228 protein-coding genes, 1 tRNA gene and 2 pseudogenes (2 of these 231 cut by a window edge) are annotated in these 221,970 nt (G+C 58.7%); 100 read left to right on the top strand and 131 right to left on the bottom strand.

All coding sequences use genetic code 11. The annotated features are described in order from the left end of the window. From AC2FNR_RS11250 to AC2FNR_RS11215, 8 genes are all read left to right on the top strand, one after another. Nucleotides 1–378, top strand: the 3' portion of a protein-coding gene (locus AC2FNR_RS11250) for an ABC transporter ATP-binding protein (RefSeq protein WP_170724251.1). It extends 369 nt beyond the left edge of the window; only the last 378 of its 747 coding nucleotides appear in the window; the start codon falls outside the window, past its left edge; the stop codon is at nucleotides 376–378. A 536-nt stretch (nucleotides 379–914) separates the two neighbouring features. Continuing rightward, the gene (locus tag AC2FNR_RS11245) at nucleotides 915–1,361 is read left to right on the top strand and encodes a paraquat-inducible protein A (RefSeq protein WP_170752820.1); all 447 of its coding nucleotides are present in this window, start codon (nucleotides 915–917) and stop codon (nucleotides 1,359–1,361) included. Nucleotides 1,362–1,517: 156 nt separating this feature from the next. Next, complete coding sequence (locus tag AC2FNR_RS11240) at nucleotides 1,518–2,300, top strand: DNA repair protein (RefSeq protein ID WP_170752818.1); 783 nt, start codon at nucleotides 1,518–1,520, stop codon at nucleotides 2,298–2,300. Nucleotides 2,301–2,421: 121 nt separating this feature from the next. Next, the gene (radA, locus tag AC2FNR_RS11235) at nucleotides 2,422–3,783 is read left to right on the top strand and encodes a DNA repair protein RadA (RefSeq protein ID WP_353390104.1); all 1,362 of its coding nucleotides are present in this window, start codon (nucleotides 2,422–2,424) and stop codon (nucleotides 3,781–3,783) included. Between the two features lie 41 nt (nucleotides 3,784–3,824). Then, nucleotides 3,825–4,421 carry a CvpA family protein gene (locus AC2FNR_RS11230; protein ID WP_170354361.1) on the top strand — a complete coding sequence of 199 codons (597 nt, stop codon included), beginning with the start codon at nucleotides 3,825–3,827 and terminating at the stop codon, nucleotides 4,419–4,421. A 626-nt stretch (nucleotides 4,422–5,047) separates the two neighbouring features. Beyond that, the gene (gene purF, locus AC2FNR_RS11225; protein ID WP_496849087.1) at nucleotides 5,048–6,571 is read left to right on the top strand and encodes an amidophosphoribosyltransferase; all 1,524 of its coding nucleotides are present in this window, start codon (nucleotides 5,048–5,050) and stop codon (nucleotides 6,569–6,571) included. Between the two features lie 265 nt (nucleotides 6,572–6,836). Next, on the top strand, nucleotides 6,837–7,085 hold the full coding sequence (locus AC2FNR_RS11220; RefSeq protein ID WP_496849086.1) for a hypothetical protein: 249 nt from the start codon (nucleotides 6,837–6,839) through the stop codon (nucleotides 7,083–7,085). A 41-nt stretch (nucleotides 7,086–7,126) separates the two neighbouring features. Further along, entirely contained in the window at nucleotides 7,127–7,771 is a 645-nt protein-coding gene (locus AC2FNR_RS11215) for an SDR family NAD(P)-dependent oxidoreductase (protein WP_496849085.1), read from the top strand. Between the two features lie 63 nt (nucleotides 7,772–7,834). Here AC2FNR_RS11215 and AC2FNR_RS11210 read toward each other — a convergent pair whose 3' ends face one another. The 5 genes from AC2FNR_RS11210 to AC2FNR_RS11190 all read right to left on the bottom strand — a co-directional run bounded on the left by AC2FNR_RS11210 (nucleotide 7,835) and on the right by AC2FNR_RS11190 (nucleotide 10,566). Beyond that, complete coding sequence (locus AC2FNR_RS11210) at nucleotides 7,835–8,677, bottom strand: ATP-binding protein (RefSeq protein WP_480865676.1); 843 nt, start codon at nucleotides 8,675–8,677, stop codon at nucleotides 7,835–7,837. A gap of 111 nt (nucleotides 8,678–8,788) precedes the next feature. Then, a complete protein-coding gene (gene tatC / locus AC2FNR_RS11205; protein ID WP_496849084.1) occupies nucleotides 8,789–9,661 on the bottom strand; it encodes a twin-arginine translocase subunit TatC in 873 nt (290 codons plus the stop codon). Then, on the bottom strand, nucleotides 9,658–10,116 hold the full coding sequence (gene tatB / locus AC2FNR_RS11200; RefSeq protein WP_353390115.1) for a Sec-independent protein translocase protein TatB: 459 nt from the start codon (nucleotides 10,114–10,116) through the stop codon (nucleotides 9,658–9,660). The genes tatC and tatB overlap by 4 nt, the downstream gene beginning before the upstream one ends. A 6-nt stretch (nucleotides 10,117–10,122) precedes the next feature. Then, a complete protein-coding gene (locus tag AC2FNR_RS11195) occupies nucleotides 10,123–10,341 on the bottom strand; it encodes a twin-arginine translocase TatA/TatE family subunit (protein ID WP_353390118.1) in 219 nt (72 codons plus the stop codon). Between the two features lie 12 nt (nucleotides 10,342–10,353). Beyond that, on the bottom strand, nucleotides 10,354–10,566 hold the full coding sequence (locus tag AC2FNR_RS11190; RefSeq protein ID WP_353390121.1) for a hypothetical protein: 213 nt from the start codon (nucleotides 10,564–10,566) through the stop codon (nucleotides 10,354–10,356). Nucleotides 10,567–10,784: 218 nt separating this feature from the next. Between AC2FNR_RS11190 and AC2FNR_RS11185 the strand changes: the two genes are divergently transcribed. Beyond that, nucleotides 10,785–11,090: a hypothetical protein gene (locus AC2FNR_RS11185; RefSeq protein WP_170774376.1), complete on the top strand. Its 306-nt coding sequence runs from the start codon at nucleotides 10,785–10,787 to the stop codon at nucleotides 11,088–11,090. 21 nt (nucleotides 11,091–11,111) lie between these two features. Beyond that, nucleotides 11,112–11,783 carry a helix-turn-helix transcriptional regulator gene (locus tag AC2FNR_RS11180; RefSeq protein WP_353390124.1) on the top strand — a complete coding sequence of 224 codons (672 nt, stop codon included), beginning with the start codon at nucleotides 11,112–11,114 and terminating at the stop codon, nucleotides 11,781–11,783. A 61-nt stretch (nucleotides 11,784–11,844) separates the two neighbouring features. Here AC2FNR_RS11180 and AC2FNR_RS11175 read toward each other — a convergent pair whose 3' ends face one another. The 8 genes from AC2FNR_RS11175 to AC2FNR_RS11140 form a co-directional block, all read right to left on the bottom strand. After that, nucleotides 11,845–13,008 (bottom strand): peptidoglycan DD-metalloendopeptidase family protein, encoded by a 1,164-nt coding sequence (locus AC2FNR_RS11175; protein ID WP_353390127.1) that lies wholly within the window; start codon nucleotides 13,006–13,008, stop codon nucleotides 11,845–11,847. 64 nt (nucleotides 13,009–13,072) lie between these two features. Beyond that, nucleotides 13,073–13,723: a protein-L-isoaspartate(D-aspartate) O-methyltransferase gene (locus AC2FNR_RS11170; RefSeq protein WP_496849083.1), complete on the bottom strand. Its 651-nt coding sequence runs from the start codon at nucleotides 13,721–13,723 to the stop codon at nucleotides 13,073–13,075. Then, nucleotides 13,720–14,502: a 5'/3'-nucleotidase SurE gene (gene surE / locus AC2FNR_RS11165; protein ID WP_496849082.1), complete on the bottom strand. Its 783-nt coding sequence runs from the start codon at nucleotides 14,500–14,502 to the stop codon at nucleotides 13,720–13,722. The genes AC2FNR_RS11170 and surE overlap by 4 nt, the downstream gene beginning before the upstream one ends. Before the next feature lie 121 nt (nucleotides 14,503–14,623). Next, the gene (locus tag AC2FNR_RS11160; protein ID WP_496849081.1) at nucleotides 14,624–15,709 is read right to left on the bottom strand and encodes an ABC transporter ATP-binding protein; all 1,086 of its coding nucleotides are present in this window, start codon (nucleotides 15,707–15,709) and stop codon (nucleotides 14,624–14,626) included. Between the two features lie 80 nt (nucleotides 15,710–15,789). Beyond that, nucleotides 15,790–16,848 (bottom strand): methyltransferase domain-containing protein, encoded by a 1,059-nt coding sequence (locus AC2FNR_RS11155; RefSeq protein WP_496849080.1) that lies wholly within the window; start codon nucleotides 16,846–16,848, stop codon nucleotides 15,790–15,792. 87 nt (nucleotides 16,849–16,935) lie between these two features. Continuing rightward, a complete protein-coding gene (locus AC2FNR_RS11150) occupies nucleotides 16,936–18,045 on the bottom strand; it encodes a YhaZ family DNA alkylation repair protein (RefSeq protein ID WP_496849079.1) in 1,110 nt (369 codons plus the stop codon). A 3-nt stretch (nucleotides 18,046–18,048) separates the two neighbouring features. After that, entirely contained in the window at nucleotides 18,049–18,828 is a 780-nt protein-coding gene (locus AC2FNR_RS11145; protein ID WP_496849078.1) for an SDR family oxidoreductase, read from the bottom strand. Between the two features lie 70 nt (nucleotides 18,829–18,898). Further along, the gene (locus AC2FNR_RS11140; protein ID WP_480865684.1) at nucleotides 18,899–19,261 is read right to left on the bottom strand and encodes a SnoaL-like domain-containing protein; all 363 of its coding nucleotides are present in this window, start codon (nucleotides 19,259–19,261) and stop codon (nucleotides 18,899–18,901) included. Nucleotides 19,262–19,370: 109 nt separating this feature from the next. Between AC2FNR_RS11140 and AC2FNR_RS11135 the strand changes: the two genes are divergently transcribed. The 3 genes from AC2FNR_RS11135 (at nucleotide 19,371) to AC2FNR_RS11125 (ending at nucleotide 23,520) form a co-directional block, all read left to right on the top strand. Continuing rightward, entirely contained in the window at nucleotides 19,371–20,975 is a 1,605-nt protein-coding gene (locus tag AC2FNR_RS11135) for a peptide chain release factor 3 (RefSeq protein WP_496849077.1), read from the top strand. A gap of 18 nt (nucleotides 20,976–20,993) precedes the next feature. Further along, nucleotides 20,994–21,932, top strand: a complete 939-nt coding sequence (locus AC2FNR_RS11130; RefSeq protein ID WP_496849076.1) for a glycosyltransferase family 2 protein — start codon at nucleotides 20,994–20,996, stop codon at nucleotides 21,930–21,932. 184 nt (nucleotides 21,933–22,116) lie between these two features. Beyond that, nucleotides 22,117–23,520 (top strand): DEAD/DEAH box helicase, encoded by a 1,404-nt coding sequence (locus AC2FNR_RS11125; RefSeq protein WP_496849075.1) that lies wholly within the window; start codon nucleotides 22,117–22,119, stop codon nucleotides 23,518–23,520. On the opposite strand, the gene AC2FNR_RS11120 is transcribed toward AC2FNR_RS11125, so the two are convergent. Genes AC2FNR_RS11120 through AC2FNR_RS11110 form a run of 3 tightly spaced genes read right to left on the bottom strand, consistent with a single transcriptional unit; the run spans nucleotide 23,517 to nucleotide 25,515 of the window. Beyond that, nucleotides 23,517–24,419, bottom strand: a complete 903-nt coding sequence (locus tag AC2FNR_RS11120) for an EamA family transporter (protein WP_170354381.1) — start codon at nucleotides 24,417–24,419, stop codon at nucleotides 23,517–23,519. The two genes, AC2FNR_RS11125 and AC2FNR_RS11120, sit on opposite strands and share 4 nt — an antisense overlap. Before the next feature lie 21 nt (nucleotides 24,420–24,440). Next, nucleotides 24,441–25,319 carry a fatty acid desaturase gene (locus AC2FNR_RS11115; RefSeq protein WP_496849074.1) on the bottom strand — a complete coding sequence of 293 codons (879 nt, stop codon included), beginning with the start codon at nucleotides 25,317–25,319 and terminating at the stop codon, nucleotides 24,441–24,443. Beyond that, complete coding sequence (locus AC2FNR_RS11110) at nucleotides 25,312–25,515, bottom strand: DUF2061 domain-containing protein (protein WP_496849073.1); 204 nt, start codon at nucleotides 25,513–25,515, stop codon at nucleotides 25,312–25,314. Before AC2FNR_RS11110 ends, AC2FNR_RS11115 begins: the two co-directional genes overlap by 8 nt. Before the next feature lie 106 nt (nucleotides 25,516–25,621). Between AC2FNR_RS11110 and AC2FNR_RS11105 the strand changes: the two genes are divergently transcribed. Then, entirely contained in the window at nucleotides 25,622–26,482 is an 861-nt protein-coding gene (locus tag AC2FNR_RS11105; RefSeq protein WP_496849072.1) for a helix-turn-helix domain-containing protein, read from the top strand. Nucleotides 26,483–26,553: 71 nt separating this feature from the next. Continuing rightward, nucleotides 26,554–26,736: a hypothetical protein gene (locus tag AC2FNR_RS11100; protein ID WP_170354385.1), complete on the top strand. Its 183-nt coding sequence runs from the start codon at nucleotides 26,554–26,556 to the stop codon at nucleotides 26,734–26,736. Here the strand turns inward: AC2FNR_RS11100 and AC2FNR_RS11095 are convergent. From AC2FNR_RS11095 to bcoG, 3 genes are read right to left on the bottom strand one after another with little or no spacing between them, the layout of a single operon-like run. After that, a complete protein-coding gene (locus AC2FNR_RS11095) occupies nucleotides 26,733–27,494 on the bottom strand; it encodes an SDR family oxidoreductase (RefSeq protein ID WP_496849071.1) in 762 nt (253 codons plus the stop codon). The genes AC2FNR_RS11100 and AC2FNR_RS11095 overlap by 4 nt on opposite strands. Further along, nucleotides 27,491–28,972 carry a carnitine 3-dehydrogenase gene (locus AC2FNR_RS11090; protein ID WP_496849070.1) on the bottom strand — a complete coding sequence of 494 codons (1,482 nt, stop codon included), beginning with the start codon at nucleotides 28,970–28,972 and terminating at the stop codon, nucleotides 27,491–27,493. The genes AC2FNR_RS11095 and AC2FNR_RS11090 overlap by 4 nt, the downstream gene beginning before the upstream one ends. Nucleotides 28,973–29,019: 47 nt before the next feature. Then, nucleotides 29,020–29,934: a 3-dehydrocarnitine:acetyl-CoA trimethylamine transferase BcoG gene (gene bcoG, locus AC2FNR_RS11085; RefSeq protein ID WP_496849069.1), complete on the bottom strand. Its 915-nt coding sequence runs from the start codon at nucleotides 29,932–29,934 to the stop codon at nucleotides 29,020–29,022. A 131-nt stretch (nucleotides 29,935–30,065) separates the two neighbouring features. Between bcoG and AC2FNR_RS11080 the strand changes: the two genes are divergently transcribed. Beyond that, the gene (locus tag AC2FNR_RS11080; protein ID WP_170752769.1) at nucleotides 30,066–31,052 is read left to right on the top strand and encodes a GlxA family transcriptional regulator; all 987 of its coding nucleotides are present in this window, start codon (nucleotides 30,066–30,068) and stop codon (nucleotides 31,050–31,052) included. A 93-nt stretch (nucleotides 31,053–31,145) separates the two neighbouring features. On the opposite strand, the gene AC2FNR_RS11075 is transcribed toward AC2FNR_RS11080, so the two are convergent. From AC2FNR_RS11075 to AC2FNR_RS11065, 3 genes are read right to left on the bottom strand one after another with little or no spacing between them, the layout of a single operon-like run. Beyond that, complete coding sequence (locus AC2FNR_RS11075) at nucleotides 31,146–32,192, bottom strand: aldo/keto reductase (protein ID WP_496849068.1); 1,047 nt, start codon at nucleotides 32,190–32,192, stop codon at nucleotides 31,146–31,148. A gap of 32 nt (nucleotides 32,193–32,224) precedes the next feature. Next, complete coding sequence (locus tag AC2FNR_RS11070; protein WP_170354391.1) at nucleotides 32,225–32,683, bottom strand: DNA polymerase III subunit chi; 459 nt, start codon at nucleotides 32,681–32,683, stop codon at nucleotides 32,225–32,227. 4 nt (nucleotides 32,684–32,687) lie between these two features. Then, on the bottom strand, nucleotides 32,688–34,154 hold the full coding sequence (locus AC2FNR_RS11065; protein ID WP_496849067.1) for a leucyl aminopeptidase: 1,467 nt from the start codon (nucleotides 34,152–34,154) through the stop codon (nucleotides 32,688–32,690). A 240-nt stretch (nucleotides 34,155–34,394) separates the two neighbouring features. Here AC2FNR_RS11065 and lptG point away from each other — a divergent pair, with 240 nt between their 5' ends. The 5 genes from lptG (at nucleotide 34,395) to rsmA (ending at nucleotide 40,784) form a co-directional block, all read left to right on the top strand. After that, nucleotides 34,395–35,495 carry an LPS export ABC transporter permease LptG gene (lptG, locus tag AC2FNR_RS11060; protein ID WP_496849066.1) on the top strand — a complete coding sequence of 367 codons (1,101 nt, stop codon included), beginning with the start codon at nucleotides 34,395–34,397 and terminating at the stop codon, nucleotides 35,493–35,495. After that, nucleotides 35,495–37,657 carry an LPS-assembly protein LptD gene (locus tag AC2FNR_RS11055; protein WP_496849065.1) on the top strand — a complete coding sequence of 721 codons (2,163 nt, stop codon included), beginning with the start codon at nucleotides 35,495–35,497 and terminating at the stop codon, nucleotides 37,655–37,657. The genes lptG and AC2FNR_RS11055 overlap by 1 nt, the downstream gene beginning before the upstream one ends. Further along, nucleotides 37,648–38,898, top strand: coding sequence for a peptidylprolyl isomerase (locus AC2FNR_RS11050; RefSeq protein WP_170752759.1), 1,251 nt, complete (start codon nucleotides 37,648–37,650; stop codon nucleotides 38,896–38,898). The genes AC2FNR_RS11055 and AC2FNR_RS11050 overlap by 10 nt, the downstream gene beginning before the upstream one ends. After that, the gene (gene pdxA / locus AC2FNR_RS11045; protein ID WP_496849064.1) at nucleotides 38,895–39,860 is read left to right on the top strand and encodes a 4-hydroxythreonine-4-phosphate dehydrogenase PdxA; all 966 of its coding nucleotides are present in this window, start codon (nucleotides 38,895–38,897) and stop codon (nucleotides 39,858–39,860) included. Before AC2FNR_RS11050 ends, pdxA begins: the two co-directional genes overlap by 4 nt. A gap of 81 nt (nucleotides 39,861–39,941) precedes the next feature. Continuing rightward, a complete protein-coding gene (gene rsmA / locus AC2FNR_RS11040; RefSeq protein ID WP_170752754.1) occupies nucleotides 39,942–40,784 on the top strand; it encodes a 16S rRNA (adenine(1518)-N(6)/adenine(1519)-N(6))-dimethyltransferase RsmA in 843 nt (280 codons plus the stop codon). Nucleotides 40,785–40,839: 55 nt separating this feature from the next. On the opposite strand, the gene AC2FNR_RS11035 is transcribed toward rsmA, so the two are convergent. The 3 genes from AC2FNR_RS11035 to prfA form a co-directional block, all read right to left on the bottom strand. Further along, nucleotides 40,840–41,409: a DUF4167 domain-containing protein gene (locus tag AC2FNR_RS11035; protein WP_170354398.1), complete on the bottom strand. Its 570-nt coding sequence runs from the start codon at nucleotides 41,407–41,409 to the stop codon at nucleotides 40,840–40,842. 238 nt (nucleotides 41,410–41,647) lie between these two features. Next, nucleotides 41,648–42,493 (bottom strand): peptide chain release factor N(5)-glutamine methyltransferase, encoded by an 846-nt coding sequence (prmC, locus tag AC2FNR_RS11030; RefSeq protein ID WP_480865698.1) that lies wholly within the window; start codon nucleotides 42,491–42,493, stop codon nucleotides 41,648–41,650. Further along, a complete protein-coding gene (gene prfA, locus AC2FNR_RS11025; RefSeq protein ID WP_496849063.1) occupies nucleotides 42,490–43,545 on the bottom strand; it encodes a peptide chain release factor 1 in 1,056 nt (351 codons plus the stop codon). Before prfA ends, prmC begins: the two co-directional genes overlap by 4 nt. 63 nt (nucleotides 43,546–43,608) lie before the next feature. Between prfA and AC2FNR_RS11020 the strand changes: the two genes are divergently transcribed. Further along, nucleotides 43,609–43,896: a hypothetical protein gene (locus AC2FNR_RS11020; protein ID WP_480865700.1), complete on the top strand. Its 288-nt coding sequence runs from the start codon at nucleotides 43,609–43,611 to the stop codon at nucleotides 43,894–43,896. On the opposite strand, the gene AC2FNR_RS11015 is transcribed toward AC2FNR_RS11020, so the two are convergent. The 4 genes from AC2FNR_RS11015 to AC2FNR_RS11000 form a co-directional block, all read right to left on the bottom strand. Further along, on the bottom strand, nucleotides 43,837–44,241 hold the full coding sequence (locus AC2FNR_RS11015; RefSeq protein ID WP_496849062.1) for a DUF1499 domain-containing protein: 405 nt from the start codon (nucleotides 44,239–44,241) through the stop codon (nucleotides 43,837–43,839). The genes AC2FNR_RS11020 and AC2FNR_RS11015 overlap by 60 nt on opposite strands. Before the next feature lie 71 nt (nucleotides 44,242–44,312). Beyond that, complete coding sequence (gene speB / locus AC2FNR_RS11010) at nucleotides 44,313–45,254, bottom strand: agmatinase (RefSeq protein WP_496849061.1); 942 nt, start codon at nucleotides 45,252–45,254, stop codon at nucleotides 44,313–44,315. A 63-nt stretch (nucleotides 45,255–45,317) separates the two neighbouring features. Next, entirely contained in the window at nucleotides 45,318–46,283 is a 966-nt protein-coding gene (speB, locus tag AC2FNR_RS11005) for an agmatinase (RefSeq protein ID WP_496849060.1), read from the bottom strand. A 12-nt stretch (nucleotides 46,284–46,295) separates the two neighbouring features. Next, complete coding sequence (locus AC2FNR_RS11000) at nucleotides 46,296–47,459, bottom strand: M20 aminoacylase family protein (protein WP_480865703.1); 1,164 nt, start codon at nucleotides 47,457–47,459, stop codon at nucleotides 46,296–46,298. A 66-nt stretch (nucleotides 47,460–47,525) separates the two neighbouring features. Here AC2FNR_RS11000 and mazG point away from each other — a divergent pair, with 66 nt between their 5' ends. The 3 genes from mazG to AC2FNR_RS10985 all read left to right on the top strand — a co-directional run bounded on the left by mazG (nucleotide 47,526) and on the right by AC2FNR_RS10985 (nucleotide 49,831). Further along, the gene (gene mazG / locus AC2FNR_RS10995) at nucleotides 47,526–48,383 is read left to right on the top strand and encodes a nucleoside triphosphate pyrophosphohydrolase (RefSeq protein WP_170354436.1); all 858 of its coding nucleotides are present in this window, start codon (nucleotides 47,526–47,528) and stop codon (nucleotides 48,381–48,383) included. 63 nt (nucleotides 48,384–48,446) lie between these two features. Beyond that, the gene (locus tag AC2FNR_RS10990) at nucleotides 48,447–49,385 is read left to right on the top strand and encodes a nucleoside hydrolase (RefSeq protein ID WP_496849059.1); all 939 of its coding nucleotides are present in this window, start codon (nucleotides 48,447–48,449) and stop codon (nucleotides 49,383–49,385) included. Then, nucleotides 49,382–49,831 carry a GNAT family N-acetyltransferase gene (locus tag AC2FNR_RS10985; protein WP_480865705.1) on the top strand — a complete coding sequence of 150 codons (450 nt, stop codon included), beginning with the start codon at nucleotides 49,382–49,384 and terminating at the stop codon, nucleotides 49,829–49,831. The genes AC2FNR_RS10990 and AC2FNR_RS10985 overlap by 4 nt, the downstream gene beginning before the upstream one ends. Nucleotides 49,832–49,867: 36 nt before the next feature. On the opposite strand, the gene AC2FNR_RS10980 is transcribed toward AC2FNR_RS10985, so the two are convergent. The 5 genes from AC2FNR_RS10980 to AC2FNR_RS10960 form a co-directional block, all read right to left on the bottom strand. Continuing rightward, nucleotides 49,868–50,035 (bottom strand): hypothetical protein, encoded by a 168-nt coding sequence (locus tag AC2FNR_RS10980; RefSeq protein ID WP_170354408.1) that lies wholly within the window; start codon nucleotides 50,033–50,035, stop codon nucleotides 49,868–49,870. A 325-nt stretch (nucleotides 50,036–50,360) separates the two neighbouring features. Beyond that, nucleotides 50,361–51,638, bottom strand: coding sequence for a phosphopyruvate hydratase (gene eno / locus AC2FNR_RS10975; RefSeq protein ID WP_496849058.1), 1,278 nt, complete (start codon nucleotides 51,636–51,638; stop codon nucleotides 50,361–50,363). A gap of 124 nt (nucleotides 51,639–51,762) precedes the next feature. Further along, nucleotides 51,763–52,644: a DMT family transporter gene (locus AC2FNR_RS10970; RefSeq protein WP_170752733.1), complete on the bottom strand. Its 882-nt coding sequence runs from the start codon at nucleotides 52,642–52,644 to the stop codon at nucleotides 51,763–51,765. A 126-nt stretch (nucleotides 52,645–52,770) separates the two neighbouring features. Then, nucleotides 52,771–53,184 (bottom strand): Fur family transcriptional regulator, encoded by a 414-nt coding sequence (locus tag AC2FNR_RS10965; RefSeq protein ID WP_170752731.1) that lies wholly within the window; start codon nucleotides 53,182–53,184, stop codon nucleotides 52,771–52,773. A gap of 75 nt (nucleotides 53,185–53,259) precedes the next feature. Next, nucleotides 53,260–53,964 carry an endonuclease/exonuclease/phosphatase family protein gene (locus AC2FNR_RS10960; RefSeq protein ID WP_480865708.1) on the bottom strand — a complete coding sequence of 235 codons (705 nt, stop codon included), beginning with the start codon at nucleotides 53,962–53,964 and terminating at the stop codon, nucleotides 53,260–53,262. 193 nt (nucleotides 53,965–54,157) lie between these two features. On the opposite strand from AC2FNR_RS10960, the gene AC2FNR_RS10955 reads away from it, so the two are divergent. Next, complete coding sequence (locus tag AC2FNR_RS10955; RefSeq protein WP_496849057.1) at nucleotides 54,158–55,069, top strand: FHA domain-containing protein; 912 nt, start codon at nucleotides 54,158–54,160, stop codon at nucleotides 55,067–55,069. On the opposite strand, the gene AC2FNR_RS10950 is transcribed toward AC2FNR_RS10955, so the two are convergent. Next, a complete protein-coding gene (locus AC2FNR_RS10950; RefSeq protein WP_496849056.1) occupies nucleotides 55,045–56,463 on the bottom strand; it encodes a protein adenylyltransferase SelO in 1,419 nt (472 codons plus the stop codon). The two genes, AC2FNR_RS10955 and AC2FNR_RS10950, sit on opposite strands and share 25 nt — an antisense overlap. Nucleotides 56,464–56,549: 86 nt before the next feature. On the opposite strand from AC2FNR_RS10950, the gene AC2FNR_RS10945 reads away from it, so the two are divergent. After that, the gene (locus AC2FNR_RS10945) at nucleotides 56,550–56,969 is read left to right on the top strand and encodes a cupin domain-containing protein (protein ID WP_480844877.1); all 420 of its coding nucleotides are present in this window, start codon (nucleotides 56,550–56,552) and stop codon (nucleotides 56,967–56,969) included. 3 nt (nucleotides 56,970–56,972) lie between these two features. Next, nucleotides 56,973–57,863, top strand: coding sequence for a fatty acid desaturase (locus AC2FNR_RS10940; protein ID WP_486531994.1), 891 nt, complete (start codon nucleotides 56,973–56,975; stop codon nucleotides 57,861–57,863). A gap of 64 nt (nucleotides 57,864–57,927) precedes the next feature. Here AC2FNR_RS10940 and AC2FNR_RS10935 read toward each other — a convergent pair whose 3' ends face one another. Together AC2FNR_RS10935 and AC2FNR_RS10930 are read right to left on the bottom strand one after the other, a co-directional pair. After that, nucleotides 57,928–58,902, bottom strand: a complete 975-nt coding sequence (locus AC2FNR_RS10935; protein WP_496849055.1) for a leishmanolysin-related zinc metalloendopeptidase — start codon at nucleotides 58,900–58,902, stop codon at nucleotides 57,928–57,930. 197 nt (nucleotides 58,903–59,099) lie between these two features. Next, the gene (locus AC2FNR_RS10930) at nucleotides 59,100–60,233 is read right to left on the bottom strand and encodes an anhydro-N-acetylmuramic acid kinase (RefSeq protein ID WP_496849054.1); all 1,134 of its coding nucleotides are present in this window, start codon (nucleotides 60,231–60,233) and stop codon (nucleotides 59,100–59,102) included. 181 nt (nucleotides 60,234–60,414) lie between these two features. On the opposite strand from AC2FNR_RS10930, the gene tyrS reads away from it, so the two are divergent. After that, nucleotides 60,415–61,659, top strand: coding sequence for a tyrosine--tRNA ligase (gene tyrS / locus AC2FNR_RS10925; RefSeq protein ID WP_170752715.1), 1,245 nt, complete (start codon nucleotides 60,415–60,417; stop codon nucleotides 61,657–61,659). Nucleotides 61,660–61,732: 73 nt separating this feature from the next. Here tyrS and AC2FNR_RS10920 read toward each other — a convergent pair whose 3' ends face one another. Continuing rightward, nucleotides 61,733–62,662 carry a hypothetical protein gene (locus AC2FNR_RS10920; RefSeq protein WP_496849053.1) on the bottom strand — a complete coding sequence of 310 codons (930 nt, stop codon included), beginning with the start codon at nucleotides 62,660–62,662 and terminating at the stop codon, nucleotides 61,733–61,735. Between the two features lie 206 nt (nucleotides 62,663–62,868). Here AC2FNR_RS10920 and AC2FNR_RS10915 point away from each other — a divergent pair, with 206 nt between their 5' ends. Both AC2FNR_RS10915 and AC2FNR_RS10910 read left to right on the top strand, forming a co-directional pair. After that, a complete protein-coding gene (locus AC2FNR_RS10915) occupies nucleotides 62,869–63,624 on the top strand; it encodes a 3-hydroxyacyl-CoA dehydrogenase (protein WP_496849052.1) in 756 nt (251 codons plus the stop codon). Nucleotides 63,625–63,633: 9 nt separating this feature from the next. Beyond that, nucleotides 63,634–64,182, top strand: a complete 549-nt coding sequence (locus AC2FNR_RS10910; protein WP_496849051.1) for a sugar O-acetyltransferase — start codon at nucleotides 63,634–63,636, stop codon at nucleotides 64,180–64,182. On the opposite strand, the gene AC2FNR_RS10905 is transcribed toward AC2FNR_RS10910, so the two are convergent. The 3 genes from AC2FNR_RS10905 to AC2FNR_RS10895 form a co-directional block, all read right to left on the bottom strand. Beyond that, a complete protein-coding gene (locus AC2FNR_RS10905; RefSeq protein ID WP_496849050.1) occupies nucleotides 64,179–65,987 on the bottom strand; it encodes an ABC-F family ATP-binding cassette domain-containing protein in 1,809 nt (602 codons plus the stop codon). The genes AC2FNR_RS10910 and AC2FNR_RS10905 overlap by 4 nt on opposite strands. 41 nt (nucleotides 65,988–66,028) lie before the next feature. Next, nucleotides 66,029–66,763, bottom strand: a complete 735-nt coding sequence (locus AC2FNR_RS10900) for a GNAT family N-acetyltransferase (protein ID WP_496849049.1) — start codon at nucleotides 66,761–66,763, stop codon at nucleotides 66,029–66,031. A 98-nt stretch (nucleotides 66,764–66,861) separates the two neighbouring features. Then, complete coding sequence (locus AC2FNR_RS10895) at nucleotides 66,862–67,338, bottom strand: outer membrane protein assembly factor BamE (RefSeq protein ID WP_170354440.1); 477 nt, start codon at nucleotides 67,336–67,338, stop codon at nucleotides 66,862–66,864. A gap of 85 nt (nucleotides 67,339–67,423) precedes the next feature. Between AC2FNR_RS10895 and AC2FNR_RS10890 the strand changes: the two genes are divergently transcribed. From AC2FNR_RS10890 to AC2FNR_RS10855, 8 genes are all read left to right on the top strand, one after another. Continuing rightward, on the top strand, nucleotides 67,424–67,960 hold the full coding sequence (locus tag AC2FNR_RS10890) for a YceD family protein (RefSeq protein WP_496849048.1): 537 nt from the start codon (nucleotides 67,424–67,426) through the stop codon (nucleotides 67,958–67,960). 206 nt (nucleotides 67,961–68,166) lie between these two features. Further along, a complete protein-coding gene (gene rpmF / locus AC2FNR_RS10885) occupies nucleotides 68,167–68,373 on the top strand; it encodes a 50S ribosomal protein L32 (RefSeq protein ID WP_037316137.1) in 207 nt (68 codons plus the stop codon). A 24-nt stretch (nucleotides 68,374–68,397) separates the two neighbouring features. Continuing rightward, nucleotides 68,398–69,486, top strand: coding sequence for a phosphate acyltransferase PlsX (gene plsX, locus AC2FNR_RS10880; RefSeq protein ID WP_496849047.1), 1,089 nt, complete (start codon nucleotides 68,398–68,400; stop codon nucleotides 69,484–69,486). A 21-nt stretch (nucleotides 69,487–69,507) separates the two neighbouring features. Then, nucleotides 69,508–70,479 (top strand): beta-ketoacyl-ACP synthase III, encoded by a 972-nt coding sequence (locus AC2FNR_RS10875; RefSeq protein ID WP_353390221.1) that lies wholly within the window; start codon nucleotides 69,508–69,510, stop codon nucleotides 70,477–70,479. Nucleotides 70,480–70,575: 96 nt separating this feature from the next. Then, the gene (gene ihfA / locus AC2FNR_RS10870; protein WP_008755922.1) at nucleotides 70,576–70,878 is read left to right on the top strand and encodes an integration host factor subunit alpha; all 303 of its coding nucleotides are present in this window, start codon (nucleotides 70,576–70,578) and stop codon (nucleotides 70,876–70,878) included. Between the two features lie 18 nt (nucleotides 70,879–70,896). Then, nucleotides 70,897–71,523, top strand: a complete 627-nt coding sequence (locus tag AC2FNR_RS10865; RefSeq protein WP_353390223.1) for a MerR family transcriptional regulator — start codon at nucleotides 70,897–70,899, stop codon at nucleotides 71,521–71,523. A gap of 61 nt (nucleotides 71,524–71,584) precedes the next feature. Next, a tRNA-Pro gene (locus AC2FNR_RS10860) sits at nucleotides 71,585–71,661 on the top strand. 61 nt (nucleotides 71,662–71,722) lie between these two features. Continuing rightward, the gene (locus AC2FNR_RS10855; RefSeq protein WP_170354445.1) at nucleotides 71,723–72,802 is read left to right on the top strand and encodes a 2'-deoxycytidine 5'-triphosphate deaminase; all 1,080 of its coding nucleotides are present in this window, start codon (nucleotides 71,723–71,725) and stop codon (nucleotides 72,800–72,802) included. Here AC2FNR_RS10855 and AC2FNR_RS10850 read toward each other — a convergent pair. The 6 genes from AC2FNR_RS10850 to argS all read right to left on the bottom strand — a co-directional run bounded on the left by AC2FNR_RS10850 (nucleotide 72,799) and on the right by argS (nucleotide 78,432). Continuing rightward, complete coding sequence (locus AC2FNR_RS10850; protein WP_496849046.1) at nucleotides 72,799–73,038, bottom strand: hypothetical protein; 240 nt, start codon at nucleotides 73,036–73,038, stop codon at nucleotides 72,799–72,801. The genes AC2FNR_RS10855 and AC2FNR_RS10850 overlap by 4 nt on opposite strands. A gap of 64 nt (nucleotides 73,039–73,102) precedes the next feature. Next, the gene (gene scpB / locus AC2FNR_RS10845; RefSeq protein WP_170354447.1) at nucleotides 73,103–73,753 is read right to left on the bottom strand and encodes an SMC-Scp complex subunit ScpB; all 651 of its coding nucleotides are present in this window, start codon (nucleotides 73,751–73,753) and stop codon (nucleotides 73,103–73,105) included. Continuing rightward, nucleotides 73,746–74,540 carry a segregation and condensation protein A gene (locus AC2FNR_RS10840; protein WP_496849045.1) on the bottom strand — a complete coding sequence of 265 codons (795 nt, stop codon included), beginning with the start codon at nucleotides 74,538–74,540 and terminating at the stop codon, nucleotides 73,746–73,748. Before AC2FNR_RS10840 ends, scpB begins: the two co-directional genes overlap by 8 nt. After that, entirely contained in the window at nucleotides 74,530–75,537 is a 1,008-nt protein-coding gene (gene nagZ / locus AC2FNR_RS10835) for a beta-N-acetylhexosaminidase (protein ID WP_496849044.1), read from the bottom strand. The genes AC2FNR_RS10840 and nagZ overlap by 11 nt, the downstream gene beginning before the upstream one ends. Next, nucleotides 75,534–76,598 carry an SPOR domain-containing protein gene (locus tag AC2FNR_RS10830; RefSeq protein WP_496849043.1) on the bottom strand — a complete coding sequence of 355 codons (1,065 nt, stop codon included), beginning with the start codon at nucleotides 76,596–76,598 and terminating at the stop codon, nucleotides 75,534–75,536. The genes nagZ and AC2FNR_RS10830 overlap by 4 nt, the downstream gene beginning before the upstream one ends. Nucleotides 76,599–76,686: 88 nt before the next feature. Further along, nucleotides 76,687–78,432 (bottom strand): arginine--tRNA ligase, encoded by a 1,746-nt coding sequence (gene argS / locus AC2FNR_RS10825; protein ID WP_496849042.1) that lies wholly within the window; start codon nucleotides 78,430–78,432, stop codon nucleotides 76,687–76,689. 132 nt (nucleotides 78,433–78,564) lie between these two features. Here argS and AC2FNR_RS10820 point away from each other — a divergent pair, with 132 nt between their 5' ends. Continuing rightward, nucleotides 78,565–79,116, top strand: coding sequence for a putative pterin-binding protein (locus tag AC2FNR_RS10820; protein ID WP_496849041.1), 552 nt, complete (start codon nucleotides 78,565–78,567; stop codon nucleotides 79,114–79,116). Here AC2FNR_RS10820 and AC2FNR_RS10815 read toward each other — a convergent pair. Further along, the gene (locus AC2FNR_RS10815; protein ID WP_496849040.1) at nucleotides 79,098–80,270 is read right to left on the bottom strand and encodes a deoxyguanosinetriphosphate triphosphohydrolase; all 1,173 of its coding nucleotides are present in this window, start codon (nucleotides 80,268–80,270) and stop codon (nucleotides 79,098–79,100) included. The genes AC2FNR_RS10820 and AC2FNR_RS10815 overlap by 19 nt on opposite strands. A 76-nt stretch (nucleotides 80,271–80,346) precedes the next feature. Between AC2FNR_RS10815 and AC2FNR_RS10810 the strand changes: the two genes are divergently transcribed. Both AC2FNR_RS10810 and xth read left to right on the top strand, forming a co-directional pair. After that, nucleotides 80,347–80,670, top strand: a complete 324-nt coding sequence (locus AC2FNR_RS10810; protein ID WP_496849039.1) for a HesB/IscA family protein — start codon at nucleotides 80,347–80,349, stop codon at nucleotides 80,668–80,670. Nucleotides 80,671–80,948: 278 nt separating this feature from the next. Next, the gene (xth, locus tag AC2FNR_RS10805) at nucleotides 80,949–81,728 is read left to right on the top strand and encodes an exodeoxyribonuclease III (RefSeq protein WP_496849038.1); all 780 of its coding nucleotides are present in this window, start codon (nucleotides 80,949–80,951) and stop codon (nucleotides 81,726–81,728) included. Nucleotides 81,729–81,730: 2 nt separating this feature from the next. Here xth and AC2FNR_RS10800 read toward each other — a convergent pair whose 3' ends face one another. Continuing rightward, the gene (locus AC2FNR_RS10800; RefSeq protein ID WP_496849037.1) at nucleotides 81,731–82,882 is read right to left on the bottom strand and encodes an FAD-dependent monooxygenase; all 1,152 of its coding nucleotides are present in this window, start codon (nucleotides 82,880–82,882) and stop codon (nucleotides 81,731–81,733) included. Between the two features lie 70 nt (nucleotides 82,883–82,952). Beyond that, on the bottom strand, nucleotides 82,953–83,375 hold the full coding sequence (gene dksA, locus AC2FNR_RS10795) for an RNA polymerase-binding protein DksA (RefSeq protein WP_170354457.1): 423 nt from the start codon (nucleotides 83,373–83,375) through the stop codon (nucleotides 82,953–82,955). Nucleotides 83,376–83,747: 372 nt separating this feature from the next. Between dksA and AC2FNR_RS10790 the strand changes: the two genes are divergently transcribed. From AC2FNR_RS10790 to AC2FNR_RS10770, 5 genes are all read left to right on the top strand, one after another. Then, complete coding sequence (locus AC2FNR_RS10790) at nucleotides 83,748–84,593, top strand: AAA family ATPase (protein ID WP_353390247.1); 846 nt, start codon at nucleotides 83,748–83,750, stop codon at nucleotides 84,591–84,593. 97 nt (nucleotides 84,594–84,690) lie between these two features. Further along, nucleotides 84,691–85,140, top strand: a complete 450-nt coding sequence (locus AC2FNR_RS10785) for a GNAT family N-acetyltransferase (protein ID WP_170354459.1) — start codon at nucleotides 84,691–84,693, stop codon at nucleotides 85,138–85,140. Continuing rightward, nucleotides 85,137–86,501, top strand: coding sequence for a DUF2927 domain-containing protein (locus tag AC2FNR_RS10780; protein ID WP_496849036.1), 1,365 nt, complete (start codon nucleotides 85,137–85,139; stop codon nucleotides 86,499–86,501). Before AC2FNR_RS10785 ends, AC2FNR_RS10780 begins: the two co-directional genes overlap by 4 nt. Before the next feature lie 3 nt (nucleotides 86,502–86,504). Further along, the gene (locus AC2FNR_RS10775) at nucleotides 86,505–86,675 is read left to right on the top strand and encodes a hypothetical protein (protein WP_353390253.1); all 171 of its coding nucleotides are present in this window, start codon (nucleotides 86,505–86,507) and stop codon (nucleotides 86,673–86,675) included. A 2-nt stretch (nucleotides 86,676–86,677) separates the two neighbouring features. Then, a complete protein-coding gene (locus AC2FNR_RS10770) occupies nucleotides 86,678–87,862 on the top strand; it encodes a vWA domain-containing protein (protein ID WP_496849035.1) in 1,185 nt (394 codons plus the stop codon). Nucleotides 87,863–87,870: 8 nt separating this feature from the next. Here the strand turns inward: AC2FNR_RS10770 and AC2FNR_RS10765 are convergent, their stop codons facing one another. After that, nucleotides 87,871–88,335, bottom strand: coding sequence for a GFA family protein (locus tag AC2FNR_RS10765; protein WP_496849034.1), 465 nt, complete (start codon nucleotides 88,333–88,335; stop codon nucleotides 87,871–87,873). Between the two features lie 108 nt (nucleotides 88,336–88,443). Between AC2FNR_RS10765 and AC2FNR_RS10760 the strand changes: the two genes are divergently transcribed. Continuing rightward, nucleotides 88,444–89,133 (top strand): M48 family metallopeptidase, encoded by a 690-nt coding sequence (locus tag AC2FNR_RS10760; protein WP_496849033.1) that lies wholly within the window; start codon nucleotides 88,444–88,446, stop codon nucleotides 89,131–89,133. Between the two features lie 71 nt (nucleotides 89,134–89,204). Here the strand turns inward: AC2FNR_RS10760 and AC2FNR_RS10755 are convergent, their stop codons facing one another. Genes AC2FNR_RS10755 through glnE form a run of 4 tightly spaced genes read right to left on the bottom strand, consistent with a single transcriptional unit; the run spans nucleotide 89,205 to nucleotide 94,031 of the window. Continuing rightward, nucleotides 89,205–89,747 (bottom strand): RSP_2648 family PIN domain-containing protein, encoded by a 543-nt coding sequence (locus tag AC2FNR_RS10755; RefSeq protein ID WP_496849032.1) that lies wholly within the window; start codon nucleotides 89,745–89,747, stop codon nucleotides 89,205–89,207. Next, nucleotides 89,744–90,946 carry an RSP_2647 family RNA methyltransferase gene (locus AC2FNR_RS10750; protein ID WP_496849031.1) on the bottom strand — a complete coding sequence of 401 codons (1,203 nt, stop codon included), beginning with the start codon at nucleotides 90,944–90,946 and terminating at the stop codon, nucleotides 89,744–89,746. Before AC2FNR_RS10750 ends, AC2FNR_RS10755 begins: the two co-directional genes overlap by 4 nt. Before the next feature lie 39 nt (nucleotides 90,947–90,985). Next, on the bottom strand, nucleotides 90,986–91,255 hold the full coding sequence (locus AC2FNR_RS10745) for a hypothetical protein (RefSeq protein ID WP_480865739.1): 270 nt from the start codon (nucleotides 91,253–91,255) through the stop codon (nucleotides 90,986–90,988). Further along, nucleotides 91,242–94,031, bottom strand: coding sequence for a bifunctional [glutamate--ammonia ligase]-adenylyl-L-tyrosine phosphorylase/[glutamate--ammonia-ligase] adenylyltransferase (gene glnE, locus AC2FNR_RS10740; protein ID WP_496849130.1), 2,790 nt, complete (start codon nucleotides 94,029–94,031; stop codon nucleotides 91,242–91,244). Before glnE ends, AC2FNR_RS10745 begins: the two co-directional genes overlap by 14 nt. Before the next feature lie 185 nt (nucleotides 94,032–94,216). Here glnE and AC2FNR_RS10735 point away from each other — a divergent pair, with 185 nt between their 5' ends. The 5 genes from AC2FNR_RS10735 to AC2FNR_RS10715 all read left to right on the top strand — a co-directional run bounded on the left by AC2FNR_RS10735 (nucleotide 94,217) and on the right by AC2FNR_RS10715 (nucleotide 98,039). Beyond that, on the top strand, nucleotides 94,217–94,639 hold the full coding sequence (locus AC2FNR_RS10735) for a DUF2852 domain-containing protein (protein ID WP_480865741.1): 423 nt from the start codon (nucleotides 94,217–94,219) through the stop codon (nucleotides 94,637–94,639). Between the two features lie 67 nt (nucleotides 94,640–94,706). Beyond that, the gene (locus AC2FNR_RS10730) at nucleotides 94,707–95,138 is read left to right on the top strand and encodes an RDD family protein (RefSeq protein ID WP_496849129.1); all 432 of its coding nucleotides are present in this window, start codon (nucleotides 94,707–94,709) and stop codon (nucleotides 95,136–95,138) included. Nucleotides 95,139–95,216: 78 nt separating this feature from the next. Further along, a complete protein-coding gene (locus AC2FNR_RS10725) occupies nucleotides 95,217–96,041 on the top strand; it encodes an arginyltransferase (RefSeq protein ID WP_170354469.1) in 825 nt (274 codons plus the stop codon). Between the two features lie 6 nt (nucleotides 96,042–96,047). Continuing rightward, complete coding sequence (locus AC2FNR_RS10720) at nucleotides 96,048–96,437, top strand: VOC family protein (protein ID WP_496849030.1); 390 nt, start codon at nucleotides 96,048–96,050, stop codon at nucleotides 96,435–96,437. Between the two features lie 243 nt (nucleotides 96,438–96,680). Continuing rightward, a complete protein-coding gene (locus AC2FNR_RS10715) occupies nucleotides 96,681–98,039 on the top strand; it encodes a dicarboxylate/amino acid:cation symporter (protein ID WP_496849029.1) in 1,359 nt (452 codons plus the stop codon). 56 nt (nucleotides 98,040–98,095) lie between these two features. Here the strand turns inward: AC2FNR_RS10715 and AC2FNR_RS10710 are convergent, their stop codons facing one another. The 3 genes from AC2FNR_RS10710 to AC2FNR_RS10700 form a co-directional block, all read right to left on the bottom strand. Continuing rightward, on the bottom strand, nucleotides 98,096–100,450 hold the full coding sequence (locus AC2FNR_RS10710; protein ID WP_496849028.1) for a TRAP transporter large permease: 2,355 nt from the start codon (nucleotides 100,448–100,450) through the stop codon (nucleotides 98,096–98,098). A 17-nt stretch (nucleotides 100,451–100,467) separates the two neighbouring features. Continuing rightward, nucleotides 100,468–101,394, bottom strand: coding sequence for a TRAP transporter small permease subunit (locus AC2FNR_RS10705; protein ID WP_170752655.1), 927 nt, complete (start codon nucleotides 101,392–101,394; stop codon nucleotides 100,468–100,470). A 118-nt stretch (nucleotides 101,395–101,512) separates the two neighbouring features. Next, a complete protein-coding gene (locus AC2FNR_RS10700; RefSeq protein WP_170354474.1) occupies nucleotides 101,513–102,595 on the bottom strand; it encodes a TRAP transporter substrate-binding protein in 1,083 nt (360 codons plus the stop codon). Between the two features lie 247 nt (nucleotides 102,596–102,842). Here AC2FNR_RS10700 and AC2FNR_RS10695 point away from each other — a divergent pair, with 247 nt between their 5' ends. Both AC2FNR_RS10695 and AC2FNR_RS10690 read left to right on the top strand, forming a co-directional pair. Continuing rightward, on the top strand, nucleotides 102,843–104,276 hold the full coding sequence (locus tag AC2FNR_RS10695) for a cache domain-containing protein (protein ID WP_170354475.1): 1,434 nt from the start codon (nucleotides 102,843–102,845) through the stop codon (nucleotides 104,274–104,276). Next, complete coding sequence (locus tag AC2FNR_RS10690; protein WP_480865744.1) at nucleotides 104,273–104,920, top strand: response regulator transcription factor; 648 nt, start codon at nucleotides 104,273–104,275, stop codon at nucleotides 104,918–104,920. Before AC2FNR_RS10695 ends, AC2FNR_RS10690 begins: the two co-directional genes overlap by 4 nt. 75 nt (nucleotides 104,921–104,995) lie before the next feature. Here the strand turns inward: AC2FNR_RS10690 and AC2FNR_RS10685 are convergent, their stop codons facing one another. Then, entirely contained in the window at nucleotides 104,996–105,379 is a 384-nt protein-coding gene (locus AC2FNR_RS10685; protein ID WP_496849027.1) for a bleomycin resistance protein, read from the bottom strand. A gap of 46 nt (nucleotides 105,380–105,425) precedes the next feature. After that, nucleotides 105,426–106,271, bottom strand: a complete 846-nt coding sequence (locus AC2FNR_RS10680) for a HalD/BesD family halogenase (RefSeq protein WP_496849026.1) — start codon at nucleotides 106,269–106,271, stop codon at nucleotides 105,426–105,428. 424 nt (nucleotides 106,272–106,695) lie between these two features. Here AC2FNR_RS10680 and AC2FNR_RS10675 point away from each other — a divergent pair, with 424 nt between their 5' ends. The 3 genes from AC2FNR_RS10675 (at nucleotide 106,696) to AC2FNR_RS10665 (ending at nucleotide 110,112) form a co-directional block, all read left to right on the top strand. After that, nucleotides 106,696–108,447 (top strand): acetolactate synthase 3 large subunit, encoded by a 1,752-nt coding sequence (locus AC2FNR_RS10675; protein ID WP_170354479.1) that lies wholly within the window; start codon nucleotides 106,696–106,698, stop codon nucleotides 108,445–108,447. A gap of 67 nt (nucleotides 108,448–108,514) precedes the next feature. Continuing rightward, nucleotides 108,515–109,075: an acetolactate synthase small subunit gene (ilvN, locus tag AC2FNR_RS10670; RefSeq protein ID WP_170354480.1), complete on the top strand. Its 561-nt coding sequence runs from the start codon at nucleotides 108,515–108,517 to the stop codon at nucleotides 109,073–109,075. A gap of 290 nt (nucleotides 109,076–109,365) precedes the next feature. Beyond that, complete coding sequence (locus AC2FNR_RS10665; RefSeq protein WP_480865748.1) at nucleotides 109,366–110,112, top strand: helix-turn-helix domain-containing protein; 747 nt, start codon at nucleotides 109,366–109,368, stop codon at nucleotides 110,110–110,112. Nucleotides 110,113–110,124: 12 nt separating this feature from the next. Here the strand turns inward: AC2FNR_RS10665 and AC2FNR_RS10660 are convergent, their stop codons facing one another. From AC2FNR_RS10660 to AC2FNR_RS10635, 6 genes are all read right to left on the bottom strand, one after another. After that, complete coding sequence (locus tag AC2FNR_RS10660) at nucleotides 110,125–110,913, bottom strand: DUF2189 domain-containing protein (RefSeq protein ID WP_480865750.1); 789 nt, start codon at nucleotides 110,911–110,913, stop codon at nucleotides 110,125–110,127. A 28-nt stretch (nucleotides 110,914–110,941) separates the two neighbouring features. Next, nucleotides 110,942–112,339 carry an amidase gene (locus tag AC2FNR_RS10655; protein ID WP_496849025.1) on the bottom strand — a complete coding sequence of 466 codons (1,398 nt, stop codon included), beginning with the start codon at nucleotides 112,337–112,339 and terminating at the stop codon, nucleotides 110,942–110,944. 184 nt (nucleotides 112,340–112,523) lie between these two features. Continuing rightward, the gene (gene prfB, locus AC2FNR_RS10650) at nucleotides 112,524–113,648 is read right to left on the bottom strand and encodes a peptide chain release factor 2 (protein ID WP_170752641.1); all 1,125 of its coding nucleotides are present in this window, start codon (nucleotides 113,646–113,648) and stop codon (nucleotides 112,524–112,526) included. An 83-nt stretch (nucleotides 113,649–113,731) separates the two neighbouring features. After that, entirely contained in the window at nucleotides 113,732–116,218 is a 2,487-nt protein-coding gene (locus AC2FNR_RS10645) for a penicillin-binding protein 1A (RefSeq protein WP_496849024.1), read from the bottom strand. Nucleotides 116,219–116,313: 95 nt separating this feature from the next. Then, complete coding sequence (locus tag AC2FNR_RS10640) at nucleotides 116,314–117,534, bottom strand: N-acetylmuramoyl-L-alanine amidase (protein WP_496849023.1); 1,221 nt, start codon at nucleotides 117,532–117,534, stop codon at nucleotides 116,314–116,316. Nucleotides 117,535–117,600: 66 nt separating this feature from the next. Continuing rightward, nucleotides 117,601–118,764 carry a pyridoxal phosphate-dependent aminotransferase gene (locus AC2FNR_RS10635; protein WP_496849022.1) on the bottom strand — a complete coding sequence of 388 codons (1,164 nt, stop codon included), beginning with the start codon at nucleotides 118,762–118,764 and terminating at the stop codon, nucleotides 117,601–117,603. On the opposite strand from AC2FNR_RS10635, the gene AC2FNR_RS10630 reads away from it, so the two are divergent. Together AC2FNR_RS10630 and AC2FNR_RS10625 are read left to right on the top strand one after the other, a co-directional pair. Then, nucleotides 118,763–120,145 carry a M48 family metalloprotease gene (locus AC2FNR_RS10630; protein ID WP_496849021.1) on the top strand — a complete coding sequence of 461 codons (1,383 nt, stop codon included), beginning with the start codon at nucleotides 118,763–118,765 and terminating at the stop codon, nucleotides 120,143–120,145. The two genes, AC2FNR_RS10635 and AC2FNR_RS10630, sit on opposite strands and share 2 nt — an antisense overlap. Continuing rightward, nucleotides 120,142–120,900, top strand: coding sequence for a DsbA family protein (locus AC2FNR_RS10625; protein ID WP_480865760.1), 759 nt, complete (start codon nucleotides 120,142–120,144; stop codon nucleotides 120,898–120,900). The genes AC2FNR_RS10630 and AC2FNR_RS10625 overlap by 4 nt, the downstream gene beginning before the upstream one ends. A gap of 42 nt (nucleotides 120,901–120,942) precedes the next feature. Here AC2FNR_RS10625 and AC2FNR_RS10620 read toward each other — a convergent pair whose 3' ends face one another. The 4 genes from AC2FNR_RS10620 to hemA form a co-directional block, all read right to left on the bottom strand. After that, nucleotides 120,943–121,611 carry a DUF1194 domain-containing protein gene (locus AC2FNR_RS10620; protein ID WP_496849020.1) on the bottom strand — a complete coding sequence of 223 codons (669 nt, stop codon included), beginning with the start codon at nucleotides 121,609–121,611 and terminating at the stop codon, nucleotides 120,943–120,945. 93 nt (nucleotides 121,612–121,704) lie between these two features. Next, on the bottom strand, nucleotides 121,705–122,826 hold the full coding sequence (ispG, locus tag AC2FNR_RS10615; protein WP_170782593.1) for a flavodoxin-dependent (E)-4-hydroxy-3-methylbut-2-enyl-diphosphate synthase: 1,122 nt from the start codon (nucleotides 122,824–122,826) through the stop codon (nucleotides 121,705–121,707). A gap of 71 nt (nucleotides 122,827–122,897) precedes the next feature. Continuing rightward, complete coding sequence (locus tag AC2FNR_RS10610; protein ID WP_496849019.1) at nucleotides 122,898–124,112, bottom strand: helix-turn-helix domain-containing protein; 1,215 nt, start codon at nucleotides 124,110–124,112, stop codon at nucleotides 122,898–122,900. A 127-nt stretch (nucleotides 124,113–124,239) separates the two neighbouring features. Then, entirely contained in the window at nucleotides 124,240–125,463 is a 1,224-nt protein-coding gene (hemA, locus tag AC2FNR_RS10605; RefSeq protein ID WP_209194367.1) for a 5-aminolevulinate synthase, read from the bottom strand. Between the two features lie 311 nt (nucleotides 125,464–125,774). On the opposite strand from hemA, the gene AC2FNR_RS10600 reads away from it, so the two are divergent. Then, nucleotides 125,775–127,160, top strand: a complete 1,386-nt coding sequence (locus AC2FNR_RS10600) for a M20/M25/M40 family metallo-hydrolase (protein WP_496849018.1) — start codon at nucleotides 125,775–125,777, stop codon at nucleotides 127,158–127,160. A 137-nt stretch (nucleotides 127,161–127,297) separates the two neighbouring features. Here AC2FNR_RS10600 and lpdA read toward each other — a convergent pair whose 3' ends face one another. Beyond that, nucleotides 127,298–128,692 carry a dihydrolipoyl dehydrogenase gene (gene lpdA / locus AC2FNR_RS10595; protein WP_496849017.1) on the bottom strand — a complete coding sequence of 465 codons (1,395 nt, stop codon included), beginning with the start codon at nucleotides 128,690–128,692 and terminating at the stop codon, nucleotides 127,298–127,300. 217 nt (nucleotides 128,693–128,909) lie between these two features. On the opposite strand from lpdA, the gene AC2FNR_RS10590 reads away from it, so the two are divergent. Then, entirely contained in the window at nucleotides 128,910–129,344 is a 435-nt protein-coding gene (locus tag AC2FNR_RS10590) for a hypothetical protein (protein ID WP_496849016.1), read from the top strand. Here the strand turns inward: AC2FNR_RS10590 and AC2FNR_RS10585 are convergent. The 4 genes from AC2FNR_RS10585 to AC2FNR_RS10570 all read right to left on the bottom strand — a co-directional run bounded on the left by AC2FNR_RS10585 (nucleotide 129,341) and on the right by AC2FNR_RS10570 (nucleotide 135,887). Further along, on the bottom strand, nucleotides 129,341–129,916 hold the full coding sequence (locus AC2FNR_RS10585; protein WP_170752620.1) for a DUF924 family protein: 576 nt from the start codon (nucleotides 129,914–129,916) through the stop codon (nucleotides 129,341–129,343). The two genes, AC2FNR_RS10590 and AC2FNR_RS10585, sit on opposite strands and share 4 nt — an antisense overlap. 109 nt (nucleotides 129,917–130,025) lie before the next feature. Then, nucleotides 130,026–131,309 (bottom strand): MFS transporter, encoded by a 1,284-nt coding sequence (locus AC2FNR_RS10580; protein ID WP_170354497.1) that lies wholly within the window; start codon nucleotides 131,307–131,309, stop codon nucleotides 130,026–130,028. Nucleotides 131,310–131,418: 109 nt separating this feature from the next. Beyond that, nucleotides 131,419–132,468, bottom strand: coding sequence for a tRNA preQ1(34) S-adenosylmethionine ribosyltransferase-isomerase QueA (gene queA / locus AC2FNR_RS10575; RefSeq protein WP_170354498.1), 1,050 nt, complete (start codon nucleotides 132,466–132,468; stop codon nucleotides 131,419–131,421). Nucleotides 132,469–132,512: 44 nt separating this feature from the next. Then, a complete protein-coding gene (locus AC2FNR_RS10570) occupies nucleotides 132,513–135,887 on the bottom strand; it encodes a YhdP family protein (RefSeq protein ID WP_496849015.1) in 3,375 nt (1,124 codons plus the stop codon). An 83-nt stretch (nucleotides 135,888–135,970) separates the two neighbouring features. Between AC2FNR_RS10570 and AC2FNR_RS10565 the strand changes: the two genes are divergently transcribed. The 6 genes from AC2FNR_RS10565 (at nucleotide 135,971) to aqpZ (ending at nucleotide 140,977) form a co-directional block, all read left to right on the top strand. Beyond that, a complete protein-coding gene (locus AC2FNR_RS10565) occupies nucleotides 135,971–136,432 on the top strand; it encodes a peroxiredoxin (protein WP_496849014.1) in 462 nt (153 codons plus the stop codon). 83 nt (nucleotides 136,433–136,515) lie between these two features. Continuing rightward, the gene (locus AC2FNR_RS10560; protein WP_496849128.1) at nucleotides 136,516–137,331 is read left to right on the top strand and encodes a ferritin-like domain-containing protein; all 816 of its coding nucleotides are present in this window, start codon (nucleotides 136,516–136,518) and stop codon (nucleotides 137,329–137,331) included. Between the two features lie 181 nt (nucleotides 137,332–137,512). Next, the gene (locus tag AC2FNR_RS10555; RefSeq protein ID WP_170354501.1) at nucleotides 137,513–138,835 is read left to right on the top strand and encodes a DUF5930 domain-containing protein; all 1,323 of its coding nucleotides are present in this window, start codon (nucleotides 137,513–137,515) and stop codon (nucleotides 138,833–138,835) included. Then, a complete protein-coding gene (locus tag AC2FNR_RS10550; RefSeq protein WP_170354502.1) occupies nucleotides 138,825–139,325 on the top strand; it encodes a bactofilin family protein in 501 nt (166 codons plus the stop codon). The genes AC2FNR_RS10555 and AC2FNR_RS10550 overlap by 11 nt, the downstream gene beginning before the upstream one ends. Nucleotides 139,326–139,414: 89 nt before the next feature. After that, nucleotides 139,415–140,224 carry a M90 family metallopeptidase gene (locus AC2FNR_RS10545; protein WP_496849013.1) on the top strand — a complete coding sequence of 270 codons (810 nt, stop codon included), beginning with the start codon at nucleotides 139,415–139,417 and terminating at the stop codon, nucleotides 140,222–140,224. Nucleotides 140,225–140,290: 66 nt separating this feature from the next. Continuing rightward, nucleotides 140,291–140,977, top strand: a complete 687-nt coding sequence (aqpZ, locus tag AC2FNR_RS10540) for an aquaporin Z (RefSeq protein WP_170354504.1) — start codon at nucleotides 140,291–140,293, stop codon at nucleotides 140,975–140,977. 48 nt (nucleotides 140,978–141,025) lie between these two features. Here aqpZ and AC2FNR_RS10535 read toward each other — a convergent pair whose 3' ends face one another. Together AC2FNR_RS10535 and AC2FNR_RS10530 are read right to left on the bottom strand one after the other, a co-directional pair. Beyond that, nucleotides 141,026–141,574 (bottom strand): peptidylprolyl isomerase, encoded by a 549-nt coding sequence (locus tag AC2FNR_RS10535; RefSeq protein ID WP_480865776.1) that lies wholly within the window; start codon nucleotides 141,572–141,574, stop codon nucleotides 141,026–141,028. Further along, on the bottom strand, nucleotides 141,567–142,073 hold the full coding sequence (locus tag AC2FNR_RS10530; protein ID WP_170354506.1) for a peptidylprolyl isomerase: 507 nt from the start codon (nucleotides 142,071–142,073) through the stop codon (nucleotides 141,567–141,569). Before AC2FNR_RS10530 ends, AC2FNR_RS10535 begins: the two co-directional genes overlap by 8 nt. 132 nt (nucleotides 142,074–142,205) lie before the next feature. Between AC2FNR_RS10530 and AC2FNR_RS10525 the strand changes: the two genes are divergently transcribed. From AC2FNR_RS10525 to AC2FNR_RS10500, 6 genes are all read left to right on the top strand, one after another. Beyond that, entirely contained in the window at nucleotides 142,206–143,396 is a 1,191-nt protein-coding gene (locus AC2FNR_RS10525) for a phosphoglycerate kinase (protein ID WP_496849012.1), read from the top strand. Between the two features lie 123 nt (nucleotides 143,397–143,519). Beyond that, complete coding sequence (locus tag AC2FNR_RS10520; RefSeq protein ID WP_170354508.1) at nucleotides 143,520–143,819, top strand: FtsB family cell division protein; 300 nt, start codon at nucleotides 143,520–143,522, stop codon at nucleotides 143,817–143,819. Between the two features lie 149 nt (nucleotides 143,820–143,968). Next, nucleotides 143,969–144,958 (top strand): pyruvate dehydrogenase (acetyl-transferring) E1 component subunit alpha, encoded by a 990-nt coding sequence (gene pdhA, locus AC2FNR_RS10515; RefSeq protein ID WP_496849011.1) that lies wholly within the window; start codon nucleotides 143,969–143,971, stop codon nucleotides 144,956–144,958. A 15-nt stretch (nucleotides 144,959–144,973) separates the two neighbouring features. Beyond that, complete coding sequence (locus tag AC2FNR_RS10510) at nucleotides 144,974–146,344, top strand: pyruvate dehydrogenase complex E1 component subunit beta (protein ID WP_496849010.1); 1,371 nt, start codon at nucleotides 144,974–144,976, stop codon at nucleotides 146,342–146,344. A gap of 12 nt (nucleotides 146,345–146,356) precedes the next feature. Then, on the top strand, nucleotides 146,357–147,658 hold the full coding sequence (locus AC2FNR_RS10505) for a pyruvate dehydrogenase complex dihydrolipoamide acetyltransferase (protein WP_496849009.1): 1,302 nt from the start codon (nucleotides 146,357–146,359) through the stop codon (nucleotides 147,656–147,658). A gap of 155 nt (nucleotides 147,659–147,813) precedes the next feature. Next, nucleotides 147,814–148,050 carry a hypothetical protein gene (locus AC2FNR_RS10500; RefSeq protein ID WP_480865783.1) on the top strand — a complete coding sequence of 79 codons (237 nt, stop codon included), beginning with the start codon at nucleotides 147,814–147,816 and terminating at the stop codon, nucleotides 148,048–148,050. Nucleotides 148,051–148,056: 6 nt separating this feature from the next. Here AC2FNR_RS10500 and cysE read toward each other — a convergent pair whose 3' ends face one another. Continuing rightward, nucleotides 148,057–148,866, bottom strand: coding sequence for a serine O-acetyltransferase (cysE, locus tag AC2FNR_RS10495; RefSeq protein ID WP_170354513.1), 810 nt, complete (start codon nucleotides 148,864–148,866; stop codon nucleotides 148,057–148,059). Nucleotides 148,867–148,950: 84 nt separating this feature from the next. Between cysE and AC2FNR_RS10490 the strand changes: the two genes are divergently transcribed. Further along, nucleotides 148,951–149,289 (top strand): TraR/DksA family transcriptional regulator, encoded by a 339-nt coding sequence (locus AC2FNR_RS10490; protein ID WP_496849008.1) that lies wholly within the window; start codon nucleotides 148,951–148,953, stop codon nucleotides 149,287–149,289. Here AC2FNR_RS10490 and AC2FNR_RS10485 read toward each other — a convergent pair. The 16 genes and pseudogenes from AC2FNR_RS10485 to AC2FNR_RS10410 form a co-directional block, all read right to left on the bottom strand. Next, nucleotides 149,270–149,566, bottom strand: a complete 297-nt coding sequence (locus AC2FNR_RS10485; RefSeq protein WP_496849127.1) for a DUF7742 family protein — start codon at nucleotides 149,564–149,566, stop codon at nucleotides 149,270–149,272. The two genes, AC2FNR_RS10490 and AC2FNR_RS10485, sit on opposite strands and share 20 nt — an antisense overlap. Before the next feature lie 3 nt (nucleotides 149,567–149,569). Next, a complete protein-coding gene (locus AC2FNR_RS10480; protein ID WP_496849007.1) occupies nucleotides 149,570–153,529 on the bottom strand; it encodes a baseplate multidomain protein megatron in 3,960 nt (1,319 codons plus the stop codon). Continuing rightward, entirely contained in the window at nucleotides 153,530–153,976 is a 447-nt protein-coding gene (locus AC2FNR_RS10475; RefSeq protein WP_496849006.1) for an NlpC/P60 family protein, read from the bottom strand. Further along, the gene (locus tag AC2FNR_RS10470) at nucleotides 153,973–154,860 is read right to left on the bottom strand and encodes a phage/gene transfer agent baseplate hub protein (RefSeq protein ID WP_496849005.1); all 888 of its coding nucleotides are present in this window, start codon (nucleotides 154,858–154,860) and stop codon (nucleotides 153,973–153,975) included. Before AC2FNR_RS10470 ends, AC2FNR_RS10475 begins: the two co-directional genes overlap by 4 nt. Further along, nucleotides 154,860–155,492 carry a phage distal tail protein, Rcc01695 family gene (locus AC2FNR_RS10465; RefSeq protein ID WP_496849004.1) on the bottom strand — a complete coding sequence of 211 codons (633 nt, stop codon included), beginning with the start codon at nucleotides 155,490–155,492 and terminating at the stop codon, nucleotides 154,860–154,862. Before AC2FNR_RS10465 ends, AC2FNR_RS10470 begins: the two co-directional genes overlap by 1 nt. Nucleotides 155,493–155,504: 12 nt before the next feature. After that, nucleotides 155,505–156,170 carry an RcGTA-type gene transfer agent tail tape measure protein gene (locus tag AC2FNR_RS10460; RefSeq protein ID WP_496849003.1) on the bottom strand — a complete coding sequence of 222 codons (666 nt, stop codon included), beginning with the start codon at nucleotides 156,168–156,170 and terminating at the stop codon, nucleotides 155,505–155,507. Continuing rightward, nucleotides 156,154–156,366, bottom strand: a complete 213-nt coding sequence (locus tag AC2FNR_RS10455; RefSeq protein WP_170724446.1) for a rcc01693 family protein — start codon at nucleotides 156,364–156,366, stop codon at nucleotides 156,154–156,156. Before AC2FNR_RS10455 ends, AC2FNR_RS10460 begins: the two co-directional genes overlap by 17 nt. Beyond that, the gene (locus AC2FNR_RS10450; protein WP_496849002.1) at nucleotides 156,363–156,680 is read right to left on the bottom strand and encodes a gene transfer agent family protein; all 318 of its coding nucleotides are present in this window, start codon (nucleotides 156,678–156,680) and stop codon (nucleotides 156,363–156,365) included. The genes AC2FNR_RS10455 and AC2FNR_RS10450 overlap by 4 nt, the downstream gene beginning before the upstream one ends. Before the next feature lie 4 nt (nucleotides 156,681–156,684). Continuing rightward, a pseudogene (locus AC2FNR_RS10445) lies at nucleotides 156,685–157,098 on the bottom strand (phage major tail protein, TP901-1 family). Between the two features lie 20 nt (nucleotides 157,099–157,118). Continuing rightward, on the bottom strand, nucleotides 157,119–157,532 hold the full coding sequence (locus tag AC2FNR_RS10440) for a DUF3168 domain-containing protein (RefSeq protein ID WP_496849001.1): 414 nt from the start codon (nucleotides 157,530–157,532) through the stop codon (nucleotides 157,119–157,121). Beyond that, nucleotides 157,529–157,867: a head-tail adaptor protein gene (locus tag AC2FNR_RS10435; protein WP_496849000.1), complete on the bottom strand. Its 339-nt coding sequence runs from the start codon at nucleotides 157,865–157,867 to the stop codon at nucleotides 157,529–157,531. The genes AC2FNR_RS10440 and AC2FNR_RS10435 overlap by 4 nt, the downstream gene beginning before the upstream one ends. Then, nucleotides 157,864–158,463, bottom strand: a complete 600-nt coding sequence (locus AC2FNR_RS10430; RefSeq protein ID WP_496848999.1) for a head-tail connector protein — start codon at nucleotides 158,461–158,463, stop codon at nucleotides 157,864–157,866. The genes AC2FNR_RS10435 and AC2FNR_RS10430 overlap by 4 nt, the downstream gene beginning before the upstream one ends. A gap of 173 nt (nucleotides 158,464–158,636) precedes the next feature. Further along, nucleotides 158,637–159,815, bottom strand: coding sequence for a phage major capsid protein (locus AC2FNR_RS10425; protein ID WP_496848998.1), 1,179 nt, complete (start codon nucleotides 159,813–159,815; stop codon nucleotides 158,637–158,639). Between the two features lie 36 nt (nucleotides 159,816–159,851). Continuing rightward, on the bottom strand, nucleotides 159,852–160,397 hold the full coding sequence (locus tag AC2FNR_RS10420; RefSeq protein WP_496848997.1) for an HK97 family phage prohead protease: 546 nt from the start codon (nucleotides 160,395–160,397) through the stop codon (nucleotides 159,852–159,854). Nucleotides 160,398–160,423: 26 nt separating this feature from the next. Next, nucleotides 160,424–160,642 carry a GTA head formation protein, RCAP_rcc01685 family gene (locus AC2FNR_RS10415; RefSeq protein WP_496848996.1) on the bottom strand — a complete coding sequence of 73 codons (219 nt, stop codon included), beginning with the start codon at nucleotides 160,640–160,642 and terminating at the stop codon, nucleotides 160,424–160,426. Beyond that, nucleotides 160,635–161,804 (bottom strand): phage portal protein, encoded by a 1,170-nt coding sequence (locus AC2FNR_RS10410; protein ID WP_496848995.1) that lies wholly within the window; start codon nucleotides 161,802–161,804, stop codon nucleotides 160,635–160,637. The genes AC2FNR_RS10415 and AC2FNR_RS10410 overlap by 8 nt, the downstream gene beginning before the upstream one ends. Nucleotides 161,805–162,045: 241 nt before the next feature. On the opposite strand from AC2FNR_RS10410, the gene AC2FNR_RS10405 reads away from it, so the two are divergent. Continuing rightward, nucleotides 162,046–162,528 carry a hypothetical protein gene (locus tag AC2FNR_RS10405; RefSeq protein ID WP_496848994.1) on the top strand — a complete coding sequence of 161 codons (483 nt, stop codon included), beginning with the start codon at nucleotides 162,046–162,048 and terminating at the stop codon, nucleotides 162,526–162,528. A 95-nt stretch (nucleotides 162,529–162,623) separates the two neighbouring features. Here the strand turns inward: AC2FNR_RS10405 and AC2FNR_RS10400 are convergent. The 3 genes and pseudogenes from AC2FNR_RS10400 to AC2FNR_RS10390 form a co-directional block, all read right to left on the bottom strand. Further along, nucleotides 162,624–163,993: pseudogene (locus AC2FNR_RS10400) on the bottom strand (DNA-packaging protein). Continuing rightward, the gene (locus tag AC2FNR_RS10395) at nucleotides 163,902–164,246 is read right to left on the bottom strand and encodes a hypothetical protein (protein ID WP_496848993.1); all 345 of its coding nucleotides are present in this window, start codon (nucleotides 164,244–164,246) and stop codon (nucleotides 163,902–163,904) included. Before AC2FNR_RS10395 ends, AC2FNR_RS10400 begins: the two are co-directional and overlap by 92 nt. A 219-nt stretch (nucleotides 164,247–164,465) precedes the next feature. Next, complete coding sequence (locus AC2FNR_RS10390) at nucleotides 164,466–165,347, bottom strand: DMT family transporter (protein WP_496848992.1); 882 nt, start codon at nucleotides 165,345–165,347, stop codon at nucleotides 164,466–164,468. Between the two features lie 372 nt (nucleotides 165,348–165,719). On the opposite strand from AC2FNR_RS10390, the gene AC2FNR_RS10385 reads away from it, so the two are divergent. Next, nucleotides 165,720–166,976 carry a DEAD/DEAH box helicase gene (locus AC2FNR_RS10385; protein WP_496848991.1) on the top strand — a complete coding sequence of 419 codons (1,257 nt, stop codon included), beginning with the start codon at nucleotides 165,720–165,722 and terminating at the stop codon, nucleotides 166,974–166,976. 35 nt (nucleotides 166,977–167,011) lie between these two features. Here the strand turns inward: AC2FNR_RS10385 and mltG are convergent, their stop codons facing one another. The 7 genes from mltG to fabD all read right to left on the bottom strand — a co-directional run bounded on the left by mltG (nucleotide 167,012) and on the right by fabD (nucleotide 173,334). Then, nucleotides 167,012–168,172, bottom strand: a complete 1,161-nt coding sequence (mltG, locus tag AC2FNR_RS10380) for an endolytic transglycosylase MltG (RefSeq protein ID WP_496848990.1) — start codon at nucleotides 168,170–168,172, stop codon at nucleotides 167,012–167,014. Further along, nucleotides 168,173–169,438 carry a beta-ketoacyl-ACP synthase II gene (gene fabF, locus AC2FNR_RS10375; protein ID WP_209194334.1) on the bottom strand — a complete coding sequence of 422 codons (1,266 nt, stop codon included), beginning with the start codon at nucleotides 169,436–169,438 and terminating at the stop codon, nucleotides 168,173–168,175. A gap of 194 nt (nucleotides 169,439–169,632) precedes the next feature. After that, nucleotides 169,633–170,376: a 1-(5-phosphoribosyl)-5-[(5-phosphoribosylamino)methylideneamino]imidazole-4-carboxamide isomerase gene (locus tag AC2FNR_RS10370; protein ID WP_170354519.1), complete on the bottom strand. Its 744-nt coding sequence runs from the start codon at nucleotides 170,374–170,376 to the stop codon at nucleotides 169,633–169,635. A gap of 117 nt (nucleotides 170,377–170,493) precedes the next feature. Then, nucleotides 170,494–171,033, bottom strand: a complete 540-nt coding sequence (locus AC2FNR_RS10365) for a GNAT family N-acetyltransferase (protein ID WP_170752566.1) — start codon at nucleotides 171,031–171,033, stop codon at nucleotides 170,494–170,496. 141 nt (nucleotides 171,034–171,174) lie between these two features. Next, nucleotides 171,175–171,408 carry an acyl carrier protein gene (locus AC2FNR_RS10360; RefSeq protein WP_008756330.1) on the bottom strand — a complete coding sequence of 78 codons (234 nt, stop codon included), beginning with the start codon at nucleotides 171,406–171,408 and terminating at the stop codon, nucleotides 171,175–171,177. A gap of 208 nt (nucleotides 171,409–171,616) precedes the next feature. After that, nucleotides 171,617–172,354: a 3-oxoacyl-[acyl-carrier-protein] reductase gene (fabG, locus tag AC2FNR_RS10355; RefSeq protein WP_170354521.1), complete on the bottom strand. Its 738-nt coding sequence runs from the start codon at nucleotides 172,352–172,354 to the stop codon at nucleotides 171,617–171,619. Between the two features lie 41 nt (nucleotides 172,355–172,395). Continuing rightward, nucleotides 172,396–173,334, bottom strand: coding sequence for an ACP S-malonyltransferase (gene fabD / locus AC2FNR_RS10350; RefSeq protein WP_496848989.1), 939 nt, complete (start codon nucleotides 173,332–173,334; stop codon nucleotides 172,396–172,398). 171 nt (nucleotides 173,335–173,505) lie between these two features. Between fabD and AC2FNR_RS10345 the strand changes: the two genes are divergently transcribed. After that, the gene (locus tag AC2FNR_RS10345; RefSeq protein WP_496848988.1) at nucleotides 173,506–174,732 is read left to right on the top strand and encodes a cytochrome b/b6 domain-containing protein; all 1,227 of its coding nucleotides are present in this window, start codon (nucleotides 173,506–173,508) and stop codon (nucleotides 174,730–174,732) included. Between the two features lie 57 nt (nucleotides 174,733–174,789). Here AC2FNR_RS10345 and AC2FNR_RS10340 read toward each other — a convergent pair whose 3' ends face one another. Then, entirely contained in the window at nucleotides 174,790–175,362 is a 573-nt protein-coding gene (locus AC2FNR_RS10340; protein ID WP_496848987.1) for a YceI family protein, read from the bottom strand. A gap of 126 nt (nucleotides 175,363–175,488) precedes the next feature. Further along, nucleotides 175,489–176,007, bottom strand: coding sequence for a hypothetical protein (locus AC2FNR_RS10335; RefSeq protein WP_170724420.1), 519 nt, complete (start codon nucleotides 176,005–176,007; stop codon nucleotides 175,489–175,491). A gap of 286 nt (nucleotides 176,008–176,293) precedes the next feature. Between AC2FNR_RS10335 and rpsF the strand changes: the two genes are divergently transcribed. The 6 genes from rpsF (at nucleotide 176,294) to AC2FNR_RS10305 (ending at nucleotide 180,026) form a co-directional block, all read left to right on the top strand. Then, nucleotides 176,294–176,647, top strand: a complete 354-nt coding sequence (gene rpsF, locus AC2FNR_RS10330) for a 30S ribosomal protein S6 (protein ID WP_170354526.1) — start codon at nucleotides 176,294–176,296, stop codon at nucleotides 176,645–176,647. A 27-nt stretch (nucleotides 176,648–176,674) separates the two neighbouring features. Then, nucleotides 176,675–176,902: a 30S ribosomal protein S18 gene (gene rpsR / locus AC2FNR_RS10325; RefSeq protein ID WP_005982441.1), complete on the top strand. Its 228-nt coding sequence runs from the start codon at nucleotides 176,675–176,677 to the stop codon at nucleotides 176,900–176,902. Nucleotides 176,903–176,914: 12 nt separating this feature from the next. Then, nucleotides 176,915–177,538 (top strand): 50S ribosomal protein L9, encoded by a 624-nt coding sequence (gene rplI, locus AC2FNR_RS10320; protein ID WP_170354527.1) that lies wholly within the window; start codon nucleotides 176,915–176,917, stop codon nucleotides 177,536–177,538. Between the two features lie 149 nt (nucleotides 177,539–177,687). Continuing rightward, nucleotides 177,688–178,164, top strand: a complete 477-nt coding sequence (locus AC2FNR_RS10315; protein ID WP_170354528.1) for a transglycosylase SLT domain-containing protein — start codon at nucleotides 177,688–177,690, stop codon at nucleotides 178,162–178,164. Nucleotides 178,165–178,376: 212 nt separating this feature from the next. Then, nucleotides 178,377–179,078 (top strand): helix-turn-helix transcriptional regulator, encoded by a 702-nt coding sequence (locus AC2FNR_RS10310; RefSeq protein WP_170354529.1) that lies wholly within the window; start codon nucleotides 178,377–178,379, stop codon nucleotides 179,076–179,078. Nucleotides 179,079–179,174: 96 nt separating this feature from the next. Further along, on the top strand, nucleotides 179,175–180,026 hold the full coding sequence (locus AC2FNR_RS10305; RefSeq protein WP_496848986.1) for an acyl-homoserine-lactone synthase: 852 nt from the start codon (nucleotides 179,175–179,177) through the stop codon (nucleotides 180,024–180,026). 95 nt (nucleotides 180,027–180,121) lie between these two features. On the opposite strand, the gene tig is transcribed toward AC2FNR_RS10305, so the two are convergent. Continuing rightward, nucleotides 180,122–181,453, bottom strand: a complete 1,332-nt coding sequence (gene tig / locus AC2FNR_RS10300) for a trigger factor (protein ID WP_170752995.1) — start codon at nucleotides 181,451–181,453, stop codon at nucleotides 180,122–180,124. A gap of 204 nt (nucleotides 181,454–181,657) precedes the next feature. Continuing rightward, nucleotides 181,658–183,325, bottom strand: a complete 1,668-nt coding sequence (locus AC2FNR_RS10295) for an NAD(P)H-hydrate dehydratase (protein ID WP_496848985.1) — start codon at nucleotides 183,323–183,325, stop codon at nucleotides 181,658–181,660. A 170-nt stretch (nucleotides 183,326–183,495) separates the two neighbouring features. Between AC2FNR_RS10295 and AC2FNR_RS10290 the strand changes: the two genes are divergently transcribed. The 5 genes from AC2FNR_RS10290 to AC2FNR_RS10270 all read left to right on the top strand — a co-directional run bounded on the left by AC2FNR_RS10290 (nucleotide 183,496) and on the right by AC2FNR_RS10270 (nucleotide 187,963). Further along, nucleotides 183,496–183,834 (top strand): P-II family nitrogen regulator, encoded by a 339-nt coding sequence (locus tag AC2FNR_RS10290; RefSeq protein WP_170354532.1) that lies wholly within the window; start codon nucleotides 183,496–183,498, stop codon nucleotides 183,832–183,834. A 30-nt stretch (nucleotides 183,835–183,864) separates the two neighbouring features. Next, nucleotides 183,865–185,271, top strand: coding sequence for a type I glutamate--ammonia ligase (glnA, locus tag AC2FNR_RS10285; RefSeq protein ID WP_170354533.1), 1,407 nt, complete (start codon nucleotides 183,865–183,867; stop codon nucleotides 185,269–185,271). Nucleotides 185,272–185,370: 99 nt separating this feature from the next. Beyond that, nucleotides 185,371–186,000 (top strand): MSMEG_1061 family FMN-dependent PPOX-type flavoprotein, encoded by a 630-nt coding sequence (locus tag AC2FNR_RS10280; protein WP_480865803.1) that lies wholly within the window; start codon nucleotides 185,371–185,373, stop codon nucleotides 185,998–186,000. 57 nt (nucleotides 186,001–186,057) lie between these two features. After that, a complete protein-coding gene (locus AC2FNR_RS10275) occupies nucleotides 186,058–186,849 on the top strand; it encodes a lytic murein transglycosylase (RefSeq protein ID WP_414478906.1) in 792 nt (263 codons plus the stop codon). A 199-nt stretch (nucleotides 186,850–187,048) separates the two neighbouring features. Beyond that, the gene (locus AC2FNR_RS10270; RefSeq protein ID WP_496848984.1) at nucleotides 187,049–187,963 is read left to right on the top strand and encodes a hypothetical protein; all 915 of its coding nucleotides are present in this window, start codon (nucleotides 187,049–187,051) and stop codon (nucleotides 187,961–187,963) included. 35 nt (nucleotides 187,964–187,998) lie between these two features. On the opposite strand, the gene AC2FNR_RS10265 is transcribed toward AC2FNR_RS10270, so the two are convergent. Then, the gene (locus AC2FNR_RS10265; protein ID WP_496848983.1) at nucleotides 187,999–188,739 is read right to left on the bottom strand and encodes a heme-dependent oxidative N-demethylase family protein; all 741 of its coding nucleotides are present in this window, start codon (nucleotides 188,737–188,739) and stop codon (nucleotides 187,999–188,001) included. Between the two features lie 123 nt (nucleotides 188,740–188,862). On the opposite strand from AC2FNR_RS10265, the gene dddP reads away from it, so the two are divergent. Further along, on the top strand, nucleotides 188,863–190,206 hold the full coding sequence (gene dddP, locus AC2FNR_RS10260; RefSeq protein WP_496848982.1) for a dimethylsulfonioproprionate lyase DddP: 1,344 nt from the start codon (nucleotides 188,863–188,865) through the stop codon (nucleotides 190,204–190,206). A gap of 4 nt (nucleotides 190,207–190,210) precedes the next feature. Here the strand turns inward: dddP and AC2FNR_RS10255 are convergent, their stop codons facing one another. After that, entirely contained in the window at nucleotides 190,211–190,393 is a 183-nt protein-coding gene (locus AC2FNR_RS10255; protein WP_170752544.1) for a hypothetical protein, read from the bottom strand. A 239-nt stretch (nucleotides 190,394–190,632) separates the two neighbouring features. Between AC2FNR_RS10255 and AC2FNR_RS10250 the strand changes: the two genes are divergently transcribed. Continuing rightward, a complete protein-coding gene (locus AC2FNR_RS10250) occupies nucleotides 190,633–191,847 on the top strand; it encodes a bifunctional alpha/beta hydrolase/OsmC family protein (RefSeq protein WP_480865812.1) in 1,215 nt (404 codons plus the stop codon). Between the two features lie 6 nt (nucleotides 191,848–191,853). Here the strand turns inward: AC2FNR_RS10250 and AC2FNR_RS10245 are convergent, their stop codons facing one another. The 5 genes from AC2FNR_RS10245 to AC2FNR_RS10225 all read right to left on the bottom strand — a co-directional run bounded on the left by AC2FNR_RS10245 (nucleotide 191,854) and on the right by AC2FNR_RS10225 (nucleotide 194,319). Next, complete coding sequence (locus AC2FNR_RS10245; RefSeq protein ID WP_170354539.1) at nucleotides 191,854–192,210, bottom strand: hypothetical protein; 357 nt, start codon at nucleotides 192,208–192,210, stop codon at nucleotides 191,854–191,856. Between the two features lie 11 nt (nucleotides 192,211–192,221). Further along, nucleotides 192,222–192,770 carry a hypothetical protein gene (locus tag AC2FNR_RS10240; RefSeq protein WP_480865814.1) on the bottom strand — a complete coding sequence of 183 codons (549 nt, stop codon included), beginning with the start codon at nucleotides 192,768–192,770 and terminating at the stop codon, nucleotides 192,222–192,224. A 132-nt stretch (nucleotides 192,771–192,902) separates the two neighbouring features. Next, complete coding sequence (locus AC2FNR_RS10235; RefSeq protein WP_496848981.1) at nucleotides 192,903–193,490, bottom strand: biotin transporter BioY; 588 nt, start codon at nucleotides 193,488–193,490, stop codon at nucleotides 192,903–192,905. Between the two features lie 77 nt (nucleotides 193,491–193,567). After that, nucleotides 193,568–193,990, bottom strand: a complete 423-nt coding sequence (locus AC2FNR_RS10230) for a DUF6314 family protein (protein WP_170752538.1) — start codon at nucleotides 193,988–193,990, stop codon at nucleotides 193,568–193,570. Continuing rightward, a complete protein-coding gene (locus AC2FNR_RS10225) occupies nucleotides 193,987–194,319 on the bottom strand; it encodes a hypothetical protein (protein ID WP_496848980.1) in 333 nt (110 codons plus the stop codon). Before AC2FNR_RS10225 ends, AC2FNR_RS10230 begins: the two co-directional genes overlap by 4 nt. An 89-nt stretch (nucleotides 194,320–194,408) precedes the next feature. Here AC2FNR_RS10225 and purB point away from each other — a divergent pair, with 89 nt between their 5' ends. From purB to AC2FNR_RS10205, 4 genes are all read left to right on the top strand, one after another. Beyond that, entirely contained in the window at nucleotides 194,409–195,713 is a 1,305-nt protein-coding gene (gene purB, locus AC2FNR_RS10220) for an adenylosuccinate lyase (protein WP_170752536.1), read from the top strand. A gap of 377 nt (nucleotides 195,714–196,090) precedes the next feature. Next, on the top strand, nucleotides 196,091–196,633 hold the full coding sequence (locus AC2FNR_RS10215; protein ID WP_496848979.1) for a tetratricopeptide repeat protein: 543 nt from the start codon (nucleotides 196,091–196,093) through the stop codon (nucleotides 196,631–196,633). Between the two features lie 68 nt (nucleotides 196,634–196,701). After that, nucleotides 196,702–197,793, top strand: coding sequence for a flagellar motor switch protein FliG (locus AC2FNR_RS10210; protein WP_496848978.1), 1,092 nt, complete (start codon nucleotides 196,702–196,704; stop codon nucleotides 197,791–197,793). Between the two features lie 93 nt (nucleotides 197,794–197,886). Then, nucleotides 197,887–198,810 (top strand): lysophospholipid acyltransferase family protein, encoded by a 924-nt coding sequence (locus AC2FNR_RS10205; protein WP_496848977.1) that lies wholly within the window; start codon nucleotides 197,887–197,889, stop codon nucleotides 198,808–198,810. On the opposite strand, the gene AC2FNR_RS10200 is transcribed toward AC2FNR_RS10205, so the two are convergent. Continuing rightward, nucleotides 198,811–199,512, bottom strand: coding sequence for a DUF1223 domain-containing protein (locus AC2FNR_RS10200; RefSeq protein WP_496848976.1), 702 nt, complete (start codon nucleotides 199,510–199,512; stop codon nucleotides 198,811–198,813). 246 nt (nucleotides 199,513–199,758) lie between these two features. Here AC2FNR_RS10200 and acnA point away from each other — a divergent pair, with 246 nt between their 5' ends. After that, complete coding sequence (gene acnA / locus AC2FNR_RS10195) at nucleotides 199,759–202,449, top strand: aconitate hydratase AcnA (protein ID WP_496848975.1); 2,691 nt, start codon at nucleotides 199,759–199,761, stop codon at nucleotides 202,447–202,449. A gap of 109 nt (nucleotides 202,450–202,558) precedes the next feature. Here acnA and AC2FNR_RS10190 read toward each other — a convergent pair whose 3' ends face one another. The 10 genes from AC2FNR_RS10190 to yajC all read right to left on the bottom strand — a co-directional run bounded on the left by AC2FNR_RS10190 (nucleotide 202,559) and on the right by yajC (nucleotide 209,551). Then, complete coding sequence (locus AC2FNR_RS10190) at nucleotides 202,559–203,098, bottom strand: DsbE family thiol:disulfide interchange protein (protein ID WP_170752530.1); 540 nt, start codon at nucleotides 203,096–203,098, stop codon at nucleotides 202,559–202,561. Continuing rightward, on the bottom strand, nucleotides 203,091–203,249 hold the full coding sequence (ccmD, locus tag AC2FNR_RS10185) for a heme exporter protein CcmD (protein WP_496848974.1): 159 nt from the start codon (nucleotides 203,247–203,249) through the stop codon (nucleotides 203,091–203,093). The genes AC2FNR_RS10190 and ccmD overlap by 8 nt, the downstream gene beginning before the upstream one ends. Continuing rightward, nucleotides 203,246–204,019 carry a heme ABC transporter permease gene (locus tag AC2FNR_RS10180; protein ID WP_480865829.1) on the bottom strand — a complete coding sequence of 258 codons (774 nt, stop codon included), beginning with the start codon at nucleotides 204,017–204,019 and terminating at the stop codon, nucleotides 203,246–203,248. The genes ccmD and AC2FNR_RS10180 overlap by 4 nt, the downstream gene beginning before the upstream one ends. 61 nt (nucleotides 204,020–204,080) lie before the next feature. Then, nucleotides 204,081–204,737, bottom strand: coding sequence for a heme exporter protein CcmB (ccmB, locus tag AC2FNR_RS10175; protein ID WP_170354554.1), 657 nt, complete (start codon nucleotides 204,735–204,737; stop codon nucleotides 204,081–204,083). Further along, nucleotides 204,734–205,348 carry a heme ABC exporter ATP-binding protein CcmA gene (ccmA, locus tag AC2FNR_RS10170; protein ID WP_170354555.1) on the bottom strand — a complete coding sequence of 205 codons (615 nt, stop codon included), beginning with the start codon at nucleotides 205,346–205,348 and terminating at the stop codon, nucleotides 204,734–204,736. Before ccmA ends, ccmB begins: the two co-directional genes overlap by 4 nt. A 146-nt stretch (nucleotides 205,349–205,494) precedes the next feature. After that, entirely contained in the window at nucleotides 205,495–205,848 is a 354-nt protein-coding gene (locus AC2FNR_RS10165; RefSeq protein WP_496848973.1) for an Mth938-like domain-containing protein, read from the bottom strand. A gap of 10 nt (nucleotides 205,849–205,858) precedes the next feature. Further along, nucleotides 205,859–206,617 carry a TSUP family transporter gene (locus AC2FNR_RS10160; protein WP_496848972.1) on the bottom strand — a complete coding sequence of 253 codons (759 nt, stop codon included), beginning with the start codon at nucleotides 206,615–206,617 and terminating at the stop codon, nucleotides 205,859–205,861. Further along, nucleotides 206,598–207,566 (bottom strand): protein translocase subunit SecF, encoded by a 969-nt coding sequence (secF, locus tag AC2FNR_RS10155; protein WP_496848971.1) that lies wholly within the window; start codon nucleotides 207,564–207,566, stop codon nucleotides 206,598–206,600. The genes AC2FNR_RS10160 and secF overlap by 20 nt, the downstream gene beginning before the upstream one ends. Before the next feature lie 2 nt (nucleotides 207,567–207,568). Next, a complete protein-coding gene (gene secD, locus AC2FNR_RS10150) occupies nucleotides 207,569–209,230 on the bottom strand; it encodes a protein translocase subunit SecD (RefSeq protein WP_496848970.1) in 1,662 nt (553 codons plus the stop codon). Nucleotides 209,231–209,263: 33 nt separating this feature from the next. Beyond that, the gene (gene yajC / locus AC2FNR_RS10145) at nucleotides 209,264–209,551 is read right to left on the bottom strand and encodes a preprotein translocase subunit YajC (protein ID WP_170325331.1); all 288 of its coding nucleotides are present in this window, start codon (nucleotides 209,549–209,551) and stop codon (nucleotides 209,264–209,266) included. A 202-nt stretch (nucleotides 209,552–209,753) separates the two neighbouring features. On the opposite strand from yajC, the gene AC2FNR_RS10140 reads away from it, so the two are divergent. Both AC2FNR_RS10140 and serS read left to right on the top strand, forming a co-directional pair. Continuing rightward, nucleotides 209,754–211,415: a mechanosensitive ion channel family protein gene (locus tag AC2FNR_RS10140; RefSeq protein WP_496848969.1), complete on the top strand. Its 1,662-nt coding sequence runs from the start codon at nucleotides 209,754–209,756 to the stop codon at nucleotides 211,413–211,415. A 72-nt stretch (nucleotides 211,416–211,487) separates the two neighbouring features. Beyond that, on the top strand, nucleotides 211,488–212,780 hold the full coding sequence (gene serS / locus AC2FNR_RS10135; RefSeq protein ID WP_496848968.1) for a serine--tRNA ligase: 1,293 nt from the start codon (nucleotides 211,488–211,490) through the stop codon (nucleotides 212,778–212,780). A 55-nt stretch (nucleotides 212,781–212,835) separates the two neighbouring features. Here the strand turns inward: serS and AC2FNR_RS10130 are convergent, their stop codons facing one another. The 5 genes from AC2FNR_RS10130 to AC2FNR_RS10110 all read right to left on the bottom strand — a co-directional run bounded on the left by AC2FNR_RS10130 (nucleotide 212,836) and on the right by AC2FNR_RS10110 (nucleotide 218,188). Then, a complete protein-coding gene (locus tag AC2FNR_RS10130) occupies nucleotides 212,836–213,411 on the bottom strand; it encodes a helix-hairpin-helix domain-containing protein (protein ID WP_496848967.1) in 576 nt (191 codons plus the stop codon). Nucleotides 213,412–213,488: 77 nt separating this feature from the next. Beyond that, a complete protein-coding gene (locus tag AC2FNR_RS10125) occupies nucleotides 213,489–214,475 on the bottom strand; it encodes a fatty acid desaturase (RefSeq protein WP_170752519.1) in 987 nt (328 codons plus the stop codon). Between the two features lie 165 nt (nucleotides 214,476–214,640). After that, nucleotides 214,641–216,104: a ribosome biogenesis GTPase Der gene (der, locus tag AC2FNR_RS10120; protein ID WP_496848966.1), complete on the bottom strand. Its 1,464-nt coding sequence runs from the start codon at nucleotides 216,102–216,104 to the stop codon at nucleotides 214,641–214,643. A 48-nt stretch (nucleotides 216,105–216,152) separates the two neighbouring features. Further along, nucleotides 216,153–217,475 carry a PQQ-like beta-propeller repeat protein gene (locus tag AC2FNR_RS10115; RefSeq protein WP_496848965.1) on the bottom strand — a complete coding sequence of 441 codons (1,323 nt, stop codon included), beginning with the start codon at nucleotides 217,473–217,475 and terminating at the stop codon, nucleotides 216,153–216,155. A gap of 41 nt (nucleotides 217,476–217,516) precedes the next feature. Next, entirely contained in the window at nucleotides 217,517–218,188 is a 672-nt protein-coding gene (locus tag AC2FNR_RS10110) for a hypothetical protein (protein WP_496848964.1), read from the bottom strand. Nucleotides 218,189–218,413: 225 nt separating this feature from the next. Here AC2FNR_RS10110 and AC2FNR_RS10105 point away from each other — a divergent pair, with 225 nt between their 5' ends. Both AC2FNR_RS10105 and AC2FNR_RS10100 read left to right on the top strand, forming a co-directional pair. Next, a complete protein-coding gene (locus AC2FNR_RS10105; RefSeq protein ID WP_170752513.1) occupies nucleotides 218,414–219,646 on the top strand; it encodes an efflux RND transporter periplasmic adaptor subunit in 1,233 nt (410 codons plus the stop codon). Next, nucleotides 219,643–221,970 carry the 5' portion of an efflux RND transporter permease subunit gene (locus tag AC2FNR_RS10100; protein WP_496848963.1) on the top strand. 1,434 nt of this gene lie beyond the right edge of the window, so only the first 2,328 of its 3,762 coding nucleotides appear in the window; the start codon lies at nucleotides 219,643–219,645; its stop codon lies beyond the right edge, outside the window. The genes AC2FNR_RS10105 and AC2FNR_RS10100 overlap by 4 nt, the downstream gene beginning before the upstream one ends.

The following is a 221,970-nucleotide window of genomic DNA, read 5'->3' as shown; positions in this document are numbered from 1 at the left end:
GGCCTGAAATCGGACGTTGCCGACCGGTTCCCTTCGGAACTGTCGGGCGGGATGCAAAAACGCGTGGGCCTTGCCCGTGCCATCGCTGCCGAGCCCGAGATCATTTTCTTTGACGAGCCCACCACCGGGCTGGACCCGATCATGTCCGGCGTTATCAACGACCTGATCCGCGAGATCGTGACCGAGATGGGCGCAACGGCCATGACCATCACCCACGATATGAGTTCCGTCCGCGCCATTGCCGATAATGTGGCGATGCTGCACGGAGGCGTCATACAGTGGACTGGCCCTGTTGAGCAGATGGATGCGTCGGGTGATCCCTATGTCGAGCAGTTCATCAGTGGCAGTGCTGAGGGGCCGATTGAGGCGGTGCGTTAATCGCCTTCCCGCTGCCGTTCGCTTTTCAATTGGTAATAAGCCCGTTTAGCGTAGTCATATCTCAGCAAGTAGTGCCCACTAGCAACTACAAAGTCCGAAGCCTGAATTCGGATTGCATCCAGTGTTTGCGTCAAATGCGTTCCCGAAACTGGTATATATATAGGATCTTCGCCAGAAAACTTGTTGTAAATCCGTCCTCCAAACCAATTGGCCCTTTGTCTAGCACCGTTGGTTTCGTACAACCGGAAATGCAGCACTCTAAAAAGCTGCTCCCGGTCGAAGGGCAATCTGTCAGCAGCCGAACTACCGGCGGACAGAAGAGCGCCTGGTCCCCCTGTCGACGCATTAGAGACACCTTTGCTCAGTGCAGACGGACCGTATACGATTTTTATCACAGGATCAGGCACTGCAACTCCAAGAAGAATGACTAAACCCCAAAGCACTTAAACATGGGCAATTGCGACCTCAATGAAAAACTTGCGACTGGATTTGTCGGCCCATAGATGTTGGCAACAAGAACCGGATTTACCAATGCAATGACCCTCCGCCTCGCCACCCTCTCGCTCCTGATCCTCTACCCCATCGCATGGTTCGCCCCGCTGATGCGCGCGGGCCTCCTGCCGATCTTCGGCCTAAGCGAAATCAGTGTCATCACCGGCCTGCAATCGCTCTGGAAATCCGATATCTTCCTCGCACTGGTCGTCACAGTCTTCGCGCTCTTCGCGCCTTACGTCAAAACCATCGGCACCGCACTGATCCAATGGAACCTGCTGGACCCGCGCGTCCAGCCCGCGCTCAACATCCTCGGCAAGCTGGCCATGGCCGATATTTTCCTGATCGCGCTCTACATCACGCTGGCCAAGGGCATCTCTTACGCGACCATCGAAACCGCATGGGGTCTTTACCTGTTCACGGGCTGCATTCTGGCCTCGCTGGCATTGGGACATATTACAGAGATGACATCCGCCTCACGAAAAGCTTAAAGCTAATTGATTGAAAACATTTACCCAAGTATCATCTTAATATTTCGAGCAGCAACAAATAGTAGTTTTCGGGTCCGTGGCGGATCTCTGTCTGTACGTTAAGTCTACTCCGCTACGGCTCCGGTGTGTTCCGGTTCTAGAAGGAGATCGACAACCATGGCCGCCCTCCAAAACATAACATTGCAATTTCAGAATGCCTTTTTAAGACTGACCTTTATCGTAATCTGCGCGGCTGCGCTTGCGGCCGTGACGACCACCGCCTTATCGGCATTTGGGGTCCTGCCCTGGCTGTCCATGCAAGCCGGATTCGGCACCACACCGGCTATAGATGCGGGCATGTTTATCCAGATCGGATTGACCGCACTGATTCTCATGCTGGCCTTCTATCTGCCCGCAAACGGTCGAATGATGGCGCTTGAGAATGCGCATCGCAAGTTCGCGATGAACATGCATGACATCACCTACGCCTACCAAATGGCCCATGCTGCGGACCGAGGTGACACATTCATGATGTCGTCTGAATTCGACGCGGTCAAAGAGCGTATTGCCTTTCTGCGCCAACATCCCGACCTCCAATCGCTGGAGCCGGAAATCCTCGAACTGGCCGCGCAAATGAGCCAGATCAGCCACGAACTCGCCGTCACCTACAGCGACGAACGCGTGGCGCGGGCACGTACGTTCCTCCAGCAGCGCCAAGAAGAGATCGAGCAATTCCAGCAGCGCATCGGTGACGCGCAAACCATTCAGCAAGAACTGCGGCAATGGACCCGCGATGTCGAGATCGAGGAATCGATCGCCAAATCGCAACTCGCCCGCCTGCGTGACGAATTGTTCGACCTGTTGCCTGAGTTGTCCACGCAACTGCAATCGCAGTCGGACGAGCACAAGTCCACCGAATCCAGTGTCATCGCGATGTCGCCCCCTCGCGCCGCTGAATAGGCGCCACAGGCGCCCGCCGCGGACGATGGCCCGCAGGGCTTGAGGACGTGGCGCGCCACCGGCGGAAATGAAAGCCCGCAAGGGCTTGAAGAACCGCCCCACCTCGGGCACCAAGGGCCGCATGGCAAAGACGACTTTTTCATGCTCGGCCTGTGGTGCCACGCATTCCCGCTGGTCCGGCCGCTGTGACGGCTGCGGCGAGTGGAACACGATCATACAAGAAGCCCCCCTTTCGGCTGGCCCGGCCAAGAAATCCCTCGGCGGCAAGCGGGGCCAGACCATCGCACTCACGGACCTGTCGACCGAGGAAACCCCTCCGCCTCGCACATTGTGTGGGGTCGAGGAACTGGATCGCGTGCTGGGCGGTGGCCTTGTCCCCGCCTCGGCCCTGCTGGTGGGCGGAGATCCGGGCATCGGCAAATCCACCCTTCTGTTGCAAGCCGCCGCACGGTTTGCTCGTGCTGGCGTCAAGACCATCTATGTCTCGGGCGAGGAAGCCAGCGCCCAGGTGCGGATGCGCGCCCGCCGTCTGGGACTGGAGGACGCGCCGGTGCAACTCGCGGCAGAAACAAACCTGCGCAACATCCTTACCACGCTTGAAGCGGAAAAACCCGGCCTTGCCATTATCGACTCGATTCAGACCATGTGGGCGGACAATGTCGACAGCGCCCCCGGATCGGTGTCACAAGTAAGGGCAGCAGCGCATGAATTGACCACGTTTGCGAAACGACATGGCATTTCGATCATCATGGTTGGCCATGTAACCAAAGAGGGTCAGATCGCAGGCCCCCGTGTCGTCGAACACATGGTTGACACTGTGCTCTATTTTGAAGGGGAACGTGGCCATCAGTTCCGTATCCTGCGTGCGGTGAAGAACCGTTTTGGTCCTGCGGACGAGATCGGCGTTTTCGAAATGACGGGTAAAGGACTGGCCCAGGTCACGAACCCCTCTGCCCTGTTTTTGTCCGAGCGCGGAACACCCAGCCCTGGCTCGGCGGTATTTGCCGGAATCGAAGGAACGCGCCCGGTTTTGGTTGAATTACAAGCACTTGTCGCGCCATCACCACATTCGCAACCGCGTCGCACGGTCGTCGGGTGGGACAGCGGTAGACTTGCTATGATACTTGCGGTGCTTGAAGCCCGCTGTGGCGTCCCCTTCACTGGGTTGGACGTATATCTAAACGTTGCAGGCGGATTAAAAATTAGCGAACCGGCAGCAGACCTTGCCGTTGCCGCAGCTTTGCTGAGCGCGCGCGAGGATGCAGCTCTGCCTTCAGACACCGTTGTATTCGGGGAAATCTCTCTGTCAGGTGCCCTAAGACCGGCTGCACAAACCGAAAATAGGTTGAAAGAAGCCCAGAAACTTGGTTTCACATCAGCCATAGCTCCGGCAGGTGGCAAAACTGGCACTGTGGCAGGTCTGACACTCACCCGCCCCTCTGATTTGGTAGGGTTTGTTGGCGAAACCTTCGGAGCAGGTTAAGGTAACGCCTTAAGAGGCTGAAAAAATTACAGGCGAGGGCCATGGAAGGTTTTACAATTATTGACGGGGTGGTTGCCCTGATCATCGTGGTGTCGGGCCTTCTGGCCTATTCCCGCGGTTTGTTGCGTGAGATTCTGGCGATTGCGGGATGGGTCGCCGCCGCGGTTCTGGCCTTTATTTTTGCACCTCAAGCGGTGCCATTGGTGAAAGAGATTCCGGTCGTCGGAGATTTCCTGCAAGACAGTTGTGAATTGTCTGTTATCACCGGTTTTGCGGCGGTCTTTGCGGTGGCGCTGATCGTGGTCAGCATCTTCACCCCTCTATTTTCGTCGCTTGTGCAACGCTCAGCCCTGGGTGGTTTGGATCAAGCACTTGGCTTCTTCTTCGGGATCGCGCGCGGCATCCTGCTGGTCGCAATCGCATTCTTTGTCTACGATACCGTCATGACAGGTCAGTCATATACGATCGTCGATGAAAGCCGCTCGGCCAAGGTGTTTGAACAGTTCAGCGGTCAGATCGAAGAACAGAACCCCGAAGAAGCGCTCGGTTGGGTGACACGCCAATACGAGGAGTTGGTGGCAAGCTGCACAGAAGGCGGCGAGGTCACACCCGAAGCCGCCCCGGCAACCACAGAATAAGCGAAAAGCCCGGCATGGACCGGGCTTTTTTTTGGGCAAGACTGTATTGCTCAGGTGAACCCTTCACCCGCACAGACCGTGCATTTGATGTTTTTGAGCCCAAAACACCCGGTACACCGTGTAAAGATTGGTTTTCCGTGAATGTCTCGGCTTTTGACAACTTCGCCCGCGCCGTTGCAAATCGGACAGGGAGACCGACCCATGCCACGGCATCGGTGACATCTGCGTTTTGGCTGTGTTTCTTTTTTTTGTCCTTGTTTGTGTTGCCACATGGGTAGGTCCGTCCGAATGGTATCAAAACAGAAAATTGGTAATCACAGAAATGACAGCACATGCGGCCTGACCTGTCACTGTTTGAAGCGCAATTCCCGCAAAAACCACCTGCGTCAAATCGCAATTGTGATCCTTTGATGACACAGGCACCGTAAGGCATTATGTGAGAGCCGAACTGACATGGAATCGGAGCTGCCGATCTTGCTGTATCTGTTTTCTCACGTGCCCGCCCCTGCAAAGGACAAAGCGCGCGCATTCAACGCCTGTCAGGCGATCGAGTCCTCAGATACTGCCATCCAGCACCACCAGTCACCGAAACCTCTCAAATCGTCATAGAAAATTGGAGCCCGTACATGTGTGGGATTTTGGGGATCGCAAGCAGGACACATGATGTCTTTGCGGAAATCTATGACGGGCTGCTGATGCTGCAGCACCGGGGGCAAGACGCCTCGGGGATCGTCACATATACCGGAGAGTTCTTCCGAGAGAAAAAGGCCAACGGTCTGGTCAAAGACGTGTTCAACGCCAAGGACGCAGAAACCTTGCTGGGCAAAGTTGGCATGGGCCATGTACGCTATCCGACCGCAGGCTCGCTCAGCGCGGCCGAGGCACAGCCTTTTTTCGTCAATGCGCCCTACGGCATCTATCTGGTCCATAACGGCAACATCACCAACACCGCCGAACAGCGCGAAAAGGTGACCGCTAAATACAGCCGCCACCTGCGCACCACTTCGGATTCCGAGATCCTGCTGAACGTGCTGGCCGACAAGGTCGCCGATGCGATCAAGGTTAACGGCAATGCAGAACCGATCCGCAACCTGTTTGCCGGCGTCAAGATGACAATGGAGCGGGTACAGGGCGCCTATTCGGTGATCTGTCTTGTCGCAGGCGTCGGAATGCTGGCCTTCCGTGATCCCTGTGGCATCCGACCGCTTTCGGTCGCCAAGCGTGATGTGGATGGAAAGGGTGACGACTATGCCTTTGCCTCTGAGGATGTGGCCTTTGGCATCAACGGCTTTGACAAACTACGCGATGTGAAACCCGGCGAGGCGATCTTGATCGATCTGGACGGCAACATGCACACATTCCAGGCGGTTGATGGGCAACTGACGCCCTGCATTTTCGAGTATGTTTATCTGGCGCGTCCGGATTCGCTGCTGGATGGGGTTTCGGTTTACAAAACCCAGATGCGCATGGGTCAAACGCTGGCCCGGCAGATCGAGGCCGCCGGTCTGGATATCGACCGCATTATTCCTGTGCCGGACAGCGCCCGTCCCGTCGCGCTGGAGGTCGCCAAGGCAACTGGCATCCCATACCGCGAGGGTTTGGTTAAGAACCGCTATGTGGGCCGGACCTTCATCATGCCCGGTCAGGAAGAGCGTCAAAAATCTGTGCGCCGCAAGCTGAACGCGGTTCCGTTGGAGTTCAAAGGTCACAACGTGCTGCTGATCGACGATTCCATTGTGCGCGGCAACACGATCAAGAAAATCGTGCAGATGTGCCGCGAGGCCGGAGCGAAGAAAGTCTATATCGCCAGCGCCTCGCCGCCTGTGAAATATCCCAATGTCTATGGCATCGACATGCCCACCAAGCATGAGCTGGTCGCTAACGGCAAGGAAATTGAAGAAATCCGGCAGGAACTGGGAGCGGATGCACTGTTTTATCAAAACCTCGACGATCTGATCTGGGCGGCCAAGGAAGGAAACCCCGAGATCGAGGCTTTTGACTGTTCGTGTTTCGACGGTAATTACATCACTGGCAGCGTCAGTGGGGATTACCTGGACACGCTGGAAAACAGCAGCCGCGTTAGCAAAAAACGCGAGGATATGCAGGTACCCGGCGGCTCGTGGAACGCCGCAAAACTGGCCTCGGGTTAGTTTATCTACCGAATCGGTGATGACGAAGGCCCGCGTCACTGAAGCGATGCGGGCTTTCTTTTTGCCCGTGCATACTGGATCGGTGGGTTTTCGCCCACAACTCTGCGGCGAAGAAAACGTAAGCTCAAGGGCTTCTCCACGGGCACATTCGCTGTCGTTTTCGTGATCCCCCAGGGGGGTTTTTCTTACTGGTTGGCTTTGTTAAGGCCCCGCCTACCAAGCACTCACAACAAGGGATCGGGCCGCTGCGGCCCGGCCGGAATTTATGTCGAACGCCACCGTCAAAAGCGCGGCCACGCAAAAAAGCGCGCTTAAAAAGAACTCTGTATCCCTCCTTGGGGTCTTTGGCCCGAAATCGGATTTGCGCGCGCTCATGCGAATGTCGTCGGGACGTGTGAAAGAGGTCAAGCCCGGCAGCCGCGTATCCTCGGGCACTGTGGTGGCAATTGATTCGGATGGCGTGATGCTGCGACAAAGCGGCCAGACCCGGCGCATCGCCATTCCCGGCAGCTAAACCGTCTTGACGCCCTGCCTGCGGGGGTTCAAACCGCTGTCATGACCGATCAGACCAAAATTGCCCTAGTCACTGGGGCGTCACGGGGCTTGGGCGCTGCTCTGGCCGAGGCGCTGGCCCCCGAGTACCACATTGTCGCTGTCGCCCGTACCACCGGTGGGCTGGAAGAGCTGGATGACCGTATTCAGGCCAAAGGCGGCGCGGCCACGCTGGCCCCCATGGACATCGCAGACCCGAACGCCATGGCGACGCTGTGCCGGGGTATTCATGATCGTTGGGGCAAGGTGGATCTGTGGCTGCACACGGCTGTTCACAGCTCGGCTCTGACGCCTGCGCATTTTATCGACCCGAAGGAATGGGCAAAGGCCGTCAATGTGAATGCCACGGCGACTTCGGTTTTGATTCCCTATATCGCTCCGTTGCTGGGCGAGAGCGGTCATGCCGTGTTCTTTGACGACCCCAAAGCGGGCGACAAGTTCTATGGCATCTATGGCGCGACCAAGGGCGCTCAGATGGCTTTGGCCCGCAGTTGGGCGGCCGAGACCGAGCGCACAGGGCCACGTGTGTCGATTGTGGAACCTGCGCCCATGCCAACGGCCGTGCGCGCGCGGTTTCATCCCGGCGAGGACCGTGATGCTTTGACGAGCCCTGCGGATGAGGCGGCCCGGATCTTGGCGTCTCTATAAGGGAATGGCCCTTGCGGGCCATGCCTCCGACGGAGGTATTTTTGGCCAGATGAAGCGGGCGGATCAGCCTATATGCGCGCCGGTGCGCCCGGCCAGATCGACGAAGAATTGCCACGCTACGCGGCCAGAACGTGCGCCGCGTGTGGCCTGCCATTCGATGGCTTCGGCGCGCAGGGTGTCGGGGGCGACGTTGACGCCATAGGCGGCGCAGTAGCGGTTGATCATGGCGAGGTATTCGTCCTGATCGCAGGGGTGGAAGCCCAGCCAAAGGCCGAAGCGGTCGGAGAGTGAGACTTTTTCCTCGACCGCCTCGGACGGGTTGATGGCGCTGGAGCGTTCGTTTTCGATCATGTCCCGCGGCATCAGGTGTCGGCGGTTCGAGGTGGCGTAGAACACCACATTTTCCGGGCGGCCTTCGATACCGCCGTCCAGCACCGCCTTGAGCGATTTGTAGTGTTGGTCATCATGGCTGAACGAAAGATCATCGCAGAACAGGATGAACCGATGCGGTGCGGCCCGCAGATGGTTTAGCAGACGCGCGACCGAGCCCATGTCCTCGCGCTGAAGTTCGACCAGTTTCAGATCGGGGTATTCATTTTGCAGGCTCCCGTGGACCGCTTTGACAAGGCTGGACTTACCCATACCCCGCGCACCCCAGAGCAACGCATTGTTTGCCTTGTACCCAGCCGCAAAGCGCCGTGTGTTGTCCAGAAGCGTGTCGCGCGAGCGGTTGATGCCCACCAGCAGGTCCAAATCGACTCGGTTAACCTTGGTCACTGGTTCCAGCCGGTCAGGGTCCACATGCCAGACAAAAGCCGGAGCCGCGCCGAAATCAGGGGCTGCCAAAGGGGCTGGAGCCATTCGCTCCAAGGCATCAGCAATGCGGTTCAGGGCTTGGTCATCCATCAGGGCCTCCGGCTGTTTTGGGGTTCAAACCATGATCAGATGCAAGCGGCAAGACCCGCGCATAAAAAAGGCGCGCCACGAATGGGCGCGCCTGATCCGGGTTAAGCCGGTTTACTTGCTTTCTTCGTCGACGATTTCGGCATCCGCCTCTTCTTCGTCGTCATAGTAGCCGTCAGCGCGCAGCTGTTCTTCGCGCTTTTTCTCGACACGGGCCACGAGGAAGATCGAGATTTCGTACAGTCCGTAGACCACCACGAACAGGATCACCTGAGTAATCACGTCGGGCGGTGTTACCAGCGCGGCAAGCACCAGAATGGCGACCACGGCGTATTTGCGAACCGAGCCCAAACCTTCGGCCGTCACAAGCCCCGCCTTGCCCATCAGCGTCAGCAGAACCGGCAGTTGGAAGCACAGACCAAAGGCTACGATGAACTTGATCGTCAGGTTCAGATATTCCTGTGCTGAGCCCTGAAAGACCACGCTCAGCGGTGCGGCGGTTACGCCATCCGTCACGGCCTCCCCTTCAGTGCCGAATTGTTGGAAGCCAAGGAAGAAGTCATACGCCAGCGGTGTGACCACGTAGAAGGCAAAGCTGGCCCCCAACAGGAACATAAAGGGAGAGGCCAGCATGAACGGCAGGAACGCGTTCTTTTCAGACTTATACAATCCTGGAGCCACAAACCGCCACATCTGCATCCCGATATAGGGAAAGGCCAGAATGAACCCACCCAGCAGCGAGACCTTGATGGCTACAAAGAACCCTTCCTGCGGCGAGATGAAGATCAGCCCGCAATCCTGCCCGCGTTCGGCCAGAACGTCACACAACGGTTGCGTCAGAAAGTTGAACAGCGGGGTGGCCACTGTAAAGCAGATGATCATCCCGATCAGAAACGCCACGACGCAGTGGATAAGCCGCGTACGCAGTTCTGCCAGATGCTCGATCAATGGGGCCGAGCTGTCCTCGATCTCGTCGGTCTTGGTCATGATTTGCTTTCGTTTTTCAACGCGGCCTCGGCTTCTTCGGCTTTGGCCAGGGCGTCAGCGGCCTCTTTCGCCTTGCGCTCGGCGGCAGCGCGCGCGGTCGAGGCTTGAATCTTCTTGGCCTGTTCGGCGCGCTCGGCTGCCAGTTTGCCGGTCTCGCTGTCGGGGTCGAACTTGGTCGGGTCCATGCTCTTGGCCAAATCCTGCGCGGCCTCTTTCACGCCGTCCATGGCGCTGCCAACAGGGTTGGTGGCCGCGTTCAGACCCTTCTTGATGTCATTGACGCCCGCCTGATCGGCGGCCTCGTTCATCGCGCTGGAGAACTCGCGCGCCATGCCGCGGGCCTTGCCGACAAACCGTCCGACATTGCGGAACAGCACCGGCAGGTCCTTTGGCCCCACGACGATCAGGGCAACAACGCCGATGACCAAAAGCTCGGTCCAGCCCAGATCAAACATCTGAGCTTAGACCTTGTCTTTGTCGGTCTCGGGTGTAACGTCCTTGGCCATCTCGGAGGCGTCCTGTTCCAGCTCATCCGCGCCCTCGCGAACGCCCTTCTTGAACGAGGTGATGCCTTTGCCCACTTCGCCCATCAGCGAGCTGATTTTACCACGGCCAAACAGCACCAGAACCACAACGGCGATCAGCAGCAGGCCGGGAAGGCCGATATTGTTAAGTGGCATGATTTTTCTCCTTTAGTCGGAAACTTGTTCTGTTGAACTCAAGCGCCGCGTTTCCTCTGCGATTCGAAACAGAAGAAACCCAATAATCGCGCTGGTAAAGATGCTAATCACGGTCCACAGCAGAAAGCTTCTACCTTTTTTATTGGCAGCCCAGCCAACCAGAACAGGCAAAAGAAGAAAGAATGCAATCAGTATCAAGCCCGGTAGGCCGATATTGTTAAGCATGTCTTATCTCCTTCTCGTCAGCGCCACGCACCGGGAATGTGATCTGGAACCGTGTCTACGCCTGACGAGCCGTGGACAACAGTGCGCCAGATCAAATCCACGTTCGAATTCGCCCTGTTCACGCGTTTTTTGGGCGCTGGATTTTCCCAACTGACAGGTTTATGTCAGTTGCATGTGACTAGGAAGAGATCATCGAAACCTGGTCAACGGAGATTGAAATGACCCATGTTGCCGAAATCGTCACCTTTTCGCTCGCAGACAGCACCACGCCCGAGGCGTTCGTGAAGCTCAGCCAATCCACCGAAGCCTTTGTGCGCGCGGCCCCCGGCTTTGCGCATCGACAGCTGAGCCAAGGCGAGGATGGCCGCTGGACCGACTACGTCGTCTGGACCGACATGAAAGCCGCACAGAATGCCGCCGCGCAGTTCCCACAACAAGACTTCGCCGCTGCCTTGATGACGGCGATCAAACCCGACAGCATCCAGATGCGTCACGAGAAAGTGCTATGGAACATGATTGCTTAAACACGGTTCGGACAGCGTGACATGCGCCGCACGGATCGTCTGTTCGATATCATCCAGATCCTGCGCGATGGCAAACTGCACCGCGCGCAGGACATCGCGGACCGGCTCGAGGTGTCGGTCCGCACGATCTATCGCGACATGGACACGCTGGTCGCCTCAGGCGTCCCGGTCGAGGGCGAGCGCGGCGTCGGCTACATGGTGCGCGAACAGATCACCCTGCCGCCGGTAAACCTGACCCCAGCCGAGCTTGAGGCGCTGAACCTCGGCATGGCCATCGTGGCCCAAGCCGCCGACCCCGAGCTAAAAGCCGCCGCCGAGACGCTGGCCGACAAGATCGACGCCGTGCTGCCGACGCAAGTCGTCGCCGAAGCAGATACCTGGAAATTCGCCGTCTACCCCTTTGCCGATGCTGCGCGTGGGTTGGCGCATATGGCCCCGATCCGCGCCGCCATCAAATCACGCCAGAAACTGCACCTCAACTACCGCCGCATCGACGGCGTGCTGACCGAGCGCACGATCCGCCCGCTTCATATGGAATACTGGGGCCGCGTCTGGACACTCACCGCATGGTGTGAGCTGCGAGACAGCTTCCGCGTCTTCCGCATTGACCTGATCGAAGCCATCCGCCCCCTGCCCGAACTGTTCACAGATGAGCCCGGAAAACGCCTCAGCGACTTCGATCCGCAAACCTGATCCGTCCTTCATCTGGCAGAGAATATCCCTGCCAGAAGCATGGCCCGGACCGGGCCATTTTCTATTTCAAAAACGGCTCTGGATCGACCGCTTCGAACCCTTTGCGAACCTCGAAATGGACATAGGCATTGTCACCATCCCTTAGGGCTGCAATTCTCTCGCCTCGCCGCACCCGATCGCCCTTTTTGACTGTTATGCCTTCGACATTTGCATACACGGTGAGAAGGTCATTGTTGTGCTTGACCACGATGATCGGCACCTGATCGGCATCCGCGGTGATTGCAGCCACGGTTCCGGCCTCGGCGGCCTTAACGGCGGCGCCCGGTGCAGCAGCGATATCGATGCCTTCGTTCTGACCTTTCTTATAGGTACGAATGATTGTCCCGGTCACCGGCAAACCCAGCGCCGAGTTGCGCTGATTGGTCGGTGCCTCAGCCGTTACATCCGGCGCAGGAACCGGTGCAGCGACCTGTTCGTCTGGCAAAGGCTGAGTCGCACTTGGCGGCGTTGGAGTGGGTGATCCTTGCCCCGGCTGCGTGACATTGGTTGCTGGCACAGCGGCCTGTTGCGGCGCGGACTGCGTCTTGATCGGGATCAACAGGAACTGACCTTCCCGAACCGTAAAGTCCGAATCCAGACCATTCCAATCCGCCAGCGCGTCCACTGGCACGTCATAAAGGCGCGAGATCGTGAACGCAGTCTCGCCGCGTTTCACCTTGTGCCTGATGGGTTCGGGTCCTGACGGCGCAGCAGGAGGTGCTGGTGTCGCGGTAGGCTGCGCAGGCGCCAAGGTCGACGTGCGGACCGAGCCATCCGCTGGTGCCTCATCGATAGCGGTCCCTGCGATTGTCGCAATATCGACCGAGCTTGCCGAACTGACCGTTCGCGGCAGAGCGATTACTTCACCGTCCCGCAACGTATCAGTGGGTTTGAGGCCGTTGAACGTGGCCAGCTCTGCTTCGGGCAAACCCACCCGCGCTGCGATGTCACTGACCTTGTCACCCCGGCGCGCAACGGCAACTTGATAAGTCGGATAGGTAATCACGCCGCGCGCATCCGGCGGCGGGCGGTTCGTGGTGGCCGTCTGGGCCGCATCCGTGGTGGAAAACCCTCCGATCTGACCGCGAAGATCATAGTCAAGCGGGCCTTCGCACCCGGCTAATACGGCCAGCGCAATCATTCCGGTCGCGCAGCGCATCATCGCTGATTTGGAAACTGCTCTCATCTTTTTTCTGTCCTCATCACCTGCCCCTGTTGACCGGGGTTCCGGTGGGTTTTCAAAAAAGCCTCTACGCCTCGTCTTTGCCCAATCCCTCAAGCAGGGGAACAAACCGAACGGGCAATAATTCATCATAGTCCAGGCCGGTTTCCGTTCGCCGAACCCGGATCAATGTTTGAACCGTATCCGACTGCCCCACCGGCAAAACCATGATACCGCCGATTTTGAGCTGCGCCAAGAGCGGCCCTGGCGGGTCCTCGGCCGCCGCAGTCACAATGATACGATCAAACGGAGCCTGTTCAGGCAAACCGAATGATCCATCGGTCAGCATCGCGGTCACATTGGTCAGGCCCAACTCGCGGAACAGGTCGCCGGTTTCGCGCACCAGCCGCTTGTGTCGCTCGACCGTGTAGACCCGGCGTGCCAGTTTGGACAGGACAGCCGCCTGATACCCGGACCCGGTCCCAATTTCGAGCACCGTATCCCGAGGTCGCACATCCAGCGCCTGAGTCATAAGACCCACGACCGAAGGCTGACTGATCGTCTGGCCGCAAGCAATCGGCAGCGGCGTGTCCTCATAAGCTCGGTCCGCGAACAAACCCTTGACGAACTTGCCGCGATCAATCTGCTCCATCGCTGCCAATACGCGCGCATCCGTCACCCCGCGAGAGCGCAGGGCAAAAAGGAACCGCATCTTTGTTTCTGCGCTCAACCCGGTCATTCGATTGTCTTTAGTGCCTCAAGCGTGTCATGCGCTGTCAAATCCGCCCGCATCGGTGTGACCGAAATATAACCCGCCAGATTGACTGCCGCATCCGTCCCCGGCGCGGTCGGATTGTGCTGATACCCGCCCTTGATCCATAGGAACCGACGCCCCGAGGGCGAGCTGTGCGGCTCGACCGAGAAATGTGTGTAACGGCGATACCCCTGGGCCGCAACGCGAGTACCCAGAACCTCGTCCGCGGGAACAGGCGGGAAATTTACGTTGTAGAACAGACGATAATCGCCCTGCTCGGTCGGCGTCGCATCCAAGATTTTGCGCACCAGATCGGCCCCAAACCGGGCGGCGGCCTCGAATGGGTCATCCAGCCCCAAATTGCGCGGGCCAAAGTATTGCGACAAGGCAATCGCAGGGACACCCTGCAAAGCGGCCTCCATCGCGCCACCGATCGTCCCGGAATACAGCGTGTTTTCAGCCGAGTTGTTGCCCCGGTTTACCCCTGACAACACTAGATCAGGCGGCGCATCCTTCATCACGTCATGCAAACCAGCCAGCACGCAATCAGCGGGCGAGCCCTCGGCGGCGTATCGGCGTTCACCCAGTTTAGCGACCATCATCGGGTGCGTGTAACTGATGCAATGTCCGACGCCGGATTGCTCGAACGCGGGCGCAACGACCCAAATCTCTCCGTCCGGCCCGGCAAGCTCGGCGGCAATCGCCTCAAGCGTGATCAGGCCCGGTGCATTGATGCCATCATCATTGGTTAGAAGAATACGCATATGCCCCATCCATCCCTGCGTTTTTCCCTTGATAGACCCGGCCCCGCGCCTCGGCAAGCGACGCGCACACGCAAACTGCGGCTTTCACGCATCAGCTGGGTCTAAATTGCCACGTCAGGAATTATTCGGGGAAAACAAAGCAACGGTCGCGGCGAATGGTCAGCCACATGACACGCCCCGGCTGCGGAACAAAGACGTTCGGCACAGTGGCTTTCAGGATTGAACCGTCATAGTCCATGCGAAATTCGACCAGGCTTTCATTACCCAGAAAGCGCGCCCGCTGGACAACGCCACGCGCGGCCACGCCATCGGTCGGCGTGGGCAGCGGCCCTTTGCCGTTACGGTCGAAATCCAGTTTGACATGCTGCGGTCGGAAGACGATCTCAACGTCCGTGCCGTCAGGTACGCCCGGCGCAAGAAACTGCCCGAATGGGGTTTCCGCCAGGGCCCCATTAACTTGCGCCCTCAAAACATTGACATCACTAAAGAATGCCACCGCCGCTTTGTCCGCAGGCCGGGTATATACATTATAGGGCGCGCCCTGCTGCACGATCTTACCACGCCGCATCAGGGCAATCTCATCGGCCATGCGCATCGCCTCTTCGGGCTCATGCGTGACCAGAACCACGGCGGCGTCTTCTTCTTTGAGGATCGCCAGCGTCTCATCCCGGATACCGTCGCGCAAACGGTTATCCAACCCCGAGAACGGTTCGTCCATCAACATGATCCGGGGACGCGGCGCCAAAGCCCGCGCCAGTGCGACCCGCTGTTGTTCGCCGCCCGACAGATGATGCGGATAGCTGTCGACGAAGCGCATCAGATCAACCTTCGTCAGCAACTCCTCGACCCGCGCGCGTTTTTCGTCCTTGTGGCCCTTCAGACCAAAAGCCACGTTGTCGGCCACGCTTAGATGGGGAAACAGGGCAAAGTCCTGAAACATTAGCCCAATCTCGCGCCGCTCGGGCGGGACACGAAACACCGTGTCGCAGATCAGCTTGCCATCCACATAAATCTGGCCGGACTCCTGCATCTCGACCCCGGCGATCATACGCAGCGTGGTCGACTTGCCGCAGCCAGACGGCCCTAGCAGACACGTCACCTGCCCCGCCTGAACACTTAGCGAGACGTCATCCACCACAACACGCCCTTCGTACCGGGCGACCAGATTGCGGATTTCCAGACGTGGAGGAGTAGAATTCACTGTCACCGAAGGACCCCGTAGCCTTTCCCGATCATTTCCATCGGGCTTAGGCGGGGATAGCAACCCCGCCCGTCAGGCGCAAGCGATCAGCAGCAACCGCCCGAGGCGGCCTCACCAGTGTTTGTACCCGTGGCTTCGAACGGACTTTCTCCACCGCAGCCTTCGAAAATGCCGTAATGGGTTGAGAAATCGCCAATAAACTCGAAATGGCGCGCAAATCGCGTGTCTTTCAGCATCATCCAGGTGTTGCCACAAACCGGAAAGACCTTGCCCGCCTCAATCGCGTGATGGTCGTCCAGCTCGAACAGATGCGGCGCATGGGGGATCGTGCCTTTGTAGATCACCGCTTGGCCGTAATCCTCACAAGCTGGTTCCAGCTCGGGCAGTTTGAACAGACGATACGTGGCCGAAAGGAAGCTCAAGGGCGCAACCCGCTCTTCCAGCACCGGGTTTTCGATGGTCAGCGGGCGATGTGTCACTCGGCGCGGATCGGCAAACCCGGCCTTGCGCGAGATCGACAGGAAATCATTCCAATAGAGCGCGCCCGACAGGCACTCCCCATACAAAATCTCATCCTCGGCCATGGCGGCGGGGATGCGGCGGTCAGCATAGACGTCCGAGAAATACATCTCGCCGCCATCTTTCAGCAGACGGTGTGCGCCGCGCAGAACGGCCTCTTTATCGGTGGCCAGATTGATCACGCAGTTCGAAACGATGATGTCGAAGGAACCGGGCTCAAGGTCCAGCTCGTCCAGCTTTTCGATATAGCCGTGGTGGAATTCCACATTTGACGCACCATGGCCGAACGCCTGCGCGTGGTATTCTTGATGAGCGCGGGCCACATCCAACTGTTCGGGCGTCATGTCCACGCCGACCACGCGGCCATTTTCGCCGACCATCGCCGACAGCGCATATACGTCGCGCCCGGCACCACAGCCCAGATCAAGGATGCTCATCCCTTCCAGATCCAGCGGTGCAATTAGACCGCAGCCATAGTAACGCGTCAGCACATCATCATGAATTTTTGAGAGAATTTTCTTTACATGATCCGGCATGTCATCGGGCGTGCAGCAGGCATTGGTCTGCAAATCCGCGCTACTTTGAAGGACGTCACCGTAATAGTTCTGCACCGATTCATGCTTCATCGAAGGTATCCCCTGTGTCTGGTAGGGGATCAGCTAATGCAGCAAGGGCCGTGGCGCAATCCGCACATGTGCGATTTTACAAAAGCGTTACCCGAGCAGATCGAAATCCACGGCAGCGCGCACCTGCCCGTTCACCTGAACCTCCAGCCGGTGTGGGCCGGGCACCAGTTTGAACGTGGTCGCATTTCCCTTGAGCTTGTGGGTCTTGCTTAGCGTCAGCGCACCATCCCGCAGCGCGGTCTGTTTCAACTTGTGCACTTTGGCCGAGGTTTTGCCGCCAGGGCGTTGAAAGTGAATGATATAATCCACTAGAACGGGCTGGTCTCCGGTACCACAGAGCGCCACATCGAAATTCAGCGCACCCCCGATCCGGGCATCTCCCTGCACCTGAATGTCAGCCGAGATTGCGGCGTCAGGATCATAGCCCAGCATCTTCATCGCGCCGGGATGTCCCGATTTCACCAATCCACGCAGGGTGTGGCTGGTCATCCAGCGCAACTCATCTGCGTCCTGCCCGCCCTCGCGCCATTGCTGCAGACGGTCCAGCACCAGATCGGGGTCTTTCTTGGTGATGTCGTTTAGATGGTTCGCGACCGAGCGCGTCACGTATCGCGTCGGATCACTGTGTAACCGATCTAGCAAAGGCAGCGGGTCGGTCAGTTCCAACCCCACCGCCTGCCCCCATGGCAAACGTGGGCGGGTGCCTTCGCTGACCAGACGCCGTACGTGATAGCTGTCATGCGCGCACCATGCCTGCATCCGTTCCAACACCGTTTCCTGATGAGCGTTCAGGAACGCGCGAATGGCCCATTCCATCGAAAACCTCTGCGTCAGCTCCTCAAGCACATCTAAGGCCAGATCGGGATGATCGAGGCCAGCGGCCACTACCCAATCGCCCAAGGGTGCAAAGATGAAATCACCGAAATCATCATCTTTCTTTGACGGGTCCAGTGGCGGCGGCAGCGCGCGCAGCAGCGTGGGCGCAATGTCCGGCAGCGCGCCGGGGAAAGCCTGTTGCAGGCAGTCGGCGATCCACGCCATGCGCTCTTTCAATTCCAGATCCAGCAGGCGGGACATGACCTGAACCTCGAACGCCTCTGCCTCGAAAGCGGGGTCGGCTGCCGAAAAAAGCCCCGCCAGATAGCGGGTCTTTTCTGCATTAAACAACTGGTCTTTCAGTGAAAAGTTTTGCGCCATCGCCTACATCGTCAAGTTAGTTCCGCCGCCGTCCAAGAGGATGTTCTGGCCCACGATAAAGCCCGCATGTTGCGAACACAGAAAGGCGCAGGCGGCCCCGAATTCCTGCCGTGTGCCATAGCGGCGCGCCGGGATTGTGGCGGCACGTTCGGCACGGGCGTCTTCCATCGAGATGTTTTTCTGCAGCGAAACTGCACTATCTAGAGACTCCGCGCGGTCGGTGGCGTGGATACCCGGCAGCAGATTGTTGATTGTCACCCCTTGCGGGGCTACCTGCCGCGCGGTTCCCGCGACGTAGCCGGTCAACCCAGTCCGCGCCGCGTTCGACAGCCCCAGCACGGCGATCGGTGCGCGCACGGATTGTGAGGTGATATTCACCACACGCCCCCAACCCTTGTCCATCATTCCCGGCAGCAGCGCTTTCATGAAGGCAATCGGCGTCAGCATGTTGGCGTCGAGGGCCTTGATGAAATCCTCACGCTCCCAATCCGACCACATGCCCGGAGGCGGCCCACCGGAGTTTGTCACAAGGATATCAACATCTTGCGCGGCTTCGATCACCTGCGCCTGCCCCTCGGCCAAGGTCACATCGCAGGCCACCGTCTGAACATCAACGCCATAGGTGTCCCGCAAGCGCGCGGCTTCGGCCTCAAGCGCCTCGGCTCCGCGGGCGTTCATCACCAGATTGACACCGGCCTCGGCCAAAGCTTCGGCACAGCCCAAACCCAAACCCTTGCTGCTGGCACAGACCAGCGCGCGTTTTCCTTTGATACCCAGATCCATGTGATCCTCCCCATCTGTTGTTGCCCACATGTCTAGCACTGGCCAGATGGGGAAAACCAGTCGTTAGAGATCAGTAAAAGAACTCTTCCCGCACTATCTTGCCATTTGCGACGTGATAGACACCAACTTCTTTCATATCAAAGGCTTCGCCAGTTTCCTTCACCTTGCCCTGCACTTCAAAGATCACGGCAAAGCGGTCCTCACCATGTGGCATCGGATCACTCACCGATGCGCCCGAGACCTCATGCGCGCCTTCCCACCATTCATGCTTGCCGCGGATGGCATCACGGCCATGGGTCTCGCGGCCCATATCCATGAAATCCTGCGCCTCGACCGAGACGGCATCTTCAGCATAGAGCTTTTCAAGATTTTCCTTGGCGCGGTCCTCGCGGCAGCCTGCGACCAGTTCGGCGGCGATTTCGTTCAAATTCATTGATACTCTCCATTATTTGTTCACTATATGTTCTTATTGCCATAGGTGCTCGATTCGAACCACCCCCTTTGTCTTGCCTCGGCGGGTTTCCCCGCCTATACGCGCGGTCATGCTTGATACCTCGAACCAACCCACCCTGCCGCCCGAAATCGCCCGTCGCCGGACCTTTGCGATCATCTCGCACCCCGATGCGGGTAAGACGACGCTGACGGAAAAGTTCCTGTTGTACGGGGGCGCCATCCAGATGGCCGGTCAGGTACGCGCCAAGGGCGAAGCGCGGCGCACGCGCTCGGACTTCATGCAGATGGAGAAGGATCGCGGTATCTCGGTTTCCGCCTCGGCCATGTCGTTTGATTATGGCACCTTCCGGTTCAATCTGGTGGACACGCCCGGTCACAGCGATTTCTCTGAAGACACCTATCGCACGCTGACGGCTGTGGACGCCGCCGTGATGGTGATCGACGGTGCAAAAGGTGTGGAAAGCCAGACGCAGAAGCTGTTCGAGGTTTGCCGCCTGCGCGATCTGCCGATCCTGACCTTCTGTAACAAGATGGACCGCGAAAGCCGCGATACGTTCGAGATCATCGACGAAATTCAGGAAATGCTGGCAATCGACGTCACGCCCGCCGCGTGGCCGATTGGCGTGGGCCGCGATTTCATCGGCTGCTATGACATGCTGCGCGACCGGCTGGAGCTGATGGACCGCGCCGACCGCAACAAGGTGGCCGAGAGTATTCAGATCGACGGTCTGGATGACCCGAAACTAGCCGAACACGTGCCCGAGCACTTGCTGGAGAAGCTGCTGGAAGAGGTCGAGATGGCGCGTGAATTGCTGCCCGGGCTGGACCCTCAGGCGGTACTAGAGGGGCATATGACCCCGATCTGGTTCGGCTCGGCGATCAATTCGTTTGGAGTTAAAGAACTGATGGAGGGCATCGGCGCCTATGGCCCACAGCCGCAGGTGCAATCGGCGGAACCCCGTCAGATCGCGCCGGATGAAAAGAAGGTTGCGGGCTTTGTCTTCAAGGTGCAAGCCAATATGGACCCCAAGCACCGCGACCGGGTGGCTTTTGTGCGGATGGCGAGCGGTCACTTCAAGCGCGGCATGAAGCTGACCCATGTGCGATCCAAGAAACCCATGGCAATTTCAAACCCAGTGCTGTTTCTGGCATCCGACCGGGAACTGGCCGAGGAAGCCTGGGCCGGTGACATCATCGGTATCCCTAACCACGGCCAACTGCGCATCGGCGACACGCTGACCGAGGGCGAAGCAATCCGCGTCACCGGCATCCCGTCCTTCGCGCCAGAACTGCTGCAAACCGTCCGTCCTGGCGACCCGATGAAGGCCAAACATCTCGAGAAAGCCCTCATGCAATTCGCCGAAGAAGGCGCGGCCAAGGTGTTCAAACCCTCGATCGGGTCGGGCTTTATCGTCGGCGTCGTCGGCGCACTGCAATTCGAAGTGCTCGCCAGCCGGATCGAGATGGAATACGGCCTGCCTGTACGGTTTGAGGCGTCTCAGTTCACCTCGGCCCGCTGGGTCAGCGGTGAAAAGCTGGCGGTGGGCAAGTTCGTCAACGCCAACAAACAGCACATCGCACATGATCATGACGGCGACATCGTCTACCTGACACGTCTGCAATGGGATATCGACCGGGTGGTGCGGGACTATCCTGACCTGACTCTAACGGCCACCAAGGAAATGATGACGTGACCGGCCAAAGGGCCGCGCATGGGCGCTAAACCGACCTGGGGTATCGTCTCGACGGTCCGGGGGGCGGCCCCGGACATTCTTCGCTTTGTAGCCTATCACCTCGACCTTGGGGTTGATCGGATGCATATCTATCTGGACGAGCCCTGCCCCAAGGCGTTCAATGCCTTGAATCGCCACCCAAAGGTCGAGGTACGCAATTGCGACGCCGGGTTCTGGGTCAATCGTCAGCGGGTGCGCCCCGACAAGCATCAGGTGCGCCAGACAGCCAATGCCTCTTTCACTTATCGAAAGGCCAGCGAAGACTGGTTGCTGCATATCGATCTGGACGAGTTTCTGTGGCCCGACCGCCCGGTGGCCGATTTGCTGGCCGGGGTAGCACCGGACACCCCCTTTGTCCGTGTCCGCCCGGAAGAGGCGGTGGCCGAAGCCAAGGACCTGTACAAAGTGTATATTCGCTCGGGGCCCGATCGCGCCGCGTCGGTGCAAGCGCTTTATCCCAACTATGGCTCTTTCGTTAAGGGCGGGTTTCTCAGTCATCTGCAAGGCAAGGTTTTTGCCCGCACCGGTTTGCCGAGCATCAACTTTCGCATTCACGGGCTGTTCCAGCATGGAGAACGCCTGATCTGCAAAGCGGAACTTGCCGAGGCTGCGCTCTGCCACCGGCACGCCCCGGATTGGGATCACTGGCTGGCGCATTACCGGTTCCGACTTGAGCGTGGGTCATACAAACCCGGAATGACGCCAAATGTCCCGCGGGATGAGGGTGGGATGAACATGAACGAACTGCTCAGCTGGATCGAAAGCGAGGACGGTATCGACGGCTTGCGAGCGTTTTTCGATGAGATCAGCGGCGCGCACCCTGAGGTGCGGGCACGGCTTGAACAACACGGGTTGATCCGGCATCGGCCACTGGATCTGGACCGGAAGCTTGCGAAACACTTCCCTGGAAGCATCTGAATTGTTGTATTAAATCTGCACAGTATCGGAGCACAGGGGTCTGAAACCCTCTTCATTTGACCCTGCCCAACGTTTTTGTTATGTCCCGCCTCAGCCGAAATGCGCGGGATGCGCATGGCCATCCGGGCCCGGCACACATTCATACGCGCGGGCCAGGTCTAGTGTCCGCAAAAACCGGACATACATGACAAAGTTTAACGAACTGAACCTGAACCCGAAGGTCCTCAAAGCCATTGAGGAAGCCGGATACGAAACCCCCACCCCGATTCAGGCCGGAGCGATTCCACCTGCGCTTGAGGGCAAGGATGTGCTGGGCATCGCCCAGACCGGCACCGGCAAAACTGCCAGCTTCACGCTGCCGATGATCACCCTGCTGGCCCGTGGCCGCGCACGCGCGCGGATGCCGCGCTCGCTGGTGCTGTGCCCGACGCGGGAACTGGCCGCGCAGGTGGCTGAGAATTTCGACACCTACACCAAGCACCTGAAACTGACCAAGGCGCTGCTGATCGGCGGCGTCAGCTTCAAGGAACAGGAAGCGCTGATCGACCGGGGCGTGGACGTTCTGATCGCCACTCCGGGCCGCCTGTTGGACCATTTCGAACGTGGCAAACTGCTGCTGACCGGTGTTCAGATCATGGTGGTGGACGAGGCCGACCGAATGCTGGATATGGGGTTCATCCCCGATATCGAGCGCATCTTCTCGCTAACACCTTTCACCCGTCAGACGCTGTTCTTCTCGGCCACCATGGCGTCCGAGATTGAGCGCATCACCGACACTTTCCTGTCCGCCCCTGCCCGGATCGAGGTTGCTCGTCAGGCCACCGCTTCCGAGACGATCGAACAGGGCGTGGTCATGTTCAAAGGTGGCCGCCGCGACCGCGAGGCCAGCGCCAAGCGCAAGGTTCTGCGCGCGCTGATCGACGCCGAGGGTGAAGGCTGCACCAACGCGATCATTTTCTGCAACCGCAAGACGGATGTGGATATCTGCGCGAAATCGCTGAAGAAATACGGCTATAACGCCGCCGCTATTCACGGCGATCTGGATCAGTCGCAGCGCATGAAAACGCTGGACGGATTCCGCGACGGGTCTCTGCGCCTGCTGGTAGCCTCGGACGTGGCGGCACGGGGGTTGGATATCCCCTCGGTCAGCCATGTGTTCAACTTTGACGTCCCCGGCCATGCCGAGGATTACGTGCACCGCATCGGTCGCACCGGTCGAGCGGGGCGCGAGGGCAAGGCGATCACAATCTGCTCGGGCCGCGATGAAAAGGCTCTGGACGCAATTGAGAAGCTGATCCAGAAGGACATCCCTCGGCTGGACAATCCGGTCAAGGAAGAGCCCAAGGACGAAAAGCCCAAACGCGAGAAGAAGGCCAAGCCGACCGACGAGGCAAAGGCCGACAAAAAGCCCGAGCGCAAGAAGGACTCGGACCGCAAAAAGGACAAAGAACCGCGTGGCCGTGGCCGCCGCAATGAATCAGGTCCGGCGGTTGTTGGCATGGGTGATCACCTGCCCAGCTTCATCGCGCTGAGCTTTGACGAACGCCGCGCAGCCGTAACGGCGCTGGCCGAGGCGGACGCCTCTTAAATCGTCAACACAAGTGCCAGGATTGAAGCCCCCAGCAATGCCATACCGGCGATCTCGCGCCGGGTGATGGTTTCGCGGAAGAACAGGATCGAGGCAAACAGGCTGAGGATCAGTTCGACTTGCCCCAGCGCCTTAACATAAGCCGCATTCTGCAATGTGAAGGCGAAGAACCAGCAAAACGACCCGCTCAGGCTGGTGAGGCCCACGAAGACGCCGGTGCGCCGCGTCTCCCACACTGCGCGCAGTTCAGCGCGGTCGCGCCAAAGCAGCCACAGCCCCATGCTGACGAATTGGAATGTCACAACAACGGCCAGTGTCACCAATGCGCGGAACCATGCGTCGATCTCGCCAAGCTGTAGTGATGCGCCCCGGTAGCTGACCGAGGAAAAGGCGAACAGAATCCCCGACCCCAGCCCCAGCCGTGACGCGCGATTGGTCAGGTGTTTCCACCACGCGCCGTCGCCTCCGGGGTTTTTCGACAGTAGCAGAACTGCAGTCAGGCCCATCAGAATGGCGACTAGCGCTCCGGCTGAAATCTGATCACCCAGAACGAGGAAACCGACGATAGCGGTCTGGATCACCTCGGTTTTCTTGAAGGTGATCCCGACCGCGAAGTTGCGCTGCTTGAACAAGGCGACCACACAGATGGTTGCCAAGATCTGCGTTGTGCCGCCAATGGTCGCGAACAGCCAGAACATCGGTGGCATCGAAGGCAAAGACAGCTCGCTGAGCCGCAGCGCGACCCAAAGCGCCAGAACGGCCAACGGCATCGAATAGGCAAATCTGGCGAAGGTCGCACCTGCGGCGGACAATTTCACGCTGCTCAGTGATTTTTGCAGCATAAACCGCACGGTCTGAAACGAGGCGGCGGCGATGGTGACGGGTATCCAGAGGCTCATACCGCCCCTTGTGGCCGCAATTTACCCCTTTGGCCAGAGCGGATGGGGCACTGGGTCTTTGGCCCTTAGGAAATGGGCTCTAAACACCTGCGCGTAAGAGCGATAGACATAAGCCTCGTTCCGCGCCAAGTATGTGTCTTGCCCTGCGCGATACAAGGCGGGCAAACGGTACCACGGCGCCGCTGGATTCATGTGATGAACCACGTGCAGGTTGTTGTGAAGAAAGAGAAATGCCAAGGGCCCCCGATCTTCGATGATCACCGTACGAGCCGAAGCCCGATCATGAGCGCGGTGCTCAAGAAAGGTTCGGATCTTCACCAAGCCTAGCCCCAGATAGGCGGCCAGAACATAGGCCCAGATTGGCATGGGCGACAGCGACACAATCCACAGAACCACCAGAACACCACATAGATGCAATCCCCAGGCACGCAGGATTTCAGACTTTAAAACGCACCGTAACTCACTTCGTATGAACACAAATTGGCCAATGGCCGGACCCAGCACGATGCGCCCTAGTAACGTATTGTTCACTGCAAGCAAGCGTTTCTGCCAACCGCGCAGGCCTGCCCAGACCTGTGGGTCCAGATAGTTCGATTCCGGGTCATCATAGGGGTCGGTCAACGTCGCGTCACGATGATGCGCCAGATGCTGGTCGCGGAACCGGCGGTACGGAATGAACAGCGTCAACGGCAACGCCATCAACGCCTCATTCAAAGCCTTTTGCCGAAAGGGATGGCCGTGGATCGCTTCATGCGTCAGCGAGGAATGCAGTGCTGCGACAACGCCAACCAATGGCACGGCGGCCCAAACCGGCAAATAAAACAGCATCGCCAACCACGCCCCATAGCACCCAAGGATCAGGGCAAGGGTGCCCCATTCAAGCCCTGCACGCTCAGACATTGCGGCCCCATGAGATACCTGCCCATATACGTTCGTAAATCACGCAGAGCGTAAGGCCGATGGCCGTGTTGACCAAAGCCAAGCCGCCCCCGATCGCCGCTGATCCGGTTGCGATCAACCCCACAAAACTCATAACGACAAGGCCCACCGCATTCCACAATACAGCCTTCACGACTGATCTGCGTCGTGTCTCCATTCCGTCACCCATATTTTTGTTATGGCTTAAGAATTACGGATCACGCATGTGGTGACCATTCTGAATGTGATTAACAAAATTCATCATTTGTGATAAAATCCAACACATGGCAGAAAATATCGACAAACGAGACCGTGCCGCACAGTTCCGCCTCCGCCTTGCCCGCGCGATGGAGGAGCGGCACGTTAGCCAAAGTGCTCTGGCACGGAACATCGGCGTTGACCGCTCGACCGTGTCTCAACTGTTGACCGGCGATGGAGCCCGGTTGCCAAACGCCCATGTGGTGGGTGGCTGCGCGTCAGCGCTGGGGGTTTCGGCGGATTGGCTCCTGTCGCTATCGGACAGACCCGAAAGCGCGGCCGAACTTTTGGCGGGTGCGCTAACTGTGACCGAGGCCGCCCGCGCGTTGGTGGATGAGCGGATCTTCGAATGGCACCAAGAGGCCGCCGGATATAAAATCCGTTACGTTCCAGCGACTTTGCCGGATATGTTAAAGACTCGCGCCGTTCTGGAATGGGAGTATGCACCACATCTGGGGCGGACGGCAGATCAGGCCATTGGCGCATCTGAAGACCGGTTGACCTGGATGCGCCGGGCGCAATCGGACTACGAAATTGCCATGCCCTTGTTTGAAATCGAAAGCTTCGCAAGCGCATCCGGGTACTACCGAGGGCTGGATCTGCAAACACGTCAGGATCAGATCGACCATCTACTTGCTCTGTGCGACCAACTCTATCCCCGCCTGCGCATCTATCTGTTTGATGCAAAAAGGCTTTATTCGGCACCAGTCACGATCTTTGGCCCCTTGCTCTGCGTTTTCTATGCGGGCAGCCACTATATGGCGTTCCGCGACCGCGACCGGATCGAAACGTTCACCCGGCATTTTGACACTCTGGTCCGCGAGGCCGACGTCACCGCGCGGGATTTTCCCGGCCATCTGCGCGCATTACGTGACAGTATGCGTTAAACTCAATCCTGTGCTAACGTCGCTGGGCGCGAACCCTTTCGCATTCCGATTATGAACGGAGGAGCACAGGAATGGACGCAATGCAAACCGCCCAATACGCACGGGCCTTATATTCCGCCCACGGAGACAGAGCCGAGGCTGAAGCCGCGCAGAAGATGCGCGAATGCGAGGCCGCCGGGAATATGCAACAGGCGCAGGATTGGCAGGCGGTCCGCCAGACCATCCGCCAGATTCGTGGTCCCAATCAGGGCTAAATCTTGGGGTCGGGGTTGACGGTATGCCCGTCCACCGCGACCACTTGCCCAGATACCAGCCGCGCCGCGTCTGACGCCAGAAACACGGCCATATCGGCAATGTCGCGCCCCTCGACAAACCGCCCCATCGAGGTACCCGCGGCATAGCCGTTATATACCTGGTCGCGGGTCATGCCTTTGGCGTTGGCCTCGCGGGCCAGAACGCCCTCCATCCGGGGGCCTTCGACCGCGCCGGGGCAGATCGTGTTGCAACGCACGCCGTGGGGGCCTAGCTCCATCGCCAGCGTTTTGGCCAGCCCGATGACACCCCATTTCGCCGCCGCATAGGGCGCGCGATTGGGATATCCGTATTGCCCGGCCGTAGACGAGGTGATGATGATCGCCCCACTGCCCTGACGCTTGAGGATCGGTGCCGCGTATTTCGCGCATAAAAACGCCCCCTCAAGGTTGACCGCCAGACAGGCACGCCATTCGTCAAGCGCCACATCCTCGACCAACGCCGTCGGCCCGGCGATCCCGGCATTGGCGCAGAGCGTATCCAGCCCGCCCCAGTGCGCCGCAATCTCGGCGAACAGGGCAGCAACCGAGGGCTCATCCGCCACATCCACCTGCGACCGTTTCCAATGGCTCGGGCAAGCACCTAACGCCTCTGCATCCAGATCGACCACCCAGACCTGCGCGCCAACGGCGTCGAAAGCCTCGGCCATGGCCCGACCAACGCCCGAGGCCCCGGCCGTGATCAGAACCCGCGCGCTCATGCAGGTTTACGGATCGCCGCCCCCGCGCCCTCGGGATAAGGCAACCCGGCCTGCGCCTCGGCAATACGGGCCATGGCCGCCTCGATCTCCGCTGACGGAGCACTTGGACGGCGGGTGTCTAGACTGACATGCAGCAGAAAGCTTTCACCCGTGGCCAGCAGCTTGTCGCCCTCGTACATGCTGTGGAAAACGTGCAGCTTCTTACCCTGCCCCAACAGCATCTGCGTGCGCACCTGTATCTTTGCGCCTGCATGGGCCTCATCCACATAGCGGATGTGGTTTTCAGCCGTGAAATAGCTGCCACCCGACGCGATATAGTCCGCATCACAACCGATGATCTCCATGAACCGGTCGGTGGCAGCGGCGAAGGCCTCCAGATAGCGCGCCTCATTCATGTGGCCGTTATAGTCCGTCCAATCCAGCGGCACCGCGCGCGACAAGGTCAGGATCGGTTGGCTCAGATCGGCCTCCTCCATCGTCGGCAGCGCACCGGGTTTCAGCATCGCGTCATGCTGGTTCAGCACAGCCCCTGCCCCGTAATCTTGCGCCTTGAGCGCGCGCATCATCCCCACGAGGTTGTTGTCGCGAATCCGCTCCAGTTCGCGGATCGAATGCATCCCCGATTGCGCATCCGACTGATCGGCGATCATATCGACCAGTTCATCAGTGAACTCGGGCACGTCCATCAGCTTGGTCCAGGGCCATTTCAACGCTGGTCCGAACTGCGCCATAAAGTGCCGCATCCCGGCCTCGCCCCCCGCCACGCGGTAGGTCTCGAACAGGCCCATCTGCGCCCAGCGGATGCCGAACCCCATACGGATCGCCTCATCCACCTCTTCGGTGGTGGCGATGCCGTCCCTGACCAGCCACAGCGCCTCGCGCCAGACGGCCTCAAGGAACCGGTCGGCGATATGGGCGTCGATCTCTTTCTTGATGTGCAGCGGGAAGAACCCCACGGATTTCAACAGCCCCTGCGCGCGCTCGACCATGTCGGACGGGTTCTTGTCCGTCGGCACCAGTTCGATCAGCGGTAGCAGGTACACCGGGTTGAACGGATGCGTCACCACAATCTGTTCAGGCCGCAGCGCGCCCTCCTGCAGTTCCGAAGGCTTGAACCCGCTGGTCGACGAGCCGATGATCGCGCCCGGATCACACGCCTCCTGCAACCCCTTGTAAACCTTCAACTTAAGGTCCAACCGCTCGGGCACACTTTCCTGAATCCACTCCGCGCCCTGCACGGCCTCAACCATATCTTCATGAAAACTCAGAGAACCCTCGGGTGGCAACGGAACATCACTCAGCCCTGGCAAAGAACGCCGCGCATTGTCCAGAACCTCCCCAATCTTGCGCTCAGCCTCAGGATCAGGGTCAAAAACCCGAACATCCCACCCGTTCAGTAAAAACCGCGCGGCCCATCCGCCGCCGATCACACCACCACCAATGATTGCCGCTGTTTTCAAGTCGATCCGCCTCTTCATCTGGCTAAAAATACCTCGGGGGTTTGGGGGCTGGCCCCCAATCACGCTTACTTCGCCACCGGCGCGCGCTTGGTCAAACCGAGCTTCTTGCGTACCTCAGCAGGCCCAATGACCTTAGCGCCCATATTATCAATGATGGTCCCCGCACGCTCGACCAACTGCCAGTTCTCAGCCAGAACACCCTTGTCCAGCCACAGATTGTCTTCCAACCCCACACGCACGTTGCCGCCCGCAAGCACAGTAGCCGCCACATAAGCCATCTGGTTCCGCCCCAAGGAAAACGCACTGAACGTCCAGTCATCAGGCACATTGTTCACCATCGCCATAAAAGTGTTCAGATCATCCGGTGCGCCCCACGGCACCCCCATACACAGCTGAACCAGAGCGTTCGGCTCCAGAATTCCCTCTTTCACCAACTGTTTGGCGAACCACAGATGACCGGTGTCAAAAGCTTCAATCTCGGGCTTCACACCCATATCCGTCATCATCTGCCCCATCGCCCGCAGCGCGCCGGGGGTGTTGGTCATGACATAGTCCGCCTCGGCAAAGTTCATGGTGCCGCAGTCCAGCGTGCATATCTCGGGCAGGCACTCCGCGATATGCGCCACGCGCTCTGACGCACCGATCATGTCGGTGCCCTCAGCCACCGGAAACGGGCTCTCGACACCGCCGAACACGATATCCCCGCCCATCCCGGCGGTCAGGTTCAGCACGACATCCACATCCGCGTCGCGAATCCGGTCTGTCACCTCGCAATACAGGTCCAGCCGACGGCTGGGCGCGCCGGTTTCGGGGTCGCGCACGTGGCAATGTACCACCGCCGCCCCGGCCTTAGCCGCCGCAATCGCGCTGTCGGCAATCTGCTGCGGCGAGCGCGGCACATGCGGGCTGCGATCCTGCGTCCCGCCCGAGCCGGTCACGGCACAGGTGATAAAGACCTCGCGGTTCATTTCCAAAGGCATGGCGTTCTCCCCAGCTTATACCCGGTTTTGCCCTGAGTTTTCCCCAGACTTCTCCCCGGCAATCGATTTGCGTTGCCCGCGACTCTGACGCAGCCTTGTGAAAACACTTGCCAGAATGCGAATCGAACTTGATGAAATCCGCAAAAAACATACTGCAACCCGAACATCGCGCCCTGAAAACGGCGGTGCTGGTGCTGGACGACTGCAATACGCTCAGCTTTGCATCCGCTGTAGACCCCATGCGCGCAGCCAATCGTCTGGCCGATCGCCCCGCCTTCGACTGGGACTATGTCACCGCCACGGCCCAACCCGCGATGCTGACCAGCGCCCTGACCGTGCCGGGCATCCCTCTGGCCCGCCTGCAAGGCTGCGACCTGATGATTGTGGTTGCCGGGTTCCAACTGGCACGCCACGCCACCCCCAGCCTGCTGGCTGGTCTCCGCCGGATCGCAAACACTGGCGCCACAATGGCCGGCATCGACGGAGGACCCTGGCTACTGGCCGAAGCTGGCCTTCTGGACGGCCACGCCGCTACAACCCATTGGGAAGACTTGGACAATTTCGCAGCCCGTTTCCCCGAGGTCGACGTGCGCCCGGACCGCTTCACCGTCTCTCAAAACCGCCTAACCTCAGGCGGCGCGATCCCGGCGGTCGAAATGATGCTGCACATCATCGCCGCGCGCCACGGCGCAGGCTTTGCCGCGCGCGTGTCTGGTCTGTTCCTTTATGACGGCGCGCCAGACCCCGCAAAACCGCAAAGCCGTACCGGTGCGCCACACCGCCACACGGCCCTTACGGCCAAGGCAAATAGCCTGATGCAATCTGCGCTGGATGACCCGCTGCCGCTGGCCAATATCGCCGAAACACTAGGCACTAGCCCCCGCACACTGCAGCAACAATTCCGCCTGCGCCTGAACACCACACCGCAGGACCACTACCTGCAACTGCGCCTGGCCGAGGCCCGCCGTCTGGTCACCGACACAGACATGTCGTTGATGGATGTGGCGCTGGCCACTGGCTTTGGATCACAATCCAGCTTTGCCCGCGCCTTTCGCACCGCTCACGGCCTTTCTGCCCGCGATCTAAGGCAAGAGCGCGCGCACCCCACCCATCACTGACCGGATCCCCCTTCATCTGGCCAAAAATATCTCGGGGGAGTCGCCCGGAACGGGCGGCGGGGGCAGAGCCCCCTATCCACCTCCGGAAAGACTTTAGAACGGCATGGGATGCGCCCGATGCGCATCGCCAATCTCGCGCATCACCTCTTTGGAAAGTTTCAACTCTTTCCCGTCAAGAATATGGACAAGTTGCTCGACTGTTGTCGCTCCGAATATGGCCGTCATCACAAATGGGCGCGTGCGGCACCAGGCCAATGCCATATGCACCGGGTCCAATCCATGTCTCTCGGCGATGTCCAGATAAGCGCTCACCGCCGTAAAAACCCGATCACGGTGGCGACCGCCCATATCGGGCACGAAGGACATGCGCGAGCCCTCGGGAACTGCGCCCTCTTGATACTTGCCCGTCAGGAACCCTGCCGCCAGAGGCGAAAACGCCATCAATCCAACGTCTTCATGCGCGCTCAATTCGGCCATGTCAGTGTCGAAATGCCGACACAGCAATGAATACTCGTTCTGAACCGATGCCACCCGCGGTCCACCGCCTGCCTCGGCCAGACGCAGCCACTGCGCGGTGCCCCATGCACTTTCGTTCGACAGACCAAAAGCGCGAATATTGCCCTTATCAACTTGCGCCTGCAGCGCCTCGAGGCATTCCGACATATTGTCCAACACATCGGCCGTGTTCTTGCCGGACGGAGCGTAGTTCCAGTTCTGGCGGAACATATAGCTGCCCCGGTTCGGCCAGTGGAACTGGTAGAGGTCGATGTAATCGGTCTGCAATCGTCGCAGAGAATTCTCGATGGCTTCGGGGATCGTCTGACCGGTGATCGGCGCGCCGTTTCGGACATGGACCATGCCGGCGCCCGAATGCTTGGTCGCCAGAACATAACTCTCACGACGCGCAGCATTGGCTGCGTTCCAGTTGCCAAGGTATTCTTCGGTGCGTCCCATGGTTTCCTTGGCGATGGGGTTGACCGGATACATTTCAGCCGCATCGACAAAATTGATCCCAGCTTCCAGAGCCATATCCATCTGGCGATGAGCGTCCGCCTCGGATGTCTGCGATCCAAAAGTCATTGTTCCGAGGCACAGGTCGGTCACCATAACGCCTGTTCGGCCCAAGGGCTTCATTTCCATGTATCGATCTCCTGAAAACTAGCGCACAAGGCTTAAGCCTCGGCTTTCTTTTCCCAACGGCCCGCTTCCTCGGACCAGTATTGCGCTGAACACCCCGCGCCGGTCAGGGCCTTCCACTGCCCGCGCGCATGCTGAACGGCCTGTTCGTCATTGCCGTCGAACAGGATACAGACCCGTTCCAGAGCGTTCACTTCGTCCGGCCCTACCTGCGCACCGTCCACCGCCATTACGCAGGCCGGGTCATTGGACACATCCGGTCCGGTCGTCAGCAAAATGGGCTGCGCCGCATCGTGCGGCCCACCGGCAAGCCCATGCGGCAGGAACCCGTCATCCGGCCCCAGCCACAGTTTTTCATCCAGCCAGTCCATCCGTGCGGGATCTGTTCCCCGCACGACAATCTTCCACCCGGCCTGCCGGGCTTTGTCCAGCAAAACCGGCAGCGTGTATTCCAGCGGCTGCCGGGTCAGGTGGTAGAAATAGACAGCACCCATCCGATTACTCGAAATTGTCCTGCACAAAACGGCTCAACGCGCGCACGCCCCAGCCAGTCGCACCCTTCGGAGCATAGGACGTCTCGGAAGCCACCGAAGCAACACCGGCAATATCCAGGTGAATCCACGGCGTTTCCTCTTTCACGAAACGCTGCAGGAACTGCGCAGCGGTGATCGAGCCCGCAGGCCGCCCGCCTACGTTCTTCATATCAGCGATGCGAGACTTCAGCTGCTTGTCATATGCCGCGCCCAAGGGCATCCGCCACGCGCCTTCGTCCTCGGCTTTGGCCGATTTCAGGAAGGCCTCGCAGAAGGTGTCATTGTTCGAGAAGACGCCCGCATTCTCATGCCCCAGACCGATAATGATCGCACCGGTCAGGGTCGCCAGATCAACCATGCCCACAGGGCTGAACCGCTCTTGCGCGTACCACATCACGTCGCACAGAACCAAACGACCCTCGGCATCGGTGTTGATGATCTCGACCGTATCGCCCTTCATCGACGTGACCACATCGCCGGGACGCGTGGCATTGCCCGAGGGCATGTTCTCGACCAGCCCAACAAGGCCGACCACATTGGCCTTGGCCTTGCGCCTGGCCAGCGCGCGCATGGTGCCAGCGACAACTCCTGCGCCGCCCATATCCATGGTCATGTCTTCCATGCCACCGGCAGGCTTCAACGAAATCCCGCCGGTATCGAACACAACGCCTTTACCCACCAGCGCCAGCGGATCATCGCCCTTGCCGCCACCGTTCCATTGCATCACCACAACCTTCGACGGGCTGACCGAGCCCTGACCGACGCTCAGCAATGTGCGCATTCCCAGCTCTTCCAGCTTGTCTTCTTCCAGAACCTCAACCTCGAGGCCCAGATCCTTCATCTCGGCCAAGCGGTCAGCGAATTCTGTTGTTGTCAGGATATTGGCGGGCTCATTCGTCAGATCACGCGTCATCCGCACGCCGTCGGCAATAGCATAGAGCGGCGCAAAGGCGGCTTCGACCTCGTCAGATTTCTGATGCGCAATAGTGACCGTCGCGGCTGGATCAGAGTCTTTGGTCTTGTGAGCGTCGAACTCATAACTGCGCAGGGCGATACCCATGGCCAGATCCTCGGAGCGGGTCTGGTTAGCCGCCATCACCAGCAGCGCTTTGCCACCGGCCAGTTTCGCAAGCGCAACACCAGCCTTGCGGGCCTCGGCCACATCCGGGCGGCGCGGCAGGATCAGAATATCCAGCGCCTCGGCCGCCATGCCACCGGGCCATGCCAACGAGATCACCTCGCCCGATTTCACCTTTTCGAACTGTTCGCTTTCGACCAGCCGCGCGACAGCACCACGAGTCAGGCGATTGGCCCGGCGCGCGGCAGGACCCATCTTGCCCTCGTCAGAAATGATGATCGCGACTCGGCCCTCGGCTTGTGCCATCATGTCAACGTCAAAAGCCTGAAACTGGATCGGGATTAGACTGCTCATTGGGAACTCCTGAAAATCTGTGACCCAAGACCTAGCCCGCCCCGATCAACTTGACCAGATAGCAGTTTTCCCCGCACTTCAATTGCAGTACAGTCCAGAAAAAATTCCGGCAGGTTCGGGGGAGAACAAAGTGGCAAGACAGGGCAGGCATATGCCGTCGCGGCAAGGCGCGAACGGTTGTGATTCTGACCTGAGGGCTAGTGGTTTTTTCGCGTTGGCAGGAATGGCGAGGGGTCTGCCGTGATCCTCGACCGATACTTTGCCCGCCGCTTCTTGCAGAACTTTATGGTGATCGGCGGCATTTTCCTGACGTTGCTGATTCTGATCGACCTGATCGAACAGGCCCGCCGGTTCGACGACGAAAACCTTTCATTCGGGCGCTTGCTGCATCTGACCTTGCTGAACACACCAGCTGCGATCAGCGAAATGCTGCCCTTGCTGGTTATCCTTGCAACGATCGCTCTGTTCGTTGGGCTGGCGCGCAGTTCTGAACTGGTCGTTACCCGCGCGATTGGTCGCTCAGGCATACGGTCTTTATTAGCGCCAGTCGCACTGGCCCTATTGATCGGAGCCATGGCCGTAGCTCTGCTGAACCCGATCTCCGCGGCGACATCCGAGGAATACAATCGCCTGTCCGACTCTTACCGCAACAGCGGCACGTCAGCGTTTTCAATCAGCAGCGAGGGCTTGTGGCTACGCCAGGGATCACAGAACGGTCAGTCCGTAATTCACGCCAAAGGTACGTCCAACGGTGAAACACTGAAGCTAAATAACGTGACGATCATCACTTTCTCACAGGAAGGAACCCCGACCCAGCAAGTCTCGGCCGACAATGCCGAGCTGAGGCCGGGCAAATGGGTATTGGACAATGCCAAGGTCTGGTCCCTCGAGGAAGACACAAACCCCGAGAGTAACTCGGTCGTTCACGAACAGCTCGAGGTTCCGACGTCGCTTACACGGCAGCGCATTCTCGACACATTGGGGCAGCAGGGATCCGTTTCGGTTTATGATCTGCCCGAGTTGATCCGGGATCTGCGCGAGGCCGGTTTTTCAACCAAGCAATACGAAGTCTGGTTGCAAGTGCAACTGGCGCGGCCCTTCTTTCTGGTTTCGATGGTTCTTATCGGCGCGGCCTTCACCATGCGCCATGTGAGATTTGGCGGCACTGGAATTGCGGTCCTATCTGCAGTTCTTCTGGGATTCGCGATTTATTTCGTGCGCAACTTTGCCCAAATATTGGGGGAAAACGGTCAATTGCCTATTATCGTCGCGGCCTGGGCTCCGCCTTTCGCTGCTATACTGTTGTCGCTTGGTCTCTTGCTTCACGCGGAGGACGGCTGATGCGGTTGCTTCCCAGCCTTCTGTTGTCGGCAGCCATCGCGATCACCTTGCCCGCGACGATCTACGCACAATCCCCAACAGGTGTGAACGCGCCTACGGACGCCACGCAGGAAGAGCAGCCAGCCCTGCTGGTTGCGGACAGGATTTTCATCACGCCCGAACGTGTTCTGGTCGCCGAAGGTAATGTCGAGGCATTTCAAGGCGATGCAAAAATTACCGCTGAACGGGTCACATATGACCGGGACACCGGGCAACTCACCCTAGATGGCCCCGTGCGCATTGATCAGGGCGGCTCAACCACGATTCTGGCGGATTCGGCTGAACTGGACGACGGTATTCAGAACGGCTTGCTGATCGGTGCGCGGATGGTGTTTGACCAACAGGTCCAAGTCGCATCGGTTCAAGCTACGCGCGCAGGTGGCAGATACACACAGTTCAGCAAGGTATCGGCCACGTCATGTCATGTTTGTTCTGATGGCCGACCGCCTTTATGGCAAATCAGGGCCCGCAAGGTCACCCACGATCAGCTTGAACGACAACTATATTTCGAAGGCGCACAATTCCGAATTCTGGACCTGCCGGTCTTCTATTTCCCTTATTTGCGTCTGCCTGACCCCACTCTGGACCGGGCAACTGGTTTCCTGGTGCCTTCGATTCGCACAACGTCGCAGTTGGGCACGGGGCTTCAGGTTCCATATTTCTTCAAGCTAGGAGACCACAAAGACCTGACATTGACGCCCTATCTGTCCTCAAAAACTCGGACGCTGGGGTATCGGTATCGTCAGGCGTTCAAGCGTGGGCGACTTCGCTTGTTGGGCGCACACACCCGTGACGATCTTCAGCCCGGAGAGGATCGCGGTTACTTCTTCGCAGATGGCTTTTTCAATCTGAATGACGGCTATCGGTTCACGTTCAACATTAAAACCACGTCCGATGACGCCTACCTGGCCGATTATGGCCTGCCCGATTTCGACCGCCTGCGCAGCGAAGTTGCGTTGGAGCGGATAAAACGCGACACCGCCTTCCGCACCAGCTTTATCCACTACAAAACCTTGCGCGACAGCGAAGATCAGGACGAAATTCCATCTCGTGTATTCGATCTGTACTATCAGAAACGCCACTTTCCGACGTCGATCGGCGGCGAAACACGGCTGAGTTTCATTACACACGCCCATGAACGCACAAGTGACGAGGACGTCGTTGGTCGCGATGTGGCCCGAGCAACCTTTGACGCGGAATGGCTACGCAGTTGGATCTTCACCTCGGGTCTGCGTGCGGACGCACGGTTCGGGGCCTCGATTGACACGTTCAACATCCGCCACGACAGCAATTTCCCTGATCAAGAAACCCGCACCACCCCCCGGGCGGCGTTGACCCTGCGCTATCCCATGGCACGGCGCGAGCAATCCGGGGCTACGCAGGTGCTGGAGCCAATTGCTCAGATCGGTTGGACGCAAGTCTCGACCAATGATGTGCCAATCGACGAAAGTACGTTTCAGGAATTCGATCAGGGCAACTTGCTGTCGCTGTCCCGTTTTCCAGCCCCGGATCGACGCGAAGATGGGGCAACCGGCGTCATTGGTGTCAACTGGGTGCGCTACGGAGCGAATGGACGCCGGGCTTTGGCCACAGTCGGGCAAGTGTTTCGCGCAGATCCCGACCCAGAGTTCAATCTGACATCGGGACTGCAGGGAACATCGTCGGATCTGCTGCTTGCAGGTCAATTGCAAACCGCAAACGGGTGGTCACTTGCAGGCCGCGGCTTGCTGAACGGAGATTTCAGTTTTGCCAAAGCCGAAATGCGCGCGGCCTGGCAGCAAAAAACCGTTAGGTTGTCGGGCAGCTATATCTGGCAGGAGCCAGACCCAGACGAGAACGTGGACGATGAAATATCCGAAATTCGATTGGATGGACGCTATAGGGTCGACCAGAACTGGCTAACCCAAGCCGTCGCCCGTTACGATCTGAGCGAGTCTGAACCCATTCGGTATGGCTTGGGTGTTACGTACCAGAATGAGTGCGTGCAGGTTAACATGACCGTCAGCAGACGTTTTACTTCGTCATCTAGTATTGAGCCTTCCACTGAATTCGGCTTTACGGTAGCCCTGACGGGATACTCCGTTGAAGGTGGTGGCCAAGAGTTCAAGAGAAGATGCAGTTGATTTCAGGTTTCTCCAATCTCATCCGATCCGCTGTGATCAGGCCAGTCGCATATGTTGCGGTCGTATCTTTGTGTCTGAGCGTGTCGCCGGGCCTGGCCCAAAGCCTGTTTTCCCCAGCCATCAAGGTCAATCAGGATATCGTCACATGGTACGAACTTGAGCAGCGCCAGCAGTTCTTGACCGTTCTTGGCGCGCCCGGAGCGTCGGACGCCGAGGTTCGCCAAGCCCTGATCGACGATCGTCTGCGTAAACAGGCCATGAGCGCAGCTGGGATATCTGCCAGCCCCGAGGCCGTTCAGCTGGGCATTGACGAATTTGCTGCCCGCGGTCGCTTGTCGACGGATGAGTTCCTTCAGCTTCTGTCCGAGGCAGGTGTTTCGCGCGAGACCGTCCGCGATTTTGTGGCCGACCAACTGTCGTGGCGCGACTTTATCAGCGCGAGATTCCTGTCGCAGGCGCGCCCATCAGAAGACGAGGTCAACCGTGCTCTTGGTCAATCGGGCAGTGGCGGGCTGCAAGTTCTGCTGTCCGAAGTCATCATTCCCGTAAATCAGCAAACGGTTGCACAGGTCGAATTGTTGGCTGAAGAGATCGCACTTCTGGAAGGATTCGATGCGTTCTCGGCAGCTGCGACGCAGTATTCTGCGGCAGGTACCCGGACCAACGGGGGGCGGTTGGACTGGCTGAACCTGACCGACCTGCCACCCGCCCTGCAACCGGTCATCATTGGTCTGAAGAATGGCGAAATAACGCAACCCATTTCTTTGCCAAACGCAGTCGCTCTGTTTCAGCTTCGGGGCCTACGCGAACTTGCGTCGGGTACTCCGACCTATTCAAAAATCGACTACGCGATCTACAACCTTCCCGGTGGCCGCAGCGCGGAAACATTGGCCCGTGCTGCCGATCTGCGCGAAGAGGTTGATAATTGCGATGATCTCTATGGCCTTGCAAAAGACCAACCGGAAAACGTTCTGCAACGGATTGAAGCCAGCCCGTCGGAAATCCCTCGCGATGTCGCACTTGAATTATCGAAACTGGACTTGAACGAGGTCTCGACCGCGCTGACCGGCAACAATGGCCAGACGCTGAAATTCCTGATGCTGTGCACACGTACTCTGGACCGGGGCGAGGAAACTTCGCGCGCGGATGTCGCCAATGCTCTGACCCAGCAACGTCTGACTGCCTTTGCCGAAAGCCTACTCGAGCAATTGCGTGCGGACGCAACGATCATCGAGCAATGATAGCCCCAATCGCGCTGAGTTGTGGTGATCCCGCAGGCATAGGCCCAGAGATCGCCGCAAAAGCCTGGGCAGAGCTACGCGGAACATGCCCCTTTGTCTACATTGGAGATGCCAACCATCTTCCTGCCGGTACGCCCATTCAGAGGATCACAGATTTTTTTGAGGCGACCGCGATCTGCGCGACGGCCCTGCCTGTGCTGCACCTTGATTTTCCGTCTGCCAACACACCAGGCCAACCCGTTGCGGCCAACGCGCCCAGCGTCATCGACGCGATCGAACTCGGCGTATCTATGATTCAGTCCGGTCGAGCCGCAGCGCTTTGTACGGCACCGATCCATAAAAAGGCCCTGATGGAAGGCGCGGACTTTGCTTACCCCGGACATACCGAGTTTCTTGCAGCCCTCGCAGGACAGCAACGCGTCGTGATGATGCTGGCCAGCGACCAACTTAGGGTGGTGCCTGCCACGATCCACATTCCTCTGTCCCGCGTTCCTGCCGCTCTGACACCAGATCTCTTGCGCGAAACAATCGAGATCACAGCCCAAGGTCTGCGTGCACAATTCGGCATCAGAAAACCTCGCATCAGTGTGGCTGGCCTAAATCCACATGCAGGCGAAGGCGGCAAAATGGGACATGAGGAGCTTGACTGGATCGCGCCGCTGATCCAAGCCTTGCCGCAAGATGACTACACGGTCACCGGCCCGCATCCTGCCGACACGATGTTTCACGCAGCGGCCCGCGCCAGGTACGACGCAGCAGTTGCGATGTATCACGATCAGGCGCTTATCCCGATCAAGACCCTCGATTTCGACATGGGGGTGAATGTCACGCTGGGATTGCCGTTCATACGCACCTCGCCGGATCACGGCACGGCGCTGGATATTGCCGGAAAAGGCATTGCCAACCCATCCAGTATGATCGAAGCCCTTAAACTGGCCCAACGCATGGCAAAAAGCGCTTGATCCTTCACCTGGCTAAAAATATCCCCGCCAGAGGCAAAAAAACTGGCGCTCTACCTCAGCCCGCGCCACGGTAATCGGATCATGAGCGCAATCGACACACTCCCCCCCCTGCGCGAGGTCATCGCGGCGTACCAACTTTCGGCCCGCAAGTCGTTGGGGCAGAACTTCCTGCTGGATCTCAACCTGACGGCAAAAATCGCGCGGCAGGCCGGTGATCTCAGCGCCTGTGACGTTCTCGAAATCGGCCCCGGCCCCGGCGGTTTGACCCGTGGGCTTTTATCAGAGGGCGCGCGCAAGGTTGTGGCGGTCGAAAAAGACACGCGCTGTATCGCAGCTTTGAACGAGATTGCTGCCGCCTACCCCGGTCGACTGGAAATCATCAATGGTGATGCGCTGGAAATCGACCCCATGGCGCATCTCACCCCGCCGATTCGAGTTGCAGCCAACTTGCCGTACAACGTCGGTACCGAACTGCTGGTCCGCTGGCTGACCCCTCCTGAGTGGCCGCCATTCTGGCAAAGCCTGACTCTGATGTTTCAGCGCGAAGTGGCCGAGCGTATTGTTGCCCGACCCGGCAGCAAGGCGTATGGCCGATTGGCCATCCTGGCGCAATGGCGGGCGGATGCGCGTATCGCCATGTCTTTACCGCCTGGGGCTTTCACCCCGCCGCCGAAAGTATCAAGCGCCGTTGTCCATCTGACCGCCTTGCCCGAACCTCGGCATCCCGCGGATGCTGCAACCCTGTCGCGTGTCGTCGCAGCCGCATTCAACCAACGCCGCAAGATGCTGCGCGCTTCCTTGAAAGGGGTCGCTTCCGATATCGAAGACCGCCTATTGGCCGCCGGTATTCAACCAACCGAGCGGGCAGAACAGGTCCCGCTAGAAGCCTTCTGCGCACTGGCGCGCCAAATCCGCGCGGGCTGAAAACAAAAAGCCCCGGTCACTTGACCAGGGCCTTCCATTCCATGTCCAACGCGGCCTACTCGGCCGCCTCAGGTGCATCACCCTTGTCGGCAGTAGCCTCTTCAGCGGCAGGTGCTGGTTTGGGCTTGCGTGCACGCGGTTTGCGGGCAGGCTTTTCTTTCTTTTCGGGAACATCAGACCCCTTGGCCTCGGGCGTTTCCACCAAACCGGATTCCGGGGCCGCTTCGGCGTTGAAATCCATGACGTCTGGTTGCGGTGCTTCGGCCGGATCGGCCTGGCGGGCCGCTTCACGTTCCTGACGCTCCGCGCGTTCTCGGTCGCGTTCGGCCTGCCGTTCGCGGTTCTGGCGTTCCTGTTCTTCCCGACGTGCCTCCATTTCACGCTGCGCTTCGCTCAGCAAACGCAGGTAATGTTCGGCGTGTTGCTGAAAGTTCTCAGCAGCCACACGGTCGTTGGACAGCTGCGCGTCGCGGGCAAGCTGGTTGTACTTGTCAATGATCTGCTGGGGCGTGCCGCGCACTTTGCCTTCCGGCCCCGAGCTGTCAAAAACCCGGTTTACAACGTTGCCGCCAGAAGGACGATTGCGGTTATTCTTGGCCCGCGAGCGGGATTTGGAAGATCTCATCTACTTTCGTCAGCCTTGTCATTCACTGTCGATCACGTCGCATCTTGCATTGCTCAAAGGCTTTAGCCGGAACGCGATGTCGACTTTTTTGGGCTTGGCGTCAGGGGTGCGCTGCAATAGCGTCAACCTCTCCGACTAATCCTGAGTAAACATGTCCTGCGCGTTCAGACAAGGGCTTTATCCCAAAATTCGCAGCTTTTTTACATCAATCGGCGCTTTTCAGCCTCAGTATGTGCCGTCACCCAGGCATTCTGGCCAAGACAACACGGTCACGGCCATCCAAATCGGGAATAATCCGCGTCTCTGCCAGCCCAGCCGCCTGAAACAGCGCGGCAACCGCGTGACCTTGCGTCGGGCCGATTTCCACCAGCACCCGACCGCTGGGGACCAGATAATCCGGGACATCGGCAGCAATGCGACGATAGGCTCCTAACCCGTCCCCTTCATCCGTCAGCGCCATACGAGGCTCGTGCTCGCGGACTTCCGGTGACAAGTCATTCATTTCTGACAGCGAAACGTAGGGCGGATTTGAGACGATAAGGTCAAATTGCCCCTCTATGCTCTCAAACCAATCTGATTGCTGTATCTCGGCTCGGGCTTGGACCTGATGTTGAACCGCATTGGCGCTCGCCTGCAGGCAGGCGGCCTCGCTTAGATCAACACCAACACCCGAAGCACTTGCGCGTTCGGCCAACAGCGTGATCAGAATACAGCCCGAACCCGTTCCAAGATCCAACAGATGATCAAACGGTGCGCTCAACGCGGCCTCGATCAGAATCTCGGTTTCAGGGCGCGGATCCAGAACATCGCGACTTACGCGAAACCTGCGGCCATAAAACTCACGTTCGCCTAAAAGGTGCGACACCGGAACGCGAATGGCGCGCAACGAAATAAGCTGATCATAGCGTTCAGCGATCTCGTGCGACAGTTCTTCCGGCGCAATCAGGGTGACCCGGCTGGCTTCGATTCGGGCAGCGTGGGCCAGCAGGACGCGCGCATCACGTGCCGGATCATCGACCCCTGCAGCCCGCAGGCGAGACGTGGCTGCCACCATCGCCTGAGCCGCTGTTTGCAGACCGTTCATAGGGCCATCTCGGCCAGCAGGCGCGCCTGATCATCGGCGGTCAGCGCGTCGATCACCTCATCCAGATCGCCCTGCATCACCTGATCCAACTTATACAGGGTCAGGTTGATGCGGTGATCGGTCATACGGCCCTGCGGGAAATTATACGTCCTGATTCGCTCGGAACGATCACCCGAACCGACCTGACTGGCGCGATCCGCCGAACGTTCGCTGTCGATCCTCTGCCTTTCCAGGTCATAGAGACGCGTTTTCAGAACCTGCATCGCAATCTCTCGGTTGCGGTGCTGCGATTTCTCGGAACTGGTCACAACCAGCCCTGTCGGCAAGTGAGTGATCCGCACCGCCGAGTCGGTGGTGTTCACGTGCTGTCCCCCCGCGCCCGAGCTGCGCATCGTGTCGATCCGAATGTCATTCGCGTCGATCTGAATATCGACATCTTCGGCCTCGGGCAAAACTGCGACGGTCGCAGCCGAGGTATGAATCCGCCCACCGCTTTCGGTTTCGGGCACGCGCTGCACCCGGTGGACGCCGGATTCGTATTTCATGCGCGCAAAGACATTGTCGCCCTTGATATGGGCCACGACTTCCTTGACCCCACCGAGGTCCGAAGCCTGCTCCTCGATAATCTCGAACCGCCAGCCACGCGCCTCAGCGTAGCGCTGATACATGCGCAGTAGATCACCGGCGAACAAGGCGGCTTCATCCCCGCCAGTGCCGGGGCGGATTTCCAACATCGCGGGGCGCGCGTCTGCAGCATCCTTAGGCAAAAGCGCCAGTTGCAGCGCATGTTCGGCCCGTGGGATACGGGCTTGTAGATCGGGGATTTCCTCTTCGGCCAGCTCCTTCATGTCGGGATCAGCCAGCATCGCCTGAGCCTCAGTCAGATCGGCGCGCAGTTGCCGCCACGCCATGATCTGGTCGACCACAGGCTTGAGGTCGGAATATTCTTTGGCCAGAGCAGCAATATCCCCGCCCGAGGCACCATCTGACATGGCCGCTTCGAGATACTGGAATCGCTGGGTTATCTGCTCAAGGCGTTCTTCGGGGATCATCCCGGCGGTGTCCCCTAATCTGCGGCTTTGGTCAAGGGCCGAGCTTGTGCTAAGCTACCCGTCATGAAGGGGTTGATTTTGATTTTGTCGCTGTTTGCGGTGCCTGCCATGGCGGACTACGTCGGGCCGGACGGAAAGGTGCGCGACTGCTATTGCACGGACAAGTCAGGCGCGCGCGTGGATCTGGGCCAGATGATCTGCCTTCAAGTCGATGGCCGCATGTTCATGGCGCAGTGCCAGATGTCACTAAACGTCCCGATGTGGCGCGAGGTCTCGGAAGGGTGTTTGTCCTCAGAGCTGGAGCGCAGCAAGCCACCCATCAACACGGTCTCGGTTTACCCCAAAATCTGAACGCCCAAAGCGCAGGCGGGCATGGATACGCAGAACCTCGCCGTCTTGCTGAACCGTGGTGTAGTCGGGAAAGCCGATTACTTGGGTACGGGTGACATAAGTGATCATTCCATCTTCGACAGATCCGGCAAGAACGGTGGTGCGCGGTGTGGCTTGTACTAGCACGTCCAGTTTTGCGAGGCCGTCTGGCCCAGTTTCGACCACGCGGATGACCCCACCCTGCATGTCCTCATCCGTAGTACCAGCAACCGCCACATGCCAGCGCGCAGGGTCCGAGGGTGCAAGTCGGATGTAAAATCCAAGTGCGATCACCGCCCCCACGATCAGCCAAAGAACCATCTTCATAATTTATCCCTTTGCTTTGAGGGCAAACTACCGGCACGTGCCCCCTCTGCAAGGTTTGACACCCCGTACCGTCACGTCACTCCGGATAAAATGCACAACATTTCAAACAGCAGATTGGCAGCGGTCAGCGCCGTGTTCCCCGTTGGGTCATAGGGCGGAGACACCTCGACCAGATCGCACCCTGCCACATTCATCCCTCGCAAAGCCTGAATCAGCTGCAACGCTTGTGGGGTAGTCAGACCGGCAATCTCGGGTGTGCCGGTGCCGGGGGCAAAGGATGGGTCGAGACTGTCGATATCGAAGGAAACGTAAACCGGATGCTCTCCTATTTCCTTTCGGATTTGTGCGCCGATCACGGTCAGATTCTGTTGCCACAGCTCCCAAGCAGGGAACTGCTTGAACCCCCAGCCCTTGGCCTCGGTGAAGTCCGACGCGGAATAGCCCGAGCCTCGGATACCGATCTGAAAGGTTTTGTCGGGGACGATCAGTCCTTCTTCATAGGCGCGGCGGAAGACGGTGCCGTGAGTTTCCTTTTCACCAAACATCTCATCGTTCACGTCAGCATGGGCGTCCACATGGACCAGCGCCACCGGCCCGTGTTTGGCGGCAATCGCGCGCAGGATCGGCAATGTGATCGAGTGATCGCCTCCCATCGCAACTGGTGTCACGTTTTGCGCCAGAATCGCGTCATAGCTTTCGCGTATTATTTTCAAACTGTCGGACAACGAAAACGTGTTGATTGCCAGATCGCCGATATCCGCAATCTGAAGGCTGTCGAAGGGCGCGGCAAAACTGGCCATGTTGTTGGGCCGTATCATCGCGCTTTCGGCGCGGATCTGTTTCGGACCAAACCGCGTGCCCGACCGCCATGAGGTGCCGATATCCATCGGGATGCCCAGCACGGCCACATCCAGCCCGGCCAACGAGTCTGCCTGCGGCAGGCGCATGAACGTGTTCGGACCCGAAAACCGCGCCAAATCATTGCCGCTGATGGGTTGGTTAAACTGTGTCATGCCCGTATCTCTCCCGTCCGACCTTTTGGTTAAGGTGATACCGGAAAGATGGCTAACCAATGGTTAAGGCATGAGCTTGTTCCACCCCAAAAGGCAAATAATCTGCGTCGCCACGTGGGCCCCGGCAATCGCCGTCGCGCCCGATGTGTCATAGGGCGGAGAGACCTCGACCACATCACCGCCCTTGATGTTGATCCCGGCAATGTCACGCAGGATGATCTGCGCTTGGATCGAACTCAGCCCACCCCAGACGGGCGTCCCGGTGCCCGGCGCAAAGGCCGGGTCCAACCCGTCGATGTCAAAACTCAGATAAACGGGGCTGTCGCCCAGAATGCCTTTGATCTTTTGCGCAACAGCGGCAGGGCCGGACTCGTATACCTCGCGCGCGTCGATGATGTTGACGCCCAGAGTGTCCTCGTTCGTGGTGCGGATACCCACCTGAACCGAGCGTTTCGGGTCCACGATCCCCGATTTCACCGCCTTGTAGAACATCGTGCCGTGGTCCACGCGGGTCATGTCGTCATCGGCCCAGGTATCGGTATGCGCATCGAATTGCAGCAGCGACATCGGCCCGTATTTCTCGGCATAGGCTTTCAGGATCGGAAAGCTGATATAGTGATCCCCGCCCAAAGTGACCGAGGCCACATCGGCATTCAGAATGGTGCGGATATGATCCTTCAGCGTGTCGGGAAAGGCCGGGATATTGGCATAGTCATAGGCCATATCTCCATAATCCACGATGGCCAGCTCGCTGAGCGCATCAAAGGGCCAACCATAGGGCGCGTCTGGCGACTGCAGCGCGCTCGCCTCACGCATGGCGCGCGGACCCAGCCTTGTGCCGGGGCGGTTGGTAACGGCCTGATCGAACGGCACGCCCGTCACGGCGATATCCACGCCCTTCAGATCTTTCGTATAGAGCCGCCGCAGGAATGAGGTTGCCCCGCCAAACGTATTCTCGAACGACAGCCCCTTGAGATCGGGGTTGGTGAATGCTTCATCCACCTGAGTTTTTGCGTCTTCCAGTCCCATGTCTTTTCCTTGTCAGCCCAGTGGCTGTGCCTTTTCGACGATCCGCGCAAAGAACGAAGCCCCTACAGGCGCGATTTCGTCGTTGAAGTTGTATTTAGGATGGTGCAGCCCGGCGCCCTCGCCCTGCCCCAGGTTCAGATACGCGCCGGGGCGCGCGTTCAGCATGTACGAGAAATCCTCGGCCCCCATGTTGCGGGTCATGTTTTCGACCACCAGCCCTTCGCCCGAGATCTCGCGGGCCACCTCAGCAGCAAATCCGGCCTTGCCGGCATCATTAATGGTGGCGGGATAGTTGACCTCGTAATCCAGCTCGGCCTCAACCCCGTATGAGGCCGCCTGCCCGGCAACGATCTGCGCCATGCGTTCCATCACCATCTTCTGCACCTCCGGGTCAAAGGTGCGCACGGTGCCGTTGATATAGGCAGTATCTGGGATCACGTTGTTGACAGACCCGGTATGAATTTGGGTGACCGAAACCACCAGATCGTCCAGCGCGTAATGGTTGCGGCTGACGATGGTCTGCAGTGCTTGAGCGATGCCACAGGCGGCCATCACCGGATCGCGGGTTTCGTGGGGCATGGCACCATGACCGCCCACGCCCTGAATGTGAACGTGAAACGTATCAACCGCGGCCATGATCGGCCCAGGCGTGGTGTAAAAAGCGCCTTCGGGCAGGTTCGGAGCATTGTGCAGCGCATAGACCTGCGCGATGTCGAACCGGTCCATGATGCCTTCCTGCACCATTATATCCGCGCCGCCGCCCTCTTCTTCGGCAGGTTGAAAGATCAACGCCGCGCGGCCCGCGAAGTTTCGCGTCTCGGCCAGATAACGGGCTGCACCCAGCAGCATCGTAGTATGCCCATCATGACCGCAGGCATGCATCTTACCGGGGTGTTTCGAGGCATAGTCCACGCCCGTTTCTTCCGGGATCGGCAGCGCATCCATGTCGGCGCGCAATCCTATTGTCGCCCCCTCCGCCTGCCCATTGATGATTGCGACGATACCGGTTGTAGCGATGCCCTCATGTATTTCATCTACACCAAACTCACGCAGCCTGTCGGCGACAAAAGCTGCCGTCTGGTGGCACTGAAACTCTAATTCGGGGATCGAATGCAGGTGCTGCCGCCATGCGGTCATGTCGGCGGCAAAATCGGCAATTCGGTTGACGACGGGCATCTGGGGTGGACTCCTGATCAGGACTGCGGAATGGATGCATCTGACACCGGAACGAAAGGGTTCGCAATGGCCGAAAATCCTCTGATCCACGATAGCGACGCTGGCATGGAACGTCTGCTGGAAATCATGCGTCGCCTGCGCGACCCGCAAACCGGCTGCCCGTGGGACATCGAACAGGATTTCGCCACCATCGCCCCCTACACGATCGAAGAAGCCTATGAGGTCGCCGACGCCATCGAACGCGAGGCTTATGACGAGCTGAAGGGAGAGTTAGGCGACCTGCTGTTCCAATCGGTTTTTCACGCGCAAATGGCTGAAGAAGCGGGACATTTCACCTTTCAGGACGTGGTCCGCACCATGTCGGACAAGATGGTCGCGCGTCATCCGCATGTGTTCGGTGACGAATCCCGTGACAAGTCGGCTGAACAACAGACACTGGATTGGGAGACGATCAAAGCCGCTGAACGTGCAGGAAAGGAACTGAAAGGCGCACTGGACGGTGTGGCCGCCAACCTGCCTGCCCTGTTGCGCGCCCATAAGCTACAAAAACGCGCCGCGCGCGTGGGGTTTGACTGGCCCGATGCCAGCCATGTGTTGGCCAAGATCACCGAAGAAGCCGCCGAGTTGGAAGAGGCCCGCGACAGCATGGATGCCGACGCGCTCGAAGATGAATTCGGCGATCTGCTGTTCGTGATCGTCAATCTGGGCCGTCATCTGGGGATCGAGCCTGAGGCCGCTCTGCGCCGCACCAACGCCAAGTTCACCCGCCGCTTTGAACAGGTCGAATCCCGCCTGGCCGAACGCGGTAAAACACCCAGCCAAAGCGATCTGGCCGAGATGGACGCCCTATGGGACGAGGTGAAAACCGAGGAGCATCGCGCCAATGGCAAACTCCCGCCGGTAGATGTGCCCACCGGGGCCTGAAACCACTGGACAAGTGCTGTGACACTTGCGAGTGTCCGCGCTTCTAGCCCCTCGGAGACCCCCATGCCGCGCAAAATCATTATCGACACCGACCCCGGTCAGGACGACGCCGTCGCCATCCTGTTGGCGCTGGCCAGCCCGGATGAGATCGACGTGCTGGGCATCACCGCTGTCGCCGGAAACGTGCCGCTTGAGCTGACCGCCAAGAACGCGCGCATCGTCTGCGAACTGGCCGGCCACACGGACGTGCCGGTTTATGCAGGTTGTGATCGGCCACTGAACCGCCCCTTGGTTACGGCAGAACATGTGCACGGCAAAACCGGCCTGGACGGTCCCGTTCTGCCCGATCCGCAAATGCCGCTGGCCCAAGGGCACGCGGTTGATTTCATCATCGACACCCTGCGCGCGCAGGAACCGGGCACGGTGACACTGTGCCCGCTGGGCCCCCTCACCAATATCGCGACGGCTTTCACCAAGGCCCCTGATATCGTCGACCGCATACAGGAAATCATCCTGATGGGCGGCGCCTATTTCGAGGTCGGCAACATCACTCCGGCGGCGGAATTCAATATCTATGTCGATCCAGAAGCCGCTGATATCGTGTTCAAATCCGGCGCGCCCATCGTCGTTATGCCACTGGACGTGACCCATGACGCGCTGGTCACGCCACACCGCAACGACGCCTTCCGCGCGCTGGACAGCAAGGTCGGACACGCAGTGGCCGAGATGACTGATTTCTTCGAACGGTTCGACAAGGAAAAATACGGATCGGAGGGCGCACCCCTGCACGATCCCTGCGTCACCGCCTATCTGATCCGCCCCGAACTGTTCTCGGGTCGCCTTATCAATGTCGAGATCGAAACCCAATCGGAGCTGACACTGGGGATGACCGTAGCCGATTGGTGGCGCGTCACAGATCGCCCTGCAAACGCCATGTTCATGGGTGACGTCGACGCGCAGGGGTTCTTTGACCTGCTCACCGAAAGGCTGGCAAGACTATGAGCGCAGCATTAAAACTCGCCCGCCCCGAGGATTTGGACAGGTTGATCGGTCTCGTCTCGGCATTCCACGCCGAAGCTGGCATCGACCAAGATACCGATCACAGGCGCGCAGCACTTGCACCGCTGCTTGAGGGCATTCCACATGGCTGCGTCTACCTGATTGGCCCTGCCCGTGCGCCGCTTGGCTACGTCATACTGACCTTCGGCTGGTCAATCGAGTTCGGCGGCATGGATGCTTTCATCGACGAGATTTACATCCGCCCCGCAGTGCGCGGGCGCGGCATCGCCACAGAAGTCCTGTTAGATTTGCCGAAAGCCCTGGCCGGAGCCGGGCTAACCGCTTTGCATCTTGAGGTCGACCGCACCAATGAAACCGCGCAGAAATTGTATATGCGCACTGGCTTCAAACCGCGCGATCGGTATGTTTTGATGAGCAAAAAGCTCTGATAGCAATTGTTTGTTCAGCCCCCCGGAGAACGCGCCTTAGCGCATTTCACCGCTGTACATATAGGTGGGGGAATCCATGTTCTTCACGGGGTCGGAAGTCGAGACCGACTGACCTGAAATTGGGTACACTCCGGGCGCCGAACAGGCCGCCATGAAAACAGTACCGATCAACGAAACCGCGAGAAGGAATTTCGAACCTGACATGGTATTCTCCTTTTCTGTAGTTCCTCCAAGATACTTGGCGGCGGGGTCTCGCTAATAGGTAAAAGTTCACACATAATTGGAGTTATGGCCTCAATCTTATGCCAAGGGATTAGAATCGAAGCACAATTTTTCTAGAAATAATTGAAGATTCTTTACCTAGCGTCACCTGACTGCAATTTTGAGGCGAACAAGAACGGCCCGGCAGCGTACTTCGGGGGTGCGACTAAAGGCACACAGCTCTCTAGTTGCCACAGGATTCGGGTTTCAAAATGAAAAACCCGGCCTTCCTTGAAAGACCGGGTCAGATTTATCTGTTTCACGCTGATCAGCGCTTCAGGATCGACGCCCCGGCGTAATCGGCCACTTCACCCAGTGACTCTTCGATGCGGATCAGCTGGTTATACTTGGCCAAGCGGTCCGAGCGCGCGAGGCTGCCGGTTTTGATCTGACCACAGTTCGTCGCTACGGCCAGATCGGCAATGGTGGCGTCCTCGGTTTCGCCCGAGCGGTGGGACATCACGTTGGTGTAGCGCGCACGGTGCGCCATATCGACGGCGCGCAGCGTTTCGGTCAGCGAGCCGATCTGGTTCACCTTGACCAGCATCGAGTTGGCGCAGCCGCGATCAATGCCTTCGGCCAGACGTTCGGGGTTGGTCACGAACAGGTCGTCACCCACCAGTTGCACCTCGTTGCCGATGGCGTCGGTCAGGGCTTTCCAACCATCCCAGTCATCCTCGGACATGCCGTCTTCGATCGAGATGATTGGGTAGTCCTTGACCAGCGCCGCCAAATAGGCCGCGTTTTCCTCGGACGTCAGTGTGATCCCCTCGCCCGCCAGCACGTATTTGCCGTCTTTGTAGTATTCCGTGGCGGCGCAATCCAACGCCAGATGGATTTCCTCACCCGGCTTGTAGCCCGCCTTTTCGATGGACTTCAGGATGAAATCCAGCGCCTCGCGGGTGCTGGCAATGTTGGGTGCAAAGCCACCTTCATCGCCGACACCGGTGGCCAGTCCGGCTGAGGACAGTTCTTTTTTCAGTGTGTGGAACACTTCGGACCCCATGCGCACCGCCTCGCGGATATTGCTGGCCGAGGTCGGCATGATCATGAATTCCTGAATGTCGATCGGGTTATCCGCATGCTCGCCACCATTGATGATGTTCATCATCGGCACCGGCAGAACGCGGGCAGAGGTGCCGCCAACATAGCGGTACAGAGGCTGGGTGGTAAAATCCGCCGCCGCCTTGGCTGTGGCCAGCGACACGCCCAAAATGGCATTTGCGCCCAGACGGCCCTTGTTCTCGGTCCCGTCCAGTTCGATCATCGCCTGGTCGATGGCAACCTGTTCAGTAGCGTCAAAACCCACCAGTTCCTCGGCGATCTCGCCGTTCACGGCAGCAACCGCTTCCAGCACGCCCTTGCCCATATAGCGCGCCTTGTCACCGTCGCGCTTTTCCACCGCCTCATAGGCCCCTGTGGACGCGCCCGAGGGCACGGCCGCCCGGCCCATGGTTCCGTCTTCCAGGATCACGTCCACCTCGACCGTCGGGTTACCCCGGCTGTCCAGAATTTCGCGTGCGTGGATGTCGATAATCGTGCTCATGAGGCCCGTCCCTGTGGCTGCAATAAGTTGCACGCCTCATAGCATCACGAGGCAAAAAGTAAACCACGCATGTTATCGCTAACATGATTCACGGCAGGTGTTTGCGCAAACCTGCGACGATCCGTCAGGCCACAGCGGCCATATCGCGCGCCAAACGACGTTCCCGCAGGAAAGTGTAAAGGCCCGAGCCAAGGATGAGTGAGGCCCCTGCAATCGTCATCAGGTCCGGCCGCTCTCCAAACATGATCATGCCGGCGGCAATCGAAAAAACCAATCGCGTGTAGCGGAACGGAGTCAGCGCCGACGCATCGCCCACTCGCATAGCGGTGACGATGCCATAGTAGCCGATGACACTGAAGATGACGGCCCCGATCAGTGGCGCCATCTGCGCAAAACCAAGTGGGACAAGCGGTTGCGTCTGAACTACCATAAGCACCAGCCCACCCAAAATCGCCGCGATATAAGCCTGCAGAGCCACAACCGACGACGCAATGTCGGCATCCAATCGACGCGTGATCAGATCCCTCGCGGCAATGCAAACAACGCTAATAACGACTAACAGGGTCTCGGGCTGAAACCCTTCAAGCCCCGGTCGGATGATCATCAATACCCCGACGAAACCAACGCCTACCGCGCTCCACCTGCGCCAGCCGACCTGTTCCCCCAGAAACAGCGCCGCCCCGACAGTCACGGCCAGCGGCATGGCCTGAAATACCGCAGCCACCGTGGACAAATCGACCAGAGCCAGCGCGGTCACGAAAGCAATCGCGCCTATCCCTTCGCTGCCTGCGCGGATCAGCGGCAAAGGGCGCCATGCGACCCTGTCAAAGATCCGTTTGCGTGTGCCGACTGCCATAATGGCAAAGAGCAATCCACAGACCGCGCCCAAAAGAATCATGATCTGACCGGTCGGAACTGACACCGACAGGTGCTTGATGAACATATCCTCAAGCGCAAAGGCCGCCATTGCGCCGACGACCAATAGAATGCCGTTTACGTTATTCATGATCCGTTCCGTCAGAAAAGCGCTGCCCGCCCCTTCACAGAAATCGCAAGCCCATCACTCAGGCAAGAGATATCCACGCGAGAAACATGAATTCGCGTGCGATCACCGTTCGGGATTCGTGATGAATCAGTCTTGTTCCAGCGGAACGCCGTACAGCTCCAGCCGGTGGCCTTTCAGCTTATACCCCAGCTTGGCAGCAATCTTTTCCTGCAGCGCTTCGATCTCGGGGTCTACGAATTCAATGACCTGACCTGTTTGCATGTCGATCAGGTGGTCATGGTGATCCCGTTCAGCATCCTCATACCGCGCGCGACCGTCGCCGAATTCCAGACGCTCCAGAATCCCTGCCTCTTCGAACAGTTTTACAGTGCGATAGACCGTGGCGATGGAGATCCCCGCATCGACCTTTGAGGCGCGGGCATACAGTTCTTCGACATCCGGATGATCTTCGCTTTGTTGCAGCACCTGTGCAATTGTACGACGCTGACCTGTCATGCGCAGGCCCTTGGCTTCGCAACGGGCGATGATCGTATCGGACATGAGTGACCCTCGGGGATATATTCGGTTCTCTGTCTTAGTACGTCTGCGCACTCTGCGCCACCGGGGATTTGTATCTTAGGCCAAGCGCCGCAGATCAGCCCAGATGGGCAAGTGATCCGATGCAATATGCGCAGGCCGCGCATCGTGGACACCATGCACCACCGCCTCAAGCCCTGCACCAAGTGCGATCCGGTCCAGTGCACCCAGCGGCTGTGCGGCGGGAAAGCTGGGGACCGGAGGCAGGAAACGCATATCCGGCGCCAGATGGTCCAGTACCGGCTGGCGCGACCATTCATTAAAGTCACCAGCCCAAACCGTAGGCATATCGTGCAGGTCTTCGTCACATCGGCGGATATGAGTAATTTGCTGTCGGCGCGAAGCCGGCAATAGACCCAGATGCATCCCCATGACTCGCAAAGGGCCGATGGGGGTGTCAAATTCGACTCTGACCGCACCTCGCGGTTCAAGCCCCGGCAGATCGTGATGGCCTGTCTGACGCACCTCAATCGCACCGCCTTTCCAGATCACGGCGTTGCCATGCCAGCCCAGACTACCCGCCCCTCCAAGATCGACAATCTCCCAACCGGCCTCGTCCAACATGAAGTGCGGCAGGGCTGCCGGGCGCGGCGGCAGGCGTTTGTCGGCCTCTTGCAGAACAACGATATCCGCCTTCATGCTATCGATAACCTGCATGATACGCTGCGGCTGTCGGCGGAAATCCAAACCGACACATTTCTGGATATTGTAGCTGGCAATACGCAGTGTGGGTAAAGAGGTCATAGCGTTCGGGGCTGATTATCAGCCCCAACAGTGCCACGCCCTGCGCCCAGCGCAACATGAAATTTCCAAGAGTTAGGCACAGAACAACTTTCACAGGATAATTTCGCCACAAAGTGCGTTAAACAAGCGCAAATCGCGTGTGCAAACTGTTCTGCGCAGCTAGAGTGCCGCAAACTGAACCTAAGGATTTCACGTGGAAACCACCTTCGCCACTCTGGTAATTGCCGACATCTCGGGAAGCACGCCGCTCTACAAGGCTGTCGGGGACACAGAAGCCCAAAGGTTGATCCAACTTGAACTGGATCGGTTGAGACATGTGTTGCGCCAACATGGCGGCACGCAGGTTGGGCAGAAGGGGGACGATGTCCTTAGCTACTTTCTGGATGCCAATGCCGCAATAAACGCAGTGCTGGAGCTGATCGAGGGATCGCCTGAAACTTCTCTGTCCGTTCACGTGGGCGTCCACTCCGGACAGATCGTTTTGGCCGAAAAAGGGGTGTATGGCGAGGCCGTAAATATCACCGCCCGCCTTGCAACGGCGGCAAATCCCGGTGAGGCATGCGTCAGTGAAGATGCCGCCAGGTTGTTGCCGGATTCCCTGCGCCGCATGCTCAAACCACTGGGTCGGCTGAACCTCAAGGGCCTGACTGAGCTATTCGCCGCGCATTCTCTGGTCAGCCCGACCATGAGCACTTTCACCCAGACGCGGCTGCCCTTGTCTTATGGTCGAACCGAGGCGCATTTCAACGCACCCGAGGGGCTGACGCTTGTTGTGTCCCACGAGGAGCGCTCGTGGCGGTGTCAGGACAATGACGAGTTAAAGATAGGCCGTTCACCGGATTGCGACGTGGTATTGAGCCAACCATGGGTGTCCCGCCTGCACATGGTTTTGACCATGAAGGATGGCAAGCTGATCCTTTCGGATCGCAGCACGTCGGGCACCTATGTGAAGTCGGAAACCGGACGGGAAATCCAGCTCAAACGCGAATCCGTCATGCTGGCGGATAGTGGGCTGATATCTCCGACCTTGCCCATCGACGTGTCAGAGGCTTGTCTGCAATTCCAGATTCTGGGCCGCCCTCAGGTGCCGCAGAACGTGGCGTGAACGACCTCAGCCTCTGACGGCGGATGTGTCAGGTCAACTGCCTCGGGCTGGTCTTCATAGGGACGTGAAAGAACGTCATTCAACCGCTGGAACGGTGCATAGTCGCCCTGCACCGCCGCTTGTATCATCTGTTCCACGCGGTGATTACGAGGAATAAAGGCCGGGTTCGCAGAGGACATGGTTGCCGTTGGGTCGTCCTCGCGTTCCAAGCGAGAATGCCACCCCTCGAACCATGCATCGAATGCCTGAGGATCTGCGAATTGATCCCGCGCCGCGTCACTACCCAGCGCGCGAAACGTATTGGTGAAATCCGCCTGCCCCTGCGCCATCCGTGCCAATAGGTCCGAGATCATCTGCTGATCGCCATCCTCTTTGGTCGCAAGGCCGATCTTGGCCCGGAAACGTGCTAACCAGTTCTGCTGCAACAGGTCGGGCATGGCGTGAATGATCTCGGTCGCTTCCTCAACCGCCGCGTCCTTGTCCTCCATCTGCTGGATCAAGGCGGTGGCCAGTTGAGCCAGATTCCAGACAGCGATGTCGGGCTGGTTCGAATAGGCATAGCGCCCCATCCGATCGATCGAGCTGTAGACCGTATTGGGGTGATAGCTGTCCATGAACGCACAAGGGCCGTAGTCGATTGTCTCTCCGGCAATCGAACAGTTATCGGTATTCATCACCCCATGGATGAAACCAACACTCATCCATGCCGCAATCAACTCGGACTGCACCTGTACGACGGCGCGCAACAGGCCCATGGGTCCATCGGCTTGTGGGTAGTGACGTTCAATCGCGTATTCGGTCAGGCGGCGCAGGCTATCCAACTGTCCCCGCGCAGCAAAAACCTGAAACGTCCCCACACGCAAATGACTGCGCGCAACACGGGTCAGGACAGCGCCGGGCATTGGACCCTCGCGCAGCACGATCTCTCCGGTCTCGACAGCCGCCAGAGCTCGTGTGGTGGGAATGCCCAGCGCGTGCATCGCCTCGGATACCACGTATTCACGAAGCACAGGCCCCAGCCATGCGCGCCCGTCCCCTTGACGGCTGAAAGGCGTGGGGCCCGATCCCTTCAGCTGAATATCACGGCGCACGCCGTCTGTTCCGACAGTCTCGCCCAAAAGCACCGCGCGGCCGTCTCCCAGCTGGGGGTTGTAGTTGCCGAATTGATGCCCCGAGTAAAGCTGTGCGATCGGCTCTGCCCCGTCGGGTAGCGTATTCCCGGCAAAGGCTTCGGCCATATCCTGCACCTCACCAGGGCTCACGCGAAGGATCGCCGCAAGATCGCTGTTAAAGGCGATCAGTTGCGGCGATCTCACTGGCACCGGGGCCTGCCGAGCGTAAAAGCTGTTGGGAAGGCGGGCGTAGCTGTTGTCAAACGGGATCGTAAGGGTCATGCGGCAAACATATTCCTCCTCTGCGTGAATACCATAGCGGATCGCGCGATCCCGTGCATAATCGCCCCAAACACCCCGAGGACCCCATGACCGCACAAGAGATTATCGACCACCTGAACCTGCAACAGCACCCCGAAGGCGGCTGGTTCCGCGAGACATGGCGCGCCGACAACGCAGGCCGTGCCACCGGCACCTGTATCTACTTCCTACTGGCCGAGGGGGAATGCAGCCACTGGCACCGTGTCGACGCGACCGAGATCTGGCTGTATCACGCTGGCGATCCGCTGATATTGTCGCTCAGCGCCTCGGATGACGGCCCGGCGACCGAACATTTCCTATCCTCAGATCTAACCCAAGGCGCGCCCCAACTGATCGTTCCCAAAAACCACTGGCAGGCTGCGCGCAGTACTGGCGCCTATACGCTGGTCAGCTGCACGGTTTCTCCGGGGTTCGAGTTCGACGGGTTCGAGCTGGCTGCGCCGGGTTTCGATATACCCAAGAGCTAAGCCATGGATCACCGCGCCCTCATCGCGTCGATCCCGCCCGAGGCGAAAGACAAACTGCAAGAGCGGTCCAACACGGCCGGGCTGCGGCATCTGGCGCTGTATGTGCTGGCATTGACCGCCACCAGTATTGGCATCATCGCGCAGGTGCCTTTCTGGCCTTTGCTGATCCTGCCTCAGGGTATCCTGTTGGTCTTCCTGTTCACCCTCAGCCATGAATGCACGCACAAGACGCCGTTTAAATCCCCTTGGCTGAACGAGGCCATTGGCCATCTGGTGGCGATACCGATTGCCCTGCCCTTTGTCTGGTTCCGCTATTTTCACCTCGCCCATCACAAATGGACCAACCACCCCGAGAATGATCCCGAACTGGGCGGCAAACCCAAGCCCGACAACTGGCCCAGCCTACTGATTTACCTCAGCGGTTGGCCCTATTGGCGCGGCATGGCGCAGGTTCTGGTGCAAAATGCCCGCGGCCGGATCAACGCGCCCTATCTGCCGACACGTCAGCACAAAGCCATGCAGCTGGAGGCGCGGCTGCTGCTGGGTCTCTACGCCCTAACGCTTGTCATCCTGTTTATATCACCCCTGCTGTGGTGGCTGTGGCTGCTGCCCGTTCTGGTCGGCCAGCCCTTTCTGAGGCTGTACCTTCTGGCCGAACACGGGCTCTGTCCGCCGGTCGCGAATATGCTCGAGAATTCCCGAACCACTTTCACCAACCGCCTGATCCGCTTTCTGGCCTGGAACATGCCCTACCACGCCGAGCACCACGCCTTTCCGAATGTCCCCTTCCATCAGCTACCCGCGCTGCACAGATGGACCCGAGCGCATTTGAGATCGACATCAGACGGGTATTCTGACTTTACAAGCGCGTACATCCGCAAAGTAAGGAACTAACAACACCGGCGTTGCTCTGGATGGCTAGCAACCAGACGTCATCAAGCAGCTTATGACCAGAATATTATGCCAGTGCGATTTCGTTTTCGATGCCAGCCGCACCTTCCGCAAGGACATAACCAAGATCCTCTAGGGACGCGACTGACCAATCTGACAAATAGTTGGTGGCATCATACGAGCCATCATCTGCCACATACCCGATATACCCGGTCATCAGCTCATCCTGATAGTCTTCTTCGTCCCAGTGTCCTCCGGCTGTGCCCGACCCACCGTCAGTCTCTACAAACAAGAAATCGTCTTCAGTGAAGTAGCCGACATATGCTGAGTTCGCTGCATCACCGGCATAAACGCTGGTCACTATGTCATCAGTCGGCCGTCTGGTGCCATTGTCATCCACCACAGTCGATACCAGACCGTAGTAATCCCAAAGCGTACCAAGACCCATGACATGCATCATTTCATGCAGAACAATATCATCGAATTGCCCAGCATCATGATACGCCAGAGCGTCCGCTTCATCGAACGTCATTTCTCCCAAAGCTGGCAAACCAGTATCAGAGCGTATTGCGGTCGGACCCGCCTGCCCCAGCACGCCGCCTTCTCCGTCTATGGCATCCAAATCCGCCATGATGACGAGGTCGTCGTAGAGGTTCCCTTCTCCATCGACAGCGTCTTCGATATCGCCATCAACAAGCGAAGCCAAATAGTCTGCGGACGCAATGAACACTGACTTCAGATCTTCAGGCCAGTCACCTACAAACCGGACTTCAATATTGTATTGAAGGCTGTCGTCGATCCCGTCGCCTTGACCGGTGATGTACGTGTCCGTGACAACCTCTGTTTCGGTTTCACCCCCGCCGCCTATGCCTGCTGGCGGCCCTTTGCTGCCCCTGGCGGCCGCTGACTCATCGATCATCAGCAGATCACCGCTCAAAGTTCCGATGGATTGTTTGTTATTTTCGGATTCATGCAGACGCGAAGCTCCCGCGCCTGATGACTTCACGTAGTCAAGGAAATTTCCACTGTTTTCAGATGGCATACCCTTCTCCCTCGAGCCTAGTCGAATACCGCCACCCAGTTTATTTTCGAGGATCTAATCCAAACAAAAGAAAATGACTAAAATGTGACTTGACGCGAATTTAGCGCACTCATTTCACAACAATAGACCAATAAATCTAGGCTTTGTTTGCATAAAGCACACTAGATGATAGTTATTGGTGTGACACATAGAGTGACCTAAAAACGCTTAATCGAGTCCTCAATACGCTCGACACTACTCACTACGCCTCCTCCCACAAGCGCGCTGACGCCTGTGGTTCCGGGGCATGAGGTCGGCAAGCCCCGCGCCACACGGACGGCGAGATAGGCGAAGGCTTGGGCCTCCAGCATGTCTCCGTCCAGACCCATGGTCTCGACCGGTTCGACCGCGCAATCGAGGCCCGCGCGCAGCATGTCCATCAGAACCGGGTTGCGGCGGCCTCCGCCCGTAACCAGCACGCGCGCGGGGGGTTTGGGGCAATGTTCCATCCCCTGCATCACGCCTGCGGCGCACATGCCGGTCAGGGTCGCTACGGCGTCGGCGTCCGAGAGTTCCTGCACCAGACGGATCATCTCGGCAAAGTCGTTCCGGTCCAGCGATTTGGGGGGCATCTTGCGAAAGAACGGCTCGGACAGGAACAACTCCAGCGCACCCGCCTCGACCGACCCTTGGCGAGCCAGCGCGCCGTCCCGGTCCATCGGCAGGCCCAGCCGCGCCTGCATCAGGTCATCCACGGGCGCATTGGCTGGGCCGGTGTCAAACGCCAGCAGCGCGCCGGGGGCTTCCGGTCCGTCAAAGCTGGGGTCAACATAGGTCAGGTTCCCCACCCCGCCCAGATTCAGGAAACACAGCGGTTCGGTCGCGCCGATCCATTTGGCGCAGGCAAAATGGAAGAACGGCGCCAGCGGAGCACCCTCGCCCCCCATCGCCACATCGTCGCTGCGGAAATCCCACACGACCGGAACACCCAGCGCCTGAGTCAGACCGTCGCCGTCGCCCACTTGCAACGTCCCACGCCCGCGCGGTTCATGCGCCAGGGTCTGGCCGTGAAAGCCGATCAGGTCGATCTCGTCAAACTCGGACAGCGCCTCGGCATGGGCAACCGTCACCAGCTCGGCGGCGGCATCGACGTTGGGCCCGTGCCACTGGCCCAGCGCGGCCCGCAGAACCGCACGCTCGGCATCTGAATAGGCCCGGTATCCGCTGGGACCAAAGCCAAGAATGCGCACACCATCGGTTTCAACCACAGCCGTATCAACACCGTCCAGAGACGTGCCCGACATGGCGCCCAATGCCCTGACTGCGCCTGTTTTGCTGATCGCCCGACCCATGTTTGCCCTCGTGTTCGTCACGCCCGTTGATCCGGCGCGTTGGCCTCAACCTGCACGGTAACGCGAAGACAGTGCAAGCCACATCGGGCCCGGCCCGCGCTTTTCGTGCAAAAGGTGCCTTTTCCTTGCCACCCCCACCGCCTATACACTGCCCCGCAACATAAACCCAAAGGGCACGGATATGACCTACCACCCCAAATCGGATTTCATCGCCACGATGATCGAGCGCGGCTTTCTCGCCGACTGCACCGATTATCAGGGCCTTGACGAGGCGCTGATCAGCGGGGTGCAAACAGCTTATATCGGCTATGACGCAACGGCGCAGTCGCTGCATGTGGGCCACCTGATGAACATCATGGTGCTACGCTGGCTGCAAAAGACCGGCCACAAGCCGATCACGCTGATGGGTGGCGGTACGACCAAGGTGGGTGACCCCTCGTTCCGGTCGGATGAACGCCCCCTGCTAGGCCCCGAACAGATCGACGCAAATATCGCAGGAATGCAGAAGGTGTTCGCCAAGTACCTGTCCTATGATGACAGCGAGACCGGCGCGCTGATGCTGAACAATGCGGAATGGCTGGACAGCCTGAATTACCTCGATTTCCTGCGCGATATCGGGCGGCATTTCTCGGTCAACCGGATGCTGTCTTTCGAGTCCGTGAAATCGCGGCTGGATCGCGAACAATCGCTGAGCTTCCTCGAATTCAACTACATGATCCTGCAGGCCTATGACTTCCTTGAGCTGAACCGCCGCTATAGCTGCGTGCTGCAGATGGGTGGCAGCGATCAGTGGGGCAATATCGTCAACGGTATCGACCTGACCCGCCGCGTATTGGATCACGAGATCTACGGCCTGACCACACCGCTGCTAACCACCAGCGATGGACGTAAGATGGGCAAATCGCAGGGCGGTGCGGTTTGGCTAAACGGAGACATGCTCAGCGCGTATGAGTTCTGGCAATTCTGGCGCAACACCACCGACGCAGACGTAGGGCGTTTCCTGAAGATATTCACCGAACTGCCCGTCGATGAATGCGACCGCCTGGCCGCGCTGCAAGGGTCCGAGATAAACGAAGCCAAAATCCGCCTCGCCAACGAAGTCACGACCCTACTGCACGGGGCCGAGGCCGCAGCTACAGCCGAAGCAACCGCGCGTGAGGTCTTCGAAAAAGGCGGTGTGGGCGATGATCTTCCGACCCTGACTGTCGGAGCAGCTGAGTTGCCTGCCTCGATTGTTCAGCTGATCGTGAAGTCTGGATTGGCCAAGTCCGGAAAAGAAGCAAAGCGCCTGATCGCCGAGAATGGAGCCAAGCTGGACGACGCCCCCTTGACTGACGCAGGGTTGATGATCGACGCAGACGCACTGTCTTCGCCGATCAAGTTGAGCGCCGGGAAGAAACGTCACGCTTTGGTCCAACTGGGCTAAAACCCATACGCCTATTCCTGAAAAAAACGGCCACACTGCAGGGTGGCCGTTGTCATTTCATATGCCGGTTAAGTTAACGGTTCCCACGGTTGCCATTGTTCCCACCGTTGCCATTGCCACCACCTCCATTGCCCGAGCCGCCGCCCTGACCATTGTTGCTGCCGCCATTACCGGTGCCGGGGCCGGAACCGCCAGTGTTGCCGCCGCCATTGCCGGGGTTACCGTTGTTTCCATTACCGTTACCGGGGCCACCATTGTTGCCTCCGTTCCCCTGACCGCCAGCGCCGTTACCGCCTCCGTTGTTTCCGCCATTTCCGTTGCCGCCGCCGCCGTTTCCAAAGCCGCCGCCCTGCCCATTGTTACCGCCGCCGTTGCCGGTGCCCGGACCAGAACCCCCGTTGTTGCCACCACCGTTTCCGGGGTTGCCACCATTGCCGTTGCCGTTACCAGGGCCTCCGTTGTTGCCGCCGTTGCCGCCGTTGCCACCGCCGCCATTACCGGGACCATCGCCGCCGCCGCCGTTACCGGGGCCGTCGCCACCGCCGCCATTACCGGGACCATCGCCTCCACCGCCATTACCGGGGCCATCACCGCCGCCGCCACCATTGCCGGGGCCATCGCCGCCGCCATCACCGGGGCCGCCGCCCCCTGCTCCGGGACCAGCATCCGCGAACTGTTCGCTGCTGCGGCTTTCTCCGTTCAAACCCGTTGCACCTATCGAAGCAGTCGGAAGATCGGTCAGCAAACCGGTCAGGCCCGGGCATTGTTCGCTGGTGACCCGCAGCGTGGTATCGAAATCCGCCTGTCGCTGCAGACGTTCCAGAAAGCTGGGTGTTACTTGCGCGCATTCGCACAGAGACGCGTAGTCTCCTCGTTTGGTCGCGTCGCGCGCCGTTTTCCAGTTACAGGTCTCTGTCGCAGCAGCGACCTCGCCTACATAAATTACTCCAGCCAACGGGACGACAAGCAGCCCGCAAGCACTACCTTTCAAAAATTTTCGCATCACAGCACCTCCAATCGCAAAACACTCAAATTCCCGAATTTCTTCAGTCACGAAGTGGCGACCGGGCGTGAAAGGCGGATTAACCGAATATGAGAATACCTTTAGGTTTTGCGCCCCAGACACAACAAACCCATGCTCGATCACTGGACACCGAGGGGGTTGCCAAGTTAATGAACACTTGTTCATATCACTCGGAGGAACCTGCAATGCAGCTATCGAACACCGCCGCCGTGATCACCGGAGGCGCCTCGGGACTGGGCGAAGCTACAGCACGCCATTTCGCGGATAAGGGCGCGCAGGTAACGATTCTGGACCGCGATGCCGACCGTGGCCCGCAGGTCGCAGCCGAGATCGGTGGCCATTTCACACCAACGGACGTCACCGACGAAGCATCTGTTTCCAAAGCAATGGCCTTCGCAGTTGAGCGGATGGGACGCATTACCGCAGCCGTGAACTGCGCCGGGATCGCTGTGGGCGTCAAGACAGTTGGACGAGAGGGCCCACATCCTCTGGACGCGTTTCAACGCACCATAGACATCAACTTAGTCGGCACATTCAACGTATCCCGCCTGGCGGCGGTCGAGATGGCCAAGAATGACCCCGAACCCGATGGCGCGCGTGGCGTGATCATCAATACCGCCTCAATCGCTGCGTTTGATGGACAAAAAGGCCAGGCCGCTTACGCGGCTTCGAAAGGCGGGGTCGTAGGCATGACCCTGCCCATGGCGCGCGATCTGGCGTCCTCGGGTATTCGTGTGATGGCAATTGCGCCGGGCATCTTCATGACCCCCATGCTGGCTGGGCTGCCTGAAGAGGTACAGCAACAGCTGGCCGCCGATGTGCCCAACCCTGCTCGTCTGGGCGATCCGCGCGAATACGGGCGACTCGCCGGGTTCATCGTGGAAATGGGCTATCTTAACGGAGAGGTCATCCGCATCGACGGTGCGCTCAGGATGCGGTAAGCCTGCCTCATGACCGAACGCGAGAAAATGGAGGCCGGGCAGTGGTATTGTTGTCTGGACCCGGAACTGAACGCCTTGCGCGATCAAGCCAGACGCGCCGTTCATGCGCACAACACCAGCTCACCGGACCGGCGCACCGACATGGGGCCGGAACTCCGCACCCTCTTGGGTCATGTGGGCGCGGACTGTTTGCTAGAAGCACCGTTTCACTGTGCCTATGGGATGAACATTTATCTGGGTGACAGAGTTTATTTCAACGCCGGTTGCGTCGTTCTGGATACGGCCCCGGTCCGGATCGGCGACGATACGATGTTCGGGCCCCATGTACAGATTTATTGCGCCCAACATGCTAAAGATCCGGCAGACCGCGCGCAGGGGCTGGAGGTTGGTTTGCCTGTCACAATCGGCAAACACGTCTGGATCGGAGGCGGAGCAATCCTGTTGCCTAGTATCACCATCGGCGACAATGCCACCATCGGCGCGGGCAGCGTGGTCACAAAGGATGTCGCCGCCGGGCAGACCGTGGTTGGAAACCCAGCCCGCGCTCTGCCAGCCTAAGCGCCCTCGGCCTTTTCTTCCAGCATCAGCCATTCCTCTTCAGCAGCGGCGAGTTTTTCCTGCCGCTCGACCAAAGCTTCGGTTGCTTTCTGGAATTTCACCGGTTCGCGGGTGAACAGCTCGGGGTCGGACATGAGTTCCTCAAGCTTGCCGATCTCGGCCTCAAGCCGTTCCATCTCGGCAGGCAGTTTTTCAAGACGATGTTTTTCCGAGAAGGACAGACCCGCCTTAGGCTGTGCCTCTTGCTTGACTTTTGGCTTGGAAGGTTTTGATTTGTCTTCCTTCTTAGGCAGGAGATCGCCGCGCTGTGCGATGTAGTCCGACCAACCGCCCGCATAAACGGTGGCGCGGCCGTTACCTTCCATCGCGATGGTCGTCGTGGCGACACGGTCCAGAAAATCGCGGTCGTGGCTGACCAACAAAACGGTGCCGTCATAGTCGTCCAGCAGCTCTTGCAGCAAGTCCAGCGTTTCCACGTCCAGATCGTTGGTCGGTTCGTCCAGCACCAGCAGATTGGAGGTTTTGGCCATCAGCTTGGCCAGCAAAAGCCGCGCTTTCTCGCCCCCCGAAAGGGACTTAACCGCCGCCCGTGCCTGCCGTTCGTCAAACAGGAATTCCTTGAGGTAACCCACCACATGTTTGGGCTGTCCGCCCACCATGACCTGATCAGCCTTGCCCGAAACGCGCATCTCGGGGTCGCCGGTCAGGCTGTCCCATAGGGTCATCTCGGGGTCCAGCTGGGCGCGGGTCTGGTCGAAGACGGCGACTTCAAGATTGGTGCCCAGCGTCACCGTGCCCTCATCGGGCATTTCCTGCCCCAGCAACATTTTCAGCAGCGTGGTCTTGCCCACACCATTGGGCCCGACAAAAGCCACGCGATCGCCGCGCTGCACTAAAAGGTCAAAGTTCCGCACGATGGGTTTTGCATCAAATGCCTTGGCCAAGCCTTTGGCTTCGATTACTTTTCGCCCAGATTTCGGCCCCGCCTCAAGCGTCATCGCGGCCGAGCCCTGACGTTTGATCTGCGCCGATTTTTCGGCCCGCAACGCTTGCAAGGCACGCACCCGGCCCTGATTGCGTTTGCGGCGGGCGCTGATGCCTTCGACGGCCCATTTCGCCTCGGACTTGATCAGGCGGTTCAGCTTGTGGCGCTGTTGATCCTCTTCTTCCCAGATCTTGTCGCGCCATGCCTCGAACGCGTCGAACCCCTGCTCCTGCCGCCGCACCGCGCCTCGGTCGATCCACAGAGTCGCACGGGTCAAAGCACGCAAAAAGGCGCGGTCGTGCGAGATCAGCACATAAGCCGCACGGGTCGCGCCCAATTCGCGTTCAAGCCAGGCAATCGCCTCGATATCCAGATGGTTGGTCGGTTCGTCCAGCAGCATCAGGTCGGGCGCTTCGGCCATCAACTTGGCCAACGCCGCGCGGCGGCGCTCCCCGCCCGAGGCGGTTTCAACCGGGCGCGCTGGATCAAACTTCAACCCCTCGCCTGCGCGCTCGACTTTATACAGTTCGCCCGGCTCTAGCCCGCTGGAGGCATAGTCGCCCAGCGTGGCAAAGCCCTCCATGCCCGGGTCTTGCTCCATATAACCGACCGACTTGCCCGGAGGCAAAACGATGTCGCCCTGATCCGGTTCGACCAGACCGGCCATCACTTTCATAAGGGTCGATTTGCCGGACCCGTTGCGCCCCACCAACGCCACACGGTCGCCGGGTTGAACCACCAGATCAAGCTCGGAAAACACCGGATCGCCCCCGAAGGTCAGGGAAATGCCGGACATCTGCAACAAAGGAATTCTCGCCATGCCCGCCAGCTAAACCGGCACGGCACAGGCGTCAACGATGATTACCCGGCCACTGCGCGCAGCAACCGTTTGCGCTCCGGCGGAATCGCCCCGATTTCAAGCCCGGTGAACACGTGCAGCGTGTTCATGTGCCGGTCCACCACCGCATGATCACTGACCCAGCCGCCCATCATCAGATAGGTGCGCAGCAAGGGCGGCATCCGCAGCATCGCCTTTTTCGAATCAGGCCGCCTCCGCAGACGCGCGGCAAAGCGGAACACGTCGGGCGCCTTGACCCGTGGCAGCCAGCGTTTCGGCGCCAGATGGCGGTGCTTGAGCATTGCGAACGCGTCCAGATACTTATCTGTCTCGGTGCCGGCAAAAGATGAACAGCCAAATAGCATTTCGATGTTGTTCTGATCCACATAGGCCGTCATCGCCCCCCAGGCCACGCGCAGGATATCGGGATCAGTCCAATCGGGATGGATGCAGAACCGCCCCATTTCAATCATCCGCCCCTGAAAATCCTCAAGTGCGGACAAATCGTAAAACTGAGCGGAATAGCTGCGACCGACCTCGGCCCCATTTTCCATCGTGAACATGCGAAAGCAGCACACCAGGCGCCTGTCTGATCCGGTATCCTCGACCAGGATATGGGTACAGATCGGATCAAACGCGTCACAGTCGGTTTGATCCGTCGCAAAGGCCAGGGTGCGTAACCGCTGAGCCGTCCTCAGATCCTGTTCGTCTTGCGCCAGACGCGCGCGATATCGGCCTTTGCCAAGCAATAGAGCCATGGTCGCATCCTCCGCGGTTGCCGACCCGTTTCAACTTGTCGCGTGGGTATCACACTATGTGTGACCGTCCCATGACGACGGCAAGACAGAACCACGAATTAGTTGGTCGCGCCTGGAATGTTTGCCGGATTGAAGTTGCCGATATTACCCAAAAGCTGACGCAAAAAGCCCGTGCCTTCGATGCTCGACTCGGTGACACGCCGGTCAAGCTGCACGATAATACCGTCTTCCAGACCAAAGCGCTCGATATTTCGGACCACGCCCCGCTGGTCAAAGCTGATCGCAACCAACTGACGCTCGACCACCTCGGGTCGCTTGGGGCCGTAGTGGCGCACCTTCGAGCGCACATAGTAGAAACCCGAATCCCGCACTACACCAGAGGAGCTGGGAGCGCCAACCGCCTCGATCACGCTGTCGCGGGTATCGACGCCGACCTTTATCTCGGCCAGTTCCTCTGCCGGAGGGATATAGCCGTGATTCTCGAAAATCGGTGTACAAGCGCTAGCCACCGCCAGACAGGCCGTAAAGACAAGCGTTCTGGACGCCGGTTTCAACCTGTTCACAACCTTTAACATGCGCACCCTCTTGCCTTGGCCCCTTGCGGACCCTATCCGCTTACATCAAACCGCAGCCCCGGTTCAACACAGGAAAGGGTCACGAATGAGCAACCAGACATCTCTGCGGGTGGCCGACCTGCCCCAAAACACATCAACCCCGTTTGACCTGCGCCCTGACGCCAAAGAGCTTGCGGTTATCCGAGAAGATCTGGGCCTGCTGGGCCTGCGCAAGCTGAGCTTTGTTGGCGATGTCCGGGCTCAGGGTAAACGCGACTGGGTGCTGGCGGGCAAGCTGGGAGCGACAGTGATTCAACCCTGTGTGGTCACGCTCGAACCCGTTACGACCCGGATCGATGTACCCGTCACGCGGGTCTATCTGGCCGACTGGACCGACCCCGACGAGGAAGAGTTCGAAATCCCCGAAGGCGACGAGTCGGAACCATTGGGCCCCGAGATCGACCCGGGCCTGGTAATGACCGAGGCCCTGTCGCTTGCCCTGCCCCAATATCCCCGCAAGGACGGTGCGGAACTGGAACAGGCCGACTATACGGAGCCGGGCAAACAGGCGATGACAGATGAAGATGCCAAACCCTTTGCCGGGCTTGCCGGTCTGCGCGATGCACTGAAAAAAGACGAGTGACACGGGACAGATTTCCTGTCATAGCACGCCCTCAGAAAAATCGCTTGAACATGTCGAGAATCGCAGTATTTTCGCGCGCTCATCGGAATTTGGGTTGGACATTGCGGGGCTCGTCCCCTAAACGCGCGTCAAACCACGTAAAAAACGAAGAATGAAACCCGGTCGGCAGCGAATCTGCGGACCCTCAGTAGACAAAGGTTGAGACCATGGCCGTCCAACAGAACAAAGTTTCCAAGTCGCGTCGCAACAACCGTCGCGCACACGACGCTCTGGTTGCTGCAAACCCGAACGAATGCGCAAACTGCGGCGAACTGAAGCGCCCGCACCACGTATGTGCGTCCTGCGGCCACTATGATGACCGCGAAGTCGTCGCGCAGGCCGACGAAATCGACCTGGACGAAGACGCGGCCTAAGCCTTTTAACGCGCAGGCCAAGGCATGACGGATCAGCCCTCGCAAACCGGACGGATCACCATCTCGGTTGACGCTATGGGCGGAGATTCGGGACCCGCCGCTGTTGTGGCGGGCATTGCCAAATCGGCGGATAAGAACCCCGATATTGCGTTCATCCTGCACGGGCCTGAAGCCCCGCTTCGCAAGCTTGTTGCCAAACGGCGTGTCCTGAACGGGCGCGTCGTTTTTCGTGATTGCACCGACGTGGTCACCATGGAGGACAAGCCCAGTCAAGTTGTGCGCAACGGCAAGCAAACCTCGATGTGGTCGACGCTGGAATCAGTGCGTCAGGGCGAAGCGCATGGTGCAGTGTCCTGCGGCAACACCGGCGCGCTGATGGCGCTGTCGATGATACGGCTGCGCAAACTGCCGGGTGTGAACCGCCCGGCTATCGCGATTCTGTGGCCTTCGCGCAACCCGCAGGGGTTCAACGTGATGCTGGATGTGGGCGCCGATGTGCGCGCCGACGCGAAGGATCTGTTGCAATACGCGTTGATGGGCGCCTCATACGCGCGCAACGGCATGGCGCTAGAGCGTCCCCGGATCGGCCTGCTGAATGTGGGCACCGAAGAACACAAGGGCCGCGCTGAATTGAAAGAAGCGCACGCCATGATCTCGGAATTTGCGGAACAGGCCAGCTTTGATTTCGTGGGCTTTGTTGAAGGGAGCGACATCCCCGGTGACAAGGCGGATGTCATTGTAACCGACGGGTTTACCGGCAATGTCGCAATCAAGACCGGCGAAGGCACGGCCAGCTTGATCGGGGACCTTCTGCGTCAGGCATTCAAGTACTCGCCCTTGTCCCGGCTGGCGTCGGTTCTGGCCATCACCTCGCTGAACCGGTTGAAGAAACGTATCGACCCGCGCCGTGTGAATGGCGGGGTTTTCCTGGGTCTCAACGGCACGGTCGTGAAATCTCATGGCGGTGCAGATGCCACCGGAGTTTCAGCCGCCGTGAAACTGGCCTTTACCCTGGCGCAATCCGGGTTCTCTGAAAAATTGGCGGCACGGGTTGCATCGACGGTCGAGCTTGCACAAGATGCCGCCCACGCACCGTCCAAGGCGGGCGAATAACAAAAAAGGCAGTACCCCAACATGGCAGGCCGTTCAGTTGTTGTAGGTGTCGGACATTATTTGCCAGAGCGCATCGTTCCGAATTCCGAGTTTGAAAAGTCGCTTGATACATCTGATGAGTGGATCAAAACCCGCTCGGGTATCGAACGCCGCCATTTCGCAGCCGAAGGTGAAACCACCTCGGACATGGCGACCAAGGCAGCCGAAGCCGCACTGGCGGATGCCGGGCTGACGGCGGATGACATCGACGCCATCGTGCTGGCAACTTCGACGGCGGACCTGACCTTTCCCTCAGCAGCCACCATGGTGCAATCACGGTTGGGTATGACCAAAGGTTTCGCCTTTGACGTCCAGGCCGTGTGTGCGGGATTCGTCTACGCTCTGACCAATGCCAACGCTCTGATCTTGTCGGATCAGGCCAAACGGGTTCTGGTGATCGGGGCCGAGACGTTCTCCCGAATCATGGATTGGACAGACCGTTCCACCTGTGTGTTGTTCGGCGATGGCGCTGGTGCCTTGATTCTTGAACGCCAGGAAGGGGTTGGTACAGCCGAGGATCGCGGTATCCTGGCTACTGACCTGAATTCCGACGGCCGCTACAAAGACCTGCTTTACGTAGACGGAGGCGTCTCGACCCAGACCACTGGTTTTCTTCGCATGAAGGGCAACCAACTCTTCCGCCAAGCGGTGGAACGCCTGACCGCCACTGCCGAGACTTGCTTGGAAAAAGTTGGTCTTGGACATGAGGATGTGGACTGGATCGTTCCCCATCAGGCGAATATTCGTATCATTCAGGGCACCGCCAAGAAGCTGGGCGTGCCCATGGATCACGTTGTCGTGACGCTTCAGGACCACGGCAATACGTCTGCTGCATCGATTCCCTTGGCTATGTCCGTCGCCAAGCAACGCGGGCAGTTCAAACCCGGCGATTTGCTAGTGACAGAGGCAATCGGGGGTGGATTGGCGTGGGGTTCTGTCCTCCTGCGGTGGTAACAGGCGCAAAACGGCTTACACACAGCCGTGCAATTCATTGATATTGACAGTGAATTTGCCCTGACCCTATGCTTTACCATCAACAGGGGAATTGGCATGGGCGACAAAACACTGACCCGAATGGATCTGAGCGAGGCCGTCTTTCGTGAGGTGGGCCTCTCACGCAATGAAAGCGCGCAACTGGTCGAAAGCGTTCTGAACCATATGTCCGACGCGCTTGTGCGCGGCGAACAGGTCAAGATTTCATCCTTCGGGACTTTCAGCGTTCGGGACAAAACTGCCCGCATCGGCCGCAACCCCAAAACCGGGGAAGAGGTTCCTATTCAGCCGCGTCGCGTGCTGACCTTTCGCCCGTCGCACCTGATGAAGGATCGCGTCGCCGCTGGGAACCGCAAGTAACATCAGGACAGCGACACCATGAGCAAGTCACCCGACGCCTTTCGCACGATTAGTGAAGTTGCGGACTGGCTGGGTGTTCAGGCACATGTTCTGCGATTTTGGGAAAGCCGTTTCACACAGGTGAAACCGGTCAAACGCGCGGGTGGCAGGCGGTATTATCGACCCAATGACATGCGCCTGCTTGGAGGTATCAAAAAGCTGCTGCACGAAGATGGGATCACCATCAAAGGCGTGCAGCGCATTCTGCGTGAGCAAGGCGTGGCTTATGTGGCTTCGCTGTCGCAGGGGCTTGATGAAACCGCCGAACCCGAAGCCAAGGCAAACGACGCGGTGGTGGTTCCATTTACTGCAAAACCTGAGCCCAGCCAGCAGATCACACTGGACTTGGGAGATAGCAGCACGACCCCCGGTGCGCCTAAGGAAAGCCCTGCTGCAAAACCCGCTCCGGCCACGCCACAAGACACATCTATGCCGCGCGAAGCGGTTTCACCTGTCCATGTCGAACGGTCTCCGACAATTTCTGGAATTGCAGCCCGTGCCTGGGCACGAACCGATTTCGACGACGATCTTTTGCGCCGGATTGCACCCGTCGCAAAGGAATTGCGTGCCGTTCTGAACAGAATTGAAAACCGATCCGCGGGATAAGAAAAAAGGCGATGATTTCCTCTTGCCCCCGCCGGGAAAGTCTTTATGAACACCTCAACGTCGGGCTATGGCGCAGCCTGGTAGCGCGTCCGTCTGGGGGACGGAAGGTCGCAGGTTCGAGTCCTGCTAGCCCGACCAAATCACACCGACGTTTATGGCAGACAGGCCAGATCCCGCTCTGGCATCAGGGGGGATCAAGATGACAGGTGTATGCCCAAACCAGCAAATCGAAGGCATGATCGCACGCGGTGAGATCACTGCAAACCCGGCGGTTATCGACGCGCAGGTACAACCGGCCAGTCTGGATTTGCGTCTTGGAACAGTCGCTTACCGCGTGCGTGCCTCGTTCCTGGCCGGCGAAGGGCGATCCGTCGCCGACCGCCTGACCGAGTTTGAGATGCACCGCATCGACATCACCGACGGCGCTGTTCTGGAAAAGGGATGCGTCTATCTGGTGCCGCTGATGGAATCGCTGGCCCTGCCTGACAGCGTGACCGCTGTGGCCAACGCCAAGAGCTCGACCGGGCGCCTGGATCTGCTGACACGTACAATCACAGATGGAGGGGCCGAATTTGACCGTGTGCCCGCTGGCTACCGCGGCCCGCTCTATGCCGAAATTTGCCCCCGCTCCTTCTCGGTTCTAGTGCGACCGGGCATGCGTTTGAACCAAATAAGATTCCGTCAGGGACAAGCCGTGTTGAGCGACGCAGAACTGAGCGCGCTGCACAATAAGTCCCCACTGGTCGATGGACCTGCGGTCATTCAGGATGGGCTGGGCTTTTCAGTTGACCTGCGCCTGCCTGACACTGATCTGGTGGGCTACCGCGCCAAGCCCCATACGGGCGTGATCGATCTGGACCGGATTGGTGAATACGACCCGCAGGAATATTGGGAAGAAGTGCGCACCACCGAGGGGCGAATCATCCTTGATCCCGGCGCTTTCTATATCCTGGTCAGCCGCGAGGCTGTTCATATCCCACCAATGTATGCCGCCGAAATGGCCCCTTATCTCGCTATGGTTGGTGAATTCCGGGTGCACTATGCCGGCTTCTTCGACCCTGGTTTTGGTCATGCTGCGGCTGGGGGTGCAGGGTCGCGCGGCGTATTGGAGGTGCGCTGCCATGAGGCCCCATTCGTGCTAGAGCATGGGCAGGTCGTAGGACGGCTCGTCTACGAAAAAATGGCTGAAATGCCCACGCAGCTCTATGGGGCAGGCATCGCGTCAAACTATCAGGGACAGGGCTTGAAACTATCCAAGCACTTTAAAGCTGTCTCTTAAAACTTCATGAACCGTCGCATCTGACGAGTCATCCGCTGCATCTGTTTCACGTTTTGCGCCTGACGGTCGCCATTCTGTTTCATATGCTGGGCAGCTTGAGGATCATTGGCAGAGGGCTGTCCTTGCTGCGGCTTTCCGACTCGGCCCGCCAAGTCGAGCCCTTTATCGACGCCTTTTGTCACAAGCCGACGCATGACTTGACGCACAATCATATCGATCATTCGATTGGCATTCATTGCTTAACTCCGTTTCCTGCGCCTCAACATAGGTGATTCTTGCGTCAACAAAAGGGCTGCGCGATCACTCTTCCTCGAACAGTTCGGTCTGCTCGTCGTCATCTTCATCCTCGCGCCCTTCGCCCATTGGGATCGTTCCCGGAGGCGGCCGGTTTTCCAGCAACCCGGCGGCGCGCAATTCTTGCAGCCCCGGAAGGTCGCGCGCGTTTTCCAGCCCGAAATGATCCAGAAACTGCGGCGTTACCACGAAGGTCACCGGGCGGCCTGGAGTCATCCGTCGGCGGCCCAGCCTGATCCACTCCATTTCCAGCAACTGGTCGATGGTCCCGCGCGAGACGGACACGCCACGGATTTCCTCGATCTCGGCCCGCGTGCAGGGCTGGTGATAGGCCACGATGGCCAGCGTTTCGATCGCGGCACGGCTGAGTTTGCGGGTCTCAACCGTTTCCTTCTGCATCAGAAATCCCAGATCGGGGGCGGTTCGGATGGCCCAGGCTTCGCCCACGCGCACCACGCGCACGCCGCGGCCTTCGTATCGTTTGCGCAACAGATCAACCGCTTGCGCCGCATCGCTGCCATGGGGCATCCGGGCCTCAAGATCGCCGATCGTCACCGGTTCGGCGCTGGCGAACAGCACGGCTTCGACCATACGTTCCTGTTCGGCCAAGGGGGGGGCTTCGAACAGTGTGCCGGTTTCCTCAGAGGTTTCAGTCACGTGTTTCGGTCCTCTTGCGCAGATGGATCGGAGCAAACGTCTCGCTCTGTTTGATTTCCATGTGTCCCTCTTTCACCAGCTCCAGCGAGGCCGCGAATGTCGCCGCCGTGGCCGAGCGCCGCCGCACCGGATCGGCGTCCCAGCCATCGGGCAGATAGGATTCCATATCCGTCCACGCGCCCGCAAACCCGATCAGAGGGCGCATCCGTTCCAGCGCCTGTTCCATGGTAAAGACGGCATCGCGGTCCATGACAAAGGGTCGGAATTCGTCGCGGGTACGAATACGGGCATAGCCCTGCATCAAGTCAAGCAGCGTGGCCGAATAGGTCACTGTACGAATGCGGGTGATATCCTCGCCCTGCCCGCGTTTGAAGAAATCGCGCCCCAGCTGGTCGCGCGCCATCAGACGGGCAGCAGCATCGCGCATGGCCTGCAGACGTTCCAGTTGGAAGGCCAGGTGCGCGGCCAATTCCTCGCCCGACGGTCCTTCGTCATCGGGATCGGGCGGCAGCAGCAGGCGGGATTTCAGAAAGGCGAGCCACGCGGCCATCACCAGATAATCAGCCGCCAGTTCGATCCGCAGCGCACGGGCCTTTTCCACGAAGGTCAGATATTGCTGCGCCAGCGCCAGAACCGAGATTTTCCGAAGGTCAACCTTTTGCGTCCGCGACAGGGTCAACAGCACGTCCAGCGGGCCTTCGAACCCGTCAACGTCAACAATCAACGCCTCGGCAGCAAGCCGATCCGCGACCGAGACCGGGTCTTCGCTGAAAAGGTTATCGTTCATATACCTGCCCGCCCATTAGGGCAGATAGTTCCGCCTCGGCGGCTTGGATGTCAAGTTCCACGGGCTTTTGCCGCATCGACAGTGCCTTTTCGGCGCGTTTTTGCGCTTGCGGGGTCATCTCGCCAGCGGCCTCCAGCACTTTAGCGCGGGCCTCATACGAGCCGTTGCAATGCAAGACCACGTCGCAGCCCGCAGCCAACGCGTGCTGGGCGATCTCTTCGGGCGCACCGCTCAGGGCTTTCATCGAGATATCGTCGGTCATAATCAGCCCATCGAACCCGATCTTATCTCGGATCAGGCCGATCATCGTAGGTGAAATCGTCGCCGGTTGCGGGTCGATCCGGTCATAGACCAGATGCGCGGTCATCCCCATGGGAAGATCGTTCAAAGCGCGAAACGGTGCGAAATCAGCCCCTTCCAGCGCTTCTTGTGTCAGGTCCACATGCGGCAGGTCATGGTGGCTGTCCAGCGTTGACAACCCGTGGCCGGGCATATGCTTGATAACGGGAAGAACACCGCCCTCAAGATGCCCCTTCGCGACGGCGCGCCCGATCTTGGAAACCTGTTTAGGGTCAGACCCATAGCAGCGATTCTTTAGAAAAGCGTGCGTATCTGCGCGCGCCAAGTCCACCATGGGGGCACAGTTACTGTCGATGCCCAGCTCGAACAATTCCCGCGCGATCAGGCGATAGCGCAGATACATTGCGCGTTCGGCGTGATCCCCGGCGCGTTCAGCGTGATCCAGCGGCGGCAGCCACTCGCGCGCGATGGGCGCGCGCAGGCGCTGCACGCGCCCGCCTTCCTGATCAATAGTAATTGGGCAATTGCGACCTACCGCCTCGCGGAACTCATCACACAGAGCGCGGACTTGATCCTCGGTCTCGATATTGCGGGCAAACAGAATGAACCCAAACGGGTTCATTTCTCGAAACAGTTTCTTTTCCTGAGGCGTCAGGCGCAGCCCCTCGGCATCGGTAATTGCGGCGCAGAATGTCACCGAGCGGCCACCGGGATACAGTCAGCGCCTTGCCCTTGCAGCGCGGCACAGAACTGGCGTGAATCGCTCAGGTCATCAAAGCCCAGAACCCGCAGGCGATAGAACGTACGGCCACCGCTTGAGGTTTTCTGGATAACACGCTGTTTTCCATCCATATACTCACTGAAACGCCCATTCAGACGATTCCATTCGGCCCGCGCGACATCAGGGCTTTCATACGCGCCCAATTGGGCCATACGTGTACCTTTGGACAGCACGTTCGGATCGACATCCAGCCCCACGGCCGCTTTGACAGCCGCGTTGATAGCATCTTCGGTCTTGCTGGATGCGGTAATGCCACTGGCAGTCGTTCGTGCGGGCCGCGTGGTCGGACGCAATGAGCGCCGGACGCCTGGCAGGGCTGCAATCGCAGGGTCAGGCAGTTGCGCGGCCAGATCGGCAGGATCAATCGCGGGCTCATCATCCAACGGAGCCAACGAGGCCAGCTGAACACCTTCGTCTGTTTCGGTGTCAGGCGTTTCGGCCTCACCCGCCAATTCGGCAACCAACGCATCAACCGCGCCTTGACGCAGTTGAGCCGCCTCCTGGTTCGAGATTTCCTCTTCAACCACATGCACCGCAGGGGTTGCACGCAGCGGTTCAACCGGCGTGTCCTCATCCGTCAGCGAAACCGGGCGCGGAGCAAGGATCAGACGATCCGCCGGAGGCGCAGCCGTCCCAACCGCAGCGACAGTATTTACTGCAAGGCCCTGATGATCAGCGGGGGTTCCACCGGGGTTCTCTGGCTGAATACGCATCGGGCCTTCGACAGCACGTACCACCGGAACGCCACTGACATCACGCATCACAAGCTTGTAGCCCCAGACACCGATCCCCGCGACCAAGGCCAGGGATGCAACCGCGCCCAGCGCATTCACGATACGACCTAAACCGGCGGCACGGGGCGCATCTTCGTATCCGTGCATCTCATCGGAATAGTCGTACCCACCCTGAGGATGCGGTTGATTCGTGTAATGCATCTGCTCGGGACGCATTTGCCCCGAGTAATCGTAGTTCGCCATGTCCGCCTCACCGCCCGTTTCGCGCCGGGAAATAAGGCGCGCGGGTCATTTCTTGCCTACCTCGTACCGGCGCGTCGGGCGGTGTTTGTTACCGCATCTCCTGCGCCGGAGTAACGCCAAGAATACCCAAGCCCGCTGAAATCACAACAGAAACGGCACGAGCCAATGCGATTTTTGACTGGCTTGTGGCAACATCGCCATCCTGGATGAACCGCAGCTGGGTTTCGTCGTTGCCCTTGTTCCACAGCGCATGGAAGTCGCCGGCTAGTTCATAGAGGTAGAACGCAACGCGGTGCGGCTCGTTCGTGCGGGCGGCGATTTCCACCAGTCGCGGCCATTCAGCCAGCTTTTTGGCGACTGTCAGCTCGGATGCGTGATCGTTCTTACTCAGATCGGCCCCTTTGAGGGTCGCATCATCTGCGGCAATCCCGGCCTCAGCCGCGCGGCGCAGCACGCTCATGACGCGGGCATGGGCGTATTGCACGTAGAACACGGGGTTCTCGCGGCTCTGCTCCAGCACCTTGTCAAAATCGAAATCCAGCGGCGCGTCATTCTTGCGGGTCAGCATTACGAAACGGGTCACATCCGGGCCCACCTGATCCACCACATCGCGCAGAGTGACAAAGTTCCCTGCCCGTTTGGACATCTTAAACGGCTCGCCATTCTTCCACAGCTTTACCAACTGGGTCAGCTTGATATCCAGCGGCACCTTACCGTCAGACAGAGCCGACACAGCCGCCTTCATCCGTTTGACATAGCCGCCGTGGTCGGCACCAAACACGTCGATCAGCGCGTCAAAACCACGGCTTACCTTGTCATAGTGATAGGCGATATCGGGCGCGAAATAGGTCCACGCGCCGTCTGATTTCTTGACCGGACGGTCCACGTCATCGCCATGTTCGGTCGATTTGAACAGGGTCTGCTCGCGCGGCTCCCAATCCTCGGGCTTTTTACCCTTGGGCGGCTCCAGCACACCTTCATAGATCAGACCCTTCTCGGTCAGCGACTGCAGCGCAGCCTCGATCCGGCCTGTACCGTAGAGGGACTTCTCAGAAAAGAACACATCCATCTCAACGCCCAGCGCCTTAAGATCGGCGCGGATCAGGTCCATCATCGCGTCGGTAGCAAAGTTGCGCAGGTCTTCCAGCCATTCGCTTTCAGGCTTGTCGATCAGGCTGTCGCCGTATTTCTCTTTCAGAGCCTCACCGATCGGGATCAGATAGTCACCGGGATAAAGGCCTTCGGCAATCTCGGGGCTGAGGCCATTGGCCTCGCGATACCGCTCATAGGCCGAACGCGCCAGTACATCCACCTGCGCGCCGCCGTCGTTGATGTAATACTCACGCGTCACATCATGGCCGGAATACGCCAGCAGGCTTGCCAATGCGTCCCCGAAGACCGCGCCCCGAGTATGCCCAACATGCAGCGGGCCTGTGGGGTTGGCCGAGACATATTCGACGTTCACCTTCTGCCCGTGCCCCATGGTCGAGCGGCCATAATCGGTGCCCTGTTCTAGCACGGCAGCCAACACACCCTGCCAGACCGATGGCGCCAGACGCAGGTTCAAAAACCCCGGCCCTGCCACCTCGGCGCTGATGATCCGGTCATCTTCGGCCAGCTTACCGGCCAGCACATCGGCAATGTCGCGCGGCTTCATCTTGGCGGGTTTCGCCAGCACCATCGCCGCGTTGGTCGCCATATCGCCATGTGCCGCGTCGCGCGGCGGTTCCACGGCCACGTTGTCAAAGCTCAGCCCCTCGGGCAGCGCGCCTTCGGACTGCATCTGTGCCAGCGCGTCCAGTACCAGGGCGCGGATCTCGGAAAACAGGTTCATTTCGGATGTCCTTTTGCTTGCCCGGCGGTTTACCACGCAAACCAGCAAGGTCAATGGATGCCTAAAGTTTGCTCTTGGTTTAAGCGCATTCCCCATTAAAGTCGCGCGGAATTGCCTGATCGGAGACCATTCATGCGCCTTGCCCTGCCCCTAAGCCTGCTTCTGTCCTATGCCCTGCCCGTTCTGGCCGAAATGCCCGCACCGCAAGGACATGTGCTGGTGACACTCGGCGGCGCGGTCACTGAGACCAACCTGCCCGCGCGGGGCGAGAATGACGGCGGGCTGCTTGGGTTTCTCGAAGTGACTCATGACGGGGCAGCAGGGTTTGACGCGGCCCTTCTGGACAGCCTGCCCCAGGTTCAGATCACCATTCCCTATGGCCCGCCCGATCATCAACGCGACTACACGTTTAGTGGCCCGCTGCTGTCGGATGTCATGATCCTTGCGGGGGCCGAAGGAAAAACCGCACGTCCCATGGCAATGGACGGGTATCAGGCGGAAATCCCATGGGACAGCATCTCGACGTACAAACCAATTTTAGCCACCCATGTCGACGGTGCACCGATGGGCGTCGGAGGATATGGCCCCACCATGATCGTGTTCCCGCCAACCGACGATGCAGACGCAGCCGACGCTCAAGCCAGCCAACAGGTCTGGGCGCTGGCCTATATCGGGATCGAGTGACTTTGAGGCGCGGGTCGTCCTGTCAACCGTACATGATCCTGTATCGCAAACCGGTCCGTCATCCCGGCGATATAGTCTGACACGATCCGGGCAAGTGCGGCTTCATTCCCTGCCGCCTCAATATCAGCGTGCCAGCGGGCCGGCATTTGACGGGGGGCCCCGAGATAAATCGGGAACAACTCTTCGACTATCTTGCTAACTTCGGCCCGCACCTCCATCACCGAAGGCGCGCGATACATCCGGGTGAACAGAAAGGCGCGGATGTCCTGCAACTGCGCCCACAATTGCCCCGAGAACTGGATCACCGGGCGGCCCAAATGGCGGATATCTTCCACCGATTGCGCTCCGGATTCGGCAATCAACGCGGCAGATGTATCGATCACATCCGAGACCATGACCCCAAAGACGCGCCGCAGAGCTTCATGCCTGCGCCGATACGGATCAAGATTTGGATAGGCGCGATCAACCTCGGCATAGCATGCACCCACAATCGGCAGGGCTTGAATTTCATCATCACTGAACAAATCCGCCCGCAGCCCGTCCAGCAAATCGTGATTGTTATAGGCAATGTCGTCGGATAGGGCCGCAACCTGCGCCTCAGCGCTGGCATGAGTGTGCAGCTCCAGATCAAACGCGCCGTTGCACTCGGCCAGCGCCCAGGGCAATTCACCAACCACCGGACCGTTGTGCTTGGCAATGCCTTCCAGACACTCCCAAGTCAGGTTGCAACCGTCGAATTCGGCATAGTGGCGTTCCAGCTTAGTGACAATCCGAATGGCCTGAGCGTTGTGATCAAACCCGCCATATGGCCGCATCAGCGCGTGCAATGCGTCTTCGCCCGTATGACCAAAAGGCGTGTGACCCAAATCATGCGCCAGAGCCACGGCCTCGGTCAGTTCGGGGTTCAGGCCCAAGGCCCCGGCTATAGTCCGCGCAACTTGCGCCACTTCGATTGAATGGGTCAGACGGGTGCGGTAACTGTCCCCTTCATGTTCGACAAACACTTGTGTCTTGTGTTTGAGCCGCCTAAACGCGCTGGCATGAATGATCCTGTCACGGTCGCGCTGAAAGCATGACCGGAAACTGCTTTCGTCCTCCGGCACCAACCGCCCTCTTGCGCGGCCGGGATCCGAGGCAAAACCCGCTCTGTCCAAAGGTCTTGTCCTTGTCGCCTGTCCTTTGGTTACATATATTGTAGCGGAACAAGGAAATAAACCTTTGGAGTCCGGCATGAATCTGCCTCCCACAGTCACCGAACGCGCTTTTGACCGTCTTGCCGAAATCGGCGCTGCGGATCAAGGGCAGGCTTTACGCGTCGCGGTCGAAGGCGGTGGATGTTCAGGGTTTCAATATGAAATTGCACTGGATCAGCCAAAAGACGATGATCTTGTGTTGGAAGGCAAAGGCCAAAAGGTCATCGTGGACTCGGTTTCCCTACCCTTTCTGGAAAACGCGATCATCGACTTTACTCAGGAACTGATCGGTGCGCGGTTTGTCATCGATAATCCCAACGCCACATCGTCCTGTGGCTGCGGCACGTCGTTTTCGATGTAACGTAGGTGGGGGCTTTGCCCCCACACCCCCAAGGTATTTTCAGCCAGATGAAGAGGGATCCGCTCTCCGACCCTACCGCCGGAGAGCTTCACCTGGCGCGGTCATCGGCGCCTCCGCCTGTACCGCCTCCCATAGATCGCAAAAGTTGGTTAACAATCCGTTTCTTCATCTGGCCAAAAATACCTCGGAGCGCGAGGCAGAGCCTCGCATCCTTCACCGCCACTTGCCGCTGGGTTCATTCTGCGCGATAGGTTGCCAACAGCTTTGGAGGGCCGCGCATGAAAATCGCCACGTTCAACATCAATGGGATCAAGGCGCGGGCCGAGGCCCTGCCCCGGTGGCTGGACGAGGCACAACCGGACATCGCTCTGCTGCAAGAAATTAAATCCGTCGACGAGAACTTCCCTCGCGAAATCTTCGAAGAACGCGGATACAATGTCGAAACGCATGGTCAGAAGAGCTTTAACGGTGTCGCAATCCTCTCGAAGCTACCCTTGGAGGATGTAACGCGCGGCTTGCCCGGTGACGACGAGGATGAACAAGCCCGTTGGATCGAAGCGACTGTTGTCGGCAAGCAGGCGATCCGGATTTGTGGCCTTTATCTACCGAACGGAAATCCCGCGCCCGGGCCAAAATACAACTACAAACTGGCGTGGATGGAGCGTCTGTATGATCGCGCCCGTGACCTGCTGGCAACCGAAGAGCCTGCGTTGATGGCGGGCGACTACAACATCATTCCGCAAGCGGAAGATGCAAAACGCCCCGATGCATGGCGCGAGGACGCCTTGTTCCGACCCGAAAGCCGGGCCGCCTTCCGCAAAATCCTGAACCTAGGGTTCACCGAGGCGTTCCGTGCCCGAGTACAAGGTGCTGGCCACTATTCCTTCTGGGACTATCAGGCCGGAGCGTGGAACAAGGATGACGGCATTCGCATCGACCATTTTCTACTAACCCCTCAGGCCGCAGATCTGATGCGAGACTGTCAAATCGACAAGGAGGTGCGTGGGCACGAAAAACCCTCGGATCACGTGCCAGTCTGGGTTGATTTGGACATCTGAGATCAAACGGTTGGGTCGTAGTTGTAGATCCAGTCGTATTTCTGCGTCAGGCGCGGACCTATCGCCGCCAGAACTGCTTGCGCGGCCAAACGCATCGGACCGCGCAAGTGAAAATTGCGTGCATTTGCGGATGCGGCAGCTACCACGTGCTGCGCGCGGCGTTGGCGCACGGATTCGTAGGCTACAAGGGCCTGCCTTACGCCCGATTGGTTGTCGAAAGAGCGTGCGAGAACCCAGGCATCCTCAAGCGCCAGACACGCTCCTTGCGCCATGAAGGGTAACGTCGGATGGGCCGCATCGCCCAACAGGGCCAAGCGTCCGTTCTGCCATCTCTCGGCCACCGGACGCAGGAACAGTGCCCACAGATGCGTTTCTTCGACCTTTGTCAGAATGTCTGTCACCGGCCCTCCAAAATCGGCAAACCTAGCGCGCAAGTCATTGGGATCGCCCTTTACACGCCAGCCTTCCTGCTGCCAGTCCGAGCGTTCTTCAATTGCTACGACGTTCATCAGGCGTTGGTCGCGCAGCGGATAGGTGACGATGTGCCGCCCCGGCCCCATTGTCAGTGAGGCTTGCGACTTCTCGACCTTATCCTCCCAAGGCACCGTCGCGCGCCAGGCGATCTGGTGGGTGAAGGCTGGGGCCTCGGGGCCGTTCAGGATCGGGCGAAGGGTGCTGCGTCCACCATCTGCGGCAATGGCACATTCGACGCGGAGGCGCTCTTCATCATCCAGCACGATCTCGACCTCGGACGGGTGTTTGCGAACCGTCTGCACTCGCGCGCCAAGGCGTATGTCGACACCTGCATCCTCGGACGCCCGTCGCAACAGCTCCAGCAAATCGGCGCGGTGATAGTAGAATGTCGGACCCGCCGCAGGGGCTGGGATGCGACTGATAACCCGACCCTTGCGATAGTCACGCAAAATAGCTCCGTGCGAGAGTTGCGCGGCTTCAGGCGGATCCCCCGCAACCCCCAAGGCGCGCAGAACGGACATCCCGTTGGCGCTGATCTGAAGGCCCGCTCCGACCTCGGTCAGTGCTGGGGCCTGCTCTAGCACCGTCACCTGCGCACCGCGCTGGCGCATAGCCAACGCCGCAGCAAGTCCACCGATGCCGCCGCCTACCACGCAAAACTTCAAACCATTGATCTTCATAGCATTGCCTTAACGCAAAAACGCCGGAGCAACAGGCCCCGGCGTTTGAATTCTTGACATTTCAGGACGATCAATCGTCGCGGTGGACCTTTTCGCGACGCTCATGCCGTTCCTGCGCCTCGAGCGTCATGGTTGCGATCGGGCGCGCATCCAGACGCTTCAGCGAGATCGGGTCGCCTGTTTTTTCGCAGTAACCATACTCGCCCTCATCGATCCGGCGCAGGGCCGAGTCGATTTTAGCCACCAGTTTGCGCTGACGGTCGCGCGTGCGCAGTTCCAACGCTCGATCGGTTTCCTCGCTTGCGCGGTCGGCAACGTCGGGGATGTTACGGGTGTTGTCCTGCAAACCTTCGATCGTGTCGCGGCTGCCTGCCAAAAGTTCTGTCTTCCAGTCCAACAGCTTGCGACGAAAATACTCAAGCTGCCTGTCGTTCATAAATGGCTCGTCTTCGGCTGGACGATAATCTTCGGGCAGAAATACTTCCTGCTTCATTTTTGCTCCCTCGGTGTGGCCTTCAACGCCGAGTGCACTCTCTTCACCAGACATGAGGCATTCCCTTCTGCGGAGCGTTTATCTGACGGCGCGGGGATTGTCACTATGCAAACGTAGCGCCGAACAAGTGTGATCATAAACAGTCTAAATATGAGACATCAAACAACAAAACCTTGTTTTTCTGTGAAAATTGGCGGGCCTTTTCAAGGCATCCCCCAAAATGCCGCAGGGTCTGTTAGCGCTTGAATCAACCAAAGGCATTGGACTCGCTGACCAATTTGGCGCGACGGCACGCAGCGACGCGGGTTGTAAAAATCCTCACTGCTCTGTAACCCAAAGACCACAGGCCGCGCGATACAGGATGAGGACCCCATGACCGCACGTTTTCAAGGCACAGCCGAATATGTTGCCACTGATGATTTGACCATCGCGGTGAATGCCGCGGTCACACTGGAGCGTCCGCTACTGGTCAAGGGCGAACCCGGCACCGGCAAAACCGAGCTGGCCAAACAGGTGGCTGGTGCGCTGGGTCTGAAGATGATCGAGTGGAACGTGAAATCCACCACCCGCGCGCAGCAGGGCCTGTACGAATATGACGCCGTCAGCCGCTTGCGCGACAGCCAGTTGGGCGATGAGCGCGTGCATGACGTGTCAAACTATATCCGCAAAGGCAAGCTGTGGCAGGCGTTCGATGCCGACGAAAAGGTCGTGCTGCTGATTGATGAGATCGACAAGGCCGATATCGAATTTCCAAACGACCTGCTGCAAGAACTCGATAAGATGGAGTTCCACGTCTACGAAACTGGTGAGACGATCAAAGCCAAGAACCGGCCTATCGTGATCATCACCTCGAACAACGAAAAGGAACTGCCCGACGCCTTCCTGCGCCGGTGTTTCTTTCACTATATCCGTTTCCCCGATGAGACCACGATGCGCCGCATCGTCGAGGTTCATCACCCCGGCATCAAGGACGCGCTGCTGACCACCGCACTAACGCAGTTCTATGAAATCCGCGACACGCAGGGGCTGAAGAAAAAGCCCTCGACCTCGGAAGTACTGGACTGGTTGAAACTGCTTCTGGCCGAGGATCTGACCGCCGAGGATCTGAAACGCGACGGAGCGAATGCCCTACCCAAGCTTCACGGCGCGCTGCTTAAGAACGAACAGGATGTGCACTTGTTCGAACGTCTGGCTTTTATGGCGCGTAGCAAACGCTGATCATGGGGTGATCGGCCTTGCCATACGGCAAGCGGGCTGTCAGCATTGGTTAACGACGGCCCGAAGACCGGGCATCCGAGCAGATGGGACAAGCTGAGTGTCTGACACCCTTACGATCCGCGCCTTGCGGCCTGATGATCGCGCCCAATGGGCCGAACTATGGCGCGATTATCTGGCGTTCTATGAAACGACCGTTCCCGACGGCACCTATGACACCACTTTTGCCCGCCTTTTGGGTGATGACCCGAACGATTTTTCCTGCTTTGTCGCCGAAAGCGCCGGACAGTTGGTCGGGCTGACGCACTACCTGTTCCACCGTCATGCGTGGAAGGAAGAGTCTGTCTGTTACCTGCAAGACCTGTTCGCAACCCCGGCATCACGCGGTACCGGCGTCGGCCGTGCGTTGATTCAGGCTGTATATGACGAAGCTGACCGTCAAGGCGCGCCCTCGGTCTATTGGCTGACGCAGGAATTCAACCACACCGCGCGCAAGCTCTATGACCGTATCGGCAAGCAAACGCCCTTCATCCGGTATCAACGCCCATGATCAGGCTTGGTGCGATGGTGTTCGGATTGGCCCTTGCAGGCTGCACCACGGTCACCCCACCCGAACCGCCGACGCGCGTCAAACCAACCGAAGACATCCTGCCGCCGGCCAAGTCATTCGCGACCGCGCGCCCTACCCCGCCCACGCGATCCAACGTGAATATCGCGCAGGATTTCGTGTCGCTTCACTTCGCGTTGGAAAGTGGCACTGCGCTGCCTGTATTCACCCGGTTTGAAGAACCAGTAACCGTGCGCCTTACGGGTCAGGTCACCCCTTCGATGCAACGCGATCTCCGACGCCTTCTGACCCGCTTACAGCGTGAAGCCGGGATCGATATCCGGCAAATCCAGGACGGCCCCGCTAATATCACCATCGAAGCCGTCAGCCAGGAACAAATCCAAAGCATCCTGCCCCAGGCGGCCTGTTTCGTGGTGCCCAATTCTTCGGACTTTGAGGAATACCGCCGGGATCGGCGGAAACAGAAAAGCAGTTGGCTCCGCCTGCGTAACCGGGAAAGACTGGGCATTTTCATCCCATTTGACGCGAGCCCACAGGAAAAACGCGACTGCCTGCACGAAGAGCTTGCGCAGGCTTTGGGCCCTTTGAACGACCTGTATCATCTACCGGATTCGATCTTTAACGACGACAACATACACACCGTTCTGACTGGGTTCGACATGCTGGTCCTGCGCGCGGCCTATGCGCCTGAGTTGCGCAGCGGCATGACCCGCGAAGAGGTCGAGGCCGTCATACCTGACGTGCTCAAACGTCTGAACCCGCGCGGTGAAAACGTGCCGGCGCAACCAACGACCCAGACCACGCGAGACTGGATTCGAGCCATCCAGAGTTCCCTCAACCCCAACCGCAGTGTTGATGCCAGACTGCGCTCGGCCAGTCGCGCCGCCCGGATAGGAGCGGAACAAGGATGGACCGACCACCGTCGTGCCTATCCCTATTTCCTGATGGGTCGGATGGAACAGTTCGACAATCCGCAAAAAGCCTTGCGCGACTATGACACCGCCCTGCAATACCTCCGCGCGACACCAAACACAGAGATTCATCAGGCGTATATCACGACTCAACTTGGAACTTATGCATTGGCACAAGGCAGCGGACCGCAATTCCTGCCCGAATTGGACAAAGCCATCGACGTTATGACGCGCGCTGAAAACGCCTCGCAGCTGGCAACACTATTGCTGCTGAAATCCGAGGCTCTAAATCAGGCGGGACGCCCAACCGAAGCACGTTCCGTCAGGCTGGACAGTCTGGGGTGGGCACGCTACGGGTTTGGCTCGGAAACGGTGGTCCGGTCGCTGATGCAGGACGTTGCAGAGGCACCCGCGAATAACAGAGGCGGTTAACGCATGGTCGTAGTTCTGGGAATGGCATTACTGGGGGCGGTCCTAGGAGCGATGGCCGCGCGCAAGCGAAACGGCAGTGGTGCGGACATGGCACAATACGCCGCTGGCTATGGTATCGCCTTTTCGCTGGTGGGCCTTATCCTGTCACTGATCATCGTCAGACTGATTTCGTAGCCATGTTCCTGCCCTTCTTTGAAAACCTTCGCAAAGCCCGTATTCCAGTATCCCTGCGCGAATACCTGACCTTTCTGGAAGGCATGAAAAAGGGTCTGGCCACCTATGATGTCGAGGCGTTCTATTACCTCGCCCGTGTCTCGATGGTGAAGGACGAACGTAATATCGATAAGTTCGACCAAGCCTTCGCCGCCAGCTTCAAAGGTTTGGAAGAGATCAGCTTTGACCAGGTGATCGAGGCCGTGGACATCCCCGCCGAGTGGCTGGCCAAGATGGCCGAAAAACACCTGTCCGAAGAAGAAAAGGCCGAGATTGAGGCCATGGGCGGGTTCGAGAAATTGATGGAGACGCTGCAAGAACGTCTCAAGGATCAGGAAGGCCGTCATCAGGGCGGTAACAAGTGGATCGGCACCGCCGGAACGTCTCCGTTCGGGGCGTATGGCTATAACCCCGAGGGCGTGTGCATCGGCCAGAAGGAAAGCCGCCACCAGCGTGCGGTCAAGGTCTGGGATAAGCGTGAGTTCAAGAACTTAGATGACACAGTTGAACTGGGCACCCGCAACATCAAGGTCGCCCTGAAACGCCTGCGCCGCTGGGCGCGTGAGGGTGCGGCCGATGAGCTGGATCTGGACGGCACCATCCGCGCCACCGCCGAACACGGCTATCTGGACGTCAAAACCCGGCCAGAACGTCACAACGCGGTCAAGGTGCTGCTGTTTCTGGACGTGGGCGGATCAATGGACCCGCATATCAAGGTGGTCGAAGAGCTGTTCTCGGCCGCGCGGACCGAGTTCAAGCATCTGGAATATTACTATTTCCACAACTGCCTGTACGAAGGCGTCTGGCGCGACAATGCCCGCCGTTGGGATCAGCAGACCCCCACCCATGAGGTGCTGCGCACCTACGGCCCCGATTACAAGTGTATTTTCGTAGGCGATGCCTCCATGAGCCCCTATGAAATCGCCTATCCCGGCGGTGCCAATGAGCATTGGAACCCAGAGGCCGGACAAGTCTGGCTGCAACGCGCGCGGGATCAGTGGGCATCAAACCTGTGGATCAATCCGGTGCCCGAGAAATACTGGGACTACACCCATTCCATCAGCATGATCCGCGAGATTTTCGAGGACCGCATGGTGCCGATGACTCTGGCCGGGCTAGAGCAAGGAATGCGCGAACTGACGCGCTGAACCGGCTCTTAACTGCTTGTTGGCTCCCGGCCCGGCAATGCCAGCACTCGGGTCAGAGGTAAAGTCAGACCCAGATAGGTTGACAGCGCGCCCGAGTATTTCGGGACGTCGTCCAACTGATCCTCGACCCGTGTGCCGTAATAGATGTCACAATCAACCGGTGGTAGTTCCATCTGCTGCGCCGTGCGGGCCGGAACCACCGAGAGCGCACCGAACAGATAAGCCAACATCGGATCGCCACAGGATTTGCACAGACCGCGGGACAGGGGCGAAGGGCTTTTGGTGTGAATCCATTTGATGGTTGACGGATCAGCAGGACGCGCCTGCCCCCGGCGCAGCAGCAAGGCATCCGCGTAGGGCGCCTGATAAACGGACTGGCATTTCGTGCAATGGCAGCGAAAACGAACACGGGGCGCGGCGGTGACGGTCACTTTGGTCTGACCGCAGGAACAGCATGTCTGGATCTGTGTCATGGCGCAGGTTAAACACGCCTCTCGCGACCGGTCAACGCGCCCTCACAGGCTGTTGCGCAGCGTCATTTTCCTGTTGCTTCGGCCTCTGCGCAGCCCCATATCTGATCTATGCTGCGCCTGACCCCAATCCTGTTGGCCATCGCCTATGCCGTCGTTATGTACCGGATTTCCGTGTGGCGTACCCATCGCGAATTAGACGCGAAGTCGACCGAGTTGGCGGACCCTGCGCTGAAACGCATGACCGATCGTTTGGCGGCAGCGCTCGAGATCGAGCGGGTTCCGGTCTACATCTACGAAATCGACCCTGTAAATGGGTTGGCCGCGCCGGACGGGCGGATTTTCATCACGCGGGGGTTTTATCGCAAGTTCCGCGATGGCGACGTCTCGGCCGAGGAAATGGCCAGCGTGATCGCGCATGAGCTTGGTCACGTGGCGCTGGGTCATGCGCGGCGGCGGATGATTGATTTTTCCGGTCAGAACGCGCTGCGGACGGCGCTGATTATGGTGTTGAACCGGTTCATTCCGTTCATTGGGGCGTGGATCGCGAATATGCTGGCGCATCTGCTGGCCTCGCGCCTGTCGCGCGGGGATGAGTATGAGGCGGATGAATATGCCGCCGCGCTGCTGACCAAGGCCGGGATTGGGATTGGGCCGCAGAAATCTCTGTTTCACAAGCTCGAAAAGCTGACCGAGCAGAGGGCGGGAGTTACGCCAGCTTGGTTAATGAGCCATCCCAAAACGGATGAGCGGATTGCGGCGTTGGAGGCGCTTGAACAGCGTTGGAAGGCGGGTGGATAGGTTGCGGCCGTGAGGGGCCAGCCCCTCACACACCCCGAGGTATTTTTAGCCAGATGAAGGGCGGATCGGATTTAAGTGGTGAGGGCTTTGCCCAGGCGTGGCAGACGAGCTTTTTTCATCAGCGCACGCAGAGTCCATTGATCGCCTGAGAGGCGGTTAGCTTCTGCGAGAACACGGTCGGCCATCTCAAATATACCTTCCGGATCGATGCGCCAAAAGCCGTGCAGCAGGTTATCGGGATCTTGGCGGTCCAACCCTTCTTCCGACAGGATGTTTCGGGGGAAGTCTTTCGCGTTCATAGTGACAATTACATCTGACGACGACGCTATGGCGATGGCCAGTACGTGAACATCAGCGGCATCGGGCAGCCAGAGGCGCTGCTCAAGACCTGGTTGTGCTTCACGCTCTGCTTTGGGCCATTGAGATTGAGTCAGGGCAATTTCGGCGCGGGCCTGTGACTCACCCGTGGAGCCCAGCTTTCGTGCAGCACGGGCCCATTCTTCGAGGATGCGCGCGGACCATATGGGTTCGAAATGACCCATCTTTGCCGCGCCCAACAGCATCGCTCGCATCACCGTGGGATAGATGACGCAGGTATCCAGAACCGCCCTCACACCCGGTAGAACACGGCTTTGAGGTATCCGCTTTCGGCCAGTTGCGGCAGTTGCGGGTGATCCGGCCCCGCAAAGCCCGTGTGGATCAGTTGCGCCTGCCGCCCGGTTCGGCCGATCCCTCGCGATGAGGCGTCGCGGAAACGGCCCAGATCGGCGGCGTGAGAACAGGAACACAGGCCAAGATAACCGCCCGTTTTGGCCAGCGGCGCGGCCAGACGCGCGATGCGCTCATAGGCGCGCAGCCCCGCGTCCAGCGCCTGTTTCGAGGGCGCGAAGGCGGGCGGGTCACATATGACCACGTCGTATTGCGCGCCCTCTTCGGCCAGTTGGGTCAAGACATCGAAGGCGTCGCCTTGCCGGGTTTGGAACCGGTCGGCAAAGCCCGAGGCTTGCGCGCCTTGGGCGGCCAATTCCAGTGCGGCGGCTGAGCCATCGACGGACAGCGCCGACCCGGCTCCGCCAGCCAGCATCGCCAGACCGAACCCGCCCACGTGGCTGAACACATCCAGCACCTGTGCGCCGGGTTGGACCAGCCGGGCCGCGAAGGCGTGGTTGGGGCGTTGGTCGTAGAACAGCCCGGTTTTCTGGCCGCCGGTCAGGTCGGCCATATAGGTCGCGCCATTCATAGGCACCGGCAGCGGCGCATCGGGGGCCGTGCCGCGCAGGGTGAGGTTGGCATCGTCTAGCCCCTCAAGCCCGCGTGTCCGGCCCGAGGCGTTTTTCAGCACCGTGGTCACGCCGGTCACCGCGACCAGCGCGTCGGTCAGAGTGTCCAGATGCGCTTCGGCCCACGCCGCGTTGGGTTGGATGACGCAGGCGTCACCAAAGCGGTCGATGATCACACCGGGAAAGCCATCGGCTTCGGCGTGGATCAGACGGTAATAGGGCGCGTCGAACAGGCGCTCGCGCATGTCTAGCGCGCGGCGCAGGCGGGTTTCGAACCACGTGGCGTTTAACTCGGCATCCAGATCGCGGTCCAAAACGCGGCACATGATCTTGGACTCGGGGTTCACCGCCACCAGCGCGATGGGCGCGCGGTTTTCGTCTTCCAACACGGCTAAAGCCCCTGCCGGGATCTTACGGGTGCGGCGGTCTGTAACGACGTCATTGGCATAGACCCAAGGGAAGCCGTGGCGCAGTCCGCGCGCATTGGCTTTGGGTTTCAGGCGGATACGGGGGCGGTCGGCGGATTGGGTCATGCCGCTCCTCTTAGTGGCTCCGGCGCGCGGAGAAAAGCCCTAGCGATCGCGGGACCGCCAGCCGCCGCGGCGTTTAGGTTTTTGTGCTGCCTGCAATCCCTCGGTCAGCACCTGCGTCATCGGGTGATCCGCCTGCGCCGCGTAGATGGCGTGCAGATCGGTCAGCGCCTGCGTCTGATCCCGATCCGCAGGCAGGCTGAGTGCCCAGTCCAGAAAGATGCTACGGCATTCGGGCAATGTGATGCCCTCCATGTTATATGCCTCGCGGATCAGGCCCTTGTGGTCATTGGGGTCGTCACTGCGCGCCATGAGTATCCTCCGAAATAACGCAGCCGATGATCCCGGCGGCGGTGTCGTAACTGTCCTGCAGCGCGGCCTGAAGCTGGTCGACCTGTTCAAACCCGGTGGCCCGGCACAGAAAAGCCGTACCGCCCTCGCCGATCTTGTCGGCCTCGATCACCTTGCCCGACAGCAGCCGGGCCGCGCATTGCACCGACCAGCATAGATCATAGCAGTCCTTCAGCGTTTGCGCCTGCGCGACATCCAGCAGCCCGGCAGCGACTGCGCCATCCAGCCCCGTATGAACATCCCGCTGAGGCAGACCGGACAGCAACGCGCCCGTCTCTGCCATCAGTTCGATATCCATCATGCGGCCTGCGCCGTTCTTGGCATCCCAGATACCGGCCGGAGATTTGGCGGCGGCGAGCCGCGTGCGCATCTCGGCCACCTCGCGCAGCACCTTCGCAGTGTCGCGGGGACGGGTCAGGAATTCGGCGCGGAAGGCTTCGGTATCCTGCGCCAGATCAGCAGCCCCGGCCACAACACGGGCGCGGGTCAGGGCCAAGTGTTCCCAGACCCATGCTTCATTCTGCTGGTAGTTGGTGAAACTGGCCCAACTGGTCGCCACCGGCCCCTGATTGCCCGAAGGGCGCAGACGCATGTCGACCTCATAGAGCCGCCCCTGCGACATGGGCGCGGACAGGGCCGTAATCAAAGCCTGCGTGAACCGCGCGTAATAGGTGCGCGTGGCCAGCGGGCGCGGACCGTCGGACATGTCCTGATCCAGCGGGTCATAGATCACGATCATGTCCAGATCGGATTGCGAGTTGATCCGCCCTGCCCCGATCGACCCCATGCCCAGCACCACCGCCCCTCGTCCCGGTGCGGGCCCGTGTTTTCGGGCGAATTGTTCGGTCACGCAGGGAAAAAGCGCGGCGATCACGGCGCTAGCCAGATCGGCGTAGTGCTGCCCGGCCTGTGCGCCGTCGATCAGCCCGCGCAGGTGGTGAACACCGATGCGGAAATGCCATTCCTTGCACCAGCGGCGGGCGAAATCCAGCTGCGTCTCATAGTCTGCCTCCTGCGCCAGCGCCTGCTCCAGATCGGCGTGCAACACCGCTTGCCCGGGCCAGTCGTCAAAGAAACTGCCCCCGATCACCGCGTCAAAGACCGAAGCATTGCGCGACAGATGCCCCGCCAGCGCATGAGACGTGCCGACGATATCCACCAGCAGGTCGATCAGATGCGGGTTGGCCTCAAACAGCGAAAACAGTTGCACGCCCGCAGGCAGGCCCGACAGGAAACCGTCGAGCGCCAACAACGCCTCATCGGGTTTGGCGGTCTTGGCGAGGCGCGACAGCAATTCCGGTTTCAGCCGTTCGAATATACGCGCGCCCCGTTGCGAGCGCAGCGCCGGATAGGTCGGCCAGCGCGCCATGACGCCTTCGTCAAAGGTGACCTCGGGGGTTGGCGCGGGGGCTGCGGCTCCGGGGGCGAAGAACCCTTCGGTCAGTTCATGCACCTCGGTCAGGCGACGGGTGAGGTCGGAGGTCAGATCTTCGCTGCTGATCCCCATCAGGCAGGCGACGCGCTCGATCCCTTCGTCGGATTGCGGCACCTTATGGGTCTGGGCGTCGTGGATCATCTGGATGCGGTGCTCGACCTCGCGGTGGGCGCGGTAATGGTCGGTCAGCTTGTCGGCGACCTCAGACGGCACCCAGTCTTTTTCTGCCAGCGCAGCCAGCCCTGGCACTGTGCCTCGGACGCGCAGGTCGGGGTCACGCCCTCCGGCGATCAATTGGCGGGTTTGGGTGAAGAACTCGATCTCGCGGATGCCACCCTGCCCCAGCTTCATGTCGTGGCCCGGAATGGTCAGAGCGCCGCCGGTCCCCTTATTCTCGCGGATGCGCAGTCGCATGTCGTGGGCGTCCTGGATGGCGGCAAAATCCAGATGCCGCCGCCAGACAAAGGGGCGCAGCGTGTCCAGAAACCGCTGTCCTGCTGCGATGTCCCCCGCACAGGGGCGCGCTTTGATATAGGCGGCACGCTCCCAAGTGCGGCCAAGGCTTTCGTAATACCGCTCGGCAGCCTCGGCCGCCATACACACAGGCGTCACACCCGGATCGGGGCGCAGACGCAAATCGGTGCGGAACACATAGCCATCGGCGGTTTTGTCGCTGAGCGTGGCGCAGAAGTTCCGCGTGGCACGCACCATGCCATGACGCGCCTCATAGAAATCATCCGGGTCAAACCGGGTCTCATCGAACAGCACGATCAGGTCGATATCCGAGCTGTAATTCAGCTCATGCGCGCCCATCTTGCCCATGGCCAGAATGATCATCCCGGCAGCGGTTTCAACGTCGTCCTCGCTCATGCCCGGCAACTTGCCTCGCCGGATCAGCGCCGCGATCTCGGCCTTGGCCGCCGCATCCGCCGTCAGCGCCCCGAAATCCGTCAGCGCAGCTGTGACTTTTTCTAAGGGCCACGCCCCCGCCACATCGGCCAGCGCGGTCAGCAGCGCCATCCGTCGTTTGCCCTGCCGCAACCCCGGTTTCAGCTGATCCGGCGGCAGCGCGCGGGCGGTGGCCATCACCTCGGCCAGCGCCTGATCGGGCTGCTGCAAGGCCCCGGCCAGCCAGTCTTTTTCCCGCTCGATCAACCCTTTGAGATAGGGGCTAGAACCCGCGACACCCGCGATCAGCTCAGCCTGTTCCGGCGTCAGATCCGCAACCAGACCCCGTGTTTCATCACCCAACGCAGGATCGAACGGGCGTGGCATTCGGTGGATCGACAGAGCGGTCATGATGGGGCCTCCGGCGGTATACTGCTCCCAAGTGGCCTGATTTCAAAGGCTTGCACAAGTCCTAACTGCATCGCTGCGACACCCCTGCAAAGTCAATGTAAAAGATTTTTACATATGCCCCTTGCAACCTGCCGCCCAACTCCCATCTATTCAATGTGAAAACAATTTACATCAACCCGGAGACCAAAATGACCGCACTATCCGACCCCGCCGTCCCTTCAAATCCGGGATGGCTGCACCGTATCGAGGCCTGGCTGGACGACAAGGGCAAAGGCGCCTGGATTGGCGCCATGGTCCTAGGTTTCATCTTTTTCTGGCCTGTGGGCCTGGCCCTTCTGGCCTATATGATCTGGAGCAAACGCATGTTCAGCAAATCCTGCAGCCGCCGCACGTCCTGGAACAGCCACATGAGCGCGATGAAACCGTCGGGCAACAGCGCCTTTGATGCCTATAAGGCCGACACCCTGGCCCGGCTCGAGCGCGAACAACAGGATTTCGAAGCCTTCCTGCGCCGCCTGCGCGATGCCAAGGACAAGGCCGAGTTCGATCAATTCATGGACGAACGCGCCCGTGATAACCACGATGCAGACGAAAGCGACGCACGCGCCTGATCTGATCCTTGCCCTGCCCCGGTTTTCGGGACAGGGTGAACCCATTCAACGACGCGGATATCCCTATATGACTCATCTACCAGATCCAGATCGCCAACCGGAATTCTATCAATCGGTGGCGACCAAGCGCTTTGTCGCCTGGTTGTTCGATATCGCGCTGATATCGCTGCTTTGTATTGTTCCGATCTTCCTCACTCTGGGTGCGGGGTTGTTTTTCCTGCCTCTGATCTATGCCGTCATCAGCTTTGTCTACCGTGTCGTCACTATTGCGAACGGGTCGGCCACTTTGGGCATGCGTTTTATGGGAATCGAACTGCGTGATGCATTCGGCGCACGGATGGACCTGGGCAAGGCTATCGCCCATACGGCGGGATATTTCCTGAGTATGGCGATCTTTGTGGTGCAGGTCATCTCGGTCATCATGATGCTGACCAGTTCCCGCGGACAGGGCCTGACGGATTCCTTCCTTGGAACGGTGATGATCAACCAGCGCGCGTAATAGTAACCCTGTAGCGTGAATCACTTGGCGGCTCCGGGATCGATTGCTATCATCCCGGTCAGAAAAAACGGGACTTTCATGCGACACACGCTGCCTATCGCGCCACAATTCTATGTGACGGCCCCACAGCCTTGCCCTTATCTTGAGGGCAGGATGGAGCGGAAGCTGTTCACAGCCCTACAGGGTGAAGGGGCAGATCAACTGAATAACTCGTTGTCGCAACAAGGGTTTCGCCGCTCGCAAAACGTCCTGTACCGGCCGTCATGTGCCGATTGCGCCGCTTGTCTGTCAGCCCGTATCGACGTATCCGCGTTTGCCCCCAGCAAAAGCCAAAAGCGCGCGGTAAAGCGAAACGCGTACCTGCAGCGCAAGGCCAATTCGCCTTGGGCCACCGATGAACAGTACGAGCTGTTTCGCCGCTATCTGGATACCCGCCATGCCGATGGAGGTATGGCCGATATGGACGTGTTCGAATTCGCCGCAATGATCGAGGAAACTCCGATCCGCAGCCGCGTTGTGGAATATGCGGACCCCGACACCGATAACCTGATCGCCGTCAGTCTGACCGATGTTCTGGATGACGGGCTTAGCATGGTCTACTCGTTCTATGACCCGCATCAACCGCAGAATTCTTTGGGCACCTATATGATCCTTGATCATATCGACATCGCGCGCGAGGCCGGGCTGCCCTATGTTTATCTTGGATATTGGGTCCCTGGCAGCCCCAAGATGGGATATAAGGCCCGGTTTTCGGGGTTGGAGGCATATATTCAAGGTGAATGGGTCAAGGTCGGAAACCCGGCTGATCTTGCAGGATCGGGCCACCACCCTCTGTCGACCGCTCCGATTGCCGAACAAGTGGCGAATATCCAATTGCCTGACCGACACCCGACCAAAGGCTGAAGTCCAATGCGTCAGAGCCTGCATGCGGTGACCCTCGTGGTGCCAGACTACGATGCTGCGATTTCATTTTACACGCAAACCCTAAGCTTTACGCTCGAGCAGGACATTGATTTGGGTGATGGTAAACGTTGGGTGCGCGTGGCTCCTCCCAATGCGCCCGAGGGGTCCTTGCTGCTGGCCAAAGCGGCTGACGTCGATCAAAACAAGGCCATAGGCAACCAAACCGGCGGACGTGTCGGCTTTTTCCTGGCAACGGATGATTTTCAACGCGACCACGCGGCCATGACGGCGGCTGGCGTGACGTTCGAGGAAACCCCGCGTCGTGAACCTTATGGAACCGTCGCGGTCTGGCGCGACCCGTTTGGAAATCGCTGGGATTTGATCGAGTTCAGCTAGCGCTTGTTCCAGCATTTTGACTGTCTCGGGGCAGATCCGTCAGAAAAGATGAACAATTATTAATCATCTAAATGGCGACTTCCCTACGGACAGCGATTGAATCCTTACCCCACGTCACCAAGTAATCCTGACCCTCAGCCGTTCGACCCCGTTTAGATCCGCTCGGCTGGGCTTCAATGACATAGCCCGTGATGCAACAGGTTCCCGACCTGCGGGTTTGGCTTTGGTAAAGGGAGACGGACAATGACTCATGCTATTCGACGGCTGCTTGCGGCCAACCTGACGACGCAAATTCTAACGGCCCTTGCGCTTGGTTCAGCCCTTGGACTGGCCCTGAACTATTGGCACATACCGTTCCTTCAAGAACATCTGGTCAATGGCTTGTTCAGCATGGTCGGCCAGATGTTCCTGAACGCGCTGCAGATGCTGGTCGTACCGCTGGTGGTTTTTTCCCTACTGTGCGGCGTGGTTGGGATTGGTGATCTCAAGGTCTTGGGGCGTGTCGGAGGGCTGACCTTTGTGACCTATCTGGCGACCACGGCGCTGGCGGTGATGACGGCGCTTGTGTTTTCCAACATCTTCAACCCCGGCATGGGATTTGACAGCCTGCATATGGCCAGCGCGGATGTGTCCGTCGCAACGCAGGATACCGCGTGGCAGATACTGGCAAACATCATCCCCAAGAACCCGGTTCAGGCGCTGGCCAACGGCGAAATGCTGCAGATCATCTTTTATGTAGTCGTTGTCGGCATTGCGGTTCTGATGATCGGAAGCCGCGCCAAAACCTTTGTCGAGGGCTGTACCTTCATGAACGAACTGGCGATGAAAATCGTCGAGATCGTGATGGCCTTCGCTCCGATCGGCGTCTTCTGTCTGATTGCCAAGACCTTTGCGCTGGAAGGGTTCAGCCTGTTCGCCCCGGTCATCGGGTATCTGACGACCATCAGCCTGACGCTGGTCTTTCACCTCTGCGTGACGCTGATGGTGCTGCTTTATGTCTGCACCGGCCTCAGCCCGCGCGCGTTTCTGCGCAAGATGCGTTCGGCGCAGGTGTTTGCCTTCTCGACCTCAAGCTCGAACGCGACGATCCCGGCCTCGATGCAATGCGTGACCCAGCGCATCGGTGTAGACCGCTCGGTTGCCTCGTTCGGCATCCCGTTGGGCGCGACGATAAACATGGACGGCACCGCGATCATGCATGGGGTGGCGACGGTGTTCCTGGCCAATGCCTATGGGATTGATCTGGGGCTGGGTGGCTATATGACCATCATCTCGATCTCGGTTCTGGCCTCAATCGGCACTGCCGGAGTGCCTGGCGTGGGTATCGTGATGCTGGCCATGGTGTTGAATCAACTGGGAATGCCGCTGGACGGGATCGCCATCATCCTCGCCGTTGACCGGATCATCGACATGATGCGGACGGTGGTTAACATAACCGGCGACGCGGTTGTCACCACCATTGTCGCCCAGCGTGTCGACAAGCTGGACAGGGCGGTCTTCAATGACCCCGACGCCGGGACCCTGACCCCTGCCACGCTGGATATCGACCACGAGGCCGAAGCTGCTTTTGCGGAACTGACGCATCCCAAAGCCGAAGCCTGAACAAAAAAGACCGGAGGCCACAGGGCCTCCGGTCTGTCATCCTTCTGTCGGCCTTATCAATTCGGGATCAGATCCGGCACGATCGTCACGATGGTCGGGAAGAACCAAAGGATACCAATCCCGACTACCTGAATCAGCACGAATGGAATGATCCCGCGATAGATATGACCTGTTGTGACCTCTTTAGGCGCAACGCCCCTTAGGTAGAACAGCGCGAACCCGAAAGGTGGTGTCAGGAACGAGGTCTGCAGGTTCACCGCCACCATGATCGTGACCCATTTCGGATCGAACGACCCGCCATAGATCACCGGGCCCACGATGGGGATCACGATGTAGATGATCTCGAGGAAGTCCAGCACAAAGCCCAGAATGAACAGCACCAGCATCACGATCAGGAAGACCGTGAACTCGTTGTCGAAACTGCGCAGGAACTGCTGGATATAGTGCTCACCCCCGAACGAGATCACCACAAGGTTCAGCAACTGCGAGCCGATCAGGATGGTGAAGACCATCGAGGTCACCTTGGCTGTCTCGCGCACCACGGGCGTCAGAACCCCGCTGGTAAACAAGACCCAGCAACCAAACAGCAAGCCGAACAGGGCAAACAGATAGGCGCCATAGGCCACGATGAAGGCAATCCAGGTCTCGACGCTGACATCGCTCTGGTTGATGCGCAGGTCAAAGTTCACACCCATCAGCAAGGCCACGATCACGGCCAAAGTCGCCCAGATGATCACCTTGGCCGAGCGGCCTTGATCCTGCAGCTTGCGGTACGCGGCCAGCATGATCGCCCCGCCTGCCCCCAGCGCCGCAGCGGGCGTCGGGTTGGTCACACCGCCCAGGATCGAGCCCAGAACCGCGATGATCAGAACCAGCGGCGGGAAGACCACGCGGATCAGATCATTGGTCGCGCAGCGCGCAGCGGCCTCTTTGCATCCATAAATGGCCAGCGCAAACGGCACCGCCATCAAGACAAAGGTCGTCCCCGAGGACGTGGTTGGCGCAATGAGCAGGACATCGACCAGCAGCATCAACAACAGGCCGATGGCCCCTACGATCAGCGGCTGCGTCGGCTTCGATGGCGCAATGCCGCGACCCATGACCAGCGTCAGACCCAGCAGCACGACCATGACAGCCACACCCGTGCCGATCGGCGCAGCAGCAGCGATCTTAGCTTGTTGCGCAGCAACCAGTTCCTCTTCGGTCAGGCGTGTCGACTCGGCGGTGCCACCTGCGGCATCGATGGCCTCTTGCTCGGCCACGGCCTGATCCCAGGCCAATTGTCCGTGCAAGTCGATCATCGAGGCTTTGCATTCCTCAGACACGTTCGTGCGCAGCGATGCGCCCTCACCGATATCCGAGAAAGCCGAGACGCTGATGTTCTGGCTTCCGACAATACCAGCACTGCTCAGAACCATCATGCCCACGATCAGCGCAACCGGTGCACCCAGCAACCAGGTCAGACCTTCGGCACGGGTGATCGGCTCACCACTACCGCCTGACATTTCAACGGCCGGGGCCTTTTCCGGATTCAGCAACGCATAGCCAAAGGCATAAAGCGCATAAAGCAGCGCCAGCATGATCCCCGGCAGCAAAGCTGCTTGGAACAATGTCCCAACCGAGACCACGGCAGGCTCACCCAGATAGGTCAGCGCGTCTGTACAGCCTGCATCCTGCGCGCGGGTTTCCTGCGCGGTCGAATACAGATCACCGGCCAGTGTCCCCAAAAGAACGATCACGATCGACGGTGGGATTATCTGCCCCAACGTGCCCGAGGCCGCGATCACACCGGTCGCCAGTTCCGGCGAGTAGTTGTTGCGCAGCATGGTTGGCAGCGCCAGCAAGCCCATGGTCACAACGGTCGCGCCCACGATCCCGGTCGAAGCGGCAAGGAACGCCCCCACAACCACAATCGACACGGCCAGACCACCGGGCAGCGGGCCAAAGACACGTGCCATCGTGGTCAGCAGATCGTTTGCGATCTTCGAGCGTTCCAGCGTGATGCCCATCAGGACGAACATCAGAACGGCCAGCAGGGTTTCAATCGACTGACCGGCCAGAACGCGTTCGTTCATGCGGTTCACGATGAAGGACACGTTGCGGTCCAGCGCGGTTTCCCAGCCCTGCACAAAGACCGGCTCGGCGATCCTTGGTAAGTCCGGGAAGCGGAAAACCGACACCGTGTCGGGTTTGACGCCCGAATTCACGAGATCTCGGTAGGCTTGGGAGCCGGTATCAATTGCCTGGTGGATCAGCAGCCCGGCACTGTCCAGCGCTGCGATGATCCCGAAGGAAATGATCCCTGCCCCGCCGATGGCGAACGCCACCGGGAAACCGGATAGGATGCCTCCGAAAAGGCAGAAGAATACGATAATGAGGCCTATCTCGACGCCATCAAGTCCGAATAACATAGTCTGGGTCTCCGTCCCTAATGTGCGCCTTCGTAGGCTTCTTCACCCTCACCAAGGCTATCCTTGTCGAGGTATTTTCCTGTGCTCTCGGACCCTTCCGAGTATTCCAAGAACGAGCGGTAGAGGAATGCAATGGCGTGCAGGAACACCATGGCCGCAAAAGCCACCAGCAGGATCTTGAACAGGAAGTACGCGTTGAACCCGTTGGGGCTGAAACCGATGGTTTCCACGTTCCAGCGCAGCGCGCGGGATTTGGCGACCAGGCGGTCCAACGTATCACTAGCCGAGGGTTTCGGCACGATCAGGTGCCGCCACATGAAGTACCAGCCATACATCCACGTCAGCACGGCCATAGGCATCATAAACAGAACCGCGCCGCACATGTCGACCACGCGTTTGGCCCGATGGCTGATGCCGGCATAGATCAGGTCAACGCGCACATGCCCGCCCTGCACGAACGTATAGGTACAGCACAGGCAGACCACCATGGCGTTATACAGTTTAAGTTCTTCCGCGAACCAACTGATATCCTGAGTGAATGGGATACCAAGGCCAAAGGACATATCAGGGCGGGTAAACACCCGTTGCATGAAAACGATGACAATCTGCTGGATGACCATCAACAAACCGGCCCATGCAAAGAACCGACCTGTGGTGTTCGCAAAGCCCTCGAGAACCCGCACCATCCCCCACATGAAATTGCGGTAGTACAGGCCGACGGCGGTCAGAACCAGAAAGAAGGTGAAGATCACAAAGAAGAACTCGACCGAGCCACCGTAATAGACAAAGCGCATGATCGACGCCTTGTCTGACCAGTCTAGCCAGAGTTGCGGATGCGTGATGGCGTATCCGAAATTATAGAAGGCTTCGGCAATGTTCTGGATGAACCATACAAGTCCATTCCACAGGGCGCCGAAGAACGAGATACCGTTTTCGTCCTGCATGTTGTCCCCAGGTCGCGTCAGTTGCACCTATGATGCGCGGCTGTCCGAACCGCGCTGTTGCAACGGGAAAGGCTTCCCCACGCGTGGTGGGGAAACCGTTTGGTCGAAGAAACGCTGCTTAGCCGCGAACGCGGTCGCGCTGGGTGGTGTAGGCACCCGACGACAGGTTGTTCCATGCCGAAGACGCTGCCATCGACGACATTGCGCTGTCGTGGATTTTCTTGAACAGCTCGTCGCCCATGTTTTCGTCCAGAACTTCCTGGCTGGCCTGACCGAAGGCATCCCAGACGCTGTCGGGGAATTCCAGAACCTTCACGCCACCCGACTGCAGGCGCTGCAGCGCCGCGCCGTTGTTGGCCAGGAATTGCGCCAGGTTCCACTGGTGTGCTTCACCAGCTGCGATCTCGATGATCTTCTGCTGTGCAGGTGTCAGTTCGTCGAACACGTCGCGGTTCGTTGCCAGCGACAGACCTGCGCCCGGCTCGTGGAAGCCCGCGGTGTAGTATGTCTTGGTGATTTCCTGGAAACCGGCTTTTTCGTCCGCCCAGGGGCCAATCCACTCGGTGCCGTCAATCGCACCCGAGGACAGCGCCTGATACACTTCCGAGCCCGGAATGTTCTGAACCGATGCGCCCAGTTTGCCCAGTGCCTGACCACCCAGACCCGGCATGCGGAATTTCAGACCCTGGAAATCCTCGGGGCCGTTGATCTCCTTCGAGTACCAGCCGCCCGCCTGCGCACCGGTGTTCCCGGCCAGGAAGGATTTCAGGCCAAAGATTTCGCCCAGCTCGTCATGCAGCTCCATGCCGCCATCGTGGTAGTACCAGTTCACCAGTTCCTGCGCAGTCATGCCGAACGGAACAGCGGTGAAGAACGCGTAGCCCGGGTGCTGACCCACAAAGTAATAATCGGCAGCGTGGTACATGTCGGCCTGACCGGACGAAACGGCGTCAAAGACCTCGAACGCGCCAACCAGTTCGCCCGCGGCTTTGATTTCGACCGTCAGGTCGCCATCGGACATGGTAGTGATGCTGTCGGCGCAACGCTGTGCGCTGTCAAAAACGCCCGCCAGACCGCGACCCCACGAGGTCACCATGGTCAGGGTGCGCTTGCCCTGTGCATAAGCCGGTGCTGCCAGCGTGGTGGCCGCAGCAGCCGAGCCGCCCAGAGCAGATGTTTTTAGAAATGAACGACGATCCATATGAGTGTTCCTCCCCTACATAGTTCAAACCCCCGAACGATCTCGGGGCAGTCGTTTTCAGTGCGCGCCAGCCTAATGACAGGAATTTGAATGTGAATACCTACTACTACGTAGGTAAGCCGGTTTTTCTGCGGCGAGGCTTAGAAATTAGGGAAACGTCCAGTGCTTTCCGCTCGCGAACGATAGAAAAAACCGGTCTCGAGCAAAGATTTTGCATTTTCCCGCGCGCTTGCGTATCGATTCGTCCATGAAAGGATTTCGCAACCTGATCTCGCTGACCTATGGCCAGAAACTGTCACTTGTGGCAGCTATCCCGCTATTGGTGGCCGTGGCGGCAATTGCGTTCTTTGTTACACAGGAAGCCCGCGCCACGGCCGAGCGCGAAATTCAGGCACTTGAACGTCGCCTGATCGAGGCCAAGAAAGAAGAACTGCGCAACTATGTCACCCAGGCCCGCAACGGGTTTGCCTATATCTATGGCCGCGCCACGCCCGACGATAAGGTCGCGCAGAATCTTGTGACACAGATCCTGTCGGCGATGATCTACGGTAAGGACGGATTCTTCTTCGTCTATGACTATGACGGCAACAACCTTGTCAGCCCACGTCAGACGCAATTCATCAACCGCAACTGGGAGGGGCTGACCGACAGCGATGGCACCCCTGTCGTGGATGAGTTCATTCGCCTCGCCCGTCAGGGCGCGGGATGGCACAGCTTTATGTGGCAAAAGCCCTCGACCGGGGAAGAGGCGCAGATGATCGCCTATGTGGTCGGCCTGCAGGACTGGCGCTGGGCCGTGGGGACCGGCGTTTTCATCGACGATATCGTAGCAACCGTCGCCAATGCCCGTGCCGAGGTCGAGGCCCGTGTGCAGCGCACCTTTGGATACATCGGCGCTATCGTTCTGGCGGCTGTCCTAATCGTTTTCACATCGGGGATGCTGCTGAACGTTCGCGAGCGCAGGTTGGCCGACGCAAAGCTGAAAGAGCTGACACAACGCGTTTTCGATGCGCAAGAGGAAGAGCGGGGCCGCGTGGCGCGCGAATTACATGACGGGATCAGCCAGATCCTTGTGGGCGTGCGCTATGCGTTGGATAACGCCCGCAGGCGGTTGGAACGTGGCGATGATGCGGGCGCGCGTGACCCTTTGGGCAAGGGCATCGACCATCTGGGGTCTGCCATCACCGAAGTTCGTCGCATAAGCCGCGACCTGCGTCCCGGCGTTTTGGACGACCTTGGGCTTGGCCCTGCCCTCAAGGCATTGACCGATGACTTTAGGGACCGAACCGGAATCGACACCGAGTTCTCAACGGTTGTCTTCCGCAACCGTCTGGATCAGGACAGCAAGATTGCGCTCTACCGTATCGCGCAAGAGGCCCTGACCAATATCGAACGCCATTCCGGCGCAACTCGTGTTACGATAGACCTGCGCGGCCACAAAAAGGGCGCAACCATGCGGATCACCGACAACGGCCGCGGACTGCGCAGTGCACCCGGCGACGGCAGTACGGGGATCGGGTTGCGAAACATGCAGGAGCGTATCGAACAGCTTGACGGATCGCTGCGTATTCTGTCATCACGCGGCCCACGCAGCGGAACGGTGATCGAGGTCAGCCTGCCTCTCAGCCATTTGCTGCCGCCACAGGAAGACGCCACGCCCAACCGAAAGGCCGGTACATGAGCGACGCCACAATCCGTGTCCTTATCGTAGACGACCACCCGATGGTCGCCGAAGGGATACAGTCGATCCTCGAAAGCTACGACGAAATCACTGTTGTCGGAACGCTCAGCAGCGGGCAGGACGCCGTAGATCAGGTCGCTACTCTGGCACCTGATGTGATCTTGATGGATTTGAACATGCCCGGCATGGGCGGCCTCAGCGCGACCGAGATCATTCTGGAACGCCTGCCTCAAACCCGCGTTCTGGTCCTGTCCATGCACGACAGCCCTGAATACATTTCGACAGCCCTCAGTCACGGGGCCAAAGGATATGTCCTCAAGGATGTTCCGACGGACGAGATCAAGAAGGCCATCGATGCCGTTATGCAAGGCGAGCAATACCTGTGCACCGGGGCCAGCGGATCGCTGGAACCCAAAAGAGGTGGTGCGCGCGAGGCCCTGACGGGTCGGGAACAGACCATTCTATTGGAACTGGCGCAGGGAAAATCCAACAAAGAAGTAGCCCAAACGTTGGACATCTCGGTCCGCACAGTCGAGACCCACCGCAAGAACATCAAACGCAAACTGGGAATTTCTTCGACCGCCGGTCTGACTCGCTATGCGCTGGAGCATGGAGTCTTGCAGGGCACCAGCCCCGGTTTCTGACCGCAGCGCGGCACGCGCTGCCCGGCCCAACCGGCGGAGATGCGCCGCAGACGCATTGACAACGGGCGGGAGCACTCAGCCCCGTGGCCTGATGTCCTGTCCGAAAAACACCAGCGTTCCATCTTCATCAATGACGTGAAACTCGCGCTGCTGATAGGGTTGGTCAAATGGTGGCCGCACGCGTCCCTCGGGCAAACTCTCCAACCCCGCGCGTAGGGTTTCATACAGCGCGTCAACATCATCCACGTCTAAGTAGAACGATTGCTCGTCGCCTAACTGTCGTCGGTCTTCGCGCGGCGGGCATTCCAGCAAACGAACGGCCACTGGGCCAAGCGACAGAAACGCGTAATTGTCTTGCCGAAACCCGCAGGCAAACCCAAGACGGTCGCAATAGAAGTCTATCTGCTTTTGCAACGAAGAGCACAATACAAATGGAGTGAGCTGCAATATTTCAGGCATACGCGCCTCCGGCGGAAAATCTATCTCACGCGCAGGCTACCACGTTTCAATCCAGCAATGGATCGTTTCTCAGCCCCTCCCGATCATGGTGATGTTGTAGCACCCGACCATAGAGCTGTTTGGTTCGCTCAACGCTGCCACACATCCCTTCGGCTTCGGCGAATGAGAAAATGCCGACGTAACGGCTGCGCGGCCCTTTCACAGGGGCCACCCGGTGCAACGCGTACCGCCCACGGAATATCTGCAGATCGCCAGGAAGCAGTTCCAATTCACGGACCCTTGCCCTGCTTCCGTCAAGAATCGAAGCGACCGATTCAAACTGCTCGTCCTCGGCGGTTCGAAGGTTCGGGACGTATTCGAACGCACCGCCTGCCTCACCATTTTGAATGGCCAGTGTGACCGTGTAGTTGTTGGTGTCGAAATGCCATGGAAAACCCTGCCCCTCCTCCACAACGTTGATAATCACATCCGCCAACGGGTCATCGTAGCGAAAGAACTTGTCTTCCGGTTCGTTCAGCGCCGCCCGGATAAAAGGCAAAAAAGGTTCAGACTCATATATACGCCTCAGCGGCCCGGAATTCGGTAAATTATCCGCAGGCACAAACGCGTTCGAACGTTCATAAAACTGCCGCACCGGGTGGGATCTTTCCAGCGTAGGATCGTCCTGCGTGAAATAGGCGTTCGTCCGGTTGAACGAGCGATGGGCGTGACCTGCGACACGCTCAGCCTCTTGCAACAGCGACGCGACACCTTCGGCATGAACGAACCCCGGCATGACGGCGCAGCCATCCTGATCAAGTTCTTTTCGCAGATCGTTGATTAACTGCTCATATGCCCGCGAGTCCGGACAATCTATCGGATACCGTCCCAGATCAATCAGATCATGCAGCATGGCCTGCCTCCGTTGCCAGCAAAGGTCTGGGTCAGGTTGCCTCAGCTTTGAGCCGCAATCATGCTCGTTTCGGACATCGTCGTGACGCTTTTGAGCACAAGCGAAACAGGCGAATGCAGGGAATCAGCACCCCTATTTCGCAAAAATTCCAGACACGCGGCAATCTGCGCAATAAAATGTCGCAAAATTCACTGCCTGAGATAGAAAATTGGTGCGATTGCCTGTTGACGCCCCGTCGCGCCGCCCATAATGTCCCTGCACGCAAAAAAGGAGCCTCTGGCGATGAAAGCGCTAGTCGTAATCGTAGGAAACACGCGCATGGGCCGGTGACGGTAAACCATAATCCAACCCATGCGCCTCCGAAAATCTCGGGGGCTTTTTTTTGGCAACACGCAAGACACATGTCGCGAACGGAGCAAAGCAGATGACACGTGAGATGACCGGCGCAAAGATGGTGGTTCAGGCCCTCAAGGATCAGGGCGTGGACACGGTATTCGGATACCCCGGCGGCGCCGTGCTACCGATCTATGATGAGATTTTTCTGCAAAACGACATTCGCCACATTCTGGTGCGCCACGAACAGGGCGCGGTCCACGCCGCCGAAGGCTATGCGCGGTCGACCGGCAAGCCCGGCGTTGCGCTTGTGACATCCGGCCCCGGTGCCACCAACGCGGTGACCGGCCTGACCGACGCACTGCTGGATTCGATCCCTATCGTCGTTTTGACCGGTCAGGTGCCGACCTTCATGATCGGTTCGGACGCGTTCCAAGAGGCCGACACCGTTGGCATCACCCGCCCCTGCACCAAGCATAACTGGCTGGTGAAGGACACGGACTCGCTGGCCGAGACCATGCACGAGGCGTTCCACGTCGCCACCTCCGGTCGCCCCGGCCCGGTGCTGATCGACATCCCGAAAGACGTGCAATTCGCCTCAGGTGAGTATTCCGGGCCGAAACCCTCGACCTCGCATTACCAACCGGTTCTGAAAGGCGATCTGGAAGAGATCACCGAGCTGGTCGCGGCGATTGAAACAGCCAAAAAGCCCGTCTTCTATACCGGCGGCGGCGTGATCAACTCGGGCCCTGCTGCCAGCCAATTGCTGCGCGAGTTGGTGGATGCGACCGGCTTTCCCATAACGTCGACCCTGATGGGCCTGGGCTCTTATCCAGCCTCGGGCAAGAATTGGTTGGGTATGCTGGGTATGCACGGCCTGTATGAGGCCAATCTGGCGATGCATGACTGTGACTTGATGATCAATATCGGCGCGCGGTTTGACGACCGGATCACCGGGCGGATTGATGCGTTCTCGCCGAATTCGAAAAAGGCGCATATCGACATTGATCCCTCGTCCATCAACAAGGTGATCCGTGTAGACATCCCGATTGTTGGGGACGTAGCCCATGTGCTGGAGGATATCCTCAAGGTCTGGAAAGCGCGTGGGCGCAAGACTGATGCGGCTGCGGTTGCCAAGTGGCAGGAACAGATCAGCGACTGGCGCAAGGTCAATTGTCTGGCCTACACCAACAGCGAAAAGACGATCAAACCGCAATACGCCCTGCAACGTCTTGAAGAGCTGACTAAAAACCACGACCGCTATATCACGACCGAGGTCGGCCAGCACCAGATGTGGGCCGCGCAGTACCTCGGTTTCGAAGACCCCAACCGCTGGATGACATCGGGCGGTCTGGGCACGATGGGCTATGGCACCCCGGCCTCGATCGGTGTGCAGATGGCGCATCCCGACGCGCTGGTAATCAATGTCGCGGGTGAAGCCTCATGGTTGATGAACATGCAGGAAATGGGCACCGCCGTTCAGTACCGCCTGCCCGTGAAACAGTTCATCCTGAACAACGAGCGTCTGGGCATGGTACGCCAGTGGCAGGAATTGCTGCATGGCGAGCGGTACTCGCATTCGTGGTCTGAGGCCCTGCCTGATTTCGTCAAACTGGCCGAGGCGTTCGGGGCCAAGGGCATTCTGTGTTCCGACCCGGCCGATTTGGATGACGCGATCATGGAGATGATCAACTATGACGGCCCAGTGATCTTTGACTGTCTGGTTGAAAAGCACGAGAACTGCTTCCCCATGATCCCGTCGGGCAAGGCCCATAACGAGATGCTGCTGGGCGAGGCCGAGACGCAGGGCGTGATCGACTCCAAAGGTTCGGTTCTGGTTTAACAAAATTCGTCGAATTTTGTCGGGCGCTCCGGTGCCCGGCTTTCGCAGGATGATGAAAGGGACGTAAATGTCTGCCCTACATATCAAAAAAGGCTCTACTCGCCATTCCGCTTATAACCTACGGCCGACCTTCTCGGACGTACAGGAACGTCATACAATCGCGGTTCTGGTCGAAAACGAACCGGGCGTTCTGGCCCGAGTGATCGGCCTGTTTTCGGGTCGTGGCTACAACATCGAAAGCCTGACAGTGGCCGAGGTGGACCACACTGGTCACCTGAGCCGTATCACCATCGTCACCACCGGAACCCCGCAGGTGATCGAACAGATCAAGGCGCAGCTGGGCCGCATCGTGCCCGTGCATGAGGTGCATGACCTGACGGTCGAGGGCCCATCGGTCGAGCGGGAACTGGCGATCATCAAAGTCGTCGGCGAAGGCGACAAGCGGGTCGAAGCGCTGCGTCTGGCAGATATTTTCCGTGCCAATGTGGTCGACAGCACCTTGAATTCATTCATCTTTGAGATCACCGGTGCGCCGGACAAGATCGACGCCTTTGCCGACCTGATGCGCCCGTTGGGTTTGATCGAGATCGCCCGCACAGGTGTCGCCGCACTGCTGCGCGGCGACTGAATATTCTGTCCCGTCCACTGCGCTTACGTAGCGGACGGGTCAACTCGGGTTTGATAGCGGCCACACGCGTTTTAGCAATGTGTTGCCCAAAACGAGCCAAAACACCAAAAATTCCATACAATATACTTAAAAGACTATTGCTTTTACGCATCAGGACGTTAGCCTCGTCTTGTGACGTGGCGTTGGGATGCGCTGGTCAGGGTCCTCAGTACGATTGAAGCGCGATTGTCCGGTCTATTGCTCGGACAAACAGGGTGAACACGGCAACACATAATAAGACCGGGACAGAAATGACCAACGAAACCCGCAGCCCGGCTGAGCTGCGCAAGATGTTCGGTGATAATCTTCGACTGCTAGCATCGGACTACCCCTCGATTTCTGAACTGTGCCGTCAGCTTGGGATCAACCGCACTCAGTTCAACCGGTACCTTGGCGGAGAGAGCTTTCCCCGGCCCGACGTGCTTAATCGTATTTGCTGTTTTTTCGACGTGGACGCACGTATTCTTCTACGACCCCTTAACGAAATCGATCTACCTACACCTCATCCTGCTGCAACTGCTCTGACAGAATTTCTGGGTTCCGGGCCCGGCACTCTGACCGAGGACCTTCTGCCCGCTGGTTTTTATTATGTCTCGGAAACCGCTCTGGACGGGGCGCAAGCGACACGGTACCGCGTGATCCATGCGCGGCGCCTGCCGCAATGCACCATGATCCGCAGCTACGAACCGCCGACGGCCAGCGAGGCGACCTCGCCTGAGTTGCGCGAAGTTCAGGGCATCGCCGCCTGCGCAGGAAGCCAAGTCTACATATTGATGTCGAACCGTACGGCGCAAAACAGCAAAATTTACCTGATGACTCGCTGTGGAGGAGATCAGCCGGACACCTGGCGAGGTGTTGCGATTTGCTTGTCCAAAACCACGGCCAACGAGACAACCATGCGTCGCTTGAATTTGCGTTACCTTGGTACACAACCATCCGCAGCCATAAGCGCGGCCCGCACCGCCCGACGTGCGCATACCATGGCCTTGAACGCTTAGAATAAACGTGGATTAACTTGGCTCTGCAGCAGCGGATTCGGCTTGTGTGATCTGCCGATACAAGTGCCAGCTCGCATGTCCAAGCAGCGGCAAGATGATCAGCAGTCCAAGAAACCATGGGATCATGGCAAGAAACGTCAGCACGGCGACGAACACGCCCCAACCCAGCATCACCGTCAGGTTCGCACTAACATAGCTGTAGCTGGCGATCATCGCTGTCACGAAATCCAATTCCCGATCCAGCAACATTGGGATGGACAGTACAGTGATCATGTAAAGAAGGGTGGCAAAAACCGCTCCGACCAAAGTTCCGACCGCCAGCATCGTCAGGCCATTTACAGTCAGAAAAACCTCAAGAGAGGTAGAAACGTTGGTCATGGTCGACAGTCCCATGAACAGTGCAAAAATCATGTGGCCAAGGAAGAACCAGAACAGGAACATGACCACGATGATCGCACAAATTGAAGGCAGCTGACGTCGGCCCTGTTGCGCCACAACGCCGAAAATAGAAGCATAATCAAGTGGCTCCCCCAACTCCAACCGGTGAGAGACTTCATAAAGCCCGACTGCTGCAAAGGGCCCCAATAGTGGGAATCCGATCGCGGCCAGTACCAGCCAATACGAGGTCTGAGTTTGTACCGTGACCCACGCCATTGCCCAGCCTGCGAGGACATAGAAGCCTGCGAACACAAGGCCATAGACCGGCGCACGTCGAAAATCCGCCCAAGCCCGGCTCAAGGCTTCACGCAACATGTCTGTCGTAACCGGCCCCATTTTCGGAACTCCGAAAGGCTTCTCCATTCTGTCTCCCTTCTCCCTTTGTCGCTTATTAGCTGGCGGGTCTTTTTTGTGGCCACTCAGTCGCCGCATGATAGGCAGCCCCGATTGACAAAAGCTTTGCGTCCGTGCCGCGCGGACCGAAAATCTGCATCCCCATCGGCACGCCTTCTGGGCCAAACCCCGCCGGCACTGACAGGCACGGCAAGCCAATCAGGCTCACTGGCAGAACAACTTCCATCCAACGGTGGTAAGTATCCATTTTGGTGCCAGCGATCTCAGTCGGATACGACGTTTCGATCTCGAAAGGCCAGACTTGCGCTGATGGCAGGATCAGCGCGTCATAGGTGTTGAACATTCCAAGAGCGTGCCGGAACCATTCTGAACGCATCTCACTGGCGCGGTGAACCTGCATTGCGGTCAAGGCAAGCCCCCGATCCAGTTCCCATTGCGCCGTGTCTTTCAACATTGATCTATGCTCGGTCAGAGGGGCAAGGCCGGCGGCTATGCTCCATGATCTAAGCACCGTCCAGCTTTCCCACAGACGCTCGGCTTCGAAATCAGGCACGACTTCATCGACCTGTGCCCCCAACCCGGCAAGAACGGACACTGCATCCCGACACAGGTCCGTTATCCCGTCTTCGAACGGATAGGCTCCGCCCCAATCGCCAAGCCAACCGATACGAACCCCTGTCAGGTCTTGTGCCTGAACCGGCCCAACGGGCTCAGGTTTCACACTGTAGGGCTGTCGCGCGTCACGCTCGGATATTACATCCAAAAGCAGGCCCAAATCTTCGGGGCAACGCGCCATCGGGCCGAGGGTCGAAAGCTGATGCAGAAACGCGTCTCCGACTGGTTCGGACGGAACCCTCCCCCAGCTTGGTCTAAACCCGTAGACATTGTTCCACGCGGCGGGATTTCGCAAACTACCCATCATGTCCGAGCCATCCGCCAGCGCCACCATACCGGACGCCAAAGCAACCGCCGCGCCACCAGAAGATCCACCGCAAGTTCGTGATGAATCATACGGGTTGCGCGTGGCGCCATAAACGGGGTTGAACGTGTGTGACCCCAATCCGAATTCGGGCGTGTTGGTCTTTCCGATCAAAATCGCTCCGGCCGCCCGCATCCGGGCAGCGATCATGTCATCCTTCTGAGGGATATGATCACGAAACAACGGCGACCCTTGGGTCGACACAACCCCGGCCACATTGACCAAGTCTTTGACCGCGATCGGAACCCCATGCAGAGGACCCCGCTTCGCCCCTTTGTCCAGCTCAGCCGCCTCTGCCAGCAGATCGCCCTGGTCCCGCAATCCAACTATGGCGTTTAAATCGTCATTCACCGCTGCTATGCGGTCCAACGTGGCACGCATCACTTCAGACGCAGAGACCCGCCCCTCGGACAATTCGGTCACCAACGCGGTTGCGGTAATCTGGCTTAGGTTCATTCGGATCTCTTCGGCTGACAGGTCACACTGACTCGATCAGCCTATCCGGGGCTTATCCCCATTTAAACCCACTGTTTAGATGTATCTTTTCCAGCAGCAACCACACGGGGATCGACTTCATCTGGCCAAAAATATCTCGGGGGAGTCGCGCACCGCGCGGCGGGGGCAGAGCCCCCTGCCCGGCTTAGTCGCCCTGCGCCTCGGACCGGGACTTACCAGCCACATCCAGCGCCAAAGTTGCCGCCATGAACCCATCCAGATCCCCATCCAACACACCCTTTGTGTCCGAGGTTTCATGGTTGGTCCGCAGGTCCTTTACCATCTGGTAAGGCTGCAACACGTAAGACCGGATCTGGTTACCCCAGCCCGCATCACCTTTGGCTTCATGAGCGGCGTTGATATCGGCGTTCCGGCGGTCCAGCTCTTGCTGGTACAGGCGCGACTTCAGCGCTTTCATGGCGATATCGCGGTTCTGGTGCTGCGACTTTTCAGAACTGGTCACAACGATACCGGTGGGAATGTGCGTGATCCGCACCGCCGAGTCCGTGGTGTTCACGTGCTGACCACCCGCACCTGACGACCGATAGGTATCAATCCGAATATCCGCCGGATTCACCTCAATCTCGATATTGTCATCAACCACGGGATAGACCCAGACCGAACTGAACGATGTATGCCGCTTGGCCGCCGAGTCGTAGGGCGAAATTCGCACCAAACGGTGCACACCGCTTTCCGACTTCAACCAGCCATACGCATTGTGACCGGAAATCTTGTAGGCCGCCGATTTGATCCCGGCCTCTTCACCTGCGGTCTCGGACTGCAGTTCAACCGTATAGCCCTTTTTCTCGGCCCAGCGGACATACATCCGCGCCAGCATCGAGGCCCAGTCGCAGCTTTCCGTCCCCCCCGCGCCCGAGTTGATTTCGAGGAACGTGTCGTTGCTGTCGGCCTCGCCGTCCAGCAGCGCCTCAAGCTCTTTCTTGGCGGCTTTTTCGCCAAGCGCCTTGATCGCCCCCTCGGCGTCGGCGACGACCTCGTCATCCTCTTCCATTTCGCCCAACTCGATCAGCTCAATATTGTCGCTGAGATCGGTCTTGATGGTTTCATAGGTTTCGATGGCATCGACCAGCATCTGCCGCTCGCGCATTAGCTTCTGTGCGTTCTCGGGGTTGTCCCATAGGTTGGGGTCCTCAACACGCGCGTTGAATTCCTCAAGACGATGAGGTGCGGTTTCATAGTCCATACGCTGCGCCAGCAGCTCCAGCGACTTTTCGATTTCCGCCACGATATTCTGGGTTTCGGCGCGCATGGTTACGTCCCAACTTGCTTGATCAGTGCTGCGTGATAGCAAGAGCATGGGACCGCTACAAGACAGAGCGGCCCTTAAAGATTTCAGTAAAGCCCGCCGCCCTGCAGATCGCCCTGGCTGGCGTTGGGGCCAACAGTGATCGTATCACCGGTCGACGTCGTCACCTGTCGGCCCGAGCTGGCCTCTTCAAACAAAGGCAGGTCCGAGCCCATCGCAAACCCACCATCGTAAACCCGGTCGATAAAGCCATCCACTCCATCGCGGAAATACTCGGCGACGACATAATCACCGGTTGCGTCCGCAGGCAGACGCGCGCCGCTGAAGCGGTCGATTTTGATGAAATGGCCACCCTCGGGCACTTCGAACGGACCGCCGCCATACTTCTCGGTGGCATGTTCCATGAAACTCTGGAACACCGGGCCGCACATTGTGCCCCCATAGGCACCTCTACCCATCGGACGCGGGCGGTCATACCCAATGTAGCACCCGGCCACGATGTTCGAGGTGAAACCAATAAACCATGCATCCTTGGATTCGTTGGTCGTACCGGTCTTGCCAGCCGTTGGCACTGGCAGGTTTACATGAGCAGATGCAGTCCCACGATCCACAACACCTTTCATCATCGACGTCAGCTGATACGCGGTGATGGCGTCCATGACCTGCCAGCGGTCGGTCTCGATGGTGGGCGACTCGTCAGGCTCCAACCATGCCGAGTTGCAATCCAGACACTGCCGGTCGTCATGGCGATAGATCGTCTTGCCGAACCGATCCTGAATGCGATCGACCAGAGTGGGCTCGACCCGCTCACCACCATTCGCAAACATCGCGTAGGCGGCGACCATTTTGTAAAGCGTCGTCTCCTCTGACCCCAGCGAGTTCGCAAGGAATGCGCCCATCCGGTCATAAACTCCAAACCGTTCGGCATAGCCCGCAACCACGGGCATCGTGACTTCTTGCGCCAAACGGATGGTCATCAGGTTCCGCGACTGTTCAATCCCGGTCCGCAAGGGCGTCGGGCCATAGAATTTATTCGACGAGTTCTTGGGCCGCCACAGACCTTGGGGTGTGTTCACCTCGATCGGGGCGTCCACAACGATAGTTGCAGGGCTATAGCCACTGTCCAGCGCGGCAGCGTAGACGAACGGCTTAAAGCTGGAACCCGGCTGTCGTTGCGCCTGCGTGGCGCGGTTGAAAACCGAATCCTGATACGAGAACCCGCCCTGCATGGCCAAAACGCGGCCCGAGTTCACGTCCATGGCAACAAAGCCACCTTGTACTTCGGGCACTTGTCGGGCGGACCACTGTCCTTCCTCGCCGGCCATCACCAAAATGACGTCGCCGCGCTTGAAATTGTCAAAGAAGTTGCCCTGCATCCATTGAATATCCGAACGTGGAACCGTGCCGTCTGCCGGGCCGTCTTCAATTCCTACGGTCAGAGCTTGCTCGGCCACGTTCAGCACAACGGCCGGATACCATTGCGTCGGTAGTTCTACATCGCGGGGGATTTCCATTGTGGCCATCGCCTCGCGCCATTGCGCCTCATTCGACAGGGCATCTTCGGCGATCACCTGACCTGTGCCGCGCCATTTCCCGCGCGACCGGTCGTATTTCTGCAGCGCTGTGCGCAAAGCCTTGGCGGCCTCGACCTGCATTTCCTCGTCCACCGAGGCTCGGACGGTGAAGCCGCCGGTAAAGAACTCACCCTCTCCGAAATCCTCGCTCAGCTGACGGCGGATTTCGTCGGTGAAATAGTCACGCGGCGGCAACGCGGTACGGAAGCTTTCGAAATCGCCGTTCTGGACCGAACGCAACGGTTGCGCGACCTCGGCCTCATAGGTGGCTTTGTCGATATAGCCGTTCTGGTTCATCTCGCGCAGAACATAGTCGCGGCGCGCCAGCAGGCGGTCTTTCTGACGGACCGGGTGGTAATCCGAGGGCGCTTTGGGCATCGCGGCCAAAGTCGCAGCCTCATGCGGGGCCAGTTCCTGCAAAGTCTTGTTGAAATAGGTCTGGGCAGCGGCGGTCACACCATACGAGTTCTGGCCCAGAAAGATCTCGTTCATATAGAGTTCGAGAATCTGTTCCTTGTCCAATGTATCCTCAAGCCGGGTGGCGAGGATGATTTCCTTGATCTTACGCTCTGCGCGGCGGTCGCCGGACAGCAGGAAGTTCTTCATCACCTGCTGCGTGATCGTGGACGCACCACGCACGTTTTCGCCCTTGGACTTCACCGCCTCAACACCCGCAGCAATGATACCGCGCGGGTCATAGCCCTGATGCGTGTAGAAGTTCTTATCCTCGGCCGAGATAAACGCCTGTTTGACCAGATCGGGAATTTCCTCGGACGGCGTGAACAAGCGGCGTTCTTGCGCGAATTCGTCGATCAAATGGCCTTCGCCCGAATAGATCCGACTGATCGTGGGCGGTTTGTACTGCGCCAGCGATTCATGGCTGGGCAGGTCGCGCCCATACATCCAGAAGATCGCGCCAATCACCAGCGCGGCCATGAAAACACCAAGGGTCACGAGGCTGAAGATCGCCCCGAAGATTGAAAATATGAAACGGATCACGTCACTGCCTTTTGCTCGCGGTGCGGTCTATATAAGGGCGCGCCTGCTCTGGGTCAAAACACGATGACCCATGTTAGCCGGATTACGCCGTAGGGTCACTGACCAATCAGGGACCGCCGGATCGCATCCTGCTGACGCCAATCCTCTAGCCCGTCACGGATCCCCCGCGCCATGCCCATGCGCCATTCGGGATCTACTATGTTTTTCAGGTCTCTGGGACTGGACAGAAAGCCCAGTTCGATCAGAACCGAAGGGATATCGGCCGCCTTCAGCACTGAAAACGACGCTGTTCTGATTGGATGGCTGTTCATCGGTCCGCCTTGCTGAGCCATTCCGTTGGCCAAAGCTCCCGCCAACGCATCTGTCCGCGGGCGGGTTTCCTGACGCGCTAAATCCAGCAAAACGTCCGCCACCTGATCGTCCGCACCACTCAGATCAATACCCGAGATCAGGTCGGCACGATCGTGCCGTTCGGCCAGTTTGTGACTGGCCACATCCGAGGCGTCTTGGGACAAGGTGTAAACAGCGGCCCCATGTGCGCGGCCTTCTGACAGGATATCCGCGTGCAGCGAGATGAACACATCCGCCCCCGCCCTGTGCGCAAGCGCAATGCGCCGCTCAAGCGACACGAAATGGTCGTCTGTCCGCGTCAGGATCACCTCATACCCGCCTTGACGCAGCAAAAGCTCGCGCAGTTCTCGGGCAAAAGTCAGCATGAGGGACTTTTCGTTCACGCCCTGAACCTCGGCCCCCGGATCAATACCGCCGTGTCCGGGATCCAACATAACACGCAGCGGACGCGGACCGTCATTGGGGTGAGCGTCGGGTAAATCAGCGGCTTCCGGCAGATCCCATCCCGGTTGTCGCGGTGCGCCGGCAATGGCGGCAAAGGTTTCCGCAGTCGATCGCTTAAGGCGCAAAGATAACTCAGCGGCTCCGGACGCGGAATCTATCCGCAGGCCCGCCGTATCGACGACCATTGGCGCGCCAAGCTCCAGCACCATCCGAGACCACCCCGGCACATAGGCCCCGAATTGCACAGACGTCACGCGATCCGCCTGCAGAAAGCTGTCGCTCTCAAGCCCGGTCCAATCGACCTCTTTGAAATCAAGGACGACGCGATAGGGGTTTTCCAGAGTGAACACCCGATACGGCACACCCTGGCTGAGACCAAGTTGTACCCGAACCCCAGCCTGCCCATCATTTCGGACATGGCTGTTTGCAGGTTCAATCCGGGCCAATGCGCTGAAATCATGCGCAAAGGCTGAACCTGCAAGCGCGCAGATGAGCGCTATGGCAAAAAATATCCTGCTCATGGCCTCGAGTTTTCCCAAGATCGTTTGCGCACAAGACTAACCGACCTGCGCCCACTTGTGAACGGCTTAGGCTTTGACCTTGGACAAACCCCGCTCGGTCATGAAGCGCGCAAGTCGGCTTAGGCCTTCGGCGATATCGTCGGTTGACCGCGCATACGAGAACCTCAAAGTCGTGTGGCCCCGCTGAGGGTCAAAATCCAACCCCGGGGTCACGGCGACACCTGCCTTGTCCAGAATCTCGGCGGCGAAGGCTTGGCTGTCATTGGTTAGTTCAGAGACATCCGCATAAACATAGAATGCCCCGTCAGGAGGCGCGATATTTGTGAACCCTGCCTTGGGCAACCCTTCCAGCATCAACGCGCGATTTCTGCGGTATACATCCAGATTGGCTTGCAATTCCTCGTCGCAATCCATCGCGGCCAGCGCCGCCACCTGACTGGCATGCGGAGCACAGATAAACATGTTCTGGGCAATCCGTTCGACCACTCGCACCTGATCTTCGGGCACTACCATCCAACCGACGCGCCAACCTGTCATCGAGAAATATTTTGAGAAGGAATTGATCACATAGCACTCATCCGTCAGCTCCAGCGCAGTGACAGCCTTGGCCTCATATTCCAGCCCGTGGTAAATCTCGTCACTGATGAACGAGGCCCCCTGCCCCTGCGCCGCCTCGATAAGCGCGCCCATTGCCGTGCGATCCAGCATTGTCCCGGTGGGATTTGCCGGAGAGGCCACCATCAACCCTTGCAGGTCCAGCCCCGCAAAATCCGCCGGCACTGGCTGCAGCCGATTTTCCGGTGCAGTGGGCAGGTCGACCGGCACCAGCCCCAAAGCCTTCAAAATCTGCCTGTAAGACGGATAGCCAGGTGCGCCGATTCCAACCCGGTCTCCGCTGTCGAAAAGCGCCGTGAACGCCAGCAAAAACCCCCCGGACGATCCGGGCGTGACCACTACCCGATCAGGGTTGAGGTCGACATCATACCATTCACCATACATCCGAGCGATGCGTTGACGCAGCGCAGGCATACCCAGCGCGACAGTGTAGCCCAGCGGCTCATGCTTCATCGCTTGGGTCAACGCGGCTGTCGCCCCCGTGGGGGCGCCGGTGCCAGGCTGGCCGACCTCCATGTGGATGATGGTGCGCCCGGCTTCTTCCGCTTTGCGCGCGGCCTCCATCACGTCCATCACAATAAACGGATCGACCCCGGACCGGGTTGAGTTTCGCATGCCCATCTCCCATGTTGCTGACATGGCTTTTGAACGTGTATCCAGGCTGGCGTCAATCCCGGCCCTGTTGCTGCTTGTAGCGACATGGGCCGCGACAGTTGTTCAATCCGCCGCGCAAAGCCTGATCCGCGACCCGGACATCGAATATGGCCTGCGAGAGTTGGCGTTTCCCGTGCTGCGTGCTGCGGGCTTGAATACCAACAGAGTTCAAATTCTGGTGGTGAATGACAGCACGTTCAACGCCTTTGTCATTGATTACAATACCATATATCTGAACTACGGCCTGATCCTGAACGTCGAGTCCCCCGAGATGCTGCAGGCCGTGATCGCCCACGAAGCCGCGCATATCGCCAATGGCCATCTGGCGCGCCGGGTTGAAAACCTAAAGGCCGCACAACGCAATTCGCAATTGGGAACAGCCCTTGCTTTGGTCGTCGCGGCCGCAGGCGGCGGCGAGGCTGCGGCTGGTATCGCCGCGGGCACATCAGGTTCAGCCTTGCGCAGCTTTCTGGGGCACACGCGGGCCGAAGAATCCTCGGCCGACCAAAGCGCCGCCAGTTACCTCAGATGGGCTGGCATTTCACCCAGCGGCATGGTTGCCCTGCACCAGAAATTCGCAGGGCAGGAGTTGCTGAGCGAGATCAACCAGGACCCTTACATGCGTTCGCATCCCACAAGCCGCGAACGCTTGCGGGCCGCCCAAACCTTTTTGGACGCGTTCGGGGATAGTGCGCTTCCAGATCAGAACGCCAAATATTGGTTTGCCCGTGTTAAAGGCAAACTATCCGCCTTTCTCAGATCCCCAAGCTGGACAATGCGCCGCGCCAAAGAGGAATCCGCTCAGGACATTCGCCTGATGCGCGAGGCCGCCGCCTATCACCAGAACCGGGACCTGAATAACGCGCGTGCTGCAATAAACGCAGCACTGGCTATCCGTCCTGACGATCCGTTTTACTACGAATTGAAAGGGCAGATCCTGCTTGAAAATCGGCAAGTGGAGGCAGCTGTCGCGGCATACCGCTACGCGGTCGAGATGACGCCCAATGATCCTTTAATTCTGGCAGGATACGGTCGCGCCCTTTTGGCGCATGGTGAAACGAAGAACGCCCTGCAAGTGCTTGAAAAGGCACGGGCAAGGGACTTCAAGAACGCGCGCCTACTACGCGATCTGGGCGTTGCCTATTCACAAACCGGCAATACCGGCATGGCATCTACAGTCACCGCCGAACGATTTGCCTTGCAAGGCCAGCTGGCAGATGCAGGTATTCACGCAAGACGCGCCGTCGGGCAATTGCCCGAGGGATCCCCTGGTTGGCAACGCGCACAGGATGTGCTGATTGCCTCGGAACAAGCAGAAAAAAAGAAAAGGAAACGGAAATGATCCTCAGACATGCTGCACCGGCCCTTCTGGGTCTTTCCCTGATCACCGGTCCCGCACAAGCGCTGGACCTGAACGCCATGAGCGATGCCGAGAAAGAGCAGTTCGGCGCTCAGATTCGGGAATATCTTCTGGAAAACCCCGAAGTGATCATCGAAGCCATCAACGTGCTTGAACAACGCAACGCCGTTGCCGAGGCCGCTGCCGACAAGGAACTGGTGGCCGTCAATGCAGATGAGTTGTTCAACGACGGCTATAGCTGGGTTGGCGGAAACCCGGACGGTGATATCACCCTTGTCGAGTTCATGGACTATCGGTGCGGCTATTGCCGTCGAGCCGTGCCTGAAGTGGCCGAATTGCTGGCCGAGGATGGCAACATCCGGTTTGTCATCAAAGAGTTTCCAATCCTCGGCGACGCGTCCGTCGTCTCGTCCCGCTTTGCCGTGGCGACAAAACACGTAGCTGGCGACGACGCCTATAAACAAGTCCACGACGCCTTGATGGAATTTGGCGGAGAGCCCAACGAAGTCACCCTGCGCCGCCTGTCAGATGGCCTTGGGCTGGACAGCGATGCAATCATGGAGGCGATGGACAGCGATCGTGTAACCGACGAGATCAATCAGACCCGTGAATTGGCGCGTCGGATGCAGATTTCGGGTACGCCCTCTTTCGTTTTGGGCTCCGAAATGCTGCGCGGCTATCTGACTGCCGATCAGATGCTGCAGATCGCAGACGCCGTGCGGGCCGAACAGGGTTAAGTTTGAACGCAGGCGGTGCGCATTTGTGCGCCGCCCTATCTCTTACCGATCGGCCACAGCCATCGGAATTTCACGCAGCAATTTACGCCGAAGCGCTGCAGCATAGTTCTCATACCCAGCGGCGATTTCCACAAACGCACCGTGCCCTGAAATGACGTGATCGAGGTAATAGGCCAGCACTTCGGGCTCGGCCCCTTCGATCACCAGTGCGTTCACGGTGACATCTTGCATCACCTGCATTTCGCGCGCGACATGGGGACGAAAGCCGTTGTTGTGTTTGCCGTCCCCCGACACATCAATGACGCGCCGACGGCAATCGGGCCCATAGTCGAACATCAACGCTCCGAACGCCACCGCCGGGCCGATGCCGGTTCCACCCGTTGCACTTCGAGGGGCCGCCAGCACTTCGGCGACAATCGATTTTAACCCTGCCACCCCAGTGACCAGACGCCAGGCCGAAATCTGCGTCTGCTGGCGTGAGTCTGACCACTCATACACCATAAGCGCCACGCCACCGGGTTGGGCCGAAATTGCCGTTACCACGTCAGGGTCCAATAAGGCGGCGGCGACGCCATCGCGCTGCAACTGATGTTCGGCCTCATCGACGCTCCCCGACACATCCAACGCAAAGGCCAAGGCCAACTCACACGCACGCGCCGCGCCAATGGGGGCACTCCACATCAGTAAAACAACGACGATTATAGCCTTCATAGCACCGACTTGGCCCCAGAACGGCGCGGCCTGTCAACACAGACCTCTTCACCCTGTCGAGAACCCCGGCCTGCCTGGAACCGCCTGGCTGCGCTATTCCGCAGCCTCAGCTGCCGCGTCCAGTTCGGCCGCTTTCTTTTCGACCTGCTCAACGATGTGGTCGATCATCTGATCGTTCGACATCTTGTGGCTGGCTTTGCCCGCCAGATAGACCATGCCAGACCCCGCACCGCCGCCGGTAAAGCCAACATCGGTCATCAGCGCTTCACCGGGGCCGTTCACGACGCAGCCGATGATCGACAGGCTCATGGGTGTCTTGATGTGTTCCAGCCGCTGTTCCAGCGCTTCGACCGTCTTGATCACGTCGAACCCCTGCCGCGCACAAGACGGGCATGAGATGATGTTCACACCGCGATGGCGCAAGCCCAGAGATTTCAGGATCTCATAGCCCACCTTGACCTCTTCCACCGGGTCCGCGGACAGGCTGACGCGGATCGTATCGCCGATCCCCATCCACAGCAGATTGCCCAACCCAATGGCGGATTTGATGGTGCCGCTGACCAGCCCCCCAGCCTCGGTGATGCCCAGATGGATAGGGGCATCTGTGGCCTCGGCAATACCTTGATAGGCCGCCGCCGACAGGAACACGTCACTGGCCTTCACGCTGATCTTGAAGTTGTGAAAGTCGTTGTCTTCCAGAATGCGGATATGTTCGAGCCCGCTTTCGACCATCGCCTCGGGGCACGGCTCGCCGTATTTCTCAAGCAGGTGCTTCTCCAGCGACCCCGCATTGACCCCGATCCGTATCGAGCAATTGTGGTCGCGGGCGGCCTTGATCACCTCCTGCACGCGCTTTTCGTCGCCGATATTGCCCGGATTGATCCGCAGGCAAGCGGCGCCCGCCTCAGCCGCCTCGATCCCGCGTTTATAGTGGAAATGGATGTCGGCCACGATCGGTACAGGGCTTTCGCGCACGATCTCTTTCAACGCTTTAGAAGACGCCTCATCCGGGACCGAAACCCGCACGATATCCGCCCCTGCTTCGGCTGCGGCCTGCACTTGCGCCACCGTTGCTGCAACGTCGGTTGTCAGAGTGTTGGTCATGGTCTGCACGGCAATCGGGGCATCGCCGCCGATGGCAACATCGCCAACCATGATCTGACGGGATTTGCGGCGATAGATATTGCGCCACGGACGAACGTGATTGAGCGACATGGGAACAGGTCCAAGACAGACTAGGTTGCGCCTTTAGATAGTTCGCTTACCCCACTATCGCAATGGCTAGATCAATCAGATGCAGCAACAGGTTCCTGCGCCTGAAGCTCGGCCACAAGGCGCTTGAGCGCGCTGTTCTGCTCGGCTTCCAGATCCGCAACACTGTAGGTTTCGGCAACAGCGTCCTTGGATAGAATCACGCCTTTAGCAACTGTTCCCGGCGCGCCTACCGGGCCGAAATGTTCACCGTTCATTGAAAAGTAAACAGAACCCGACGCGCCGGCTCGAAGTTGCGGAGGTTCTTCCGTCAGAGGCACCTCAAAAGTGTTGCCCTGCTCTACCGTTCCTAATGTGCCTTCGAAGATGATACTGCCGTCCGCAGCAGTTACGCGCATCCACGAAGGATTCACAGCAACAATCTTCAGCGTCGTATCCAGCTTTTCAACAACCTGCGGCAAGGCGGGACGTTCGACCGTGTGCACCTCGGCCACTTCAATCTGAGGCGGCTCGGGCGGCTGGAATGTTCCAACTGTACGAGGGTCCAGCGTAGAAATCGGCGCGTCTCGGGCCACCAATACCGGCAGGTCCAACGCCTGGGGACGATACAGCCGGTCCAGAGCTTCAGCACTTGGCAAATCGGTCGCCGCCACTTGTTCGTCTGGTGTCGCACTGCGCGCAACGTCCAACGGATCGAGGTCGGACAGAACAACAGGTGCTTGCTCAACCGGGCTGACTTGAACTTGCTGAATGCGGTTCAGCACCGCCCATCCGCCGTATCCTATGCCACATATTACAGCCAGCAAAACCAGCGAAGACCCGATTGCACGCGGTTCGATCTGGCTGACAAACGACTCACGTCCGGGAACAAACGGCGTGTTAGGAGAGGTAAAGGGATCGCGTCCCATGGGACCGCGCGCGGGCAGCCCTCCATTTGGTTTGCGTACAACCGATGCTTCGGCTGACATGCCATGGGCAACTTCAAACCCGCTTTCGGCACAAAAGGTGGCGAAGGTTTCATCCGGGTTCATACCCAGGTAACGCGCGTAAGACCTGACGTACCCTGCGATAAAACCCGGTGTATCAAACGCGTCAGGGTCAGCGTCTTCTATGGCTGCAATGTAGTTGGCTTTGATCCGCAGCTCGCGTTGGACATCCAGTAGGGACTTGCCCATCGTTGCGCGTTCCCCGCGCATCCGATCACCCAGACTCACCTCGTAATCGTCAAAGCCCTTTGGCCGGACGTCGGTTTGATCTTCGGATTCGCGCTGAGATCTGCGCCCAATCATCCCTGCTGCCCCATTCTGCCTACGCGTGTTTCACGCAAGAACCGAATCAATCCTACACGATTCGGTCACTTCTTTTGTTAGCTTAAGCCTAACACGTGAAAAACACGTTGCACACTTTGGCGTGAGGTTAACCTGCGAGTTCGGCGCGATTTAGCGCACAATGTGACCAAAGTTCGTCCATCGCCTGAACCAGACTGTTCATTTCATTGGGTCCGTGAACAGGTGACGGCGTAAACCGCAAGCGCTCCGTTCCGCGTGGAACGGTCGGGAAATTGATCGGCTGGACATAGATGCCATAGTCATCCAGCAACATATCGCTCAGCTTCTTGGTGTGAACCGGGTTGCCAACAATCACCGGGACAATGTGACTGCCGTGGTCGATCAATGGCAGGCCCAACCCCTTGAGCCGCAGCTTGAGAATTTTGGCCTGCGTCTGGTGCTGCTCGCGCAGTTCAGGAGCATTCTTCAGATAAGCGACCGACGCCGCGGCACCCGCTGCGACGGCTGGCGGCAGAGACGTGGTAAAGATGAAACCCGGCGCGTAAGAACGCACTGCATCACACATTTTCGCGCTTGCCGCGATATAGCCGCCCATGACGCCAAAGGCTTTTGCCAGCGTACCGTTGATGATGTCGATCCGGTGGGCCAGACGGTCCCGCTCGGTCACGCCACCGCCCCGAGGGCCGTACATGCCTACCGCGTGGACCTCATCGATATATGTCAGAGCGCCAAACTCATCGGCGAGATCACAGATCTCTTCGATTGGACCAAAATCACCATCCATCGAATAGACGGATTCGAACGCGATCAGCTTGGGTGCGGCAGGATCGTCGGCTTCAAGCAGTTCGCGCAGATGCGCAACGTCATTGTGACGGAAAATACGTTTCGCCCCACCATTGCGGCGTACACCTTCGATCATCGAGGCGTGGTTCAAAGCATCCGAATAGATAATCAGCCCGGGGAACAGTTTGGGCAAAGTACTCAGCGTCGCGTCGTTGGCGATATAAGCAGACGTGAACAGCAGCGCGGCTTCCTTGCCGTGCAAATCGGCCAGCTCGGCCTCAAGCTGTTTATGGTAAACCGTCGTGCCCGAAATATTGCGTGTACCGCCCGAGCCGGCACCGGCGGACTCCACAGCCTCGTGCATGGCGTTCAGGACAACAGGGTTTTGCCCCATGCCAAGATAGTCGTTGCCGCACCATACCGTGATGTTTTGCTGGGACCCGTCTGGGCGGGTGTGAACCGCATGCGGGAAATGACCATTGCGACGTTCAATGTCGATGAAGGTCCGGTAGCGTCCTTCGTCGTGCAGCCTGGCAATCGCAGTATCGAGCTGAGCAGTATAGTCCACCGGTTTCTCCTTAACAGCCCAGCCAATCCACATTGACCGGACATATTCCACGACCCCGTTTTCGAACGACGCCGATGTGTTCCCAAGTGCTCGGACCATATAACCGAGTCCGGGAATGCTTATTTGATTTGCATCAAATATCGCTTCACTTGTGACGCGACAAGTAAAGTTACGGCTATCGGACGTGGGGAAACGACGCAGGGCAGCGCGCCATGTTTCCGATATTACCCAATATTCGACGGCATATGGGCTGGACGGCGCCATCCGCGCTGATAGGGTTCGGCCATAAATCCCATTGGCAGGAGCCTTCCATGACGCTTGACGCAGTTCTGAACCGTATCGACGCCGATTTACAACCCTCAATCGACCGCCTGATGGAGCTGTTGCGCATCCCCTCCATCTCGACGGATCCCGCGTTTGACGCTCAGGTCAGCCAGGCCGCCGATTGGTTGGTCGCCGATCTGAAAACAATCGGCATTCATGCCGAAAAGCGCGAAACCACAGGTCATCCGATGGTCGTTGGTCACATCGGAGAAGACAGCGACGCCCCTCATGTTCTCTTTTACGGGCATTATGATGTGCAGCCGGTGGACCCGTTAGACCTGTGGAACCGTGATCCGTTTGACCCCGCAATCGAGGACACAGAAAACGGCCCTGTCATCCGCGGTCGCGGATCATCTGACGACAAGGGCCAATTGATGACCTTTGTCGAAGCTTGTCGTGCGTGGAAAGCAGTGCACGGTACCCTGCCCTGTCGCATCACATTTTTCTTCGAAGGCGAGGAAGAGTCTGGCTCACCTTCTCTGGTGCCTTTCCTGCGCGAGAACGCCGCCGAATTGAAAGCCGACTTGGCTTTGGTCTGCGATACTTCGATGGTGTCACGCGGAGTGCCCTCGATTGCCTCGCAACTGCGCGGGATGCTCAAGGACGAATTCACCATCATTGGTCCGCGTATCGATCTGCACTCGGGGCATTACGGCGGCCCCGGTCTGAATCCACTGCGCGAATTGTCAAGGATCGTTGCTTCTTTCTATGACGACGCGTCCGGCCGCGTTGCTGTCGAAGGCTTTTATGATGGCGTCCACGAAGTTCCAGCTGACCAACTTCGTCAGTGGCAAGGCTGCGGGTTTGACGAGGAAGACTATCTTAACTCCGTGGGCTATTCTCAACCGCACGGTGAAAAAGGGTACTCAACACTCGAACAGCAATGGGCCCGGCCAACGCTCGAAGTCAACGGCCTGTGGGGGGGATACAACGGCGCAGGTTCAAAAACGGTGATTCCGTCACGCGCGCACTGCAAGATTACTTGTCGTCTGGTTGGCGACATGGATCCTGATGATTTGCGCAACAAAATCCGCAAACATGTCGAAGACCGTCTGTCCGCCGACGCAAATGTCGAATGGGACAATGATCTGGAAGGCTCTCCAGCCTCGGTCATGAATCTAGAACGGCCTGAATTCGAAGCCGCCCGCGGCGCATTGTCTGATGAATGGGGCCGCGAAGCCGTGTTCACTGGTATGGGCGGCTCAATCCCTGTGGTCGGATATTTCAATACCGAGCTGGGTTTGGACTCGATGCTTGTCGGCTTTGCCAACGATGATGACGCAATTCACTCGCCGAATGAGAAATACGACGTCAAAAGCTTTCACAAAGGCATCCGGTCCTGGGCCCGCATCCTGGACGCGCTAACGCGCTAGGTTTTCAGCGAGGCTCTGCCTCGCGCTCCGAGGTATTTTTGGCCAGATGAATGAAGGATTCGTCTCTTCATCTGGCCGGAAATACCTCGGGGGAGTCGCCCAAAGGGCGGCGGGGGCAGCGCCCCCACCCTGGTCGATCACATGTGAATGACCTTGCCATAAGCGTCCAACACGCTTTCGTGCATCATTTCCGACAGGGTTGGATGCGGGAAAACCGTGTTCATCAGATCCTCTTCCGTGGTTTCCAACTGACGTCCGACCACGTAGCCCTGAATCAACTCTGTGACTTCTGCGCCGATCATGTGCGCGCCCAGCAATTCACCGGTTTTGGCGTCAAAGATGGTTTTGATCATCCCCTCTGGTTCACCTAACGCGATTGCTTTGCCATTTCCGATAAAGGGGAAGCGACCCACTTTGACGTCATAGCCCAGCTCTTTCGCCTTAGCTTCGGTATAGCCGACCGAGGCGACCTGCGGCTGGCAATAAGTACAACCCGCGATGCTTTCCGGTTTGACCGGATGCGCATGTTTGCCAGCGATCAACTCAGCAACCATGACGCCCTCATGGCTTGCCTTATGCGCCAACCAAGGCGCGCCCGCGATATCCCCGATCGCGTAAAGACCATCGACCCCGGTTCGGCAGAATTCATCCGTCACAACGTGGGTTCGGTCGATTTTGACACCCAAAGCCTCCAGCCCGAGATTTTCGACGTTACCAACGATTCCAACGGCCGAGATCACGGTGTCGAACTCTTGTTTTTCAACTCTACCTTTGACCTCAATATGCGCGGTAACCTTGCCCTTGGCGCGATCCAACTGCTTAACCATCGCTTTTTCCATGATGGTCATGCCCTGTCTGGTAAAAGCTTTCTTGGCAAAGGCGCTGATTTCCGCGTCCTCGACAGGCAATACGCGATCCATCACCTCGACCACGGTCGTATCAGCCCCAAGCGTGTTATAGAAGCTGGCGAATTCGATACCGATCGCGCCCGAACCGATAACCAACAACTTCTTCGGCATCCGTGGCGGTTGCAGCGCGTGCTTGTAAGTCCAGACCAGATCACCATCTGCTTCAAGCCCCGGCAGCTCGCGCGCGCGGGCGCCGGTGGCCAGAACGATGTTCTTGGCCGCCAGCTCTTCGGTTCCCTTTTCGGTTTTTACCGAAACCTTGCCCTTGGCGGGGATCGTCGCCTCGCCCATCACTACGGTCACTTTATTCTTTTTCAACAGGTGGCCAATGCCACCCGACAACTGGCCCGCGACTCCGCGTGATCGTTTAACCACCGCATCCAGATCATAGCCAATCTTCTCGGCCTTGAGGCCGAAATCCTTTGCCCGCTCCATCAAATGGAACACCTCAGACGAGCGCAGAAGCGCCTTGGTCGGGATGCATCCCCAGTTCAAGCAGATGCCGCCCAGATGCTCGCGCTCTACCACAGCAGCCTTCAGCCCAAGCTGCGCCGCACGAATGGCGGCCACATAGCCGCCAGGGCCGGCGCCAATTACGATAAGATCAAAAGATTTTGCAGCCATGTTTCCCTCTCGGCGCAGGTCGATGCAGAAATTAGTTCACCATTAAACTATATTTAGACATGCATCAACGAAATTGCCCGCGACATTACTAACGGCGGGTCAATTCGCGCTCATCGCGCATTTTTCAGCCTATACCGCACAGTTGCTAATGGCTAGAACATAGATACCGGGGCAACCCGACCCATTATTTTTTCACGACGAATTGGAATGACTTATCATGGCCAGAACACTCTCCGACCTGTTGCTTGCTATGTTGAACGCAACGCTGATCCTGCTGGCTTTGTGTCTGTTTTTGGGCTGGAAACTAGCATCGACCGTCGAAGGCGTCACGACAGCCTTCGCAGAGAACCTTCACATCGTTGCCCCGCTTAAAGACGAGGTTCAGGGCGTGCGCGGAGAATTGACGGCCTTGCGCAGCGAGCTTTCCTCGCTGCGAGACAATACAATCCTTTTCGACAGCGCCACAGCGCAACAGATTTCAGCGGCACTAGGTAAACTCGACGGGCTCGAAACTAAACTGCAAGCAGCTCAGACACGCATCGCAGACCTGACCGAAGCACCGGATGAGCTGATACAAACCGCTATTACAACCACGGCCGACGTTGCCGCCGACCGAATTATCGCTATCCGTGGGTGCGTACCGGGTAGTTAACCAGCAGCCTGCAATTCCCGCACCGTCGCCCCATAGCCACCCATGTCCACATAGGCTGCTTCGTGTTCGGTCATGGGGCGCGACAGCGCCTCGTTCCGATACGGGAAACGACCGAATTGGCGGATCACCTCACGATGGGCTCGGGCGTGCAACAGATTGCTGGCATCGCCTTGGATGTTTTGACACATCAGTCGCACGCAGCGTTCCTGATCACACAGGTTCTCAGAGTGCATCAGTGGCAGGTAAAAGAACTGCCTGGCGGGTTCGTCGATCCTAAGATCCCAACCCTTGTCGACGGCACATTTCGCGGCCGACAACGCCGCACGATCAGACGCAAACGCCTTGGCGCTGCCTCGGAACATGTTGCGCGGGAATTGATCCATCAGAATGATATAAGCCAGCGCGCCGCTGGGATAGGTAAGCCAAAGTGAGAACTTGCCCTCACTCGCGGCTTCCCACGTGGTCAGGAATTTTTCCCGGATTTCAGCATCCAGTGCCTCATCCTGCAGATACCAACCCTTGGGGCCGACTTCATCCAACCAATAACTCAGTACGTCTTCAGGCCCTGCCATTGCCCTTAACTCCGTATGTTCGCCTCCCCAGGGACGTAACGTCATTTAAGGGCGTTTTACAGATTTGTGACAGTAACATATTGCAACATTTACGCAATAATTCCGTGTTTTAGGCAACATTCTGCGTATCCTGCTCGGCCTCGGCCGCTTCCTCGGCAGCTTCGATGGCCACTTCCTGAGCGACCTCGAAGGCAACGGGCGAGGATGTTGGATAGATCGGAGACATTGTACCGGTCTCGTCGACGGGAATCGCGGCGCGCTGTGTCATGCGGTACATCGCATAAACAGCCGTCATGGCCAGCAACGCAGCAATGATCAGGAAAAAGCCCGGCGGTCCCAAGACTTTGTCCCCCATCAACCAACCTGTAATCAGCGGCCCCGAGATTGCGCCCATACCGTTAATGAACACCAGCCCTCCGGACGCAGCTGCCATATCTTCATGCTCCAGAAAGTCGTTCGTATGGGCGATCAGCATCGAGTAAAGCGGGTTAGACATGCCGCCAATGACAAAAGCCGAGACCAACAGGATCGGGAATGACACGCCGAACAGCATGCCACAGACCGCCCCGGCAGCCCCAGTGATCGCCACCAGCATGATCAGAAATCGCCTGTCCATCCGGTCCGAGAACCATCCCAGAGGGTATTGCAGCAGCACCGCTCCGACATAGAACGCGGCCACGAAGGTCGAGATTTCGGCCAACGACAAACCCGCCCGCGCGCCATAGACCGAAGCCATGCCAAACTGCGCCGAGAACACGCCGCCCAGAAGGAACATCCCAACACATCCCAACGGAGATTTCCCCATCAACTCGCGCAGGGTCATCGGTTTGGTGGTATCGAAGGCCGGTGTCGGCGAGATCGACAGCAGGATCGGTGCAAAAGAAACCGAAACCAGAATCGAGGCGATCACGAACGTCTCATAGCCGGACGGGTCACCAATCAGAACAAGCCCCTGCGCCGAGATGATCCCGGTCATCTGCACAATCATGTAAAGCGACAGTGCTTGCCCGCGGTTTTCGTTGTTGGCCGCGTTGTTCAGCCAGCTTTCAGCGGTGACATACACGCCAGAAAAGCAAAACCCGATCACCACCCGGCCCAGAATCCACGCAATCTCGTTGGTGAGCAGTGGATACATGATCATCACTGCCGAAATGAATGAGGCCAGCGCAGCAAAGACACGGACATGTCCAACGCGCCGGATCATCTCGGGCGCAAGGCGGGATCCGCCGAGGAATCCCACGAAATAGGCCGACATCACGAATGACATTTGGAGGGTCGAAAACCCCTCGATCTCGCCACGGACACCGAGGATCGTCCCCTGCAGGCCGTTGCCGATCATAAGAAGACCCATCCCAAGAAGAAGCGCCCATGCGCTGGAAAGGACCTGAATCATTGGGGCCTCCGAATTGTGCCAACCTGACGTTTAGGTTCGTTTTGATATGAAAGCGGGTATCCGTCGTGTTTGTCTACGACATTACGATGACGTGATCCCGACACTTACGTCACTTTGGGACCAGCAGCGACGCATCCCCATACGAGAAGAAGCGATATTTCTGTTCAATCGCATGGGCATAGACGTCGCGCATCCGATCTTGCCCCATCAATGCCGATACCAGCATCAACAATGTAGATTTCGGCAAGTGAAAGTTCGTCATCAACGCGTCGGTCACGTTGAACTGAAATCCTGGGTAGATGAAAATGTCTGTCTCACCTTCCCATGCCTGAATGTCGCCACCGCGCGCCGCGCTTTCGATCAGTCGTAAAGCCGTTGTGCCGACCGGGATCACCCGGCCACCAGCAGCCTTGGTGTCACGGATTTCTTGCGCGGCCGCTTCGCTGACCCGGCCCCATTCCGCATGCATCTTGTGAGTTGTTACATCCTCGACCTTGACCGGCAGGAAAGTCCCCGCCCCGACATGCAATGTAACATGAGTGATCGCCACGCCCCGCGCTTGAAGTGCCTGCATCACCGCCGAGTCGAAGTGCAACGATGCCGTAGGGGCCGCGACTGCGCCAGAATTGCGCGCCCAGATGGTTTGATAGTCGGTCTTGTCCTGTTCATCTGCCGGGCGCTTGGCAGCGATATAGGGCGGCAAAGGCATCGCTCCGGCCTGCTCCAGTGCGGTGTCGAAATCCTCACCCGTCAGGTTGAACCGCAGGTGGGCCTGCCCGTCTTCGACCCGGTCCAGCGTCGCGCTCAACTCATCCGAAAACCTGATATCCTCACCGGGTTTGACCTTTTTCAACGGCTTGATCAAAGCGGTCCATGTCCCATCCGCCTGCGGCTCCAGCAGGGTCGCCTCGATCGCGGCTGAGACCGGCCCTTGCGCACTGTCCCGATGACGGCGGCCGCTCAACCGTGCGGGGATCACGCGGGTGTCGTTCAGAACAAGGCGATCTCCGGGTTGCAGCCAGTCGGGCAGATCGAAAACATGCGCATCCGAAGTCTCGTCGCCGTTTGCAACCAACAGACGCGCCGATGACCGAGGGGTCGCAGGCCGCGTGGCAATCAAGTCTTCAGGCAGGTGGAAATCAAAATCGCTCAGTTTCATGCGCGCGCCTTACAAGGCCCCAGTGGATTCAGCAACAGCCCAATTCACCGATCGCCGGACGGAGACCCAAAGGTCTTTTTCGGCTTGTCGGGTCGAACGGGTTGCGCATTCGGGCCATCTACCACGGTCGGCGCCGGTGCACGTAACAGATTACGTAAAAACAAAGGGGCCAGACCGGACAGTGGATTGACCGACACTTTAGGCGCACTCAACGGGCCGGTAAGCTTATAGTTAAAGCCGATCACCCCTTCCCCCTTCTTGGTAAAAACACTGCCGATCGCGTTGACCAGGTAGATCGGCGAGATCGCCCCCCGCAGATTCAGAAGCCCGTTTGCCAGATCAACCGTACCGTCGAACGACAGCCCCATTGAGGGACCAACGGCGCTGCCACTTAGGACCTTGATCTCGGTCGGCGTAATGCGCATCCGACTTTCGATAGTCGAGAAAAAGATGCCTTGCCCGGCCATTTCGTCGATCAAACCGACAAGGCTGATGGCGTTCAGCAGCGCCGCCATCGCCGGAGCGTCGGTTATGCGGGTGTTCGAAATTTTCAGGTTGGCGTCGTAGTCGCTGCCGTTGCCTACTGGTTCCAATGTCATGGTCAAGGTCCCGCCGCGGGCCTGCGTAATCACCCCGGCAGATCGCAACGCCTCACCGGCATCTTCTGATGTCAATTCGACCGCGCTGCGTGCACCTCTGGGGGTGATAGTACCTCGAACCGGCGCAGCACCGTTGATACGTGCCGTGAACGCACCGGCGACGCCGCCCGTGGTTCGGAAATCGCCTTTGAAACCCGTCAGGGCGATGCTGTCTGTCACTTGCAGGCGGTCCAGTACCACATCCAGGTTAGGCCCGTTTCCAGCCCCTCCGCCGCCACTGCCGCCACTTCCTCCGAAGGTGGCCGCCCCAAGATTCATCACCCCGCCCTGTACCCGGATATCGGGCACGGATGCGCCGCGGCTGACCAGTTCCGCCGGAACTGCAAGCCAGTTACCCAGATCGAACGAGCTGAATTCGACCTTATCGAACTCACCACCCTCGCGGAACGAAATCGACGCGGTGCTGCGAAGTCCTGCTGCATCCAGTTTCAACGAGTTGACCCGCAGCTGATCACCCAACGTCGCATCGAGGGTCATTGCGCCTTCGGTCCGACGGTCTTTGCTCCAACCCAGTTCGGGGATCGACAGGCCCACCCCCACCAGATCAGAAGTCGCGGTGAGTTCTATGGGCTCGCCCGCGCCGATGCCCAATGTGATGTCAGCCGTCCCTTCTCCGGTCAGCATCCCTTGCGGCAGCCCGGCCTTCAACTCGGTCATCAGACGCGGAGACAGTTCGATTTCGCCCGAGAGTTCGCTGCGTTGCGGAGCTGCCCCTCCGATGGGCTGTCGCCATGTTGCATGCATTGGAACGTCGCCAAACAGGCCGTACCCTCCGATCTCGACGGCAGTCTGATCTCCGGACAGGGTCAGCCGGTCGGAGCTGACGACGAACCCCGGAACCAGACGATCGCTTTCCACGTTGTCTATGTCACCGGTAAAGTGGAACTCGGTGTCTTCGAACTTTAGCCCCTTCTTCATCGGCAGCGACAACGTGCCTGACAGGCTGACATCTCCTGCTGCAAGATCTACTGGCAATCCGGCTTTGCTCAGCAACTCCAGTGGCGGCAGATCAAGCAGCGACAGCGCGGCAATGGCTTTACCCTTGGCCTTGATCCGCACAATCGCGGGCGAGTTCTTTTTAAGTGTCGTGTCAGGGATGATAAACGACGTCCCCGACGCATCCACAGCGCCGCCCTGATCCGCGATCACAACGCCGCTTTCTGCCGAGGCCGTAAAACGGTTTTCCAACAAACTCACCCGCCCTTGCGCGTTCTGGATGGGCGGCAGGGTCTTGGCGTATCTTATCTTTGCGTTATCGAAACCGAACCCCAAATAGATATCTGGCTTGGTTTCAGGGCGCAGGCGCAGCGAGAATTCTACGCCCGAAAAATCGCCTTCGTACAGGTTCTCAGACACCCACAAGCGCGGCTTAGGAGCCAGAATTTCGGGCCAATAGTTTAGCAATCGGTCCGCGGTCATATTGTCCAGATCAGCATCCAGCGCCGCCACCCATCCGTCCGGGCGACCCAGCAAGCGCCCCGAGGCCCGCAGCGTATGACCAGCTTCGACAAGCGTCATTTGCCCCAGGCGCAATTCGAAAGGCAGGAGCTTCATCTGAAAGTCCAACTCAGCTCGGGCTGATTCCAACGATTCCGGGAAAAGACCACCGGGATAGATGTCGATGTCGTTCAGTTTCAACTGAGCGGTCAGGCTCTCTAGCGTACCATCTTCGATGCCCTCCAGAAACGCTTTGCCTTCAGCTTGAACCGCCCCGAGATCCGAGACCACGGATGCTTCGTTGAAGTCCAGTACGTGCTGGCTCGGGTCATAGGTGAAATATGTACGGGCCGAGTCGAACCGTATAGGGCGCGTCTCGGGCGTTGGCTGAACTGCACCCGCACCAAGGTTCAGTGTCGCGAATAGTGGGCCCAGAGACGCCTGGTCATCGACGCTGCCACGCAAAGATCCTGAAATCGGGGCTTTCAGAACCTGCAACCACGACAGGGCGAGGCTTTGCCCCGCTATATCTTCAGCTGGTAAGTCTGTGATCGAAAACCCGAAACTCGCCTGTGGGCTGCCTAGAAGGCTTGTGTAGTTTGCCTCAATCGAACTGGCATAGTCCCGCCCCGTCAGAACCGAAAACCCCGTGGCAAGGCGCATCTCGTCCCCATCGCGCGTTACGTTGATATGACCGCCATCAAACACCCAAGCCCGTCCCAGCCGCAGGTCTTGATAATCCAACGTCAGCGATTGCAGCTCGACCGAGCGCAAACCGGACAAGATCGGTGACAAGAACACGTCATCCGATTCTTCAATCAACTCGGCCAGCGTCGACGCTTCTTGCACCGGAGAGCTGCCGGACCCGACCGTCAGCGACAGCGCTCCGTCCTTGTTACGCGTCAGCGCGATCTGCGCATCTTGCAGGATGATGCGGCGGGGCCGGATTTGCCCACGCAGAAGGCCCCGCATTGACAGGCGCGTGCGCAGATCTCCGACCTGAGCGATCTGTTGCCCGGTCGCGTCGCTGATCGTCACGTCACTTAATTTGAGGCGAGGAAGCCACTGCTCATTAACAAAAAACGTCGCCTCACCAAACCTGACCTTCAAACCGCCCAACGTCTGATCCAGCCGATTTTCAGCCTGAGTGCGCATCCATTGCGGCGCGTGCAACTGGTGACCGATCAGAAAGAACCAACCGGCAACAGCCAACCCACCGAGTGTCAAAGTAACGCCAAGGGTCACATAGGCGGCCAACCGACGACGCGACCTGCGACGCCGAGGTGTCTGGCTCTGGTCTGCACTTTTTTCGTCGTGCTGCACCAAATTGCTATCCACGCCTTTCAACCCGCTCGTACCGCCCTATGATCCCGAGCAGCACATAAAAACCTTTAACGGAGTTTCCAATGCCCGACGTTACAGACATCGCCCCTGATTTCACTTTGCCCCGTGACGGCGGTGGCGAGGTCACGTTGTCGGATCTGCACGGAGGTGCCGTCGTTTTGTTTTTCTATCCCCGTGATGATACGCCGGGCTGCACCAAGGAATCCATCGGTTTCTCGGAACAACTTCAGGCCTTTGCCGATGCCGGGGCTCACGTTTTCGGCATTTCGCGCGACAGCGTCGCCAAGCATGACAAATTCGTCGCCAAACACAGCCTGACCACACCGCTTTTGTCCGACGAAGGATCAACCGTATGCGAAGACTATGGCGTCTGGGTCGAAAAGAACATGTATGGCCGCAAGTCGATGGGGATCGAACGGTCTACATTTCTGATCGACGCCGAGGGCAAGATTGCCCGCGCTTGGCGCAAAGTCAAAGTGCCCGGTCATGTGGACGAGGTGCTTGAGGCGGTGCGCGCGCTCTGACGGCTCTTTCCTGCGGTTGCCATACGGTTTAAGACCCGCCCAAACCTGAACGGAGCGGACCTGTGCCCAAAACACTGACCCTGATGGCAACCGAAGTTCTGACCACGGCGGATGGGCGGGCCAAGACCGCCCTGTCCAAACGCTATGCTGCCGAATGGTTCGCTGCGCGAAAAGGCGATGTACCCGAGATCAAGGTCGGTACCTCGACGCCTCCGCTACAACCGGCGCGGCCGGAACGGCCTGAACTGCTGTCTCCCCGCGAAGTACCCAAACGCAAACCTGGCACCGTAGCTGGGCGGATCGCGTTGTTGCACGCAGTCGCCCATATCGAGTTGAATGCGGTTGACCTGCATTGGGACATCATTGCGCGGTTCGGTCATGTTCCCATGCCAATTGGTTTCTATGACGACTGGGTCAAATGCGCCGAAGAAGAATCGCGCCATTTCGAAATGGTTTGCGATTGCCTTGAACGCATGGGCAGTCACTATGGCGCCCTGCCCGCCCATGCCGGCATGTGGCGTGCCGCTGAAGACACGGCCGAGGATCTGATGGGGCGTCTGGCCGTTGTCCCGATGGTGCTTGAGGCGCGCGGGCTGGACGTTACGCCGGGCATGATCGACATCTTCCGCAAAGCCAACGACGACCACGCCATCGCCGCGCTTGAGGTCATCTATGCCGAAGAGGTGGGACATGTCGCCTATGGATCAAAATGGTTCCACTTTTTGTGCGGAAGAGAGAATGCAGATCCCAAGGATGTGTTTCATGAGCTTGTACGGCGCTATTTCCACGGGGTCCTTAAACCTCCGTTCAACGAGGAAAAACGCGCTGAAGCCGGGTTGCCACCCGACTTTTACTGGCCTCTGACCGAAGACCTGCCTGCGCCAGGACAAGCCAATTAAACATGCGCAAGTTGACGCTATCGGCAACTTCCCGCCTAAAACTGGCGGGAAAAAACCGGTTTCATGTGTGAACTGGTTAACAAACTTGCCCAAATCACATGTCCCCTCTATGCAGTTGCCTCAAGGGACGGAGATCACTCACAACCGGTCCCGAATTTGGGGATGGACAGAGGAAAGACGCGTGCGAACACGTCTGGCAATCAAACTACACTCACTGCTCGAGCGGCACTTTCCGGAACGCCGGGTTTTTCTGAAATCTGACAATGATACGCGGTTTATCCGTCTCAGTTCCGAGACGCAGGTGATTGCCGTTGCGGGCGTCGCCGTCTTCGTTGGCTGGACTGCCGTCGCAACCGCAATCCTGCTGATGGACAGCATTGGATCAGGTAATTTCCGCGAGCAGGCCAAGCGGGATCAGGCAACCTATCAGGAACGTCTGAACGTACTTTCAGCCGAGCGGGATATGCGTGCCTCTGAGGCGCTAATGGCGCAGGACCGTTTCAACACGGCGCTTGAACAAATTTCGACGATGCAATCCGAGCTTCTGGCGTCGGAAAACCGCCGCCGCGAGTTGGAAACGGGCATTGAAGTCATTCAAACCACTCTGCGTGCGACGATGAAGCAGCGCGAAGACGCGCGGCTAGAGTTGGCCAGCCTCAAGCAGGAGGATGGCGCGGACGCTTACATGGCAAACGTGAGCAACCCGGCTCAGATGGATTTCATGACCCAGGCTTTGGCCCGCACGGCCTTGGAACGGGACCAGATCGCAGCCGACGCCAAGGACGCGCTTGAACAGCGTGATGACCTTGAGCTGGAAATCCGGCTCATGCAGGAACGAAGCGACGAAATTTTCCGTCAGCTGGAAGAGGCGATGGTTATCTCGGTCGAGCCGCTCGACAAGATGTTCCGTCAGGCAGGAATGCCCACAGACCGTATCATTGAAGAAGTACGGCGCGGGTACAGCGGCATGGGCGGCCCCCTAACCCCCATATCCTTCAGCACGCGCGGCGAGGAACTGACCCCCGACGAAGTCCGCGCGAATACTCTGCTGCAGCAGATGGACCAGCTGAACCTCTATCGCATTGCCGCCGAAAAGGCGCCGTTTGCAAGCCCTGTGAACGCGGTCGTGCGTTACACCAGTGGCTTCGGCACCCGCCGGGACCCCAAGACCGGTGGCCGGCGCATGCACAACGGTGCCGATTTCGCTGGTGCGCATGGAACGGATATCTTCGCGACCGCCGATGGTGTGGTCACCCATGCTGGCTGGCAGTCAGGGTTCGGGCGATTGGTAAAAATTAAGCATGCCTTTGGAATTGAGACACTTTATGCTCATAACACCAAGATACGCGTAAAGGTTGGTCAAAGGGTCTCGCGCGGGGATCATATTGCTGATATGGGTAGCACCGGACGGTCGACCGGCACGCATCTTCATTACGAGGTACGCGTGAATGGAAAACCTGTTAACCCAATGACTTACATCAAGGCTGCGAGAAATGTTTTCTAAGAGCAAAATCAACGAGCCCGGAACCAAAGACACAGAGGCCGCAAAACCGGCTGCCCCCGCGACGCCTGCCGCGCCTGCGCCGTCAGAAGCCAAGGCCAGCACTGCGCCCAAGCCCAAGCCCCCGGCATCGGTTCTGTCGTCAGATCTGCACATCACCGGCAACCTGAAAACATCCGGCGATATTCAGGTGGAAGGCACTGTCGAAGGTGACATTCGCGCCCATCTGCTGACCATCGGTGAAACTGCCACCATCAAGGGTGAGGTCACCGCAGATGATGTCGTGATCAACGGCCGCATCGTAGGCCGCGTGCGCGGTCTGAAAGTCCGCCTGACCTCGACCGCACGTGTCGAAGGCGACATCATCCACAAGACCATCGCGATCGAAAGCGGCGCGCATTTCGAAGGTTCGGTTCAGCGTCAGGACGACCCGCTGAACCCCGGCCGCAGCGCCAAGGGTGGTGCAAACCCGGCTGCAGAGGTCAAACAGTAAAGCAGGCTCTGCCTTATTCTATGAACGCCGCGGGGAAACCTGCGGCGTTTTTGGTTTCAAGCCCCGGCTGCGCATAGTAGTCTTTGCAAATGCTGATTTTTTTCTCGGTTCTGCTGTTGGTCATCGGCTTTTTTGCCTATCGCCATTGGTCCAAGACTCAGGCGCGCAATGCGCTGCTGGCCGCCCCGCTGTCCGATCATCAGCGTCGTGTGATCGACGCTCAGGTGCCTCTGATACGCCGCCTACCGAAACATCTGAGGGCCAAGCTGGACGGCAAGGTCAATCTATTCCTTGACCAGGTCCGCTTTTTTGGTTGTGACGGGCTGGACGTCACCGAAGATATGGAATTGGCCATCGCCGCACAGGCCAGTCTGTTACTGGTCAATCGGGATATCTGGTACGACAACCTGACCACCATTCTGATCTACCCCACTGCATTCAAGTCGCGTCAGCGCAGGCAGGATGGCTATGTTATCAGCGTGAAAGAGATCGTGCGCACGGGCGAAAGTTGGGATCGCGGCCCGGTGATCCTGTCTTGGACGCACAGTCAGCAAGGCGCGCTGAATGATCGCGACGGGCAGAATGTCGTGTTGCACGAATTCGCGCATCAAGTCGACGACCTCTCGGGGGGCACAAACGGAGTGCCAATCCTCAGCAACGGTCAGAGCTTTGCAGAATGGGAACGGGTGTTCCTGAGCGCCTACGACGCGCATGTCAGCGCCGTCGAACATGGTCGACACACCGTTATCGACCCCTATGGCGCTACCGGGCATGAAGAGTTCTTTGCAGTCTCGGTCGAAGTTTTCTTCGAGCGGCCCGTCGCGCTCAAGTCCGAGGCGCCCGAGGTCTACGAACAACTGGCCAAATTATTCCAACTGGACCCTGCAAGCTGGGCCTGACAGTACAGTTTCACAAAAATTCATTTTTGAATTATAGTGAACCCATTGTTTTTGGGAGGGCTTTTCATGTCATCAAAACTCATGGCCGAATTCTTCGGCACGTTCTGGCTGGTTCTGGGCGGCTGCGGCAGCGCCGTTCTGGCAGCTGGTGTGGCCGATGTGGGCATCGGCTGGCTGGGTGTATCCTTTGCCTTTGGCCTGACGGTTCTGACCATGGCCTATGCGGTCGGTCAAATCTCGGGCGGGCACTTCAACCCGGCAGTCAGTCTCGGCCTTGCGGTTGGTGGCCGGTTTTCACCAAAGCTTCTCATCCCGTATTGGATCGCTCAGGTTGCGGGCTCTGTCGCTGCCGCTGCCGTCCTATACGTGATCGTCAGCGGCGCGCCGGGTTTCGAAGGGGTCGGCAGTTTTGCCACCAACGGTTTCGATGAGGCCTCGCCACAGGGATATTCGATGGCATCGGCGCTGGTGATCGAAATCACGCTGACCGCTTTCTTCCTGTTGATCATTCTGGGTTCGACGTCGAAATTTGCGCCTGCCGGGTTTGCGCCGATTGCCATCGGGCTTGGCCTGACACTGATTCACCTGATCTCGATCCCGGTGACAAACACTTCGGTCAATCCGGCCCGATCAACCGGAGTTGCCCTATTTGCCGAAGGCCCCGCGATGGAGCAGTTATGGCTGTTCTGGGCGGCCCCATTGGCGGGGGGCATCATTGGCGCAATCATCTGGAATGTGATCGGCGACGATTGAGCCTTTCAAAGAAAGGCCCCGAAGCGCATTGCCACGGGGCCTTTTCTGTTAATCGGTCACTGTGACCTTTTTCATTACATCAGGCTGTCCGATCACTGCGCCGTTAGGTCCGTCACCACGCTTGATCGCATCGACGACGTCCATCCCGCCAGTTACCTGACCTACAACCGTGTATTGGCCGTTCAGAAACGGCCCCGGCGCAAACATGATGAAGAATTGCGAATTTGCACTGTTAGGGTCCTGGGCTCGCGCCATACCGATCACGCCACGATCATAATTGTAGTCCGAAAACTCGGCTGCCAGATCGGGACGATCCGACCCGCCTGTCCCGGCGCGGCGCAGGTCACTGCCCAGACGGCCATGTTCAACATCGCCGGTTTGCGCCATGAACCCCTCGATCACTCGGTGGAAGACCACCCCGTCATACTTGCCTTCAGCCGCCAGAGCGCTGATCTGCTCAACATGTTTCGGGGCAAGGTCATCAAACAGATCGACAGTCACGGTGCCATTGGCGCCCTCACCTTCAATCTCGATCTCAAGGCCAGTGGCCAGCGCGGGGCTGGCCAAAACGGCAAAGGCAGCGGCTAGCTTATACATCGGCCGCCACCTTGACGCTGATCATCCGGTCGGGGTTCATCGGCGGCTCGCCGCGAACAATCGCGTCTACATGCTCCATCCCGTCGATGACGCGCCCGTAAACGGTGTATTGGCCGTTCAGGAAGTGATTGTCCTTGAAGTTGATGAAGAACTGAGAGTTGGCTGAGTCCGGGTTCTGCGACCGCGCGGCACCCAGCGTGCCCCGGTCATGCGGCAGTTTCGAAAACTCAGCCGGAACGTTGGGCAGCGACGACCCACCTGTGCCTGCCATACGGATGTTGAACCCGTCTTCCATGTCGCCGTGCTGAACGTCGCCGGTTTGCGCCATGAAACCGTCGATCACACGGTGGAAGGCCACGTTGTCATACTCACCGCCACGGGCCAGTTCCTTCATCCGGGCCGAGTGCTGAGGGGCCACGTCGGGCAGCAGCTCGATGACGACATTGCCGCCTTTGAGTTCGATGATGATGGTGTTTTCGGGATCCTTGATCTCGGCCATGAGGCCCTCCTGTCGTTTGTCTTGCGCAAATACCTATGCGGCATGGGCGTGAATGCCAAGTGACGCATTGACCTGAGGGCAAAATGCAGGAAAAGAACCGCCTAAATCGTATTTAACGGCAAGGATGGAACGATGGGCTGGAAAACGCTGGACGATATGGACCTGAACGGCAAGCGCGTGCTGGTGCGCGTGGATATCAACGTGCCGGTCGTTGACGGCGTTGTGACCGACGCCACCCGTATTCAGCGCATCGTACCCACCGTGCGCGATATCCTTGCGGCGGGCGGAAAGCCGATCCTGCTGGCGCATTTTGGCCGTCCGGGTGGCGAGCGCCGCGAGAACCTGTCGCTGAAACAGCTGATCCCCACCCTGACCACCGCTTTTGACGCAGATGTTCTGTTCGCGGCCGATTGCGTCGGGACCGAGGCCGAACTGGCCGCTGAACAACTGCAGCCCGGCCAGGTGCTGCTGTTGGAAAACACTCGCTTCCATGCGGCTGAAACCAAGAATGACGCCGATCTGGCCGCAGGTATGGCGCGTCTGGGCGATGTCTATTGCAACGACGCGTTTTCCGCCGCGCACCGCGCCCACAGCTCGACCGAGGCCATTGCCCGACTGCTGCCCGCCTGTGCAGGTCGCCTGATGCAGGCCGAGCTTGAGGCGCTCGAGGGTGCATTGGGCGCACCGAAACGCCCGGTGACGGCCGTGGTGGGCGGGGCCAAGGTCTCGACCAAGCTGGAGCTGCTGGGCAATCTGATCACCAAGGTGGATTATCTTGTGATCGGCGGCGGCATGGCCAACACCTTCCTCGTGGCCAAAGGCGTGAATGTCGGCAAGTCCCTCGCCGAAACCGCGATGAAGGGCACCGCGGCCGAAATCATGGCCAAGGCCGACGGCGCGGGCTGCACCATCGTTCTGCCCACTGACATCGTTGTCGCCGAAAAGTTTGAGGCCGGTGCGCCGCACCAGATCCTGCCTGCGGACCAGTGCACTGACGAGGGCATGATCCTAGACGCAGGCCCCGACAGTGTCGCAGCGATCTCGGATATCTTCGATCAAAGCCAGACGCTGATATGGAACGGCCCGCTGGGCGCATTCGAGATTGCACCCTTCGACGCCGCCACCAACGCATCCGCCCTGAAAGCCGCCGCCCTGACCCGCTCGGGTAACTTGGTATCAGTCGCTGGCGGAGGCGACACGGTCGCGGCGCTGAACGCTTCGGGTGCCGCCAAGGACTTCTCGTATATCTCGACCGCAGGCGGCGCGTTTTTGGAGTGGATGGAGGGCAAAACCCTGCCGGGCGTCGCCGCGCTGGATCAATAAAAACTCGACCTCTGACGCATTTTTGCGAATCAGGGGATTCACAACCCGAATCGCCTGTGACATAGTACTTTCAGAGGTCCAAAAGGGCCCGTTATTGAGGCGTTTCATACGGCGGTAAACAGAGTGTCCCGTTCCCATCGGCCCGGTTTGGGCGCAGTCGCATTCTTTATGGTAGCTTTTATGCTGGGTGTGTATTTCACCTTTGCTGCCGTTCAGGGTGACTATGGCCTGTTCCGACGGGTCGAGATTGCAGCGGAACGGGACGCCCTGTCGCGCGATCTTGGGAAGCTAGAAGCCGAGATTGCTCAGATGGAAAACCTCACACGCCGTCTGTCAGATACATATCTGGATCTGGACCTTTTGGATCAGCAGGCGCGTTCAGTATTGGGCATGATCCGTTCGGATGAGATCGTTATTCAGTGACCCTTTCTACTGAGTAAACCCAAAATACCTTCGCGACGATTTCCGCAGGTTTCGACGCTGCGTCACATTTCTCCTCGCCACAAAGCGACAAATGCTTTATTGAATAGTTTAACGCTAAACTATCTTGCCGAGAGGGGGAGATCGCCGATATGGCTGCGCGAAAAACCACAAAGAAACCAAATGTTTCTGCGGAAGAGCTCACCACATATTACCGGGAAATGCTGCTGATCCGCCGATTCGAGGAGAAGGCTGGTCAGCTATATGGCATGGGCCTGATCGGTGGGTTCTGCCACCTGTATATCGGGCAAGAGGCTGTTGTCGTCGGACTTGAGGCGGCAGCCGAAGAAGGCGACAAGCGGATTACTTCCTATCGCGACCACGGCCACATGCTAGCCTGCGGCATGGATCCGGGCGGCGTGATGGCGGAACTCACCGGACGTATTGGCGGCCTGTCCAAGGGCAAAGGTGGTTCGATGCACATGTTCTCGAAAGAGAAGCATTTCTATGGCGGCCACGGCATCGTTGGCGCGCAGGTTCCCTTGGGGGCAGGTCTGGCTTTTGCCGACATGTACAAGGAAAACGGCGGCGTCACCTTCACCTATTTTGGCGACGGCGCGGCTAACCAAGGTCAAGTTTACGAGACGTTCAACATGGCTGCCCTGTGGGACCTTCCGGTGGTTTTCGTGATTGAGAACAACCAATACGCCATGGGTACAGCGCAAGCGCGCTCCACCTCTTCAGCGGATATCTATCACCGCGGACAAGCATTCGGAATCCCGGGCGAAATGGTCAACGGTATGGACGTGCTTGCGGTCAAAGCCGCTGGTGAGAAAGCCGTCGCACACTGCCGCTCCGGAAAAGGCCCTTATATCCTTGAGGTCAAGACCTACCGCTATCGTGGCCACTCGATGTCCGACCCGGCAAAATACCGCACCCGTGAAGAGGTTCAGAAGGTCCGCGAACAAAGCGACCCCATTGAACACGTGCGCGAACTGCTGCTGACCGGCAAACACGCGACCGAGGATGACCTGAAGGCGATCGACAAAGAGATCAAAGAGATCGTCAACCAGGCCGCCGAATTCTCGAAAGAAAGCCCCGAGCCTTCCGTCGAAGAGCTCTGGACCGACATTTACGCCTGAGAGGACGACTAAGACATGGCAACCGAAATTCTCATGCCCGCCCTTTCGCCCACAATGGAAGAGGGTACGCTGGCCAAATGGCTGGTCAAAGAAGGCGACACCGTATCATCCGGCGATATCATGGCCGAGATCGAAACCGACAAGGCGACGATGGAGTTCGAAGCCGTCGATGAAGGCATCGTCGGCAAGATCCTGATCGCTGAAGGCACCGAAGGCGTAAAGGTCAACACGCCTATCGCGGTCCTTGTGGAAGAAGGCGAAGACGCTTCCGCCCTGCCCGCGGCTGCGCCCGCAGCAGCAGCGGTGACCGAGGCCGCCCCTGCGGCGGCCCCGGCCCCCGCTCCCGCCGCCGCACCAGCGGCACCGGTCGTTGACCTGTCGCCCGATTGGCCAGCCGATGCCGAGATGAAGTCCGAAACCGTCCGCGAAGCACTTCGCGATGCGATGGCAGAAGAAATGCGCGGCGACGAAGACGTCTATCTGATGGGCGAAGAAGTCGCCGAATATCAGGGTGCCTACAAAATCTCCCAAGGTCTGCTGGACGAATTCGGCAGCAAGCGCGTCATTGACACCCCCATCACCGAACATGGTTTTGCCGGTATCGCCGTGGGGTCTGCCTTTGGCGGCTTGAAACCAATTGTCGAGTTCATGACCTTCAACTTCGCCATGCAGGCGATTGACCAGATCATCAACTCCGCCGCCAAGACGCTCTATATGTCCGGCGGCCAGATGGGCTGCCCCATCGTATTCCGCGGCCCCAACGGTGCCGCTGCCCGCGTGGCCGCGCAGCACAGCCAAGACTACGCCGCATGGTATATGCAAATCCCCGGCCTGAAAGTCGTCATGCCCTATTCGGCTGCTGATGCCAAAGGTCTTCTGAAATCGGCCATCCGCGACCCCAACCCTGTGATTTTCCTGGAAAACGAAATCCTCTACGGTCGCTCCTTCGACGTGCCTCAAGTGGATGATCTGACCATCCCACTGGGCAAAGCACGCATCTGGCGTGAAGGCTCGGACGTGACCATCGTCAGCTTTGGCATCGGCATGCAATACGCGCTGGAAGCCGCCGACAAGCTGGCCGAAGAAGGTATCAGCGCCGAGGTCATAGATCTGCGCACCATCCGCCCGATGGACACCGGAGCGATCATCAACTCGGTGATGAAAACCAACCGTCTGGTGACGGTCGAGGAAGGCTGGCCGCAAGGCTCGGTCGGTAGTTATATCAGCTCGGTCGTGATGCGGGAGGCGTTCGACTATCTCGACGCGCCGGTCATCAACTGCACCGGCAAGGACGTTCCGATGCCCTATGCTGCGAACCTCGAAAAGCTGGCGCTGATCACAACCGATGAGGTGATCGCCGCCGTCAAACAAGTGACCTACCGGTAAGGAGCGACACAGATGCCCACAGAAATTCTGATGCCCGCCCTATCCCCGACCATGGAGGAAGGCACCCTTGCCAAATGGCTGGTCAAAGAGGGTGACACTGTCTCGTCCGGCGACCTGCTGGCCGAGATCGAAACCGACAAAGCCACGATGGAATTTGAGGCCGTCGACGAAGGTACGATTGGTAAGATCTTGATCCCCGAGGGCACCGAAGGCGTGAAGGTAAACACTGCCATCGCTGTTCTGCTGGAAGACGGTGAAAGCGCTGACGACATCAGCGCAGCACCTGCCGCAGCCCCCGCGGCTGCCCCGGCAGCCGCCGCAGGCAACGAGGCCGCCGCGCCAGCGGCGTCCGAGGCGCCTGCCCCTGCCCCGGCTGCTCCGGTCAAGGCCGATGGCGGTCGTATCTTTGCCTCGCCTCTGGCCCGCCGGATTGCCGCGCAAAAGGGCCTTGATCTGGCGCAGATCACCGGCTCGGGTCCGCATGGACGCATCGTCAAAGCAGATGTGGAAGGCGCAACGGCGACGGCCCCATCGGCAGCGCCCGCACCTGCAGCAGCGGCTCCGGCGGCCGCAGCTCCGGCTGGCCCCTCGGCAGATGCCGTAGCCAAGATGTACGAGGGCCGCGACTACGAGGAAATCAAGCTCGACGGCATGCGCAAGACCATTGCTGCGCGCCTGTCCGAGGCCAAGCAGACGATCCCGCATTTCTATTTGCGTCGCGATATCAAACTGGACGCGCTGCTCAAATTCCGCAGCCAGTTGAACAAACAGCTGGAAGGTCGGGGCGTCAAGCTCAGCGTCAATGACTTCATCATCAAAGCCGTCGCCAACGCGCTGCAACAGGTTCCGGCCTGCAATGCCGTCTGGGCCGGTGACCGGGTGCTGCAACTGAAGCCGTCGGACGTGGCCGTCGCTGTCGCGATCGAGGGTGGGCTGTTCACCCCGGTTCTGCAGGACGCGGACACCAAATCGCTGTCCGCGCTATCGACCGAGATGAAAGATCTGGCCGGTCGCGCGCGCGAACGCAAGCTGGCGCCTCATGAATATCAAGGTGGCACCTTTGCGATCTCGAACCTGGGTATGTTCGGCATCGACAATTTTGACGCCATTGTGAACCCGCCTCACGCCGGAATTCTGGCTGTGGGCTCGGGCGTCAAAAAACCGGTTGTCGGAGACGACGGAGAGCTGACCGTAGCAACCGTCATGTCCATCACCATGTCAGTGGATCACCGGGTTATCGACGGTGCGCTTGGGGCTGAATTGTTGCAGGCCATCGTGGAAAACCTTGAAAATCCTATGGTTATGCTGGCTTGATTCCCGCAAACTTGCAGAGACCGCGTCGGGCAACCCCGGCGCGGTTTTTTCATGGCCTGACGGGATGTGAGCCGACGTGATCGGGCATACTATTGCTCGGGGACTTGTGGGGCTCCAGATTGGTGGCACGACATTCAAGGACGCACAGGTGCCATATGACCATCACTCAAATTACACGCACATTTCTGGTTCTTCTGATGCTGGCGGCGCTTGCCCCTGCGGACGCCTACGCCAAACCAAACAGCTATCCAGGAGAGAACTCGAAGTTCAATTCCAAGAGTGCGGTTGGCAAATGGGAGGCCGAACGTGCCAAACGCATTGAGGATCGTAAAAAGCGCAGGGAAGAACGTCGTCTCAAGCGGTTGAACGAAAAGAACAACCGCTCGAACTAAGACTGTTTACTGGTTTTTACCCAGCATGTGGTCCATTGAGATCGAGGGCTGATCGCACCCGGCCTCGCCCACGATCTTGGCAGGAATACCCGCAACGGTTTTGCAGGGGGGGACCTCCTGCAGAACAACCGAACCGGCCGCTATGCGGCTGCAATGGCCGACTTCGATATTCCCAAGCACCTTGGCACCCGCACCAATCAGAACTCCGTTCCCGATCTTAGGGTGACGCTGTTCCTCTTCTTTGCCGGTTCCGCCCAGCGTCACCGAGTGCAACATCGAGACGTTGTCGCCCACCACGGCAGTTTCACCGATCACTATGGAATGCGCATGGTCGATCATGATCCCCTTGCCAATCTTCGCTGCAGGGTGAATGTCGATGCCAAAAATCTCGGACGAGCGCATCTGGAAGAAGTAAGCCAGGTCATAACGACCCTTACGCCAAAGCCAATGCGCCACACGATAGGCCTGCATCGCCTGATAACCCTTGAAATAAAGAATCGGCTGCAGCAACCGGTGGCAGGCCGGATCACGTTCATATACGGCCATCAGGTCTGCGCGCGCGGCTTCGATCAGTGATGGGTCGTCGGCATAAGCCTCGTCCACGATTTCACGCAGAACCATCATCGACATTTCGTTCGAGCACAGCTTGGCGGAAACACGATATGACAACGCCCGCTCAAGACTTTTGTGATGAAGGACACAAGCATGGACAAGCCCGCCCATCAGCGGTTCATTCTCCACGGCCGCCTGAGCTTCGGTCGTGATACGATCCCAAACGGGATCGACGGGGGTCACGTGACTGCGCTTTTCCAACATGGCTTTTCATCCTTTGCTGCGCCTAAGATGCCATTTAGTGGTAAAAACGCCAAACGCAAACCCGTGATCCGCACGATAACGAAAATGAATGACTCGGAACTGGCACATTTTAGCGCTTTGATCCTCGCTCGTCTGGACGAGTTGGCAGACAGCACTGCATCGGGCAAAAGCGCGCAGGCTGTGGTTGAGTTGGATCAGCAGGCTGTTGGCCGCCTTAGCCGGATGGACGCGTTGCAAAACCAGGCTATGGCCAAAGCACATCAAGCCAGTCGCGATCTGGAACGGCGCAGACTGACCGCCGCCCTGAACCGGATTCGGGACGGCGAGTATGGTTTCTGCGAAGATTGCGGAGAAGAGATTCCTGCAGGTCGGCTAAAACTGGATCTGGCGGCCACAAAATGCGTCAGCTGCGCGTCTGGCTAAGATGAAGCCGTACCAGACTGTTCAAAACCATCGCGAAACACTGACAGTATTGTAGATCGTCAAAACTGGGTTCAACGTCCAAGGGACGGATACATGCTGCGGTTGCCAGCAATCCATTGCTGAATACCGGATGAAGATGACCGGTTCGACGCATGTACCGATCTGCCAACTCGGCCTCGGTAAGCATGCGCCGACACAGACAAAACCGGTCAGGTGCCGGCGCACGCAAAAGCACGCGCGCCGCAGCACTTACATCTCTGTGAAGAGCCGGACGTATGACTTAGCTTACGTCAAGGCTGACAGGTAGACCCGGACCATAACTGGCCGAGACCTGCGCAACCTGCACGGTGTATCCTGCGCTTACACCGTCGGCTGATTTCATTGCGGCCGCGTATATCCAACTTGGATTGGGTGAGATCAGTTCGCGCACCAATGCGCCTTCGGCGCGCACTTGCACCAGATAGGATTCCGTTTCTTCGCCTAATGGCACGTCGATACCCGACCAATCATCACCGTCGATGCGCGTGCGACGTATCCACGACAGCTGATCGTCACCCGCAGATTTGGCAACACGCAGGTGGGATGGCGCATAAGGGCGTAGACCATCGCCGTTGAATGCCTCGACCCTATGTACGAAGGACGGATCGTCATAGCTGCGCGCCGCAGGGCCTATCCGGTAGTGCTTGGCCACACGGCGCTCAGACCTCAGCAGGTTGGTTTGATACACCCGTTGGTCCAAAAGCACAAAAGTCGAGCCTTCAGGCCATACCTCCGGGATTTTGGCATCTGTCCCCAGTTGTCCGCGAAGACGGCCTGACAGAGTGTATATACCGCGTTCTTGCAGAGTGGCGCGTTCAAACTGAAACAATTCCCAGTTATCCGGTGATCCATCGCCGATTGCCGCAAGGTTTGCGCCGTTCAGCAGCGCGTCGCGCGGTCGGGATTCCAGAACACCCGCAATCAGTTCGACAGTCAGGGGTGCCCCCTCATCCCACAGCCCGGCACCTGCCCGGCGCATCGGCGACTGCGTGAATCCGACAACAGCTTGCCCGCTGACCACCTCTTGCAAAGCATAGTCCTCATCAGTCGCAGAGGAGTACACCGCTGCACTTCCCGGCCATGGATCAGCCGAGATCGCCAGATAAGGTGCGTGGGGCACCTCGGATCCTGTGATAAGCGGCAAGTCCAAGAAAACTGGAAATACAGGGACTGGTGCCACAAACGGGTTTTCCGAGACGTCGTCGTCTGGCAGATCGGAAGGCGTATAAACACCCGGTTCAACGCGAACAGCGTCAGCCATCTGCATTTCGGCCTGTTCGAGCCGGTCGATACGATACCGCGCGCCCTGTTCGCCGGACAGGGTGATGATATCACCCGCACCGACATTCAGCATCGAAGGCGGCAATGCAAACCGGACGCTCTCTCGCGACACGCGGGATTCGCTCAGCCACCGCTCGGCGGTTTGACGGCCTTCGGCGCGTGTCATCGACAACGGCATCTCATTGACGGAAACCGAATGGGTACTGGTATCCGGCAAAACGGCCTCTTCCGAGACGATATCATGATCCGCATCAGACTGGACAAATCGAAGTCGGACACGACCGGTCATCTCCGCCTCGGCTTCGCGGCGATGTTCGATAGTGCCATCGATCTCAGAATTGGTCGCAAGCAGTTCGCTATCAAGCTGAACCGAAGCCCGCCCGTTGCGCATCTGAAAACGCAACACACCGTCGCGTTCGATAGCGTCAAAGCCATACCGAAGCATCAGTGGCTGCAACGCGGCGCGCCCGTCCGAAACCTGTTCGATCACGTAGCCACGCACGATCCCGTGCAACTCCGTGGTGTCGATATCCGTGACGCTCGCGCCATGACAGATCTCGGCGACCACAGAGGCCAAAGTTCGCGATCCCGAGCGCCCATTCAGCCAATGGCCGCGGGCATAGTTTTCGCCATCGCTCCATTGACTGCGCAGGTTCGGAAAGGCGGGAAATGGGCGCGCGTCCCAGGCCCAGACATAGGCATTGGACATGTCCACCATCGGGCCGTCATACACGTCCGAGATCGGGTTGATCTTTGGGTCGGACCAATACCCCAGAACCGCTCGTAGGTATTGAACTTGCATAAAATCGTCACGCTGGCCGTTGGAATACACGGGCAAGCTCGACTCCGACGACTTTGGGTCCAGAAATTTGTTCGGCTGGTTTGTTCCTTTGTCTATCGCGGCACAACCCAATTCCGTGAACCAGATCGGTTTGGACCCAGGCACCCAAGCGGTGCGATCTGGTTGGCGGACGCCACCGATCCGTTCGTGGTGTGGCTGCGACCACCATTTCCGCAGATCTTTGTACCGCCATATCCATGGCTCGCCATGAGCGTCATCCTCGATCGGGGCCCGTATTTGCGCTTGGGCCTCTTCGGGTGACGCATAGAACCAGTCGTACCCTTCACCACCCTCGATGTTGCCGCGCAGGTAGTCGAGGTCATAGATGGACTTTGCCCCGTCGCGGGCGTCCACATGACCTTCGCCATCACGCCAGTCGGACAACGGCATGTAGTTATCGACACCGATAAAGTCGATATTGGTATCTGCCCAAAGCGGGTCCAGATGGAAGTATCGATCGCCGCTGCCATCCGCGGGTTGATAGCCGAAATACTCGCTCCAGTCGGCAGCGTAGCCGATCTTGGTCTGTGATCCCAAAATCTTGCGCACTTCGGCTGCGAGAACACGCATCTGCGCCACCGCTGGAAAGCCCGATGCACCGCGAATTTGCGTCAATCCACGCATCTCGGACGCGATGCAGAACGAGTCAACGCCCCCCGCCGCTTGGCTCAGCGCTGCGTAGTGCAGGATGAAACGGAACAGGCCCCATTCTTGCGGGCCGGAATAGACCACTTCGCCGTTGACGACGGTAAAATGGTCCGCACGGGCGTTTCCAAAAAACGAAGCCACCTGAAGGTCCGCCGCGGCTGTTCCGTCCGGCGAGCCGCTGCGCCCCGGAGCCCGACTGAGAGTGATACGCCCCCGCCACGGAAGATGTGGTTGATCCGCCGCGTCAGACCAAGGATCCGGTAGACCGTTATTGCGCAACTGGTCCATCAGAATGAACGGGTAGAACATCACGCGCTTGCCGGTCTGCTTCAAATGCTGAATCGCCTGAATTACCGACTGGTCTGTTGGGGTGGCACCATAGACAGGGCGATCCTGTTCGTGCTTCACCACCTCGGCAGGGCCGCGTGTCACGCCAGCCACGCGCCATGGCATGTTTTCACCTTCCAGTTCTTTATGCAGAACCTTCGGCTTCACCTGGCATGCGCCGCAACGAAGATCATCACCGAACCATGAAACGATAAGCGAAGCGGCGTCGCAGGCAGGCAGTTCCTTGCTTAAAGCTCTGGTCGAGGTCACAAGATCCGGCACGCCCGAGGCCGAGTTCACATTCGCCGCCCAGCTTTGGCCGGGACCTTTGGTATAATTCACCTGTGTGCTCGCCAATGCGTATTCGCCGGTGCCCGGCATCAGCGCTACGCCTTTCACGATAAGGGACAATGCATCATGTGTTTCCGGCAGACCCGCCTGATCGGGGCGCACGACTTCGAATGAGAACTGTGGAACGCGGTTTCCGAAAGCCGCCAGCTGCAGATCTTCAATCACGACATACGCCGTCCCGCGATATGCCGGAACATTTCCCGCGCCCTCAACCGCTTCGATAAGCGGATCGGGCAACTGATCATCCGTTCCATGATACACGCGCATGTTCAGGCCTGCGCGTTCAAGCTCTTCACCGTCGGCCCAGATACGGGGCACGTCAGCAATCTGTCCCGCGCCAACCGCGATCGCCAGTGAAACGGAATAGCTATAGCTATGGGTGGTCGTCGTGACTTCGGGCGCTTTGGGTGCGCCCTTGCTACCTCCTCCCGATTGCGTCGTCGTAGAGGTGCTGCGCGTTTCCAGAAAATCCGAGGCCCAGATCACTTGCCCACCAACGCGCATCCGTCCGAACAGGGTCGAGACGGGTGCTCCCTCGCCGGTTTCAGTCAGGCGGAAACGGTCAAGCCGGCCGGTCTCAACAACTTCACTGCCGCCACCCATAACGGACTGGCTCATTAAACGCTGGTCGATGACCCGACCCAGCGTCGCGCCGATGGCACGGCCAATGATAGCCGTCGAAAGACCAGCGACCGTTCCGCCAATCGCGCCACCAATCGCAGCCCCTGCTGCCGAGAGTACAATTGTAGCCATCTAGAAATCCTCCAGCGGGAAACCGAAACAAGCGACAACCCGGCGGCGCCAGGGGTCGCTCAGCGTGTTTTCAACAACGCCGTGCCCGGAATAGGCATGAATGAAACGCGGGGCGTCACCGCCCTCGCTGACAATGCCCACGTGCTTCGCAACGCGCCCGTCACGCATCCGAAACAACAACACATCGCCGGGTTGCATGTCTTCAACAGCCTTGCTTGTCAGATGTCGCCTTGCAGCCTGCCACATGCGCTCATCCCCTTGCGGCTCGGACCAATCCAGACTGTAGCTCGGAACGGATTCGGGTTCGGGCCCCAAAACCGCGCGCCAGACACCGCGCAGCAACCCAAGGCAGTCACTGCCCGCGCCTTTGCACGAAGCTTGATGCACATACGGCGTCCCCAGCCATGTTCGGGCTTCCGCCACTATTTGATCACGGGTCGTGCTCATCGCAGGCTGCCCCCTGTATTGGGATTGCCCTTTTTGGGAACAGCCATGACCCAATCTTCGCTGGGCAAATCGGGAAATCCCTGAAAGTTCAGCAAGTTGTTGAACTTCTTCCGGCATGTTTCCATGCGCTTGTCGCACCCGGCGGTCAACCGGACTCTGTCACCCACGGCCAGACCACCACTGATCCCAGACCACAAGGTAACGCTGCGGCCACCCGGTCTGAGGCTGTCCTGCTTGATCGATGCCCACAAGCCAATGGCCTTACCCGAGATAACGTCCAAGCGACCCCGCTCGAACCACGCTGCATCCGGCCCCAAAGCGCCGCTCAGTTCCAACACACTGCCTGCGGTCAACTCGGTAACCTCGGCCTCAGCTTGATAGCCCGCGGCAGAAACACTGAACCGGCAGGCGCTGTCGCCAAGTACAGCCGTACAGGGTTTTTGATAAATCCTTCCCAGAGGGCGATTCAGCAAGTCCGTCAACCCGCGCAATTCGGCATGAAAAGCCCCGCCCGAGCGGCGTATTTCCCCGATCGACCCGCGAAACTGCAGGACGCGCTGTTCCGGCGCGGCCCAGTTGACCAGCCAGGTCCGGACCTCAGCGCCATCAAAACGTCCGGCCTCGATATCATCTTCCGTAACGGCTGCATCCGACAGTGCACCCATGGCTTCCGAGTTATCGATAGACTGGCCAGTCGCCTGTTCGATTGCTGCAGCCGTGAACCCCGAACTTGCCTTGAAGGTCAGCCCTTCAAAACCTAGTTCCCTGTCGTGATCCGTGAAGCCAAAGACCTGACCATCCGCGCGCTGGATCGCCCAGCATCGGCAAGTCGTGGTCAGGCCTGTTTTCAAGTGGGCCTCAAGGGTATCTTTTGCGCTGTTCATCAGACCCGCACCTCGACCACTGGAACATTCGGTACGTCACCGGCCTGAAAGCTGGCGACACTGGTTTGAATCTTGTCGGTGTCAAACCGGACCGGAACATCGAACTCGAACCCAGCAGTGATTTCGACCTCTTCCGGAGGCGGATCGGCAAATGTCACTTGGCCGCGCGCCAGATCGACCTCGAAATCCACACCTTCGCGAACCTCATCCTGTTCAAGCCCAAGCTTTACAGTTCCCAGAACGGGTTTGAGGATCGGCCGGATATACTCAAATCCACCAGACGTGTAGGTTTTGACCAATTGGAATACGGTCGTGACCCCATCGCCACGCGCGATGACCTGATCAGCCTTGTTGACCTCAGCGGTCGCCGCGCCGGATTTATAGTCCGACCAGTCTTTCCAGCGAAACCCGAACATCTGCCCTTGCCGCGCCTCGAAGAACGAAATCAACGTTTCGATGTCGTCCAGAGACCGCATTCCAAAACCCGCATCATAGCGTCTGCGTGAATGCGCCCACGGGGTGTTACGTTCTTCAAATCCGTTAGCCAGCGTTACGATGTCCGTACGCCGTTCCGGACCACCGACCGAGCCAAAACTGAGGCTGGCGGGAAATCTGACTTCGTGGAAATTCATGACCTGCTCCCCTTATCTATTGCGATTGCCGCGACCCAAGGCGCGGCTCATCTGTGCGGCGATCTGGCTTTGGCTGCGGCGGAAGCCCTGCACGTCAGGCGTGGTGATGTTCATCACCACGTTCACCGCGCCACCACCGCCCGAGGTGCGCACACCCAGCTTGCCATCCGGTCCGCGCGCTAAAGGCATGATCGCTTCGGGACCCGCCTCGCCCATCAGACCGGTCGCACCGCGCATCGGAAACGTAGTTGGGCCGCTGATGACGCCGCCATTGGCAAAAGGCATCACCCGGCCCTGACTAAAGCTGCCGCCGTCAGCAAAGGGCAGGATGCCTTGGACAAAACTGCCGATGCCACCGGCAATGAGGCCACCAAAATGATCCGCCACCGGCTTGATAGCCGCCGAATAGGCCGTGCGGATCATCGAATTCTTCAACACATCCAGCGCGTCCGACAGGTTCATCCCGTCCAGCACCACACCGTCAAACGCCTTGCGCAAGCCTCCGGACATGCCGCGCTCCAGCGTCGCCACATCCTTGCCGGTTTCCTCAAACGCCGCACTGATGCGTTTCATCTGGCTGTCAAATGCCGCCGCCATAGACGCGGCATCCCCCAGCGCATCACCCAACGCTTCACCCCGTTCCTGCAGGTCGTCCAACCCGTCACGATCCGTCGTCATCACGCTCTCCTTGTTCTTTGTCCGGGTAAGCCGCCAACAATGCGTCCAGCCCCGCCCGGTTCATCGCGGGCATCCCAGCGCCCTGCCCTAACATCAGCCGCAGCTCGGCCGGGGTAAGACGCCAGAATTGATCCGGCGTCAGACGCAAGCCGGTCATCCCGGCCCGCATCAGGGCGGGCCAGTCGAACCCGCTCAACGATCCGGCACCATGAAGGCGCGGGCCAGCAGCTCGGCCGCCGCGCGGGCCCCTTCCATGGGGCCACCCTCGATCTCGGCGCGCATCAAGTCGGCGCGGGTCACATCCGCCCCACCGCCGCGCAGCCCCGCCACGATCAGCGCCAGCACATCACTGCTGGAGTAGGCCCCGCCTTCGAACCGCTGGACCAATTCCACCAAAGTCCCGGTGCCCAGCTCCTGTTCCAATTCCGCCAAAGCCCCCAGCGTCAGCTTGAGTGCCCGAGGCTTACCGTCGATGGTCAATGCCACCTCACCCGTCCACGGATTGGCCATCGGACTAAAGCGCCGTAAAGGTCAGAGCCCCGGCGCTGGCCAGGCTCATCTCATAAGTGGCCTCACCGTTATGCGAGCCTGCGTACTCGATGCCGGTCACCTGAAACGCGCCCTCGACAATGCCGAAATCGGGGATGATCACCTGAAAATCCGGCGTCTCACCATCAAAGAACAACTAACGCGCGCGTTCATCGGTGCCCGCGTCCTTGAACACGCCCGAGCCTGAGATCGAGGCCGATTTGACCCCCGCCCCCGACAGCAGCTCGCGCCAGCCGCCCTGGCTTTCAAGGCTGGTGACATCAACACTTTCCGCGTTGAAACTGACCCGCGTGGCCCGCAGGCCTGCGATGGTCTCGAACAGGCCCGAGCCGTTCATATCCACTTTGACCAACAGATCTTTTCCGTTCTGGGCGGCCATATGCTCTCTCCGTTGATTGCTTAGTCGTCTTCCACGCGGGCGCGAAATCTCAGGTCGATCTGGCGGATCGCGCCGCCCGTTCCGGTGCGCCGGGCACTGGCGCGTTCGAACCACAGCCCCACAAGGCGGCCCCGATCCAAGCTGAGTGCCGCGCCTTCCAGCGCATCACAGACTGCGCCCGCCAGCGTCTTGGCCGCGCCAAAACCTGCGGCCTCGGACACCACGGACACAGTGAACCGATGCACAGCCCCGGCGCCCGACCGGTCCGAGGCATCGCGCACCTCTTCCGGGCCCAGCGTCACATAGGTCTGGGGTACCGCCCCCGCCGGAACCGCGTCATAGATCGCGCCGCCCGACTGCGTGCTGACCTGCGCGTCCCCCGACAGCTGTTGAAACACCGCCGCCTGTAACGCGGCTGAAACGCCGTAACTCATGCCGCCACCTCTTCGTCTGCGAAACAGGTCAGGTACTGGCCGCGCGGATCGCGCTCGGCCACGGCGCGGATCACGAACCGGCGCGTGCCCTCAGAGAACCGCTGATCAGGGCTTGGGCGCATCGACGATCCCTGAGGCGCGCCGCGCACCACGATGCGATAACCAACGCGCGAGACAGGAACGCCTGCGACCGACCGCTCGGACCCGCTACGCGCGGTGACCTCGGCCCAAACCGCGCCCACGGGCGCCCATGTCTCGGTATAGCCACCGGCCCCGTCCGCACTGCGTATCGGCGCCTCAAGCACCAGTTTTCTGTTCAATCGGGGCGTTTTCATTGCGCCACCCCTGCGCCAAAGCGTACAACCCGGTAGCGCTGGATCAGACTGGTGACACCAAAAGGCATACAGCCCGCGCCCAGCGCCGTCTCATCGCGGTATTCATAGTAATGCGCGGCCAGCAACAGCACCGCCTGCCCCAGATCAGCAGGCAAAGCGCCCCAATCCGCAGCCATCCCGGCGGTAAATGCGATCTTGACCGATCCGCCTGTAGGAATGGTCGGCAAGCTCGCTCCGGCAGGACGCAGGCGCGGGCGTTGGCTGTCTTGGGCCAGACGATACCGGCCAGTGTCCACCACCGTGTCAGTGCCAGCAGCGTCTGTCACAGTCACCGCGCTGATCGCCGTGACCGGGGCCACCGGCAATACTTCACCCGCCGCATCACGCCAACCATTCAAGTCCCATGAAAACCCGCGCGCGATCAGCACCTTGCCGGTGCGCGCTTCAATCGCTGCAATCGCCGCGCGCAGAAAGCCTTTCAGCACTTCATCCTGTACGCTGTCTTCGGTGAAACCCGTTCCCAGCCGCAGATGAGCCTTGAACTGATCCACCGGCAGCGCCGCATCCGCGATGGCGGTTTCTTCGATCAACATCATCCATACACTCCGCAATCTCGGACCCCTCCGGGGCCGTAACTTCAGGAATTGGCGGGCTCGCGCCGCCCCACGTTGCTCGGACGGAGGGGAGCAGCTAGACAACGCAGAGGATCTCACCCCGGCCCGCGCCCGCCGCCCCGGGGGACCAATGGCCCCCGGGGATTCAGCCCGCTTTAGGCGGTGCCGAATTTCACCAGCTTGATCGCGGCAAAGTCGCTCACGTCGCCGCCGACGCGCTTGGTTGCGTAGAAAAGGACATGCGGTTTGGCGCTGAACGGGTCGCGCAGGACGCGCAGGTCAGGACGCTCGGCAATGGTGTAGCCTGCCTGGAAGTCACCAAAGGCGATCGAGAAGCTGTCGGTGCCCGCATCCGGCATATCCTCGGCGATCAGCACCGGATAGCCCATCAGGCGCGCGGGCTCACCCGCGGCAAGACCATCCGACCACAGGAAGCGGCCATCGCTGTCCTTCAGCTTGCGGATCAGACCGGCGGTTTTCGAGTTCATCACGAAGGTGCCGTTCACGCGGTACTGCGCGCCCAGCGCATAAACCACATCGACAATCGCATCCGCTTCGACACCGCCATCGATGCCGGTGGGCACATAGCCGATATTGCCCCAATCCCATACATCGTTGTCGACCTTGTTGTGGTTCAGAATGCCCTTCGGCTTGTCGGCACCATCACCCGAGATAAACGCGGCAGCCTCGGCGCGGGCGAACTTGTCGGCGATGCGACCGGCCAGCCAGCCCTCGACATCAAAGGCGCTGTCATCCAGCAAACGCTGCGAGGCTTTGGGCAGCGCGCTCAGCTCATGCAGCGGGATCGAGATACGGTCGATCGACGGGGTCGCCGTCTCAGTCGCGGCGGCATTTTCGTCGGCCCAGCCAGCGCCTACATCAGTGTGGTCGATCAGCACGTCAAACGAGTTCGCCTCGACATTCACCACCGACGCAATCGAGCGGATCGAGGCGGTGGATTTCAGCACCGACTTGATGATCTCGGCGGTCTGCGGGTCGACCAGATAGCCGCCATCGCTGTTCACGGCGCTGGACAGGGATTTCGATTCCATATCAAGCCCGCGCAGGCCGTCATCCTCGCCCAAACGCACATAGGCGTCGAAAGCTTTTTGATGCGGTGCGCCGTCCTCAATCGAGGCCGCAAGGTGCGGACGCGCCGCGATGGTTGATTTACGATCCAGCATGGTCAGTCGCTCTTCTGTCTGTTGAAGTTGGGTTTTCACTTCGGCCTTGAGGCCCTTGAATTCATTCACGAAGCCAGCCATCGCCTGCTTCACCTCCTGAACCAGGGGCGCACCCTCTCCGGTCAAGGCCGGGATTTCGGTCTTGCTCATCAGCACTTCCATTTCTTGGGTGGGGGTTGAGGCGCGCTAGGTCCGCGCCAGCTCCTGCCGGGCGGTATTGAACACCTCGGCAATACTGCGCCAGGTGTCTTGCGCGTCAGGCTCAACGCCCTTCGCAGCCACCCGCGCACTGGGCAGCATCGGGAACGTCACCAAGGACACCTCCCACAGCTCCAGTTCGGTCAGGACACGTTGGCCCTTGTCATTCTTCACGGCCCGCTTGGTGCGATAGCCAATCGACAGGCCATCCATAGCGCCCGCCCGGATCAGTTCCGCCGCCTCACGGCCCTTTTGCGTGGCATCCAGCAGACGTCCCTTGACCCAAAGGCCCCGGTCATCCTCGCGCACCTCATCCCAGACACCGATGGGTTGCGCCGGATCATGCTGCCACAGCATCTTGACCCGCTGCCCCGCTTTCGCCAGACCGTCAAGCGAGCCTCGATATGCCCCGCGTTGCACAACGTCGCTGCCCTGATCTACCTGCCCGAACAGACTGGCATAGCCTTCGATCACAGCATCATCCGTTACCGAAAGCCCGTCTCCGAACCGTGCGAATTTGTGTTCCAAATCCATGAACACCTCCTCGTAAGCTTTTGATTTCACGGCGTCGCCGCAAGGAAGGACTGAAACACCTGCGCCAGGATCACTGCCGCGACGCCATAGACCGTCAGCCACAACCGTTTCTCCAGCCGTTCCATCATTTCTTCGATCTGATCCAGCCTGCGGCACAGATGGTCGTGCTGGATCTCGGTCACCCTCTCATGCGCGGCCAGACGTAAGCCCGGCGCGCAATCGAACGGGGGATACCCCTCAGTCATCCGCATCCTCCGCCAGCGCCGGTAAGCCCAACAAAGACCGTTTTTCGGCGTCCGTCAGGAACTTGGCCCGGCTGACCCGCGTCCACTGCGCATCACGTTCCGCCGACAGCGCAGGCACTTGATCCAGATCGGGTTTCAGCACCAGATCCTCACCCGAATACCCGGCCAGCCATTCCGACACCGCCGCCGCCACCCGCGTCACCAGAGGCAGCACGGTCAGGCGGTAAAACGCCCGGTTGGCCTCCTGATAGTTCGAATAGGTCGCATCGCCCTGTATCCCCAACAACATCGGCGGGACACCGAAGGCCAACGCGATCTCGCGGGCGGCGGCTTCCTTGGTCTTTTGAAACTCCATGTCGGACGGAGAGAAACCCATCGGCTTCCAATCCAGCCCCCCTTCCAGAACCATCGGGCGGCCTGCATTGCGCGCCCCGCGATAGTTCTGCTCAATCTCATCCGAGAGGCGGCGGAACTGATCCTCGGCCATCACCCCGTGGCCATCGCCCTTCCACACCAGCGCTCCCGAAGGCCGCGCCGCGTTGTCGAGCAGAGATTTCGACCACCGCGACGCACTGTTATGCACGTCAATCGCCATCGCCGCCGCCTGCATGGGCGAGAACCCATAGTGGTCGTCCTGAGGGTGGAAGGACTTGATGTGACAGATCGCATCCGCCGGAAACCGGTGCGTCTTTCCGCCAGCCGTGTAATCATACGCCTTGGGCCAGCCATCCGCGCCCGGAACCACGCTCATGCGGTCCGAGCGCAGGACGTGCAGCTCAATCGGCAGGCCCTCTTCGGCCTGCACGGCCTCGACATACGCGTTGCCCGACAGCAGCAGCTGCCCGAACAGAGCCTCCATCAACTCGGCCCGCCCCTGAGCCGCGTTCGGACGGCGCATCAGCGACAGGATCGGATGCGCGTCATAGCGCTGCGCCTGATCCTGCAGAACCAACGGCAGCGCTGCCGCCGCCTCGGCAATCAACTTGACCGACCGGAACCCAACCGGGTTGCCCGAGAACCCCGTGCGGGTCAGCGAAACCGCATCCCGAGGGCTCCACGCCACGCGCCCGCCCGTCTGCCATGCCATCACGGGGCCTGCCGCGCTGGCCTTCGCCTCGGGCGCTTCCCCGGCCGATGTACGACGCAAGAAATCGAATACCATCTGTGCTCCTTTCTGTCGCCGCTGTGTCCGGCTTGTTGAAAGGAGTTATGACGGAAAGAAGTTTAGGGCTTGGGAATAGGGCGTACGGGGGTTGGGCAACGGCTATCCTAAAACTCCACTGCCTTTGCGTTAGAACGAATAGCCTCTGAGAGTTAAAACATGTTCAGCCCTTAGCTTGCGGATTTGACTCCACTTCTGTTCTGCTCAATATCTTGGATGCTACTACTTATTGGCTAATGAGATGTTCGCTATTCGCTTTGTATGCCTTGTGATAGTGTCAACTATCGCCAACTTTCCATCGGCACACGCTCAAGTCGGTGACCTCCCGACGGGTATTGCGATTGGAAAAACGCTTCAAGAACTAGAGGCAGCGGGTGAAGCAAATGGATGGACACTCGCCCCCAATAGTTGGTTCCCGGAGACTAAGACAGTAGAAGGTACCGATCTAACACTCTATTTTTGCGACCAAGTGCTCTGGACAATTGATGAACACTTTCCCGGAGGCTTTAAAGAATTCGTCGAAACAGTACTTCGGCTGGAAATTGAGCACGGAGAAGCAGAAACTGACGTGGCATTCCTTCCGGCCCCCACATCGCATTATTTGGCCGACGCAAATTTCAAAACTACGGATGGCCTAGAAATCAATGTGCAGGTCTATACTAAAGACGAACAGATGACTTTATGGTCACGGACTTCAACTGTCGCCATGTGTGACGCTGATTGATTTACGATCGCGATCTGACCGAAACACTATAAATCAATCCACGTGTACCATAGCACAGAGCATTGATTGCATATACAGATGTCATCTCTCAGTCCCTACAAACTCCGCACCCTAGGCCGCCGATACAGCCCAGCAGGCCCCACAACCAACTCATGCAGCGCCCAGACCAGTGCGTCGACCCGGTCGGGTGAGCCCTGCCCCTCGAACCCGCGCGCGGCCATCTGGCACATCTGTTCCTCCAGCGCGGTTAGACCGGCCACGTGGCTCACTCGCCCCTGCTCGTAGAGTGCCGCGACAGGTTCAGCCCGCGCGGCCTTGCCGCGGGATGCCCGCACCGCGCGGAACGGGACCAGAGGGTCCACCTGCCGCACGACCTCTTCGACCAGTTGCCCGCCCTGATTGACTTCGGCCACCAGCCGTTCGGCCCCGAACTCATCCATCGCGTCAATCGCTGCCTGCGCCCAGCCCACTGGGCCAACGCCCTGCACCGTCCGGTCGGCCAGCACAAAGGCACGCCACTCCTCGGGCGGCCCCTGTAGCTGCGCGCCGACGACCACAATCCCGCAGGCATCCGCGCTGGACCCCGCCGTCACCGCCGGGTCCACAGCCACAACAATGCGGTCCAGTTCAGGCACAGTCTCCACCCGCGCCGCATCCAGCATCGAGCCGGTCCACAGCGCGCCTTCCGCATCCGATAACAGCACGCCTTCCAATTCCTGCCGCCCCAGCCGCGTGCCTGCGTAACGTGCGCGGACCTCGGCCAGAAACGAGCCGGCCAGATTGGCGCGGTTCGCCTCGGTCGGCGCGTGGGTTTGTACGGTGGAGGGCGACACCAGCAACTCCTTCAAAACCTTCACATTGCGGGGCGTGGTCGTCACGCAGACACGCGGACGCTCGCCCAGACGCAGGGCAAATTGCAGCATATCCCAGGTCTCCCCGGCCTTTTTCCATTTGGCCAGTTCATCCACCCAGGCCGCATCGAATTGCGGGCCACGCAGCCCCTCGGGATCATGCGCCGAAAACGCCTGCGCCTCGGCCCCGTTGGGCCAGATCAGCTTGCGTTCCGATGCCTTCCAGACCGGCCGGCGGTCCGGGGGCGAGCATTGCAATATGCCGCTGTCGCCAAAAATCATCACGTCGCGCACCTGATCGAAGGTCTCACCCACCAGCGCCACCCGGCTGGCCTCACCGCGATCCAGCGGCTTGGGCCCTTCGACCATCGACCGCACCCATTCGGACCCTGCGCGCGTCTTGCCTGCGCCGCGCCCGCCCATGATCACCCAGGACCGCCAGTCGCCCTCGGGCGGCAGCTGGTGCGGCAGCGCCCAGAACTCGAACAGGAAAGGGAGGGCACACAGCCCCCCTCCCCGATGTCACTCAGAAACCTGTCCCGCACCGCAGCATCGGCGGAGGCGAGCCAGCCTGCACCCGATTTCAAATCGAGCGCGCTCAAGGTCGAGCGCATATCCCCCTTGGGCAATTCCGGCTTGTCTGTGATGTTGTTCGACAAAGCTTGTCTCCACTTTCTGACAACTTCGGATCAGCCCCTCTAACTGACCCAGTTGCTTGCCTGCTCCGGCAAAGTCTGCATCCTCCCCGGCGTCGATCTGCCTGCGCAGTTCTTCCGCTGCTTGGCGCAGATCGCGAATGGATCGCTCGAGCGACTGCAACAAGTCAGCCGTCTGGGAAATCCGCTCTTCCGGGGTAATCAAAGTCATGTGTGCCTGTGACCTCATGCGTGAGTTTTCTCCGCACGATAGAAACAAAAAACGGCCACCGGGGTTAACCCGGGGCCGTCGCCCATTTCTCCTAGCATGACACAAAAACTACGGCAAAAAGCGCGCAAAGTCAATATGTTGCGCAACACCCATGCAACGGGAACCGCACTGCCTGTTAAGACTGTTGGCGTCTGATCTGTCTACCCACCGATAACTCGCTCAGCCCCGAGCGATCTCCAGCACAGCGGCACTCACAATCAGTACCGCCCCCGCGGCCTCGCGCAGCCCAAAGGGCTCGCCCGAAAACACAGCAGCCGAAATTAGGCCGACCACAACCTCGCTCATCAATAACAACCCCACCCGAGCCGGTGTCAGTAAAGTCGCGGGCCAGATCGTCAGAAAGATCATCGGCAGAGTGTACAGCACCGACAGCATCGCAATGGGCAGCACACCGACAACAATCGCGCTTTGCTGTTGCAGTCCGCCTGCGCTGAACACCAGGCTGATCAGCGACAGCAGCAGAGCCCCGGCAATAAACGCAAAAACCTGCCCCGGAACCGAAATGCCCGAGGAGCGATACAAACCCAGCGTGCCCACCGCCCAAGCCATGCCGGACACCAGCGCCGCCCAATCTCCGACATTGCTGGGCCAAGGGATGCCGTGGCCGCTGCCAAGGACGATCGCCATGCCTCCAAGGCCACATATCAACCCCAAAACGCGGGCTCTGGTCAGACGCTCGCCAAGAAAAACCCGGCCTAAGATCGTGCCCCAAACCGGCGTCAGGTAGAACAACAGGATGGCTCGAACGACATCCGTGTAGACCAGACTGATCGTGAACAGACCAAAGGCCGCACCGGTAAACATGCCGCTGAACATCAAATCCTGCCAGCGCCGTGCCAGATCGTGCCTGTCGCGCCACAAAAGCGGCAAAAGGCCAAGCAGCGCGACCGAATACATCACAATCCCCGGCCAAGCCCCGTCCAGCCCCTGATCCACGAAGTAGCGGACAGGGATCCAGTACAGCCCCCACATCATACCGCCCAGAACCAGGGCACCGCTGGCGAGTTTCAGGCTATCGCCCTGCTGTGCACTTCCTTTCATTCCCTACCCCAAACTTCGCCCCGTAGTGTTACGACGCGCTAAACCGCCACTCGGAAATCGATGGCTCAAACTGATTGAGAACGCCAGCAGAATTTAGAACTCCGACCGCCAGTCCATCAGACAAATACTTGACAATGCCCGCGCCAACCCTCATGTGCACGCCATCAGCGCCGCCGCGTGAGCATTCGGGCCTTAGCCCCACCGGCGCACCATATCTCTCCTGGTTCCCCTTCACGCAGGGTTCTTGATGCGACGACCGGACGGTGCAGGATACGCCTGTGCGTCCCGAGGTCTCGCTAAACCCTGCCTGTCGCGCTTTTGCGCGGCAATACGCATCCGCGCTCAAAGTTGCGGATATTAAAGGATTATTACGTGTTCGACTTCGACATGCTGGGCCTGGCTCCGGCTTTGAACGACGCCCTGAAACGGGCGAACTTTACCCAACCCACGCCGATCCAAAACCAGGCCATCCCGATGGCGCTGAATGGACATGACATTCTTGGTCTGGCCCAGACTGGCACCGGCAAAACGCTGGCTTTTGGCCTACCGCTGATTGATCACCTGCTTGCGCAACCGGCCAAACCTGCACCCAAGACGGTCAAGGCTTTGATCCTTGCTCCGACGCGCGAACTGGTGAACCAGATCGCGGACAGCCTGCGTACCCTCACGCAAAAGACAAAACTACGCGTCGCCACCGTTGTCGGTGGCCAATCCATCGGTAAGCAGATTTCCTTCCTATCGCGCGGCACCGATATTCTGGTCGCCACCCCCGGTCGTTTGATAGACCTGATGGAGCGCGGAGCCGTCGACCTTGGTTCAGTGCGCCATCTGGTGCTGGACGAGGCCGACCAGATGCTGGACATGGGCTTTATCCATGCGCTCCGAAAAATCGCACCCGCATTGGGCACGCCGCGCCAGACGATGCTGTTCTCGGCCACCATGCCGAAACAGATGGAAGAGCTGAGCCAATCTTACCTCACCAACCCGCAGCGCATTCAGGTGTCGCCCCCGGGTAAAGCAGCGGACAAGATCACTCAGTCCGTTCACTTCCTGTCGCGGGCGGATAAGCCTCGCAAGCTGCGTGAAATCCTCTCCGCCGATATGGACGCTCTGACGTTGGTCTTCTCGCGCACCAAACACGGGGCCGAGCGGCTGATGAAAGACCTCGTCAAAGACGGGTTCAACGCGGCTTCAATCCACGGCAACAAAAGCCAAGGTCAGCGCGACCGGGCCATCAAAGCCTTCCGAGCTGGCGAGGTCAATGTGCTGGTCGCAACCGACGTTGCTGCGCGTGGCATCGACATTCCAGGCGTCGCTTACGTGATCAACTATGACCTGCCCGAAGTGCCTGACAATTATGTCCACCGCATTGGCCGCACGGCCCGCGCAGGGCGCGAGGGTGAGGGCATCGCTTTGTGCGCCCCGGATGAGCTGGACCAGCTGAAGCAAATCCAAAAGCTGATGAAAATCGACATTCCGGTCGCCAGCGGAACTATGCCTGAATTCGCCGAGCCCAAGAAGCCACGCAAACAGGGCGGTTTCCGGTCGCGTAAGCCACAAGGGGCTAAGTCCGGGCCCAAACCCGCCGCCTCTAAACGGCGCCGCCCACGCAGGCGTCCAGCAGCATAATGAAAAAAGGGCCGCGTTTCGGACGCGGCCCTTTTTTAGTTGCCCGAGCTGTTCCTCTGGGCTTCAATCTCGCGCCACTTGGCGACGTTTCGGTTGTGCTCGTCCAGCGTTTCCGCGAAAGCGTGCCCCCCTGTTCCGTCCGCCACAAAGAACACATAGTCTGTCTCCTCAGGTGCCACGGCGGCCTCAAGACTGGCCAACCCCGGATTGGCAATTGGCGTCGGTGGCAAGCCGTCAATCACATAAGTATTCCAAGGGGTTGCCCGACGAAGTTCACTTCTGCGCAATCCGCGTCCCAACGTGCCTTGTCCCTTGGTAACGCCATAGATCACCGTCGGGTCGGTTTGCAGCTTCATGCCGCGCTCCAAACGGTTGACGAACACACTGGCCACCTGCCCACGCTCATGTGGAACACCGGTTTCTTTTTCTATGATCGAGGCAAGGATCAGCATCTCTTCGGGGTTCGAGATCGGTAGATCATCTTGACGGCTTTCCCAGATCGCGTTGATCCGAAGTTGCTGCTTGTCCTGCATCCCCTTCAGCACGGCCATCCGATCAGTTCCGCGCGCGATGTCGTAGCTGTCAGGCGCCAACATCCCTTCGGCCGGAATCTCAGTCACTTCGCCGGTCAAGGCCCCAATCTGTTTCAAACCTTCAACCACCTGCCACGAGGTCACGCCCTCGGCAACTGAAACGCGATAGCGCGTGTCCGCATCTTCGCTTTTCTCATTATACGCGGCGGGTACGTCTTCATCGGTGACGTCAAAAGATGCAATTTCGTCAAAGGCCAAAGTGGCAGGATTCAGTTCACGCACACGGGTCTGGATACGGGTCACACCGATGCGATATTCGATCTCAGACCCGCAGGTGCTGGCGCCACTGCTGGTGATTTCGTCGATGATCTGTTCCATCGACGCGCCTTCGCGCACCAGAAAGCTGCCAGCCTTCAACTGCTGGGACCGGTCAGTGTAATCCGCCGCCATACGAAAAACCGTGGCACTGCTGATTGCACCCTGATCCTGCAGAAGCTGGCTGACCTCCCCCATATTCGATCCGCGTTCGACCCTCAAACAGATCGCCGTTTCCAACGGGCCTTCGCTTTTGTACCGCGACTGCCCCCACAGGATCAGACCACCCATCAAGAACAAGCCGACCACTAGAATGGTCAGCATGTTAGATGCCAGGGCCCGCCACATTTAGCTGACCTTTCCGAAGATCACGCTGGCATTGGTGCCGCCAAAGCCGAAAGAGTTTGAAAGCGCCACATCGATCTTGCGTTCGCGCTTGGCGTTAGGGGCTAGGTCGATCGGAGTTTCAACCGCCGGGTTATCCAAGTTGATCGTCGGAGGCGCAACCTGGTCACGGATTGCGAGGATCGAGAAGATCGCCTCGATCGCGCCCGCAGCACCTAACAAGTGGCCCGTCGCGGATTTTGTCGAGCTCATCGTGGCATTCGCCGCATGATCGCCCAGCAAACGCTCGACCGCGCCCAATTCAATGGTATCCGCCATGGTCGATGTGCCATGCGCGTTGATATAGTCCAGATCCTTGGGCTCAAGGCCCGCGCTGCGCAGCGCGGCCTGCATCGAGCGTTCAGCCCCATCGCCATCTTCGCTAGGCGCGGTGATGTGATAGGCGTCACCAGACATGCCATAGCCCAGAACCTCGGCATAAATCTTTGCACCACGCGCCTTGGCGTGCTCGTATTCCTCCAGGACCACGATCCCAGAGCCTTCACCCATGACAAAACCGTCACGATCAATGTCATATGGACGGCTGGCTTTCTTGGGGTCATCGGCAAATTTAGTGGAAAGCGCCTTGCACGAATTGAAGCCCGCGATGCCGATCTCGCAGATGCAGCCTTCGCCACCGCCAGCAACCATGACATCCGCATCACCTGCGCGGATGATGCGGCTTGCATCACCGATGGCATGCGCACCAGTCGAACAGGCCGTTACAACCGAATGGTTTGGCCCCTTAAACCCACGTCGGATCGACACTTGCCCAGAGGCCAGGTTGATCAGTGCACCCGGAATAAAGAATGGTGAGACGCGGCGCGGACCCTTGTCGCGGATCAGATTGGCTGTTTCCGCAATGGACCCAAGACCACCAATCCCGGAGCCGATCAGAACTCCGGTGCGTAAGCGCGCTTCTTCATCTTCGGGCATCCAACCCGCATCTTCGCAGGCCATATCGGCCGCTGCGATGGAATACAGGATAAAATCCTCGATCTTGCGCTGCTCTTTCGGCGGCATCCAATCGTCGGGGTTAAACGTTCCATTGGTGCCGTCCCCGCGCGGGACTTCGCAGGCGTAGGTCGTTGTGACCCCACTGCCTTCGGCATCAAACTGAGTGATCGGACCAGCGCCGGATTCTCCATCCAGCAGCCGCGACCAGGTTTCCTCGACCCCGCTGGCCAACGGAGTGACCAATCCCAGACCGGTTACAACGACTCTGCGCATGAAGTGCCTCTTGCCTGCTTCGTGTTTAAGAAACGCTCATACCCCGGCCCGGGGTGTGGGGGCAAGAGCAAGGGTACATTCCGCCGGAAAGCTATTCTCGCCGACTTGGTCTCGGCACACTGGCAAACAGCATAAAAGGCGAAAACCGCCCTTGCTATAGCTTGAAAGGGCGGCGTCCTTGGGTTGGTCTTCGATTATTGGAACTCTGCGACCGGTTCATGCGCAGCGGTGGCAACCTCCAACGCATCGGACAGTTCCAATGTCTTACGGAATAGCGCGCGCCCAACCAGCGCACCCGAGATATTCGGGATGTAAGCCAGCCGTGAGATATCGTCGGCAGAACGCACCACGCCACTGGCAATAATCGGCGTGCGCGACTTTTCTGCTAACCCGGAAATCAGACCCAGCTGAGCTTCGACATCGCTCATATCGCTATCAATATCGGTCACCAGAATGGCCGCAAAAGGCGTGTCTGCAAATGCTTCGACAAATGCGTCCGGCGTAAAGGCGCTTTGGCTGCGCCACCCCTCTGTCATGACGTAGCCCTGCCAGACATCAACAGCCAGAACGATTTGATCCGGATACAGCTTGGCCAATTCCTTCACCAGATTGGGGTCCCAGGCAGCTAAGGTCCCGATGACGATCCGGCCCGCTCCCTTGTCAATCCAGCGTTCGACCTGTTCGCGCGTGCGCATACCGCCAGCCAACTGCACCGGGATTTCGGCTGACCGGATGATCTCTTCGACCAGTTCCGAATTGGTATCACGCCCTTCGATGGCGTCGAAATCCGTCAGGTGCATCCATTCCGCCCCTGCGGCCGCCCAGCTGCGGGCTGTTTCGGCAGGGTTCACATGCCAGATCATAGCTTCGTCCAGACGGCCCTTGTCCAGCGTGACACACCGGCCGTTCTGCAATTCCATAGTGGGGTAAATCCTCATGAGCCTGATCCTCCGCTCAATCCTTTGCACATGAGATCAGCATACACGCAGTACCGGTCCGCGAAATTACCAGTTTCGGCAAACTGCGGACTTTTTGCGGCATCGCAAACCGCACTGTCAGTGCCGCGTCGGAGGACCGTTTCGCCGCAACAGGCACACGCGAGACCCCTGATAATCATCCTCGCGCATTTCGACATATCCCAACCGCGCCGCCAGTTTTTGCGAAGCCAAGTTGTCGGAATTTACCATTGCAACCAATGGACCGGGCATAATCCGGTCGAACCAGTCATGGGCGGCCTGTGCAGCCTCAAGGCCCATGCCCTGCCCTTGGGCTTCTGGGGCAAGCACCCAACCTGCTTCGGGAAAGTCGTCGAAATCCTCGCCCAGCGCGCGATTGCCATAGAAAAACCCCGCCTGTCCGATCATCTGCCGATTCGATTGCTGAATTACAGCCCATTGGCCGAATCCGGCCATCTGCCAATGCCCCGCATTGCGCAAGAACGAATCCCAGGCTTCGCCGCGCGACCGTGGCTTGCCCCCGATATGCCGCACGACACATGGGTTGCGCCAGATCTCGGCGAACCGGTTGAAATCCTCAGGCCGCATGGCGCAGAGCGTCAAGCGTGCCGTGTTTATCATCGGGGTGGATCGTATCATGCCCTGCCCGCTCTGAATTTTTTGCCTCAGCGGAAAGGGTGCGGACGAAAACAGCCTCTGACAAGCCCGAATAACGTCCACGCAACAAAAAACGGCGCCTCCGTTGCCCGGAAGCGCCGCTTTTTAGGATTCTCTAAGGTCTTAGGACGCTTCAGAGATGAATTTGACGGCGTCGCCAAAGGTCTGGATGGTCTCGGCTGCGTCATCGGGGATCTCGATGCCGAACTCTTCTTCGAAGGCCATGACCAGCTCAACAGTGTCCAAGCTGTCTGCGCCCAGATCGTCGATGAAGGAAGCGTTTTCCGCTACTTTATCTTCTTCAACACCCAGGTGCTCAACAACGATCTTCTTAACGCGATCTGCGACGTCGCTCATGTCTATTCCTCATTCCATTTCAGGGCATAGTGCCCGGTTCTGCCCTTGCCCGCTCAGGCTGGCCTTGATGTGCCCTTCTGGGCGGTTTGGGTTCCCGATTGCCGGGAAACTAGAAGGCCGACCCTACGGCCGACCCCCGAATTGATGCGCCGCCTATAGCACAGACAACGCCCAAGGCAAACGCTTTCGCGCCTGCCCCGACAGGTGGTCACAACATGGCCATACCGCCGTTTACATGCAAGGTGGTTCCGGTCACATATCCGGCCTCGGGGCTGGCAAGGTACAGAACTGCCGCGGCAATTTCCGACGCGTCCCCCATACGTCCGGCCGGAACCTGACCCAGGATGCCCGACTTCTGATCGTCAGTCAGCTTGTCGGTCATCGCCGTGGTGATAAAGCCGGGCGCCACCGCATTGGCCGTGATTCCGCGGCTTGCGACCTCGTATGCCAGCGACTTGGTCATCCCGACCATCCCCGCCTTGGACGCGGCATAATTCGCCTGACCGGGGTTGCCCGTCGCGCCCACCACGGACGAGATGTTGATGATCCGGCCCCAACGCGCCTTCATCATGCCGCGCAGCACGCCTTTGCAGAGTTTCGCGGTCGAGGTCATGTTAACGTCGATTACGCTCTGCCATTCGTCATCCGACATGCGCATGAACAGGTTGTCACGCGTGATACCCGCGTTGTTGACCAGAATATCGACCGACCCCATCGCATCCGCCGCCTGCTTTGGCAGGGCGGCCACAGCCTCAGGGTCGCTCAGATTACAGGGCAGCACATGGGCACGATCGCCGAGTTCGGCGGCCAGCGCCTCCAGCGGTTCAACACGCGTGCCCGAAAGCGCCACCGTAGCGCCTGCAGCATGCAGAGAGCGCGCGATCTCACCACCGATCCCGCCCGAGGCACCGGTGATCAGTGCGTTCTTACCTGTCAAATCAAACATTCTCTTATCCTTTAGCTACGCGCCACGCGACGCGCGGTATCTTACGATTCGGCTTGGGTCACATTCTGCACGTCATCCGGCGTGCCGACAGCGTTACCCGCGATCGAACGGTCGATTTTGCGGATCATCCCGGACAGAGCTTTCCCTGCCCCGATCTCCCACGTGTCGGTAACGCCCTGCGCGGCCATATACTGCACGCTTTCGCGCCAGCGGACCGAGCCGGTGACCTGCTCGACCAGCAACTGACGGATCAGATCGGGGTCACTGACCGCCTCGGCGCGCACATTGGCAATCAGCGGCACGGCAGGCGCTTTGATTTCAACCCCTGCCAAAGCTTCGGCCATCACGTCAGCAGCAGGCTGCATCAAGGCACAATGGAAGGGCGCGCTGACAGGCAGCATGACTGCGCGCTTGGCGCCCTTTTCCTTGGCAATCTCGGCCGCGCGTTCCACAGCAGCCTTCGCGCCCGAGACCACAACCTGTGTCGGGTCATTGTCGTTTGCGGCCTGACAGACTTTACCCTGCGCGGCCTCATCCGCCACGGCGCGCACGGCCTCAAGGTCCAGCCCAAGGATCGCCGCCATCGCACCTTCGCCCACTGGCACGGCGCTTTGCATCGCCTGACCGCGGGTGCGCAGAAGACGCGCTGTATCCGCAACCGTCAGCGCACCAGCAGCGGCCAGCGCGGAATATTCCCCCAACGAATGCCCGGCAACAAAGATTGCATCTGTGATCGAGACGCCCTCGGCCTCCAGCGCCCGCATCGCCGCCATGGACGTGGCCATCAGTGCCGGCTGTGCGTTTTGCGTCAGGGTCAGCTCGGCAATATCACCGTCCCAGATCAGGCCGCTCAGCTTTTCGCCCAGGGCTTCGTCCACTTCGTCGAACACCGCCTGTGCGGCAGGGTAAGCCTCGGCCAAAGCTTTGCCCATTCCGATGGTCTGGGCGCCCTGCCCTGGGAAAACAAATGCGCGTGTCATTGCAACCTCTTGGATGACGTTAGGTTGCGGCGGGGTGTAAACTGTGTAACCGCGCGGCACAAGCACTGCCTGATCTCTGCACAAAGGCACCGTAGCTGTGCGCCCTGCCCCCTTGAGTCCTGATCTCATGGCTTTAGTTTGAGCGAAGCCACCTAACCCCCGGAGCGCCAGATGCCCTCGACCAATACATTCTCAAGCTATGGCAGTGTCACCAAGGCCTTCCACTGGCTGACCGCACTGCTGATCTTTACCGCGTTCCCTCTGGGGTATTTTGCTAACGAACTGGCTCAGGCGATCTATGATCCGAACGTCCCAACGACAGAAGATGACATCTCACGTGCAGCGCGCCTGTTCTCGCTACACAAGACTGTCGGCGTGGCCGTCTTTTTCGTCGCCCTCGCACGCATCCTGTGGGCCCTGACGCAAACCAAACCCGGTCTTCTGAACGCCGACAACAAGCCCGAAGCTTTTGCCGCGGAAACCGTACACTGGCTGCTATACGGCTCATTGGTATTGGTGCCGCTGACCGGGTGGATTCACCACGCGGCGGCCGAGGGATTTGCGCCGATCCTTTGGCCATTTGGGCAAAACCTGCCTTTGGTCCCCAAATCCGAGCATCTGGCCGAATTCACCGCCAGCCTCCATTGGCTTTTCGTATGGACGCTTGGCGGTTCTCTGGTGCTGCACGTTGCCGGGGCGGTGAAACACCATGTCATCGACAAGGACAGCACGTTGAGGCGTATGCTGCCCGGTTCTATGCAGTCACCGGAACCTCCAGCTCAGCATCATTCGGCAACACCCGCGTTTGCCGCGCTGGTTGTCTGGGGTGCCGTGTTGATCGGCGGCTGGGGAATCGGCGCGTTCAGCCATCACTCTCACGCCCATACCGACGCCGCCGAACTGGCCGAGGTTCAATCGGAGTGGCAGGTACAAGAAGGCACATTGGGTATCACCATTAGCCAATTAGGCAGTCCCGTAACTGGCAGTTTCGCCGACTGGACTGCTGCCATCGCGTTTGACGACCCAGCGGAACCCGGTTTGGCCGGATCGGCTAATGTAACGATCTCAATCCCTTCCCTGAGCCTCGGCACAGTCAGCGGACAGGCAATGGGGGCTGATTTCTTCGACAGCGCGCAATTCCCTACGGCGCAATTCACAGCCGATCTGTTCAAGACCGAAACCGGGTACGAGGCACGCGGGCCTCTGACCATTCGCGACAAATCTGTCGACGTGGTGTTGCCCTTCACTCTGGATCTGCAGGGCGATACCGCCACAGTCTCCGGCAAGTTGGAGTTGAACCGAATGGATTTCGACGTCGGCACCTCGCAGCCTACCGAGGACTCACTGGGGTTCACGGTCATCGTTTTGGTAGACCTTACCGCGACACGCGGCGAGTAAAAGAAAACCGCCGGAGCCTGCGCTCCGGCGGTTTCGATTTCAACAGATAAAAGCGGTTTATTCTGCTTTCTGCGCCTCAACCGAAATCTGGATTTGAACTTCGTCGCTAACGAACGGGGCAAACTGGCCCAGATCAAAATCGCTGCGGATCAGAGTGGTTGTTGCGTCGAAACCGGCCCAAGGTTTGCCAGCCATCGGGTGTTCTCCGACTTGGTTCAGTTTGGCGTCCAGCACGACCGACTTGGTAACGCCGTTCATGGTCAGATCTCCGGTGATGTTGGCGGTGTTCTCACCAGTAACTTCGATCCCGGTCGACGTGAATGAGATCAGGTCGCCTTCGGTCACGCCAAAGAAATCTTCGGTCATAAAGTGATCTTTGCGCGGTTTCCAACCGGTGAACATCTCAACGACTGGCATAGACACAGACACGCTAGACGCTGCCGGGTTTTCCTGATCGAACATGATCTCGCCTTCAAAACCCGAGAACATGCCATAGGTCGTCGAGAAACCAAGGTGATTGTAGTTAAAGATGACCTGGCTGTGGCTTGGGTCCAGAACGTATTTCTCGGCGCTGGCAAACGCCGAAGTCGCCGACACGGCCAGTGCAGCAGCAAGAAGGGTGGATTTCATGACAAACTCCGCATTGTTGTGGATGCAAACCTGTTGGGTTGCTCGATAACAAAAATGTGCCGCCCAAGGGCGGCACACAAGCTTTATTCTCTCACAACTTCTGTTCCTATATGAACAGAATAAAAATCAGGCGAAGATTGTTACACTTCCACTCAGTTGACCCTTGAGCGCTCGGCTGACATCCGCCGATTGCAACGGCAGCTTCATCAACAAGCTGCCGTCCACGTCGAACAGCTCGACCTGGTCATCGCTGAACTTGGCACCGCCCAGCGTGTCATAGCTGCGGCGCAGAACAGTCTGGGGCCGACCGTTTTCGTTCTTTTGCAAAACGCGCACCTCACGGCGGATCGGATCGAAATACGCATCAGGACGGGCATCCATCACCTGAATGGTCAGAAGACTGACACCGACAACAAGAAAGGCAAGCGACGCGGCCAGTTTGATCGGCCAGACTTCGGTAGCCATGGCAGAGCCCGGAGCGAGCCACATTGAAAATGCCATCACAATCAGGAACGCACCAACCATGCGCGCCAGGATCATGCGGACTTTCCAGTTCGGCGCGAACGCGATCAGAACTGGAACGGATTTCTCAAAACTCGCGTTTGACGCGGTCTGTTCGAGTGTATTCGTATTAATCGCGGTCATTTCTCTCACCCTGTTTCTCAGGTTGCCGACTTGGGTCCGGTGTGTCCGGTTATTGTCCCGGTATGAGAGTTAAGATCGAATTGAAAAGCGTCAGGAATTGGGCGTCGCGATGGAAATAGCACGACTTCACCAAGGCATATGTGACGGGACTTGCCCCGTCGAAATAAACGTGTATACGGGGCCATCCTTCGCTAATCGTATGAATCGCGCAGCCTCTCGTGGCAGGGTCGCGAAGGACCAGATGGCCCCGCCTATGAAATGCGCCTTGATATAAACAGGAGTGCACATGCCACTGTATGAGCATGTAATGATCGCGCGTCAGGATCTGTCCAACGCGCAGGCAGAAAGCCTCGTCGAACACTTCGGCACCGTTCTGGCTGACAACGGCGGCAACGTCGTCGAAAGCGAGTACTGGGGTGTCAAGACGATGGCCTACAAGATCAACAAAAACCGCAAAGGCCACTACGCCTTCCTGAAAACCGACTCGCCTGCTGGCGCGGTTCAGGAAATGGAGCGCCTGATGCGCCTGCACGAAGACGTCATGCGCGTTCTGACCATCAAGGTCGACGAACATGCCGAGGGCCCCTCGGTCCAGATGCAGAAGCGCGACGAGCGCGAAGGCCGCCGCGAGCGCCGCTGATCAACGCCTGACGAAAGGACATAAACCATGGCCGCAAAACCATTTTTCCGCCGCCGCAAGGTCTGCCCGTTCTCGGGCGATAACGCGCCGAAGATCGACTATAAGGACACCCGTCTGCTGCAGCGCTACATCTCTGAGCGTGGCAAGATCGTACCTTCGCGCATCACCGCCGTTTCGGCGAAAAAGCAGCGTGAACTGGCCCGTGCTATCAAGCGCGCCCGCTTCCTCGCCCTGCTGCCCTACGCCGTGAAGTAAGGAGAGACTGACATGCAAGTTATCCTGCTGGAACGCGTTGCGAAATTGGGTCAGATGGGCGACGTCGTTGACGTCAAGCCCGGCTACGCCCGCAACTTCCTGCTGCCCCAAGGCAAAGCCCTGAGCGCGTCCGAGTCGAACATCGCCTCGTTCGAAGCCCGCAAGGCGCAGCTTGAAGCGCACAACCTGGAAACCAAGAAAGAAGCTGAAGCACTGGCTGAAAAGCTGGACGGTCAGCAGTTCATCGTGATTCGCTCGGCATCGGATGCTGGCGCTCTGTATGGCTCGGTCACTCCGCGTGACGCCGCAGAGGCCGCGACCGAAGCTGGCTTCACCGTCGACAAGAAACAGATCGCCCTGATCGCACCGATCAAGGAACTGGGTCTGCACTCGCTCGCAGTCAAACTGCACCCCGAGGTCGAAGTCGAGATTCAGATGAACGTCGCCCGTTCGGAAGAAGAAGCCGAACTGCAAGCTTCGGGCAAGTCGATCCAGGAACTGGCTGCCGAAGAAGAAGCAGCCGCTGAATTCGAAATCGCCGAGCTGTTCGACGACATCGGTTCGGCCGCGTCAGACGACGATGACCTGGTTGCTGACGAAGCACCAGCTGCGGAAGAAGACGAAGCAAAAGCCTGATCTTCTTCACTGGATTTGAGAAAGGCCGCGTCATCATGCGCGGCCTTTTTTCATTCAAGGTCCCAACGGCATATTTCAGCCGGAATCTTCCGCTACCCTTGCGGACGAAACCAAGTTTCCTAGTATCGCGACAAACGCCGGAGATCTCGATGACCAAAATCATGCGCCGTAATTTGATTGCCCTGTTGCTCGCCGCGCCTCTTGCTGCATGCGGAAGCCCGGACACCCCGACACGTGCCGCATTTGATCCTCCGCTTTATCCCAATGAGACGCCCGAGTTGCGGGCCTCGATCAACAAATGGGCCGATCACTACGAGCTCCCGCGAGAGTTGGTTCACAAGCTCGCCATCCGAGAAAGCACACACCGGCCGTGGGCGGTGAACCGTCCCTATTACGGCCTGTTGCAGATCCTTCCGGCGACAGCCCGGTCCATGGGTTACAGTGGTGACCCACAGGGCCTGTTGGACGCCGATACCAATCTGGAATTCGCGGGCAAATACCTACGCGGAGCATGGTTGTTGTCCGACGGCGATCAGCAGCGCGCGATTTTCCTGTATGCCAAAGGCTATTGGCCTGAGGCCAAGGCCCGCGGATTGCTCGTCGAGACTGGGTTGAAACCCGAGTGAGACAACTTGTCCTGCAGTCGGCAACAATCCGCAAAATACCGCTGCAAAAACAGGCCAATTCCTACGTATCTATTGCCATTTCACTGCATTAACACCATGCAAAGCGAACTATTTGCTTGCGTCACATCATCAAGGTGACGCAACGTATGCTTTAATTTGGACAGATACGACTATGCTCTGGGGAGAGGATAGTCATCACGAAGGTTAGACACTTGAAACTCATCGACCTAGCCAGGATCGAACAAGAAGAAAGGTCTGCGGCGGACATTATCAATGCCGTTTGCAACGAACTTGGCTTTGATTACGCATCCTATGCAACTTTCAACCCCGTCAAAGGGGATGTTCAGGGCTATGCAAATTACCCCGACGAATGGAAGATCCACTACGGAAGCCAAGGGTTTCATCACTTCGATCCAACTTTGTACCAATCCATGCTTAGCATCGCACCGGTGGACTGGAGTCGTTTTAGCCAAGATGAAAAGTTTCACACGGTTTTCAAAGACGCCCACGACTTTGGAATTACCCCGCGGGGGCTGACCGTTCCGGTCCGGGGTCCCTATGGCGAATGTGGCTTGCTGAACGTGACCCGCAACTGCTCGGATGAGGAATGGGAAAGACTGAAGCGACACGTTATGGGAGACCTGCAGTTGGCGGCAGTCCAGGCGCATGACACCGTCATGCAGTCCGGGCTTTTGGCAAAAGCCCTGTATCTGCCAACCCTGTCCACGCGTGAGAAAGAGATTTTGCAATGGGTAGCGGAAGGGAAGTCGCAACAGGACATCGGCGATATTCTTTCGATCTCGCACCGCACAGTTGAAGTTCACGTTAGGTCCGGCCGCGAGAAACTCGGGGCTTTGACCACGCCACAGGCGATTGGTCGCGCCATAGGGCTTGGAATAATCGCCCCTGGTTAACCAAAAAACCGCTTCTCTACGGGAAACCCCCAATAGTCTCAGATCATAACTTGGTTAATTTTCCATTCACGGTAACCAATCTGTAGGGGGATGGAAATGATCATCGTGATTGATGGTATAAACCAACATAAATTCAAAGACGTCTTGGACGAAATGTATCAACTGCGCGCGCGCGTTTTCGGCGACCGCTTGGGATGGGATGTGAACATCCGCGACGGTCGGGAAGTCGACAAATTTGATACGCTTAATCCTGCACACGTGGTCAGCCTGAACGACGAGGGGGGCGTCGTAGGCTGCATGCGGTTGCTGCAGACCACGGGGCCACATATGCTGGCAGACGTGTTTAACTCGATCCTGGACGGCGAACCGCCTCTGCGCAGCGCGCAAGTGTGGGAAGCAACCCGTTTTTGCGTCGACACAAAGAAACTGGGGCGTGGCAGGGGCGAAAATTCGGTCTCGTACGTAACCAGCGAGGTCATGATAGGGTCGTTCGAATACGCAAAGATGGCAGGAGTGCTGGATTCGATCGCTGTGATTGATCCTGTCATGAACCGGGTTCTGCAACGGTCTGGTAACGCTCCGTATGACTATTTAGGCTCTGCCAAACCAATGGGCAAAGTTGTTGCCATGGCCGCACTTATGGATTGCTCGGACGAAAGGATTTCCGGAATTCGGAAATATGCAGGAATCGCGCACGATGTGTTTCTAAGCGACGAACAAGCACGCACGTTGTTCGACAAGACCAAAGCGGCACCCAAGGCTGCAAACTACGACCGTAAGCCGCTCAATCAGCTCGAAAAGTACTTTGTGGAACAAATGGGTGCAGCCACCTCGAAAGACGAAGTTGACGCTGTTCTGAGGCTGATTGAAGAACTTTCGGATAAGTTTACGCCAGAGCAGAAGTTCGCTCTGCTGAGTACCCCCCGCGCTTTCGCTCATGAGGCCTGACCCCCTCACCTCATAGCGTAAGCCACTCAAGCGGAGCCGTTGTTTCCAGACGGCTCCGCGTTTTATCTTGCTTGCCCGAAAGGGGCGAAAGAGAATTATTCCTCTTCCAAAGCCTCGACAGCTTTCTGCAGGTCGTCTTTGCTGACGTCCTTGTCGGTGACCTGAGCCAGCTCGACAATATAGTCGATGACCTTGTCCTCAAAAATCGGGGCACGCAGTTGCTGCTGCATCTGAGCGTTCTGCTGCACGAACTCAAAGAACTGACGTTCCTGACCCGGGTACTGACGTGCCTGGTTCATGATCGCCTGAGTCATCTCAGCATCGGTGACTTCAACTTCGGCTTTCTGCCCCAGCTCGGCCAACAGGAGGCCCAAACGCACGCGGCGCTCGGCCAATGTGTTGTGCTCGTCGGTGGGTTCGATCGGATCGTGGTCATGACCTTCAACGTCCGGATTTTCTTCGTGCCACAGCTGGTGCGCGATCTGTTTGGCTTCCGCCTCAACCAACGACGGCGGCAAGTCGAACGAGACTTTCTCGTCCAGCGCATCCAGCAGGGCACGCTTCATGACTGCGCGCGAAGCGCCGGCATATTCGGCTTCCAAACGCTCGGCGATCTGGCCCTTCAGGGCTTCCAGGTCTTCAGCGCCAAACTTAGTGGCCAGCTCGTCGTTCACTTCCGCAGCGACGGGTTCTTTCACCTCTTTCACGGTGCAGGTGAAAACAGCGTCTTTTCCGGCCAGATGCTCGGCACCGTATTCGGCCGGGAAGGTGACGTTAACGTCTTTTTCTTCTTCGGCTTTAACGCCAACCAGCTGCTCTTCGAAACCGGGAATGAAGCTGTTTGAGCCCAGAACCAACGGGTAGTCTTCGGCCGAGCCGCCTTCGAATTCTTCGCCGTCAACCTTGCCGACAAAGTCGAATACGATCTGGTCGCCATCCTTGGCTTTCGAGCCTTTACGGCGCGCTTTGAAATCCTGCGCGGTTTCGGCCAGGTTGTTCAGCGCCTCTTCGATGGCTGCGTCATCGGCTTTGACGACCAGTTTTTCCAGCTCGACTGATTTCAGGTCAACCTCGGGGATCGCGGGCAGAGCCTCATAGGACATTTCGACATGGACGTCGTCGCCTTCTTTCCAGTCCTCGTTGGTCATCTTGACCTCGGGCTGCAGGGCCGGACGATCGCCGCTGTCTTCAAAATGCTTGTTCATCGCACCGTCGATGCTTTCCTGCATCGCTTCACCCAGCAGACGCTGGCCGAACTGCTTTTTCAGCAGCGCCATCGGCACCTTGCCTTTGCGAAAACCCTTCATTTCGACTTCTGGCTGCGCTTCAACCAGTTTCTCATTCACTTTGTCGTCCAGCTCGGCGGCGGATACGACAATGTTATAGCCGCGTTTCAGACCTTCGTTCAGCGTCTCGGTAACCTGCATTATGGTAGTCCCCATAGGATTCGGGGCGCGCAAAACGGCGCGCCGGGCAAATTTGACGCCTTCTATTTGCCCAGCCCCCCGCGTGCAAGAGGCAACTGCCCGATCAGCCTTGTTTTGACCGTCTTTTGTCTAAAATTGTTGGTGACTAGTTTCCCGCGACGCGGAAGAGACAGACAGCAACGCGAGCCTGCCTCCAAAGCGCGATCAGGCTTCGATCTGTTTTAAAACAGCAGGCAACTGCTCGGGCAAATCCTCGGCGATCAGACCCGGACCAAAGTTGCGCGCGCATTCCACATGCAGCCAAGCGCCCGTTTCCGCCGCCTGCATTGGACTGAACCCGCGCGCCGAAAGGCCCGTGATGAACCCTGCCAGAACATCCCCTGACCCGGCCGTAGCCAACCAAGGTGCCGCACGATCATAGACGGCGGCATTGATCGAACATCGCCCATCCGGCGCGGCAATCACCGTGTCTGGCCCCTTGAACAGAATGACACACCCCGCCCGCTTGGCGGCTTCGCGCGTGGCGTCCACCTTGGAATAGGCCGGGCCTTTGGTTGGCGTAGCCGCCAATTTCTCGGCAATATCCGGGAACAGGCGTGCAAATTCGCCCCCATGCGGGGTCAGAACGCAATTCTCGTGCAACTGCCCAAACAGGGCCGCCGGATCATCTGCAAACGCCGTCAGAGCATCCGCATCCAGCACGGTCGCCCGCTTGGCGAGCAACGCAACCGGCACCAGTTCGCGCGCCCGCTCCAACCCCATTCCCGGCCCAAGACACAGCGCATTCAACCGCTCGTCGCCCAGCACATCCGCAAACCCCTCGGCCCCATCAACCCGTTGCACCATGAGGGCCGTCACCTGCGCCGCCACCTCCATCTGAGCCGAGCCCGGCACCCCAAGCGTCACCAACCCAGCCCCAATCCGCAAAGCGCCCCGCGCCGCCAACCGCGCAGCACCAGTTTTCGCAGCGCCGCCTGAGAGGATCAGGGCGTGACCGTGGGAGTATTTATGCTCGTAAAGCTTTTTGAAGAGATACTGTGGCAAGTTGCTTTGATCTGCTTCCGTACACAGCACCCCAACCAGTTTTTCCTGATCGTGGAGCCTAACCAAAGCACTTCGGGCCGCTGAATCAGGCTTTTCCAGTGACGGCAGCCCAATGCCAGCCACAACAGTCTTTCCACAATATCGGGGACCATCCGCGATTAGATGACCAATCTTTCTAGTATGAAATGAAACGGTCAAATCAGCCGAAATTGCGGAGCCTATTGCCCGACCGCTGTCTGCGCACAATCCACTCGGTGTGTCTACGGACACAACCCGAACACCTTTCTCTGTTAGCAAAGTTTTCACCGCCTCTTGAGACAAAAGGCTAAACGCCCCCCCAAAAGGACGAGTCAAACCGGTTCCAAACAAGCTATCGACAATCAGGTCCAAATGATCCGGGAAAGGCAGATACTCATCCCCCAAGGGTGGTGGATCAATCTTTCGAGCTTTGACAGCCCCCAACTCCATCCACCGCTCATAATTCACTCGCGCATCCGGCGGCAGCTTCTCAGCATCCCCGTACAGAAACACCTCAAGGTTCCACCCCAACGCATGCAGCAGACGCGCAACAACAAACCCATCACCGCCATTGTTCCCCGGCCCGCACAACACCACGGCGCGCAGTGGATCCCCTTCATCTGGCCTCAAATACCTCGGGGAGCTCGAGGGGCTGGCCCCTCGATCCTTGTACTCGGGCCACTCCTCATAAATCGCGTCGACAACGCCCTGCCCGGCCCGCTCCATTAGCTCCAGTCCGGTCACCTCACCAGACTCAATCGCGGCCTGTTCGATGGCCCGCATCTGAGCAGCCGTCAGCAGTTCCGTCATCTCAAAATTCCCAGTCGATTCAATTTCGATTACTTTTTGTGCAACCTGATTAAAATTTAAACCTAAGCCTATTTTCCCAGCGGCCAAACGGGACCAAATTCGCAATCCGATTGCCGCCCGATCTTAGACGTGGTCACTGCCATCCTGACAAGAGTTAAAGGGAGCCCGGGATGAAGAAGATCGAAGCGATCATCAAACCGTTCAAACTCGATGAGGTAAAAGAGGCACTGCAGGACGTTGGCGTCCAGGGTCTCAGCGTGATCGAGGTTAAAGGGTTTGGTCGCCAGAAAGGCCACACCGAACTGTACCGCGGTGCGGAATACGTGGTCGACTTTCTGCCCAAAGTGAAGGTCGAAGTCGTTTTGGACGACGATCAGGTCGATGCTGCCATCGACGCCATCGTCTCGGCCGCTAAGACCGACAAAATCGGCGACGGCAAGATCTTTGTGTCGCCCGTTGAGCAAGCCATTCGCATCCGGACCGGTGAAACCGGCTCGGAAGCGCTGTAATCGAACACTCCAATCAGAGGAAAATAGAGTATGAGCAAGGACGCAGTTCTTCAGCTGATCCGTGATGAAGACGCAGAATACGTCGACATCCGCTTCACCGACCCGCGCGGCAAGCTTCAGCACGTCACCATCATGTCGGACCAGGTTGACGAAGACTTCCTGGAAGAAGGCTTCATGTTCGACGGCTCGTCGATCGCTGGCTGGAAGTCGATCGAAGCATCGGACATGAAACTGATGCCCGACACCGAAAGCGCTTATGTCGATCCGTTCTACGCAGAAAAGACCATCTGCCTGCACTGCTCGATCGTTGAGCCCGACACCGGCGAAGCCTATGAGCGTGACCCACGCGGCACCGCCCAGAAAGCCGAAGCCTACCTGAAAGCATCGGGTATTGGTGACGTTGCCTACATGGGCCCCGAGGCAGAATTCTTCCTGTTTGACGATGTCCGCTTCTCGAACAGCATCAACAAGGTATCCTACGAAGTTGATGCGACTGACGCGTCGTGGAACACCGACACCGAGTACGAGATGGGCAACATGGGCCACCGTCCGGGCGTTAAGGGCGGCTACTTCCCCGTGAACCCCGTTGACGAAGCGCAAGACCTGCGCTCGGAAATGCTGTCGACCATGAAGCGTCTGGGCATGAAAGTGGACAAGCACCACCACGAGGTTGCGTCCTGCCAGCACGAGCTGGGCCTGATCTTTGACAGCCTGACCAAGCAGGCCGACGAGCTGCAGAAGTACAAGTACGTCATCCACAACGTTGCACATGCCTACGGCAAATCGGCCACCTTCATGCCGAAGCCGATCGCAGGTGACAACGGCACCGGTATGCACGTGAACATGTCGATCTGGAAAGACGGCAAACCTCTGTTCGCTGGCGACAAGTACGCTGACCTGTCGGACGAAGCGATCTACTTCATTGGCGGCATCCTGAAGCACGCCAAGACCCTGAACGCCTTCACCAACCCCTCGACCAACAGCTACAAGCGCCTGATCCCGGGTTTCGAAGCACCTGTTCTGCGCGCCTATTCGGCCCGTAACCGTTCGGGTTGTGTCCGTATTCCGTGGACCGAAAGCCCGAAAGCCAAGCGCGTCGAGGCCCGCTTCCCCGACCCAGCCGCGAACCCCTACCTGGCGTTTGCTGCTCTGCTGATGGCTGGTCTGGACGGCATCAAGAACAAGATCGATCCGGGCGAAGCTATGGACAAGAACCTGTACGATCTGCCGGCCGAAGAACTGGCCGACATCCCGACCGTATGTGGTTCGCTGCGTGAAGCGCTGGAAGCTCTGGCCTCCGATCACGACTTCCTGCTGCAAGGCGACGTGTTCACCAAAGACCAGATCGATGGCTACATCGCGCTGAAGATGGAAGAGGTCGAAACCTACGAGCACACACCGCACCCTGTAGAATACGGCATGTACTACAGCTGCTGATCCAAGAATTTTCGATGAAAATTCTTTCAAGGGCGTCCAACCGGGCGCCCTTGTCTCATTCCGGGTGATCTTCCACACTAACGATTAGGAGGAGATCGCATGGACACCGAATTCACCAACTTCGTGACCACACCCGAAGAACTGGAACGGATCACCGGCGCGCCCCTGCCCCAGATCATCGCCAAAGAACTGCCGGCACTTGACCAGATGTGCCGCGACTTCATCGCGACCTCGCCGTTCTGCCTGATCGCCTCGGCCAATCCGGACGAGCATCTGGATGTATCCCCGCGTGGGGATCCATGTGGCTTTGTTCAGGTGCTGTCGGACAACTTGATCGCCATCCCTGACCGCCCCGGCAACAAACGGGTGGATACCTTTCACAACATCCTGAAAGACCCACGCGCCAGTGTTATCTTCTTCGTGCCAGGAAAGATGGAGACGCTGCGTATCCGAGGAACTGCCCAAATATGCGCTGATCCAAAACTACTGGCCTCGATGACTGTGCAAGCCCGACCGCCCAAACTTGCACTTCTGATTAAGGTGCAAACTGTTTTTGCGCACTGCCCTAAATGCGTGATCCGCGCGAACCTGTGGAGCCCCGAGGACTGGCCGGACTCGTCCAACCTTCCGAACATGAACGCCATGATGGTCAAACATGCCAAGATCAACAAAACGCCGGATGAGTGGTTTGAGGCCCTCAAGCACAGCGGAGAGTTGGACCTGTACTAAGCCCTTTGCCAGACCAAAGACGCATCGTAAGGTTGGGGTGTGTATTTTGGGATTATTATGATGTTGCGCTTGGCAATTGCTCTGACCGTTTTCCTTCCTACAGCTGGGCTTGCTGCCCAATGCGGAAACACCAGCGCCGGGTTTGAAGCCTGGAAAAAGGACTTCTCACGACAGGCAAAACGTGCTGGCGTCAAGAAAAAGGGGCTTCAGGCATTGGCCCAAACGACCTATGCCACCCGAACAATTGCCGCAGACCGCAATCAAAAAAGCTTTAAGTACTCGTTAGACAAATTCATGCAAGTGCGCGGAGCAGATACAATCGTCGCGCAAGGGCGCAAACGAAAAGCACGAAACCCTCAGTTTTACGCCGCTCTCGAACGGCAATACGGAGTGCCCGCAGGTGTACTTATTGCCATCCATGGGATGGAAACGGGCTTTGGTGGTTTTATGGGCGACAGTCAGGTTGTATCGGCTATCACCACGCTGGCCTATGATTGTCGTCGGTCCGAGTTCTTTATTCCCCACGCAATTGGTGCCCTAAAACTGGTCGATCAAGGCAGCATTACGACAGCTACCAAGGGCGCGAAACATGGCGAATTGGGGCACACACAGTTTCTACCCGGCAATGCGTTGACCTATGGAGTCGACGCAACAGGTGACGGTAACGTCGACTTTTACAACATGACTGACGCGCTGGCATCGACAGCCAACTTTTTGCGCAAAAAGGGTTGGAAACCGGGGCGCGGCTACCAACCGGGGCAGCCGAACTTTGCGGTCATTCAGCAATGGAATGCCGCCACCGTGTACCAACAATCGATCGCGATAATGGCCGCCCGAATCGACGGCTGACCCTGGCCACATTTCCGCGCAACTGCCCCACATTTTGGTCACATTCTTGCCATGAACATTAAACGGCCCCCAAAATGCCTAGGTTTCCTGAGCGTAATCAATCTTTGCAATTTGTGATTTTTTTCCATTACCGCCCAAATCTGCCCTATTTTCCTTGCTAGGCTGTATTTCAACACAACATGCGGCAGAGGAATGCGCAGTGACTCCGAAGAACAGCTATCATGGTGGCCTGCAGTTTGACGGCGAGACCGATGGCGCGATCGAGCGTTTCAGCGCGATTGTGGCTGCGACTTTGGAAGATTATGGCCATCTGGTAGAGCGTAAAAGCGTTCTCGATTCCACCGAAGCCAGCATCGTTTGTAGCCAGTATCTTGTGCGGCTGACTCTGGACACTCAGGTGCCAGCAAGCGAGACGCGGATCGAACGTGTGGACCGCGCGGCCGGGTTGAAAACGATTAAACGCCCCGCCGTGACCTTGCCGCAAAATCGGCTGACAATAACTGTGTCTCCGGTCTCAGAATTGCTGGATGACACTGAAATCTCAGAACTAATGCTGGTGGTGATCCTGTATCGCATGGTCGACATTTGCGCGACCAAACGGGTCGAGTGGCTATCGCCCAACACGGTTCTGACCATCGAACAATTCATGAGTGCATTTGACACTCTGCCCCCCGCTGAAAAAAAGAGGAATAGAAAGCAAGTTTTCGAGGCGGTTTCTGGCCCATTTGCGGAGCTGGACACTATTGAGGAAGACCCACTGGACGAGCCACAAAAAAAGGCGCCGCCTCCGGCAGCCCGGCCGATCCAGTTGTCGGATGAGCAGTTGCTCAGCATCGCTTTTCGGACAGAACCTATCGAGCAGCCAATAGATCGGGAGGACACGCCCCCCCTCGACCACGAACAACCAAGTGACATCCTGCGACTGACCAGTTGGGGACTAACCGGTGCCGTGGCCAGTGTGTCTGTCCCGATCGCGGCCTCAATGGCCGCTGTGAACCTGATAAGGGGCGAAGATTTTCGCCTGAACACCCAGGTACTTGCCTATTCCGTAGCGATCTCTGCTCTCAGCACAAGCGGGGCTTTCGCGGGCGTTGCCAACGCTTTGGGCATGTAACTCACAAAACAAGACCCTCCTAGGAGGCCCCGCCATCAGGCGGGGTTTTCTATTTTGCGCAGACGCTCTGCTGCCAAAACGTATGTGTGGATCGAAAATATGACTGCCTGCGATTTGGGAAGACGCAGCAGGGTTTGGCGCTCGCTTCGTAAATAAGGCGCAGTACCGGGGTCCTTGATGTGGCGTGGTTCTTGAGCACTGCGCGGCTGGTACAACTCGGCGTCGTCGTACCACAAAGCATTATAACGCCACAGTGGTCGGCCGGGTTGAATTGCATCAAACAGGCGTTGCACGCGGCGTGCAACGTTTTCGTCATATCTGTCCACTGGCAGGTGGATGTCGATCAACGGACGCATGAATTTCTCGGACAATCGCCAACTGGCCGGAAAGCACAGGATTGCACCGGTCAGAACGTGCTCTTCGCCCCGCTTTAGCAGGATGCAAATATCCTCTTGCACCAAATTGCAAAGAGTCTGCAACGGGTGTTTGCGATCAATGCAAACCTCTTGCCCATCCGGTCGAATGACAGTGCCAGAACACCCCGGATAAGCGTGGTGAAGCACCAGATCCAACACTTCTTGCGCGGCAGGCTCGGCGGCGGGATCCAGCGCCAAAACGTCAGCGCGACGATCACGCAGCAACGCCCCTCGATGTTGCATCTGTGCGGCGAAGGCATCATCACGATGCAGCCACGTCTCCATGCTGGCAGGTTGGATGCCCGGCAGGGGCCTTTCCGAAAGAGGGTCGTACGGGATCGAGCTTTGCAAAATCGTCATGAGGTCGACTTACCACCACGCCATTCTGTTGTCGGTCAAAAAGCGACGGGCCGACCGTCGCAAAATATCAAGACGACAGCGCAATGATTCTCCACGCTTAATAAATAGGCAGGGAGGGCCGCCATGAACACTCACTACCGCGATGGTCGAAAGATCGACCCGACAAAGGGCGCGACCCTTGGCGACGGTACGCCAAACGACTTGGACCGGATTGAGATAGGCCCAACACAACTGGCCTTTGCCGAATGGGAGGCCGCTGGCCTGACCCTGCCCAATCTGGCATCAATGCGCGAATATCGATGGAAACGTCTGACCCAAGCTGTCGTTGATCGTGGTTACGGCGGCTTGCTGATGTTTGACCCGCTCAACATCCGCTATGCGACCGACAGCACAAACATGCAGCTGTGGAACACACATAACCCGTTTCGTGCCGTGCTGCTCTGTGCGGACGGCTACATGGTGATCTGGGACTACAAGAATTCTCCGTTTCTTTCGACTTTCAACCCCTTGGTACGCGAACAGCGCTCGGGCGCGGATCTGTTCTATTTCGACCGTGGCGACAAGGTGGATGTGGCGGCAGATGTGTTCTCGAACGAAGTACGCGCCCTGATCGAAGAACATAGTGGTGGCAACATGCGGCTGGCTGTCGACAAAATCATGTTGCACGGGCTGCGCGCTTTGGAAGCGCAAGGGTTCGAGATCATGGAAGGCGAAGAGGTCACCGAAAAAACCCGCTCCATCAAAGGACCGGATGAGATTCTGGCGATGCGCTGCGCGAACCACGCTTGCGAAACAGCCGTCGCCGAGATGGAGAAATTTGCCCGTGCCAATGTGGGCGACGGCAAGACGTCCGAGGACGACATCTGGGCTATTCTTCACGCTGAAAATATCCGGCGCGGCGGCGAATGGATCGAAACCCGACTGCTGGCCTCGGGGCAGCGTACGAATCCTTGGTTTCAGGAATGTGGCCCGCGCATTACGCAAGCCAACGAGATCATCGCCTTCGACACGGATCTTATCGGTTCGTACGGGATTTGCATCGATATTTCACGCACATGGTGGATCGGTGATCAAAAACCGCGACCCGACATGATCTATGCCATGCAGCACGCCCATGAGCATATCATGACCAATATGGAGATGCTGAAACCCGGCGTCATGATCCCAGAACTGACCGCCAACAGTCATCGACTGGACGACAAGTTTCAGGCGCAGAAATACGGTTGCCTGATGCATGGGGTGGGGCTGTGTGACGAATGGCCTCTGGTCGCTTATCCGGACAAGGCAGTGCCGGGCGCGTATGATTACCCTCTTGAGCCCGGCATGGTCCTTTGCGTCGAAGCCGCCGTCGGCGAAGTGGGCGGGGACTTCTCGATCAAACTGGAAGATCAGGTTCTCATCACCGAAGACGGGTATGAGAACCTTTCGACCTATCCCTTTGATGCCCAATTGATGGGGCTCGTTTGACCTTTTAATCCGGCCAGGTCGAACGCTTGACGTTACCATGCCAGTCCTCGGCCATCACTGCGCTGGCCGAGTGCGTGTTCGGCCAGTTCTGACCGGCTGAAAAACCGATAACCCCCGCCAACGCGATAACGATCAGAATGTCTGGGCGCGGTGTTGCGCCACGGGGTGCGGAAGTGACATGTGCCATGATTGCCTCCTTGGCTGCTTTGCTTCACAAGCCCAAGATGGGGAAGGTTCTTCCTTTAATAAAACGAATATTTGAAAGTCTATTCATCACAATCGGTGATGCGTCAACTTCTCTGCTTTAACTGCCATGATCTATAGGGGCGATCTTTCCTCACCTTCCCGTGACGGCCACGACAAATGGGTTGAGCGACCCCAAGTAAGCCCACAGTATTAAGGCAACTCGCGACGTAAGGAACTGCCATGCCCACCGAACGTATTACTTTTGCCGGTCACGACGGCAACCAACTTGCTGCGCGCTTTGACCTGCCGGACGGTCCGGTTCTGGCCACCGCTTTGTTTGCACACTGTTTTACCTGTTCCAAAGACATCCCTGCAGCCCGCAGGATCGCTGCGCGTCTGGCTGGGATGGGTATTGCTGTTCTGCGCTTCGACTTCACCGGGCTGGGCCATTCCGATGGCGAGTTTGCCAACACCACGTTCTCATCCAATGTCGAGGACTTGATCGCGGCGTCGCAATACTTAGCAAGGCGCGACATGCCACCGTCTCTGCTGATCGGACATTCGCTGGGCGGCGCCGCTGTTCTGCGCGCGCGCGCAGGAATTCCCAGCGTTAAGGCCGTAGTTACGCTGGGTGCGCCTGCCGATCCGGGCCATGTATCGCACCATTTCCAAGCAGCGCTGCCCGAGATCGAACAAGAAGGCTCGGCCGAGGTGACATTGGGTGGGCGACCCTTCCGCATTGGCAAGGCGTTTGTTGACGATATCTCGGAATCCGCAATGACGCCGGCCATCAAAGAGCTGAAGGCCGCGCTGCTGATCTTGCACGCTCCACTGGACGAAACGGTCAGCATCGACAACGCCAGCAAGATTTTCCTGACTGCCAAGCATCCCAAGAGCTTTGTCACGCTGGACGACGCCGACCACTTGATCACCCGCGCCTCAGACGCTGAATATGCTGCGGACGTTATCGCAGCCTGGGTGACGCGCTATGTCGCGCTCCACCCGCCTGCCCCACCGCCCGGCGCGCCCGAAGGCATCGTCCGCGTGACCGAGGCTGATCCGAATGGCTTTTTGCAGGATATTCAGTCCGGCCCCCGACACCACGCAATCGCGGATGAACCCGCGTCCTATGGCGGCACTGACCGCGGCATGTCGCCCTACGGTTTCGTGTCTTCAGGTTTGGGGGCCTGCACCTCGATGACAATACGGATGTATGCGCGTCGTAAACGGTGGCCCTTGACAGGTATCACGGTCGATGTCTGTCACAACAAGGTCCACGCACAGGACGCCGGATTGATAGGCGACGGCAAAGTCGATCTGTTCCGGCGCAAAATCCGGTTGGAAGGCCCACTGGATCAGGAACAACGCGCAAGGTTGCTAGAGATTGCCGACAAGTGCCCCGTTCACAGGACACTTGAAGGAACGGCTCAGATCACCACCGAATTGCTGGCTTGACGCCCGTTACCGTCGCGGCGACGGGCGATGAATCGGTGGGCGCGCGGTTGGCGGTCGCGCGACCGGCGGGCGCGGTCGGGCCGGCGGTTTCGCAACCGGCGGACGGGGCCGCGCGGGTGGTTTACCAATTGGCGGCACGGGTCGCGCAGGGGGGCGCCCCTCTGGCGGTCTTGGACGAACAGGGCGATCAACATCAATATCGACGTCGACATCGTGATAATAGTCGTTCCATAGCAGCGAGTCATAAAACGGGTCATACCCGTAGCCGACACCTACGGTGACTCCGTCGCAGGCCGAGAGCGTGAAACTGGCGGCGCCCAGGCTCAGCGCCAGAAAGGTTCTTCTGATCAGTTTACTGGTCATGTCCACTCTCCTCACCGCGCTGCCCGGAACGAGTCGAACACCGCGTTCAGGTCGTCCACGTAAGCCGGATCCGCGCCGTCGCGCAGAACAGCGACAGCAACGGCCACACGGTCACGCGGCAGATCGATTACCGTTGCGGTAAAGTTGACCCCCCGTCCTTCACGGGTTCCGGTGCCACGGATAACTTGTGCCGGCAGCCCGCCGATCCGCGTCGAGACGGTATCGGATACAACCGGGGACTTAACCAGAAACTTGTCAATGTCCTGCAAATACCGCAGCCCGCCATCTATAGAGGCGACCCCGGCCGGGGATACGAACCCGATCCAGACCGTATCATCGGTCACAGGCCGGACGCCCATCACCCGCGCGACAGCACGCGGATCACCCAGTTCGGTATCCTCGATCTCGCGCGGGCCACCGGTGCGGACCGCCCAAAAGTCGGGCACAGAAAAGCTGAACAGCGCGCGCCCGTTATCGGTATACGTGACCGGCGTTTCGGCCAAGGCCGGAACAGCGCTTAGCCATATCGCCGCAAAAGCAGAGCTCAATCGCAAAAACATATCCAAATAACCTATTGTTTCTTTTAACGTAGACTGACCTGTGATCTTCGGGTTTGTCCAGTCTTGGCACAACAAAAAACCCGCGCCAGGATTGCTCCTAGCGCGGGTCGTAAATGTGAGTTGCGCTGAAAATCAGGCGCGGGCGTCGCCCACCAGCTTCCACAAAGCGGGGATCAACAGGGCTGCAAGCGCCAGTTTAACCGCATCGCCCACCAGGAACGGAGTCATACCCCACTCCAGAATCGGTTGGTCCCAGCCATAAAGCTGACCCAGCCACAGCAGGCCCGGAACGTAGATCAGGACGTTCGCCAGAACCAGCGCCAGCGCCAGCTTTCCGACCGAACGGTCCCAACCGCGTGCTGCCAAAGCGCCCAACAGACCGGTCGCCATCAGATAACCGACAAGGTAGCCGCCAGTGCCACCCATCATGTAGGTCAGGCCAAATTTCTCGGCCGACGATCCCGCGAATACATCAAAGCCCAACGCACCAATCAGCAGATAGCCCAGCATGGTCACAAGACCCAGACGCGCGCCATATGCGGTGCCGATGCTCAGCACTGCAAAGGTGCCCATTGTCATCGGTACCGGAAACATCGGTACTTTGATTTTCGCGGCAACTGCCAGAGCAACGATGCCCAGCGCGACCAGAACCACTTGCTTGACGCGCAGTGCTGTGCCCTCACGCGGGCCAATCGCGTTGGCCAATACGTTTGCATTCATCTTCACTTCTCCCCAATTCGGATCGGAATTCCGCTACAGCAATGCCCAATCCGGGCGATCACTTCAAGGTGATTACGTTATCGCGGGACGTATTGCGTGTCCATTTCATAGGATTTTCGCGGCCCGGATACGACCCAACGCACATTCCAGCGCGGCCAGTCCTCGAAATCATAGGTCGCGTCATAGCTGTCAGGTGCGCAATCATGGTGATCGGCAACCTGCTGCAAACCTAGTTTCAACCGGTGAAAATACCGTCCGTCGTCGAAATGTATCGCGATCCCATCACGATCCGCGTGCCACATATAGCGACGTGTCCCCTTCATCTCGGCCTGACCGGGAATGCGCAGCGTGACCTCTTCGTCATAGACCAATCCGTGATCGGCGCGGCGCAGAACGGCTGTTCCGTCAGCCTGCACCACCTGCCCTGCCCGCGCATCGCGGATTGTCCGGGTTAAGGTCCATTGGCCTTCAAAATCAAACAAATCGCCGGGTGCGTTCATTCGGACAGATACCCATCCGTGATTTCGCCATTGTCATCAATGAAGCGAATGATCAAACCACTTTGCAAAACGTCATAACAAGCCCACAGCTCGGACGGTGGCCAGGTCGAGCAATACCTGTCCTCTCGCACCTCCCAACGTCCAGCACTGGGTCGCCCCGAGAAGTAATGCGTCACTCCGCTTGCTTCGAAGTTCTGCGTTACGCCCTCTGCGTAGCTGAGTGTCTGCCCGGCCAACGTCGACTGAATCTCATCTCCGGTCAGCGGCCAGAACTCGGTCGCGGCGGCAAAACCGGGCCAGAGAGCCAAAATCAGGGCAAACCGTCTCATCTGCGCACTCGCACCTTGTTCCTGTGGCGGGTCGGGTTTAAACCCCGCCGCAACGCCTCCTGCCAAATCACAATAAGGTGCCGCTGCCAATGATTCCACGTTATTCCCGCCCTGAAATGGTTGCCATCTGGTCGCCCGAAAGCAAGTTCCGCATCTGGTATGAGATCGAAGCCCATGCCTGTGACGCCATGGCCGATCTGGGCGTGATCCCGCGCGAAAACGCCGAGGCAGTGTGGAAAGCCAAGGATGTGGAGTTCGACGTAGCACGGATTGATGAAATCGAAGCCGTCACCAAACATGACGTCATCGCCTTTCTGACCCACCTGGCCGAACATGTCGGCAGTGAAGAGGCACGCTTTGTGCATCAGGGCATGACCTCGTCCGACGTGCTGGACACCTGCCTGAACGTGCAGCTGACTCGCGCCGCCGACCTGCTGATCGCCGATCTCGAAGGTCTGCTAGCCGCCCTGAAACGCCGCGCGATCGAACATAAGAACACCGTACGCATCGGCCGCAGCCACGGCATCCACGCCGAGCCCACCACCATGGGTCTGACCTTCGCGCGTTTCTACGCCGAGATGGACCGCAACCTGTCCCGGATGCGCGACGCGCGGGCCGAGATTGCAACCGGCGCAATCAGCGGCGCGGTCGGCACCTTTGCCAATGTCGATCCCGCAGTCGAGGAACATGTCTGCGACAAGCTTGGTCTGGTGCCCGAGCCGATCAGCACGCAGGTCATCCCCCGCGACCGACACGCGGCCTTTTTTGCCACGTTGGGCGTGATCGCCAGCAGCATCGAAAACATCGCTATCGAAATCCGCCATATGCAGCGGACCGAGGTGCTGGAAGGGGCCGAGTTCTTCTCGATGGGCCAAAAAGGCTCGTCTGCTATGCCGCATAAGAAGAACCCTGTCCTAACCGAAAACCTGACTGGTCTGGCGCGCATGGTCCGCGCCGCCGTGATCCCCGCGATGGAGAACGTAGCGCTTTGGCACGAACGCGATATCTCACATTCCTCGGTTGAGCGAATGATTGGCCCGGATGCGACGATCACGCTGGACTTTGCGCTGGCCCGTCTGACCGGTGTGATCGACAAGATGCTGATCTTCCCTGAAAACATGCTGGAGAACATGAACAAGTTCCCCGGTCTGGTCATGAGCCAACGGGTTCTGCTGGCCCTGACCCAAGCGGGCGTCAGCCGCGAAGACGCCTATGCCATGGTTCAGCGCAACGCGTTGAAGGTTTGGGAACATCGCACTGATTTCAAAGAAGAACTGCTGGCCGATGCGGATGTCACTGCCGCCCTCAGCCCCGCCGAGATCGAAGAGAAATTCGACCTTGGTTATCACACCAAACATGTAGACACGATCTTCGCCCGCGTCTTCGGCGAGTGAGCTGACTATTATCAATCCTTTCAAAGGCCCGGACTGCATTGGCGGATCCGGGCCTTGTTCTTTTGAAAATTCGACCAAATTCAGATAGTATGCTTGTGTATTTCCAATCAGGAGAAACACAATGATCCGATCTCTTATCTGCGCGTTGGCGCTCGCAAGTTCGACCACCGCCGCTTTGGCTTGCGGTGCGCACACGGAACAAACACAGTCCTGTGCGCCCGGAACCTCTTGGGACGCGGTAAGCCACAGCTGTAAAGAAAACGTCAGCGGCTAAGAAATTATTTCCTACTCGTGAATAAAAGCGAGCCTGCGGTTGTTAGCTTTTTGTCAGATCGCACTATGATTGATCAGAACAGCCCAGAGAACGGAGTAGGAATATGCGCCTCGTACTAGCTTCTGCCATTGCCTTTCAAGCATTTGCATTCGCACCCGCCGTATATGCAGCGGGTGGAAACGACACCCGTCCCCCCAAAACAACGAACACGACAAAGAAATGCCTGTTTGGACGGGTGTATGACAAAGACCGTGGCCGTTGCGTAAAGCCCGACAAAACCAGCTTTTCGGAAGACGAACTGTATAGTGCAGTGCGCGAACTTGCGTATGACGGACAATTTGAAAATGCCCAAAGCATTCTGCGCATCATGGATCAGGACGATGATCGCGTGCAGACCTATTGGGGCTTTACCTTCCGCAAGATGGGTAAGCTGGAACTGGCAAATGCCTATTACCAGGACGCCATCAAGACGAACCCTGACAACATTCTTGCTCTGTCCTACATGGCGCAGGGCTTTGTGGCCGCGGGTAAAACTGATCTAGCCATCGAACAATGGCGCGAGATCAAGGCACGCGGTGGTGAGGGTACTTGGGCCGAGGCATCCCTGCGCGAGGCGATCCGCACCGGGCTGACCTTCAACTACTAAGCTTCAGCTTTTCTTTACCCGACTCTCTGTAGTCTGCCTGCGGAACAGCAATTTGGCACCGCAGGCAGATGCAGGACACAAACACATTGATACAGGTGGCACCGGGGGCCACACCTTCCGCAAGCGACAGTGTTGACGATGCCCCGCGCGTTGTACCAGGCGCACTCAGCGGCCGGGAAAAGGCTGCCGTCGTTGTCAGGCTATTGCTGAACGAAGGGGCCGACATTCCGCTGGAGGAGCTTCCCGACGAGCTACAGGAAAAACTGACTCATCAGCTGGGGCAAATGGGGCTGGTGGATCGCGTAACACTGGACGCCGTCGCTGCCGAGTTCGCCGAGGCTCTGGAAAGTATCGGCTTGTCCTTCCCTCACGGATTGGCGGGCGCATTGGACGCCGTGAACGGCAAGATCGCTCCGGCAACAGCGGCACGATTGCGCAAAGTGGCCGGTGTACGCCAAGTCGGTGATCCGTGGCAGCGTCTCAGGGAAATTCCGGCCGAAGATCTGGCTCAGATCGCGCAGGCCGAAAGCATCGAAATCGCCGCTGTCATGCTGTCCAAACTGGAAACCGCCAAGGCTGCGCAAATGCTGGGGCATCTGCCCGGCCCCGTGGCGCGGCGCATCACTTACGCCGTGTCCAAAACCACCAATATCACGCCCGAGGCTGTTGAACGGATTGGCTGGTCTCTGGCGGCGCAGCTTGATCAACGACCAGCAACCGCCTTTACCGACGGGCCCGGAGAACGGGTCGGCGCTATCCTAAATCAATCTGCGGCCTCTACCCGCGAAGGCCTTCTAACGGCATTGGACGAAGAAGATTCCGATTTTGCCAGCCTTGTGCGACAATCGATTTTCACCTTTGCTCATATCCCTGCCCGCATCTTGCCTAGGGATGTTCCCGCAGTCTTGCGGGGTGTCGACCAAACCGTGCTTGTCACCGCCCTTGCAGGGGCCGATACCGAAGGCGACAAGGCCTCGGTCGAATATCTTCTGACCAACATGTCTTCGCGGATGGCAGACAATCTGCGCGAGGAAATGGCTGAGCGCGGCAAGGTCAAGCAGGCAGAGGGTGAAGACGCCATGACACAAATTGTCGGGGCCATTCGCGCCCTGGTAAACGACGGTGCGATCTCTTTAGTGGAAGACGAAACCGAAGAATGACCCCGCCTTCAGCGTGTTTCGCTGGACGCTTGTGGTTGCGACCGTCGGCTTGTATGTCTGACATCCAATTCGAAGCAGCCGCCGAGACCCCGAATGCCCGTTGAAAAGTCTGAACTCAGCCGTTTTGAGCTTGGCAAATACTATGTGACCGGTCTTTTTCTGAGGGGCCTAATCGGCGCAATGCGGCTGTTGCCCTACGAGCGGCGGATAGCAACCATGGGCGCACTCATGCGCGCTCTGGCACCTGTGGTCGGCTTTACAAAACGCGTGAGCACCAACCTCAAGCTGACCTGCCCAGAGCTGCCGGAAGAAGAGGTCAGCCGGATCTGCAAGGCAGTACCCGACAACGCTGGGCGCGCAATCATGGAGCATTTTTCACCCGAAGGCTTCACCGAACGCCAAAGCCACGCCAAGATTTCTGGTCCTGGTATCGCCGCGTTTGACGACGCGGTTGCACATGGCAAGCCGGTGATGATGATCACGGCGCATTTTGGGCATTACCTTGCCGCGCGGATAGCCCTACAAACCCGCAGCGGGCAACCCATTGGATGCCTGTATCGCCGTATGGCGAATCCGTACTTCAACGATATGTATGTCGATGCTTTCTACAAAACCGGTGCCCCGATGTTCGAACAGGGTCGCCGAGGAATGGTCGAGATGGTTCGCACGCTTAAGAAAGGCGGGATCATTGCGATTGTGTCCGATCTCCACGCGCATGGCGGTGAAGAGTTGACGTTTTTCGGCAAGCCCGCTGTCACCTCGGTGCTGAACGCGGAATTGGCGATGAAATACAACGCCGTTTTGATCCCTTGCTATGCTGTACGCCAACCTAACGGTATTGATTTCGAAATCGTCCTGCACGACCCGGTCGAGCACACCGACCCCAGAACCATGACTCAGTTCACTAATGACGATCTTGAGGCCATGGTTCGCAAGAACATGGGTCAGTGGTTCTGGATTCACCGCCGGTGGAAAACCTGGAATGGGCTGGGGGTCCAGCCCGAGGACATGCCCTGATTACTTGACCTTAGCCGCCGCAACAATCGGGCCGTGACCTGCCATCTGCACCAGAACGACTGCAGGCAAATCCGATGTCAGCTGAGCCGAAAACTGCTGCGGCGCGACCCCTTCCCATTTCCCGGCCATCTGCCAGGATTCGACCACATTGGCATAGTCAAGCTCATGCCCCGCCAGCTCTCCGCGACGGATCGAGGCATGGCGCATGGGTGAATACTGGACCACCCGCACGTCGTAGGTCCCGCCACCTGGCAGGTCGACTGGGGTGACATCCACAGTCACTTCGTTTCCAACACGTGCAGCCACGACCTCGGCCTCGGGCGCGGCGGTCAGATGGGCGTTGATGATCCGTTCAAGCTCTTGCGATTTCGCGCCGACAACATCTTGCTGACCGTTGATGACCATCTGCGGCGTGTAAATCATCGAGCGCCCCCCCCAACGGGCATAGGCCCGCTGGCGCAAGGTGTGGTCGGGCTTGGCATATTCATCCTCCCAACCGATGTAATCCCAGTAATCCACATGCAGGGCCAGACCGATCACATCATCGCGCTTGACCAGCTCGTGCATCAGCTTGTCGGCAGGCGGGCAGGACGAACAACCTTGTGAGGTGAACAGCTCGATCACGACCGGGTCGCTTTCGGCCGCTACAGGAGCGGTCAAAACAAGTGAAAGCAAAGAGGCAATGGCGGCGGTTCTGATCATATCTGACCTCGGGCTGATAACTATTATGTCTGGATGCGATAACCTGCGTGAATGGTGTACCATTCTTTGCGCTTCACCCACCAATCAAGGTTTCTTGAGAAACCGCAATAGAAGCCTCTTGAATTGCATACCACTGCATACAAAATAAATGAGAAGGGTTTCCTGCGCCCATACAGGAAACAATCATGCTACAGAAAACCCATAGCGAATCCCAATTTCCAAGTCATTTGAGAGGGAGGCCACCTGATGCCCATCAAAACCGGACAGGACACCGCCAAGACACGCCGCAGTCTAAGCGTGAATGGCAAGTCCATTGCCTATTATTCAATCCCCGCCGCGCAAGAGGCCGGGCTTGGCGATTTCTCGCGCTTGCCTGCCGCTCTGAAAGTGGTGCTGGAAAATATGCTGCGGTTCGAGGATGCGGGCTTTTCCGTCTCGGTCGATGACATCAAGGCGTTTGGCGAATGGGCCAGCAATGGCGGCAAAAACCCTCGCGAGATCGCCTATCGCCCGGCCCGCGTGTTGATGCAGGATTTCACCGGCGTTCCCGCGGTGGTCGATTTGGCTGCGATGCGCGACGGGATCAAGGGCTTGGGCGGTGACGCGCAAAAGATCAACCCGCTGAACCCGGTCGATCTGGTCATCGACCACTCGGTCATGATTGACGAATTCGGCAACCCGCGCGCGTTCCAGATGAATGTGGACCGCGAGTATCAACGCAATATGGAACGCTACCAGTTCCTGAAATGGGGCCAGTCGGCGTTCAACAACTTCCGCGTTGTACCCCCCGGCACCGGCATCTGTCATCAGGTGAACCTTGAATATCTGGCCCAAACCGTCTGGACCGACACCGACCAAAACGGGGATGAGGTCGCCTACCCCGACACGCTGGTCGGCACCGACAGCCACACCACCATGGTCAACGGCATGGCGGTTCTTGGCTGGGGCGTCGGCGGGATCGAGGCCGAGGCTGCGATGCTGGGTCAGCCGATCTCGATGCTGATCCCCGAGGTTGTGGGCTTTGAGCTGACCGGCGCAATGGTCGAAGGCACCACCGGCACCGATCTGGTTCTGAAAGTCGTCGAGATGCTGCGCGAAAAGGGCGTGGTGGGCAAATTCGTCGAGTTCTTTGGCGAAGGTCTGGACCGTCTGCCGCTGGCCGACCGAGCGACCATTGCGAACATGGCGCCGGAATATGGTGCGACCTGCGGGTTCTTCCCGATCGACGGCGAGACCCTGCGCTATATGCGTAATACCGGCCGGGATGAAGATCGTCTGGCGCTGGTTGAAGCCTATGCCAGGGAAAACGGGCTCTGGCGGGATGAGAATTACAACCCGATCTACACCGACACGCTGAGCCTGGATATGGGCACCATCGTTCCGGCAATCTCGGGGCCCAAACGGCCGCAGGACTACGTCGCCCTGACCGACGCCAAATCCGCGTTCGAGCGTGAAATGGCCGAGACGTTCAAGCGCCCGATGGGCAAGGAAGTGCCTGTCAAAGGCGAAGACTACACGCTGGAATCGGGCAAGGTCGTGATCGCCTCGATCACCTCTTGTACCAACACCTCGAACCCCTATGTGATGATCGGCGCGGGACTTGTGGCGCGTAAGGCCGCCGCGCTGGGGCTGGACCGCAAGCCATGGGTCAAAACTTCCCTCGCACCCGGGTCGCAGGTTGTGTCGGCCTATCTTGAGGCCGCCGGTCTACAGGCCGATTTGGACAAGATCGGCTTTAACCTTGTAGGCTATGGCTGCACCACCTGTATTGGCAACTCGGGGCCCATCCAGAAAGAACTGTCCGAGGCAATTGCCGAGGGCGATCTGGTCGCCACCTCGGTCCTATCGGGCAACCGCAACTTTGAGGGGCGGATTTCGCCGGATGTGCGCGCCAACTATCTGGCCTCACCGCCGCTGGTGGTGGTCTATGCGCTGGCAGGAACGATGGATATCGACCTGACCTCGGAACCGATTGGGCAGGACAACAACGGCAACGACGTCTTCATGAAAGACATCTGGCCAACCCAAAGCGAGATTGCCGAGCTGGTGCAGCAGACCGTCACCCGCGAGGCGTTCCAATCGAAATATGCCGATGTCTTCAAAGGCGATGAGAAATGGCAAGACGTCGAGGTGCCCCAGCAGGAAACCTATGACTGGCCGCCCACATCGACCTATATCCAGAACCCGCCTTATTTTCAGGGCATGAGCCCAGAACCGGGAACAATCTCGAACATCGACGGGGCCAAGGTGCTGCTGATCCTTGGCGATATGGTGACGACCGACCACATCTCGCCCGCCGGGTCATTTGCCACGCAGACGCCTGCGGGCAAATATCTGACCGACCGTCAGGTGCAACCGCGCGAGTTCAACTCCTACGGGTCGCGCCGGGGCAATCACGAGGTCATGATGCGCGGCACCTTCGCCAATATCCGCATCAAGAACGAGATGCTGGATGGCGTCGAGGGCGGCTACACCAAGGGGCCGGATGGTCAGCAGACCTCGGTCTATGAGGCGTCGATGGCCTATCAGGCGCAGGGAACGCCGCTGGTGGTCTTTGGCGGTGAGCAATATGGCGCAGGCTCCAGCCGCGACTGGGCCGCCAAGGGGACTGCTTTGCTGGGTGTTAAGGCGGTGATCGCCGAAAGCTTTGAGCGTATCCACCGCTCGAACCTTGTGGGGATGGGTGTTATTCCGCTGGAATTCACCGGCGGCGATACCCGCAAGTCGCTGGGTCTGACGGGGGATGAGACGGTCTCGATCACCGGGCTGGACAGTGTTGAGCCGCTGCAAGAGGTGCCCTGCACCATCACCTATGCGGACGGGTCCGAGAAGACCATCACCTTGAAATGCCGCATCGATACCGCGCCCGAGATCGAATACATCGAGAACGGTGGTGTGCTGCAATATGTGCTGCGGAACCTCGCCAAAGTGGGGTGATCTAAGGCCAGGTTTGAAACCAGAAAGGACGCCAGCAGGCGTCCTTTTTTGCTTTACGAGGCTCTGCCCCCCGCTCCGAAATGTTTTTGAGCAGAAGAAGGGGCGGGTTCTAGTTGGCTGCCGCCTTTTCCAAAGCCGGGCGGATCGTACTTTCGATCACCCGCTGCGTGATCGGACCGGCAAAGCGCAGGATGATCGTACCCTCGCCGTTGATCACATAGGTTTCCGGCACGCCGTAGACGCCCCAGTCCAGCCCCATGCGGCCCTGTTCATCTCGTCCAATCCCTGCATAGGGATCACCCAGTTCAGCCAGGAAACCTTCGGCATTGTCCAACTGGTCCTTGTAGTTGATGCCGTAGACCGGGATGCCTTCGTCGGACAGCGCCTGCAGGTTCGGATGCTCAACCCGGCAGGGCGCGCACCAACTGGCCCAATAGTTGACCAGCTTGACTTCACCATCGCGCAGGGTGGCATCGTCGAAATTTGGCTTGCCCTCGAACTGTGTCAATACAACCGGCGGCGCGGGTTGTCCTTCGCGGGCTGAGGGGAGCGCGTTTGGATCGTCGCGAAACATTCCTACGGCGGCCAGCACGGCGAACGCCCCAAAGATCAGCGGTGGCGCAACCATCAGAGGTGAGATTTTAGCCATTGCGAGTAGTCCTTTGCTCGACCTTCTCCATTTCGGCGCGGACTTTTCGGCCTCGCATCACGCTGAACACGATCAACGCGACCAGCAAAGCAATCGAGACGACATAGGACCACATCACCGTGTCGGCGTATTTTCCAAGATCAGGGATCATCCGTTTACCCTTTCTCGTGCCAGCAGCGCCTTGATCCGGCGCGCGCGGATCTCCGTACCCGTGCGATACAGCACCAGCGCAATGAACAGCAGGACAAACCCGATCATGCACAGAAGCAGCGGATAGAAATAGATATTGCTGACCTTTTCCTCGGTATCTGCACCGGTCACTGCGGCAGCCCGCATGACAGACGCACCCTGATGTAGCCCCTGATTCCAGAAATTCACCGCATAGCGGCTGAGGAGCGCAAAGACGGATCCCACTAGACATAGAACAGAGGTCAGATCGGCGGCGGTATCCGGGTCTTCGATCGCTTCCCACAGGGCGACGTAGCCCAGGTAGAACAGGAACAGGATCAGGAATGAGGTCAGGCGCGGGTCCCAGGCCCACCACGTGCCCCACATGGGCTGACCCCAAATCGCGCCCGTCGCCAGTGCGATCAGCGTCATGACGATACCGATGGGGGCGGCAGCGCGCGCAGCCAATGCGCTGACATGGTGGCGACGCACCAGCCAGACCAGCGAGGTGGCCAGCATCATCAGCCAGCAATTGATTGCCATCAGCGCTGCGGGAACATGCAAGTAGATGATCTTGACGGTTGATCCTTGCTTGTAATCATCAGGCGTGAAGAAGAACCCCCAGATCAGCCCCACGACGATGCAGGCGATGGACGTGATCCAGAAAAACGGCATCACCCGTTCACTGGTGGAAAGGAATTTGCGCGGATTGGCGTATTCCCAGAGGGCGTTGGCTTTGGCTGCGATAGACATGGGCCTTATCTAGTCCGAGTCGGGCGTGTTCTCAATTGACCTCAGTCAAAGTTTGAGCACGTCACCGAAGGTTGATACGCAAAACGGCGGCGCTGGCAAACGGCAGCAACGCAATAGTGGCGGCAGTGATCCCCGCCAGCATGAGCAGTGGGGTCTGGGTTTCCATCCCCGTGGCGCCTCGACGGGCGACTTCGGCGCCGAAGATCAGCGTGGGGACGTACAGCGGCAGGACCAGCAGCGACAGCAGCAAACCGCCACGCTTCAGGCCGACGGTCAGCGCGGCGCCGAAGGTGCCGATGACGCTCATGGCCGGGGTGCCGATCAGCAGCGAGATCACCAGCCACGAGAACCCCGGCACCGGCAGGTTCAGCAGCACGCCCAGAAAAGGCGCGGCCAGTACCAGTGGCAGGCCGGTGGTCAGCCAATGGGCCAACGCCTTGATCGTGACCACCGATTCCAGTGGCAGTGGTGCCGTGGCCAGCAGGTCGAGCGAGCCGTCCTCCCAATCCAGCGCCAGCAGGCGGTCCAACGACAGCAGGCAGGCTAGCAGAGCGCCCAGCCACAGGATACCCGGCGCGATGGTCGAGAGCAGCGAGGATTGCGGCCCCACTGAGAACGGCACCAGCACCGTGACAATCAGGAAGAAAGCTAGACCAAGGCCGAACCCGCCGCCCGCACGCAGCGCCAGTTTAAGGTCCCGCAGCAGAAGGGCTATCACAGGAAACCTCCGTCGAAGTCGTCGATGGGTTTGGGTTTGGCCTTGTTGGGGCCGACATCCAGAACTTCTCCGTCCAGGCCGAGGTCGATATGGGTGGCAATCAGGGCCGAGCCCCCTTGCCCCAGATGCGTGCGTACCGCGTCGGCGAACATCTTCACCGCGTTTTGGTCCAGCGAGACGGTCGGTTCGTCCAGCATCCAGATCGGCCGTCCCGTAACCAGCATCCGCGCCAGCCCGAGACGCCGCTTCTGCCCAGCCGACAGGTTGCCCGCGTGGCGGTCGGCCAGATCATTCAGGGCAAAAGCGTCCAGCGCGGGCTGGATGCCTTGAGTTCCAAATACCGAGGCCCAGAAGTTAAGGTTCTCAACAACCGTCAACGTGGGTTTCAGCCCGTCGGAATGCGAGGCATAGGCGATCTGATCCTCGGCCCCTTCAATGCGCCCTTGCAACGGAGGCTGTAGCCCGGCCAGCGTACGCAGAAGAGTGGTCTTGCCGATTCCGTTTGGCCCACGCAGGATCAGCGCTTTGCCGGCAGGCAGCGTAAAGCTGAGCCCTTCGAGCACGGGAATGCCGCCACGGGTGATGGCCAGATCGGTCACGGTCAGTGTCATAGCGCCCGCTTAACGGATTGTGGAGGCGGACAAAAGGTGGGAATTGCCGCAGAGCTTTGACGGTGGCTTTGTGTGGTCAGGTCAGGAGTGAGGGGCCAGCCCCTCACGCTCCCAGAGGTATTTATGGCCAGATGAAGGAGGATCCTTCAGACAGGGAGTGCGGCCATCGCGATACGGCGACCCTCAGAAAGCAACACATTGTAGGTGCGGCAGGCGGCCGGAGAATTCATGATCTCGACGCCGATGCTTGCGTCTTCGAGCGTACGGCGCAGGGTGGCCGAGATATGGGTCAGCTCGGCACCGGTGCCGATGAACAGCACGTCGATATGATCGGCGAGGTTTAGCAGAGGTGTTTGGTCGTCATACCCGTTCCACCCGGTTGTTCCGTTTGGGCCGGTTAGAACCGGACCATCGTGGACCTGTCCGCCGATGCGAAAAAAGCCGGGGCCGTAGCCGTCTATCGGGGTGGCGTTGGTATAGGTGATCTCGTTAAGGCGCATAGAGGGGTTTTTAGCCCCAAACTGGCAGGCCCGACAAGGCGGCAAGTGCAATCGCAACATATGCGGCGGCGCGGTATAGCCGCTCGTATTCGGGGCGGAACAATTTCCCGCCCAGCCAGTTGCCGATCAGATTGGGGATGGCAAGCATGATGCCCAGCAGCGCGGCCGCGAGGGTTACGCGGCCCATTCCGGTCAGATAGCCGAACAGCAGGAAGTCAAACGCGAACAGAAACAGCAGGATCGTTGCGCGGATGACGGTAACTGGCAGAGGGCGCGACATGTAGAACAGGATCACGGCGGGGCCTGGCAAGCCCGCTACTCCGCCCAGGAACCCCGCCGCGCAGCCGATCCCGACCACCATCGCGAGGCCGACAGGACCGTGGTAGCGCAGGCCCAGGATCAGGATGGCCAGCATCGCGAGGGCCAACAGGCTGACAGCGTATCGAAACACATCCGGGTCGACCTGCGTCAGCACCCAAAGGCCAACCGGCAAGATCAGCGCACATCCGGCCACAAGGCGGATCAGATCGCCCCGCTCAACCTCGCGCCACGCGCGGCGCAGGTTGGGGAGCGGCCCGAAGATGTCCATGATGGTCAGGCCGATCAGCGCGCCGAACGGGCCGAGATAAGGTGTCGCGATGGGCAAGAAGATCAGAGCGGTGCCAAAGCCGGAAAACCCGCGCACGATACCGCTGAGGAAGGCCGCAAAAAGAATAACGGCCAGCCCCGCCGGGGACTGGCCGATAAAATCAGGCGTCGACGTTTGCAAACTGGTTGCCCGCCGTATTCGACGGCTTGGACCAGTCGCGTTTGACACCCAGCCACAGCAGGATGGTTGAGGCCACAAAGACCGAGGAATACGTCCCCACGATCACGCCCCAGATCATCGCAAAGACAAAGCCACGGATGACGTCTCCGCCCAGCACATAAAGCGAGATCAGCGCCAGCAAGGTTGTGACCGAGGTCATGACCGTCCGGCTGAGGGTCTCATTGATCGAGATGTTCAACACCTCTTTCAGGTCTTTCTTCTTGTACTTCCGCAAGTTTTCACGCACCCGGTCAAAGACAACCACCGTGTCGTTCAGCGAATAGCCCACGATGGTCAGCAGAGCGGCGATGATCGCCAGATCGAAGCGGATTTGCAGTTCCGAAAAGATGCCGATGGTCAGGATCACGTCATGCACAAGGGCCGCAACCGCCCCCAGGGCAAACTGCCATTCGAACCGTAGCCAGATATAGACCAGCACGGCCCCGATCGCGAGGACAACGGCGATCACGGCGGTCTGGATCAACTCACCCGAAACTTTGGGGCCGACGGATTCGACCGACACGAATTGAATATCGGGGGTTGCCGCCTTTAATGCCTCTTCCACAGCCGTTACCGTCGCGGCCGAGACCGCCTCGGCGTCGGCTTGCGCCTGAATGCGGATCATGGCGACGTTTTCGTCCTCGCCAAAGTTCGGGTCGAAAATCTCGGTGATGGTGACATCTCCCAATTCCAGCGGCGCGATGGCGTCGCGATAGGCACCGACGTCGATCTCTTGCGCGGATTGGGTGCGGATCGTGGTGCCGCCCCGGAAGTCGATGCCGAAGTTCAGACCTTGCAGCATGAAGGACGTGAAGGCCACGACCATCATCAGGCCGGAAATGCCCAGCCAGACCTTCCAGCGGCTGAAGAAATCGAACGAAGTTTCCTGCGGGACAAGTTTCAGTCTCATGATCAAACCTCGATCGTTTTCGGGCGGCGGCGTTCGAACCACATCACGATCATCAGGCGCGTCACGAAGATCGCGGTGAAGACCGAGGTGAGGATACCCAGACCCAGAGTAATGGCAAAGCCGCGTACCGGGCCGCTACCCATGGCAAACAGGATCGTCGCCGTGATGAATGTGGTGACGTTCGCGTCCAGAATGGCCGACAGTGCCTTTTCATAACCCAGTTCAATTGCACGGGCCGGACCTCGGGCGGATTTCAGTTCCTCGCGGATACGTTCAAAGATCAGCACGTTGGCATCCACCGCCATGCCGACCGTCAGCACGATCCCCGCGATCCCCGGCAGAGTCAGCGTCGCCCCGATCAGTGATAGAAGACCAAACAGCAGCCCGACGTTCAGTATCAACGCAATATTGGCGAAGATGCCGAACAACCCATAGCTGAGCGCCATAAAGACCAGCACAGCCACAAAGGCCACGATGGTCGCCACTTTGCCAGCGTCGATGCTATCTTGCCCCAGCTCTGGGCCGATGGTGCGCTCTTCCAGGAAATCCAACCCAGCAGGCAGCGCGCCTGCGCGCAGCAGGACGGCCAGATTAGTGCTTTCCTCGACGGTAAAATTACCGGTGATGATGCCCGACCCACCCGGAATGTGGCTCTGGATCACAGGGGCAGAGATCACCTCATCATCCAGCACAATCGCAAACGGCGCGCCGATGTTTTCCAGCGTATAGTCGCCGAATTTACGCGCGCCCGAGGTGTTGAACCGGAAGCTGACTGCCGGACGGCCGTTCTGGTCGAACGCAGGCTGGGCATCGACCAGCTCCTCACCCGTTACAACAGGGGCCGAGTCGATAATGTAATACACACCCTCTTCATCAATCGAGGGCACAACTTCCTGCCCGATACCCGGCGTTGCATCTGCGTCGGTGGTGCGACCGCCGACGGGATTGAAGGTCAGTTGGGCTGTCGTGCCGATGATGTCCTTCAGCTCACCTGCCGAGCCGATGCCTGGCACCTGAATCAGGATACGATCCGCGCCCTGGCGTTGAATCGTGGGCTCGCGGGTGCCGACCTCGTCAATCCGGCGGCGGATGATCTCAAGCGACTGTCGCACGGTGCGGTCGTCTGAGGCCAGCTTTTCGGCATCCGACAGTTGCACAACGATAGTGTCACCCTCGGCGCGGGCTTCGATATCGGTCGCGCCAACGCCCGAAAGCGTCTGGACCTGACGGGCCAAACCGCGCACGACCTCAAGAGCACGGGCCATCCCCTCGGGCTGGCTGATGCGCACGCGAATCTCGTCAGGGGCCGAGTCCTGACGGCGGATCGTGCCAACCGTAGCCCGCTCATCGCGCAAAGCGTCGCGGATTTCCGGCCACATGGCATCCATGCGGGATTCGTAGACGTCCTGAACCTTGACCTCGGCCAAAAGATGCGCGCCGCCGCGCAGGTCCAGCCCCAGATTGACCAGCGAGGACGGCAGCCAATTCGGCCACTGCGCCGCCTCAGCCTGCATGTCTGGGGTGTCGATGCCAAGCTCGATCGCGGCTTTGGCATCGTTGGATTGCTCGACGCGCGTGTAGAACGCATTCGGCAGGGCCATGAGCAGGCCGATCACGCAGACCGACCAGATCAGAACCCGCTTCCAGGTATCAATTTGCAGCATTACCCTGCCTTTTCAACGAGATATCGCGCGAAATTACTTCGCAGGCTCGGTCTTGTTCAGAACCTGAGCGATGGTCGATTTAACAACACGGACCTTGACGTTTTCAGCCAGCTCGACCTCAATCTCGTTCTCGCCTTCCTTGACCTTCGATACTTTGCCGATCAGACCACCTTGGGTGACGACCTGATCGCCCCGGCGCACGGCCTCGACCATGGCCTGATGTTCCTTCATCTTTTTCTGCTGCGGACGGATCAGCAAGAAATACATGATCGCAAAGATCAGGATCAGCGGGAGAAACTGGGCGATTGCGCCACCTTCCATGGGATATTCCTTTTGGTTTGGTGTTTGCGGAAAGGCCCGCAAATTTTGCGAGAACCTATTCTTTGAACTGACTGTTTGCAAGGAATGGCGGTACAGGTTTTTGCACCCAAACTTAGATAATGCGCAAAGATTTGGCCAAGCGTTGCAGTTAAGTCCTAGAAACAAGCGCTTGCGTCGATATAGTTGAACCGCGGGGGGTCCAATGGCGCACATTCATCTGAAACTGGGATTGCTACTTCAGATACTGGTCACGACAGTATGGGTTTGCCTTTGTGCGGTGCCTGCTTCTGGTCAGGAAACGGTCGAAGTCCCTGTCGAAAATGAAGAACAATCCGAGACTTTCAAAGCACCCGTTATCGTGGACGGTGATACTCTGTTTTTCTTACGTGGTTCCAGTGCACTACCAGCATCGGAACGCGCCGAAGCAGTACAGGAAAAAATAATAGAAGCGGCCGAAGCTTCGGATAGCCTCGAAGTCACAATCACTTATGAGGATACTGAACTCGGCACACGCATACTGGTCGACGGACTTTCGGTATCGGTTGTGACAGTCGCCGACGCGGAACTAGAGCAAATTGAACTGGAAGTTCTCGGTTTTCTCCATGGCGAGGCCATTGAGCAAGCGATCCAGGCCTACAGGTCCAATCGAACTGATCAAGCGCGAGTTTCCGGCGCGATCGAAGCCACCGCATGGACAATCGGCTTTGCTATCTTTGTTGCAATAATCCTTTGGCTGCATCGCAGGATCAGACGCAAGACGCTGAAATTCGTACAACGGCATCTGAAGGACGTGGAAACTGCCACCGCCAAAAGCGTTCAGGCTGAAGCAATTGCCGCACTGGTTCGATATGGCCTGAATTTCGTTCTGCTGGTGATCTTCTTTCTGGGTTTCTACTATTATCTGTCCTTCGTCCTGCTCGCCTTTGCAGAAACCCGGTACTTTGCGCAGCTTCTGCTGACTTACCTGACTGAGCCTGTTCTACTGATCTTCAAGGGCATCCTTAGTTACATACCCAACTTGATCATGCTGGGTCTAATCAGCTGGGTCACGCTTTATATCATTCGGGGCATGCGAGTGTTTTTTGACGCCGTCGAGGCCGGGTCATTCGATCTAGGGGATTTTGAAAAACACTGGGTGAGTCCAACTTTCAACATCGCACGCGTCGTCGTCATCCTGATCGCGCTGGTCTTTGCCGTTCCTTACATTCCGGGATCAGATTCCGCTGCTTTTCAAGGCTTGACCATTCTTGTAGGCGCGATGCTGTCACTAGGTGCGAACTCGGTCGTTTCGAACATGCTGGCCGGGCTGTTCGTCATTTACCGCCGCTCGACCTCAATCGGGGACCGCATTCAGATTGGCGACCACATTGGCGACGTGGTTCAGATCAAGCTGATGGAGACACATCTGAAATCCATCAAGAACGAACTGATCTCGATCCCCAACGCGCAGCTGATGAACTCTGACGTGGTGAATTTCTCAAAGAAAACCGATGGCAGCGGGCTGCTGCTGCACACCACCGTCGGCATCGGATATGAAGAACCGCCCGAAAAGGTCGAGGCCATGCTGATCGAGGCCGCCCGCCGAACCAAAGGGATCAAAGCCAAGCCCGAACCCTTTGTTTTGTGGACGGCTTTGGCCGATTACGCGATCAATTACCAGATCAACGGCTATAGCACGCGGGGCAGCATCATTCCCAAGATCCGATCCGACCTGCACCGCAATATCGTGGCCGTTTTTAATGAAAACGGAGTACAGATCATGACCCCATCTTACATGGCTGATCCACCCGAACCCAAGATCCCGGTCGAAGAATGGGATGGCCATCTGGCGCATGAATCCCACGAGGGAGCGGATAAGTCGTAACCGGTGCTACACCCTGCGGTTCAGATGGTGCATAAGCGGTCTCAGTGATTCACGCATTCAAGGATCTGAGACATGCACGACATCCGCGCCATTCGCGAAAACCCCGCCGCCTTCGACGCCGCCCTTGCGCGCCGTGGGGACGCGCCGGTGTCGTCGGACCTGCTTCGGCTGGACGAAAGCCGCCGTGCGAAAATTCTGGCGGCTGAGACCGCTCAGGCCGAACAGAACAAGGCCAGCAAAGAGGTCGGTGCTGCCAAAGCGCGCGGTGATGAGGCCGAGTTCGAACGTCTGCGCGCGCTGGTCGCCGAGAAAAAGGCCGAGATCGCCCAAATGCAGACCGAGGCCAAGGACCTGGACGCTCTGCTTGCGGATCAACTAATCCGCATCGCCAACCTGCCCGCCGAGGACGTGCCCGAAGGCGCGGATGAAAACGACAATGTCGAGGTCAACCGCTGGGGCACCCCGCGCGAGCTGGACTTTGCCCCGAAAGAGCATTTTGAGATCGACGCCGTTCAGACCGGTATGGATTTTGAAACTGCCGCTAAACTGTCCGGCTCGCGTTTTGTGCTGCTATCCGGCGGCGTCGCCCGCATCCACCGCGCGTTGGCGCAGTTCATGCTGGACACACATATCAATGAAAACGAACTGACCGAGGTGAACGGCCCCGTACTGGTTCTGTCGGAAATGATGCAGGGCACCGGCCAATTGCCGAAATTCGGAGAGGACAGCTATCAGACCCGCGAAGGCTGGTGGCTGATACCGACGTCCGAGGTTTCGCTGACCAATATCGTCAACGACACAATGATCGAGGAAAGCTACCTGCCCCGCCGCTATACCGCGCATTCCCTGTGCTTCCGGTCCGAGGCTGGCAGCGCGGGCAAGGACACACGCGGCATGCTGCGCCAGCACCAGTTCGAAAAGGTCGAGATGGTCTCGGTCACGCATCCGGACAATTCGGACGACGAGCAGAAACGCATGCTGCGCTGCGCCGAGGGCATTTTGGAGAAACTGGGCGTGCCCTATCGCACCGTGATCCTGTGCACCGGCGACATGGGCTTTGGCGCGCGCCGCACCTATGACATCGAAGCGTGGCTGCCCGGTCAGAACACGTATCGTGAGATCAGCTCGGTTTCGACCTGTGGTGATTTTCAGGCGCGCCGCATGAACGCACGATTCCGTCCCGAAGGCGGCGGTAAGCCGGAATATGTTCACACGCTGAACGGTTCGGGTCTGGCGGTCGGGCGTTGCCTGATTGCGGTGCTGGAAAACGGGCAGAACGCCGATGGCACCGTCACCCTGCCCGAGGTGCTCTCCCCCTATCTTGGCGGCAAGCTGACGCTGCAAACGGACGGAACGCTGGCATAAGAAAACCGGCGCGCCGCAGCCGCCGGTTACAACAAGATCAAGGGGCGAAGAAGTCTTACTTCTTCGCCTTTTTCTTATCCTTTTTCTTGCCACTCTTCTTGTCATCTTTTTTCTTACTGTCTTTGGCTTTGTCGTCCTTTTTGGACTTTTTGCCCTTCTTCGTCTTGGCCTTCACCTTATCCTTGGCTTTCGAGAACACGGCTTCCATCTCTGCCCGTTTCTTCGCCGCTTTTTCAGCCTTGGCCTTAGCTTTGGCCTTTTTCTTTGCCTTTGCTTCGGCAGCTTCTGCTGCTGCTTTCTCCTCGGTCGCTTTACGCGCCGCCTCTTGCGCACGTTTTTCGGCGGCGGCAGCGGCCACGGTCTTGCGTGCCGCAGGTTTACGCGTGGCCGGTTTGCGTACGGCCGTCCGGCGCGCGGCAGGTTTTGCAGTTGGTTTGGTTGCAGGTTTGGACGACACCGCCTCTTTCGCGGCGGCAATCAACAAAGGAGCGCGCGCCGCCCCAATTCGCGGGACCTTGACCAGATCAGCGGGGTTTGCCTTGGCAATGGCTTCGGCTGTTTTGAAGCCATTGGCTACAAGCGCTTTTCCCAACGCTTCGCCTACACCTTTGACATTGGTCACTGCGGTCATTCTTTGTCCTTTCTTCATCGCCCAATGAATTGTATATACACAGAATATACAATTCCGCAAGCGATATGATCTATGGGCTAGCTGCTATGGGCCAGATTTGTTGTCCGCGTCTTCTTTGGGAAAGGTACCAGGCGTTTGGCATCCTCGTCCCACAGCTTGAGGTTCAGTGCCGCGACGGCCTCGGGGAACTTGATCCGGCGGGGCGTATATTCGGCAGGAAGGTTATAGTGGCATTCGCGCAGCCGATAGGATGGGATACGCGCATTGAAATGATGGATGTCGTGCAACGTGATGCAAGCGACAGCATTGTCGAACCACCAGCCGAAATCCAGCGCAGAGGAACCATGCAAAGCTGCCAGCTTGGGGTCAAGGTCGGGACGGCGGTCCCAGTAGGTGTCCTCGAAATTGTGCTGGAGGTACACAAGGAACACACCCAGCATCCCGCCCAGAAATGAGAACACAATCCACACCAAAACGCCGGTACCGCCAGCGATGAGGTAAAGCAGACCCAAAAATACGACGATCGACAGGTTGTGCAGTACCACCCCCGCCACCCCAAACCGGACAGTGTTTTTGGGCCAGCGATAACGAATGAAATAGGTAAACAACGCACCTACTGGAACCAGAATGAACGGATTGCGATAAAGGCGATAGAAAAAACGGGTTTTCCAGTCTGCCTCATTCCATTCACGCAGGGTCATGGTGTGGATTTCACCGGTTTCGCGATGTTCCAGATTGCCTATGCCCGAGTGGTGAAGGTTATGGTTCTGCTTCATCACTTCAAAAGGGGCAAATGTGAAGGGGGACAGCCCGTGCCCCGCCCACTCGTTTTGCTGGCGCGTCTCGAACAGTGAGTGATGCCCGCAATCATGCTGCAAGACGTAAAGCCGCACAGCTGAGAAGGCAAAAACTACTCCGGCAGGGATCATGATGAACCATTGATCCACATATGCAATCGCCAGCGCCAGCGACGTAAAATAAACGGCAAAAGTTCCAAAGTAACTCAGTGCAGCCAGGCGATTGTCCTGGACTGCGTATTGTCGTGTGTATTCCCTAAGATCCATCCAGCCCGCCCCTCACGATGGCCCGGTTCAATATCAACATGAAATTAAGCGCGGAATCTCCGCATGCAACCCGTGCGTGCAAAAACAGATGCACGCGCTTGAATGCTAGCGCGCAGTTCGAGGCATGTCACGCCCTACCGCTGAAAATGCTGAAAATTGGCGCAGTTACGCGCGACCTTTGAGATGCTTGGCTAAAGCACCAGCGTTTTTCTTGCGCCGTCCCTTGTATGGGTTCTTGTCACCCTGCCCGCGCAGCGTCAGGCGGATGGGTGTGCCGGGCATGTCAAAATCCTCTCGCAGACCATTGACCAGATAGCGGTTATAGCTTTCGGGCATCTTGTCAGGGTGCGAGCACATCACCACAAATCCCGGCGGGCGGGTTTTGGCCTGTGTCATATAGCGCAGTTTGATTCGGCGACCTTGCGGCGCTGGCGGCGGGTGCTGCTCCAGCATTGCGGTCAGCCACCGGTTCAGCGCCGCAGTCGGTACACGGCGGTTCCACACATCATGGGCCCGCAGGATGGCAGAGCGCAAGCGCTCCAGTCCCCGGCCTGTTTTCGCAGACACGGTGATCAGAGGCGCGCCGCGCAACTGCGGCAGCAGACGTTCAAAGGATTCCTTGAGGTCGCGCAGTTTCTCCTGCTTGTCCTCTTCGATATCCCACTTGTTCACCGCGATCACGACCGCGCGGCCTTCACGCTCTGCCAGATCGGCGATGCGAAGGTCTTGCTGTTCAAACGGAATCGCCGCGTCCAGCAGGACCACCACAACTTCGGCGAATTTCACTGCGCGCAGGCCGTCTGATACAGATAGCTTCTCGAGCTTTTCCTGAACCTTGGCCTTTTTGCGCATACCCGCCGTGTCGAAAATCCGCATCGGCGTGCTATCGCCATCCGGGTCGGCCCAGTCAATACGCAGGCTGATCGCGTCGCGGGTAATCCCGGCCTCTGGGCCAGTCAGCAGACGATCTTCGCCCATGATTTTATTGATCAACGTAGATTTTCCGGCATTCGGACGACCTACTACGGCCACCTGCAACGGCTTGGCCGCAGTGATCAGAGGCGTTTCGCCCTCACCATCTTCATCCAGTTCGATATCGGTGTCCGGGGCCTCATCCTGCGCCTGCTCTTCGGCCGCGTCGGCCAAAGGCATCAGCTGAGTATAAAGGTCCGTCATCCCCTCGCCGTGTTCACCCGACAGGCGGACGGGTTCACCGAGACCCAGATTATAAGCCTCAAGCACACCGGCATCGGCGGCCGAGCCTTCGGCCTTGTTCGCCGCAAGGATCACATGTTTCGAACGTTTGCGCAGGATATCAGCGAAAAGCTCGTCGGTCGGTGTCACGCCAACCCGCGCGTCGATCATGAAAAGGCAGACATCGGCCATGTCCACCGCACGCTCGGTCAGACGGCGCATCCGGCCCTGCAAGCTGTCATCGGTCGCGTCCTCAAGCCCGGCGGTGTCGATCACGGTAAAGCGCAGATCGGCCAGACGCCCCTCGCCTTCGCGCAGGTCTCGCGTCACGCCTGGCTGGTCGTCGACCAGGGCCAAGCGTTTGCCCACAAGGCGATTGAACAGGGTGGATTTGCCCACATTGGGGCGCCCCACGATGGCGAGGGTCAGCGACATGATACTAAACTTTCAAGACTCAGACGCGCCCTTTAGCGCATCTTTGCGTCAACGGAAAGCGTGTAGATCACCTTTGGTCGATACGACATACAGCGTCTGTCCCGCCACAACCGGCGCCGTTGTCGCCCCGCCAGGCACTTCCACACTGTTTAACAGCGTCCCGTCGACGGGATTGAAGAACCGTACAAAACCGTCGTTCGAGGCAACAACAATGCGCCCCCCAGCCAGAATGGGCCCATAATGCGCAACGATCGGTCCTCGGCGATTGGGTTTGTCCTTGACGAAACCCGGCAGATCCTGCGCCCAGATGATCGACCCATCGGACGAGTCCAGACGCACCAACTGGCTGCGGTCGCTGATCTGGAACAGGCTTCCGCCAACCGGCCATACAGTGTCGATTGCGCCTTCATCGGCGGTCCATTTCCTCTCGCCCGATCCGATCTCGAACGCCACGGTCCGGCCCGAATGGTTGCCGATATAGATAGTGTCCCCGGCCACCATCGGCCCTCCGGTCACATCCACGATCTGGGCCGCCGCCCGTCCACGACGCCCTCCGGCGACCGAAGCATTCCAGCGACGAATTCCGCCCTTGCGAAAAGTAGCCGCCACATCGCCGGACCCAAATGCAAACACCGCAAAATCCTGCGCGATCACAGGGGCCGGAGCCCCCAGAACATTACCCACGCTCGGTGTGCCTTGAATCTGCCAGGCAATGCGTCCGTTGCTGGTATCCACCGCCCAACCTGTTTCGTCCCCTGCGACCAGATAGAGCAGCCCATCGTTGACCAGTGGCGCGCCACTTCCTGTCGCGTTCAAGCGCTTTTGCCAGCGGATTGCCCCAGTCTTGCCATCCAGTGCTGTCAGACGGCCAAACCCGGACGACACGTAAAGCACCCCGTTCGCATACGCCATTCCGCCGCCGGTTGCGTCCTCGTCACCATCATTTGCGGGAATAAGGTTCGTGCTCCAAGCTTTCTGACCCTGGGTCGAGGTCGCGGTCACATTAGCCTCGGAATCAAGCGTGTAGATCAATCCGCCTGCGACGACGGGCTCTGCTGTGATCCGTTGTTTGCGCGAATCCCCTTTGCCAATCGACGCCGACCAAACCCGTTGAGGGGTCGCGCGCAGTTGCGGGTGCGTTGTACGATAGGCAACAGTGCCAGGACTTTGCGACCAATTGGCGTTGGCCTGTTGTGCCGGCAGGCTGATTGGTTTCGATCCGCGTGTCTCGACTGCTTCATTGTCCGAAGCTGGACGAATATCCTCGCGGACGCCGGGAAGGATGACCTGAGGTTCCTCACATGCCGCCAGAAGCGTGACAGAGGCCAATGCGACCGACACTCCAACGCGAGAAAAGAGACTTGTTACCATGATGATCCGAACTCGTCTGTCAGTGTTGTTTGCGCCGCAGTTCAGCCCTCACGGGCCACTAAGGGTTCCGGTACGCCCCCAAGGGCCACAATCAGTTGCGCAGCGCGCTGCTGCAGGTCAGCACCGATCTCGGCATCTTGACGCAATGTCTGCAACCGTTCGATAGCCGCATCGATGCTACCCTCGGCGACGTCTATCAGCGCCAGTTGTTCTTCAGCCAGCAACCGCAGCGGTGCACCGGGCGCAGCTAGCGCTTCGAATTGTTGGCGGCGGTCTGCTGCGGGCATCGTATCGCTTTGCAACAGCAGCGCTTTGAAAGCGGCAATCGCACGGTAGATTTCTGGCAGGTCCCCCTGAACCGCAATCGTGTTCAGGCTATCCACTGCATCCTGCTCGGATCCGGCTTCAACCTGTGATGCGGACAGCAGCATGTTCAGAACAGCGTCACCACCCGGCGAGGCACTCTCGACTGCTGCAAGATCAGTCGCGCGTTCACCCGAGTCGTTCTTGGCCAGCGCTGCAAGAATCGCGTCGCCTAAATCCTGAGCCTGCGAAGTTGCCCGCGATTTGCGGATTTCGTTGAACGCGGCACCGCCGACGATAAGAACCACAAGCAGGACACCAATCCACCCCCACCGGCGCAACAGCAGGTAAAGGCGGTCTCGGCGCACCTCTTCGGTCACCTCATCAATAAAACTGTCGACGTCGCTCATCCCTGCCCTCCGGGCTGTGTCAGTGGTGTATGGCGCCATGTCATACCCCGGCACCCTTGCCAAGCCAAGGGCCGGAATTCGCACATTTTCACCCTATCCCGTCAGGGTTGCGCAAAAATGTGAACCAAACTATTCAGTTCAGCGTAGAAAAGATACATAATCAGGCCCACATTTATGCCTGAGCGCCGAAGAAATCTTGGCGAAGAATTCTGGGAGAAATTCTACATGCGTTTGATTTCACTGGTAAATGCCTTGCTCGTTGTCGTCGCGCTGTTTCTGCTAGTCTTCGAACGCGACGCCCTTTTCGCTTTGGCTGGCCGTGCGGAAGCCGACGAAAATGTCGCTTCTGACGCACAAGGTGAGGCTGTTTCGGGGGCTTCTCAGGCCGTCGTCGGTGTTGTTGCCGTTAGGTCATCCGCACGCGAAATTGACAGTGCTGTTCTGCTGCGTGGGCAGACGAAAGCCAACCGGCAGGTCGAAGTTCTGGCCGAAACAACCTCGACCGTGATCTCAGATCCCAAACGTAAGGGCAGCTTTGTGAAAGCCGGCGACTTGCTGTGTGAACTTGATCCGGGCACGCGTCCAGCCAGCCTGGCCGAGGCCATGGCGGGCAAGCTGGAGGCCGAAAGCCGTATCCCCGAAGCCGAAGCCCGTCTGGAAGAGGCGCACGCCCTGGTCGCAGAGGCCGAGATCAATCTGACCGCCGCCGAGCGCCTGTCTGAAACCGGGTTCGGCTCGGAAACACGCAAAATTTCAAGCCAGGCGGCCATGCGCACAGCCGAGGCAGGGATCAAGACCGCCGAGGCGGGGCTTGAGGCGACTCGCGCAGGCATTGAAGCCGCCATCGCCGAAGTCGAAGCCGCGCGGCGCGAAATTGATCGTCAGACCATTGAGGCACCTTTTGACGGTCTGCTGGAAAGCGATACGGCTGAACTGGGTAGTCTGATGCAACCGGGATCTTTGTGTGCGACCGTGATTCAGCTGGACCCAATCAAGTTGGTTGGGTTTGTCCCCGAAGCCGAGGTCAACCGTGTGATTGTCGGGTCCGAGGCCTCGGCAACATTGGTGACCGGGCTGCAGGTCGCCGGTCGCGTCACATTTCTGAGCCGATCGGCCGACGAAACCACGCGAACCTTCGAAGTTGAAGTTACCGTTCCCAACCCCGATCTTTCGATCCGCGACGGTCAGACTGCGGATATCCGCATTGCCGCGGAAGGCGCCAAGGCGCATCTGCTGCCGCAATCGGCCCTGACCCTGAACCACGAAGGAAAAGTGGGCATACGGACGATCGGCAGTGGCAACGTGGTCGACTTCAAGCCTGTCAGTCTGCTGCGCGACTCGTCAGAGGGCGTGTGGTTGGGTGGGTTGCCCGAAACCGTTGACGTGATTGTTGTTGGTCAGGAATTCGTAACCAGCGGTGTGACGGTTGAGCCTACATACAAGGAACCCTCCGAATGACCGGTATCGTCAGTTGGGCCGCTGGCCGGGCGCGCATGGTCCTGGCCTTTATCGCGATTTCGCTGGTGATCGGTGGTTTTGCCTATATTGGCCTGCCCAAGGAAGGCGAGCCGGACATCGAAATCCCTGCCCTGTTCGTTTCGGTTCAGTTTCCAGGGATCTCGGCCGAAGACTCTGAGAACCTTCTGGTCAAACCGATGGAGACCGAGCTGGCCGACCTGGACGGCCTGAAAGAGATGACCTCGACGGCGGCAGAAAGCTATGCCGGGGTCGCGCTCGAGTTCGACTTTGGCTGGGACAAGACAGCCATCATGGCCGATGTGCGCGACGCGATGAACAGTGCTCAGGCCGAGTTTCCGGACGGGGCCGAACAGTATTCCCTGACCGAGATCAACTTTTCCGAATTCCCGATCGTGATCGTCAACCTGACCGGAGCAGTCCCCGAACGCACGATGGCGCGCGTTGCCAAAGATTTGCAGGACGATCTTGAGGCCATGGACTCGGTTCTGGAAGCCGGCATTGCGGGCAACCGGGACGAACTGCTTGAGGTCATCATCGACCCGTTGCGGCTTGAGGCTTATGACGTCACGGCCGCTGAATTGATCAACGTCGTCCAGAACAACAACCAACTGATTGCAGCCGGTGAGGTCGAAACCGAACAAGGTACCTTCTCGGTCAAGATTCCTTCATCGTTCAAAACGGCTCAGGACGTGTATGACCTGCCGGTCAAGGTGAACGGTGACCGCGTCGTCACGATGGGAGAGCTGGCGCAGATCAATTATACGTTCGAGGATCGCGAAGGCACTGCCCGGTTCAACAGCGAATCCACCGTCGCCTTGCAGGTAGTCAAGCGCAAGGGCTTCAACCTGATAGACACGGTTGAAGACGTCAAAAAGACCATTGCCGAGGCTCGCACCAAATGGCCGCCCGAGATGCAGGCCGCGATCCAGCTTGGCACATCGAACGACCAAAGCCGCATCGTCGGATCAATGGTTAGCCAGCTCGAAGGCTCGGTCCTGACGGCGATTGCACTGGTTATGATCGTGGTGCTGGCCGCATTGGGTACACGTGCAGCCCTGCTGGTCGGGTTCGCCATTCCGACCTCGTTCCTTTTGTGTTTCGCCTTTCTTGCAGTTATGGGTGTCAGCATCTCAAACATCGTTATGTTTGGTCTGATCCTTGCGGTGGGCATGCTGGTCGACGGCGCGATCGTTGTCGTGGAGTATGCTGACAAACGCATCAAGGACGGCGTCGGGCCAATGCACGCCTATGTCGAAGCCGCCCAGCGGATGTTCTGGCCCATCGTGTCCTCGACCGCGACAACGCTGTGCGCGTTTCTGCCCATGCTGTTCTGGCCCGGTGTACCGGGTGAGTTCATGGGCATGCTTCCGGTCACCCTGATCTTTGTTCTGTCAGCCTCGTTGATCGTTGCCCTAATCTACCTGCCGGTCATGGGCGGTGTTTCGGGCCGTCTGAGCCGTATGTTTGACCGCGCCTCGCACTGGCTACGTGCGCGGTTCTCATGGAACATGCGCGCCCTGATGGTGCCGCCCGCCCTTCTGCTGATGTTCCTGGGCGCAATGCAAATGTTGAACCCAGCCTTCCTGATTCCTGCGGGTGGCCTTTTGTTGGGCGCGGTTCTGTTCATCCTCGGAGCTTTTGCCGGGTCGATCACGCTGAGCGCGATCAAGATCGAGCGCGCTCCGGATCAGCACGTGCATACTGTGCGCGAACACACTCGGTTCGGGCATTTCATCAAGTTTCTGGTTGGCAACCCGATCATGCCGGTCGTTTCCATCGTCGTCGTTGCCATTCTGGTGATGGCGGTCATGTTCGCCTACGGCAATAACAACCGCGGGGTCGAGTTCTTTGTCGAAAGCGAGCCAGAGCAGGCCACGGCCTATGTCCGCGCACGGGGCAATATCTCGTTGGCGGAAAAAGACGAGATGGTGCTGGCTGCCGAGCAAATCATTGGTGCCCATCCTGCGGTCATCAATGTGTTTTCGTTTGCGGGTGAAGGGGGGCTGAACCAGAACAACGGTGGCGCACAGGCACCGGCCGACACGATCGGTCGCGTACAGTTCGAGATTATCCCGTGGGAGGACCGCCCTACCCTGTCCGAGCCGATCCTCTTTGGCCTTTTGGACCGCCAGACAATCGCTCCGGAGTATGACGGTGACTTCGTTCTGGATCAGTTGAACGCGGAACTGGCGACGTTGCCAGGGATCGTGGTGGAGATCCTGCCCTTGGAACAAGGCCCGGCTTCGGCCAAACCGGTGCACCTGCGCCTCAAGGGCGACAACCGAGAGCAGCTGACAGCCGCC

It is taken from the genome of Ruegeria sp. SATB045, assembly GCF_059613525.1.
Note: the sequence above shows the minus strand (reverse complement) of the source record. Positions and strands in the feature narration are given on the sequence as shown.

Excerpts from the sequence above, each read along its gene's own strand:
- AC2FNR_RS11245 (WP_170752820.1), top strand. The coding sequence starts at position 915 with ATGACCCTCCGCCTCGCCACCCTCTCGCTCCTGATCCTCTACCCCATC.
- AC2FNR_RS11240 (WP_170752818.1), top strand. The coding sequence starts at position 1,518 with ATGGCCGCCCTCCAAAACATAACATTGCAATTTCAGAATGCCTTTTTA.
- radA (WP_353390104.1), top strand. The coding sequence starts at position 2,422 with ATGGCAAAGACGACTTTTTCATGCTCGGCCTGTGGTGCCACGCATTCC.
- AC2FNR_RS11230 (WP_170354361.1), top strand. The coding sequence starts at position 3,825 with ATGGAAGGTTTTACAATTATTGACGGGGTGGTTGCCCTGATCATCGTG.
- purF (WP_496849087.1), top strand. The coding sequence starts at position 5,048 with ATGTGTGGGATTTTGGGGATCGCAAGCAGGACACATGATGTCTTTGCG.
- AC2FNR_RS11220 (WP_496849086.1), top strand. The coding sequence starts at position 6,837 with ATGTCGAACGCCACCGTCAAAAGCGCGGCCACGCAAAAAAGCGCGCTT.
- AC2FNR_RS11215 (WP_496849085.1), top strand. The coding sequence starts at position 7,127 with ATGACCGATCAGACCAAAATTGCCCTAGTCACTGGGGCGTCACGGGGC.
- AC2FNR_RS11210 (WP_480865676.1), bottom strand. The coding sequence starts at position 8,677 with ATGGATGACCAAGCCCTGAACCGCATTGCTGATGCCTTGGAGCGAATG.
- tatC (WP_496849084.1), bottom strand. The coding sequence starts at position 9,661 with ATGACCAAGACCGACGAGATCGAGGACAGCTCGGCCCCATTGATCGAG.
- tatB (WP_353390115.1), bottom strand. The coding sequence starts at position 10,116 with ATGTTTGATCTGGGCTGGACCGAGCTTTTGGTCATCGGCGTTGTTGCC.
- AC2FNR_RS11195 (WP_353390118.1), bottom strand. The coding sequence starts at position 10,341 with ATGCCACTTAACAATATCGGCCTTCCCGGCCTGCTGCTGATCGCCGTT.
- AC2FNR_RS11190 (WP_353390121.1), bottom strand. The coding sequence starts at position 10,566 with ATGCTTAACAATATCGGCCTACCGGGCTTGATACTGATTGCATTCTTT.
- AC2FNR_RS11185 (WP_170774376.1), top strand. The coding sequence starts at position 10,785 with ATGACCCATGTTGCCGAAATCGTCACCTTTTCGCTCGCAGACAGCACC.
- AC2FNR_RS11180 (WP_353390124.1), top strand. The coding sequence starts at position 11,112 with ATGCGCCGCACGGATCGTCTGTTCGATATCATCCAGATCCTGCGCGAT.
- AC2FNR_RS11175 (WP_353390127.1), bottom strand. The coding sequence starts at position 13,008 with ATGAGAGCAGTTTCCAAATCAGCGATGATGCGCTGCGCGACCGGAATG.
- AC2FNR_RS11170 (WP_496849083.1), bottom strand. The coding sequence starts at position 13,723 with ATGACCGGGTTGAGCGCAGAAACAAAGATGCGGTTCCTTTTTGCCCTG.
- surE (WP_496849082.1), bottom strand. The coding sequence starts at position 14,502 with ATGCGTATTCTTCTAACCAATGATGATGGCATCAATGCACCGGGCCTG.
- AC2FNR_RS11155 (WP_496849080.1), bottom strand. The coding sequence starts at position 16,848 with ATGAAGCATGAATCGGTGCAGAACTATTACGGTGACGTCCTTCAAAGT.
- AC2FNR_RS11150 (WP_496849079.1), bottom strand. The coding sequence starts at position 18,045 with ATGGCGCAAAACTTTTCACTGAAAGACCAGTTGTTTAATGCAGAAAAG.
- AC2FNR_RS11145 (WP_496849078.1), bottom strand. The coding sequence starts at position 18,828 with ATGGATCTGGGTATCAAAGGAAAACGCGCGCTGGTCTGTGCCAGCAGC.
- AC2FNR_RS11140 (WP_480865684.1), bottom strand. The coding sequence starts at position 19,261 with ATGAATTTGAACGAAATCGCCGCCGAACTGGTCGCAGGCTGCCGCGAG.
- AC2FNR_RS11135 (WP_496849077.1), top strand. The coding sequence starts at position 19,371 with ATGCTTGATACCTCGAACCAACCCACCCTGCCGCCCGAAATCGCCCGT.
- AC2FNR_RS11130 (WP_496849076.1), top strand. The coding sequence starts at position 20,994 with ATGGGCGCTAAACCGACCTGGGGTATCGTCTCGACGGTCCGGGGGGCG.
- AC2FNR_RS11125 (WP_496849075.1), top strand. The coding sequence starts at position 22,117 with ATGACAAAGTTTAACGAACTGAACCTGAACCCGAAGGTCCTCAAAGCC.
- AC2FNR_RS11120 (WP_170354381.1), bottom strand. The coding sequence starts at position 24,419 with ATGAGCCTCTGGATACCCGTCACCATCGCCGCCGCCTCGTTTCAGACC.
- AC2FNR_RS11115 (WP_496849074.1), bottom strand. The coding sequence starts at position 25,319 with ATGTCTGAGCGTGCAGGGCTTGAATGGGGCACCCTTGCCCTGATCCTT.
- AC2FNR_RS11110 (WP_496849073.1), bottom strand. The coding sequence starts at position 25,515 with ATGGAGACACGACGCAGATCAGTCGTGAAGGCTGTATTGTGGAATGCG.
- AC2FNR_RS11105 (WP_496849072.1), top strand. The coding sequence starts at position 25,622 with ATGGCAGAAAATATCGACAAACGAGACCGTGCCGCACAGTTCCGCCTC.
- AC2FNR_RS11100 (WP_170354385.1), top strand. The coding sequence starts at position 26,554 with ATGGACGCAATGCAAACCGCCCAATACGCACGGGCCTTATATTCCGCC.
- AC2FNR_RS11095 (WP_496849071.1), bottom strand. The coding sequence starts at position 27,494 with ATGAGCGCGCGGGTTCTGATCACGGCCGGGGCCTCGGGCGTTGGTCGG.
- AC2FNR_RS11090 (WP_496849070.1), bottom strand. The coding sequence starts at position 28,972 with ATGAAGAGGCGGATCGACTTGAAAACAGCGGCAATCATTGGTGGTGGT.
- bcoG (WP_496849069.1), bottom strand. The coding sequence starts at position 29,934 with ATGCCTTTGGAAATGAACCGCGAGGTCTTTATCACCTGTGCCGTGACC.
- AC2FNR_RS11080 (WP_170752769.1), top strand. The coding sequence starts at position 30,066 with ATGAAATCCGCAAAAAACATACTGCAACCCGAACATCGCGCCCTGAAA.
- AC2FNR_RS11075 (WP_496849068.1), bottom strand. The coding sequence starts at position 32,192 with ATGGAAATGAAGCCCTTGGGCCGAACAGGCGTTATGGTGACCGACCTG.
- AC2FNR_RS11070 (WP_170354391.1), bottom strand. The coding sequence starts at position 32,683 with ATGGGTGCTGTCTATTTCTACCACCTGACCCGGCAGCCGCTGGAATAC.
- AC2FNR_RS11065 (WP_496849067.1), bottom strand. The coding sequence starts at position 34,154 with ATGAGCAGTCTAATCCCGATCCAGTTTCAGGCTTTTGACGTTGACATG.
- AC2FNR_RS11055 (WP_496849065.1), top strand. The coding sequence starts at position 35,495 with ATGCGGTTGCTTCCCAGCCTTCTGTTGTCGGCAGCCATCGCGATCACC.
- AC2FNR_RS11050 (WP_170752759.1), top strand. The coding sequence starts at position 37,648 with ATGCAGTTGATTTCAGGTTTCTCCAATCTCATCCGATCCGCTGTGATC.
- pdxA (WP_496849064.1), top strand. The coding sequence starts at position 38,895 with ATGATAGCCCCAATCGCGCTGAGTTGTGGTGATCCCGCAGGCATAGGC.
- rsmA (WP_170752754.1), top strand. The coding sequence starts at position 39,942 with ATGAGCGCAATCGACACACTCCCCCCCCTGCGCGAGGTCATCGCGGCG.
- AC2FNR_RS11035 (WP_170354398.1), bottom strand. The coding sequence starts at position 41,409 with ATGAGATCTTCCAAATCCCGCTCGCGGGCCAAGAATAACCGCAATCGT.
- prmC (WP_480865698.1), bottom strand. The coding sequence starts at position 42,493 with ATGAACGGTCTGCAAACAGCGGCTCAGGCGATGGTGGCAGCCACGTCT.
- prfA (WP_496849063.1), bottom strand. The coding sequence starts at position 43,545 with ATGATCCCCGAAGAACGCCTTGAGCAGATAACCCAGCGATTCCAGTAT.
- AC2FNR_RS11020 (WP_480865700.1), top strand. The coding sequence starts at position 43,609 with ATGAAGGGGTTGATTTTGATTTTGTCGCTGTTTGCGGTGCCTGCCATG.
- AC2FNR_RS11015 (WP_496849062.1), bottom strand. The coding sequence starts at position 44,241 with ATGAAGATGGTTCTTTGGCTGATCGTGGGGGCGGTGATCGCACTTGGA.
- speB (WP_496849061.1), bottom strand. The coding sequence starts at position 45,254 with ATGACACAGTTTAACCAACCCATCAGCGGCAATGATTTGGCGCGGTTT.
- speB (WP_496849060.1), bottom strand. The coding sequence starts at position 46,283 with ATGGGACTGGAAGACGCAAAAACTCAGGTGGATGAAGCATTCACCAAC.
- AC2FNR_RS11000 (WP_480865703.1), bottom strand. The coding sequence starts at position 47,459 with ATGCCCGTCGTCAACCGAATTGCCGATTTTGCCGCCGACATGACCGCA.
- mazG (WP_170354436.1), top strand. The coding sequence starts at position 47,526 with ATGGCCGAAAATCCTCTGATCCACGATAGCGACGCTGGCATGGAACGT.
- AC2FNR_RS10990 (WP_496849059.1), top strand. The coding sequence starts at position 48,447 with ATGCCGCGCAAAATCATTATCGACACCGACCCCGGTCAGGACGACGCC.
- AC2FNR_RS10985 (WP_480865705.1), top strand. The coding sequence starts at position 49,382 with ATGAGCGCAGCATTAAAACTCGCCCGCCCCGAGGATTTGGACAGGTTG.
- AC2FNR_RS10980 (WP_170354408.1), bottom strand. The coding sequence starts at position 50,035 with ATGTCAGGTTCGAAATTCCTTCTCGCGGTTTCGTTGATCGGTACTGTT.
- eno (WP_496849058.1), bottom strand. The coding sequence starts at position 51,638 with ATGAGCACGATTATCGACATCCACGCACGCGAAATTCTGGACAGCCGG.
- AC2FNR_RS10970 (WP_170752733.1), bottom strand. The coding sequence starts at position 52,644 with ATGAATAACGTAAACGGCATTCTATTGGTCGTCGGCGCAATGGCGGCC.
- AC2FNR_RS10965 (WP_170752731.1), bottom strand. The coding sequence starts at position 53,184 with ATGTCCGATACGATCATCGCCCGTTGCGAAGCCAAGGGCCTGCGCATG.
- AC2FNR_RS10960 (WP_480865708.1), bottom strand. The coding sequence starts at position 53,964 with ATGACCTCTTTACCCACACTGCGTATTGCCAGCTACAATATCCAGAAA.
- AC2FNR_RS10950 (WP_496849056.1), bottom strand. The coding sequence starts at position 56,463 with ATGACCCTTACGATCCCGTTTGACAACAGCTACGCCCGCCTTCCCAAC.
- AC2FNR_RS10945 (WP_480844877.1), top strand. The coding sequence starts at position 56,550 with ATGACCGCACAAGAGATTATCGACCACCTGAACCTGCAACAGCACCCC.
- AC2FNR_RS10940 (WP_486531994.1), top strand. The coding sequence starts at position 56,973 with ATGGATCACCGCGCCCTCATCGCGTCGATCCCGCCCGAGGCGAAAGAC.
- AC2FNR_RS10935 (WP_496849055.1), bottom strand. The coding sequence starts at position 58,902 with ATGCCATCTGAAAACAGTGGAAATTTCCTTGACTACGTGAAGTCATCA.
- AC2FNR_RS10930 (WP_496849054.1), bottom strand. The coding sequence starts at position 60,233 with ATGGGTCGGGCGATCAGCAAAACAGGCGCAGTCAGGGCATTGGGCGCC.
- tyrS (WP_170752715.1), top strand. The coding sequence starts at position 60,415 with ATGACCTACCACCCCAAATCGGATTTCATCGCCACGATGATCGAGCGC.
- AC2FNR_RS10920 (WP_496849053.1), bottom strand. The coding sequence starts at position 62,662 with ATGCGAAAATTTTTGAAAGGTAGTGCTTGCGGGCTGCTTGTCGTCCCG.
- AC2FNR_RS10915 (WP_496849052.1), top strand. The coding sequence starts at position 62,869 with ATGCAGCTATCGAACACCGCCGCCGTGATCACCGGAGGCGCCTCGGGA.
- AC2FNR_RS10910 (WP_496849051.1), top strand. The coding sequence starts at position 63,634 with ATGACCGAACGCGAGAAAATGGAGGCCGGGCAGTGGTATTGTTGTCTG.
- AC2FNR_RS10905 (WP_496849050.1), bottom strand. The coding sequence starts at position 65,987 with ATGGCGAGAATTCCTTTGTTGCAGATGTCCGGCATTTCCCTGACCTTC.
- AC2FNR_RS10900 (WP_496849049.1), bottom strand. The coding sequence starts at position 66,763 with ATGGCTCTATTGCTTGGCAAAGGCCGATATCGCGCGCGTCTGGCGCAA.
- AC2FNR_RS10895 (WP_170354440.1), bottom strand. The coding sequence starts at position 67,338 with ATGTTAAAGGTTGTGAACAGGTTGAAACCGGCGTCCAGAACGCTTGTC.
- AC2FNR_RS10890 (WP_496849048.1), top strand. The coding sequence starts at position 67,424 with ATGAGCAACCAGACATCTCTGCGGGTGGCCGACCTGCCCCAAAACACA.
- rpmF (WP_037316137.1), top strand. The coding sequence starts at position 68,167 with ATGGCCGTCCAACAGAACAAAGTTTCCAAGTCGCGTCGCAACAACCGT.
- plsX (WP_496849047.1), top strand. The coding sequence starts at position 68,398 with ATGACGGATCAGCCCTCGCAAACCGGACGGATCACCATCTCGGTTGAC.
- AC2FNR_RS10875 (WP_353390221.1), top strand. The coding sequence starts at position 69,508 with ATGGCAGGCCGTTCAGTTGTTGTAGGTGTCGGACATTATTTGCCAGAG.
- ihfA (WP_008755922.1), top strand. The coding sequence starts at position 70,576 with ATGGGCGACAAAACACTGACCCGAATGGATCTGAGCGAGGCCGTCTTT.
- AC2FNR_RS10865 (WP_353390223.1), top strand. The coding sequence starts at position 70,897 with ATGAGCAAGTCACCCGACGCCTTTCGCACGATTAGTGAAGTTGCGGAC.
- AC2FNR_RS10855 (WP_170354445.1), top strand. The coding sequence starts at position 71,723 with ATGACAGGTGTATGCCCAAACCAGCAAATCGAAGGCATGATCGCACGC.
- AC2FNR_RS10850 (WP_496849046.1), bottom strand. The coding sequence starts at position 73,038 with ATGAATGCCAATCGAATGATCGATATGATTGTGCGTCAAGTCATGCGT.
- AC2FNR_RS10840 (WP_496849045.1), bottom strand. The coding sequence starts at position 74,540 with ATGAACGATAACCTTTTCAGCGAAGACCCGGTCTCGGTCGCGGATCGG.
- AC2FNR_RS10830 (WP_496849043.1), bottom strand. The coding sequence starts at position 76,598 with ATGGCGAACTACGATTACTCGGGGCAAATGCGTCCCGAGCAGATGCAT.
- argS (WP_496849042.1), bottom strand. The coding sequence starts at position 78,432 with ATGAACCTGTTTTCCGAGATCCGCGCCCTGGTACTGGACGCGCTGGCA.
- AC2FNR_RS10820 (WP_496849041.1), top strand. The coding sequence starts at position 78,565 with ATGCGCCTTGCCCTGCCCCTAAGCCTGCTTCTGTCCTATGCCCTGCCC.
- AC2FNR_RS10810 (WP_496849039.1), top strand. The coding sequence starts at position 80,347 with ATGAATCTGCCTCCCACAGTCACCGAACGCGCTTTTGACCGTCTTGCC.
- xth (WP_496849038.1), top strand. The coding sequence starts at position 80,949 with ATGAAAATCGCCACGTTCAACATCAATGGGATCAAGGCGCGGGCCGAG.
- AC2FNR_RS10800 (WP_496849037.1), bottom strand. The coding sequence starts at position 82,882 with ATGAAGATCAATGGTTTGAAGTTTTGCGTGGTAGGCGGCGGCATCGGT.
- dksA (WP_170354457.1), bottom strand. The coding sequence starts at position 83,375 with ATGAAGCAGGAAGTATTTCTGCCCGAAGATTATCGTCCAGCCGAAGAC.
- AC2FNR_RS10790 (WP_353390247.1), top strand. The coding sequence starts at position 83,748 with ATGACCGCACGTTTTCAAGGCACAGCCGAATATGTTGCCACTGATGAT.
- AC2FNR_RS10780 (WP_496849036.1), top strand. The coding sequence starts at position 85,137 with ATGATCAGGCTTGGTGCGATGGTGTTCGGATTGGCCCTTGCAGGCTGC.
- AC2FNR_RS10775 (WP_353390253.1), top strand. The coding sequence starts at position 86,505 with ATGGTCGTAGTTCTGGGAATGGCATTACTGGGGGCGGTCCTAGGAGCG.
- AC2FNR_RS10770 (WP_496849035.1), top strand. The coding sequence starts at position 86,678 with ATGTTCCTGCCCTTCTTTGAAAACCTTCGCAAAGCCCGTATTCCAGTA.
- AC2FNR_RS10765 (WP_496849034.1), bottom strand. The coding sequence starts at position 88,335 with ATGACACAGATCCAGACATGCTGTTCCTGCGGTCAGACCAAAGTGACC.
- AC2FNR_RS10760 (WP_496849033.1), top strand. The coding sequence starts at position 88,444 with ATGCTGCGCCTGACCCCAATCCTGTTGGCCATCGCCTATGCCGTCGTT.
- AC2FNR_RS10750 (WP_496849031.1), bottom strand. The coding sequence starts at position 90,946 with ATGACCCAATCCGCCGACCGCCCCCGTATCCGCCTGAAACCCAAAGCC.
- AC2FNR_RS10745 (WP_480865739.1), bottom strand. The coding sequence starts at position 91,255 with ATGGCGCGCAGTGACGACCCCAATGACCACAAGGGCCTGATCCGCGAG.
- AC2FNR_RS10735 (WP_480865741.1), top strand. The coding sequence starts at position 94,217 with ATGACCGCACTATCCGACCCCGCCGTCCCTTCAAATCCGGGATGGCTG.
- AC2FNR_RS10730 (WP_496849129.1), top strand. The coding sequence starts at position 94,707 with ATGACTCATCTACCAGATCCAGATCGCCAACCGGAATTCTATCAATCG.
- AC2FNR_RS10725 (WP_170354469.1), top strand. The coding sequence starts at position 95,217 with ATGCGACACACGCTGCCTATCGCGCCACAATTCTATGTGACGGCCCCA.
- AC2FNR_RS10720 (WP_496849030.1), top strand. The coding sequence starts at position 96,048 with ATGCGTCAGAGCCTGCATGCGGTGACCCTCGTGGTGCCAGACTACGAT.
- AC2FNR_RS10715 (WP_496849029.1), top strand. The coding sequence starts at position 96,681 with ATGACTCATGCTATTCGACGGCTGCTTGCGGCCAACCTGACGACGCAA.
- AC2FNR_RS10710 (WP_496849028.1), bottom strand. The coding sequence starts at position 100,450 with ATGTTATTCGGACTTGATGGCGTCGAGATAGGCCTCATTATCGTATTC.
- AC2FNR_RS10705 (WP_170752655.1), bottom strand. The coding sequence starts at position 101,394 with ATGCAGGACGAAAACGGTATCTCGTTCTTCGGCGCCCTGTGGAATGGA.
- AC2FNR_RS10700 (WP_170354474.1), bottom strand. The coding sequence starts at position 102,595 with ATGGATCGTCGTTCATTTCTAAAAACATCTGCTCTGGGCGGCTCGGCT.
- AC2FNR_RS10695 (WP_170354475.1), top strand. The coding sequence starts at position 102,843 with ATGAAAGGATTTCGCAACCTGATCTCGCTGACCTATGGCCAGAAACTG.
- AC2FNR_RS10690 (WP_480865744.1), top strand. The coding sequence starts at position 104,273 with ATGAGCGACGCCACAATCCGTGTCCTTATCGTAGACGACCACCCGATG.
- AC2FNR_RS10685 (WP_496849027.1), bottom strand. The coding sequence starts at position 105,379 with ATGCCTGAAATATTGCAGCTCACTCCATTTGTATTGTGCTCTTCGTTG.
- AC2FNR_RS10680 (WP_496849026.1), bottom strand. The coding sequence starts at position 106,271 with ATGCTGCATGATCTGATTGATCTGGGACGGTATCCGATAGATTGTCCG.
- AC2FNR_RS10675 (WP_170354479.1), top strand. The coding sequence starts at position 106,696 with ATGACACGTGAGATGACCGGCGCAAAGATGGTGGTTCAGGCCCTCAAG.
- ilvN (WP_170354480.1), top strand. The coding sequence starts at position 108,515 with ATGTCTGCCCTACATATCAAAAAAGGCTCTACTCGCCATTCCGCTTAT.
- AC2FNR_RS10665 (WP_480865748.1), top strand. The coding sequence starts at position 109,366 with ATGACCAACGAAACCCGCAGCCCGGCTGAGCTGCGCAAGATGTTCGGT.
- AC2FNR_RS10660 (WP_480865750.1), bottom strand. The coding sequence starts at position 110,913 with ATGGAGAAGCCTTTCGGAGTTCCGAAAATGGGGCCGGTTACGACAGAC.
- AC2FNR_RS10655 (WP_496849025.1), bottom strand. The coding sequence starts at position 112,339 with ATGAACCTAAGCCAGATTACCGCAACCGCGTTGGTGACCGAATTGTCC.
- prfB (WP_170752641.1), bottom strand. The coding sequence starts at position 113,648 with ATGCGCGCCGAAACCCAGAATATCGTGGCGGAAATCGAAAAGTCGCTG.
- AC2FNR_RS10640 (WP_496849023.1), bottom strand. The coding sequence starts at position 117,534 with ATGAGCAGGATATTTTTTGCCATAGCGCTCATCTGCGCGCTTGCAGGT.
- AC2FNR_RS10630 (WP_496849021.1), top strand. The coding sequence starts at position 118,763 with ATGCCCATCTCCCATGTTGCTGACATGGCTTTTGAACGTGTATCCAGG.
- AC2FNR_RS10635 (WP_496849022.1), bottom strand. The coding sequence starts at position 118,764 with ATGCGAAACTCAACCCGGTCCGGGGTCGATCCGTTTATTGTGATGGAC.
- AC2FNR_RS10625 (WP_480865760.1), top strand. The coding sequence starts at position 120,142 with ATGATCCTCAGACATGCTGCACCGGCCCTTCTGGGTCTTTCCCTGATC.
- AC2FNR_RS10620 (WP_496849020.1), bottom strand. The coding sequence starts at position 121,611 with ATGAAGGCTATAATCGTCGTTGTTTTACTGATGTGGAGTGCCCCCATT.
- ispG (WP_170782593.1), bottom strand. The coding sequence starts at position 122,826 with ATGTCGCTCAATCACGTTCGTCCGTGGCGCAATATCTATCGCCGCAAA.
- AC2FNR_RS10610 (WP_496849019.1), bottom strand. The coding sequence starts at position 124,112 with ATGATTGGGCGCAGATCTCAGCGCGAATCCGAAGATCAAACCGACGTC.
- AC2FNR_RS10600 (WP_496849018.1), top strand. The coding sequence starts at position 125,775 with ATGACGCTTGACGCAGTTCTGAACCGTATCGACGCCGATTTACAACCC.
- lpdA (WP_496849017.1), bottom strand. The coding sequence starts at position 128,692 with ATGGCTGCAAAATCTTTTGATCTTATCGTAATTGGCGCCGGCCCTGGC.
- AC2FNR_RS10590 (WP_496849016.1), top strand. The coding sequence starts at position 128,910 with ATGGCCAGAACACTCTCCGACCTGTTGCTTGCTATGTTGAACGCAACG.
- AC2FNR_RS10585 (WP_170752620.1), bottom strand. The coding sequence starts at position 129,916 with ATGGCAGGGCCTGAAGACGTACTGAGTTATTGGTTGGATGAAGTCGGC.
- AC2FNR_RS10580 (WP_170354497.1), bottom strand. The coding sequence starts at position 131,309 with ATGATTCAGGTCCTTTCCAGCGCATGGGCGCTTCTTCTTGGGATGGGT.
- queA (WP_170354498.1), bottom strand. The coding sequence starts at position 132,468 with ATGAAACTGAGCGATTTTGATTTCCACCTGCCTGAAGACTTGATTGCC.
- AC2FNR_RS10565 (WP_496849014.1), top strand. The coding sequence starts at position 135,971 with ATGCCCGACGTTACAGACATCGCCCCTGATTTCACTTTGCCCCGTGAC.
- AC2FNR_RS10560 (WP_496849128.1), top strand. The coding sequence starts at position 136,516 with ATGGCAACCGAAGTTCTGACCACGGCGGATGGGCGGGCCAAGACCGCC.
- AC2FNR_RS10550 (WP_170354502.1), top strand. The coding sequence starts at position 138,825 with ATGTTTTCTAAGAGCAAAATCAACGAGCCCGGAACCAAAGACACAGAG.
- AC2FNR_RS10545 (WP_496849013.1), top strand. The coding sequence starts at position 139,415 with ATGCTGATTTTTTTCTCGGTTCTGCTGTTGGTCATCGGCTTTTTTGCC.
- aqpZ (WP_170354504.1), top strand. The coding sequence starts at position 140,291 with ATGTCATCAAAACTCATGGCCGAATTCTTCGGCACGTTCTGGCTGGTT.
- AC2FNR_RS10535 (WP_480865776.1), bottom strand. The coding sequence starts at position 141,574 with ATGTATAAGCTAGCCGCTGCCTTTGCCGTTTTGGCCAGCCCCGCGCTG.
- AC2FNR_RS10530 (WP_170354506.1), bottom strand. The coding sequence starts at position 142,073 with ATGGCCGAGATCAAGGATCCCGAAAACACCATCATCATCGAACTCAAA.
- AC2FNR_RS10525 (WP_496849012.1), top strand. The coding sequence starts at position 142,206 with ATGGGCTGGAAAACGCTGGACGATATGGACCTGAACGGCAAGCGCGTG.
- pdhA (WP_496849011.1), top strand. The coding sequence starts at position 143,969 with ATGGCTGCGCGAAAAACCACAAAGAAACCAAATGTTTCTGCGGAAGAG.
- AC2FNR_RS10510 (WP_496849010.1), top strand. The coding sequence starts at position 144,974 with ATGGCAACCGAAATTCTCATGCCCGCCCTTTCGCCCACAATGGAAGAG.
- AC2FNR_RS10505 (WP_496849009.1), top strand. The coding sequence starts at position 146,357 with ATGCCCACAGAAATTCTGATGCCCGCCCTATCCCCGACCATGGAGGAA.
- AC2FNR_RS10500 (WP_480865783.1), top strand. The coding sequence starts at position 147,814 with ATGACCATCACTCAAATTACACGCACATTTCTGGTTCTTCTGATGCTG.
- cysE (WP_170354513.1), bottom strand. The coding sequence starts at position 148,866 with ATGTTGGAAAAGCGCAGTCACGTGACCCCCGTCGATCCCGTTTGGGAT.
- AC2FNR_RS10490 (WP_496849008.1), top strand. The coding sequence starts at position 148,951 with ATGAATGACTCGGAACTGGCACATTTTAGCGCTTTGATCCTCGCTCGT.
- AC2FNR_RS10480 (WP_496849007.1), bottom strand. The coding sequence starts at position 153,529 with ATGGCTACAATTGTACTCTCGGCAGCAGGGGCTGCGATTGGTGGCGCG.
- AC2FNR_RS10475 (WP_496849006.1), bottom strand. The coding sequence starts at position 153,976 with ATGAGCACGACCCGTGATCAAATAGTGGCGGAAGCCCGAACATGGCTG.
- AC2FNR_RS10470 (WP_496849005.1), bottom strand. The coding sequence starts at position 154,860 with ATGAACAGCGCAAAAGATACCCTTGAGGCCCACTTGAAAACAGGCCTG.
- AC2FNR_RS10465 (WP_496849004.1), bottom strand. The coding sequence starts at position 155,492 with ATGAATTTCCACGAAGTCAGATTTCCCGCCAGCCTCAGTTTTGGCTCG.
- AC2FNR_RS10460 (WP_496849003.1), bottom strand. The coding sequence starts at position 156,170 with ATGACGACGGATCGTGACGGGTTGGACGACCTGCAGGAACGGGGTGAA.
- AC2FNR_RS10450 (WP_496849002.1), bottom strand. The coding sequence starts at position 156,680 with ATGGCCAATCCGTGGACGGGTGAGGTGGCATTGACCATCGACGGTAAG.
- AC2FNR_RS10440 (WP_496849001.1), bottom strand. The coding sequence starts at position 157,532 with ATGAGTTACGGCGTTTCAGCCGCGTTACAGGCGGCGGTGTTTCAACAG.
- AC2FNR_RS10435 (WP_496849000.1), bottom strand. The coding sequence starts at position 157,867 with ATGAAAACGCCCCGATTGAACAGAAAACTGGTGCTTGAGGCGCCGATA.
- AC2FNR_RS10430 (WP_496848999.1), bottom strand. The coding sequence starts at position 158,463 with ATGATGTTGATCGAAGAAACCGCCATCGCGGATGCGGCGCTGCCGGTG.
- AC2FNR_RS10425 (WP_496848998.1), bottom strand. The coding sequence starts at position 159,815 with ATGAGCAAGACCGAAATCCCGGCCTTGACCGGAGAGGGTGCGCCCCTG.
- AC2FNR_RS10420 (WP_496848997.1), bottom strand. The coding sequence starts at position 160,397 with ATGGATTTGGAACACAAATTCGCACGGTTCGGAGACGGGCTTTCGGTA.
- AC2FNR_RS10415 (WP_496848996.1), bottom strand. The coding sequence starts at position 160,642 with ATGACTGAGGGGTATCCCCCGTTCGATTGCGCGCCGGGCTTACGTCTG.
- AC2FNR_RS10410 (WP_496848995.1), bottom strand. The coding sequence starts at position 161,804 with ATGGTATTCGATTTCTTGCGTCGTACATCGGCCGGGGAAGCGCCCGAG.
- AC2FNR_RS10405 (WP_496848994.1), top strand. The coding sequence starts at position 162,046 with ATGTTCGCTATTCGCTTTGTATGCCTTGTGATAGTGTCAACTATCGCC.
- AC2FNR_RS10395 (WP_496848993.1), bottom strand. The coding sequence starts at position 164,246 with ATGACTTTGATTACCCCGGAAGAGCGGATTTCCCAGACGGCTGACTTG.
- AC2FNR_RS10390 (WP_496848992.1), bottom strand. The coding sequence starts at position 165,347 with ATGAAAGGAAGTGCACAGCAGGGCGATAGCCTGAAACTCGCCAGCGGT.
- mltG (WP_496848990.1), bottom strand. The coding sequence starts at position 168,172 with ATGTGGCGGGCCCTGGCATCTAACATGCTGACCATTCTAGTGGTCGGC.
- fabF (WP_209194334.1), bottom strand. The coding sequence starts at position 169,438 with ATGCGCAGAGTCGTTGTAACCGGTCTGGGATTGGTCACTCCGTTGGCC.
- AC2FNR_RS10370 (WP_170354519.1), bottom strand. The coding sequence starts at position 170,376 with ATGAGGATTTACCCCACTATGGAATTGCAGAACGGCCGGTGTGTCACG.
- AC2FNR_RS10365 (WP_170752566.1), bottom strand. The coding sequence starts at position 171,033 with ATGATACGATCCACCCCGATGATAAACACGGCACGCTTGACGCTCTGC.
- AC2FNR_RS10360 (WP_008756330.1), bottom strand. The coding sequence starts at position 171,408 with ATGAGCGACGTCGCAGATCGCGTTAAGAAGATCGTTGTTGAGCACCTG.
- fabG (WP_170354521.1), bottom strand. The coding sequence starts at position 172,354 with ATGTTTGATTTGACAGGTAAGAACGCACTGATCACCGGTGCCTCGGGC.
- fabD (WP_496848989.1), bottom strand. The coding sequence starts at position 173,334 with ATGACACGCGCATTTGTTTTCCCAGGGCAGGGCGCCCAGACCATCGGA.
- AC2FNR_RS10345 (WP_496848988.1), top strand. The coding sequence starts at position 173,506 with ATGCCCTCGACCAATACATTCTCAAGCTATGGCAGTGTCACCAAGGCC.
- AC2FNR_RS10340 (WP_496848987.1), bottom strand. The coding sequence starts at position 175,362 with ATGAAATCCACCCTTCTTGCTGCTGCACTGGCCGTGTCGGCGACTTCG.
- AC2FNR_RS10335 (WP_170724420.1), bottom strand. The coding sequence starts at position 176,007 with ATGACCGCGATTAATACGAATACACTCGAACAGACCGCGTCAAACGCG.
- rpsF (WP_170354526.1), top strand. The coding sequence starts at position 176,294 with ATGCCACTGTATGAGCATGTAATGATCGCGCGTCAGGATCTGTCCAAC.
- rpsR (WP_005982441.1), top strand. The coding sequence starts at position 176,675 with ATGGCCGCAAAACCATTTTTCCGCCGCCGCAAGGTCTGCCCGTTCTCG.
- rplI (WP_170354527.1), top strand. The coding sequence starts at position 176,915 with ATGCAAGTTATCCTGCTGGAACGCGTTGCGAAATTGGGTCAGATGGGC.
- AC2FNR_RS10315 (WP_170354528.1), top strand. The coding sequence starts at position 177,688 with ATGACCAAAATCATGCGCCGTAATTTGATTGCCCTGTTGCTCGCCGCG.
- AC2FNR_RS10305 (WP_496848986.1), top strand. The coding sequence starts at position 179,175 with ATGATCATCGTGATTGATGGTATAAACCAACATAAATTCAAAGACGTC.
- tig (WP_170752995.1), bottom strand. The coding sequence starts at position 181,453 with ATGCAGGTTACCGAGACGCTGAACGAAGGTCTGAAACGCGGCTATAAC.
- AC2FNR_RS10295 (WP_496848985.1), bottom strand. The coding sequence starts at position 183,325 with ATGACGGAACTGCTGACGGCTGCTCAGATGCGGGCCATCGAACAGGCC.
- AC2FNR_RS10290 (WP_170354532.1), top strand. The coding sequence starts at position 183,496 with ATGAAGAAGATCGAAGCGATCATCAAACCGTTCAAACTCGATGAGGTA.
- glnA (WP_170354533.1), top strand. The coding sequence starts at position 183,865 with ATGAGCAAGGACGCAGTTCTTCAGCTGATCCGTGATGAAGACGCAGAA.
- AC2FNR_RS10280 (WP_480865803.1), top strand. The coding sequence starts at position 185,371 with ATGGACACCGAATTCACCAACTTCGTGACCACACCCGAAGAACTGGAA.
- AC2FNR_RS10275 (WP_414478906.1), top strand. The coding sequence starts at position 186,058 with ATGATGTTGCGCTTGGCAATTGCTCTGACCGTTTTCCTTCCTACAGCT.
- AC2FNR_RS10265 (WP_496848983.1), bottom strand. The coding sequence starts at position 188,739 with ATGACGATTTTGCAAAGCTCGATCCCGTACGACCCTCTTTCGGAAAGG.
- dddP (WP_496848982.1), top strand. The coding sequence starts at position 188,863 with ATGAACACTCACTACCGCGATGGTCGAAAGATCGACCCGACAAAGGGC.
- AC2FNR_RS10255 (WP_170752544.1), bottom strand. The coding sequence starts at position 190,393 with ATGGCACATGTCACTTCCGCACCCCGTGGCGCAACACCGCGCCCAGAC.
- AC2FNR_RS10250 (WP_480865812.1), top strand. The coding sequence starts at position 190,633 with ATGCCCACCGAACGTATTACTTTTGCCGGTCACGACGGCAACCAACTT.
- AC2FNR_RS10245 (WP_170354539.1), bottom strand. The coding sequence starts at position 192,210 with ATGACCAGTAAACTGATCAGAAGAACCTTTCTGGCGCTGAGCCTGGGC.
- AC2FNR_RS10240 (WP_480865814.1), bottom strand. The coding sequence starts at position 192,770 with ATGTTTTTGCGATTGAGCTCTGCTTTTGCGGCGATATGGCTAAGCGCT.
- AC2FNR_RS10235 (WP_496848981.1), bottom strand. The coding sequence starts at position 193,490 with ATGAATGCAAACGTATTGGCCAACGCGATTGGCCCGCGTGAGGGCACA.
- AC2FNR_RS10230 (WP_170752538.1), bottom strand. The coding sequence starts at position 193,990 with ATGAACGCACCCGGCGATTTGTTTGATTTTGAAGGCCAATGGACCTTA.
- AC2FNR_RS10225 (WP_496848980.1), bottom strand. The coding sequence starts at position 194,319 with ATGAGACGGTTTGCCCTGATTTTGGCTCTCTGGCCCGGTTTTGCCGCC.
- purB (WP_170752536.1), top strand. The coding sequence starts at position 194,409 with ATGATTCCACGTTATTCCCGCCCTGAAATGGTTGCCATCTGGTCGCCC.
- AC2FNR_RS10215 (WP_496848979.1), top strand. The coding sequence starts at position 196,091 with ATGCGCCTCGTACTAGCTTCTGCCATTGCCTTTCAAGCATTTGCATTC.
- AC2FNR_RS10210 (WP_496848978.1), top strand. The coding sequence starts at position 196,702 with ATGCAGGACACAAACACATTGATACAGGTGGCACCGGGGGCCACACCT.
- AC2FNR_RS10205 (WP_496848977.1), top strand. The coding sequence starts at position 197,887 with ATGCCCGTTGAAAAGTCTGAACTCAGCCGTTTTGAGCTTGGCAAATAC.
- AC2FNR_RS10200 (WP_496848976.1), bottom strand. The coding sequence starts at position 199,512 with ATGATCAGAACCGCCGCCATTGCCTCTTTGCTTTCACTTGTTTTGACC.
- acnA (WP_496848975.1), top strand. The coding sequence starts at position 199,759 with ATGCCCATCAAAACCGGACAGGACACCGCCAAGACACGCCGCAGTCTA.
- AC2FNR_RS10190 (WP_170752530.1), bottom strand. The coding sequence starts at position 203,098 with ATGGCTAAAATCTCACCTCTGATGGTTGCGCCACCGCTGATCTTTGGG.
- ccmD (WP_496848974.1), bottom strand. The coding sequence starts at position 203,249 with ATGATCCCTGATCTTGGAAAATACGCCGACACGGTGATGTGGTCCTAT.
- AC2FNR_RS10180 (WP_480865829.1), bottom strand. The coding sequence starts at position 204,019 with ATGTCTATCGCAGCCAAAGCCAACGCCCTCTGGGAATACGCCAATCCG.
- ccmA (WP_170354555.1), bottom strand. The coding sequence starts at position 205,348 with ATGACACTGACCGTGACCGATCTGGCCATCACCCGTGGCGGCATTCCC.
- AC2FNR_RS10165 (WP_496848973.1), bottom strand. The coding sequence starts at position 205,848 with ATGCGCCTTAACGAGATCACCTATACCAACGCCACCCCGATAGACGGC.
- secF (WP_496848971.1), bottom strand. The coding sequence starts at position 207,566 with ATGAGACTGAAACTTGTCCCGCAGGAAACTTCGTTCGATTTCTTCAGC.
- secD (WP_496848970.1), bottom strand. The coding sequence starts at position 209,230 with ATGCTGCAAATTGATACCTGGAAGCGGGTTCTGATCTGGTCGGTCTGC.
- yajC (WP_170325331.1), bottom strand. The coding sequence starts at position 209,551 with ATGGAAGGTGGCGCAATCGCCCAGTTTCTCCCGCTGATCCTGATCTTT.
- AC2FNR_RS10140 (WP_496848969.1), top strand. The coding sequence starts at position 209,754 with ATGGCGCACATTCATCTGAAACTGGGATTGCTACTTCAGATACTGGTC.
- serS (WP_496848968.1), top strand. The coding sequence starts at position 211,488 with ATGCACGACATCCGCGCCATTCGCGAAAACCCCGCCGCCTTCGACGCC.
- AC2FNR_RS10130 (WP_496848967.1), bottom strand. The coding sequence starts at position 213,411 with ATGACCGCAGTGACCAATGTCAAAGGTGTAGGCGAAGCGTTGGGAAAA.
- AC2FNR_RS10125 (WP_170752519.1), bottom strand. The coding sequence starts at position 214,475 with ATGGATCTTAGGGAATACACACGACAATACGCAGTCCAGGACAATCGC.
- der (WP_496848966.1), bottom strand. The coding sequence starts at position 216,104 with ATGTCGCTGACCCTCGCCATCGTGGGGCGCCCCAATGTGGGCAAATCC.
- AC2FNR_RS10115 (WP_496848965.1), bottom strand. The coding sequence starts at position 217,475 with ATGGTAACAAGTCTCTTTTCTCGCGTTGGAGTGTCGGTCGCATTGGCC.
- AC2FNR_RS10110 (WP_496848964.1), bottom strand. The coding sequence starts at position 218,188 with ATGAGCGACGTCGACAGTTTTATTGATGAGGTGACCGAAGAGGTGCGC.
- AC2FNR_RS10105 (WP_170752513.1), top strand. The coding sequence starts at position 218,414 with ATGCGTTTGATTTCACTGGTAAATGCCTTGCTCGTTGTCGTCGCGCTG.